This window comes from Serratia sp. UGAL515B_01 (assembly GCF_033095805.1).
Lineage (GTDB): Bacteria > Pseudomonadota > Gammaproteobacteria > Enterobacterales > Enterobacteriaceae > Chania.
The window spans coordinates 1,264,872-1,495,557 of record NZ_CP109901.1 but is presented as its reverse complement, the minus strand read 5'-3'; the positions used below and the strand labels follow the sequence as shown (position 1 = coordinate 1,495,557).

Sequence of the window (230,686 nt, the reverse complement as noted above, 5' to 3'; positions counted from 1 at the left end):
GCGTTGCAGGAATTATTAATCGATCTGTAGCTGTGGAACCACTTCTTTTACTTGTTCCAAATAATCACTTCGATCTTTACCACTCAAACCTTCAGAGCGTGGCAATTTTGCTGTTAACGGGTTCACCGCTTGCTGGTTAGTCCACAATTCATAATGTAGATGTGGCCCCGTTGAACGCCCAGTGTTACCAGAGAGTGCTATGCGATCACCACGTTTAACTTTTTGTCCGGGTTTGACCAGCAGTTTTTTCAGGTGCATATAGCGGGTAGTGTATTGGCGGCCATGACGTATCGCCACATAATTCCCCGCTGCACCGCTTCGCTTAGCAATAACAACTTCACCATCACCAACCGCCAGTACAGGCGTACCGGCAGGCATAGCAAAATCGACGCCTTTATGCGGGGCAATACGCCCGGTTACTGGGTTTACACGGCGTGGATTAAAATTGGATGAGATACGAAACTGTTTCATGGTCGGGAAGCGCATAAACCCGCGAGCTAATCCAGACCCCTGACGATCATAAAATTTGCCATCTTCGGCACGGATCGCATAATAGTCTTTGCCACTGCTGCGAAAATGTACACCTAACAGTTGGCTTTGTTCGCTCTTGCCATCGAACTCTTCGCGTGACATTAGCACAGCGAACTGATCGCCCTTACGCAATTTGCGAAAATCAAGTTGCCACTGTAATGCTTTAATTACCGCATTGATTTCAGCGCGGGTAAGACCGGCAGCATTGGCACTACTCACAAAACTGCCATTTAATTTGCCACTCAGTACAGTGTTGCGCCACTCTCCCTTTTGATTTTCCTTAGTTTCTTTAAAAGCATTACCCACGCGCTCATAAGTGCGCGTTTCACGCCTGGAAACCTCCCAGGTTAACTGTTGCAGATCGCCAGCAGCATTGAGTGTCCATGAAAGTTGCTGGCCAATCTTCAGGTTACGCAAATCGCGATACTGCGAAGCCAGTAACGAAACATCGGACATTTCTATACCATATTGGGTAAGAATGCTGCCTAGCGTATCGCCTGTGGAAACAACATATTCATGCACACCCTCATCACCTGAAACCTTCTGGTCAAGCTCATCCTGCGGGATCTCGTCATCGGGTATTGCCTGATCGGTATCGAGTGGTTCACTGGCTTCAGGCACTATTGAACGCAACTGATTGGACTCTAACTCAACAGTTTTAGTAATAGGACTATATTCTGATTCTGGGTGATAAACAGAAGGCCGCCAAACAGCAACGGCCAATGTCACGACTGTCAACGACCCCAGCATTACGCGATGGGGCCGAGGCAGATTGTTATACGCCAGAGTGATAGTTCGTACTATCTTCTGCACTCGATGTTATCCTCATAATCTTTACTTCAGACAGCTCACGTACTGGTTCGACAGCGCTGTGAGGAAGTTTCCGTAGCTGTCTTTGCCCAATGCGATACCACTGCCAAGCGGGTCCAGCGTTCCAGAACGCACTTTCGTCCCCTTAGCAACGGCATTAATTACGGCCGGTCTAAATTGTGGTTCAGCAAAAATGCATACTGCTTTCTGTTCAACCAACTGTGTTCGAATTTGGTGTAAACGCTGTGCACCAGGCTGAATTTCAGGGTTAACGGTGAAATGACCCAGAGGGCTCAAACCGTAGTGTTTCTCAAAGTAGCCGTAAGCATCGTGAAAAACAAAGTATCCCTTACCTTGCACTGGCGTAAGCATATTAACAATATTTTTATCAGTTTGCGCTAGCTGATCCTCGAACTGGCGCAGGTTTACGTCTAATTTGTCCTTATTTTGCGGCATAAGTTCCAATAATCTGTCGTGAATCGCGATCGCGGTCACTTTTGCTACATCTGGAGACAACCAGACATGCATATTATATTCACCATGATGATGTTCGCTTTCATTTTCCGAGTGACTATGCGTTGCCGATGTATGATCGTGTTCGTCATCATCTTCACCTTTCATCAACAACGGTTTTACAGCAGGCAGTTCACTGAGCGACAGTTTTTTGATGGCTGGAAGTTGCGTCAGAGATTTCGTTAAGAAAGCCTCCATGTCCGGGCCTACCCACAGTACGAGATCGGCACTTCGCAGACGTTGAATATCAGAAGGACGCAATGCATAGTCATGTGGTGATGCGCCATCGGGCAATAAAACCTCGGTTGGCATTACTCCATCGGCAATCGCCGAGGCAATGAAACCTAAAGGGCGAATAGACGTCACCACCGCCGCCGTTGTGCTGCCAACCATCATCAAAGCACTTGCGAACAATGTACATTGCAGCCATTTATTTTTCTGTGTCATCTGTAACCCCATCGTTTTAAACAAAGAATCGTGATATTATAACATTCGGTTATTCCTGCAAATGTAATCACAACATGTCTACACTGGCAACACTTAAAAATATCTCTGTGTCGTTTGATACCAAACGCGTGCTGGCAAATATCTCCCTCAACTTGCAATCAGGGCGCATTCTGACTTTACTAGGGCCTAATGGAGCAGGTAAATCAACGCTGGTTCGCGTAGTGCTTGGCCTGATTGAGCCTACAGAAGGCGAAATCTTATGCCAACCAGGGCTACGCATTGGTTATGTCCCACAAAAACTGCATCTTGATGCAACTCTTCCTTTGACGGTCAGCCGTTTCATGCGGCTCAAGCCCAGCGTAAAAAAAGCCGATATCCTTCCTGCGCTAAAACGAGTCCATGCTGCACATTTGCTCGATCAGCCCATGCAAAAACTTTCTGGTGGTGAAAACCAGCGGGTGCTTCTGGCAAGAGCGTTGTTAAATAACCCACAGCTTTTGGTGCTGGACGAACCGACACAAGGAGTAGACGTTAATGGCCAGTTAGCTTTGTACGATTTGATCGAACAATTGCGTAAGGAATTGGGTTGTGCAGTGTTGATGGTTTCCCATGACTTGCATCTGGTAATGGCGAAAACTGACGAAGTATTATGCCTTAATCAACACGTTTGTTGTTCAGGCACACCAGAAGTTGTATCGATGCATCCTGAATTCATCGCCATGTTTGGTCATCGAGGAGCAGAACAGTTGGCAATCTATCGCCATAACCATAATCACCGTCATGATTTACAAGGAAGAATTGTGCTGAAGAAAAACGGAGCCACAAAGCATGATTGAATTGTTACTTCCCGGCTGGTTGGCTGGGATTTTACTGGCTGCCGCCGCTGGGCCGCTGGGGTCGTTTGTCGTATGGCGGCGAATGTCATACTTTGGCGATACGCTGGCTCACGCTTCCCTACTTGGCGTGGCCTTCGGATTATTATTGGACGTCAATCCATTTTATGCCGTTATTGCCGTTACTCTGGTACTCGCACTGATGCTAGTCTGGCTGGAACGCCGACCACAGCTTTCAATAGACACGCTACTTGGTATCATGGCACACAGTGCACTTTCGCTGGGTTTGGTTGTTGTTGCACTTATGTCTAATGTACGTGTCGATCTGATGGCTTATTTATTCGGAGATCTGTTGTCGGTAACGTTGAACGATATCTGGATGATTGGTATTGGCGTCATGGTTGTTCTGCTCGTACTGTGGTGGCAGTGGCGTGACCTGTTGTCAATGACTATCAGCCCTGAAATGGCGCATGTTGATGGTGTTAATCTGCCGCGCGCGCGCACCATACTGATGTTAGTAACGGCATTGACCATTGGCTTGGCAATGAAGTTCGTTGGCGCGTTGATTATTACTTCATTGTTGATTATTCCCGCTGCAACTGCACGCCGTTTCGCATGCACCCCAGAACAAATGGCGAGTTACGCCGTATTAGTGGGGGTCATTTCGGTAACTGGCGGATTAACCTTCTCGGCTTTTTATGACACCCCTGCAGGCCCTTCAGTGGTGTTAAGTGCAACTGCGCTGTTTGTGCTGAGTTTATCGAAAAAACAGCTGGCGTGATTACAAAATCAGGGACACTTTGTCCCTGACAAACGAGCCATACTCTAGGTTATGTCACTTAATTGCCCACGCACTGTCGCAGACGTAAAACCCAGTCATCAAAACGAAGAGAAACGGTAGCATTCTGTTCAGGCTCGACAACACAGGGGAAGAGCTTTTTAGGCCATAACGGCCATTTGGCGCATTGTTGCGTTATTCGCCGCTTATTGGGCCCACAAACCTCTCGGTTCACACCTTACTTTGCCCCTAAATGCCCCCGGCGGCACTCGTGTGCAACGGAACACCGCTTAGTTGTCTTCACGCTCAATACCAAAGTGCTTATAAGCATGATGAGTCGCCATCCGACCACGTGGGGTACGCTGAATAAATCCCTGCTGGATAAGGAACGGCTCAATAACGTCCTCAATCGTTTCACGTTCTTCGCCAATCGCCGCTGCCAGATTATCCAGTCCCACAGGACCACCGCTAAACTTGTCAATTATCGCCAGCAGTAGTTTGCGATCCATGTAGTCAAAACCTTCGGCATCTACATTCAGCATATCCAAAGCCTGCATGGCAACCTCACCATTGATAGCACCATTGGCCCGCACCTCCGCAAAATCACGTACTCGACGCAACAAACGGTTGGCAATACGAGGAGTACCACGTGCGCGTCGCGCAATTTCATGCGCACCGTCGTTAGAAAGCGCCAGACCCAGACAGTTGGCACTACGAGAGACGATGTGTTCAAGGTCGGCAACCTGATAAAACTCCAGTCGCTGGACGATGCCAAAACGATCGCGTAACGGTGACGTTAGTGAACCGGCACGGGTCGTTGCACCCACAAGGGTAAACGGTGGTAGGTCAAGCTTAATAGAACGCGCAGCCGGACCTTCACCAATCATGATATCCAGCTGGTAGTCCTCCATAGCCGGATATAAAACCTCTTCCACCACTGGTGACAAGCGATGGATTTCATCGATAAACAGAACGTCATGGGGTTCAAGATTGGTTAGCATTGCCGCGAGATCGCCTGCTTTCTCGAGAACGGGACCAGAGGTGGTCCGCAGATTAACGCCCATTTCGTTAGCCACGATGTTAGCCAATGTGGTTTTACCCAATCCTGGCGGGCCGAAAATCAGCAAATGATCCAACGCATCTCCGCGCTGTTTGGCTGCCTGGATAAAGATTTCCATTTGTTCACGCACATGCGGCTGACCGACATACTCCGTCAGCAACTTAGGCCGGATCGCACGATCCAGAACCTCCTCCTCATTGAAAGACTCGGCAGAAATTAGGCGGTCAGCTTCAATCATTTTTTACCCTTTGCCCCTACAATGCTGCACGGAGTGCGTCGCGGATCAAGGTTTCGCAATCAGCACCTGGCTTGGCAATTTTGCTGATCATACGGCTGGCTTCCTGTGGTTTATACCCAAGAGCCACCAGCGCCGAAACGGCTTCAGCTTCTATATCCATTTCGGCAGCTTTGGCTGCAGTTGCTGGAAGATTAATTTCGCTACTGTTATTGAACAAATCACCGTTCAATCCTTTAAAGCGATCTTTCATTTCCACGACCAAGCGTTCGGCGGTTTTCTTGCCAACGCCAGGTAACTTAACCAATGCCGAGATCTCTTCACGTTCTACCGCGCTGACAAACTGCTGCGCCGACATTCCGGAAAGGATCGCCAATGCTAGCTTCGGCCCAACGCCGTTCACTTTGATCAATTCCCGGAACAACGCACGTTCTTGCTTGTCATTAAATCCATAGAGTAGTTGTGCATCTTCACGCACAACAAATTGGGTAAACACGATAGCCTCTTGCCCCAGTTCCGGCAGTTCATAAAAACAGGTCATTGGCATATGGACTTCATATCCGACGCCGTTGGCTTCTAACAGCACTAACGGTGGCTGTTTTTCCAGAATAACGCCTCTGAGACGACCTATCATTACCCCTCCTGAATGGATCGCTGCATGTGGACTCTTGCCACACAATAATGGTAAAGCTTATACCACAAAAAAGGCTGGATGAATATCCAGCCTACATCGACTCAGCCTTTTTCGAGGCAATACTGCATAGACATCAGCGCAGACGCCCGCGCGACAAATTCAACCGCCCTTCACTCATCCGCAGTATGTTCTGACTGAGATGACAGTGGGTAATGGCTATCGCCAATGCATCAGCAGCGTCTGCCTGCGGATTGGCGGAAAGCTTTAGCAGCGAACGCACCATGTGTTGAACCTGCGCCTTTTCAGCCGCTCCGGTCCCAACCACCGTCTGTTTGACCTGACGCGCCGCATATTCAAACACTTCTAGATTCTGATTGACGGCGGCAACGATCGCTACGCCGCGCGCTTGCCCCAGTTTGAGGGCAGAATCCGGGTTTTTTGCCATAAATACTTGCTCGATAGCAAAAAAATCCGGCTGAAACTGCGTGATAATCTCACTGACACCCGCATAAATCAGTTTTAAACGCGTCGGAATATCATCAACTACGGTACGAATACAGCCGCTGGCGACGTAGGTCAGTTGGCGACCCTGCTGGCGGATTAGGCCATAACCAGTGACGCGCGAGCCGGGATCGATTCCCAGTATTATCGCCATAGCTACCACACCCTGCATTAAGTTTAAGGCGGTGTCCTGACCTTACTCAGAGCACCGCCTAAATAGCCTGACGTTACCGGAAGGCAATGCCATCAGTCGATTATCTTACAGCGTAGCTGCGATCTCGTCGGAAATTTCACCGTTATGGTAAACCTCCTGCACATCATCACAGTCTTCCAGCATGTCGATCAGACGCAGTAGCTTGGGTGCCGTTTCTGCGTCCATATCCGCTTTGGTTGATGGGATCATGGAAACTTCAGCTGCTTCAGCCTCAAAACCCGCTGCTGTCAGTGCATCTTTCACTTCACCCAGGTTCTCCCAGGCAGTAAAGACATCTATCGCACCATCGTCATAGGCCACAATATCTTCCGCACCGGCTTCCAGTGCGGCTTCCATCACTTGGTCTTCATCCAGACCAGGAGCATAGGTGATCACCCCTTTTTTTGTGAACAGATACGCAACGGAACCGTCTGTACCCAAGTTACCACCACATTTGGTGAACGCATGACGCACTTCTGCAACAGTACGGTTACGGTTATCACTCAGGCACTCAATCATCACCGCAGTGCCACCAGGACCATAGCCTTCATAGATGATGGTTTCCATATTGGTATCATCATCACCACCTACACCACGGGCGATAGCGCGGTTCAGAGTATCACGCGTCATGTTGTTTGACAGCGCTTTGTCGATAGCCGCACGTAGCCGGGGGTTAGCACCTGGATCACCCCCACCCAATTTGGCTGCGGTGACCAGCTCACGGATTATTTTGGTGAAAATCTTTCCACGTTTGGAATCTTGCGCTGCCTTGCGGTGCTTAGTGTTGGCCCATTTACTATGACCTGCCATAAAAATATCTCCAAAAAAGAACTACTGGACAGAATGGATCACAAACTCTTCAATCGCCTGCTGATTACTCCATGACTTGGTCAGTTTGATGGCTTCCACCGCCTCAAGCCACTGGTATGCGTGATGTTCGGTCAACACCGGATCGCGCTCTTCAGGTAACGCCAGGCAAAACCAGTGTTCTTTGTTACGCATAGTGCCCGGCGCATAACGATGTCGCAAATGGACAAAGAGTTCAAATTCCACACAGCGTTGACAATCAAACAGAGGCAGATCCTCTGCTTCGATATCGATACCGATCTCTTCCATAACTTCGCGCTGTGCAGCACGTAACGGCGATTCAGTGTCTTCCAGACTGCCGGTAACCGACTGCCAAAACTCTGTATCGTCACGCCGCTGTAACATCAGCACCCGACCACTGGATTTTGCATAAATCACCACCAGAATAGACTCGGGTCGCTTGTAATTCATCACTCGCTCTCTTGCTCGGTAGAGCCTTTTTTTACCACGCTAATGGCCAACTCCTGCAAAGAAGCCGGGTTGGCAAAGCTTGGCGCATCAGTCATCAAACATGCTGCTGCGGTCGTTTTCGGGAAGGCGATAACGTCGCGGATGTTTTCTGTACCAGTTAACAGCATAACCAGACGATCAAGGCCGAATGCTAGGCCAGCATGTGGCGGCGTGCCATACTTTAGTGCATCCAGCAGGAAGCCAAACTTCTCACGCTGCTCGTGTTCGTTAATACCGAGAATACCAAATACCGTCTGCTGCATTTCACTGCGGTGAATACGCACGGAACCGCCGCCCACTTCGTAGCCATTCAGCACCATGTCATAGGCATTGGCGATAGCAGAGGCAGGATCTTGCTGCAATTCTTGTGGGTTCATATCACGCGGTGCAGTGAACGGGTGGTGCATGGCAGCCAATCCCCCTTCGCCGTCGTCTTCGAACATCGGGAAGTCGACAACCCACAGTGGAGCCCAACTTTCCAACTTGGTCAATCCGAGATCTCGGCCCAACTTCAGACGCAAAGCCCCCATGGCGTCGGTAACAACTTTATAGCTGTCCGCACCGAAGAACAGGATATCACCGGTCTGTGCATTCGTTCGCGCCAAAACGGCTTCCAATACGTCAGCACTGAGGAACTTGGCAATCGGGCTTTGCACGCCTTCCATACCAGCAGCTCGGTCATTGACCTTCAGCCATGCCAACCCTTTAGCACCATAAATGTTGACAAAAGCGCCGTACTCATCGATCTGCTTGCGTGTCAACTGCACACCGCCCGGTACACAAATTGCTGCTACGCGCCCTTTAGCATCATTGGCCGGGCCGGAGAATACTTTGAATTCAACGTCTTTTACCAGATCGGCAACATCAACCAGCTCCAGTGGGTTCCGCAGATCAGGCTTATCTGAGCCGAAACGGCGCATGGCTTCCGCAAACGTCATCGTGGGGAATTTACCCAAATCGACCCCTTTCACCTCTAGCCACAATTCGTGTACCAACTGTTCCATCACTTTCCGAACCTGATCGGCAGTCATGAACGAAGTTTCAACGTCAATCTGGGTAAATTCCGGCTGACGGTCAGCACGCAGATCTTCATCACGGAAACATTTGACGATCTGATAGTAGCGATCAAAGCCTGACATCATGAGCAGCTGTTTGAACAACTGCGGGGATTGTGGTAGCGCATAAAATTTGCCTTTATGCACGCGGCTTGGTACCAGATAGTCACGCGCTCCCTCTGGAGTAGCCTTGGTCAACATCGGGGTTTCAATATCAAGGAAACCCTCCCTATCCATAAAGCGACGTACAAAACTGGTGATCTTGGCACGAGTTTTCAAACGATCGGCCATTTCGGGGCGGCGCAGATCCAGATAACGATATTTCAGGCGGGCCTCTTCGGTATTGGTTTGGTTAGAATCCAACGGCAGAGGTTCAGAACGGTTAATGATCTCCAGAGCATGAGCAAACACTTCGACTTCACCGGTCGCCATATCTTTATTGATTTGACTTTCCGGGCGAGCCCGTACCGTACCCACGATTTGAATGCAGAACTCATTACGCAGTTCGAAAGCTTTATCGAACGCCGTCTTCTGATCCGGATCGAAGAACACCTGAACAATGCCTTCACGATCACGCATATCAATAAAGATCAGCCCGCCCAAATCGCGGCGGCGGTTTACCCAACCACACAAAGTGACTTCTTGGCCTACATGGGCCAGATTCAACTGCCCACAATATTCAGTACGCATACGCTATCCTTTTACTTAAGCCGATTCCGCCGGAAGCATAACTGCTGTCGTCCGCACGGCTGTGATCTATACCCGTTCCCTTTAAAGCCTTAGCAGAGTTGACTCCCTACCTGCGACTTGAGATCCCTAGGGTATAACGAATTCTTACTTGTCCGATTTAAAATCTGTCGCCTACCAGCCGATGCCTTTTAACTGGAAACCGGTGGACGAAATCAACTCGGTCAATGTGGGCTGCTCACACGCCGGACACTCAGTCAGCGGCGCGTCGGAAAATTTCTGTAATTCCTCTAATCGATGTTTGCATGCACCACATGCATATTCAAAAATCGGCATAGGTCGTTGGATTAAAGAGTGATGAAAAAAGGTGACCATTATAAAGGAATTTCATGCGCCAGATAAGTACGAACGAGGCATTGTTACTATGCTAAATGACATCTCTCTGGTGCAACAAACACATTAGTTAACAATTTTCTCCCTACCCAATAGCAGTTTTTTCACCTAGGTCCCTCTTGCCATTACGCCTTATTACAGACCACACTTGCCACCCCGACCCTGATCCACTCTCACAATGAGATGTCTTTATTATGTTGAAGCTTGATCCCGAAACAACGGCTCTGGTACTTATCGATCTGCAAGAGGGTATTTTACCTTTCGCTGCGGGCCCACACAGCGCCAACAAAGTTGTCACTCACGCCGCACACTTGGCTGGGCGTTTTCGCGCACTAAATGCGCCGGTGTTTCTGGTTCGAGTCGGCTGGTCGGACTCATTTGCCGAAGCGCTGAAGCAACCGGTAGACAAGCCTTCCCCTTCTCCGGTTGGCGGATTAACTGATTCATGGTGGACATTCCCAAAAGAACTGGCCGTACAGGATAGCGACGTCTTAATCACCAAACGCCAATGGGGAGCTTTCTACGGTACCGATCTTGACCTTCAACTACGTCGTCGTGGTATCAAAACCATCGTACTAGGAGGTATTGCTACCAATATCGGGGTCGAATCCACGGCTCGTAATGCTTGGGAATATGGTTATGAATTGGTGATCGCCGAAGACATTTGCAGCACCTACAATGCTGAAATGCACCAGTTTGCCTTTGATAATATATTCCCACGGATCGCTCGCGTGCGCAGCACCAGCGAAATTCACGCTGCACTATAGGCTATGGCTTGAAAGACTGAAAAGATAACGCTACCGTTGTTGCCAGAATGTGAACAGGAAAGATAGCAACATAATGTATATCGGACTACCACAATGGCAACATCCTGCCTGGCACCGCATTGGTTTGCGCGATCTGGCTGACTATAGTCGTTACTTTAATTGCGTAGAAGGCAACACCACCTTCTACGCACTTCCAAAAGCAGAAATTGTGCATCGTTGGCGCGATATGACCCATGATGATTTCCGTTTTTGTTTTAAATTCCCCTCAGCGATCAGCCATAAAGCGGCCTTACGTCATTGCAACGCTGACCTGAAGACATTTTATGACTGCCTGAATCCGATCCAAGCGCGCATTGGGCAACTTTGGCTGCAGTTGCCTGCCGCTTTTTCTCCCAAACACCTAAGCGTATTGTGGGATTTTCTGGACGATTTACCGCAAGCTTTTACTTACGGCGTTGAAGTGCGGCACTCTGCATTTTTCACCAAAGGCGAAGAAGAGCGATCCCTTAATCAGGGCCTGCATCAACGTGGGATCAACCGTGTGATCCTTGATAGCCGCCCGGTTCATAGCGCCGTTCCGTCCACAGCAGCACTACGCGATGCGCAACAGAAAAAACCCAAGCTTCCTGTACATGCGATTGTTACTGCCAATAATCCTCTAGTGCGTTTTATTGGCGGCGATGTACTACAGGATAATCTTCGTTGGTTTGAGGTATGGCAACAGAAACTCTCCGTCTGGTCTGAGCAACATCATCCCTATCTGTTCATACATACGCCAGATAACGGAGATTCCCCGCAACAAGCACAAAAAATCTGGCAACGGCTGCATCAGGTGATTCGCAATCTACCGCCAGCACCAGACTGGCCAGAACAGGATAATCTGTTTTGAACAATTAATCTGACTGATTACAACGGTTTTTTCTGGCGACAGCCGCAGTAATGGCAGTTATGATGCTTGCTGTAAGAGTTGATTAAGAAATGGAGTGAAAAATGGTAAGCGCGCTCTATGTAGTGCTTGGCGCATTGTTGTTGATCAAACTCTCTTTTGACGTGGTCAGGCTCAGAATGCAGTACCGTGTTGCAAGTGGTGACGGTGGTTTCTATGAACTGCAAACCGCAATTCGCGTTCATGGCAATGCGGTAGAGTACATCCCGATGGCAGCAGTGTTGCTAGTCATCATGGAGATGAACGGAGCTGAAGTCTGGATGGTTCACCTCTGTGGCATCATGCTAATGGCAGGCCGATTGGTACACTACTACGGCTTGCGCAACCACGAAATTCACTGGCGCCGTTCAGGCATGGCGGCTACTTACATTTCCTTGATATTGATGATCATCGCTAATATCTTCTATCTTCCATGGGACATTATTTTCAGTCTGCATTGAGCTTCTGTTTCAGGCGGTCAGGCCGCCTGCTTCTGCCCTAACCGGTTTTCTGTTAGCATACGCACCTTCTAATTCTGACCTGATTTGCCGCTATGCCAAACCGCGATACACTTTTTTCCGCTCCAATTGCCAAACTGGGTGACTGGACTTTCGACGAGCGCGTCGCTGAAGTCTTCCCAGACATGATCCAGCGTTCTGTTCCTGGCTACTCAAATATCATCTCAATGATTGGTATGTTAACCGAGCGTTTTGTTCAGCCAGGAAGCCAGGTTTATGACTTGGGATGTTCACTTGGTGCAGCGACGTTATCGATACGCAGAAATATCAATGTTGCCGGTTGTAAAATCATTGCGGTTGATAATTCCCCTGCCATGGTTGAGCGCTGTCGCCGTCATATCGACGCTTTCCGCGCAGAGACCCCCGTAGAGATCATTGAAGCAGATATTCTGGATATCCACATTGAAAATGCCTCGATGGTTGTACTGAACTTCACCCTACAATTTCTTGAGCCAGCAGACCGCCTACGCTTACTTAGTCAGGTTTATCAAGGGCTTCTTCCCGGTGGAGCATTAGTGTTATCAGAGAAATTCAGTTTTGAAGATGAGAATGTCGGTGAATTGTTGTTTAACATGCATCATGATTTCAAACGAGCAAATGGCTATAGCGAGTTGGAAATCAGCCAAAAACGCAGCATGCTTGAGCATGTCATGCTGACAGACTCTGTCGCAACACATAAGGCACGGTTGAATCAGGCAGGTTTTAAACATGCGGAGGTTTGGTTCCAGTGCTTTAATTTTGGTTCGCTGATCGCCCTGAAATCAGGAGAAATCGCATGATTGAGTTCGGGGATTTTTATCAGCGCATCGCCAAAAGCCCACTAAGCCATTGGCTAGATACGCTGCCAGCACAAATCAGTGCGTGGCAACGTGGATCATTGCATGGAAAATTCAAGCAATGGTTTAACTCAGTAGAACATCTCCCGTCCTTGGCACCGACGCAGCTCGATTTACTGCACGGCGTTTACGCAGAAATGGAACAACCTCTCTCGGCGGGCCAACGCGAAGGCATTGAGAAAATGCTACGAACCCTTATGCCGTGGCGCAAAGGGCCTTTCTCTCTGTATGGCATAAATATCGATACTGAATGGCACTCCGACTGGAAGTGGGATCGTGTATTGCCACATATTTCTCCGTTGGCTGGCCGCACCATTCTCGATGTCGGATGTGGCAGTGGTTACCATTTGTGGCGAATGGTCGGTGCCGGAGCACATCTGGCGGTTGGTATTGATCCAATGCAATTATTCCTGTGCCAATTCGAAGCCGTGCGTAAACTGCTGGGCGGTGATCAGCGCGCGCACGTATTACCGTTGGGGATTGAACAGTTGCCGGAATTAGCGGCCTTCGATACCGTTTTCTCAATGGGTGTGCTCTATCATCGTCGTTCACCATTAGACCATCTTTATCAGTTGAAAAGCCAGTTGCTTCCTGAAGGGGAATTAGTGTTGGAAACTTTGGTTGTCGAGGGTGATCGTCACCAAGTTTTGGTTCCAGGCGATCGCTATGCACAGATGCGTAACGTCTACTTTATCCCGTCTGCTGAAGCACTGAAATGCTGGCTGGAAAAATGCGGTTTTGTGGACGTCAAAATTGCCGATATCTGTCCCACTAGTATTGAAGAACAGCGTCGAACCGATTGGATGATCAGTGAGTCACTTGCCGAGTTCCTCGATCCAAACGATCACAGTAAAACTGTTGAAGGTTATCCAGCGCCCCTAAGGGCAGTATTAATCGCTAAAAAACCCTGAACTCATCACATCCATGCCCTTATAGAAGCTGGAACATGGAACGCCAGATTAATTGATAATTATTTTTTTACATTTTTACAACATTTAAGTCGGCATTATTCGCCATTCTTAACTAAAGTTAAAGTGTTGGTATCGCGCCAACACCAGTGAAACATTTAATCTTTTGCCCTGAACACCTCTACCCTGTTCAGGGCTTTTTTTTAATTTGCGTTAAGCCGTTAAAAGTAAAAATCCACCACCCAAGGAGGTGGTTTAGAGCTGACAAAAAAAGGGAGGCTGTCGCCTCCCTTTTTAGCTCATATACCTGATCAATGATTACGGATGTAATTATCCATATCGGTTTTCAAGTTATCAGATTTCGTACCAAAGATAGCCTGAACACCAGAACCTGCAACAACCACACCCGCAGCACCCAATGTTTTCAGACCGGCTTGGTCAACCTTGGACACGTCTGCCACGCTAACGCGCAGACGGGTGATACAAGCATCCAGGTTTGTGATATTTTCTTTACCACCAAATGCCTTAACTAAAGCCGCCGACATTTCCGAACCAGACTGAGTCACCTGATCGGAAGTGCTCTCTTCACGGCCTGGGGTTTTCAGATCCAGTTTAGCAATCAGTACACGGAAAATAGTGTAGTACACTAAGCCGTAGATGACACCAACGATTGGGAACAGCCAGATTTTACTGCTGTTACCGCTCAATACGATGAAATCGATCAAGCCGTGTGAGAAGCTGGTACCGTCACGCATACCCAGCAGAATACAGATTGGGAAGGCAAGACCTGCCAAAATCGCGTGGATAACATACAAGATCGGCGCAACAAACATGAAAGAGAACTCGATCGGCTCGGTAATACCGGTCAGGAACGAGGTCAATGCTGCGGAGATCATAATCCCGCCGACTTTAGCACGGTTTTCCGGTTTAGCTGAGTGCCATATGGCGATAGCCGCCGCAGGTAAGCCGTACATTTTAAACAGGAAACCACCGGACAACATACCCGCAGTCGGATCACCCGCCATATAGCGAGGAATGTCGCCATGGAAAACCTGCCCCGCCGCATTAGTGAATGCACCAATTTGCATTTGGAACGGTACGTTCCAAATATGATGCAAGCCGAAAGGTACTAAAGCACGCTCAACAACACCATAGATACCAAATGCGACAACGGGGTTTTGATATGCCGCCCATTGTGAGAAAGTTTGGATAGCGCTACCGATAGGCGGCCAGATAAAGGACAGGATCAGGCCCAGAATGATGGCTGCCAAGCCAGAGATGATCGGCACAAAACGCTTACCGGCAAAGAAGCCCAGGTATTCCGGCAGTTGAATGCGGAAAAAGCGGTTAAACATATAGGCAGCGATGGCACCGGAGATAATACCCCCGAGCACCCCGGTATCCGCCAGGTGTTTGGCAGCAATCTCTTCAGCCGGCAGGTGCAAGACCAACGGCGCAACCACCGCCATGGTTTTCACCATGATGCCGTAGGCTACTACCGCAGCTAATGCAGAAACCCCATCGTTGTTAGTGAAGCCCAGAGCAACACCAATGGCAAAAATCAACGGCATATTGGCGAATACAGACCCGCCGGCTTCTGCCATCACGTGAGAGACTACCGCAGGTAGCCAGCTGAAATTGGCAGAACCGACGCCCAGCAGAATACCTGCGATAGGCAATACGGATACCGGCAGCATCAGCGATTTACCTACTTTTTGCAGGTTTGCAAATGCGTTCTTGAACATAGTTGAGTGTGCTCCTGAGTAATAGTGCTTTGCAACTTCTCGCGAATTTTCGCGTTGTAGAGGGGAAACAAACCTCTTACATATCAGGGTGTCTGAGCACCCCTGGAATTTTTACGGAGAGTAAAATAAATGCCCCGTATAATGTTTGATGGTAGTCACGTTTCAATGAACAAACCTGACACTTTTCCAAAATCGTCCACTTTTTGTAAAAAAGATGAAAAAGGTCCACAGCTGACATAAAACGGGTGGGAACATTACCCGTTTTATCGATAAATTACGAGCTTAAAAAAATCCATCATCACCGATGACTATGAATTAACTTTAGGCGAAAGATGAGGGTTTGATATGAAATAAGCGTGAAAAATTGGATGTCGTCGCCTCAGCCAAGCTTTCCAAACTCACGCCCTTCAATATCGCGAGGTATTCAGCGACATCGCGTACATAAGCCGGTTGATTTTCTTTGCCTCGATGAGGAACGGGAGCTAAATACGGAGAGTCAGTTTCCACTAGCATACGATCCAGCGGTACATAACGCGCAACTTCTCGCAATGGCTCAGCATTACGAAACGTGACAATCCCTGAGAACGATATATAAAAACCCAGGTCCAGTAATGCTTTAGCAGTAGGGAGATCTTCAGTAAAACAATGTAGTACCCCCCCACAATCCTGTGCATTCTCTTCACGCAAAATACTCAGCGTATCTTCACGCGCATCGCGAGTGTGTACAATCACCGGTTTGTTGAGTTCCCGGCCAATGCGAATATGTTCGCGAAAAGAAGCTTGCTGCAAAGGCAGATTGTCTTTTTGATAGAAATAATCCAACCCAGTTTCACCCAGAGCGACAACGTGCTCTGCTGCTGCTAAACGGCGCAGTTCAGCATAATCGTATCCACCCTCCAGATTCAGTGGATGAACGCCACAGGAAAAGGCAACATCGTTTCGCTGGCCAATCAGTTGAACCATAGCCTGATAACCTGGCAAGGTGGTAGCAACGGCGAGGACATAACCCACATCCCGTGCTTTAGCCTTTACCAAGGCATCATCAACATTATGATGCAATGCTTCAAAATCCAAACTATCAAGATGACAATGAGAATCTACTAACAACATGATAATGAACTCTTTTACAACGTATAAGGAGGTGAATCACCGGGAGCGCCGACCATCTGCTCCCAGTTGAGTAACTGTTCTGTCAGTAATAATTCGCGGTTCACACCCGTGATACTGAGCAGTTGATGGCGACAGTTAAGCCACTGTTGCATGCTCTGTTGCAACGAAGAACTATTCAAACATCGCGCTAATTGCTGCACTAACGACCGCTGATCCTGATTCATCACATGATTCACCGCCCCCTGCTGGCATTTCAACCCGTCCAGCAGCAGCGCGCATAACCAATGTAGCCTCTCAGGCACGTCATCATGGTTCAATGCAGGTAACAGGAGCAGCATATCTTCCTGCTGCAAAGCAGTACTCAGCGCACTACAAAGTGAGGCTCGCTGCTGCCAACGTTCTGGCTGTAACAGCGCTTCAGCAGCAATGGGGGCACCGCCATGCAAACGCAGCGCAGTGAGTCGCGCTATCGGCTCACCAATCCCTTCGCGGTCTAGCCAGCGTAAACCCATCTGTTCATCGGGGCTAGCAAGATGCCAATAGAAGCAGCGGCTACGCAATGTCGCTAACAAACGTGACGGTTCGCTGCAACCTAGCAGAAAATAAGTATTGTCAGGCGGTTCCTCCAACGTTTTCAGCAACGCGTTAGCGGCAGCTTCTGTCAGCAATTCAGCTTGAGACAGCCACACCACTTTAGCTCCCCCTTGCTGAGCATGAGAATAAAGACTCTCTATTACTTGGCGAATCGGTTCAATACCCAAGCTGGATTTGCCTTTCTCCGGTACCAATGTATGGTAATCAGGATGATTCCCAGCCAGCATCAAGCGGCAACTGTGGCATTCCCCACAGCTCTTTTCACCATTGCGTTGCTGGCAAATCAACCAGCGGCCTAATGCGTAGAGCAACGCTGCATCTCCGTTTCCAGGCGCAGCATGTAACAATAAGGCATGGTGACCGCGACCAGCAGCATATTGCCCCACCAAATGGCGATACGGCATATTAAGCCACGGATACCAGTTCATTACTCGTCTTCCTGCTGTAGTAACCATTGCGAAACTGCTTGTCGAATATCAGCGGTGACCTGTTCCAGCGTTTGCGCTGCGTCGATAGTCACTATGCTTTTATCCTGCACGACAAGTTCCAGATAGCGTGCACGAGTTCTTTCGAAGAACGGCAACGCTTCCTGTTCAATACGATCCAATTTGCCGCGTGCACGTGCTCTCTGTAAACCAACCAAGGGCGGTAAGTCGAGGTACAATGTCAGGTCAGGACGAAAATCGCCAAGCACGGTATCGCGCAATGATGCCATCAGCTGTTGATCAACCCCTCTTCCACCTCCTTGATAGGCTTGCGATGAGAGGTCATGGCGGTCACCAACAACCCAAGCTCCTCTTGCCAAAGCAGGCTTGATCACTGTCTCAACCAGTTGGACACGGGCTGCGTACAGCATCAGGACTTCTGCTTTGATCGTAGGCAATTCCCCCTCCGTTCCGCGTTTAAACAGATCGCGAAGCTTTTCCGCAATTGGAGTGCCCCCCGGTTCGCGGGTAAACACAATATCCTTGATTCCCCGCTCCTGCATCACACTGACAATTGTGTCACGTGCAGTTGTTTTACCCGCGCCTTCCAAACCTTCAATGACGACAAATTTACTTTTCATTCTTTTCCTTTTGCACCTTGCGATAGGCGCGCACGGCTTCGTTATGGCTGGTTAAATTGGTGGTAAATGTGTGACCACCCTTACCGTCAGCCACAAAGTAGAGATAATCTGTTTTTGCCGGATTTGCGGCAGCCTCAAGTGAGGCACGGCTTGGTATGGCAATCGGCGTTGGAGGCAATCCATCAATTACGTAGGTGTTGTAGAGCGTGGGTGTTTCAAGATCCTTACGACTGATGCTGCCAGTGTAACTTTCTCCCATACCATAAATCACGGTGGGATCGGTCTGCAAACGCATACCTAGGCGCAATCGATTAATGAACACCGAGGCTACTTTAGTTCGCTCTTCAGGCACTGCCGTCTCTTTCTCGATAATCGATGCCATTATCAGCAATTCTTCTGCCGTTTTATACGGCAAGCTGGTATCTCGTTTGTTCCAAACATCCTGCAATATTTTTTCCATCCGAACATGGGAACGTTTTAGTAAGGCCAAGTCGGTTGTGCCAGCGGTGTAGAGATAAGTGTCCGGATAGAAACGCCCTTCAAGGCTTGAACCCTTCGGCAAACCAAGCGCAACAGCAATTTGCGCATTATCTTTACCTGCCAAAGTATGTTTCACATATTTGGACTCCTGCAACACTTGTAACCAGTCGCGCAGGCGTGAACCTTCAATAAAACGTGCGCTAAACTGTGCTTCTTTGCCACTGGCTAACAATTTCAACATTTGGCGCACTGTCATTCCTGGCGTTAAACGATAGGTGCCAGCCTTGAACTCTGCCAATTCTGGTTCCAAATGTAGTAACCAGGGGAACCATCTACCGTTGTGGATCAACTTATCGCGCACCAGTAAGCCTGCAAGTGCAACTCGCCCTGTGCCCGAAGGCAGTTTAAAAATGGTTTCCTGTCCAATAGCCAGCGACGTATCAGCAAAACGTTTAACTTTTTGATAACCCCAATACAATGAGGCCAAAATCAGAATGACCACCAGTAAAATAATCTTTAGTTTTTTTCTCTTCATCAATCAGCCATCTTTAACAGTACGGTCGCAAAAAATCATACAGTTGGCGCGAATGATAGCACCATGATTGCGCAGTATTCACTGATAGCAATGGCATCAGTGCGTTACATACCAAAACTTCATCCGCATCCGCCAGCGTCTCAAGTGGTTCACTGACATGATGCAATCTATAGTCTGTTGCCGTTAATGATGCCATCACTTTACGACGCATCACCCCTGCAACCCCGGCATGATTGAGGCATGGAGTAAAAACATCTCGCCCTTTACGCCAGAATAAATTGGCTGCACAGCATTCCACCAGCATACCGGCAGTGTCAAGCACCAGAGCTTCGTCTGCATCCGTCTGTTCTAAGTGTGCACGGATCAGCACCTGCTCAAGACGATTGAGGTGTTTCACCCCTGCTAGCAAAGGGCTTCGGGCTAATTGAATCGGGCTAAGTGCGAGTTTAATCCCCTCCTCACGCCACTGCTGATAATGTATTGGATAAGTACTGCGCGAGACAATCCTTGTAGGGGCCGCACATCCAACAGGACTGTAACCTCGCCCACCACTACCACGTGTAAGTATGACTTTGACGACACCCAGCGCTGTGGAACCTGCTGCATGCAGCATCTCACGCTCGACAGATGCCCAATCTACCTCTGGCAAAAGCAAGCACCTAGCTGCCTGCTGTAGCCGTTCAAGATGCCAAGGCAAAAGATCAATTTTGCCTTCCACCACCCTGGCAGTAGTAAAACAACCATCGCCGAACTGTAAACCGCGATCGCCAACTGCCAACGCATCATGCTGTTGTCCGTTGATCCAGTACATAGGGTCCCCTTCGCAATCAGTTTCCAACACCACATTTCAAGCGCAAAAAACCGATAATAAATGTATGAGTCTGGATTTAGTCTTTTGACGAGATAAAAAAACCCGGTCAAAAAGAACCGGGCTTTGATTGGGCTATATCCTTTTATAGCAAGCGAGTACCGCTGGTCATCAGGGAATAGAACCCGGCTTTAGCTTCGTTTTACTAAACTCGACGGAAAATCAACGAGCCATTAGTACCGCCAAAACCAAAGGAGTTACACAAACTGTACTCCATATCTTTTGTTTGACGTGCTTCATGTGGCACAAAATCCAAATCGCACCCTTCATCTGGGCTATCCAGATTGATCGTGGGCGGAACCGCCTGATCACGAAGTGCCAAAACAGTAAAGATGGACTCAATAGCTCCAGCAGCCCCTAACAGGTGACCGGTCATCGATTTGGTCGAACTCACCAACACTCGTTTGGCATCATTGCCAAAAACGGATTTTACTGCTTGTGCCTCAGCCTTATCGCCCGCAGGCGTCGATGTGCCATGTGCGTTGATATAACCAATTTGTGATGGTTTGGCACCCGCATCAAGCAAGGCATTTTCCATGGCCAGAGCTGCACCAGCACCATTTTCCGGTGGAGATGTCATATGATAAGCATCGCTGCTCATACCAAAGCCAACAATCTCTGCGTAAATTTTTGCTCCACGCTTCTTCGCATGTTCGTACTCTTCAAGCACCATCATTCCAGCCCCATCACCGAGCACAAAACCATCACGGTCTTTGTCCCAAGGGCGGCTTGCAGCCTGCGGATTTTCGTTACGCGTTGAAAGTGCGCGAGCAGCACCAAAACCACCGACGCCTAGAGGAGTGCTGGCCTTCTCTGCACCACCGGCAAGCATCACATCTGCATCGTTATAAGCAATGATACGAGCTGCATGACCGATATTATGAACACCAGATGTACAGGCTGTTGCTATTGAAATACTGGGACCGCGCATACCATACATGATGGTCAAATGCCCGGCGATCATATTCACAATGGTTGAAGGCACAAAAAATGGACTGATTTTCCGTGGACCACCGTTCACCAGTGAACTGTGGTTCTCTTCAATCAATCCCAGTCCGCCAATACCTGAACCGATTGCAGCGCCAATACGCGTGGCGTTAGCCTCGTTGATATCCAGCCCCGCATCTTGCATAGCTTGCATGCCAGCTGCGATCCCGTATTGGATGAAGGCATCCATTTTCCGCGCATCTTTGCGCGAAATGAAGTCTTCAGAGTTAAAGTTCTTTACCAAGCCAGCAAAACGCGTTGCATAGGCAGCAGTATCGAAATGGTCAATCAGGCTGATGCCACTCTGACCGGCAAGAAGAGCGTTCCACGTGGACTCTACAGTGTTGCCGACAGGAGACAACATGCCCAGTCCGGTCACAACTACTCGACGCTTAGACACGTTTGTCCTCCAAGGAGGGAAAATATGACACTAGGGATAGAAAAACTTAGGCGGTCGAGTGACCGCCTAGATATGTTCGCTTACTGTTGGCTAGCGTTGATAAAATCAATAGCTGCTTGAACAGTAGTGATCTTCTCTGCTTCTTCGTCTGGAATCTCGGTATCAAATTCTTCTTCCAGTGCCATTACCAGCTCAACGGTGTCAAGAGAATCAGCGCCCAGATCTTCAACAAATGAAGCGTTATTCAAAACCTCTTCCTGTTTAACACCCAATTGCTCAACAATGATTTTCTTAACGCGTTCTTCGATAGTGCTCATACTCTTAAATTTCCTATCAAAACTCGCTTTCGCGATGGTTTTCGTAGTGTATAAAATGTTGAAAAAGATGCAACTAAATCCCGGCTGGTCAAACCACGATTTTACGCTATTTTGCGGTTTCTCCCCCAAATAACGCAAATAGTTTTCACATTTTTTAAATCATGTACATGCCGCCATTGACATGTAACGTTTCACCGGTAATGTAGCCAGCCTCGTCAGAGGCTAAAAATGCAACAGCACTGGCGATTTCTTTAACATCCCCAAGCCGGTTTGCCGGAACCTGCGCCAAAATGCCAGCACGTTGTTCTTCTGTCAACGCCTGTGTCATGTCCGTCTCAATAAAGCCAGGAGCCACGACGTTGACAGTAATGCCACGCGAAGCAATCTCACGAGCCAAAGACTTGCTAAAACCAATTAGACCAGCTTTAGCCGCCGCGTAATTCGCCTGCCCTGCGTTCCCCATGGTACCCACAACAGAACCAATAGAGATGATACGGCCAGAACGCTTTTTCATCATAGCTCGCATTACCGCTTTTGATAGACGGAATACGGAAGTCAGATTAGTGTCCAGCATATCCTGCCACTCATCCTCTTTCATTCGCATCAGCAGGTTATCACGCGTAATGCCGGCATTATTCACTAAAATGTCGATTTCGCCAAATTCCTCACGAATCGATGCTAATACGTTCTCAATAGAGTGCGCATCAACAACGTTCAACATATAGCCTTTGCCGTTTTCCCCCAGATAATTACTGATAGCTTCGGCACCGCTTTCACTGGTTGCTGTCCCCAGCACTTTAGCACCGCGAGCAACAAATAATTCTGCAACAGCCCGCCCAATTCCACGGCTTGCACCAGTGACGAGAACAATCTTTCCTTCAAAACTCATCGTTTTCCTCTTTTTATTGCTCAAGCGCCGCAGCCAAGCTGGCGGTATCATTCACCGCTGTTGCAGCCAGAGTATCGACAATCCGTTTGGTAAGACCGGTCAGCACTTTGCCTGGGCCGATCTCAAACAGCAGAGAAACGCCTTCAGCAGCCATGAATTCAACGCTTTCAGTCCAACGTACCGGGTTATAAAGCTGGCGCACTAACGCGTCGCGGATTGCTTCAGGCATACTTTCTGCACGAACGTCAACATTATTAACAACAGGCACCGTCGGTGGGTTGAAGGTGACGTTTTGTAGAGCTAACATCAATTTTTCTGCGGCGGGTTTCATCAACGCACAGTGCGATGGAACGCTCACTGGCAACGGCAATGCACGTTTTGCACCCGCAACCTTGCAAGCCGCACCCGCACGCTCAACCGCTTCTTTAGTACCAGCAATGACGACTTGCCCTGGGGAGTTGAAGTTCACCGGTGATACAACCTGCCCTTGAGCCGATTCCACACAGGCCTTGGCGATAGATTCATTATCCAGTCCAATGATGGCATACATGGCACCGGTGCCTTCAGGCACGGCTTCCTGCATCAGTTTGCCACGCAGCTCCACTAAACGAATAGCCTCGGCAAAATTCAGCACACCAGCACATACCAGCGCAGAATACTCCCCCAAACTATGACCAGCCATCATTGCCGGCATTTTACCACACTGCTGTTGCCAGACCCGGAAAATGGCCACGGAAGCCGCCAACAGAGCGGGCTGTGTCTGCCAGGTTTTGTTCAACTCTTCCACCGGACCAAGCTGCACCAACTGCCACAAGTCATAGCCTAAAACGGCGGAAGCTTCACTAAAAGTTTGTTCTACAATAGGAAACTGCGTGGCCAAATCGGCCAACATGCCAACAGTTTGCGAACCCTGCCCTGGAAAAACAAATGCAAATTGCGTCATTTTTTATCTTCCTGTCAAATCAAAAACGAACCAGCGCCGAGCCCCAAGTAAAGCCACCGCCAAACGCTTCAAGCAACACTAAGTCGCCGCGCTGGATACGCCCATCACGGACAGCTTCATCAAGCGCTGAAGGTACAGAGGCAGCAGAGGTATTGCCGTGACGGTCAAGGGTCACCACAACTTTATCCATACCCATGCCCAGTTTTTTTGCTGTTGCGCTGATGATACGCAAATTTGCCTGATGTGGAACCAACCAATCCAGCTCACTGCGATCCAAGCCATTGGCCTTCATTGTTTCATCGACGATATGTGCCAGTTCAGTCACTGCTACTTTAAAAACCTCGTTACCCGCCATGGTGACATAAGCAGGTTGTTCTGGATCTTGCCGATCGGCATTTGGCAGCGCCAGTAGATTTCCATAACGACCATCCGCATGCAAATGCGTTGAGACAATGCCCGGTTCTTCAGACGCGCCTAACACCACAGCCCCTGCACCATCACCAAACAGAATAATCGTACTGCGATCATTTGGATCGAGTGTGCGGGAAAGTACATCTGAACCAATCACCAGCGCATGTTTTACCGCGCCATTTTTTACATATTGATCCGCGACACTCAAAGCATAGGTAAAGCCAGCACAAGCCGCAGCAATATCAAAAGCAGCGCAATCCTGAATACCTAGCATCTGCTGTACCTGGCAGGCAGAGCTTGGGAATGCATGGCTTGAGGTCGTGGTCGCAACAACGATTAAATCGATGTCTTCTTTAGCAATGCCTGCCATCTCCATTGCAAGGGAGGCTGCTCGAAAACTCATGGTAGCCACAGTTTCATCCGCAGCGGCGATACGGCGCTCGCGAATACCCGTGCGGGTGACAATCCACTCGTCAGAGGTATCAACCATTTTTTCCAAGTCAGCGTTGGTACGCACTTGTACGGGTAAATAACTCCCCGTACCGAGAATCTTTGTATACATGTACGATCAGTCACTCTTGGGTAATACAGCTTCAAGGCGCGCGGCAATCCGGTCAGGAACTTGCCGCTGCACCGCCTGCACAGCCTGCTCGATAGCGACTGCAAACGCATTTTGGTTCGCAGCGCCGTGGCTTTTGATTACGGTGCCACGCAATCCTAACAGACATGCGCCATTATACTGGTCGGGGTTCAGGTGACTAAAACGCTTCGCAACCCGCCTCTGCAGCCATCGGCCCAATAATTTCAACCACCATGTCTGCTTTCCTCCTTCAGCGGTAGACTTTAAGAGTGACAAGAACATTCTTATCACGCCTTCCATCGTCTTCAGGGTCACATTGCCCACAAAACCGTCGCAGACCATAACATCCGTTTTACCAGTGAGCAGATCGTTTCCTTCCAGATATCCAATATAGTTTATTGCTGGTGTATCTTTTAGCACGAGCGCTGCTTCGCGGATATTATCTAAACCTTTGGTTTCTTCTTCTCCAATATTGAGTAGCGCGACACGGGGTTGCGCAATACCCAATACCTCCTCAGCCATCACCGCCCCCATTACGGCAAATTGCACCAACATAGCGCTATCGCATTCCACATTTGCCCCCAGATCCAGCACCACGGTTTTACTGCGACATTGGTTAGGGATTACCGTCATCAGTGCTGGCCGCTGTATGCCATCAAGTGGCTTGATCAGCAGTTTGGCCAATCCCATCAACGCACCTGTATTGCCCGCACTGACACAGGCTTGAGCTTCACCAGTTTTAATCAATTCCAGCGCAATGCGCATAGAACTACCGCGGCTGGCACGGATCGCTTGTGAAGGTTTAGCATCGCCTGCAATAACCATTTCGGCAGGTACAACTTGCAAACGTGTCAACAGCTGTGAGTCGGCTTTTACTAATAAAGGAGAGATAGCGTCGGGATCACCGACCAATAGGAGGTGGAGCTGTAAATTAGAAGCCAGTGCCTGCAATGAAGCAGGCACCGTGACGCAGGGACCGAAGTCCCCGCCCATTGCATCTAACGCTAGGGTTAGACGAGTCAAAGTATCGCTAACTTAGCCGATAACTTTGCGACCGCGGTAAAAACCGTCGGCAGTGATGTGGTGACGACGATGAGTTTCACCAGAAGTCGCATCTACTGACAATGTGGTAGTGGTCAGCGCGTCGTGTGAACGGCGCATGCCACGCTTGGAACGGGTTGGTTTATTTTGTTGTACGGCCATGGACCTTACTCCTAGATTACTTACGCTTTAAACTTGCTAGTACGGCAAATGGATTAGGTTTTTCAGCCTCTGCAGGCAGTTTACCAAATACCATGTCCGCTTCGGACACTTCACAGTGTTCAGATTCATGTACCGGAACGACAGGCAATGAAAGAATAATTTCGTCTTCAATCATTGCCAACAGATCGACTTCGCCAAACTCGTCAACTTCAATCGGTTCGTACACTTCCGGCAATGCCTCAGCCTGCTCATCATTGACGACCGGGCTAAAACAATATGTTGTGTGGACCTGATGCGCAAACGGAACACCACAGCGTTGGCACATCAACGTTACCGAGACGTCCGCATGCCCTGTTATCACCGCGAGGCGTTGGTTATCAATATTGAATGACAATTCAGCCTCAACATCACTATCCACACTGACTACGGATTCGGCAACACGTGTAACCTGCTCTGGCGCATAGATACCGACATAATCTAAGCGTTTCTGAGCGGTTCGGACCGCATCAATGGTCAAGGGTAATTTTACCTTTTGCATAGGGCGCGCATATTAACTTTGTAACGACGTAGAGTCAAAGAAAAAGGCCGTAAACGGCACCTTTCACCAATATTCGCTTCCACAGCGGCGGACAGTTTAAGATGACATGAATATTTACGCTATGGTTTGTAGAAAAAATTATGCAGAGAATCTTACTTGCCTCAACATCAATCTACCGTCAGCAATTATTAGAAAAGCTAAACCTGCCTTTTATTTGCGCTGCCCCGCAGATCGATGAAACACCACTTCCTGGCGAAACTGCAGAAGAACTGGTTCTTCGCCTTGCGGTCGCCAAAGCTCGGGCGTTATCTGCCGCCTATCCAGGCTATCTGATCATTGGGTCCGATCAGGTGTGTGTTATAGATAATGAAATCACTGGCAAACCTCATACCAAAGAGAATGCCTGCAAACAATTGAGCAAAGCCAGCGGCCAAAAGGTCACCTTTTATACCGGTCTGGCTCTCTATAACAGTCACAGTTTGCATCTGCAGACAGTGTGTGAACCTTTTCATGTCCATTTTCGCCAATTGACGAATACCGAAATAGACTCTTACATTCGCCAGGAACAGCCCTTAAACTGTGCGGGCAGCTTTATGAGTGAAGGACTGGGAATTGCACTTTTTGAGAAACTTGAAGGGCGGGACCCAAACACATTAATTGGGCTACCACTGATCGCGCTACTTGAAATGTTGCGGGCGGAAGGAATCAACCCGCTGAAAGTTATTTGACGGTCTGTTTACGTAATACCTTCAGACAATGACGCAACTCTTCATCCATCGGTGCTTCAACTCGCATTGTTTCACCGGTGGACGGATGTTCAAAACGCAGTGCAGCAGCATGCAAAAACAGGCGTTTTAGTCCAGTCCCCATTAATTGGCGATCAAATTCCTGGTCGCCATAGCGATCGTCGAAAGCAATAGGGTGTCCGGCATGTAAGGCATGTACGCGGATTTGGTGAGTACGCCCAGTGATCGGGCTAGCTTTCACCAACGTAGCATGTTCAAAACGCTCCTCTACCTTGAAGCGGGTTTCCGAAGGTTTACCTTCGCTGCTGACTCGCACAATCCGCTCCCCGCTCTGCAGAATATTCTTCAATAACGGAGCTTGTACCACTTTGCAATGAGACTGCCACTGCCCACGGACTAACGCCAGATAATCCTTCTGCATACCCTTGAGTCGTAATTGCTCATGCAGCGAGCGCAATGCCGAACGCTTCTTGGCTATCATCAGGACACCAGAAGTATCTCGATCCAGACGATGCACCAATTCTAGGAAACGAGCCTCCGGACGCAACGCACGTAACCCTTCGATCACACCGAAACTCAGTCCACTTCCACCGTGAACAGCCGTGCCAGACGGTTTATTCAGCAACAATAGATGGTCATCTTCAAAAAGAATGCAATCGGCCAAAGCGGCTACTTTACCCAATTTGGCGGAAACCTGAACCTCTTCCCGTTCGGCTACCCGTACCGGGGGGATACGCACCACATCACCCACGGCCAGTTTGTATTCTGCCTTGATGCGGCCTTTATTCACCCGTACCTCCCCCTTGCGCACGATGCGGTAAATCATACTCTTGGGCACGCCTTTCAAACGGGCAAGCAAAAAATTATCGATTCTCTGACCGGCTTCATCGTCAGAAATTGTGACTGATTGTACTGCGGGATTGTTCGTTTTCATGGTGCGGGATCCTAAAGAGAGCGAGTAAATAGCGCCACTTCTTTTTATGTGCTTAACTATCTACCTGACTTTAACAGAAATCACAGCCTGCAATCAGGCAGCAAGCCGATTCTAACGTTTGTCATTTCTTCTTGCTATCCTTAGTGTATCAAGCCGTGGACCGCCAACAGGGGCAAATTTCCTGAGCCTTGCATTTTCTAAGTTACGGGAAGTGTATGCACCGATGGCAGCACTGCTGTTTGAAAAGTAACGAATAGAAAGTTAAGGAAAAGTCACCTTGCTATAACGGTATCAGCAATGGAATAATGAAGTAGCTTTCCGTGCTGTTCCCGTTAAAACAGGGATAATTACGGAATTATACAGTTTGTCTGGTGGCACAAAAACGCAGCAATGGCGTAAGACGTAATGTGAAATCAAACAATTAGCGGGCTGCGGGTTGCAGCTTGGCCGGCAAATGGAATCAGCTCTGCCAACATAAATCAGAGGCTATTCCCCAAGTCAAAAGCGCTGTTTTCATAAAGAAATACAGGCTTACCGAGATAATGCGCCCCTATGCAGGCGACAACCGTGAGGTTGACGACTTTGCGAGAAGACACGGGGTTTTCGGTTTTAACCAGGCCATGAGGTTATTTTGCCCGCAGCTTTGTCGATAATGTAAAAATAACGAGTAAGTTAAGATGAAAAGAATGTTGATTAACGCAACTCAGCAGGAAGAGTTGCGTGTTGCCCTTGTAGATGGACAGCGGCTGTACGATCTGGATATTGAAAGCCCTGGCCATGAGCAGAAAAAAGCGAATATTTACAAAGGCAAAATCACCCGTATTGAACCAAGTCTTGAAGCAGCGTTCGTAGATTATGGCGCAGAAAGGCATGGTTTCCTCCCTCTGAAAGAAATCGCTCGCGAATACTTCCCAAGCAATTACTCTTCCCATGGCCGCCCAAACATCAAAGATGTGCTGCGCGAAGGTCAGGAAGTGATTGTGCAAGTTGATAAAGAAGAACGTGGTAATAAAGGCGCAGCCTTGACCACTTTTATCAGTTTGGCTGGTAGCTATCTGGTACTGATGCCAAACAACCCACGTGCCGGTGGTATTTCACGCCGTATCGAGGGTGATGATCGCACCGAGCTGAAAGAAGCCCTTTCTTCCCTGCAGTTACCCGATGGTATGGGGCTGATTGTTCGCACTGCTGGCGTAGGCAAGTCCGCAGATGCCTTACAGTGGGATCTTTCATTTCGTCTCAAACACTGGGAAGCAATAAAAAAAGCCGCTGAAGGCCGCCAGGCGCCATTCCTGATCCATCAGGAAAGTAACGTTATAGTACGTGCTTTTCGCGACTATTTGCGCCCAGACATCGGTGAAATCCTGATCGATAATCCTAAAGTCCTCGAACTGGCCAAAGAGCATATCTCTGCACTAGGTCGCCCGGATTTCAGTAGTAAAATCAAACCTTACAGTGGTGAAATTCCTCTCTTCAGCCATTATCAAATTGAATCGCAAATAGAGTCTGCATTCCAGCGTGAAGTACGTTTACCTTCGGGTGGTTCGATTGTTATTGATTCTACGGAGGCCTTAACCGCGATTGATATCAACTCAGCGCGAGCAACACGCGGTGGTGATATCGAGGAAACAGCATTCAATACCAACCTGGAAGCCGCTGATGAGATTGCGCGCCAATTGCGTCTGCGTGACCTGGGTGGGTTGATTGTCATTGACTTTATTGATATGACCCCCGTTCGCCATCAACGCGAAGTGGAAAACCGTCTGCGTGACGCAGTGCGTCAAGATCGTGCACGTATTCAGATTGGTCGTATCTCTCGTTTTGGCCTGCTGGAAATGTCTCGTCAACGTCTCAGCCCTTCATTAGGTGAGTCGAGTCATCACGTCTGCCCACGCTGTAGCGGTACAGGTACCATCCGTGATAACGAATCTCTGGCACTATCTATCCTTCGGTTGATCGAAGAAGAAGCACTGAAAGAAAATACCAAGGAAGTTCATGCTATCGTACCCGTTCAGGTTGCCTCTTACCTGCTTAACGAGAAGCGTGAATCTGTCAGTGCAATCGAAAGACGTCAAGCCGGTGTAAAAGCGATAATCGTGCCGAACGATCAAATGCAAACACCACATTATTCGGTATTGCGCGTACGCAAGGGTGAGGAAACCCCAACCTTAAGCTACTTGCTGCCGAAGTTGCATGAGGAAGAAATGGCGCAACCTCTGGAGGATGCACAAATGGAGCGCAAGCGTCCAGAGCAGCCTGCGTTGGCCTCTTTCTCACTAGGTGCAGGTGAAGATGCCCCACCATCTACTGAAGAGCCTGTTATTAGGCAATCGACCATCGCGGCAAAATCGAACGAAACGACGGCTTCCGTTGCCTCGAAACCAGGCTTGTTTAACCGTTTATTTGGTGGCCTTAAATCCCTTTTTGCAAGCGATGAGACTCCTGTAGTCGAAGAAGCCGAACCACTCCAAACAGTGAAAGCTGAAGCGAGCGATAATCGCCGCCAGGATCGTCGTGGGCAACGTCGCCAGGGCGCGGGTCGCAAAGGCGAACGTAAAGATCGCAGCGAATCGAGTGACAACCGCGAACCACGTGAAAATAGGGAATCCCGTGAGACACGCGAAAGTCGTGATGACCAGCGCCGCAATAATAGGCGTAATAATGCTCAACAGAATGCATCTATTGCCAGCAATGATGTGCAAACTGATGAAACGGCAAAAGTACAGCACGAAGAACAGCAAGTGCGCCGTGAACAACGTGCAGACCGTCAACGCCGTCGTCAGGAAGAAAAACGCCAGACGACGCAACATGAAGTTAAAGCGTTGGACAACGTTGATAACACTATTGCCAGCAACGACGAAGATCAGGATGATCGCCATCAACAGCCAACACAACGTCGCCAGCGTCGCCCACTGACGCAGAAAGTCCGCGTGCTGTCGGAAGTCGAAGAACTACAGCGTGCTGCTGAAGAACTGTTAGCGCCTAAAGCAGCAGCGGTATCTGTCGCTAAAGTGATAACAAGCCAGATCCCTGCGCTTGAAGAGAGTGTAAAACTGCTGCCACAGACTATCGCTGTGCAGTCCACTGAAGAGATCCACTCCGATAACCGTAATAACGGTGAAAACGGTATGCCTCGTCGCTCTCGCCGTTCTCCTCGTCATCTTCGAGTCAGTGGTCAACGTCGTCGTCGCTATCGCGATGAACGTTATCCAAACCATTCGCCGATGCCGCTTGCTGGTGCTTTTGCATCCCCAGAGATGGCTTCCGGAAAAGTTTGGATACATTACCCTGTAACTCATGTGTCACACGAAGTTCAACAGCCTGAACTTCCAGCCCACATTACAGAAATCTCCGCAGGGGATTTGGTTGCGGCCAACGCAGCTATCCCCCAAGTGACTGAAACTGTAACTGCGCAACAGCGGGTTACAGAAGTGAGTAACGTTCAGGCTGCATTTGTGCAGGTTGCTCCAATTGCTGAAGCTGCACCGGTTGTTTTGGAGGAAGTCTCTGTAGAAACTGCCGAAGTAGCTCAGCCGCAGGAAGCCCCTTCGGAGCTCGTTACCTATGAACCGGCTAACGAGATTGTTGAAATTACGTCTTGCGTACCTGTTATTGAAACCTTTGCAGCTGAACCTTCGGTGCTTGAACTAGCAGTGGACGAAGTAGCTGAAGTGGCTCCAGTGCAACAAACTGTTGTTGCCCCACTGGTGGAAACACCAGTGGTATCTCCACCAGCTCAAAGCATCCCACAAGTGTTGTATAAGCATATTGCAACCGCCCCAATGACTAAGGCACCGGCTCCGACTTACGAGCCAGAGGCAACCAAAGCCAGTGACTGGCAGCGTCCTTCCTTTAACTTTGATGGGAAAGGTGCTGCAGGTGCGCATGCGGCAGCTAATCAAGCCGCAGCACCTGCGACAAAACCTCAACAGGTTAGTGAATAATCTATCCTGTTAAGATGCAAACGATGCAAACCCAAAACCCGCCGCCAGGCGGGTTTTTTTATTGCCACTAACGGGTGATGGCGGCATCCCACCAGCAATTGATTTCACCTCGCCACCAACAAACAGATGCAACGCAAACGCTTTCCGCTTATGCTTACACCCCGGCGTGAATAACCTACAATTATTCGCTTTTATTCAGATATTTCGACCGCCGGAGTTCCGCCCCATGACTGCACAAACCAACGTCCTGAAAATCCGCCGTCCTGACGATTGGCATATCCATCTACGTGATGACGATATGCTAAAAACGGTTTTACCCTATACCAGCAAGGTATTTGGCCGGGCGATTGTGATGCCGAATCTGGCCACGCCGATCGCCACTGTTGCTGCAGCGCGCAGCTATCGCGATCGCATCTTGGCTGCTATCCCTGCTGACCATAGCTTCACCCCGCTGATGACCTGCTATTTGACTGACTCACTGTCAACAAAAGAGCTTGTCGAAGGTTTTGAACAAGGGGTCTTTACCGCAGCCAAGCTATATCCCGCGAATGCGACAACTAACTCAAGCCATGGTGTCAATGACATTACGGGAATTTACCCTTTATTCGAGCAGATGCAAAAAATCGGTATGCCGCTGTTGATCCATGGTGAAGTTACCGATGCGACTGTAGATATTTTTGACCGGGAAGCGCGATTTATTGATCAGGTCATGGAACCTATACGCCGCCTATTTCCTGAATTGAAAATCGTTTTTGAACATATCACTACAAAAGAAGCGGCTCAGTATGTTCAGGAAGGCAACCGTTTCCTAGGCGCAACTATCACGCCACAGCATCTAATGTTCAACCGTAACCATATGCTGGTTGGCGGGATCCGTCCGCACCTGTTCTGCCTACCTATTTTGAAGCGAAATATCCACCAAGAAGCTCTGCGTAAAGCTGTCACCAGCGGTTCCGATAAGTTTTTCCTCGGTACTGATTCGGCACCACACTCCAAACACCGTAAAGAGACAAGCTGTGGCTGTGCTGGGGTATTTAACGCGCCAAATGCAATGTCCGCTTACGCTACAGTATTTGAGCAATTAAACGCACTGGAACAGTTGGAAGCCTTCAGTTCCCTGAATGGACCTCGTTTTTACGGTTTACCCGTCAACAAAGATTACATTACGCTGGAACGCGTCACCGTTTCTCAACCAAATGAGATCGCCTTAGGTTCTGAAGCTGTCGTTCCGTTTTTGGCAGGTGAAGATATTGGCTGGTCTGTCACCAATTGTTGATTTTTGCTCTTGCCTTTGTCGAAGGGCAACTGTATAAATAAACAGTTATGTGAATCTGGGGGCAATTATGCGTGTTGAAGTTACTATAGATAAAACCAAACCACTGCCGCCGGGGGCGATTGAGGCCCTGACTGGTGAATTCAGTAAACGGGTAAATCGCAAGTTTCCTGACACCACCGTGCAAATTCGGTATGCCGGTTCCAACAGCCTATCGGTACTTGGCGGGGCTAAAACCGATAAGGATCTGATCGAGGAAATACTCCAAGAAACATGGGAAAGCGCCGACGATTGGTTCACTACAGAGTAATATTACCCTTTTATTCTTGCCGGGGGGGCGCTCTCCGGCTTTTTTCATATCAATATGTTGTAATTAACCTTGAATCAGGTTATTTACATAAACAAAAATAATTCGAGTGTCTTGTAAGCGGCAAGCACTAGAGAGTTCAGGAGCATAGCTCCTCTTCGTAACTGGGATGACAGAACTCAGTTAACACCCACAAAACTTGCAGTGTGGCGTGTATATACCCAAAATAATTCGAGTTGCTTGTAGGCAGCAACTGAGCGAAGCCCCAGGAGCTTACTCAGGTAAGTGACTGGGGTGAACGAAGGCAGTCAACACCCAAGCAACTTGAAGTATGACGAGTATACACACTTACCACCAACGCACAGCAACGTATCGAACTTACATTCAAGTTTACGTGCCAAAAAAGAATATCTTTCTTACTTGCATTTCTAGTCTTCTTTAACTTGTCAAACCTGATTACTTGTTCAAGATAATATTTATTTTCCTTAAATTTCATTAAAAATGCCACGCTGGAAATCATGGGCGCGTATACTGTAATAGCTCATTGTGATAATGAGACACACTGCTCCTCGTTAGTAACTCATGATAGTCACTACTTGATAAGGGGTTTTTATGGACAGAAATGATGAAGTAATACAGACACATCCGTTAGTTGGCTGGGATATCAGTACTGTAGATGTTTATGATGCCATGATGATTCGCCTTCATTACCTGTCTTCACTAAGCCAAACGCCCGAAGAAGCACAAGTTGATCGGACCCTTTGGTTAACTACCGATGTTGCCCGCCAATTGATCAATATTTTAGAAGCCGGCATCGCCAAAATAGAATCAACTGATTACCAAGATCTTGACCGAAGAAAGCATTAATATTTTCAGCAACACCAACTAAGGCGCCAGCAATTTACTGGCGCTTTTCTTTGCTATGGAAGTCGCACTATGAGTAAATTACGATCCAAAATCTTATACCTCAAAAGTCTGGATTAAGACTAGGCCACGGAAGGTTAAATTTGGTTGGGTTTACGCAATTTAGGGATATCATCTAAATAGCTATATGGACACCTCACCAGTGCAAGTGTGGGCAGACCTTTTTCTGGCAATCACGGCGTGTCGGCGTTCCTCATCATTCCCACCTGCCGGCAGCGTGATGTGTAGCGGTATTAAGAACACCTATTTAGAAAACTATCGACATTATTTTATGAAGAGGATACGCGCGTGGAATATGACTTGATCATCGTTGGTTGTGGCTCAGTTGGGGCTGCAGCAGGTTATTACGCGACAACTGCAGGCTTGAAAGTGTTAATGATTGACCGTGCTATGCCTCCGCATAAGAGTGGTAGTCATCATGGCAGTACGCGCATCATTCGCCATGCTTCTGGCGAGGGTGAAAAGTATACCCCACTAATCCTCCGTGCTCAGGCTTTGTGGAATGGATTACAGCAACAAGTCGATGAAAAACTCTTTCATCCCTGTGGTGTTATCACTATGGGGCCTAAAGACACTAAGTTTGTCCGTAATGCGCAACACAGTGCAAAAAATTATAACCTGAATATACAGTTGCTCAGTGCTGAACAGATCAAAAAGCGTTGGGACGAATTTACCGTACCAGAGGACTATATCGGCGTATTTGAGCCTGATGCCGGGATACTACATCCTGAATTGGCCATTGCGAACTATATCAGATTGACAAAAGAAGCAGGTTGCTCTCAGTTGTTTAATTGCCCTGTGAAAGCAATAAAATATGCCACAGACGGCATCGAGGTGACTACTGCTGAAGGCCAGTTCAAAGGACGCAAAGCCGTTATCACTGTAGGCTCCTGGGTTAAAAACCTGCTGCCAGAGTTACCCATATCGCCAATACGTAAGGTTTTTTCCTGGTATCAGGCTGACGGACGTTACAGTGTGAGTAACAACTTCCCCGCTTTTACTATTGAAGCACAGGATGGATGCCGCTATTACGGTTTTCCAGCCGATGGTGAAGGCTTAAAAGTGGGCAAGCATGACGGCGGGCAGCCGATTGAAACACCACAACAATGCAAACCGTACGGCACAATAGCCACTGACGGTTCTGAAGTGTTCAGCTTTCTGCGTCAGTTTTTATCTGGCGTGGGTGTTTGTCTGCGCGGTGAGGTCTGTAGTTACGCTATGAGCCCAGATGAAGATTTTATCATTGATACCTTACCTGACTGCCCGCAACTGCTTGTAATCACTGGATTAAGTGGCCATGGTTTTAAATTCGCTAGCGCACTGGGAGAGATCGCCGCTCTGTTCGCTCAAAATAAAACCTCACCAACAGACATAACTCCCTTCGGTCTGCAGCGTTTCTAAACTACCACCTTCCCTTTAAGCTTAATGAAATACGCTGCCTTTGTAGCCTTGTGATGTACTTACGCTTCAAGCTGAGGGCACTAGGCTGTGCCCCTCAATTGCAGGAGAGCGCCGCCGCTGGCGGTAATGTTCGCGCAGAGCAAGACGTGAGCCACGCGGTTTGGTGGGCCAAATAAGCGGCGAACAACGCAGCAATACACGCCAATGGCCCCAGCCCGTGGGTTCTCCGCCCCAGAAGCCCATTCTCTGTGTTGTCGGGCTTGAACAGAGGGCCACCCTCCGCCTTGATAGCGGGCTTTTGGGTCTGCGACGGCACCATGCGCAATTCAGGGACACAGTCTAGATCCCTTCATTCACCCCTGGCATTTTTGAGTAAGCTCCTGGAGATTCGTTCAGGTGCCGTCTAAAAGGCTTTTTACTCCGGGTTGATCTCTTTGGTTGGTTTCCCATCACCAAGGATGACCGCCAGTTTATGTCCTCCATCCATCGTTTCTAAAGTAATGCGGCCAATAATGGTCAGCGGTACCGAAAGCAACATCCCTACAGGTCCCATTAACCACCCCCAAAATATAAGGGAGAGGAAGACCACTAAAGTTGAAAGCCCAAGTCCTCGCCCCATAATTCTAGGTTCGAGCATATTACCAATGACCAAATTAATCAGGATAAATCCCCCCGCAACCACAATGGAATCTGCAAAACCATTAAACAACAATGCCTGGATAAATGGAGGGATTGCCGCAATAGCAGAACCTATATTGGGCACATAATTAAACAGAAAGGCCAACATTCCCCAGATAAAGGCAAAACGAACACCAACCCAACTGAGGAAACCCCAGACGATAAGGCCTGTTGCAAGGCTTATTGCAGTTTTAATTACCAAATAATGCGTTACCCCTCTCAATGCCAACCGAATAGCCGCCATTCCTTCGTTCGGATTATTCAACGCTTGCTGCAACTTAAAGGGCAATACCCTCACTTCAAACAACATAAACACGACGGTCATGAGCAGCAGGAAAATACTGGTCATAGCCCCCGATAACTGTCCTAACAAACGTGTAACGAGATTCATTGTGGCACTAGGGTCAACAAACTTAATTAACGCATCTACGGAGAAAGTAATATCGATATTGAAACGATCTGCATAACCTTGCAACTCGCTAATTTTCTCCAACAGCAAACCGCGATATTGTGGCAACGAACGGGCAAATTCATTGAGAGAGGAACCTAACATACCAATAAACATCATTAATAACACAACAACGGTAATAACCAACAGCATGACACTCAAACCTCTCGGCACTCGGCAACGCTCCAGCGAGACAACCAAGGGGTTAAGCACAATAGCGAGGAAAACAGCAAGCAAGAAAGGCACAACAATGTCCGCTGCGGCTTTGATCCCCGCCAAAATGACTACCATCATCGCCAACATCATCATCAAGCGAAGCTTGCGATCATAAAATTCTAACCTGCCCATTGAATATCCTTGCTTGATGAAGGCCAGCACGAGCCTGTTAATGTATGTACACCTATCGCTATGCAAACTACAACGGAATCAAACGCAAAGACGATTGCCTGGACACGACTTAGACTATCTAGAGTATATACAAGTTACTACAAGATGCAGGTAGGCGATAAGCAAGAACCACCAAATAGCTGCGCGGAATAGTGTTTTCGGTGGTCATTATGCAGGCTAGCCTGCATTGAGAACATGCGATGTGCAATACGAGTCTGCAGAGAAATTACGGTGTGTCGGCGTTCTCATCATACCCACTAAGCCCATTCCTTCTTTTTCCCTCCACCGTGAGGACAAGTTTAGAAACCGTGACGGTACCTCACGCAATCAAAGAACACAGCTTAGGTAAAAATAAGAGCACTCCTTCGAGTCCACTAGGGAAATAGTCTGCAAAGCAGATTTGGATTATTATTTAGTCAATTGCTGATATTTACCTAAAATGACAAAAATTGACATTAATTAATAAATATATAGATTTCAATGCGTAATTTTTTTCAGTCATTATGAGATCATTAGCAACCAACTATGCATTTGATGAACCTACCGACAGCTCACACAAATAAACTGACCAATTTCATTATTTAATAACATAATGAAATTTATTGTTGATTTTATGTTTTTTTAAAGTTTAATTAATGCTGCCGGAAAAGGCGTAACGTAAGGAAGCCCAATGCTTTGGAAAAATACCTCTGACCGCTTTGGTCACATTTCTGTCCTGATCCACTGGCTAGTGGCACTGACAGTCTATGGCATGTTTGCTCTCGGCCTATGGATGGTAACACTAGGTTATTACGATGTTTGGTACCACAAGGCACCAGAGATCCATAAAAGTATCGGCATTTTGCTTCTTATTATTATGGTGTTCCGGGTACTATGGCGGTTTATTTCTCCCCCTCCAAAACCACTCACTAGTTATAGCCGTTTCACACGTATCAGTGCCGTTTTTGCACACCTTGCCTTGTATGTTTTGCTGTTTGGCATTTTGATCAGCGGCTACCTGATTTCTACTGCTGATAACCAGGCAATAAACGTTTTCGGCTGGTTTGAGGTACCTGCTTCTGTTACTGGTCTGCCACAGCAGGCGGATACAGCAGGAACAATCCATTTATATCTGGCTTGGGTGGTGGTTGTGCTCTCAGTTCTTCACGCCTTGGCTGCTCTTAAACATCACTTTATTGATGGTGATATTACTTTGAAACGGATGCTAGGTCGCAGCACCGATTAACCTGTTGGATTTATGGAGATTGTTATGTTTTTGAAAAAGACTGTATTAAGCCTCACTGCCGGAGCTTTACTACTGAGCGCGGGTTCGGCCCTGGCCGCAAACTACAAAATCGATAAGCAGGGACAGCATGCTTTTATTGAATTTCGTATCAAACACCTAGGCTACAGCTGGTTGTATGGCAGTTTCAAAGACTTTGATGGTGGATTCACTTTTGATCAGAACGACCCTTCAAAAGATAAAGTGAATGTCACAATCAATACTGCAAGCGTGGACACTAATCATGCAGAACGAGATAAGCACTTGCGTAGCGCAGATTTTCTGAACGCTGATAAGCATAAGCAAGCAACGTTCGAATCAACTGAAGTGAAGAAAAACGGCGAAGGCTATGCAGTAATTGGTAATTTGACCCTGAACGGTGTTACCAAGCCTGTTACTCTGGACGCCAAACTGATTGGTCAAGGTAATGACCCTTGGGGCAACTACCGTGCCGGGTTCGAAGCCAACGGTACAATCAAGCTGAAAGACTTCGATATTACTAAGGATCTTGGCCCTGCGTCACAGGAAGTGGAGCTGATCATTTCTGTAGAAGGCGTTCGCGAGAAATAAGCTAAAAGGTGGCGCTGAAAACTCAGCGCCATTTCTATAAGCGTTCAACTTACCCGCTCTTATTCTTTAGGAGCCGGTATATGAAGTGTTGTCTGCAACAGCCCTTTCGACTTATTAAAGATTTTAACACCATTTTCACGGCCAGCACGACGTGCTCTTTGCTCATCACGTGGCAGCTTCAACTCTTCGCGGCAATTATCACTGCAGCACCCCTCAAACTTTGCTGCACAGGACGGGCACTGGATAAACAGCAGATGGCAACCATCATTGCGGCAGTTAGTATGAGTATCGCAAGGTACCCCACATTGGTGGCAATTAGCGATAACATCCTCTGAAATACGTTCCCCCATACGCTCGTCAAACACAAAGTTTTTGCCGATAAACTTCAGCGGCAAACCTTGTGCTTTGGCTTTGCGCACATACTCGATAATCCCTCCTTCGACGTGGTATACGTTTTTAAAGCCATTATGCAGCATATAAGCACTGGCTTTTTCACAACGTATCCCGCCGGTACAGTACATGACAATGTTCTTGTCTTTTTGTTGCTCTAGCAGTTCTACCGCCATCGGTAACTGTTCACGAAAGGTGTCTGAGGGAATTTCAATCGCATTCTCGAAATGCCCGACTTCATACTCATAGTGGTTACGCATGTCGACGAAGACAGTGTTCGGATCGTCGATCATCTGGTTCACGCGTTCAGCCCGCAGATACTGTCCTACATTGGCAGGATCGAATGTCGCGTCTTCAATACCGTCGGCCACAATGCGCTCACGAACTTTCAATCGCAGCACCCAAAAGGATTTCCCGTCATCTTCAAGAGCAATATTTAGACGAACCTGATCTAACGCAGGGTGAGAGGCAAAGAGAACCGTTTTAAAGTCGTCAAAATTGCTCTGCGGCACGCTAATTTGCGCGTTGATCCCTTCCTTAGCCACATAGATACGGCCAAAAACCTTCAATTTATCGAATTGAATATATAGGCTGTCGCGAAAAGCCTTGGGATCATCAATGTTAAAATATTTGTAAAAAGAAACTGTAGTGCGCGGCTCGTTTTCAGCCAGCATACGTGCCTTCAGTTCCTCATTAGAAATTCGGTTATGTAACACTGGCATGGTGTACTTTCCTGTCTTTCGGGAGGTAAATGACTGAGTGCGCTATGGCCTTTAGGCCATAGCGCGGCGCACATGATAACCGAAAACAAGCGGTAACACAGCATTAACCCAATGGTAATAACGAGGGGGATAAAGCGGAGAAATTCATGCGTTTTAACAGCTCTTTGATTAATTATCCATCATGCAGTGACCCATCAAGTTAAGCTTTCGGCGCATTTCAGCATGTGTTAGAGGTCATTATTTCATGAATCGGATGGCGTACCTGCTGAAAAAAACGACATTCTCGCCTTTTTTATGACAAAAAAAGGCTTTTTAATACAGGGGATTTTCCAGTTACTCTAGAAAAATGTCACAATGACTCTAAAAAGCGGCAGAAAACTATCACATAGATCCATTACCTGAGTGACACACACATAGTGTTGCAGCATGGTGGGCACTCCCGTTAGCCTAGCCACGCCGAATGGCTGGGTCTTTCTATAGCAACGCCGTTGTTCGAATGACCCAGGATTTATGTAATGTCTCTGTTATTACTGTTAAATGACTGCTTCTAAGCTGAGAACCTATGACGCAAGTTCCTTCTTTTAAACGATCTTTACTACATCCTCGCTACTGGCTTACCTGGTTTGGCATTGCCCTACTCTACCTGCTGGTTTTGCTCCCTTATCCCGTCATTTATCGCCTGGGTACAGGGCTGGGAAGATTCTCCATGCACTTTCTCAAACGCCGCGTTGCTATAACACAGCGCAACCTCGAGTTGTGTTTTCCAACAATGCCAAGAGCAGAACGTGCTGCACTGGTCGCGAAAAACTTTGAGTCAGTGGGAATGGGGTTATTTGAAACCGGTATGGCGTGGTTCTGGCCAAACTGGCGCATAGAGCGCTGGTCGACAGTAATGGGCTTGGAACATATCAGAAAAGCACAAGCCAACCATCAAGGTATCCTGCTTATAGGGTTACATTTTCTGACGTTGGAATTAGGTGCACGTATTTTTGGTATTCACACCCCAGGCATTGGCGTTTACCGCCCACACGACAATAAACTGATAGACTGGCTGCAGACTTTGGGACGTATGCGCTCCAATAAATCCATGCTGGACCGTAAGGACGTCAAAGGGATGGTTCGTGCCCTAAAACAAGGGGAAGTTATCTGGTATGCACCAGACCATGACTACGGCCCGCGCAGTAGCGTATTTGCCCCTTTCTTTGCCGTGGAACAGGCTGCAACGACGACAGGTAGTTACACGCTGGTACGCATGGGTAAATCAACGATTATTCCCTTTACTCCACGCCGCTTGCCAGAAGGTAAAGGGTATGAACTTCTTATCCAACCAGCAGTAGAGAATTTCCCACTGAATAGTGAGTTTGATGCGGCTGCCTTTATGAACAAAGTGATTGAGGAAGAGATCCTGTTGGCACCAGACCAGTATATGTGGCTACACCGTCGTTTTAAAACACGTCCAGAAGGAGAAGCCTCTCTCTATTAAAGACATGCCGCCGCCAACAGGCGGCTTTTTATAACATATCGTGGACAGCGCGTTAAATCTGGAATGCACAAACTTTCTGCTGATAGAAAGAGCAACTATGTATATCGTCAATCTGACCTACCACCGCCCGATTGAGGAAGTTGAGAACCATTTGGCAGCACACGTCACTTGGCTGAAACGTTATTTTCAGGATGGGAATTTTATAGCATCAGGCCGCAAAAAACCGCGTACAGGCGGTGTGATTTTGGTAAAAGATATGGCGAGAACACAGTTAGATACTATCCTGGCGGAAGATCCTTTCGATGCTATCGCCCACTATGAAGTGACAGATGTTGCTCTGACAGCCACCTCTGCTGGATTTGAATCATTGTTCGGTATCTGATCGTGCATGCAGCTATGTAGTCTTTGGGGGGCTTATTTGAGGCACTGCCAAGATGAAATGTGTTCAGCCATACCGTAGCCCTCCAATATACAGTGTTGATTTATATTATCATCACGGCTTCAACGGACCTATCTGAGACCTATTTCTTTACTTTTCTTGGATTAATCTGAATCGGTAAAACCGGGTAAACATTGAAAGTAAAAAAGTTAACATCTTATTTTTTATGCCATCACTTGCCAATTAGAACAATAAATACGCTGTCAATACGAAAAGTATTTCAAATCACTGAAAAATCAGTAAAGTAGACATCTAACGATTTTTCGTCTAAAAGATGGATTATAGATACCAAACAGAACTATCATTAAGCAAAAAAATGCTTATAAATATAATTTCCGGTGAAAAGTGGACGGCCCGGTTTTCAAGTTTCATGTGCACCGCCATTGCAGTTTAGTCGGTTAACCTCCTCAGGTTGACACACGTTACTCAGATGCTCAAACGCACATATCACACTATCTGTTGCTTCAGTGCAACATATTGTATTGGGAAGAGTTTATGCAATCCTCTGTTAACCAAAAAAAAATTCGAACCTTCTTCGGTCATCCATATCCGCTTGGCTCACTGTTTTTCACCGAGATGTGGGAAAGATTTTCATTTTATGGCATTCGCCCGCTACTGATCCTGTTTATGGCCGCGACAGTTTATGACGGCGGCATGGGGTTAGCCCGTGAAAACGCATCAGCGATCGTGGGTATCTTTGCTGGCAGTATGTATCTGGCAGCATTGCCGGGTGGATGGCTAGCAGACAACTGGCTTGGTCAGCAAAAAGCCGTTTGGTACGGTTCGATCCTGATTGCTATAGGTCACTTATCTATTGCTTTGTCGGCAGTCATGGGGAACGACTTATTTTTTATCGGCCTGATATTTATTGTCCTGGGTTCCGGCTTATTTAAAACCTGCATTTCAGTCATGGTCGGCACATTATATAAACAGGGTGATATGCGCCGTGACGGCGGTTTCTCGCTGTTCTATATGGGGATAAACATGGGTTCCTTTATCGCCCCCTTGATTTCAGGCTTGCTGATCCGCTCTCATGGCTGGCACTGGGGTTTTGGCATTGGTGGTATCGGCATGTTGGTCGCATTGATCATTTTCCGCGCGTTTGCACTACCGGCCATGAAACGTTATGACGGCGAAGTAGGCCTTGACTCCACCTGGAACAATCCAGTAGTTAAGAAAAACGGCGTTGGCACTTGGATTTTAGCCTTGGCTGTCGGTATCGCGGCAGTAGTGGCCTTGATCTCGCAAGGCTTGATTATCATCAACCCTGTCGCCATCGCGAGTATGCTAGTTTATGTGATTGCGACTTCCGTTACCTTGTACTTTATTTATCTGTTTTTCTTTGCTGGTTTAAGCCGCAGAGAGCGCGCACGCCTACTAGTCTGTTTTGTCCTGCTAGTTTCAGCTGCATTTTTCTGGTCTGCTTTCGAACAAAAACCGACGTCGTTCAATCTGTTCGCTAATGATTACACACATCGCATGGTAGGCAACTTCGAGATCCCCGCAGTGTGGTTCCAATCAATTAACGCGTTGTTCATTATTTTGCTGGCGCCAGTATTTAGTTGGTTATGGCCAGCTCTAGCACGCAACAATGTTCGTTTGAGCAGCATCGCCAAGTTTGTTATCGGCATCCTGTTTGCTGCTGTAGGTTTTGGTGTAATGATGCTCGCAGCCGAACAAGTTTTAAGTAATGGTGGTGCCGGAGTGTCACCGCTATGGCTGGTGGGCAGTATTCTCCTACTCACTTTGGGTGAACTGTGCCTTAGCCCTATCGGCCTAGCAACCATGACGCTACTGGCTCCTGAAAGAATGCGTGGCCAAATGATGGGCTTATGGTTCTGTGCCAGTGCGCTAGGTAATTTGGCTGCAGGCCTGATCGGTGGTCACGTAAAAGCAGACCAACTAGAAATGTTACCAACCCTGTTTGCTCGCTGCTCAATTGCGTTGGTGATATGCGCCGCAATATTGATCCTACTTATCGTGCCAATTCGCCGGATGTTAGAAAATACTCAAAACAATAATGATGAGAAATCGATAAAACAAGCCTGAACGACATTAGATCTGTACGCGAATCACGCAGCAATGCGCACAAATGGCACAAGTACATGCCTAAAAGTCTGTCTTTGGTATTGCAGGCTTTTGGGCCTAGTCTGTGTCCCTCAATTGCACGTGAGCGCCGCTAGCGGTAATTTGCGAGCAGAGTAAGGCGAGAGCCGCAAGGGCAGGCCAAGTAAATAGCCTACGCTCTAGCAACAGCAAGCCCCTAACGGGCTTGTTTTTTGTCTCTATAAAATAATTTCAATAAAATTAATTTATTGATTTATCGAATAAAAAAAACAAAGCTAATGTATTCCAAACCTTTCTTCTATAAATCATGCTATAAGTGATGATAATAACTCAATTCTTTTGTAATCAGCCTTAACATTTTACAGGAATTGCAGGCTATCATATACCATATAATTATTGTGGTTTCCCCTTGTTTCAGTAAAACCAATATAACTCGTAGGAGAATATTATTTTGGATGCCAACACGATCAATAACTTGTTCATCATCGGTGCCGTGTTGGTGGGGGCAAGTATTCTCCTTAGTTCATTCTCTTCGCGCTTGGGCATACCTATTCTGGTGATCTTTCTGGCAATAGGCATGCTGGCTGGCGTCGACGGCCCTGGTGGTATTGCTTTTGACAACTATCCGGCTGCGTATCTGATCAGTAATCTGGCTCTGGCAGTCATCCTACTCGATGGTGGTATGCGCACCCGCGTCAGTTCATTTCGGGTCGCTCTGTGGCCAGCCTTATCGATGGCTACGTTTGGCGTGTTGATTACCGCAGGGTTGACTGGATTGGCTGCTGCCTGGTTGTTTGGTCTCGACCTTATTCAAGGGTTATTGATCGGTGCCATTATTGGTTCCACGGATGCTGCTGCCGTCTTTTCACTACTCGGTGGCAAGGGCCTAAACGAACGTGTCAGCGCTACGTTGGAAATTGAATCTGGCAGTAACGACCCTATGGCTGTATTTTTGACCGTCACGCTGATTTCCATGATTTCTGCAGGAGAAACGTCACTAAGCTGGATGTTCTTGGTTAATTTAGTGCAACAATTCGGCATGGGGATCATCTTAGGACTGGGCGGTGGTTGGGTACTACTTAAGTTGATCAATCACATTAAACTTGCGCAAGGATTATACCCACTGCTTGCTGTGAGCGGGGGGATCTTTATTTTTGCACTGACTACCGCACTGGACGGAAGTGGTATTTTAGCGGTGTATCTATGTGGACTGTTGTTGGGTAATCGCCCTATTCGTAACCGCCACGGTATTCTACAAACCTTTGACGGCCTGGCTTGGCTTAGCCAGATTGGGATGTTCCTGGTTCTCGGGTTACTGCTGAATCCACATGACCTGCTACCAATCGCTATTCCAGCCTTGTTGCTGTCGCTATGGATGATACTTTTTGCACGCCCAATCGCGGTATTTATTGGTCTATTGCCCTTCCGCAATTTTAACTTACGCGAACGCATGTTTATTTCCTGGGTTGGTTTACGTGGTGCAGTACCTGTTATATTGGCGGTTTTCCCTATGATGGCGGGGTTGCCTCACGCAAACTTATTCTTCAACGTTGCCTTTTTTGTCGTGTTAGTTTCACTCTTGTTGCAGGGTACAACGCTTTCCTTTGCTGCCAGAAAAGCAAAAGTCGTCGTGCCACCAGCCTTGGCACCGATTTCTCGCGTTGGTCTCGACATCCATCAGCAAGATCAGTGGGAACAGTTTGTCTACCAGCTCACGCCCGATAACTGGTGCGTAGGTGTCGCACTGAGAGAACTAAGAATGCCCCAAGGGACAAGTATTGCAGCCTTATTCCGTGGTAAAGAGTTGTTACACCCCAGTGGCAGTACGCTATTACTTGCTGATGATATTCTGTGCGTTGTGGGTCACGAACACGACTTACCCGCACTTGGCAAGCTCTTCAGCCAAGCCCCCACTGTCACTCTGGACGAACGTTTCTTTGGCGACTTTATTCTGCAACCAGATGCCCTTTTAAGTGATATCTCCCAACTTTATGGCCTCAATCTGCAAGAAGGTGTAGATAAACATCAGACGCTTGGCCAATTCGTTACCACTTTAATCGGTGGTGAAGCAGTGGTTGGCGACCAAGTCGAGTGGGATGGCTTAACATGGACGATCGCCGAAATGGAGTCCGACCGTATCAGCAAAATTGGGGTAAAAATAGTTACTGATTAGCCCCTGCAAACCTTTGTAGAATAGGTATTGTATAACAGCAACAAGCGTAACGCTTATGCGGGTTTGAAGGAGCAAATCCGCATTAAGGTCGTTTAACACAACAATCAAAGTGCAATCTGCAATACGATTAGAATGGACAGCACTATGCCATCTTTACGTGTTCTTCAATTGCGCCCACCTTATGAGAAAAATCCTAGAGACAATAATTATTAAAATCTGGCATTGTTCACAGCACAAAGGCATATCTTTATAGTTGCTGTCAGGCTCACTTTTGAATAGTAATACATCGTAAGTAAGACGATAGCAGTACAAAAAATCGGCCAAGAGCCGATTTTAATACCTTAATGCGTCGCCAGAAGCGACAAGGCGGTATATTTCCCGAATAGCGCAACAAACACCTCTAAAACTTGAAGAACGACATAAATATTAAATTTGCGCTAATAATATTGAGCGTAACAGTACGATAACTTATCTCTGCATCATTAATTCAAGAAAACCAATCGGATGACGTAACGTGCCAGAACAAGAGAAAGACTTACTTGGGTGGATTCTGCTTACCGTTTCAGCTCTGTGCTTAGTCATCATTGCTGGGCTGTTAGTATGGGGATTCTTGCTGTATTGAAGCTTTGGGCTTTCCAGCACAGGTTACTATTTTGTTATCAGTTAGCTACATATCACTCCTCCCGTTAAGCATATGTCAAATAAACACTATACTCGTCATACTTCAAGTTGCATGTGCGTTGGCTTTCCTCACTCATCCCAGTCACTTACTTGAGTAAGCTCCTGGGGATTCGTTGCGTTGCCGCCTTCCTGCAACTCGAATTATTTTGGGTATATAACAATAACAGGACTCTCTTATAATCAAGTATTCCCCGTCTAACTACGGGCTTTGCCGTTATCGCCTAGAATTAGGAAAAAACGGCTATGGCGGTTTTAGTAACCACAATCAGATCTTGCAACTCTCACAATCCTCTTCATCTTCAAGAAGTTGAGGAACTTCCTTAGCCCTGTGTGCGGCATTTGCTTCAGCTTTTGCTAATTCAGCATCGATATCAAAGTCAAAAACATCATCATTCATTACAAGTACCCAATATTAATTCCATACCCCAAAAGGGTATTAATCATCGTTGAAGGGCCCACTACTTCAATACATAACTGCAGCCGGGGCCTGTTTTTTATACAACTTTTTCGTATAGGCAAGATCGTAAACATCGTAGAAATCAATCTCGCCCTTATTGGCAAGGATTTCAAGTATACGAGCTTTTAGTACGGTACCGATAGCAGGATCATTTAGCAATGCCTGGATGGCTTGTTGTGACAACGTTCGGGTAAAATACCACTCTCCGTTGTAGCAAACACGCAAGTCCAACACGCCGATATCTTCAAAACGGTACACTGGCTTAATCTCAATCAGTAGCATAGCAAACATGAACAAGACGAAAACGGTAAAACCCAAAAATGAATAGAAGCCCATGTAGGGAACTGGGTACATAACAGCAATTACAGCAAAATATCCCGCAAACATGGCAAGACAAAGCCAACGGTGATTACGCGCAAATTCACTGTTGAAACGTGGTTTACCATCACGCCCTTCTTGATTGTTAATCTGCTCAATCTCTTTCACCAAGATATTTTTAATTGCATCCATCACGACAACCTTTGCATATTCACATTGCCACTATATCCTTCGCCACTTTAGCGCGCTGTAAGCAGCGTTCAAAATCGGTTTATGACCGATTTCCCGTTCAGTTGCCGCCTAGCCACAACCTGCAGTAACTCGGCACAAGCTATCATAAGTGCAGTTTATCGAGGTAGATCAGTTTCTGCATTATTCACCATTAATTGTTATATCCTTGAATAGCTGCACGTAATAGTGCTTCAGGTCGGAGTAATGCAGGTTAGCGGGCCATTAAACGTACAGGGATGAGCAGGAATTCACGGCGGGTCAGTGTTCCTCACCATTCCTACCTGCCAGAGGCTTAAGGTGCCGCACGTATTTAAAGTTATCTATGGTGCCGCCGCAAAACACAAGGCCAGCGTGCGTCTCTGAGTTGTTTGCACTCGGGGCAGTCAAAGGGCACCGCCGAGTAACAAAAACAACACACAGGCAACTTGAAACTTGGCAGCTATAGACTCTCTCCATTTCGTCTATGATTAAATAAGATACATTACATAAACAAGGCAATGACTATGCAAAGCCAGAAGATAGGGTTCAGAAAACACTATCCCTTACATATCCAGATTGCCGCACTTTTTACATTACTGATTGTTTCAATTGGTAGTGCAATCATTATTTTCAACCACAGCCAACTGTCAAAACTTACTGAAGCCACTACCAACATGCAGTATCAAAAAACCGGCGAAGCTATAGCGGCAGAGTTAAACTCCGTCACTCGTCACATGATGATGTCTGTAAATTTTCTTGCTAACTCTCCAATAATGCAAACCAATACGCTCGAAGAGAGAATGAGTTTTGTCAGTCAATTTATTGAGATATTGCAACAAAATGATTATGCCAATGCAATATACAGTGCTTACCCTAACGGTGATTTTTTTATACTGCGGCGTTTGTCTACCGATATCCGCACCTTATTCAAGGTACCTGGAAACGCTGAATGGTTGGTGCAAAGCAATCGTTTTTTATCTGGGACACCAGAAAGGCGGATTATTTATCTCGACGGTAATCAAAGAATTATTGGTCAAACAGTTATGGAGTATGACGGCTTCGACCCCCGTAAACGTAATTGGTATATCCTTGCCTCAAAAAGTCAAAATCTGATCACTTCACCACTCTATACCTTTAAAGCTACGGGAAAAACCGGTTTTACCTACAGTATCCAGGCTAAAAATAACACCCATGCGATTATTGGTCTGGATGTTTCACTGGGTTCACTTTCGGAATTTCTCCAACAGAATCTGCCTCCCGGCAGTCAAGCTGCAATTATCAATTTTGCCAATGAGACTATCGCCAGTCTCCCTCAAATAAAGCAGGATGATGCAGCAACTCATGATGGGCTTAATAAAATTTCTCAACTCACTGTTTTACAGAAACTATTAGAGACCAAACGCAGCAATAGTTCAGAAAGCATTCTCTTTTCTGCTCAGGGACAGAACTGGTATGGCTTCGTTATAGAACTTCATGATCATGGCAATAACTATCAATTAGTGATTGCCACCCCCTCTTTCTATTTGACTGCTGATGCCAATTTAATTCGTAACCACTCAACTCTGATTGCATTTTCTCTGTTGTTATTCAGTTTACCATTAGTCTGGTATTTTTCATTGCGGATCTCTCGTCCATTGATTGGTTTACGTCATGACGCTGATGCAATCAGCAATTTGTATTTTGAGGATCGGGAAGAAGAGCACTCGGCAATTGAAGAAATTGATGACTTGCACAAATCCATGTCAAAAATGAAACTAACGCTAAAGCAGTTTATTTCTATGGGCCGTCTGTTATCTACCAAAGATAGTTTCCCTCAAAAGATGCAAGGATTACTCAATGAAACAACCAAAATAGCCACATTAACAGGAGGCGCTATTTACCTGCCCGACAAAGAATTAGGGAATTTCTCGCCTATTGCTTTCAGTTGGACTGGTCAAAATGTTCAGACTTCAAATCTGCCTTCTTTACAGTTGGATAAAGGTTATCCTACCGAGCTTTTGCAAATATTAGCAGGCGAAACAGTTACCGGTGTTTTTGATAATGAAAATACACCCAGTCAATTGCTCACTTTCTTAGAGCCATATTTGCCTCTTCGTTATATTGCCATTCCGATGCAAAACCATGACCAACAGTTAATGGGTTTTTTACTGCTCTTTCCCCCTCAGGAATCAAATGCTGAGCGCGTCTTCGCCAAAATGCAGTTAATCAATGCGCTGGCAGGGAGTTTATCGGTGGCAATAGAAACCCAACATCTGCTGCAAGAGCAAAAAAATCTGTTGAGCGCCTTTATCGAATTGATCGCTGGGGCAATTGATGCGAAAAGCGCCTACACCGGTGGGCATTGTCAGCGTGTACCGGTTATCACAGAAATGTTGGCCAAAGCAGCCGTTGAAGTTCAAGAAGGCCCTTTCGCCTCTTTTGCCCTTTCAGAGAATGAATGGGAAGAATTACACACCGCCTGCTGGCTGCATGACTGTGGGAAAATCACGACTCCGGAAGCAGTTGTCGATAAATCGACAAAGCTGGAACTGATTTATGATCGCATCCATGAAATACGTATGCGTTTTGAAGTTCTGAAACGTGAAAAAGAAATTAGCTACCTGCGCAATAACACTAAGGTATCTATCGGTATTGAGGAAGAGCTGTCGTTAAATGATGAACTGCGTCAGTTGGACGATGATTTCTACTTTATTGCCCAGTGCAATATTGGCGGTGAATTTCTCCCAGACGCTGCTCTAGAACGTATTCAAAAAATTGCACAATATCAATGGACACGCACACTGGATGATAGTGCCGGTGTATCACGTGAAGAGCTGAGCCGCAAAAAACGTCGTCCATTAGCCCCACTCCCTGTTCAGGAGCCGATGCTGGCAGATAAAGAGGAACATGTCATCTATCGAGATAGCAAGAACAAGTTGCCCGAAGATTACCATTTCAAAATTAAAGAACCAGCATTACTGTACAACCATGGGGAGATTTACAATCTCAGCATAAGAAAGGGAACGCTGAACGAAGAAGAAAGATTTAAAATTAATGAACACATAATGCAAACAATCATTATGTTGAATAAACTCCCCTTCCCACGCAGTATGGCTAACGTCCCAGTGATTGCCGGTGGCCATCATGAACGCATGGATGGTAAGGGATATCCTTACCAGTTGAACTATAAACAGATGAGTATTCCTGTACGAATGATGGCAATTGCCGACGTATTTGAAGCTCTAACCGCAGATGACAGACCCTATAAAATGGGGAAATTGTTATCTGAGTCACTAAATATTATGGTCAACATGGTGAATGAGAATCACCTTGATCGCGAGCTGTTCATTCTCTTTCTACAGTCTGGGGTTTACCTCGATTACGCTCACGCCTACCTGCATGCTGACAAAATAGATTCTGTCGATGTCCATACAATGATGAGCAAACTCAAGCCACAAAATATCATGCTAGCTGAAGAGTTGATTAACTAAATAGGTGTTCTTAATACCGCGACACATCACGTTTCCCATAACTTGAGCGCAGCCCTAGTTTAGGCTGCATCCCTCAATTACCCATGGTGCCGCCGCAGACCCCAAAACCCGTTATCAAGCCCGACAACACAGAAAACGGGCTTCTTGGGCGCGCCCCTTCAAGCTGTGGCCATTGGCGTGATTGCTGCGTTGTTCGCCGCTTATTTGGCCCACCCAACCTCGCGGCTCACGCCTTGCTCTGCGCGCAAATTACCGCCAGCGACGCTCGCGTGCAATTATAGGCATCACCGACAAGTGATAAAGGTTCACCGTCTTAAATACTGTTGAACATGCCTAAAAAGAAACCATCAGAAAACAGACCAACAGCTCAACATAGGGTCACCGTCTCTTGCGGTTACGATGCATATCAATTGCAACGGCTGTTACAATAATAATGCCTTTGATAATATCCTGAATATAAGAGTCCACACCGATAAAGGTAAAGCCGCTTTTGATTAGCCCCAGAATAACAGCACCAATAAGAGTGCCGGTTATTCGTCCAACTCCTCCCATCAAGCTACTACCGCCAATGACCGCCGCAGCAATAGCATCCAGTTCATAAGCGACGCCCATACTCGACTGCCCACTGCTGACTCGTGCAGCAAGCACCACACCTGCCAGCCCTGCCAGCCCGCCTGCGATTGTATACACTGTCACCAGATATTTATTGACGTTAATACCCGAAACTTTGGCTGAGGTGATGTTACCCCCGATAGCGTAAATATATTTGCCGTAACGCGTATGTTTGAGCGCAACATGAAAAATAGCTGCCACAACCAGAAATATGATGACCGGCATGGCTCCCTGCCCGATCGCGCTGAAATCATCAGACAAGAAACTCACAGGGTTGCCTTTAGTGTAATATTGAGCCAGCCCTCGTGCGGAAACCATCATGCCCAATGTCGCAATAAACGGAGGGATACCGGTTCGCGTGATCAGGAATCCGTTGATAAAACCGCAGAGTATCCCCACGCCAATCCCCGCCCCAATAGGGATCGCGGCAGGCAAATCCAACAACCCAGGATAGATTGGCGATATACTCTCAGAAGTTTGTGCTAGGCTCGCTGCCACCACAGCAGTTAAGGCAATGAGTGAGCCAGATGAAAGATCGATACCTGTAGTGATGATCACTTGGGTCACACCTACCGCGATGATGCCAATGATCGCCACCTGTAACACAATCAATAATAAGCGACTCGGATTCATTAAAAATGACTGGTCACGTACAACCCAACCAAGAATTTCAAAGATTAGCGCAATACCAATCATAACAATAAAAATGCCAATATCTTTTGGCATATTACCGCCGAAACTCGCCAACCGCGCACCTTTTGTCACCTGCACCGCGGACAATGCTTCTTCCAGTTTTATGTTACTCATTACGGTCACCTTTGCGCTATTCAGAGGCCAACGCCAAAATTTTTTCCTGTTCAGCTTCATCTTTATCCAAGATCCCGGTGATACGTCCACCATGCATGACCATTACGCGATCGCTCATGCCAATAATTTCTGGAAGTTCAGATGAAACCAAAATAATGGCGACACCGCGGTGTGCCAGTTCACTGATAAGCCGATATATTTCGGCCTTTGCTCCTACATCGATACCGCGTGTTGGCTCATCAAGGATCAATATTTTCGGTTGAGCCAGTAACCAACGAGCAATTAATACCTTTTGCTGATTCCCACCGCTGAGATTATTGATAATCTGATCCATGGTTGGCGTTTTTATATTGAGCTTTCTAATTTGCTCTAAGCAATCCTTAGCCATTTGTCCATGGCTGATAAACCCATTCTTGCTGGTATATTGAGAGAGATTCACGATGCTCATATTTTCCACTACCGAAAGCACCAGAAAAAGACCCGATTTTTTTCGATCTTCGGTCAGGAATGCTAGCCCTTGTTCTATAGCTTTGGACGGCGAATCGATTTTTACCGGAACCCCTTCAATAAATATTGTCCCTCTGTCTGCCGGATACATTCCAAACAGGCTTTCCATCACTTCACTGCGTCCTGCTCCTACTAATCCGGCAACGCCAAGTATTTCGCCACGCTTAATGGAGAATGTGATGTCGCTAAACCAGCCCTCACGGCATAAACCGCTAACGCGTAATACCTCTTCGCCAATATTGTTATTGAACTTGGGGAACATTTGCGTTAGCTCACGCCCCACCATCATGGTGATCAACGATTCTTTAGTCAGGTTTTCCGTTTTATCACTGGCAATTGAGGTACCATCACGGAATATACTTACCTCATCGGTTATGGCAAAAATTTCATCCATTTTGTGGCTAATATAAATAATACCTTTACCCTGTTTTTTAAGCTCACGAATAATCGCAAACAAATGAATAACTTCCCCCTCAGTTAATGCAGATGTTGGTTCATCCATAATTAATACATCTGCATTATAAGAAACCGCTTTAGCTATCTCGACCATCTGTTGGTTTGCAATACTCAGCTCTCCCAACAGGGTTTCCGGTTTTAATTTAATATTAAGGTGCGCTAATAACTCAGTAGTTTTACGGTTCAATTCTTTATGATTGACAAAACCTAATCTGATAGGTTCGCGTCCCAACCAGATATTTTCCGCCACCGTCATGTGTGGTACCAGATTAAGTTCCTGATGAATCATTGATATCCCTGAATGCAGTGCTTCCAACGTGTCGCCGAATGTCACAAGTTGGCCTTTGATTTTAATTGCGCCTTCATCAGGGTGATAAATACCGATCAAACATTTCATCAGCGTCGATTTACCCGCCCCATTCTCCCCCATAAGCGCATGCACGCTACCGGGTTTGATTTTTATCGAGACTTTATCTAACGCTTTAACCCCTGGGAACTGCTTGCTGATACCCTCGGCCTCAAGCACATAAGGATACATACTAATAACCTCCGCAGTTACAACTCAGACTATACCCTTTAATTTATCGTGACACGACCATACCGCTGGAAACAGCAATCGCTAAGGGATATAACCTGGTTAAAATAACAGCGCACTCCCTCACACTAACAGAGAATACATAAGTCTTATCCGGACAAAATTATTATTTATCGTTGTTATCACCAAAGCTTTGATAATTGGCTTTCGTGATCAACTGATAGGGTACCATGACGCTACTTTCGACTTTTTCACCTTTTATAAGCTGGATGGCGGTTTGAACTGCCCCTTCACCCTGACCTTTTGCATCTTGAAAAATACTTAAACTCAAATCTCCCTTCTTAATAAATTCCAGGGCATCAGGCGTGCCGTCAATTCCAGCTACCAATACGCCGTTTTTTTTCGCCTGCTTCAGTGCCAGAATGGCACCAATTGCCATTTCATCATTATTGGAAACAATGGCATCAATTTGTTGGCCAGAAAGGAGCCAATCAGTTGTCACATCAACTGCCTCTTTACGAAAAAACTTGGCCGTCTGCTTATCGATGACATGAATGTCAGGGTACTTGACCACAACATCTTCTACGCCACGAGTACGATCACGCGTTGCTTCACTGGAAAGTTCGCCAAGCAAGATCATTACGTTCCCCTTGCCATTCATTAACTTAGCCAACTCTTCCATCTGCAGCTTACCGGCAAGTTTTGAGTCTGAACCCACGTAGGCCATCCCGGCAGGGAGTGTAGCTTCAGGACGGCGGTTAACAAACACCAGCGGGATTTTGGCGTCTTGCGCCAGCTTGATCATCGGTTTCACTCCCTGTGTATCAACCGGATTGAGGATTATTGCATCCACTCCTTGACTGACAAAGTTCTCCACTTGCTGGACCTGTTGGGCAATATCGCCTTTGGCATCTTCAAACTGCCCACTGACATCGTCCTCTTGTTTCATTTTATTCTGCATGGACTGCCGCAAAATGGTGAGGAAATTATCATCAAAATAGGCCATAGACACACCTATCTTGATGTCTTTGGCTAACACCGTAGTTGGTAACGTACATACCAGTAACGAGGTAACGATCAGTTTTTTCAGCTTCATATCACATACTCTTTATTAGTTAGGATGAGAGGTTTGTTGATTTCATGACAAATGAAAAATATTTTTTACAATCAAACAACATTTCACTCGTTTTTTCGCATTAAAGAAAAGATGAACAATCTTTTTCAACCCGTTAAAGGTAGATTAGCACTCTTAATCCAGCCGAATAAAAACATTTAAAACAGTATGTTAGAATTACCATTACACATAAGATAAATCAGCCAATCAATTTATTAAATTTTTATTTCATAAATTAGAGTATTGAAACTTTTAAACCTCAACAAGCGAAACATGCATTTTAGAATGGTGAATTAACAAAAATATGACATAGATCTAACAATTGACCACAACGCCATAGCATCCTTCAACGATTCTTGTATCCTCAGCCTTTATGTCGTCATTACCCTTGGTAGAGGTTTAGGGAAGTCATGCGCAGCAATACTCTCAGATAGCCGCAGCACTTTAAGGCGTTCCCCCAAAAACCATCCAAGGAAAAGTCGGGCTTAAACAGAACACCCAGTTCATCTTCGACGTTAGTGATATTTTTTGGCGACTGGACAGCACCAGAAGAAATTAAGCGATACGGCTCAACTCCGCTGTGCTTGATAGAATTTCACTTTAATTTTGGGGCGCGACCCACTGGGCTGGGGTCATTCGTGCGCACTGCTACGTTATTAGCCGCTTATTGGGTACCCAAACTCACGGCTCACACCTTGCTCTGCGCGCAAATGATCGCCAGCAACGCTCGCGTGCAATTGCCTAGTGCCAGCAGGAGAACTGGCCCTGAAAAATTAAATGGGTATTGATTGAGGCTAGTGCAGACTCTAAATAGGCATTATTAATACCGCTAATTTCACGCTTCTGGCTGGTGGGAGTGATGAGGAGCACCGACACGCCGTGCCCCCCTCCCTAGAGACTGGTACCGCGCATCCATGCGCTCACTTGCCAGTGTTTAGTCCGTGGCAAATACCTCTTAGCTATTCTAACAAGGAAAGAATAAACGCATACTCCAGTGCTATATCCTCATAAGCCTTGAAACGGCCAGATTTACCACCATGCCCAGCATCCATGTCGGTATACAGCAGCAATGTATGGTCGTCCGTTTTCAATTCGCGAAGTTTAGCTACCCATTTGGCAGGTTCCCAGTATTGAACCTGCGAGTCATGCAGCCCAGTAGTTACCAACATATGTGGATAATCCTGAGCCTTAACCTGATCATAAGGGCTGTACTGTTTGATGTAATCGTAGTAAACCTTATCGTTTGGATTACCCCATTCATCGTACTCCCCGGTAGTAAGGGGAATAGTCTCATCCAACATGGTGGTCAACACATCAACAAAAGGCACCTGAGCCACAATACCCTTAAACAATTGAGGAGCCTGGTTGACCACCGCCCCCATAAGTAAACCACCTGCGCTTCCCCCCATGGCAAATACGTACTGGGCATCAGCATAGCCTTGTTCTACCAGGGTTTGAGTGACATCGATAAAGTCATTAAAGGTATTTTTCTTTTTTAATAATTTGCCGTCTTCATACCAAAGCTGCCCCAATTCGGCGCCACCACGAATATGTGCCAATGCGAAGACGAAACCACGATCCAAAAGACTAAGGCGACTGGTACTGAACGCTGGATCCATGCTACCGCCATAGGAACCGTAAGCGTATACCATCAGCGGATTCGCACCATGAACAAAACGATCGGCTCGGTACACTAATGACACCGGTATCTCTACACCATCACGCCCTTTCACCCAAATACGCTCGCTACGGTAGTCTTCCGCCGTAAAATTTTTGACATCCTGCTGTTTGAGCTGCTCGCGCTCACCGCTATCAAGATTTAATTCGTATAAGGTGCTTGGTGTCGTCATAGAGGAATAGCCATAACGCAGCAGCACAGTTTCTGGATCTGGATTATAAGCTAACCACGTGACATAGGTCGGGTCGTCAAATGCAATACTTTTTTCTTCGCCAGTATGCCAGTGAATTTGCCGTAATCGCGTTAGACCCGCTATGCGTTCCTCCACAACCAGCCAGTCACGGAAAAGGCTAAACCCTTCAAGCATAACGTCGCTTCGTGGGGCGATCAGCTCTTGCCATTGCTCTTCATCAGCTTGATCACTCTGATACAGGCCAAAATTCTTGCCATCCTTATTCGAGCGAATAAAGAAATGTTGGTGATAATGATCGATAGCATATTCATGATCTTTACGCCGTGGTACGAATATCCGGGGCTTAGTATCAACCCCATTTGTATCCAGTAGAAGAATTTCAGATGTTGTCGTGCTGCTGAGATGGATCAGGATAAATTGTTCAGACGTGGTTTTTTCCAGGCTGACATAAAAAGTGTCATCCAGTTCTTCATAAATGAGCGTATCAAGCTGCGGATCGCTCCCTATCTGATGACGATAAACCTGATAGGGCAGCAATGTTTTGGCATGTTTACGAACGTAATAGATTGTAGATGAGTCATTCGCCCATTCAAAACTGCCAGAGGTGTTCTCCAATACCTCATCGGCCCAACTATCATTGGTCAGATCCTTGAAACGAATGTCGTACTGGCGGCGCGATAAGAAATCCTCAGCCACGGCCAGATGCTGATTATCAGGACTAACGTCTAAACCGCCAAGCATATAGTATTCATGCCCTTCGGCGCGTAAATTGCCGTCAAGCAAGGTGTCCCACTGTTCACTGGATGCTTCAGGTTGACGAACATATATTGCATATTCATTGCCTGGTTCATAACGGGTCTGATAACGAAAACCACGCTTGACGTAAGGCACCGAATGCTCTTGTTGCGGAATGCGAGCGACCATTTCCTGATACAGAGTTTCACGCAATGGTTGCTGCGGACTCAACTGTGCCTCAGTGTAGGCATTTTCAGCATCAAGATAGCTCAATATATCGGGGTCTAAACGTTCATCATCACGTAACCAGTAATAGTCGTCTACACGAGTATCGCCGTGTAGGGTGATTGGATAAGGCCGTTTTTCAGCTTTAGGAGGTGTCATCATTGCTAAATCATCCGTTTAGATTGATAAAAGCAAGAGTGACACGATCCTTATTAAATTAACAAGCTATGCAGCTAGAGTAATTCGCGTTTTTTCTCGTTAACGTCATTTTCAATCCCTTGTCTTACATCTACCGGAATTTTCAACGACTGCGCCAACGCATCAAGATAGCTGCGCTCCATGAAATGGTCGACATCAATAACCATGCAGCTCAGGTAATATACCTCTAAGGCTTCATCTTCATTCTTCACGCTTTGTGTGATCAATTCGGGGTTCAGTGGCTGATCAATAGCTTGTTGCACCCAAGCTTGGGCCTCACTCCCTAGCTGCAATTGCTCAAGACTATGGTCAATTGCGCGTTTTTCGTCTGCATCTATGTGACCATCGCTTTTAGCAGCGAACACCAATGCCTGCACCAAACGTTTGGCACGCAGATCTAAAGGCGACCTCTGCTCAACAAATTGTGGTTCTTGTTGCTGCTCCTCTCTGACACGTTGCTTATATTTGTTCCACAACACAGCACCAACCGCTGCACTGCCACCAATAATCAGTGCGTTTTTACCGTATTTACTTACCATTTCACGAGAGGATTTATTCGCTAACAAAACACCAACTAGCCCGCCTAACGCAGTTGGGGCCAATAACTTTCCAATCCCTTCAGTACCACCCGTTGACTCTTTTTTGTCACCCAGCATAGATTGGATCTGTTGCAACCAGTTATTTTTCATTCCTACCTCTAACAAATTGAATATAGTGGCTCGCAAACACCTCCGAGCCAACTTGGCCAGCGTTCCTCAGATTATGGTATTATTTGTAAATAAATGTATTGTCGCTACAAATTTTTGTCGCTAATGACCGAATAGATTGGGGTTGTAAGTAGCCAGCAACGGGACAGGCCTTACCGAAAGTCCCTCTACTGAGTTGTGTCATTTGAAACACATGATCGACTAAAAGTTGTAACTGGAGTGCATCTGGATGCAGGAACTCTTCTGAATTGAAAGTAATAGTCTGATAAGAAAGGATTAAAGTTTACTGAAAGTAATAACAAATAACTTTTCCAAGCCTGGATAGATCTCTTCAATGAGCTGTTTTTAGCTCGCTAAGGGACATATTTTCTTGTCTCGCATGTTCTTTAGTTAGAGCATCAAGATGTACCGCCATTACCGATTTGATCTCAACAAAACAAAAAACACACCAGCTTCATTGCGACTGACGCGTAATACTTCGCCCGGTTCGAAATGCGATTCACTGGCGTCACGGATAGTAATGATTTTGTGACCAGCCATAATACCTTGCTCGAAGCAACTGAAAAGGTTAAGGCACGCAGCGTTAAAATCCTATATGAACCCACCCTGCTCGTTGCAGGAGGATGAGCTACCTGCAACGTAAAACTAACTGATTATGTCGCGTATCACGCGGCCTGTTCTCTTGGCTCTGCGTCTTCTTCCGAGAGAAGTACCATTTTATCCGTTTTGCTTTTAGCCGGTTTTTTTACGGTTTCTTGTGGGGCTGCACCACCACGCAAAATCTGAGATAACATATCTTTATTTTCTGCCAAGAAAAGGCTTAGCGCTTCACGCTGTTCTTCTTCCAACGTAACAGGCGCTTGCTGCAACCATTCGCCAAGGCCGTCAGCCAGATCGAGCATCTTGTCATAGGCATCGGCTTCTTTCTTGTTTGCGAAAGTCATTTTTTCCTCACCGTTTCTGACTACTACATATTTCACTTCAACAGCCATGAACGTTTCCTCAAAGGTTATATACTCATCATACTAAAGTTGCAGAGGCGTTAGCTGCGCACGATTACTTTCCCCTTTAGGGCCATAGCTAACAGCTTTCAAAGCGGCTCTCAACAGATTTATCACCCCAGGCACACAGTCATCCTGGGGATTCATGAGCTGGCCGCCTTTCCGCAACTCGAATTAATCAGAGCAAGGCACTGTGATTTTATACAGTATAAGGTACTTTCACAGCAGGTCGCAAGCAATCCATCATTTATTATTTCAACAATCGCACTTTGCAACTCTTACCTTTTATTTTTCCCTGCTGGAGCTGTTGTAATGCTTTGCGCGCACTCGCCTTGCGGATGGCCACATAAGCGTGTACCGGGAACATGTCGATCTTCCCGACCTCTGCCGCAGTCAGTCCAGCTTCTCCGGTCAACGCGCCAAGAATATCACCTGGGCGAATTTTAGCCTTGCGGCCGCCATCGATGCACAGTGTGACCATTTCAGCTTCAAGGGGAGTGTTTGGAGCTCCGCTCAATTCAGATACCGGTGCCCACTTCACGGTCATCTGCAAATAGTCCTCAAGGGCATGAACGCGTACCATTTCCTGTGGCGTACACAAGCTGATGGCTAACCCATTCAAACCCGCTCGCCCGGTGCGGCCAATGCGGTGAACATGCACTTCCGGATCAAACGACAGCTCGTAGTTGACCACTAACGCCAACTCTTTGATATCGAGACCACGAGCAGCAACATCGGTCGCCACCAGCACACGGCAACTCCGGTTAGCAAAACGCACCAGCACCTGATCCCTGTCCCGCTGTTCCAGATCGCCGTGAAGCGCCAACACGCTAATGTCACGACTTTCGAGCGCTTCAAACACGCTCTGACAGTCACGCTTGGTGTTGCAGAATACGACGCATGAGGACGGTTGATAATGGCGAAGGGCCGCAACCAGAAGTGCAGGGCGTTGATCTTGTGTAGTTTCATAGAAGCGCTGTTCGATATTTGTTTGCTCTTCCTTATCCGCAACTTCCACATTCAGAGGCTGGCGTTGCACGCGGGCACTGATGCGTTCAATACCTGCCGGATAAGTGGCAGAAAACAGCAAAGTCTGACGTGTTTGTGGGGTGTAACTGATCACATCATCAATATCGTCCGCGAAACCCATATCCAGCATACGATCGGCTTCATCAAGCACCAGTACTTTCAGATCGTCAAGTACCAGGGTTGTTTTGCGTAAATGTTCCTGCACACGGCCTGGCGTACCCACCACGATATGGGGAGCATGCACCAAAGAGTCGAGCTGTGGTCCGACCGGTTGGCCGCCACAAAGGGTCAATATTTTGATGTTCTGCGTGAAACGGGCAAGACGACGTAACTCTTTACTGACCTGATCGGCAAGTTCACGTGTCGGGCAGAGGACCAGCGCCTGCGTTGCCACTTGGCTAACATTGATTTTATCCAGCAGGCCAATACCGAACGCCGCTGTCTTACCGCTGCCGGTTTTTGCTTTGGCACGTACATCCTGTCCTTTTAATATGGCAGGTAACGCTGCGGCCTGTACCGGCGTCATTTCGGCATACCCCAGTTCGTTGAGGTTGGCCAACTGTTCAGCTGGCAGTGGCAGGGAGGAAAAAGAAACTGTGCTCACGGCAATGACTCTTATATGGCAGGTGAAAAGGTGGCGCGGCCATTGGGCAGGCGCCGGATCTGGCGCAGATGATAACAGATTTCTATTCATCCCCTCGATTTAAGTGCAGCCTTGCTGCGTACGCAATCGTTTTCGCATATACTGCGCACTCATTGTCAGACCGTATTAATTCCTACAGAATCAGGTACGAAACTATGTTAACGATTGGAACCGCCCTGCGTCCTTCTGCTACGCGTGTCATGCTGCTCGGTTCAGGCGAACTGGGTAAGGAAGTGGCCATTGAATGCCAGCGTTTAGGGTTAGAAGTGATCGCTGTAGATCGCTATGCCGACGCCCCTGCCATGCATGTAGCACATCGTAGCCATGTCATCAATATGCTGGACGGCAATGCACTGAAAGCAGTGATCGAGCAAGAACGTCCCGACTATATCGTGCCAGAGATTGAAGCTATCGCCACCGATATGCTGGTTGAACTGGAGCAACAAGGCCATCGCGTAGTACCTTGCGCTGAAGCCACACGTCTTACCATGAATCGTGAAGGTATTCGTCGCTTAGCTTCAGAAACCTTAGGATTGCCCACTTCCAGCTACCAGTTTGCGGATAGCAAGGAGAGCTTCCGTCAAGCGGCGGCAGAAATTGGTTATCCGTGTATCGTCAAACCGGTCATGAGCTCATCGGGTAAAGGCCAAAGCCTGATCCGTGATGAACAGCAATTGAATACCGCCTGGAATTACGCGCAGCAAGGAGGTCGTGCCGGTGGTGGGCGGGTGATTGTCGAAGGATTAGTAAAATTTGATTTCGAGATCACCTTGTTAACTATCAAAGCCGTTGATGGCATCCATTTCTGCGCTCCAATCGGCCATCGTCAGGAAGATGGCGACTACCGTGAATCCTGGCAGCCACAACAGATGTCTGAATTGGCACTTAGTCGAGCACAAGCAATCGCGGAAAAAGTCGTCAACGCATTAGGCGGTTTGGGTTTATTCGGTGTCGAGCTCTTTGTCTGCGGCGATGAGGTAATTTTCAGTGAGGTTTCTCCACGCCCGCACGATACCGGTATGGTCACACTGGTTTCACAGGATTTGTCGGAGTTCGCTCTACACGTAAGAGCGTTTCTTGGGTTACCAATCAACGTTATCCGCCAATTCGGGCCTTCCGCCTCTGCGGTGATCCTGCCAGAACTCACCGGCAATGATGTCCGTTTTAGCGGGTTAGACTCTGCATTAAAGGGATACAATCAGGTGCGTTTATTTGGCAAACCGGACATCAGTGGCAAACGTCGTCTGGGCGTCGCACTCTCTACCGCAACAAATATTGAACAAGCTGTCACGTTAGCAAAGCAGGCCGCCGCTGCGGTTAAGGTGCTAGAATAATACTCTAGGGTTTCGGCATACCGGGGCCCCAAACACCATCAACAATTTTTGGTGTCTTCACTATCTTCGTCCAGGTACTCTGTCGGCTCTTCCTGTTCTTGTTCATCCTCGAACATCACAGTCACCCGATCGCCCTGATGTTTTTCGCGGATTTCTTGCGCGACAAGTGCAATGGCTTCACCACTGCTCATACCTTGTTCCATAAGATGATGGATACGTTCAGCAGCTTCCTGCTGCTCTTGGTGACTCAGTGACGGCATACCAGCAAGCATGTGTTTCTCTCCAGCAAAGATGGAGACGAATTATACGCTCTAAGACTGCGGATCCCAACGTCTATTGTCTTGTTGCCCGCCAGTCGTTTTCATTCCTATGAATTACCACGTTGTGATGACCTTACCTCTTTTCAACCAGCTGCGTCTGCTCGCGTAATATGGCACAATAACCGCCCTACATCGCCGTTTCAGTTAGTCGGGTTTTTAATACTCATGAGTGCCACCACACCAAACCTTAAATCGTTGCCTTATACTCGCGGTGCTGTATTGGAATTATTCGCCTCTTTGGCACACACCCCTTGGGCTATGCTGCTGCATTCAGGTTTTGCTGAACATTCCCATAACCGCTTTGATATTCTGGTTGCTGAACCTCGTGTCACGATAACAACATACGGTTCCGATACTGAAGTTCAGCGAGGAGACATCCGGCACTGTTCACAAGCTGACCCTTTCTTGCAGTTACAACAACAGCTTGACGCCATGAATTTGTCTCCACCATCGAATAACGATCTGCCTTTTCAGGGCGGAGCATTAGGCCTATTCGGTTATGATTTAGGCAGGCGAATAGAAAAACTGCCGCAAAGGGCGCAGGCTGATATCAAGCTGCCGGATATGGCCGTAGGGATTTATGATTGGGCATTAATCGCTGATCATCAAAAAGAGATGCTGACACTGCTCAGTTATGGCAATGTTGACAAACGTTGGCAATGGCTTAACCAGCAGCAAGCACCACGAGTTAAGCCCTTTGCCTTATCTGGAAACTGGCAGGCGAACATGACACGCCAGCAATATGGCGAGAAATTCCGCCGGATCCAGGAGTATCTGCGTAGTGGTGATTGCTATCAGATTAATCTAGCACAGCGCTTTTCCGCTCCATACCAAGGAGATGAATGGCAGGCATTCCTTCAGTTAAGTGCCAACAACCGTGCTCCGTTTTCCGCTTTCTTACGCTTGGCACAAAACAGTGTGCTGAGCGTTTCGCCAGAGCGTTTCCTATGGTTAGAAAACAGGCAAATCCAAACCCGACCAATCAAAGGTACTTTGCCACGCCTTACCGACGCCTGTCAGGATGCTGAGCAAGCACAGAAACTGGCCAGCTCAGCGAAAGATCGGGCAGAGAACCTGATGATCGTCGATTTATTGCGTAATGATATAGGCCGAGTTGCTCAGCCAGGCAGCGTGCGTGTCACAGAGCTGTTTAAAGTCGAACCCTTTCCGGCAGTACATCATCTGGTCAGTACCATTACCGCCACACTCCCCAGTGCCACCCCTGCTACTGAACTTTTGCGCGCCTGCTTCCCTGGCGGATCAATCACTGGTGCTCCTAAAGTCCGTGCTATGGAAATTATTGAAGAGCTTGAACCACAGCGACGAAATGCCTATTGCGGCAGCATTGGCTATATCAGTTTCTGCGGTACGATGGATACTAGTATTACTATACGAACCCTGACGACTGAAAACGGACACATATTCTGTTCTGCTGGCGGAGGGATTGTCGCCGATAGTTGGGAAGAAGCGGAATATCAGGAAACATTTGATAAGCTGGGCCGCATTTTGCCACAGCTGGGGGAGTTTACCCTGTCGTGAACCATCAGCCTTATCCACCATCGCTGGCTGCTTTTATCAGCCGTTTTCAGTTACAGTTACCACAGGCTACGCAGAGCTCGTACAACGTCTGTCCTGCAGCGGTGCTGATCCCCATAATCTGCAGGCCAGAACCGACCTTGCTACTCACCCGTCGAGCGGATTCATTGCGTAAACATGCAGGACAGGTCGCCTTTCCCGGTGGTAAAACCGATCGTGAGGATCTCTCACCCATCGCGACTGCCGTGCGTGAAGCTCAGGAGGAAGTTGCTATTCCTCCGCACGCTGTAAAAATACTTGGCCAGTTGGCACCGATCGACAGCAATACCGGTTTCAAAGTCACGCCGGTTGTGGGTTTAATTCCCGCAGATATCGAATTTCACGCCAATGAAGATGAAGTCGCTGAAGTATTTGAAATGCCTCTGCATGAGGCACTCTCGCTATTACGCTATTATCCATTGGATATTCACCGCAAGGGTCATACACATCGAGTTTATCTTTCCTGGTATCAGAGCCAGTTTGTTTGGGGACTCACCGCCGCCATCATCCGTCGGCTTGCACAACAGGTGAACATTTAATTGTGATTTAAATCACATTTTTTCAGTCGCTGATGGCGTATTTAGGAGTGTCGTGAGCGATATCAATTTACAGAGCTACTTTTTCCACTACCTTTCGTGCCATTACTCTTTTAAAAACTGAAATTACTCTCTTCAACATTACTAAATGCCTGTAAAGTAATTCATACTGGAATAAATTGCTAAAAAAATCGATTTTTATATAACATTGTTTTACCAAAATGGTGACAGGGTTGCTACCAGAAGACCTGGGATCGGTATAATCCCCCCGTGGTCTAACCACTCTCTAAGGCAGTCAAGACAGAAAGTGGCCCCAAGGAACATTCAATGCGAAAAAGGCCACAGGGACCTTTCATACCATCGCAGTGCTCTGCGCATTTTAGACGCGCACCCATAAAAATATGCCTCTTTTAAGGAGTTTAGCGTGATTAGCGTTTTCGACATGTTTAAGATCGGTATCGGCCCTTCCAGTTCTCATACTGTAGGACCGATGAAAGCCGGTAAACAGTTTGTCGACGATCTGGTACATGAAGGCCTGTTGTCTTCTGTCACGCGCGTTACCGTCGACGTTTATGGTTCACTCTCATTGACCGGTAAAGGCCACCATACGGACATTGCCATTATTCTTGGCCTGGCGGGTAATATGCCCGATACTGTTGATATAGATGCAATTCCCGGGTTCATCCGCGATGTCGAGCAACGTCAGCGCCTACTGCTGGCAAATGGGCAACATGAAGTCGACTTCCCTCGCGATGGTGGCATGGTTTTCCGTAGTGACAATCTGCCACTACACGAAAACGGTATGCAGATCCACGCGTTCAGCGGGGACAAACAAATTTACAGTAAGATCTATTACTCTATAGGTGGTGGATTTATCGTTGATGAAGAACACTTTGGCAAAGCCGATAACAGTGAAGTTACCGTCCCTTATCCTTTCGGCTCTGCAAACGAAATGTTGGCGAACTGCCGCAGCACAGGACTTTCCCTCTCAGGCATAGTGATGCAAAACGAACTGGCACTCCACAGTAAGCAGGAAATCGAAACTTATTTCAGTGACGTTTGGCAAACCATGCGCGCCTGTATGGAGCGCGGCCTGAATACCGAGGGCGTGCTGCCCGGCCCACTACGGGTCCCGCGTCGCGCCTCTGCCTTAAGGCGTTTATTGGTTTCTTCCGATAAGCTATCCAATGACCCGATGAATGTGATCGACTGGGTTAATATGTTCGCGTTGGCAGTAAACGAAGAGAATGCCGCTGGTGGACGCGTAGTTACCGCACCAACCAACGGTGCCTGTGGAATAGTTCCTGCCGTACTGGCGTACTACGATCATTTCATTGAATCCGTCACCCCAGATATCTATATTCGTTACTTTATGGCATCTGGCGCTATTGGGACATTGTACAAGATGAATGCCTCAATTTCTGGTGCAGAGGTGGGTTGCCAGGGTGAAGTGGGCGTTGCTTGCTCAATGGCTGCTGCAGGTTTGGCAGAGCTGTTAGGCGGCAGTCCTGAGCAGGTCTGCATAGCAGCGGAGATCGGTATGGAACATAATTTGGGGCTAACCTGTGACCCAGTAGCTGGCCAAGTACAAGTTCCCTGCATCGAACGTAATGCCATTGCATCAGTGAAAGCGATCAACTCAGCTCGGATGGCCTTACGCCGTACCAGTGAACCACGTGTATCTCTGGATAAAGTGATCGAAACCATGTACGAAACCGGTAAAGATATGAACGCGAAATACCGTGAAACGTCCCGCGGTGGGCTGGCGATTAAAGTCCAATGTGACTAAGCTGAGCAGCGTGTGGATATTGATATCCCCTTAGTACTTCAAGCGGCAGAAGCGTTAGCTGTGTTAATCTGCACATCTAGGCTGTGTCCCTCAATTGTACGCGAGCGCCGCTGGCGGTAATTTGCGCACAGAGCAAAGCATAAGTCGCGAGGTTTGGTGTGGGCCAAATAAGCGGCGAACAACGCAGCAATGCACGCCAATGGCCCCAGCCCGAAGGGTCCCTTTCTCTGTGTTGTCGGGCTTGAACAGAGAGCCACTCTGCCCTTCACCCTCCGCCTTGACAACGGGTTTTGGGGTATGCGAGGCACCACGAGCAATTGAGGGACGTAGCCTAACGACCTCCTCCTTCGGGCTGCTGTAGACAAATTTGTCGTTCAGTTTCCTGTAGCTTGAAGTTACCTTGGGATATATACTCAGAATAATTCGAGTTGCTTGTAGGCGGCAACTGAGCGAAGCCCCAAGAGCTTACTCAGGTAAGTGACTGGGGTGAACGAAGGCAGTCAACACCCAAGCAACTTGAAGTATGACGAGTATATACCCGTGCTTTTAATGGATCTTTCTATTATAAAGCAGAGACAGAATGACTTTTCCTGTGTCCATTTTCCACTTTTCTATTCCATTCATCCCTTCCTGCAACTGCTCAATTGAAATACTTTATTGAATTACAAAAATTTTACAGACGAATAGTCTAGAATTAGTCAGCAACCCTATAGCGGAATTTTAGCTATGACTCGCTTTGTCCATCTGACTGAACTAGGACTGACTTGATGGTGATGAACCAACTGGCCGCTAGGAACTATCGTTATTACCGTTGGCTTATCGCGAGTACGGTTGGGTTGGCTATTTTATTGATTTCTTTGTCTACCCACTATTATCAAGAAGTGAGTAAAACAGAACAGGACCAGCAAGTTTTAGCAAGCCGCATCATTAACAAACTTAATAAAATACTTTCACCTACGGAACAACAAACTGCCCACACTCTGCTATTAGTAGGGCAACCCTGTGAATCGGTAATGCTTGCACTACGTTATTATGCAGCACAAAATCAGGCGTTACGCGCTATTCTGCTGGTGCAGAATGGGACAATCTATTGTTCCAGCATCTTCGGCACACGTAATTTTGTCTTTTCAGCACTATTCCCAACACTGACTACTGGCAAAGTTCAGTTAGAACTTCATCCTTCATTAGTTGTGGCAAAAGGCACCCCTACGTTGGTATTGTGGACACCATTAACCAAGCAAAACGGTAGCGGCGTACTAAACGTATTTAATATCGAGCTGTTAGCGAATTTTTTGCTTGAACCTCAAGAGCCTTATGCACAAAGGATCGTTTTAAATATCGGTGAACGTAGACTGGAGTACGGGCAGAAAGCGATTAGCTATCCCTCATCTCAACAGGCAAAGGAAAATCCACAATATATCGCCCATTCGGTCAAGTACCCATTCTCTATTTCTTTGTATGGCCAAAATACCACTGATTTAGCGCTGGCAGCGTTACCACACCACATTCCTCTTGCCCTCATGCTGAGTTTACTAAGCGCGTATGTGGTCTATCTGAGCACCGCCAACCGAATGAGTATGACTTATTCTATTGTTCACGCCATGGCCCACAACGAGTTTCGTGTTTACTGTCAACCTATTATCAACAGTGAGAATGGCAAGTGTGTAGGTATCGAAACATTGCTACGCTGGAAAAACAAGCGTCAGGGCTGGATCCCTCCCGATGTGTTTATTCCGCTAGCCGAACAGCATGACCTCATCATTCCATTGACACGTCATCTGATGACGACGGTCGTCGAGAACCTCAGTTTGTTTCCTCAGCGCCCTTCGTTTTACATCAGCATTAACGTCGCAGCCGAGCATTTCAACGCGGTCAGCATTATTGATGATATCCGCCACATCTGGTTACCAGCCAACCCGATGTCATCCTTGATGCTGGAGCTGACAGAGCGTACTTCGCTGTCAGAAATTCAGCATGAGCAAATTAAAGCGCTTAAAGAGATGGGGATCATGCTGGCGATAGATGATTTTGGCACAGGGCACAGCTCGCTGAGTTACTTAAAAAAACTCAGCCCCGATGTATTGAAGATAGACCATGGTTTTACAGCAGCTATTGGTACCGATGCTATCAACGCCACCGTGACTGATACCATTATCACGCTGGCACAACGACTGAAACTCAAGCTGGTTGCGGAAGGAGTTGAAACCAAAGAACAGGTCGAATATTTACGCTCACGCAAAGTCGATGCCTTGCAGGGCTACTACTTCGCCAAGCCAATGCCTATCGGCATGTTCCCATCGTGGTTACAGCAATATGAAACCCGTCAACGGGCAATGGGGCCGCAAGCCAAAGAAAAGACATGAAGGCCGAAGGAACCTCCCTCGGCCTGATCGATTAGGCCTCTTGCTGGTACGGAGCCATCACTTTGGAGATGCTAACCAGTTCGATACGATAATCAGAGACTTCAAGGATCTCAAAGCATAGTGCGTTAAGCTCGATCTTATCCCCTACCATCGGCATGTGGCCTGAATGTGAGAGCAGAAAACCTGCTAGGGAAGCATAATCCTCTGTCGGGCTGACTAAATTGTCACAGTTCAATGCCTGTTCCAACGAGTGAAGGTCTGCCCCTCCTTTGACCAGCCAGCGCTCACCTTCTACAAGAATGTCTGGCGTTTCGTCTTCATCAGGAAATTCTCCCGCAATCGCCTCCAATACGTCTAGGGGTGTGACTAACCCTTGCACCACGCCAAATTCGTTGGTCACCACCACCAAACGGCCTTTGGCACGGCGTAATACCGCTAGCAGTTTGATAACATCCATGGTTTCTGGCACCACCAACGGGGGAGTGAGAGAAGCAAACTCAGCAATGTCAACACCCTGCTCCAACGCGACCAAGAGATCCTTGGCGCGCACTACGCCTATGATTTCATCCAACTTATCACGGCATACCGGGAATAAGCTATGTGGAGTGTCCAGCAGTTGTTCACGTACTTCGTCACGGGAGCGTTCGCAGTCAACCCAGGAAATCTCGGTTCTCGGAGTCATAACACTACGCAGCGTTCGCGAAGCCAGCGTCAGCACACCACTGATCATATATCGCTCCTCTTCTGCGAAGGTTTCCCTCACTTTACGCGGATTATTATCGTTAACCTGCGGCTGTGAATGCGGTTGCCCCATCAGGCGCATGATAGCTTCTGCCGTTCGTTCACGCATTGGCCGACGAGCCTCGTGCTTGATGAAATTGCGTCTCGCGATCTGGTTAAAAGATTCAATCAGAATTGAGAAGCCAATGGCTGCGTAGAGGTAACCTTTAGGAATATGCACCCCAAAGCCTTCAGCAATCAAACTCAGGCCAATCATCAACAGAAAACTCAGGCAAAGTACGACAATGGTCGGATGTGCGTTGACGAAGTTGGTCAGTGGCTTGGAGGCAAGCAACATCACGGCCATAGCAATGACCACGGCAGCCATCATGATAGGCAGATCATTCACCATTCCCACAGCGGTAATTACCGCATCGAGAGAGAACACTGCATCAAGAATGACAATCTGCACCACTACTGCCCAAAATTTGGCATAGCCTCTGTTTGCACCTTCCTCATGCGTTTTCCCTTCCAGCCGCTCATGCAATTCCATCGTGGCTTTGAACAGTAGGAATATCCCTCCAAGCAGCAGGATCAGATCGCGCCCAGAGAAACTAAACTCAGCGATGCTAAACAGCGGCTTGGTCAACGTAACTATCCACGAGATCACCGAAAGCAGGCCAAGGCGCATCAACAAAGCCAACGATAAACCGATGATGCGCGCTTTATCTCGCTGTTTTGGCGGCAGTTTATCGGCCAGAATAGCGATAAACACCAAATTATCGATGCCCAGTACAATTTCCAAGACCACAAGTGTCAATAAACCTGCCCAAATCGAGGGGTCCATTAAGATTTCCATATCAGACTCCAGAAAAAAGGCAGGCTTTTCGAGCCGTACTCAAACACAAAGGGAAAAAAATACGAAGGCTGCGTGGATAAAACCAGAATTGTATTAACGGGACACGGACTACGGCCTTGAAAAGGCTGACCATACTATGCAGTTGCAGGGGGAATACAGGTAAATAATAACTTCGGTGACAGTCCATAGGGGGGCTGAGGCCCTTCACTCCTTGATAATTTAAGAAGAACGCACTTTAGCAGGAAACTTTTCGGCGGAAAAGTAGCATTTTTTACTTTATGTATTCTTTCGTAACATTATTGCTGTTTAATTCCTCAAACAAACCACCCGCGGGAACCGATCCACTAATAGCTGAACAAGATCACAAAAATTATTGTTTCACTCAATAAAATAAATGCTGTCAATTCGCATGTAACCTGACCGGCTTTAAATCCACCAGATAAAGTTTTTTTGTAACTTTACTCTTTAATAATTTACATAAACCGACGAAATGACTACCAGGACGGTAACAAGAGAGATACAAAACTGTATCTTAAGTTCAACGAGGAGCTTGGCGTTACCGCAGCAATGGAAGAGCAACGTGCCAACGGTGCTGCTATTGATGACGCAGCTATTAACGGTATCAAAGTGGGTCTGATGGGGCCGCTTGCTGGCGTTAGTGACCCAATTTTCTGGGGGACTGTGCGCCCGGTATTTACTGCACTTGGGGGCAGGTATTGCCATGAGCGGCAGTCTGCTCGGCCCAATTCTATTCTTTGTACTGTTTAACCTGGTACGCCTGTTGGTACGTTACTACGGCTATCGCAAAGGAGTTGATCTCGTTGGCGATATGGGCGGTGGCTTCCTGCAGAAACTGACGGAAGGAGCGTCCATTCTCGGCCTGTTTGTCATGGGAGCCTTGGTCAACAAGTGGACGCACGTGAACATCCCGCTGGTAGTATCGAAAATTACTGACCAAACCGGTCACACCGCAGTGACAACCGTACAAACCATTCTCGACCAATTGATGCCGGGTTTAGTACCACTGTTGCTGACCTTTTGCTGTATGTGGCTATTACGCAAAAAAATCAATGCGCTTTGGCTCATTATCGGCTTCTTTATCATCGGTATCTTTGGTTACTGGATCGGCCTGCTTGGCCTGTAATCTTTTCTGATAACCGGGGGAAAGCCCCGGTTTTTTATTGATGGAGTGGTGAGATGTCGTTAACCAACAGCGTACTATTGATTTTTATTTTGCTGATGCTTTTATATGCGCTCTACGATGAATTCGGCATGAGCTTGATGAAAGGCAAAACGCTGTTGCCGATACAGTTAAAACGCAGCAATCGCCTTGACTGTCTGACCTTTGTCGGTTTGGTCGCTATTCTGATCTACAAAAATATTATCAGTCAAGGCGGGATAGTAACCACCTACCTATTAATTTCTCTCGCATTGATTGCGGTTTATATTTCTTATATTCGCTGGCCGAAAATATTGTTTAAAACTCATGGATTTTTCTATGCAAATATTTTTACAAGTTATGCCAAGATTAGAGCAATGAATTTATCTGAGGATGGTATTTTAGTGATTAATTTAGAACAACGTAGATTATTAACATAGGTTACACAGTTAGATGACTTAGAAAGAGTTTGCAATTTTTTTGTTGAAAATCATTAAATTAAATTTACACACTTAATATAATTATTGCCAAATGACATTGGGGGATTATTTCTCAAGATCGTTTTATCTTTTTGGTTATTATTCCCACACTCCTGTTGCTATTATAGGCAAAGTTATCTCTACAAACCACATTGAATAATAACAATTCTCAATTTCATATAATAAACTAAAATAAAGATTGTACGTGATGAAAACAGTATGGTACTGTTTTGCGCGTTATTGGGGAGTAGCCGGTTTCTGGTGATTAAAAAATCAGAAACGTCCGTATCAACATACTCGTTTCGTTTTTGAAACGTGGTGCGGGCAGCATTAAAGCTTGGCGAGACCATAGACACGTGACGCCGTCGTATGGTTGGGGGTGGGTTACGTGTATATGGAGCCACCCGGCCGAGACGACTCAATATGAACCTTTCTGCAACACTCATCTTGGCTTTTGGCATGTCCCTGGACGCATTTGCTGCATCTGTAGGTAAAGGTGCTGTATTGCATAAACCTCGTTTTCGTGAAGCAGTTCGTACTGGTCTTATCTTTGGCATCATCGAAGCCATAACTCCACTGATCGGCTGGGGCATAGGGGTATTTGCCAGCCAATACGTCATTGAATGGGATCATTGGATTGCTTTCAGCCTGCTGTTAATTCTGGGTGTGCGCATGATCGTTGAAGGCGTGAAAAACACCCCGGATGAAAACCAGCAGCTAAAACGCCATGGCTTCTGGGTGCTCGTGACAACCGCAATTGCAACCAGTCTTGATGCTATGGCTATTGGGGTAGGGCTGGCTTTTCTACAGGTTAATATTGTTCATACTGCAATGGCGATCGGTTGTGCGACCATGATTATGGCAACGCTGGGCATGATGATTGGCCGTTTTATCGGGCCGATACTTGGTAAGCGAGCAGAAATCCTTGGCGGTATTGTATTGATCGGGATTGGGATTAATATTCTGCTTGAACACCTCGGCTATTTTGCCTGATGCCACTCAGTTGAAAAGCCTGTCTACAGCAGGCTTTTTTTGATTACATCAGTGGCGGCGGTGCAAACGGATCGCAAAATCTGTCTCACAAGCAAAAATGGTCATCGCGGCCAAATTCATTTGCACGTCCAATGGGGTACGCCAGGCAAACGGTGTCATCTGCAATAAGTTGGCTGCCTGTTCTCCCGGCAACATCATAGGATAAGCCAATCGCTCTGACATTTCACATGCAAACCCGCCAAGCTGCTCACCATTTTCTGCGTGTAGCTTAACTTCTTGATAGACCATTTCTTTCAGTTGGTAAAGATGCCGCGGCCCCGGTGACACGGTAATCACTACGCCTCCAGGTTTTACCACCCTCGCCAACTCTTCAGCTTTACAAGGCGCATAGATACGCAATACTGCATCAAGAGAAGCATCGGCAAACGGCAAATGGTGGCTGGAAGCCACACAGAATGAGACCATTGGATAACGTTTTGCCGCCAGACGAATGGCCCCTTTAGCAACATCCAGACCGTATACGGCGATCCTCCTTAATTGAGAAAGTTGTTCCGCCACCGCAGCAGTGTAATAACCTTCTCCGCAACCAATATCCAGTAAAGCTTGCGCCTCAACAGGTACCGCTTCTGCCAACAGGTTGGCTATCCGCTGTTGTAACGGTTGATAGTACCCACTATCAAGAAAGGCACGACGTGCGCGCATCATCTCGACACTGTCTCCTGGCTGTTTGGAACGCTTGTACTGCACAGGCATTAAATTGACATAACCCTCTTTGGCTTGGTCAAATTGATGGTTATTTTCACAGCACCATTGCAGGCTGGCGAAATTAAGTGGTTGATGGCACAGCGGGCACTGATAAAGCATAACGTTGATCTCAGAGAGTTACGGCGCTGGGTAGTCTAAATAAGGCCGTTGTTCGATGCAAGGCAACGGCTTAATCTCAAATGCCTAAGATGCTCAAAGCCAGCCATTTTAGTCTGCTATAACGCGAAGGGATCTATTGAGTCACTTGGCCTGGCCAATACGTTGCGATCTTGGCTAAACTGAGTGTTCCCACCTTGGCGCTGGTAAAAGACGTTTATGACCGATTACTCTCCACTTTTGAGCACCATCCAAAAGATCACTCATGGCTTTGGCGATAAAAGCGCCCTATTACCGTTATCCTTGCAACCCTATCGCTCGACTCTTGCCGAAAAAAAGCAGGTACATGGCATACGTATTGTCGATATTAATCAGCCAGCTCAGCATTGCGGGGAAGCCGACGGATTTTTTACCCGCGAGCCAGGGATACTGATCGCTGTACTAACAGCAGATTGCCTGCCAGTGATTTTCAGCCGTAAAGACGGTAGCGCGATCGGCGCTGTGCATGCAGGGTGGCGTGGCCTGCTACACGGTATTGTTGAACAAATGGCAAAGAGGATAAACCGAGACGACAGCACCGGAAACTGGGTCGCCTCTATTGGGGCTGCGGCGGGTGCCTGTTGTTACGAGGTCAATGAGGAGCTAATCACACATTTTAAGCAGCTATTACCCTACCCTGCGGAGATAATTAGCCCAAGCTACCGGCACTTAGACTTGGCCGCTATCGCGAAAAACAAGCTCAACGACTTAGGATTTGCCGCAGTCGACCAGGCAGGAAGTTGCACTCTCTGTACCCTAGATAGTACCCGCACTCAACCGCAATACTTTAAATACACCAGCTATCGCCGTAACAGCCGCCACCGTCAGCAAGACCCCAGCTACCCAGATATTAAAGGCCGCAATCAATATTCAGGGATTGTTATAACCGGCTGAGCCCTTATTGCCCTATACTCGTCATACTTCAAGTTGCATGTGCGTTGGCTTTCCTCACTCACCCCAGTCACTTACTTGAGTAAGCTCCTGGGGATTCGTTGCGTTGCCGCCTTCCTGCAACTCGAATTATTTTGGGTATAAAAGCGAAAAACCCGCCTGAGGGCGGGTTTTTTGTACAGCTAATCCTGATTAGATCGCTGTAACGTTTACTGCAGATGGACCTTTCTGACCATCTTGGATTTCGAATTCTACGTTTTGGCCTTCAGCCAGGGTTTTGAAGCCGTTACCCTGAATTGCAGAGAAATGTACGAATACATCTTTGCTGCCGTCAGCTGGGGTGATGAAACCGAAACCTTTAGACTCGTTGAACCACTTAACTTGACCTTTGATCTTTGCCATCTTGAGTATTTCCTTTGGATTGTTTAAACCGCCCGTAGGCGTTACATAGACAAACTAGAGTCGTTACTGCTTGAGGCACCAAGATAAGGATCGGCAGAGAAGTGGTATTCAACGCTAACGTCTTTACTCAGAACTTCTTTACTGAAAATGCCACACATATACAGAACTGTACCTCGTTTTACCCAAGTGCGTTATTACATACTCTGTAAAGTATGGCAAGCCATTTTTAATCAGTGATGGATATGTCGCACATATTTGGAACGGTCAGCGGCAAGAATAGATTAAATAGAGCAAAAGAGGTTGAAGACTTCGCTATTTTCTGCTTTGCAAAGAAGCGGCTTGATACTCCAAATAGGACATGAATTTTAAGAATTTTTTCAGGCCAGCACCGAAAGGTTATGCCTAGAAATAACCGCTAATTCGGTAAAAAAATCTTAAAATTTTTTGAATTTTTATGGGATTTTATATGCAATATTTGAATATCGATAAATGACTGATTCAATCACCTACTGATAAGACCATTACCTCCTTGTCAGAATAGGAAAGCCCCCGTCTCTCTATCAGTTCGATGCCATAGTGAGTTGGCTACGCCAAGTAGCCACTCCCAGAAAGCTAAAGGTATAACGAATATATTAAGGGAGAGAACCAATCTCCATACGTTCACCGATTTTTAGCAGATGAAACCGATGTTGTTCAATTCCTGCCATTTTCACTGCGTGAATTAATTGTTCTGGAGGTTCATCCAAAGATTCATCGGCTAACTCAAAAACACCCCAGTGAATAGGGATCACTCGAGGCTGATTTAATTGTTGATATAGCAAGACCGACTGTTGTGGGTCCATATGTTGCTCCTGCATGAACCATCGCGGCGCATAAGCACCGATTGGCAACGCAGCGATATCAAATGGACCAAGGCGAGAACCAATCTCTACCAATTGCCTACTGTAACCCGTGTCTCCGGAGAAATAAAAACGCAACGCGGGGTGGTGTATCACCCAACCGCACCATAGCGACCGATTTCGGTCCCAAGGGGTGCGCATACTCCAATGGCGTGCTGGCGTGGCATAAAATGCCATACCATCCAACGTCACACTTTCCCACCAATCCAACTCCACAACCCGTTTAGCAGGATAATGACTAAACCACGATTTTAGACCTAAGGGCACGATGAAAGTAGCACTTCGAAATCGTTTGGTCAGTTCGCAAATAGTTCTCTTATCGAGGTGATCATAGTGATTATGAGAAATTAGCACCACATCCACTGCGGGTAACTGTTGTATCGTTAATGGGGGTGGCGTTTTCCGCCGAGGCCCATAAAAACTCACTGGGGATGCACGGGATGACAATACTGGATCGATAAGCACATAGCGGCCCCCTAACCTCAGCAATACAGATGCATGCCCTAGCCACCAGATACAGTCTGTGCTACCACTCAGATCGGCTTGTTGCCACCAACGCTGGGTAAATTGGGCATATCCTGCTTGCGGTGGCTTGGGTAAACGCTGTTTTTTTCGTTCCTTCTGCCAACGTTTCAAATCCCCCTTTTCATGCAACGTCGGCTCTAGGTTGCGAAATCCCTGAGGTGTATGATGCGCTTTGCTAGCGTCATAGTATTTATTGGTTATTTTCATCCTAACCTCTCCCGACAGTGCCCTAGAACCAGCTAATAGGCTATAGATTCAAAGAGACTCAAACCGCATTACCCGGCTGTATCTCCACAGGTTACCAAGGGCACAGCTAACATCTGTTCCTCTAAGATCCGCTCCAAGCGTGCCACCTTTAGGCTGTGTCCCTTAACTATCCGTGGTGCCGTCGCAGCCCCAAAAGCCCATTATCAAGGCGGAGGGTGAAGGGCAGAGTGGCTCTCTGTTCAAGCCCGACAACACAGAGAATAGGCTTTCGGGGCGCGACCCTACGGGCTGACGCCATTGGCGTGCATAGCTGCGTTGTTCGCCGCTTATTGGGGCCACCCAACCTCGCGGCTCACGCCTTGCTCTGCGCGCAAATGACCGCCAGCGGCGCTCGCGTACAGTTAAGGGACACAGCCTAATATCACTCGAGTTATTTTCAGTATAAGACCCGTCCGGTAATTAACCGACTTTATTTGCTAATGCTATTTTCTCTTCGGAATATGGTCATCAGACATCGATATTGCGCCGCTGATAAGCGGTAATATTAACTGGCTCATAGGTATGTTGGAACAACGAAGATTATGAGCGATCCTGTCGGATGCAAAAGAGGTATCTGCAAGTGCTCAAAGAGGCGCGGCTCGCGCCCCCACGGACGTTTATTTTGTTAGTTAGCTTGCTGTGTCTTTACGCCGCGTAAGCACAAAGCCGAACCACAGCAACATTATCCATACAGGCATCAGCAAAACAGATATGCGGATCCCTTCACTAAAATACATTATTGCCAAGATGAAGGCCAAAAACACCAGGCACAGATAGTTGCCAAATGGATACCCTAAAGCACGAAAATGCGTTATCACGCCTTGGCGATTTTTTGCCGCACGAAATTTTAGGTGTGCCAGACATATCATTACCCAATTTATAACTAACGTGGAAACGACCAGCGCCATCAACAATTCAAATGCCTTACCGGGCATAGCATAGTTAATCAAAACGCCAACCGATGTCGCCAGAGCGGATAACGCAATTGACAGTACAGGCACCCCTCGCTTGTTTACTTTCGTGAACACTTTGGGCGCATTACCCTGCATGGCCAAACCGAACAGCATTCGGCTGTTGGAATATACGCCGCTATTGTAGACCGACAATGCAGCCGTAAGTACTACAACGTTGAGAATAGTCGCCACAAGATTGCTGTTAAGCGAATGGAAAATCATCACAAATGGACTGCCTCCTTCAACCACTTTGTCCCATGGGTAAAGTGATAGCAGTACCGTCAATGATCCAATATAGAAAATCAGTATCCGGTAAACCACCTGATTGGTAGCTTTGGGTATACTGTTACGTGGATCAGACGCTTCAGCAGCGGTAATCCCCACCATTTCCAACCCGCCAAACGAAAACATGATCACCGCCATAGCCATAACCAGCCCACCGAAACCATGAGGCATAAAACCGCCCTGGTCCCACAGATTGCTGATACTGGCTTCCGGACCACCGTTGCCACTAGCCAATAAATAGGCACCGAACACAATCATGCCCAGAATGGCAGCTACCTTTATAATGGCAAACCAAAATTCAGTTTCACCATAAAGACGTACATTTACCAGATTGACCAAGTTGATCACCACAAAGAACAATGCGGCAGACACCCAGGTGGGAATTTCTGGCCACCAGTATTGAATGTATATTCCAACGGCAGTCAATTCAGCCATTCCAACGAGAATAAACATGGCCCAGTAATTCCAACCAGAAAGAAAACCGGCAAAATCCCCCCAGTATTTGTACGCGAAATGACTAAAAGAACCAGCAACCGGTTCCTCTACCACCATCTCTCCCAATTGGCGCATGATCAAAAAGGCAATAAAACCACCGATAGCATAGCCAAGCAAAACGGAAGGCCCAGCCATTTTGATCGTTTGCGCAATGCCAAGAAACAGCCCAGTACCGACAGCACCACCAAGGGCAATGAGTTGTATATGTCTATTTTTTAAACCGCGTTTTAGCGGGGTATCCTGAAACTGATCGGCCATTTTATCCTCGTCTGGCTGATTGCCCTTGCATGGCTGTACATAATACAGCCAATTTATAAATGTCTACTCGGGCGGCTTTTTAACACTTAACCCCTCCGGCATCAAGAAATAGCCCCTGACAGTCATAAGCCAAGCCAGAAACTCAGCAACTCATTGACAAACATGTCAGCATAAGTAAAAGCGTGAACGGCTGGATTCGGTGAGACAAATCAGTGGCGAAAAGGCAGCATTGCGTGGTTGTTTTGCTATTTAATCAGGTCGATTACCGCGCAGGTGGCCGTTAAACTGTATCACGATAAGTCGCACAGTCTAAAAGAGGGATAACAACTCATGTTGCTTGGGCTTAACCATCTGACACTGGCGGTAAAGGATGTGGAGCGTAGTTTTAATTTCTATGTGGATATTCTGGGGTTTACCCCCAAAGTTCGCTGGCAGCAAGGTGCCTATCTGATGCTGGGAGAGCTATGGCTGTGTGTGTCGTTGGATGAGTCTAGACAGGAACAACCCGTGCATGATTACACTCACTACGCCTTTAGCGTCGCCCCTGATAATTTTGCCTATACCTTAGCGCGTCTTCGCAAATTCGGTGTCACAGAGTGGAAGACTAATAGCAGCGAAGGAGAGTCTGTTTATTTTTTCGATCCCGACCAGCATGCTCTTGAAATCCACTGCGGCGATCTGGCAAGCCGCTTGGAAGAATGCAGGAAGAAACCCTATCAAGGAATGATATTTTACTGAGTAACTGGGTGAGAAGGCGACTCGGTTAACGTTGAAACGAAATAACCGGAATTCTTTAACCTTCTCACCAAATTGGATTACAGGATTAGCGTTCAGGGATAAACCCTTTGTAACTGAATGCCGAATTGAGATCGTCGTCGTCATCAGGCGCGGCTTTATCACCCTGAGCCTTTTGCACCAACGTTTTCAGCAATGCTGTTTGTTGACGCTGCTGCTCCGAGATCTCCTTCAACAACTGAATCTGTTCGTTAGCACGTACGCTAGCGCGGTTCACCAAGAACCAACCCCATAGGCAAAACACAGCAGCTAAAACTGCCGCGATGATAGCGATCAGGCCAGAAACACCATAAGCTAAATTGTACATGAACAACCCTATATACTGCATAAACCAAGACGGTACATACCCGTCGTCCTTCAAGCCAAGGCAGCATTGGCCGCTTTATTGCCGCCGACCTGCAACGTAAAGTCACTTAGGTATGGTAGCATTCTCATTAAGGCCAAAGCAGCTCTCTAAAACATTGTCTTACCTCAAACTGGATGAAGTATTTGGTGTGTATTCGACCTCGTTACCAAGGAATAAAACGTGTGATCGAACAAATGCCCAATGCAAATTCGCCGCCTTGATGACAATAACTTTCAAAAGCAAGCAGATAAAACATCAAGCAAGCAACAAATGTCGCCGCTATCGCAATGATTTTACTTTGCCCCAAGAAATAACAACCTCATCATTACTTTGTTAATTGAAATATTTGGCTCACAAAACTTCGCAGTTCACCCTTTACTCTGCACTTAAACAGCCACCAGCGGCGCTCACGTACCATTGATAGCACAGTGTAAGGCTATTGGGTTACTGGCCGTTTCCTTTGGGAAGGACGATTAGGGACAAGTTAAAGGATCGTAAAACTGAATTGATCCGGCTTGTCAATTATCGGTGGCCTCATGACAACTCTACGCTATCGAACAAGCCATCGATGTATTCAGGTAGCATCTTCCAGAAAAGCTAAACCGCCGGGTTACGGCGGTTTAGCCGTTTACTCACGGTTGAACTTCATCTCAATCAGTGCAATCGCTTTTTCAATCGCTCTCCTGGTTATCGGGTCAGCACCAGCAGGATGATTTGAAAAATCGATATCCTTAAGTTGACTGGCCATCTTATCACGTACTTCTGTCGGCGCGATAACATCGATCACATCCAGGATCTGCTTGATGACGAGTTGGCAGGCAACCAGATCGGAAACCCATTCCTGATCGTTGCTCAGCATTTCAGACATATTAACTTCCTTCTTGATTCAAACGCGACACAGAATACCATGCGCCTGCGCACTTTTCCGCAAGCAGATCCTTCCCTGAGCCCTTCTACAACCTAACTTAATTATTCCGCGATAAAGCGCTCAAGACGATGGCGTAACTGATTATTTTCCTTACGCAACTGCTCAATTTCATCAAGCAAGGTCAATGTAACGGCGACACCAGGCCAGTCTAGAGCCAGTTCGCGTTGCAAACGTTGAGCGCGATGGAATGCTAGCAGCGCTCCATCATCAAACAACCAATTATCGTCTTGGGGATCGCTAGGCTGGATAACACCAAGCCCAACAATCTCAATCAATTCGGCTTCCGTCACTCCTGTATGCAAGCAAAATTCAGTCATGGTGAAAGTTATCTGTAACTGAGCCATCATCATTTGCTCCAAGCAATACGGGGATCAAACGTCTTGTTCGCCTCCGCTAACTGTTGCCACAGCGCTATACTCTCATCATCTGATTTTTGCGGGATGACAATCTTTATAACTGCATACAAATTGCCAGTTTCTTTTTTGCCGGTTAGCCCCTTACCTTTGATGCGCAACCGCTGTCCAGCCTGGCTCCCTGCAGGAACACTCAACAAGATACTTTCCGAAAGCGTTGGCAAAGAAATTTTTCTCCCCAACGCAGCCTCCCATGGAGCGAGCTGTAAAACAATTTCAAGATCGAGCCCGACCACATCAAACAGCGAATGTGGTGCAAATTTAATATTCAGATACAGATCACCATTAGCACCACCGGCAATACCCGGGACTCCCTGGCCTTTAACGCGAATACGTTCACCATCACCGACGCCAAGGGGAATTTTGACATTGAGCGTTTTGGAGATTTCTTTTTCAACCAAGCCGAACGCATTGTAAATCGGTACCTTGTAGCTTAGCGTTCTGGTTTGTTCGCCCAGGGTTTCTTCAAGTAGCAACGTGACACCAATCTCAACATCCCGGCCATGTGCAGGGCGTTGTTGCCGCCCACGTCCTTCATGGCCAAACATAGTGGAAAATATGTCTGAAAAATCCTCAGTCTCGCCACGTCTATGGCGCTGGGCCTTTGCCTGACGACCAAAATTAGGATTATTGCGATGACGCAACAATTCATCATATTCAGCACGACGTTGACTGTCTTTCAATACTTCATAAGCTTCTGCCACGTCTTTAAAACGCTCCTCTGCGTTAGCTTCGGTACTGACATCTGGATGAAACTTCCGCGCGAGCCGACGATAGGCCGTTTTGATAGCTTTGATATCGTCGGAAGGCTTAAGCCCTAAAATCGCGTAATAATCCTTGAATTCCATAACGTTATATTCTCTTTATCCGTGATATATCCATCGCTCTTCAAGTTACTGGCGTGCTGACAGTACTCAGCACACAGCCACACATTTCAATTTCAACAACAGGAGTCGCGTAGATATGAACATTTTTGGGATAGAATTTGCCAAGATTTACGACTGGGCTGTGGTCGATATTCAATCTAACAGTTATCCTTCAACTCATTTTACTCCATCTGCCGTTTAGCATTAGTACCTTAAGCGTCATATGCGCTGATTAACGGTTTCTGAGGGACTTGTTGCGGACATCCAAGAACGGGTTTTGATGGGACTATGATGACGTAACTCTCTTGCTAAGAGCACGCCACCATGCTGTATTTTAGTTCGAGTTAAAATTAATGGCTAAACTTACCATTAGCTTTCATGGCTCCTCACCTCCCACCCCTTCAGCGTTATTAACCATCAACACTGGCATTGCCATAAAAACAGCGATACCTATGATTACAAAAAAAGTAATAATCACTGTTATTAACATGCGACCACCCCATCAACATGAAGTTGTTACGGTTGACTCTCTGCTTAGGTTGGTTAAATTTCTGACCTGAACCATTCAGGATCTGCGATAGCAGACAATTTTAGATTAGCTGGTTTTGCTAAATGCAAGCAAGAAATCAGACAAGGCTTTTTTCGTATCAGGCTTCATTCGTTACTGTCTTTTTATTCAAGGCAGCAATTTGTGTATACTCTACAACTATGTAGACCTCACACAGACGCAATGATGATACAAGAACACCACCTCTCATTAGTCTGCGCCCTCAGCCTATGGGTCGAAACTCACCTTGGACGAGTGATTCATCTTGAAGAATTAGCCGATTACTCAGGCTACTCATTGTGGCACATGCAGAAACTGTTCAAAGAAGCGACGGGAATTTCGCTGGGCAAATATATTCGTGAACGTCGCCTAGCAGGAGCCGTGTACCAACTGCGTAGTAGTAACGCTTCCATTTTTGATATCGCACTTGATTTTGGTTTCGGTTCCCAATCACACTTCACGTACATGTTCAGAAAGCGCTTCAACATAACACCTTATGATTTTCGTCAAGATCTGAACGTCGATCTCCCGATCGCTCCTCCCCTGCATATCATTCATCAAAAAACGGCTTGAACCTTCACTTTTCCACAGCCTTCGCCCGCAAACGCACGATACCCCTATACGATGGATTAACACGGTAAGCGAATCAGTAGAGTGTTGGTTTAATCCGCATCAGACTCAACTGGAACAATCCGCAGTTGGAGGTTATGCAGAGCGGGGCTCTGGGTCAGTAGGATGATACCAAGCCGCTAGCTACGCTATGGTTGATAGACAAATATCAAATAACATTATGACATAATGTTATTTGTGTTAATTAAGCACCATCGCGTATAAACATTATGATTTTATTATATTTTTATATATAAAACAGTCTATTTACCACAAGGAGGTCACTTGAGTATTATTTCAATTCCAGAATTTGATCATCTCCCGCCAGAAGCTAAATCACGTTATCAGGACCAAGTTGAAAAACATGGCCGCATAACCAATATGAAGCGTACCTTACTGCATGCCCCTACTGCTTTCGATGCTTTGATGTCTTGGTATCCATTATTTGACGAATTAAAAGCATTAGTGGGTGAACGCGCTGCTCTTTTCTATGCCTACGCAATATCCACACAGAATGAATGTCTGATATGCAGCACTTTTTTCGTGAAAATTCTCAAAGATCAAAATATTTCTTTTGATGAGTTTGCATTCAGCACACAAGAAAAACTATTGATCGACTATGGTCGTGAAATTGTAAGCAATCCCCATAAAATTGATGAGACTATTCTCAGTCAACTCCAAAAACAATTTGATGAATCAGGCATTGTTCTGCTAACAGCATTTGCCGGGTTAATGATAGCGACCAACTTAATCAATACCGCGTTAAACGTCCCTTTGGATGAGTATTTATTCGAGTACTCTCAGAAAGCATAACGCATTACTTTTACCCTAGAAATTAAAAATCTGCCGCTTTAGCTGGAGAATAATCATTATGGCTGCACAGTTTGCCAATAAAACAGTATTTATTACCGGGGCTGCAAAAGGGCAAGGAAAAGCAGTGGCAATTGCTTTCGCCAGAGAAGGTGCCAATATTATTGCTTTCGATCTCGGCAAAAAAATAGCCTATCCACAATATAACGAGGCTTCTGTTGACGATCTTGCTCGGCTACAGCAAGAAGTTGAGCAAGCAGGAGGCAATATACTTACCGTTGCTGGGGATGTTCGTAATGCCCAAGAGGTAAGCGCTGCCGTTGAACAAGGTGTGGCTCGTTTTGGCACTATCGATATCCTGTTCAATAACGCAGGCATCTGTGCTTATGGGCTATCCCATGAACTGACGGAGGAAGCTTGGGATACCATGTTGGACATCAACTTGAAAGGTGCCTGGCTGGTATCGAAGTACGTGATCCCACATTTCATTCGTCAGAAAAGCGGTGTAATCATCACCAATTCATCGATTGGCGGTCTGCGGGGCATGAATCGGTTATCGCATTATGCAGCCTCCAAGTTTGCCCTTATTGGCTTGACTAAATCTCAGGCTATCGAACTGGCTCCTTATAACGTTCGGGCTATTAGCATTCACCCAACCGGCGTCAATACCGCCATGAACGACGGGTTGGCTGCGATGGAAGGCGCAACTCCGCAGGAGATCGCTGAACGTTCAGCAGGTAACTTACTCCCTGTTCCCTGGATTGAGCCGGAAGATGTCGCAGATTCGGTTTTGTTTCTCGCCAGCGATAAAGCCCGTTTTATTACCGGCAGCCAGTTTGTGCTCGATGCCGGTCTTCTCACCAGGTAAAAATTCATGATGAAAAACATAATAAAAAAACCGCTGTTTCTGTCCGCACTGCTATTCACCTCACTGCTGAGTGGCAACGCGGCAGCCGAAGTGATCAAAGTGGGAACCATGGGAACCTATGAGCCCTTCAGTTATCAGAATGAGCAAGGTCAACTGGCAGGGTACGATCTGGATGTGTTACGTGAGGTGGCCAAGCGTGATCCCAGTTTACAGTTCGAATTTATTGCCTCACCGTGGGATACCCTATTCCCAGGGCTGGACGCCGACCGTTTTCAAGTGTTAGCTCAGCAACTCACTTCTAATCCAGATCGCCTAAGGCGCTATTCGCTGACAGATAACCGCTATTTTACCTGTGTTTCACAAATTATCGTCAAAGCAGGCCGCAATGACATTAACTCGCTACAAGATCTGAAGGGCAAGAAGATCGGACTCACGGTAGGCGATTCATTTACCCGTTTGTTGGAGGATTGGAACAAACAACACGACAATATCTTGAACATCGTTTATTACGAACAGGATATATCAACCATCCTGCAGGATATCGCCACTGGCCGCATCGACGCGACTGTCAATGATCCCATAATGGCGCAAAACAAAGCAGCTAAGCAGGGCTTGAAAATCAGCGTGGTTGGCGAACGCCTAGCCGCCGACCCAACGTTCTTCGTCGTGAAGAAAGATACCGCAGGATTGGCGTTGAAGCAGCGAATTGACACCGCTCTGCTGTCACTACGCGAGGATGGCACGTTATCGCGTCTTTCTGTCGAACATTTCGGCGTTGATTATACAAAATAGCGATCTCTACCTGCCCTGAGCGCCTGAAGTTTTTATCAGGTACTCAGGGCTGAGCGTTTTATTGGTGGATGCCCGAATCAAAATGGAAAATGATGTCATGGTTCAGCTATTTGATGTTCAGTATATGATCGACTCGATCCCTTCCATTGCCAGAGGTATTCCCGTTTCTCTGGCAATCACCCTGGTTGCTTTTATCTTTGGTGCCGTTATCGGGTTGGCCGTTGCGCTGTTGCGGATTTATCGGGTCGCAGGATTAACACAACTGGTTATCCTGTACGTTTCTTTTATGCGTGGAACTCCGCTAGTGGTGCAGATTTTCTTGGCTTACTACGGTATCCCATTACTGCTGAGGGCATTGGCGATCCAAACCAATATCAGCCAGATCCCTGCTATCTACTTTGTTTACGTGGCTTTTTCTCTCAACGTGGGGGCTTATCTTTCTGAAACCATCCGCTCAGCTATTCTATCAGTTGCACCAGGGCAATTTGAGGCAGCTTATTCTATTGGTATGAGCACTCCACAGGCCCTTGGTAAAATTGTGTTGCCGCAGGCATTGACCATTGCACTGCCTAACATCGGTAATCAATTTATTATGCTACTCAAGGACACTTCTCTGGCATTTATCGCGGCAGTACCTGAAATCATGGGTGAGGCTAAAATTATTGCCGGACGTACGTCCCAGTTCTTCGAAGTGTATGTCGTCGCTGCGTTGATCTACTGGATGATTTGCTTGATTTGCGAGTTGATCCTGATCCTGTTGGAGCGCCGTTCCAGAAAACATACCGCCAAAGGAACCTGATATGATTGAAGTGAACGGGCTTGAGAAATATTACGCAGGGAATCATGTGCTGAAAGGGATCGATTTCCACATTCAGCAATCAGAGACTGTTGCCATTATCGGGCCATCAGGCTCGGGTAAATCAACGCTGATCCGCTGCCTAAACCTATTGGAAAAACCTTCATCTGGAACTATCCGTATTGCTCATCAGCAAATCCAGGCAGACGCACTCAGCAAAGGTGCCATCCACGAATTACGCCAATATACCGGCATGGTATTCCAGTCATTTAACCTATTCCCACATTTGACTGCTCTGGAAAATGTGACCCAGGGATTGATCACCGTGCGGCGTAAATCGCGCGCCCAGGCCAGAGAAGAAGGTATGCACTACCTTACCAAGGTGGGGATGGCTACCAAAGCACATAATTATCCAGCCCAGCTATCCGGGGGGCAACAACAGCGGGTAGCGATCGCTCGCACCCTCGCCATGCAACCCAAGGTCGTGCTGATGGACGAGCCGACATCAGCGCTAGATCCAGAACTGGTACAGGAGGTATTGCAGGTTATCCGCGCTATAGCGCAAGAAGCCATTACCACGATCATTGTGACCCATGAACTGCGCTTTGCACAGGAGGTGGCCGATCGGGTGATGTTCATTGATGGCGGTAAAATTGTGGAGTTTGCTCCGCCAGCAGAGATCTTTCAGCGTCCTAAACAGCCGAGAACAGCGCAGTTTCTGAATAAGTTCTTAGAGACAGAATACGCTATTTGAACCACCATAAAACCGACTATGAGCGTTGAGAGAGCATGACAATAATTCGTTATCCACAACTGGCCCATTGGGGAGCCTACCACGCAGTGGTCGAAAATGGCCGACTGGTTCGCTGCGAACCTTTTGCCGAAGATAATGACCCATCACCGTTGCTTAACTCCATTATGCCGATGGTCTATTCTGACAAACGTATCCGTAAGCCAGCAGTACGACGCTCCTGGCTGCAAAAGCGCGAAAAAAGTGATGGGGCTCTACGAGGTAAAGAGCCGTTTGTGGAGGTTGATTGGGACGTCGCACTGGATTTGATCGCTGATGAAAACCAGCGAGTACGCGAACGTTACGGCGCGTCGGGGATCTTCACTGGTTCCTATGGCTGGTCCTCTGCCGGGCGTTTACATCATGCTCGCTCGCTGGTACGTCGTTTCTATTTTGCTGGCGGCGGCGGTGTTGATCAGCAAGGAAACTATAGCTGGGGAACTGCACAGTTCTTTCTTCCCTATATTATCGGTACCTACAGCCCGTTGACCGGGCGTGTCACTACCTGGCCCAGTGTTGTCGAACATTGCCAATTGTTCGTCGCGTTTGGTGGGCTGGCTTTGAAGAATGCACAGGTAGCTTCCGGAGGCGCGGTGGAGCACTCGCTCAAACCGTGGCTGGAAAAGTTGGCTCATAAAGGAACACCGATCATCAACATCAGTCCGATGCGTGACGACTGTCCGCCCTTTGCAAATGCTGAGTGGATACCCATCCGGCCAAATACTGATGTTGCTCTGATGCTGGCACTCGCCTATGAGATCCAGCGTTATGATGCACAAGATCAAGCGTTTCTGTCCAGTCACTGTGTGGGTTATCCGCAACTGGCCAACTATCTCAACGGAGAGAGTGACGGTATTGCTAAAACCCCGGAGTGGGCCAGCAATATCACCGGTATTCCTGCTGCACGTATAGCCAGGTTGGCTCAACAGCTCATCGGGGTGCGCAGCTTTATGACCTGCGCTTACTCGGTGCAACGGGCACACAGGGGGGAACAACCTTACTGGATGTTGATCGCCCTTGCATCCATGCTAGGTCAAGTAGGGTTACCGGGCGGTGGTTTCTCTTTCGGTCACGGTTCGATGAATGGCGTTGGAAACCCGCGTGTTGATACACCAGGCCCGATGATGCCTATTGGTGATAATCCGGCTGGCTTGTCGATCCCGGTAGCTCGCATCAGTGATATGTTGCTAAAGCCTGGTGAGCCCTATTCGTTCCAGGGGCAAACCTATCATTATCCCGATATTCATTTGGTGCATTGGGCTGGTGGGAACCCATTTCACCATCATCAGCAGCTTAATCGGTTGGTGCAAGGATGGCAGAAACCAAACACCGTAATCGTGCAGGACATTTGGTGGACTCCTGCAGCCAAAATGGCCGATATCGTGCTGCCCGTAACCAGTGCTCTAGAACGTAATGATATCGGCGGATCGTCACGTGGCCGCTATGTACTCGCGATGCATCAAGCGATTGCGCCGCAACATCAGGCTCGTAACGACTTTGATATTTTCGCAGAATTGGCCGATAGGCTCGGTTATCGGCAGGCATTCACGGAAGGACGCAATGAACGGGAGTGGATTGAATCAATCTACCAACGCTGCGGAGAAGCTCAGCAATGTGCAGGTATCCCTTGGCCAGATTTCGACACATTCTGGCAGCGTGGATATGTCGAACTGCAGGCACCGGAAAAAGATTATGTTTTCTTTGAGGAATTCCGTCTCGATCCGCAGGCCAATCCTCTAAAAACACCCAGCGGCAAGATTGAATTGTTCAGCGAAACCATTGCCAGTTATGGTTACGATGACTTTTCTGGCCATCCAGAATGGCGCCCACCCATTGAGTGGTTGGGGGCATCGCAGACAGAACGCTGGCCATTGCACTTAATCTCAATTCAACCAGACGACCGCCTGCATAGCCAACTCGATCCGGCCCCACAGGTACAGGCCAACAAAGTTGCTGGGAAAGAGAAGATTTACCTACATCCCGAGGATGCAAAGAAACGAGGGATAACTGACGGTGTACTCGTGCGGGTAAGCAATGAGCGTGGTAGCTGCCTAGCTGGCGCGGTGTTTAATCAGGGGATCACGCGTGGAGTCGTGCTGATGGCTACCGGAGCATGGTTCGATCCGGGCTTTGGACCAAACTGGCAACAAACTGAACAATCAGGTAACCCTAACGTGTTGACCCTGGATATCGGCACATCTTCTCTCACTCAAGGACCGAATGCTATGAGCTGCCTGGTTGAGGTCACTCTCGCGGACAAACAAAAATAGCGTGTGCCCTGCCCTTCAGCATCTTATTCATAAGTGATGGTGACGGGCGGGTTAGCGGGTAATCTTGGAGGCCGTTGTGGAACGCGCTGAATGTACGTACAGAAAGGCCAATGTGCGTATTTTGCGTGGCACTGTTTGAGTGGTGGGCGCTTATTGATTGAATTCAATTATAAGAATAAAAATCGATAATACGATATCCGCACAAAACACTTCGAGTTGCTGTTCATAAACGCAACTCGAAGTATGACAGGTATATCACTTATTGTCCTGTCGGAGATAAGCCGTTACTAGCAGGAGAGGTAATTTTTATCTCGTTTTCTCTAACACTATTAGCCCCTATTTCAGGGTATCAGCCAGCCATTTCTCGACATTTCGCGGCGTCATGTTCAGGAGTTGCTGTGCACTTGTGGTAGCAGAAATGGTATTGCTGCTCACTTGCCACAAGGCCTGGTACAGACCAACAACAGCGTTAGCAGCAGGGCCGAACAATGGTTCGATCAATGTACCAAAGTCCTGTGGTTGCAGACTCTCGAATGTGACATGACGACCAAGATATTTGGCCATGCCCTGCGCCAGATCAGCACCCAACATCCCAGGCAATTGGCCCACACCTACAACGCCTGTGATCCCCGGTTCATTAAAGAGGCGCTCAGCCACTTCGGCCACATCAAGATGAGAACTCCAGGACACAGGGAAGTCGGCACGGATCGGATAACGTAATGTGCCATCAGATTGTGCCGGGCCGAACACCATCGGCAGCAACAGGTTTTCCAGATATAACCGAGGTGCTAAGACAGCAGTAGATACCCCAGTTTTCTGCACACCGTCGATCAGGATAGCAATAGCTGAGTCATTGAGTGCCTGCAGCGGCGAATCGGGTTCGTCAATAATGGCACCACTGGTAGAAATTACGACACGTTTTGGTTTAGCTAATTCGATCGCCTTAACAATATTGCGAGCATAAGACACACGTTCAGCTTCAGCAGCTAGCGGCAAATGAATAAACACCCCTTCCGCTCCGCGGTAGGCCGCAACCAGCGAATCAACCGAAGCATTATCAATCTGTATGGTTGGCATACCAGAAAGCTTGTCTGTATGCCGTACTGCGGCAATCGCCTGCTTGCCTGACTGAAGAAGACGTTTGAACAAAGGAGCGCCTTGTGCACCTGTTGCACCATGAACAATGTAGGTCATAAAAATCATCCTAAGTGAAATAAAAGAGGTTAAGTAATATACTGAAATTCAATTATTGCATATACTGCACCAGTTACATCAACTGCACTAATGGAATATTATTTATGTCATTACCAGAACTCCCCTCTTGTGGCGTTGCCAGGTTTCTAATTCTTTTAGACGGCCCCTGGGCTACGCTGATCATCCGTGAGTTATTACACGGTCCTCGCCGATTTACCGAATTGCGCAAGGCTTTGCCAGGTATCAGTGCACACACGCTTACCCACCGACTTAGACAGTTCGAGAACCATGGTTTGCTAACTCGTAGCGCTTTTGCGGAAACACCACCTCGGGTTGTCTACGAGCTGACCCCTCTTGGGCAAAGCTTACGTCCAGTATTGGAGGCCATGCAACGCTGGGGGGATGCTTTACCTTTAAATGGGTCGTGTATTTAATGTGTAGATTTGGTCACTGCAGGTAATACTCACGTTCGATGAATGTACCGATAATTATGTATTTTCGTTAATTCGATGGGATTTAAAAGGATATATCTTATCAGGTCAACGCTTCCGGTTGTCTGAACGCTCAGTATGGCAGACAGCAATATTCATATGAGTTATCTGCCTTTTTTGTTAACCAAGCGCTCAGAATAGTTCCGGTTTATTACATTCCCATGTCTAGATAGGACGGTTCTGTCAGGGAGCATTCTTCCGCTGAAATAATGGAAGAGGCAATAATAGTCATGGGAGGCTTTTTATTGCCTGTAAACGGGATCTGGATTTTTATCGTTTGTGTGTATAACGGCCCCCATTCGCTTAGCGTAACCGGTTTGGACTGCTCTTTTAAGGCTGTTCTTTCCAGCAGTAAAGCGGTTGCGCGTTGCGGGTCAAGGTCTTTGTTTTTTTGAACAAGCTGCTGAATAACTTTTTGGGCAGCCCATGATTCAACGGTGGCGCAATAATCCAGTGCTTTTGAGGTGGCAGTGCTGATTCCAGGTATTACCAGCAGGATGAGGATAAGCAGTTTTTTCATTATTCGACTACCAATTCACGGTCAGTGGAATTGATGATTTCCCGACGTATATTAGGGCCAACAATGATACAGCCTTCCGATGCATTACCTGGATCACGCAGGCTGTCTCCGTGGATTCTGAATGCGCTCCTCTCAAACATGTGATTCCCTCTGGAAGGTTCTAATATAATGGTCATCGGCCCTTTTGAACTAGTGTGTGAACCTATTGTGTACTGACCGCGCGGTATAGGCCCTAATCCACGTACTGACTGAGAAGATGGATGATGTCTTCAGCGATCTGACACCTGATGAGTTAAATCCGCCAGGAGGGCTGGCATGACCGTCAGATTTACCACTGACGCCAAGACTCAGTTTCGTCAAATCCGGGCCTATTCACAGCGCCGGTGGGGAAAGGAAATAGCCGACCTGTACGCACACGCCATCCGAACAGTCCTGACATCGACTCTTGATCAACATCCCTTTCCCGGAATAGCCCGTGAAGAACTGGGCCCAGAGATCATGAGTTTTCCTTGTGAAAGCCATATGATTTACTACCGTGAAACGTCTTACGGCATTGAGGTGATCGGTTTACTCCATCAAACTCAGGACCCGAGTCGTCACTTATAATTTTAAGCGATTCATCCTTTTTTCGATTTTTACAGTGAACGGAAAGGCGTTTCCTGGTCAGGCGAAACACCTTCCGAGAAAGACGCAAAACGAAAACCACGCCCCCGCTGCGGACAAAAGCGCATCGTGCCGGATACCCTCACGCAACCCGCCAAGCTCACTTCATAGGTTCTATTCAGTTGTTCTCGATCCCTGATCACTAGCCTGTTATGCTGAACAAATTAGTAGATAATATGACGATACCAATATGGGGTAGAACAATGGCCACTATCATAATATTGACTGCGTGTAGTATTGTTGTCGCAATTTATATTTACCGAAAACTCAGCGATATTAAATCGCTTCGTAAAATTGAACGTGAGATAGACACTGAAGTCAGTGAACACGACCGCTTACAGTACCTCGAAGATAAGCGTTACGAGCGCGAATTGGCATATCGCGCAGCAAAGAATTATAGCCTCTTCAACACGATCTTTTTGATCCCTTATCTTTTGTACCTAGTTGTAGAATCAAAATTACTCGCGTTAATAAGAAAATAAGTTGTTTAACACTTACGACTTTCACAGACATCGGAAGTCAGTATTGTGACCAGGCTGAATTCTTTCCGATAAGGGGTTCCGCATCCATTTCTTACAAAAAAACCACCTTATTTGTATATCACATTGAATTTTATCAATAAACAGGTTAATTTTTAGCATCTTTTTTTTATTTTTAGCCGAAAGTACGTAGCCTGGGAAATTTATGTTTTTCTGTCACACTGCCCAGTGCTTCTCTCTGTAAGATAAGCGTCATCTCTGTTGGCGTTCGGGCATGGTTCTTCCTGTCAAATTTTACGCCTGCAGCAAGTGCCGCTATTCCCGCTGTAAAGCGTCAAATTAGGAGATGGATGTGAGTTTCGATTATGAACTGGCATATCAACAGGTAAAAAAATATCTTGGCAAGCATCAAGACTCATTTACTCAAGCAATTGACTTTGAGAACGATATTAATAAGCGACAATCATTTCCTTCAGAGGTTTTTTTGGCATCTGCTCTGCAAAAATGTATTGGTAAAGAAGGCCGGCTGATTGAGCAACCTGGAGAAAATCACCCTGATGTTTCAATGAAGGTGAATGGGGTTCGTTTTAATTTTGAAGTGACGTTAATGACCCAAGAAGATGAAAGATTCCGATATAAAAGCATCAATGCAAAAGAACATGCAGTTACAGATAAGCCTAAAACACAACTAACCTCCAAGATACTAGATAAAACAAAAAAATACGAACGTTGGTTAAAAAAACGTATTGTGAATAATAATGATGTGAATATCATAGCAGTTGATTTAGGTGACATTTTTCCTACTACACCAACAGCAACGTTACTTGACGCAGCAATATTTATGATGAGTGATGAATATAAAATACATATAGATAATTACGGGAGTAAATGTCAACTACCTCTGTCACGCGGATTCTTGGTTAAAAGAGGCGGTGATGGTAGAGAGTCAAATATACACTTAGACCATGTATACCGTGGGTTAAAAAACATAGATGCTTTGATTACTTTCACTAAAATTAATGTTCTGGAAAGTAGCAATAATTTCGACATCATAAATATTAACAATAATGAAAATGTTAATCGGCTCTTTTCCCTGATTTCACCTCATTACCAAACTACAATCAGCCGTTGGGGAATATTATGGGGAGATACCTAATCAGTGCCTCCGTTACGTCCCTCAGACTTCTGTAAAAAACCTACACGTAGCTGATATGCCTTAGTATTCGAGAAGCAACCATAGCAGAGCGTGTAACATGTGAGGGGTTTTATGCCAGAACCGCCGAAATTTCCGGCATCAGAGATTAGGCGATTTTTTGAGCATATTTTCATATGCTGACGTGTACGATTATGGTGCCATCAATGAGAATTGATGCGTACCAGCTATATGAGACGTTGCAATCAGTGATTTTTCGCGCCGGATGGTCATTGCTTTGCTGTCCGGTTAACGAAGGTCTTACGTACAGGCCTCCGAAAGCCAAAATTATGCGTCACGGAAATTTCGGCGGTTCCGGCGTACAACCCCAGAGAACGGAAACACGATTTCTGGCCAGCCAGAGCACCTTCCGAGAAGAGAACGGAAAGGCTGATTTCACGCTGGAAGAAGAGGATCGCTCAAGCCGTTCATGGGCATCTGCACACCGCAACCACCGTCATCCAACTGCTCGATGTAGCTCGGTACGTTCAGCCCCCGATCGGTATTCTGGAGACCATCCGAGGGCAGAGTCAGAAAATCCATCGCCGGTCAGCTGCATCATGGTGGCGAGCAGGTCATGGGCCTGCTGACGCAGGGAGCGAGCCTTTTTAAGATCTACAGTCGGATAGGTGCCAAAGGTGGCGGCCTTGCCAGTAGAAGCGGAAGAGCCAGCTTTTGGTGCCATTGCTGTTGATGTTGAGATACAGCCCTCCCCCGTCTTTGAGGGTGTAGGGTTTGCGGGCGGCTTTGGCACGGCGAATGGTCAGGTGAGCCATGGCGGGTTCCTCTTTGTCTGTTTGTTCCGGTTGTGGGTCGAGGTGACGGGGAACAGGTAACAGACAGACACCGAGCGAAAAGCCCGTGCAGCCTGCTGATGAGGAAAATTATCCGATGGACTTGTTGTGACCTTGCGATGGACTTGTTTGTACCGGATTTAAGTACTTTCTAGTGCTGCTGGATGGAACTCACTGATCAAGTTTACGCTTTTATTTCAGTGAGTTGTGGCGCTTAAAAGCATCCACTGGAAGGAGAAATGGAGCGGGAAACGAGACTCGAACTCGCGACCCCGACCTTGGCAAGGTCGTGCTCTACCAACTGAGCTATTCCCGCTTTAATCAAAATATACTAATATTTTTCAATTAGTTAGCATATTTTTTGGCTTCTTAACTTGGCTCATTTTACTGTTCTGGCAGTATGAGTCAATAAAATTGTTGTCTTATGCCGCCTAAACGCTGTTTTTTTCATCGCAATCAAGGTTCTAGTAGATCCTTACGCGCTGCATTCAAATACTGGAACATCGACCAGAAAGTCAGTACCGCAGCGATGTAAAGCAACACAAACGCTACGTATTCAACAGTCCGCTCTGGGCGCCATAACAAGCCAACCAATGAAACCATTTGCGCCGTCGTTTTTACTTTTCCAATCCATGATACAGCTACGCTACTGCGTTTGCCGATCTCAGCCATCCATTCACGCAACGAGGAAATAATGATCTCTCTGGCAATCATGGTTGCCGCAGGCAAAGTTATCCACCACGTGTGGTAATGTTCTGCCACCAGTACCAAAGCGACCGCAACCATCACTTTATCAGCAACAGGGTCAAGGAAAGCACCGAAGCGGGTAGTCTGCTCCCAACGACGAGCTAAAAAGCCGTCAAACCAATCGGTTACGGCAGCAAATACAAAAATGACAGCGCAGAGCATTGGTGCCCAAACGAACGGCAGATAAAAAGCCAGAACAAAGAATGGGATCAAGACTACGCGAAACAGGGTAAGCCACGTCGGTATATTCAATTGCATAATGCTAAGGTAACTATCTGGCTGGTGTGGAAATTAAGAGTATGTTGCTACATTGCCTTCAGTGTTTCAATGCATTGTAGATCTTTTCTGCTAATGCGTGTGAAATGCCCGGCACTTTTGCAATTTCTTCAACGCTAGCGTTCAATAGCGGTTGAAGCCCCCCCATATACTTCAATAACACTTGACGCCTTTTGGGCCCAACGCCTTCTATCAACTCCAACGCGCTGGTATTTCTGACTTTCGCTCGTTTCTGACGATGCCCAGTTATTGCATGATTATGTGAGTCGTCACGAATATGCTGTATCAAGTGTAACGCTGGCGAGTCTGACGGCAATGAAATCCCCTCTCCCTCTGGGACAAAGAACAAGGTCTCAAGCCCAGCTTTACGATCGCTGCCTTTGGCAATACCGATCAACAAGGGTTTGTGCTTGTCCCAGGTAACATTCAACGTGTTGAATACCTCGATTGCCATTCCCAGTTGCCCCTTCCCCCCATCAATAAAGATGACGTCCGGGATTTTTTTCTCTTCCAGTGCCTTACCATAACGGCGTTTCAACACCTGCGCCATAGCAGCATAATCGTCACCCGGCGTGATGCCCGCAATATTATAACGACGATATTCTGACCGCACTGGGCCATTACGATCGAATACTACACAGGAAGCGACAGTTTGCTCCCCCATGGTATGGCTGATATCAAAACATTCCATCCGGTTAATTTCGCCAAGTTTCAGCGTTTTTGCTAACTCTGCCAAGCGCTGATTAATCGTTGATTGCTGAGAAAGTTTGGTAACAAGCGCGGTAGTGGCGTTAGTACAAGCCAATTTTAAGTAGCGAGCACGATCACCCCGTGGTTTACTTTGGATGTGAATTTTGCGGCCAGCGACCTCACTTAATGAATTCGCCAGCAGATCTTTTTCAGGAAGGTTAAAATCCAGCAGAATCTCTGCAGGCAAGGTTCTGCCCTGGCTTCCTTGCAAATAAAACTGCCCGACAAAAGTTTGTACGACTTCACTCAACTCAGTGCCACCTGGAACTTTCGGGAAGTAGCTGCGGCTGCCAAGTACTTTACCATGACGGATGAACAGAACATGAACACAAGCCATACCAGCGTCAAAGGCAACACCAATAACATCCAGATCATCACTATCACCTGAAACAAACTGTTTTTCAGTAACCCGTCGCACAGCTTGGATCTGATCACGTATTCGTGCTGCTTCTTCAAAATTAAGCAACTGGCTGGCGTTCTCCATACGTTCAATCAACCGATGTAAAACTTGCTGATCTTTACCAGACAAAAACAGGCGCACGTAATCCACCTGTTGCCCGTATTCATCTTCACTCACCAAACCGGTAACGCAAGGCCCGAGACAACGGCCGATCTGATACTGCAGACAAGGGCGAGAACGATTACGGTATACACTGTCTTCGCACTGGCGGATAGGGAACAATTTTTGCAGCAACGCTAGCGTTTCACGGACAGCGTACGAATTCGGGAATGGGCCAAAGTATTCCCCCTTCGCGTGTTTGGCCCCACGGTGCACAGCAAGCCGTGGATGCGTATCTGCACTAAGAAATATCAAAGGATAAGATTTATCATCACGCAACAGAACATTGTAACGCGGTTGATAGAGCTTAATGTAATTATGCTCTAATATAAGCGCTTCTGTTTCGGTATGTGTGACAGTAATATCTATTTGAGCAATATTTTTAACTAAACTCTCTGTTTTTCGGCTGCTGACCTGAGTACGAAAATAGCTAGTGAGACGTTTTTTCAAGTCTTTAGCTTTACCGACATAAATCACCGTACCAGCCATATCATACATACGATAGACTCCAGACTGACTGGTTACGGTTTTCAGAAATGCCTGAGCATCGAAACAATCACTCACCGCTTGACAAAGTTTCCGCATTAAACAGCCCATGCCGTATGGCCAGATGAGTCAATTCAACATCCCCGCTGATATTCAACTTGCTGAACATACGATAGCGATAACTGTTCACTGTCTTAGGACTGAGATTCAGTTGCTCAGATATCTCATTCACTTTTTTCCCTTTGGTGATCATCAACATAATTTGCAGCTCGCGTTCAGATAAAGTACTGAACGGATTCTCAGCCTGTGGCTCCAACTGGCTTAATGCCATTTGTTGCGCAATATCTGAAGCAATATAGCGCTGCCCTGAATGTACTGAACGAATAGCATTAACCACTTCTTGTGGAGCAGCACCTTTGCTCAGATAGCCAGCAGCGCCAGCCTGCATCACTTTGGCAGGCAAAGGATTCTCAGTATGAATGGTCAGCATAATAACCTTAATATCAGGCGCATAACGAACAATCTTGCGGGTAGCTTCGAGCCCCCCCATACCCGGCATATTCATATCCATCAATACGATATCAACGGAGTTGCTGCGGCACCATTTGACAGCCTCTTCGCCGCATTGCGCTTCGCCAACAACTTTTATGCCTTTGATATCTTCAAGAATGCGTCGTATCCCTGCGCGCACCAGTTCGTGGTCATCAACAAGAAGAACGCTAATCAAGGAAAAATCTCCAAAATAAGGGAGTAACGCGATCAATCAGCCTCTGTCATCCCGACAGATGTTACTTGGTTTTCAGCAAATAATGAATACAACTCGATACATAATCACGATTAACCTTACAAGGAACAAGCAAAATTCTTTCACCATACGCAATAGTGGCACAATGGATACCGTCACTGCAGGGTGAAAATGCGCCAGCCAATTTAGGTATGACTCCATAATGTCGCTTCTATGATACATGATACGCTATTTTACACACTCTGGTGGCAAAAGAGTCTCACTTATCGGGTTCAGTAATAAGAACTGTAAGATCGACTATTACGTGTAACACTATGAATTAATGAAAGTAATAAATATCAACCATTTTTAATCACGTATAGATCACTGTAGAAAAGCAATATTCAAAATACCAATCTAGCCTACATACATAAAAAGAGTCATCCTCAATTCATCTATCCAAGAAAGATATCCCAAAAATTACAGACTAAATATTTATTCACGCAACAGAAACATATCCGTAATATTTTTTAACTGTAAATCGTTTGGAATAGCATATCTATTCATTGCTGCGTTGTTTCAGTTACACTATAGCTCAAGTATAATAATTATCCATCCCCATTGATAAGACGGAAAATCTTAGTCCCAGTAACCAACACGAACAATTCACGACATGATATACTCATCCTCAGAATAAATACGTCATGGGCTACCATAGTGAATTAGTAATCGGAAAGTATGCATTAAATTGCACTTTTAAATAAATTCACACACGCAAATCAGGAGAGAAAATGAATACAATTGACTTCACTACGTCTACTACACCAGAAGCACTGGCAACTGAAATTATTTGTCTTAAAGCCACACTGACGCTTCTCTTGAAAGCAATTGGGCAAGCAGATGCGGGAAAAGTCATCATTAAGCTTGAACACTTCGCCGCTCAGATTGAAGATCCTGCGCAGGCTGAAATCTTCAAAAACAGTATACAACAAATCAAACACGCCTACCGTCAGTAACCTTATACTCTGTCAGGTTTACTTTAAGTGAGCCTGACTATCTACGCATTGAGTATGTTATTTTTCAATCAGTTATATACCCTAAATCACTCGAGTTAGCTGAACACAGCGACGCAATGGCACACAAGATGGTTAAGTATTCAACGGGTTGATTGTGTTGTCAGATCACCCTTTTGACAGCGTGTATCGAATGGCAAAAGTTGACGTGAAGTGCCCATTTTGTGAACAGACTGAATCCGTTAAAAAACACGCTCTGGGAAAAGTTGGTCATCAGCGTTATCGGTGCCAAATGTGCTGCCGAACTTTCCAGCTCGATTACGCTTATCGCGCCTGCCACCCGGGGATGAAAAAGCAAATCGTTGACCTTGCTATGAACAACTCAGGTATCCGCGATACCTCACGGGCGTTGCATATCAGTTTCAATGCTGTTGTGCGCACCTTAAAAAACTCTCGCCGCGAAATGTAACAACATTGCCGCTGGATAACCTGCAAATTCAACTTATTTGCGAAGTGGATGAGATGGGGTCATTTGTAGGCAACAAGAAGCCGCAGCACTGGTTGTGGTATACATGGGAACCCCGTCCTAAAAGTCTTGTTGCCCATGCTTTGGGTTGCCGAAGCAAAAAGACTCGTACGTTATTGAAGCTGTCAGTAGGTTTAAACGTTGCCTTCTGGTGCACAGATAACGTCAGCGCTTATGACAGGCTGTCGAATGAAAGCACATCACAGGTAAGCTTTATACACCATGAATTGAGCGTGAAAATCTGAATCTTCGCAACCGATTAAAACGGCCAAACTGTAAGACTCTCGGAGACTCAAAATCAGTAGAAATGCATGACAAAATTATCGGTACATTCATCGAACGTGAGTATTACCTGCAATGACCAAATCTACACATTGAATACGTGACCGTTTTTACGGTGTAATCAAAATCTAAGAGGCGAGACACATGTCATTCCTTTTTCTGAGTATTTTACTGGAATGACACAGCACCGCACTCCTGCACAACATCAGGTAAAGCTGGTTTATTATATAGCGACTACCTGATCACTAACACCGAGGTTTTTGCATGACGCACAATCGCAGCAGCGTTCGAACCAAGAAGATAAGTTTTTACACTTGGGCGACGTGACCCAATCACGATGAGGTCGGCTTCTATCTCTTCAGCAAGTTGCAGTACTTCATCGCGAGGCGAACCGAAACTGATGGTATATGACAAACGTTCCAATGGCAGATCGATTTCCGCCATAATTCTCTTCAATCCATCTATCGCTTTAACTTCAGCCTGATTTTCAAACTCCTTGATACCAAATGAGTATGCGGTTACAAACGCCGAAGCGTCTGGTAAAGCGTGGAAGAAATGTACTTTAGCACCCGACATTTTCGCCAAATACTCTACATGTTTTAAGGCGTGCTCAGTTAATACGTCTTCTGCAATATCTACCGGTACTAAAATGGTCTTGTACATAATTCAATCCCTTATTTATTTACCGTAACTAGCATAGCTTACTGTCGGCAAGCAGAGGCGAGAACCTATTTCTTATGCTTTTGTGATCGGCACATCCCGTGAACGTGCAGGCCGCGTCGTGTTGAACCAATGATTTTTATTTTTGTGACTGAATTGGCAAAACTGAAGAAAAAAGCCTTGGATAGTGTGTCGTTGTTTCTCTTGGCGTACCTGTTGCAGCCATAAACTGATTAAAACTCAATTGTTATCTCATATTTCCACGCTATAAACTTTGTGAAATCCTGTGCTCGCCTTATCGATACTAGCCTCTTTTATACATTACTTTTTCTCATGCGAAGCAAACAAAACCATTTTAATCAAAAAGATAAGAACAACAAGAACTGTTCATTTGTTATTACAAAGAGTACCCTCTCGCTCGTTAGGCGTCCGATTTATCTCTCTGAGTAAAGAATAATCGTCTTTTACCCCCCACTTAAATGTTGTAAACATGTTGCATACAGGTGGCGGTATTGCGTTACCTTACTGAAGCTAGGATCTTCGGATAAACAAATAAAAAAGAGCCAACGCAGAGCTCACTATTTCTCTCATGATAGGTAGAACAGGACATTTTAAGATGGTAGAACACTCCAAAATAGCCGCAGGCGCCGCGCCAGACTCAGAAGATCATTTACGAAGAAACCTGACTAATCGACATATTCAACTCATTGCTATTGGTGGTGCAATTGGCACAGGTTTGTTTATGGGATCGGGTAAAACGATTAGCTTGGCTGGCCCTTCAATCATCTTTGTCTATATGATCATCGGCTTCATGCTGTTTTTCGTGATGCGTGCCATGGGGGAACTACTACTTTCCAACCTGCAATACAAATCCTTCAGCGATTTTGCTGCCGACCTGCTCGGCCCATGGGCGGGATTTTTCACTGGTTGGACTTATTGGTTCTGCTGGGTGGTTACTGGTATCGCAGATGTGGTTGCTATTACCGCTTATGCACAATTCTGGTTCCCCGATCTGTCTCAATGGATAGCGTCTTTACTTTGCGTCCTACTCTTACTGACACTCAATATGGCAACAGTGAAAATGTTTGGTGAGATGGAGTTTTGGTTTGCAATGATCAAAATTGTGGCAATTGTTAGCTTGATTATCGCCGGGTTGGTGATGGTTGCCATGCATTTTGAATCACCTAACGGCAGCGTAGCTTCCTTTTCACATCTTTGGAATGACGGCGGTATGTTCCCGAAAGGTATCAGCGGCTTCTTTGCTGGTTTCCAGATTGCCGTCTTCGCTTTTGTAGGGATTGAGCTAGTTGGCACAACCGCTGCTGAGACCAAAGATCCGGAAAAAGTACTGCCACGTGCCATTAACTCAATACCGATCCGAATTATTATGTTTTACGTTTTTGCACTGATCGTAATTATGTCAGTGACGCCATGGCGTTCAGTGGTGGCTGACAAGAGTCCTTTTGTAGAGTTGTTTGTACTCATCGGCCTACCCGCTGCTGCCAGTGTGATTAACTTTGTGGTACTGACTTCTGCCGCTTCTTCTGCAAACAGTGGCGTATTTTCGACTAGCCGCATGCTGTTCGGTTTAGCGCAAGAGGGTGATGCACCCAAGTCTTTTGCCAACCTTTCAAAACGCGCAGTACCAGCAAACGGCCTGACTTTTTCCTGTATCTGTCTGCTGGGCGGCGTAGTGCTGATTTACCTGATACCTAATGTTATGACCGTATTTACGCTTGTCACTACAGTATCAGCCATTCTGTTTATGTTTGTCTGGACGATCATTTTGTGCTCGTATTTGGTCTACCGCAAACAACGCCCAACTTTGCACCAAAAATCCATCTACAAAATGCCCGCTGGTAAACTGATGTGCTGGGTCTGTATGGCGTTTTTCGCTTTTGTCCTGGTGTTGCTGTCACTGCGCGATGATACCCGCCAAGCACTGATGGTTACGCCACTGTGGTTTATCATTCTGGGGATCGGCTATCAATTTGTACGCCGCAATAAAATGGCCTGATGTAATTACGACAACGCCGCGCCCAAACGCGGCGTTGTTTGCTCGAACCATTTGCCTTCTACTCTGCCACAACTTCCCGTTTAATCCTGCGACGGATACGTAATTCACTTACGACCACTCCGAGCACAATCAACGCAGCACCGATCAATGCCATCCCCGGTAGACGTTCACCCGCAATACGCCCAACAATACCCGCCCAAACGGGTTCGCCAGCATAGATGACCGTGGCACGCGTAGGTGAAACACTACGCTGAGCCCAGTTCATGGTCAGTTGAATCAATGCGCTGGCAATACCCAGTCCTATCGCACTATAAAGCAGATAATTGGAAAATGCGGGTATCACCTCCCCCGTCGGGGCCATCATCAGGAACGACAACAACGATGCCGTTGCCAACTGAATAATGGTCACTCTCCGCACGTTTACCTTACCAGCAAATGCACCAATCAAGATCACTTCTACAGCAATAGCTAATGCACTAATAAGCGTTAGGATCTCGCCGGTGCTGAATGCAGTTGTGCTACTGTTTGGCCCCGCCAGCAGCAGCAGCCCTATAAAAGCTAGCAGGATGCCTATCCAGGACATTATTCCTGGCAAACGACCAAGAACCAGCCACTGCAACAACGGGACAATAGGAACATACATAGCGGTAATAAACGCAGACTGGCTGCTGCTTATGGTTTGCAGCCCGACAGTTTGCAGGCCATAGCCAAACATTATTGAGGTACCAATAAATATCCCTGCTTTAACTTCATACCACGTCATGCCCTGCAATGAACGCCAGGAGAATAACACCAGCGCCAATGTCGCCGTCGCGAAACGCAAACCGACAAAAAAGAAGGGTCCGCTGACCAACATTGCCTGGTGTACTGCCAAAAAGGTTACCCCCCAGAGCATGGTAATCAGAATCAACACAGCTTCTTGCGGTTTAATCTTTAGGATCACCGATGAAATAACGTTTTTTTTGATCGTCGACACTCACTTGCCCTACCTACCAAGTGCAATATAATGCACAGTTGCTGGCAGTATGAGGCAAAGCCTAAAGATGAGCAATATAGTGCACAGCGCGAGAGAGGATCACCCTTGCTGCTACAGAACCTTAGCAGTAATCCACCAAGTTTCCGCCAATGGCTGGCATGAGCCAAATGGCGCTGGCGGAAAAGGCAGCTGTCAGCCGACGCAGGTTGGCGGGTATTCCAGAAGACATGGCCAGCTAATCACGCATGAGTCAGCGTGGCAAAGGCCCCATCCGGGAAGGAAGACACTGTTCGTTACCCGTGCTCCCGCATATCAGCGAGTAGAACTATGGGATTGGGAATTGGGTGTTCATGCCCGGTCATCTAAGAGCAATCACCTTGTTTGCTGAAGTGCTGCAAGGTTAAAATGCCTTTCAACCTACCACTTACAGCCGGAACGTCACCTGCAAACAGAACCAGGCGTGCTTTTTTGCGTATTGCAAAGGGAAATAAGTCAGTGTCTAAAGATTTTGATGAACTAATAAGAGACATGGATCTTATTATTGAAAATGTAGACAGTTTCAAGGCTATGGCACCACACGCATTAAAACCAGTTGTGGAGCCACAAGCAGACCATTACTACGACTCATTCTGCGAAAATATTGCATTGAAGGTCGTTTTGAAGGTCTTGCTTTCTTCGGTGGATAAAATCGTTAAAGTACAGATAGCCAACAAAGTTGAGCAGGAAATCGCCCAGATCGAACAGCAAGTTATTCGCGTTGGCGGCGGCCCGGTAGCCTCAGACGATTTGGCACAAATGACACATTACGTACGCCAAACAGTAAAAAACCTACTCGACTGATCCTCGTTATCGTAAATAGGCGCTGTCATTCAACTACTTCAGGGCAATATCATTAGACTATGCCCTGACTGTATCCAAGTGGCGTTCGTGCATCACAATCCCACCATAGGCAACGTCGAGCGTCAACCAAGTCACACACAACTTGATACATGGCGAATATAGTGGGATTTAAGAGTTGGGGGGACGTTTTGGCGATAAGTTTGTTGTTCGAACTGTGGAAATTTTCACCGCCTTGGTCGGATCACCGGCAACAAACTCCAACGTTGGTGAGTAGTAAAAAGGTAACCAAGTTTCAAAATTGCTCTCCCATTCCCATTTAACCGGGCAAGGCCAGAGGATATCTTCATGCAGGATGTAATAGATCCACCGCCCGTGTGGGCGGCGAGGCTTGCGTGTTCTCATAGAGCTATCAATAGTTTAACTTTCTCACCCGTTACATAGCTGTCAGTTCATTCTAGCAGCTATATTGCTTCAATATAGCCACTTGCGACGAAGATCTGATCCGATCGATACCCTCGTGAGCACCACAAGCATATTTTAGATTCAATCCTCAGAGTCAATAACATTGAACTATTTTATCACACAAAGCACGATAGCAATCTGAAGACAGCACTCAGCTATGAACGGTTGTACTTCCAATAAAATACAGAATCAGAACAGTAATTTGGCCAAACATCTTCACATAAGGCACACGCTTTAAGCTATGCTGAAGTATCGCTACAACTAAGGGATAACGATGAATACACGGCCAGACGAAACACTGACAGCCTTACAGGCTATCGATAAACTCGAAGCGTTATACGACACTTCAGTTTGCGCATTACGTAAAGCCATTAAGGTGTATATCATGCAAAGTATACTTCCGGATGCTCAGGAGCGAGCCAATGGCCTGTTTTCTTACCCAGAATTACGTATTCGTTGGGACGGAAAACAGCCTAACAGATCTAGAGCACGTGCCTACGGGCGTTTTACCCGTCCTGGAAACTATACGACAACCATCACGCGGCCACAGCTATTTCGCCACTATCTGGTTGAACAATTGACCTTTCTGGAAAGTGAATATGCCGCCGTGATTGAAGTAGGTCCATCGATGCAAGAAATCCCCTTTCCTTATGTGATCGACGGTTCCGATCTGTCATTAGACAGAACGATGAGCTCCGGGTTAACGAAGCACTTTCCCACTACCGAATTAGCACATATAGGAGATGAAACCGCAGACGGTTTATACCCATTTACCAACCATTTACCGCTTTCACATTTTGATGCATTACGTACAGATTTCTCACTGGCACGCTTAAGACACTACACAGGTACACCAGTAGAACATTTCCAGCACTTTATTTTGTTCACTAATTACACGCGTTACGTTGATGAGTTCGTTCGCTGGGGATGCAGCCAAATTGCCAATCCAGACAGCCCTTATACCGCACTATCGTGCGCCGGAGGAAATTACGTAACGGCGGAAAACCCTAATCCAGAGCAAACAGTATCCGACCTTGCCTGGAAAAACCACCAAATGCCGGCATATCACCTTATTGCCGATGGTGGTCAGGGGATCACGCTAGTCAACATCGGTGTCGGCCCTTCAAATGCTAAAACCATCTGCGACCATCTGGCAGTACTACGCCCACACTCGTGGTTGATGATTGGCCACTGCGGTGGCCTACGGGAAAGCCAATCTATCGGCGATTATGTTCTAGCCCACGCCTATCTGCGTGACGATCATGTGCTTGATTCAGTCTTGCCGCCAGACATTCCGATCCCAAGCATAGCTGAAGTCCAACGCGCGCTCTACGACGCTACCAAAGCGGTGAGTGGTATGCAGGGTGAGGCCGTGAAACAGCGCTTACGTACCGGGACTGTTGTTACAACTGACGATCGCAATTGGGAACTGCGTTATTCAGCATCTGCATTACGATTTAACCTTAGCCGCGCAGTCGCCGTCGATATGGAAAGTGCGACCATCGCAGCGCAGGGTTATCGCTTCCGGGTCCCCTATGGCACCCTTTTATGCGTATCTGATAAACCACTTCATGGTGAGATCAAGCTACCAGGCCAGGCAAACCGTTTCTATGAAGGAGCGATTTCTGAACATTTGCAAATCGGGATACGCGCTATAGACCTGTTGCGGGCTGAGGGAGAACATCTACACTCTCGCAAGCTTCGCACCTTCAACGAGCCCCCATTCCGTTGAATAAAACGCTAGGGCTTTTAGCTTCGCTTGTTAACAAGCTTAGGCCATAAAAGTTAACCCCGCTTATTATATAGCGGGGTTAACTTTTGGTTAACGTTCTTTAGTTGGGGCTGGTATCACATCCAGAACACGAACGTTATAGACCATAGTCGCTCCAGGTGGAATATCCGGCGGCATGCCTTTATCACCATATGCCAATTCAGGCGGTACGACTAATGTCATGCTGCCATGGTTTTTCAGTTTGCTGAGAGCCTCACGAAACAGTGGTGGATAAGCACTCAATGGCTGCGAAATTGAAGTACCGGCCAAATCCATGTCTTTAATCACTTTACCATCTGTAAGGCTTTCTTTTACTACCACAGCTACAGTATCGCCTTCATTAATTTTCGTATCGCCTGCGTAATCAATACGATAATAGAATCCCTGCTTGGATTTGACGACATGGGACTGTTTTTTGAATTTATCGATATATTGAGTACCTTTAGCTTCGTTTTGCGCTTGGAGCTTTTTATTTTGGTTACTCAACTCCACTTCGCTGTCATAGAGCGCTTTATCTATCTGTGCTTTGGCTAACTTGATCTGACCATTGATCACATCAGAAACACCTGCCAACGCCAACTTGCGATTGACGTCTACACCTTGCGACTTTTTGCTATCAAGCAAACTTAGTATGTCTTTACCTAATGCGGTACCTATCGCGTAATCACGTTTTTCCTGGTCCGTTTTCGGCTCAAACACTGTAGAAACGCTTAAAGATTGCCCTTTCTCTTTTAGCTGCGCGAGCTGTTTGGTTTGCTGTTCATTCTCTTTAGTTTGTGCCGCGAGTTGCTCTTTCAGCTTGGTATTCGCGTCCAGACCTGCCTGCTCTTTCTCTTTCAGTTGAGCAAGCTGTAGCGCTTGCTGTTCACTTTCTTTAGCCTGTGCCGCGAGCTGTTCTTTCAGTTTAGTATTCGCGTTTAGACCTGCTTGCTCTTTCTCTTTCAATTGAGCAAGTTGCAGCGCTTGCTGTTCACTTTCTTTAGCCTGTGCCGCGAGCTGTTCTTTCAGTTTAGTATTCGCGTTTAGACCTGCCTGCTCTTTCTCTTTCAATTGAGCAAGTTGCAGCGCTTGCTGTTCACTTTCTTTAGCCTGTGCCGCGAGCTGTTCTTTCAGTTTAGTATTCGCGTTTAGACCTGCCTGCTCTTTCTCTTTCAATTGAGCAAGTTGCAGCGCTTGCTGTTCACTTTCTTTAGCCTGTGCCGCGAGCTGTTCTTTCAGTTTAGTATTCGCGTTTAGACCTGCCTGCTCTTTCTCTTTCAATTGAGCAAGTTGCAGCGCTTGCTGTTCACTTTCTTTAGCCTGTGCCGCGAGCTGTTCTTTCAGTTTAGTATTCGCGTTTAGACCTGCCTGCTCTTTCTCTTTCAATTGAGCAAGTTGCAGCGCTTGCTGTTCACTTTCTTTAGCCTGTGCCGCGAGCTGTTCTTTCAGTTTAGTATTAGCGTTTAGACCTGCCTGCTCTTTCTCTTTCAATTGAGCAAGTTGCAGCGCTTGCTGTTCACTTTCTTTAGCCTGTGCCGCGAGCTGTTCTTTCAGTTTAGTATTAGCGTTTAGACCTGCCTGCTCTTTCTCTTTCAATTGAGCAAGTTGCAGCGCTTGCTGTTCACTTTCTTTAGCCTGTGCCGCGAGCTGTTCTTTCAGTTTGGCATTCGCGTCTAGACCTGCCTGCTGTTTCTCATGCAGCTGTGCCATCTGCAAGGCTTTCTGTTCACTGTCCTTAACTTGTGCGGCGAGTTGCTCTTTCAGTTTCGCACCCGCCTGCTGCAACTCAACCAGCTGCTTCGCTTGCTGCTCACTTTCTTTGGTTTTTGTCTCTAACTGCTCTTTTAACTTGGCCAACATTTGCTGACTTTTTTGCTCATTCTCTTTGGTGCCAGACACCAGTTGTTCCTGCAACTGCTTAACCTGCTGAGCGTTCTTTTCACTCTCTTTGGTTTGCGCTGTCAATTGTTCTTGTAGTTTGGCGCTGGTTTGCTGCAGTTGTTCCAGTTGTTGGATTTTCTGATCATTATCTTTAGTTTTTGTCTCTAACTGCTCTTTTAACTTGGCCAACATTTGCTGGCTTTTTTGCTCATTTTCTTTGGCGCCAGACAGCAGTTGTTCTTGCAACTGCTTGACCTGCTGAGCGTTCTTTTCACTCTCTTTGGTTTGCGCTGTCAATTGTTCTTGTAGTTTGGTACTGGTTTGCTGCAGTTGTTTCAGTTGTTGGATTTTCTGATCATTATCTTTGGTTTTTGTCTCTAACTGCTCTTTTAATTTGGCCAACATTTGCTGGCTTTTTTGCTCATTCTCTTTGGTGCCAGACACCAGTTGTTCTTGCAACTGCTTGACCTGCTGAGCGTTCTTTTCACTCTCTTTGGTTTGCGCTGTCAATTGTTCTTGTAGTTTGGCGCTGGTTTGCTGCAGTTGTTCCAGTTGTTGGATTTTCTGATCATTATCTTTAGTTTTTGTCTCTAACTGCTCTTTTAACTTGGCCAACATTTGCTGACTTTTTTGCTCATTCTCTTTGGTGCCAGACACCAGTTGTTCCTGCAACTGCTTAACCTGTTGAGCGTTCTTTTCACTCTCTTTGGTTTGCGCTGTCAATTGTTCTTGTAGTTTGGTACTGGTTTGCTGCAATTGTTTTAGTTGTTGGGTTTTCTGATCATTATCTTTACCCTGTATTGCTAACTGCTCCTGTAATTTTGCCAGAGACTGTTGGCTTTTTTGGGCATGCTCTTTGTTCAGTGCAGCAATTTGCTGCTTTAACTGCACGTTTTCCTGCTGGCTTTGTTTTATTAACTGTTGCAAACGCACCAGTTCAGCCGAAGAGGATTTTTGACTAGATTCTGCAACGCGTAATTGCTTAAGTGCAGCTTCCTGAGCACTAACCTTTGCCTTCAACTGGTTAATCGTCGCCTGCAACGTTTTCATTTCGCGAATACGTGCGTTTGAATCATCCCCAGACCTTACCAAGGCATTGGGTTTACTTGTTGGTTTACTCTTTTCTTTTACCGGCTCTACCGTATTATCTATTTGTGAAGGCGTGAGAAATAGCAGCGCCGGAGCGTCATCCACTTGACGTGATATTTCATCAAGTGAATTCAGCTTACTGCTCTCTGGCGTGTTAGCAACCTCTGCCCGTACAGCAAACAGAGGCAGTGCCAGCGTCAGCAATGCACTGCAACATATCCTGTACCTCATTTCACACTTTCCCCTCTCTGGATAAGACCTTGCAGGACTTCATGCTCGATATCAGCGCATAGCTCGTTTGTTTTGTATTTGTACAACGCATCGAGAGTATCTTTGGTGCCAGCATTGACATCACCACGAATCGAACCATAAACAGATGCGTTATTCACCAAACGATTAAACTCTGCTTGCTTGACCGCATAAGCTTTAGGGTTGATTTGCTTCAGAGAGACTAATTCGCTTTGACACAGACCAATTTTGGTTGTTTTGCTATCTGCTGGGGCTGCTGCAGGAGGCGGAGTGACATTGCTTTGTTTAGACGGTGCCTGCACGGTGCTAACCTGAGATTTATTCTGTAACGACGTCTTGGGTCTATTAGTCTGACAGCCAGCCAATACCCAAACGCTGCACAACAACACGCCTAAACAGAGGTTCTTTTGGTTGCAAATCATTGAAAATTCCTTTCAAAAAATTTCATTACCCATATGTTGCAGACAGAGCCGGATATGAGCATGGTGGATGTGTACTTGCCATTCTTCAAGTTGTATGACGACTAACAGCGCAATGCGTAACCTGTCAGGCTTTACTCTTTCGCTGCCGCTGCCGGTAGCATTCAGATCTGCTCTAAGCCGGTTTTTCGATGCGTCACCGCCTTCACGTAGCTCAAATCATTTAAGGTATTAACACTATTAATCGAGTAAATAACCAGCAATGGTTCAACCCCGCCAACGTTCACTGTAAATTATCCTAGGGCGTCAGATGTCAGACGCTACCACCACGGTCACGGTACTCGTTGCTACCTAATAGAGCTAACGGAAGCACAACTTCCTGTTGAGACGACCCAAAACTTGCAAAAGAAGTTAAAACCACGCCCAACAAACCACTCACAACGTTCAGAAGGACGAAATAATACTAATATTTTCTATATCCAGCAACCGCCGCAGAGAGCTGAATGGCTGAAATAACGCTTAGAAATAGTCCCTATCATGGGAATGCATAAAAAATAAAAAAAACCACTCAACAACTCAACGAATCACTAACTTCCTTCACTAATTTAAAAAAATCAGAAAAATCCACATAAAAACATAAAGTTAAATTAGCTATTTTAACAAAAAATTAAAAACTTGATGTTACGTTATATTGAGCAACTAGGATACTAAATAGGTGTTCTTAATACCGCTATTCATCACGCTTCTGCCAGGTGGGAATGATGAGGACCACCAACACGCTGTGCCCCCTCCCCGTGGGCTGGTATCGTGCATCCCTGCGCTCAACGGTCGGCTAACCTGCATCTCTCACACCTGTAGCGCTATTATACGCAACTATTTAGTATCAGACTTAATTGCACTTATCTAATTTAACCAATTAATTTATAATGAATTATAACATTATTTGAAACGTGCCAAAGTGTGAGATACACGTAGCTACCCAGTAGCTCAATCAACAGGACTGCATCTTGAACGACAATGCGTATATACCCTTAATTCTTCAAGTTGCATGGGTGTTGGCGTCGTCCGTTCGCACCCGTCATAGAGTGAGCTATGCTCCTGGCGACGCTCAGACTTGCCGCCTTCCTGCAACTCGAATTATTTTGGGTGATAGATACTTATTCACTCACTGAAAAAGAGGGATTTGCTCATTTGAGCAGCAAACAGCACGAAGACACATTTTCATGCTTTACAAGCATAATCAGCACCGCTATTATTCGCCCCGTTCACACGATTCCTCTGTAGTTCAGTCGGTAGAACGGCGGACTGTTAATCCGTATGTCACTGGTTCGAGTCCAGTCAGAGGAGCCAAACTAAAAAACCAAAGCCATCATTCATCGCCTCGCGCAAAGCATAGCCACTTTTTAACATCATATAACCCTCCTCGATACCGATCAGATTAACTCTAAGTAAAATCAACGAAAGGGTGCACTTTCACCTCAATGTCTGCCAGGCGTACCGATGCCTGAAAATCCTAACAGGAAGAATATAAGCTTTCTGACGAGCGTGGACACAATCTGCTTGCCAAACACAGTGATGCACGTTGTTGGCTGATGAAATGGCGTTTTGGCGGTAAAAAGTGAAAACTCACGCTTGGCATTTATCCAGCCATATTCCATACGACCTGCGTTTTCACCGTGATGAAGCCAGAAAATTATTAACAGATGGGAAAAGTTCTGTAAGAAGACGATAGGCTTTAGCGGATACATTAAACACACAAGGCCGATCGCTATTGTTCATTAAAGTGACTATCACATTGCCATAAGTGATGTCATAGCAGACTCGTATTTCAGGAGCAGTGGCACTGTTTCCCTGAATTAATTCACCAGCAAAAGCACGATGATAACCATTCGGGCCAAGCACCCACAAATCAAAGTGCCCTGCATCAGAATTATCGAGTACCCAGACATCATCGAGGTGTTTACCTGCCTCAACGACGTAACGGCGTGGTACACGCTCCAGATGCAATTTATCATATACGTGGAATACCGCCGCCTGGCTGCCCGTATTAGCAAAGATCAGGCTCACTGTTTGAGCAATTGCATCACTACTAGCACTGGTATGAAGCTCATAAGACAACGCGCGAGAAGGCTTTATTCCTGCCTGCTGGATCGGAAAACCCTGTTCTAATGGAACGGGGATCTTGAGCAGGGTTTCCTGCGTTTGACGTAGTATAGCTATGGCGCGAGCCGCACAGCGCACAAGGCTGATCCCACTGCTGTACGCTGAACGGGTGATCGTCAAAGTCCAGGCTTTCCACTTTGGTGAATGGCGGCAACGCATAGATGCGCTTTTCACGCCCGGCACCGAACAGCTGCAATGCGGGCATCATATGCATCTTCGGGTTATCAAATTTCGGAATGGGAGAAGGGTCCATCACATAGCGATCGTTGACCTTCACCGGGTAGGCATAGGTAGTCGCGATATGGCCGTAGCGGGAAATATCTTCGTACAGTTTCACCTGCATCACGCCATACTCTTCCAGCGCATGCATCTTGCGCGTTTCAGTTTCACGCGGCTCGATAAAACGCAGTGGTTCCGGGATCGGCACCTGATAAATCAGAATTTGATCGTTCTGTAAAACGGCTTCAGGGATACGATGGCGAGTCTAGATCAGTGTGGCCTCCGGCGTGCGTTCGGTAGTCGTCACACCGGCAACTCGCTGGAAAAAGTGGCGGATCGATACGGCATTAGTCGTATCGTCCGCTCCCTGGTCGATCACCTTTAACACGTCGGCGTGACCAATAATGCTGGCAGTGCCAGTGGCAATTTGGGCGAGATCTGCCGTTGCTTTTCAATACCAGCCCCCGTCAGACGCAGGTTTGGGCCCCCTTCCAGAGCGCTAAGCTGCACAACAAGGATGGCGCTGAACTCCGGTGAAATCTCACTGCCGTGCGATAATGCCTGCAAATCAGCAGCCTGGAGTTGCTCATCGAACAGCGCTAGGCTAATTTCGGCGTGATTGGCTGCGAGCGGCGCTCCGGTATGAAAGCGAATATTGGTTAGCACTTGCTCATTTTTTAACTCCGCTGAAAGCTGAAACGGCGTTTCCTGATCGGCCAGCGTCAGCAGCACAGCGGTACTGGCTGCGTTCAGTGCACCCCACGCCGGGGCTCCCTGCAATAGCACCTTATGTCCAGGTTCACTTAAGGCTTTTAAAATCAAACGGAAAGCTTGTTGAGATTGTTCAATAGGTTGATCAAAACCTGCCAGTAGCATCATGGCTTAGTCCCCTCGTACTAGCGTAAAGAAGTCTACTCGGCTGGCAGCAACAGAACTGGCACGCAACCGGCGCTGTTCCTGCTGAAGTGCTGCCAACGGTTCAATCAACCGTTGCAGCAGCAGTTCATGGCTGCTCGGTTGTTGCAAGAGAGCATCAATCAGCGCACATAGCTCAGCATGGTCTTTATCTCGACCACTGATATAGCTGTAGCCTTGCCCGCCTTTTTCCAATTGCACCACCGCGCGGGTAACGGTCATGTCCCCCAGCACAAAGCGGCGCCCAGTGGCCCCCATCCGTCCCTGTAACCGGGCCAAGCCAATCTCTGGTGCACGCAGGCAGTGGTAGCTCGGGCGGAGGTTCAGCGCCTGCCAGTGCTCACGCAACTGGGCGGGCGGGCTGTGTGCCAGCACTGACATCCAGCGTTTTCTCTGCTGTAAGGTTTGCATTCAGTGCTCCATCGTCAGCTCGATCATGTCAGCCCGCGTCAGACTGACGGAATATTCCGCCACCCGCTCACTTCCCGTACAGATGTTCAATGTACGCACGCACAGCAAAGGAGCATGGGTGACGATCTCCAGCAGGCGACTCTCTTTAGCCTGTGCACGACGTGCGCTGATACGCGTCTGATAACGGGTGAGCGGCTGGTGGATATGCTGTTGGATAAACTGATGCAGTGAGCCGCAGTGGAAATTTTGCAATATGGGCCACCAGTCAAGATCGGGCAAATAGTGGTCGATCACACTGGTTGCAACACCGTTCACACGGCGCAGGGTGCGCAGGTGGATAACGGTTTCTCCTTCTTCGCGTGAGAGCGCGCTCGCAATATGTCCGTTGCATGGACGCAATACCGCAAGCAAACGTTCACTCGTGGGATGGCTGCCTTGCTCAAGAAGATTCTGGCTGAAACGCGCCTTGACGTGTAGCGGATAGTTAAAGGGGCGCATCAGCACCAAAATGCCAATACCTTGACGACGCTGGAGCAAACCACGATCAACCAGTTCATCGACTGCGCGACGCAGCGTGTGGCGGTTGACTTGATAATGTTCGGCAAGTTGTTGTTCAGATGGTAGATAATCCCCACAACGGTATTGATTACCCAGCTCCTGCTCTAACAAAGCGGCAATCTGCTGATAGCGTGTCGGGTAAGTGGTCAGATGTCTAGATAAGCATGTCATAGGAATAACCCAGACTCGTTATCTAATTGGTGGGATATATAAACAGTGATGACGTTCATGATCGGCACTCCATAACAAAAGTTAGCGCTATGCTGCCAATCACTGATGACAATAGCGTGACTTAAGGATGGCGAATTGATGAACAAGTTGCTAGACGACGGCGATACAACAACATTAACAATACATTGAAGAACAGCTTCATCTAATCAGCAGTAAATTTATGTTCCTATAAAGCAGAGAGCGACCCCCCTCACCTGTCTCGTAACATTTTCGTCACATTCCCTGATTACTATTAACCCTAATTTTGATCGCCCTGGCGAGTTTTACTCGTGGCGCTGACTTTAGGAAACCAACGTATGACGAATAAACTAGAGCAATTAACTACCGACCATTTGAACGACCCTGCACGCCGTAAATTGTTATTGGCTGGTGCCAGCGCCGTTGGCGTAGCCACTTTCCTCGGTGGCAGCATTTTGAGCATGTCCACTTCAGCGCTGGCGGAAGATTTACCTGCAAGTAATTTGCTAGGCTTCAAGGGGATTGCCGCTTCAACTGCCGACGAAGTGGTCATTGCTCCAGGCTATAAAACCGAGATACTGATTTCATGGGGAGAACCTTTGGTGGATGGCGCAGTTGCCTTCGATCCAAACGGTGGTAATAGCGCGATCGACCAAGAAAAACAATTTGGCGATAACAATGACGGTATGAGCTTCTTCCCTATTGATGACAATCATGGTGTGATGGCGATCAATAACGAATACGCTAACGAACAATACCTGTTTGCCCATGGCGGTAACAAAGCCACCAACTTGGAAGACGTACGCAAATCCCAGGCAGCACATGGTGTGTCAATTGTTGCAGTGAAACGCATTGGTAATAGTCAACGTTGGCAAGTAGAGCGCCCATCGCACTATAACCGCCGCATCACTGCCAATACAGAAATGCAATTCAGTGGCCCAGCCGCTGGCCATGCGCTGCTGAAAACCGCTGCCGACCCTTCTGGCTATAAGGTGCTGGGTACGCTTAATAACTGCTCGAACGGTAAAACGCCATGGGGCACATATCTCACGTGTGAAGAAAACTTTGAAACCTATTTTGGCACTCAGAAAACCGATTATAAAACCACACTAGAACAAAAACGTTATGCGCTGAAAGCCAACGACCCAGAACGCAATTGGTCAGAATTTGACGATCGTTTCGACGTAGCGAAAAACCCGAATGAGCTCAACCGCTTCGGCTGGATTGTAGAAATCGACCCGATGAACCCAGGTTCTACGCCGATCAAGCGCACTGCTCTGGGCCGTTTCAAACACGAAAATGCTGCAGTAACGGTAGCTAAAGATGGCCGGCTTGTAGTGTATATGGGCGATGATGAACGTGGAGAACATATTTACAAATACATTTCCAAAAACAAAATCGACATTACCAATCAAGCAAATAACCATAGTTTGCTGGATGAAGGCACACTATACGTTGCGCAGTTTGATGGTGACGTCAACGGCACGCCACTGAAAGGCAAAGGTCGCTGGATTGCTCTGGAGTTTGGTAAAAATGGCTTGACGCCAGAGAATGGTTTCCGTGATGCAGCGGAAATATTGATTTTCGCGCGCAAGGCAGCTTCACAGGTTGGTGCAACCAAAATGGACCGTCCAGAGTGGATTGCCGTCAACCCACACAACGGACACACCTATTGTACTTTAACCAACAACAGTAAACGCGGCGAAGAAAATATGCCGGTGAACGCCGCTAATCCTCGCCCCAACAACCTTTACGGCCAGATTATTCGCTGGGATGAGGGCGGCGATGCAACGGCAGAAAGTTTCTCCTGGGATATTTATGTCTTGGGTGGTAATCCGATTGCTCATCCAGAAGGCATTAACCGTGGTACGCCCAACATAACGGCAGAAAATACCTTTAACAGCCCAGATGGCTTAGGATTTGATGAGGCCGGACGCTTGTGGATCCTGACCGATGGCAAATACAGCAACAAAGGTGATTATCAAGGACAAGGCAATAATCAGATGTTGGTCGGTGATCCCAAAAGTGGTGAAATCCGCCGCTTTATGGTTGGGCCAAAGTCATGCGAATTAACAGGTATCGCCTTCACACCCGATCATAAAACGATGTTTGTCAACGTACAGCATCCAGGGGAAGACGGGGATTCTCACTTCCCAAACAACAGCGTGCGCCCGCGTTCTTCAGTGATCATGATTACCCGTGAAGATGGTGGTGTAATCGGCGCTTGAGGATTGGCTATCATATTGATAAATGCCCTCAAAAGAGGGCATTTTATATAGGATGTATTCTGGGAAGACTTAGAGATGCGTTGTTGAATGTTACGAGCCAACGACACGTTCAACCAGTGCTCGTGTCAGATCAGTACGGATCATGCTGCAAGTTTTAGCAATGCGGAATTGATAAGCAGCATCCATTATTTGGTGGATGTCAGTACTGACGTTGTCACGAACACGCATGTAAAGTTTGGCTTCGGTCACAATGCTGTTCAGTTCAGTACTGCGATCCTGATAACGCTTAGTGTTGACCTGTTGCAACGCATTCAATTCTTTCATGCATGTATACATGACAGCATCAGTACCTGCAGAAATCATCGGTTGGGCTGGTTTAGCAACCACAGGAGCAGGCTGAGCAACAACTGGTTTTTGGGTTGCCGCCGGAGCTGGCTTGGTTCTAGCACTAAAATTCGCACCCTGGCACCCTGCCAGCAACACACACAATGTGGCTATTGCGATTGCTTTTTTCATCACTAAGAAACTCCGGGAAAAACTGAAGAGTAGTAGGATTTACCACTGTAGAAATGACTTGCCGTAGCATAGAGGAATAAACACCGGGTTGACAAGACCTAGCTCCTTAATAACCTTATAATCTTAGAATGGTTTTCAGGGTAACCCGTAAAAACACAAAAAAAACCTTATTCGATTAACGATAAGAAATATTTTTAATTGATTAATATTGCTTATATAGAAATCCTCATCTGCGGTGAGGATAAAAACCAAAACGGGTTACATTCTCAGGGAAAAACACTCAACTGTAGACAGTGAATACTACAGCCATTCAGCAACGTTGTGAGGGGTATGCCGTAAACAAACTTTAAACCGTTTGAGCTGAAGCATAATGCTAGGCTTAAGGAGACTGTTAAGATGATTCGGCTAATTTCTCTGCGAAGCATCAAAGAAAAATGTAGGAAAATAAACCAATTTGCTCAAACTGACAGCAAACGCACTTTTTCCTGACTTTAGTACTTTGACAAACCTGTATTACATCGCTACTATTCTGCTCGTTCAAACGATTCCTCTGTAGTTCAGTCGGTAGAACGGCGGACTGTTAATCCGTATGTCACTGGTTCGAGTCCAGTCAGAGGAGCCAAATCTTTGCCTATTTGTTAAATTCCCTGCAACGCTATCACAGCTTATCGCCCCTAAAATCAAATTTTAGCGAGCCCCCTCAGGGCAGCGTTAGTCAGCTGTTATTCCCATCTAACAATCATCATCAAGCTGGCTGACCCTTCACACACTTTATCACTTGCTTTAAGGCTTTTTTCGATATTTTTAAGTACACAATATTTCAGACTGAAGTCTTTTATCTTTTTGATGTCAGATCATTCTATATAATATGGTATTCAATTCTCGCCAAAGACATCCCTTAAAGTCTGTACAGTTTCCAATCACTTAAAAAATTGATGTTCTTTTTTCGGTGAATAGAGCTTCGCACAGACTGCATTAACTTAGGAATATTCTCAGCGTATCGAGAGTTATCTAGATAAGTATGTTATGAATACAGCTTGTTTTTCTTTACAAGTAGTTTTGTTATGAGCCGCCCCAAGTAATAGATTACGCTCGTTAAGCATCATGTCCATTCATGATAAAATTTTAATTTTTATTATTTATATCATATCGTTGAAATCCATCCTTATTAAGTACACTTCCACTTTGCCACACAGATGCCGTTTTTAGATGCAGACCACCATCCCATTAACTTCCTTAAAAACCCCCATTAAGTTTCTTCAATATGAACTTCATCACGTTTATAACTATAATATATTCAGATTTAATAATGTGTTTAAATGTTATAATGTGTTTAAATACTGTAATGTGTTGGCGTACTAAAACCGCGTGTCATATAGGACGATTCCCAACACTAATGTATTAGTAAGCCCGTAGTTGTAGCAGAGCAAGCGTTATAAACATCAAATTGGAATAATTTTCCTAAGGGATTACGCTATGTTTGTCAAAAATATCGCTGTATGTGGACTGGGGTATGTTGGACTGCCTGTTTCTATTGCGCTTGCCCGACATTTCGACGTGATTGGTTTTGACGTAGATAGCCAGCGAGTAAGTCGTCTGCGTGACTTAGACGACTGGACCGGGGAAATCACCCCAGAAACACTTGCTAAATCAACGCTACAGTTGACTAGTCGCGTGGAAGATCTGAAAGGTTGTAACTTTTTTATCGTAGCTGTACCGACGCCGATCGATGAACGATGCGCTCCCGACTTTACCATGTTAAAAGACGCCAGCCGCCTGATTGGTTCTGTGCTAACACGAGGTAGTACAGTCGTTTTCGAGTCGACGGTCTATCCTGGTGCTACAGAGGAAATCTGTGGGCCTGAACTGGAAAAAAGCTCCGGTCTACGCTGCGGTGTTGACTTCAAGCTTGGTTACAGTCCAGAACGAATCAACCCAGGCGACACCGATCATCCGTTTGAAAAAATTGTCAAGGTTGTGTCCGGTCAGGACAAGGAAACGCTTGAGCTGGTCGCTAGCGTTTACGAAACCGTGGTTGAAGCTGGCGTATTTCGCGCGTCGTCAATCAAGGTTGCCGAGGCCGCCAAAGTACTAGAAAACACCCAGCGTGATATCAATATTGCGTTGATGAACGAGATGTCGAAGATTTGTGCACTGGTTGATATAAACACTTCAGAAGTGTTAAAAGCAGCCGGAACGAAATGGAATTTCATGAACTTCACACCAGGTTTGGTGGGTGGCCACTGCATTGGTGTAGACCCGTACTATCTCACCTCAAAGGCTCAACAGCTTGGCTATCATCCGGAAGTTATCCTCGCGGGACGACGTATCAACGATAGCATGGCTGAGCACGTTGCTTCCAAATTGATCCAGGTATTGGCCCATCGTAAACGGCTGGCATCAACGACGCGCGTCGGTGTTGTCGGTATCACATTCAAGGAAAACGTGCCAGATATCCGCAACTCGAAAGTCGTCGATCTTTATAACGAGTTGGGACGTTATGGTATTAATCCTCATGTATGTGACCCACTCGCTGACCCAGTGCAGACCAAGCGTGAATACGGCATTACGCTGGTTGAACCATCAATGTTGCAAGACCTCGATATGTTGATACTCGCCGTTCCTCACAAACAGTCGGTGGAGCTTGTTTATGACAAGCTGAACCAAATGGTGGCGAAAGATGGTGTCGTATGTGATCTACGTTCAGTGCTCGAACCGTCACGCCTTCGCTCAGACGTTTTCTACTGGACGCTTTGATACACCGTTCGATATGGAGTAATCATCATATGACTTCGCTCAATATTTGCCCGATTGGAACCTGCCGTATCCATCAACCCACGCGAATTAGCGCACAACGGTACCCCATAGCATTCGAACATGGGCGCAACTATGGTTATGTTCACACAAGTACTGAAGCATTGCAGCAACTGCGTTTTATGTTTGGAGAAAAAAAATTTTCGGACGATATACTACCGTTGATTTTCCGTCCCGGAACGCCCAGCAGTTTCATATCAAGCACACATACTCCGGCCGATCTTTATCTTGTAGAGATATCCTCGAACAAGCTGCATACCGTTGATGGCCAGCCAATCCAGTGCAACTATACGTATCGCTATTTCAGTGATTTTTTTTCCAATAGTAAACGTACGAAGTTGTTCTGGTCGATGGCGGGAGACGACCAGCTAGCAAGTCGCCGTAAGTTACTCGAGGATATACCGGCATTCCAGCGCCTGTCACCGGACGATCGTGAACTCCTCGCGCGTATCCAGCGACGAGATCTAAGCGATGATGAAATAGCACGCGATATGGAAGAGATCGCACAACTTATTGGCACAGATAAACTTGTGTTTGTTACCCATGTTAACGCCTGCACACCAGATAATGCCGTGATTGACCGGCGTAACGCCTTGATCAGGATGGTACGTGATACAGCCAAACGTATGACAGTAGCCTGCTATGATCCGACGCCGTTGATGCGCCGGCTTGGGCAGATCAATGCCATCGCTAATGACGGACTGGATTTGGCTCACTATACCGAGCTGTTCAACGAACGGCTGAGTGAAGACTGGTACAAAACATTTATCCTGCCGCGACTCGATTCGTCCATGATTCATGATGTGGTATCACATGAAGAAGGTCGACTCACCGATATTGAAGCGTTATGGAATGCTGGGCAACATCTTGATGCCTCGCGGCAATTACATGAAGCTTTGCGCAATGAATCAGGCTTACGTCGCCACCGTATTTTACTCGGGCGCATGCAATATGAGCTTGGTGACTACGAAAATGCCATTCGCAATCTACAGTCTGTTAGAGAGCAAGGCGCAACAAATGACGAAAAAAACGATCTGATGCTGATGCGTGCCTATTTCAAACTTGGGCAATACCGCGAAGCACGCTCGTGCGCACAAGCATTGCTGTCAGATGAAATCGTAACGCTGGAAACCCTGCGTGTATGCGCAGTATCAGCGACACACCTTGGTGATCGCGCAGCAGCGCTAGGCGAGTGGAAACAGCTGTTTCACTTAAGCGAAAACAAGGCCGAGGCCGCTCAGGCAGTACTGGAGTTACTCGAGGCATCTTCAGATAAAGAAGCCGTGCTTAAGTGGGTTGAAGAGGTACTTGATGTGTTACCGACACACGGCCCCTGTTTTGCGGTGTTGTGGAACCAACGAATAGCACAGGCAGATCGCGCTGGCCTGCTTGAAATAGCCTCTTGGCCAGTTGAATTGAGCGAGCAGACAGCTTTCGAGTTAGCATGTAGCGCCGCTCTGCAGGGTTTTGCCGTGCCTGCTGCGTTACTCGCTGCTACGCATGGTTTATCTGATAGCCGCGACCCAGACATTGCAACATGGGTAAAACAACAAGCAGTACACTGGCTGCAACACGGGTTGAGTCAACTTGATGCAGGCGATTTGCTTGAAGCAGCAGATAGTATCCAGGCACGCACACATCTGCCACCGTTCAACAATGCACTCAGACGTGCACGGCGTGCTCTCGAACAGAAAATGCGCATTGATATCCGTCAAGCCTTCCAAGAGAAACGCTATGACGATGTTATGGACATCTCTAACATCGCCAATCAAACCCTGACTCGCTTTCCCGAACTCGATAGTTTCACCGGACGAGCCGCATATGCACAAGGCGATACCAAAACAGCATTTATGCACTTGAAACGAGCCGCGAGCGAAGAAGACGCTACTGTGGTTGCTAAGGTGTTGTTGGCTCGTACCGCTGCACATAGTGCGGAACATATTGAAGAGGCCATCGATACCTATCAGGAATTGCTGCAAAGTGGCCCCATCGAAGAATGGGTTAAAACTGAAGCACAGCGGCAAATCCTCAAGCTTCAGGGTCGCCTGACGCGTGTAGCACGTGAGATGTTGGCAAAAGGTGAATACGATCGGGCTTGGGCATTAATCGAACGTGCTGAAAATGCTGATATAGATAGTTCAGTGATATCGCGTGAGAAGAAACGCGTGATTTCAGCACTTTATTCTAGGCTCAAGGCACTTGATCCTGGCAACGTCTCTGAGCGTTTGGCAATAGGTGAAACCATCCTACGTTTTTCACCTGATAATGAGGTCGGGCTGAAAGCTGCAGCAACGGGAGCTATGCGCACCCACCAGTTTACCGATGCACTGCAATACTGGTCTTTATTACGGAGATACTCTGAAAAACCAGAATTGATTGATGCCAATATCAACAAGTGTCATTTATGGATCGAACGAGCACGGCGTAAGAAACAACTGGATATTGTGCCGACCGCCTCAATCACATCCTCTGTGGCTGTACGTTCCTTAGTGTTGGCTGCAGATGAATAAAAAAAACGAATCGACCGAAATGGCCTGGGGACAGCATGTGCCTCCTCTTTTTAACTATCTAAATACAGGAGTAGGAGATGATGTTGGATGCACAATCGAGCGTCAAAAAGCGCCCACATCATTACCGCATGTTACGCTTGAAAATGTGCGTTCGCGTTTAAGTGAAATCCTTAAGATCTGTCTCACAGAGGATTTGGCACGCTGTCATCTCGAAGAGGCTGAAAACCTGGTTGGTTTTCATCGCAGTGATGCCAAGGTGTCTATGCTGTGGCTGCAAATCAAGGAACAGGCAAAAGTAAATAGCGCTGACGAATTAGCTAAGCAGTGGGCTGCCCTTCTGCAGGTCAATCCACAGGATGCTGCTATCTTGCGTCTTTATGTCCGTTACCTGATGAAATTACGACGTAATGCAGAAGTCCCTGCGCTGATTGACCTGTATCTACCAGAAAATATCGAAGACGCGGATGCAGCTCTGGTGCGTGCAGGCATCATGGTGGATGCACGTCTTTATGACGAGTCAGATGTACTCTTTAGAAAACTGATTGGGCGTTATAACCGGCCGAACATGCGTGTGCTGTTCGCTAAAAATTTGCACAAACGCGGTTTACTGTATGAAGCAGTCGAGGTGCTCGCACCACTTGCCGAGGACATGGATCCAGAAAGTCGGGCCGGGAAATTTAATGTTCAGTTGATGGATGACTATGAGTTTTTCTGTCGGCTTGAGCCTCTGGGAGGCGTTGCTGGAAATGACATCTCGATGTTGTCATTAAAGCACGCATTGCTGTATTTCCGTGATCGGGAAATTATTGCACGACCGAGGCAGCCACAACGAATCGGGCTGGTCACAGGAAGTTTGGGGCCAGGCGGTGCAGAGCGTCAATTGGCTAGGTTGGCATGTAGCTTGCAAAATTTGGGTCAGTCACGCCAGCAAGCTGGTGACAAATCTTTGCGTCCACTCGTAATCAATGTGCTGGTCAAACGTTATACGGCAACAGATGCTGAAGTGGCAACTAACAAGAAGCTAGATTTTTTTCTCAATGACCTCCTTGATGCCAAGATCAAGGTCACAGAAATAAACAATCTTCCAGTAAGTAACCAGTTTGGTTTAGCGATCAGGGATCCTGACTTTCTTAGACTACTGGAATATCTTCCTGCACAAGTACGGTATGGCTTAACTCGTCTGTTCCCATACTTTCACGAACATCGTTTTGACGTCGCTAGCCTATGGCAAGACGGCACCTGCATTTTCGGTGCACTGGCTGCGTTGCTCGCTGGTGTGCCAGTGATTCACCTCGTATTTCGCGGTCTGCCGCCCAATCTGCGTAGCGCACGCGACAAACCAGAATATCACGTGCTGTACCGGGCTCTAGCTGAAGTTCCTGGCGTCTACTTTATGAGTAACAGCAAAGTGATCGCCCAGGAATATGCACAATGGTTGGGCCTGCCTATTGAGCGTTTCCATATTCTGTACAACGGTGTACCAGTACCCGCGATCACAGCACCGGTTGAAGAGGAACGCAAATGGCTGGAATTCGCGGAACGTACACAGGACGCAACCGAGACTATCGGTGGAGTATTTCGCCTGGAACCCGACAAACAGCCACATACATGGATTAGGTTAGTGCATCGTTATCTGCAACGTCGTCCGCGCGCACGTTTCGTCCTGGTAGGCGATGGTCGCTTGCTAGAGAGCATTCACACTCTGGTTAACGAACTTGGGATCCAGCATCGTCTGCTGCTGGTTGGTCTATCCCGGCACGTCGGATTCTGGTATTCGAAAATGGACGTCAAGGTACTGCTTTCATTATTTGAAGGATTACCGAACGTGTTGATCGAAGCACAGTTGTTGGGCGTATTAACGGTGTCAACACCCGCTGGGGGCTCTGGTGAGTGTTTTACCGATGGGCTTACCGGACATTTGCTCAGTCGTGCAGAAAATCCCGACCTTGATGAAGCCTGCGACAAGATTTCATTGCTAACGGACAGTGTTCGCTCCAATGCCGAAGTCCGTGAAATGGCCAAAAAACGAGCTCTGAAGTTATTTGCTGTCGACGTGACACGCGATACGTTCATCGGATTGTGTAAACCGACGATCACGAGTGCCATGCATGACGAACTGAATACAGCATAGACATTTCAGCCTTTGGCTAAAAAACTGCGGAAATAGACGATCAAGTCCTTACGGATAGTCTGTCCTCAGGTTAATCACGATTTTTATTCCAGGAGTGATGTACCTGGAGAAGTTGAATGCGTTTCGGAGAAGTTGAATGCGTTTCAAGGAGTATGGTGTGAAAAGGATAAGGCGGGCAGAGACGGGGCTGTTGGTACTGCTGGTCTGCATGGTATTACAAGGGTGTGGTTTGCCACGTAGTGGTCCCATGCTCAGTGAGGTAGAGAAATCCCACGGACGGGGAGATATTGTATTGATGCCCGTGACGAAGCAACTAGCCGCTGCCAGCCGTGAAGCAGAACATGCTAGCTTCCCTCAAAGGTTTCTCGTAGCACAGGAAACTGACGTCACCCGCCTAGCCCCAGGCGATGGTGTTAACATTAGTTTGTGGGAAAGGGATGGTCTGCAACTGTTTGCATCGGATGCAAATGGTATGACGAACTTGGGCGAAATGATACTTGATAGCGAGGGTGCAATTTATCTGCCATACGTGGGAAAAATCCATGCTAAAGGACTCACCATTGGACAATTGCACGACGTCATTATGCATCGCTTGCAAGGTATAGTGATTGCATCTGACGTGAATGTACAGGCTTCGCCACGGCGTGGCCAGATAGTGATCGCACAGGGTGACTTGTCTAAACCCGGCATATATCCACTCGCTCAGGCAACGCGGTTAAGTTTACTGCTTGCGCAGGCCGTACCCGTGCAACGCAACCCTGAACAAATGGCGATTACGGTACAACGTGGCGGTGAGTCAGGTTCTGTGCGTTTGGCTGATATCTATCGCAATCCGGCTCAGAATATTGCTTTATCCCCTGGAGATATCGTCGTCGTGCACGACGTTGCCCAATATTTCACAGTGCTGGGTGCGGCAAGCGTACAGAAACGTATCAAGTTGAGTAAGCGTAACTATAGCGTCGCCGATGCACTGGGAGACGCTAATGGTTTGAACGACAGCTTGGCCAACCCAAATGCGGTTTTCCTTATGCGTGCGCCCGATGCGACTCGTTTGGGTTCAAATGAGGAGATCAAGCCAATTGTCTATCAGTTTGATTTTACACAGCCGGAACAAATGGTTCTGGCAAATCACTTTGTGGTTCGTGAAGGCGACGAGATTTATATCTCCGATGCACCGTTTACTCAAGTGCAGAAAGTCCTTTCTGCTTTCAGCTCGGCGGTAGGCTCAACCCGCTCTGCCACGGTCGTAGCACAATGAGTATCACCATGGATCAGGACGATGAAAAGCAACCACGTGTGTTGCCTGCTGATACTGCATTTGATGAACTGCGTCAGCAGGTGGATGCCGCAGTGAGTATCGAGCCAATATCGCTTAATGCTTCGTTGACGATATTCCTGAACTCACTGGCACGTCTACCACATGCTTCCATCGGACAACGACGCGCAATCTACCAAGCGATCCAGGCAGGGCAGGAAAGTGGCCTCGCTCGCATTGGTGCGGATGAGGCAACCGTTGATTTTCGCTACCGCCAGTTACGCATGATCATACGCTATCTTGAACTGGATATCCGGGCCGGGGTTGACGTGCAGTCTGACGGCTATCGGTCAACAGAACTAGAGCGTGAGCATCAACGGCTGGAGACAAGTTATGCTACACGGGTTGCACAGCAAAAAAGTCGTGCTGCGCGTGAAGCGCGCCTCGTCGCTGGTGAAATGGCAGAATCATTCACACCCTCAGAGGCCGCACAATGCGAATCACTGGGTACACGTCTGAACTTCATTCATGCCAAACAGCAGCTACGTCCATTGGAGCGGGGTGCGTCGTGGCCGACAACGCTAGGCCCTTTGGTCAGTTACCTTTTGCACGTTATTCACAATGAAAGTCGAGTTGCGTTGTTGTGGGCATTTCTTGGTCCTGCCGTGCTACTGGGCTTGATCTCAGCGCCTTACTTCCTGACGGGGGTTCGCTATATTCTGGGGATGGATGTGGCGACATTCTCACTGTTAGGCGCAATTACGTGGATCATGTTCCGTCAAATCATCTTTCGTAGCAGCACCAACTATGTCGGGTCGCGGGTATTAATACATCTGGGTGTCATCACGCCACTACAGTATGCACTGTCTTATGCTCTAATCTATTTGGGTATCTTTCTGGCAGTATATCTGGTGTTGCTGTCGGTTGGTGCTTATCTGAACTTGGTCACACTACCCGCTCAATGGATGAAAGTTCTCTTTTATGTGCTGATGATGGCGCTGGGAGCAACTTCAATGGGCATTCTGTTTGGTAGTATTGCCTCGTTCTGGCCATATTTCCTGCGTTTTTCTGCTGTTATCGAGCGTTTCCTACAGGTGTTCTCAAGCGTGTTCCTGGTGTCGGAACAGTTGCCTGAAGAGTATCGAAAATATTTTCTATGGTCTCCGTTTGCGCATGGCATGCAATTATTACGGTCGGCTTATTTTGATAACTACGTGTCAGAAGATGCAAGTCTAAGCTATTTCTTGATCGCGCTGACATTGCTTGTCGCTATTAGTTTGCTTGCTGAACGTCTAGCACGTAGCAATGTGCAACCAATGTGAGGACCAATGATCCGTTTAACTGGTGTCACTGATCATCCACGAATGTTTGGTGAGAAACGACCATTATTGTCGAATGTTGATTTTTTCATGGCTCGCGGCAGGTATGCGTTACTTTCGAACACACCTCAATGGCATCGTCCGCTGATAGACGTGCTTGCAGGGATACGCCCTCCCCTTCGTGGGCTGGTCCAACATGGTGGGCTCGTCTCATGGCCGATGGGTCGCCAGGGCTTTATTCGTGGCAAAGGATCCGGTCTGAAAATGGTGCAACTTGTCTGCAACCTTTATGGCCAGGATGTACGCGCTTCTATCGACTGGCTGTCAGACCTGATGACAACCCCAGAGTACCTTTCAAAACCCATGGTTGACTGGCCGCTTCATGTACGCCAAGAATTTTCTTTTGCGTTAGCCCTGATACCTAATTTCGATATTTACATTATAGATGGTGCAATACCGTTTGAGCCCTGCCGTTTCACAAAGCTATGGCGGGCGTTGTTTGAGGCTCGATTGGTAAACCGCACACTAATACTTTCCACTTATCGTCATTCACAGATGACGGACTATTGTATAAAGGCTCTGATTTATGAGCGAAATAGATTTCGCATTGAGGAAAACCTCGCAGACTGCATCGGGAGATTCCCAGCAAGACAAAACCGAAACGATTCATACGCACAAGGGACCGATCCATTCAACGACAGTTCCGCCGCTGCAGAATCCCTCATTTTCTGAGACTGATTCGCAATCGGAAATGGCTTATCGGCATCGACTCCGAGTGAGTGCACTCCGCACGCGGCGTATACAGCGTTGCATTATGGCTACGCTTATTCTGGTACCCATGATACTGGCAATTCTGTATTTGATGTTTGTGGCCACGCCACGCTATACGGCAGAGTCCCGTTTTTCGGTACGTGCCAGCGATCAGCAAAGCCAGACACCACTTAACAACGTCACTAGCCTGATTTCAACGGGTAGTAACACATCGGGGAGTTTGGTGGACGGCTGGGCTGTCAACAGTTTTCTAAATTCACGTGACGCAATGCATCAGCTAGACAAGAAGATCGGACTGCGCCGTTACCTGACAAATACAACATTCGATCCTATGAACAGGTTGATGCCTGATGCCAGTGACGATGCACTGTATGAGGCTTATAAGTCTCTGGTCAATATGTCGTACAGCATGCAAGAACAGATCAATCTGATGGAGGTCAACGCTTTTTCGCCGGACGACGCCAAGATGATTTCGCTTGCATTAATCGATCTGGCTCAACAGTTTGTACATAAAATGGATGAAAAAGGCATTGCCGACGCGCTGAAGGTTAGCCAGCAAGCGGTCGCACTGGCCGAGCAGCAGGCTCTCCAAGCACTGGAAGGACTAGCGAACTGGCGCATTAAGAACGGCAATATCGATCCTGCTGCAGATACTGCGATGCAACTCTCGCAACTCAGTCAGCTCGAAGGGGAACTCAATACAGCATACATCAATCTTTATAAGCTCCGTGCACTGGGAAATCCCGACCACCCGATGATGGAGGCGATGAAAATACAGGTCGCGGCGTTACAAAAACGTCTGGCCGATACCCGCCAGCGTCTGAGTGGCCTTGGAGATACCGAGGCTGATCGGCTTAAAACCTATGAGGCGCTCAAGAATGCTCAGCTGTTTGCTGAAGCTAATCTTGCAACGGCACGACAGAATTATCAGCAATCATTCATCAGCACGCTGCGGTTGCAGCGCTATCTGAGCATCATCGTACACCCTGAACCAGGTGATCGGCCAAGTAGTCCTAATGCGCCGCTGATCCTGCTCGAAGCACTTGTGCTTGGTTTACTGTTGGCGTTTCTTTACCGAGTTATTACAGGAACATATCGTGCATTGCGGTATAGCTGAGCATTGCATTGTACAAGGGGAAATAATGAGGTGGAGGTGTCAATACCGCAACTTTTACGTTGCTCAATCCTTCATTCAGAACACCACCTAAGCATGTATAAAGAGGCAAATTATCAATCTTGTTGCACGTTGCGTCTGAGTTATCTGCCCGTTTGAAAATACCGGCGGGCACTGACAGTAGAGCGACGATATACACTCCAGATAATTCGAGTGCATGCAGGCGGAAAGATCGAGAGTCACCCGTCACATCGCTAACTATGTGACGGGTGCTAAAGAACGCTGCTCCCATGTAACTTGAAGTCTGGGGAGGATATTAATCTTTCATTCAACGGACCCTGATATAAAAATGGCTATTAACCAAAATCTCTTGTTGCCTACATGGGCACAGCACGCTACCCAGCAGGCTTTGTGTGAACAATTGCTCTCTCAGCGCTCACGCTGGTTGGTAACCGGAGCCGCCGGCTTTATTGGTTCCAATCTGGTAGAAACCCTACTGATGCTTGGACAGGATGTTCGTGGGTTAGATAATTTCGCTACGGGTCATCAGCGTAATCTTGATGAGGTCAGAGATCGCGTAGGTGCAGAGCGCTGGCGCCGTTTCTCGTTTATTGAAGCCGACGTGAGAAACCTCAGCGACTGTACCCAAGCTGTCAAGCAAATCGATTACGTATTGCATCAGGCAGCGTTGGGTTCTGTGCCTCGTTCAGTGAATGATCCATTGACAAGTCATGGCGTAAACGTCACGGGTTTCCTGAACATGCTCGATGCCGCGCGGTGCGCGCAGGTTCGGCGCTTTGTTTATGCCGCTTCCAGTTCAACCTATGGTGATGAGCCAAATTTGCCCAAGCGTGAGGATCGTATTGGTAATCCACTATCACCTTATGCTGTCACCAAACTAGTCAACGAAATTTATGCTGGGGTTTATGCTCGCACCTACGGTTTCGAATCGATCGGGTTACGCTACTTTAATGTTTTTGGTGCGCGCCAAGACCCTGCAGGTGCATATGCAGCGGTGATCCCTAAATGGATCGCTGCGATGCTCGCAGGGAAGGATGTCGAAATTTTTGGCGATGGAGAGACCAGCCGCGATTTTTGTTACATCGGCAATGTAGTACAAGCTAATCTACGCGCCGCGTTGCAAGATATGACCGGGAGGAGCGAAGTCTACAACGTCGCTGTGGGCGGACGCACTACCCTTAATCAGTTGTTCGAGATCATACGCAACAATATGGCATTGCTAGGATTTGATTATGATCGCCAACCTATCTACAAGACACCAAGAGCAGGTGACGTGCGCCATTCTCAAGCCGATGTATCCAAGGCACAGCTCGGTCTAGGCTATGTACCACTATTCGATCTGAAAGCGGGGATGAAAGAAGCACTGCCATGGTACGTGCATTTGCTCGCCGATGTGAGTATGCAACATGGGTAAACACAGGGATCGGCGTATTCATGACTCGCTCAATAATAGGAGCGATGTATGTCGACTATTTGCCAACGGGTTCGTTGTGCGTATATCAAACATGCTACTTATTACATTCTGTGTCATTGCGCCGATCTCACAAGCCTACCCTGCATCCCAAATACTCCAAGTATGCCCCAGGGCATCGGCAGATTGTGCATTTGTAAAATCTCTTCTAGCGCAACGACAAGGATACGGCCGCTTCGCGACGGGAGGACTAGAAGGACGCGTCGTGCTCGTGTCATCAAGGGAAGATGCTGGGTCAAAGACTCTGCGAGAAGCGATTGAACAAGCAAGTGATTCGCATGAACCTATCTGGATACGTTTTGCATCCGACATGACGATCAAGCTCAATTCACAGATTCGGGTACCTTCCAACGTGACGATTGATGGTCGTGATCAGCAGGTGAAGCTGCTGGATTATGGACTGGGCATCTATAATAGCGAGAATGTCATCGTCACTCATCTAACTATAGATGGACGGTTACGTACCTTTTCACAGGCTATCAATATCGCTAATTTTTCACATACGATCTGGATCAATCATCTCGATTTATCACGTTTCTCTGACCGGTTGGTTAACGTTAAAAACGGCGCGACGGACGTAACGCTGTCATGGATTCGTTTTCATGATGATAATAAGGTGATGTTGCTCAATAATATCACGTCGAACAATTTATTCGAACATTATGATCGTGACTCCCAGGCTCGGGTCACTTTGCATCACAATTATTTCTTCAACACGGTGCAACGTAACCCAAGGGCACAATTCGGCACATTCCATCTTTATAACAATGTCTTGGAGAACTGGGATTTTTACGGTATGAGTTTCAGCCTTGAAGCTCGAGCATTGGTGGAGGGAAATATCTTCGTTAACCTCTCCCAAAGGCCTTGTAATGAGCCAGATTTCTTTCCGACTGTGGAGGGAGTGAATGTCAGTTATTGCAATTATATTGCTAGTGCGCCTGCCAGAAGCACATTGAAAAATGGTGAGTCCGACCAGCAACGCTATAACGAGACAAAAGATCTGTATGGGTACACACATGACGCAAAGGCTTTTTTGAAGGTCAGGGATAATCTTTATCTGGCCGACGCACGTGAGGTGCTTGAAGATTATAACGCCCACCAAGTGCCTGTGCCGCCTTATTGTTATGATTATGAACACTCGTCTGCGGCATTGCTGGATCGAGTTCGACGCTTTGCGGGTAATGTACCTGGGGATACCAAGGAAAGTTTAAACTCAGAGACATGCTCAAGAGAGTAAGTAAGCTTCTATACATTAAATAATTAGAGTTGCATGACAAAACTGCAAATACGTCCAAATCGGTTCTCTGCAGATTTGTCATTCATTCCAGGAGCCTAAATAGCTGAGCGCAATAGTGCTACAGATGGAGGTGATGCAGGTTAGCCGACGTTGAACGCATGGATGCGCGATACGAACCTTCAGAGAGGGGTTCACAGCCCCCTCTATCTTGGACGAGCGTTGCGCCTGCTTATCTAAATTCACGAACGACGCCTTGTCGTTTCTTAAACTCACCTGGTGTATAGCCTGCCATACGTTTAAAAAATTTGATGAAATAGCTGGCATCGTCGAAACCCAGCTCTGAGGCAACTCGATTGGATTTGATAGTAGTATGAGTCAACAAGCGCTTTGCCTCTAGTGCAAGGCGTGCATCAATCATTTCTTTTGGCGTGGTCGCGGAGATCGCCTCACATGCTCGCGCCAATGTTCGTTCTGAGCAACCAAGCATGTCCAGGTACTGATGCACATGGTGCCATTGACGAAAATTATCTTCTATGGCACGTCGGAATTTTAAAAACAGTAAAAAAGCGACTGGCGGTTTACTGTTGATTTCAATATTTGCCTGATGGTTAACGAGTAAACGCAGAACAATGGCGTGCAACTGCCGTTTCAATAACATTTCAATCAAATGTACGGGCCCAGTGAGTTGTGCATCTAATGCTATCTGTTCGATGGCATTGAAACACAGTTGGGACTGCTCCTCAGTAAGGTTGAGGACAGAGGGCATCTTTTGCAACGCCATCAGTAAATGGGCTTCATCGTTGCTTGAATGACTGCCGACTGCTGATTCGAGAACCTCAGAACTGATTGGCACAAAAAAACCATCCCAATAGCAAGAACGGTCGATTTGTTGAATCTGACCTGGCTTAACGAGGAGCCATCGTCCTCTTGTCACCTTGTGCGATATGAAATCAATGGTATGAAGCAGTTCACCGGTACTCACAGCAATAAACAAGAAGAAATCGAGCCGTTGTGAAATGGTGAAGTGCGCGTCATCAACTTTCGCAAACAAATCGGAAGCGTATCATTTAGTCTTTGCTCAAACCAAGATCGTACCTTATGTAAAAGGCGGGATTGGTCTGGCTAGCAACAAAAGCACAGCACGCCTTAACATTGACCCACTCTTTGGCAAAATTGTCGCGACTCTCGACGAAATGGGTAATGGCTGCAAGGGCTCTTCCACTTGGTGTTATCCTGATGCCAGACGTAACAATTTCGCCTGGAGCCTTGGCATCGGTGCTGCCTATCCGATTACCGACAATCTATTCGCAGGTCTGGACTATCAGTACATCAATCTTGGTAAAGCCGGATCTGGTATTGATTCTAACGGCGACTCGGTGCGTGTTAAGTCCATCCAAAACAATGAATTCAGTTTCAAACTAGGTTACCAGTTCTGACCTCAGATTTGGGACTGCTGTTGCCCCATTGAAGGTGGAGGTTTATAAAAGAGAGATTGGAAATCGGAAGTTATTGTTAAGCGTTCAAACAGAATAATTGCATCTATAAGGCATTTAAAGGTTTGGTCAAGTATTCAAGGTGTTGATTGTGTTGTCAGATCACCCTTTTGACAGAGCGTATCGAATGGCAAAAGTTGACGTAAAGTGCCCATTTTGTGAACAGACTGAATCCGTTAAAAAAACGGTCTGGGAAAGGTTGGTCATCAGCGTTATCGGTGCCAAATGTGCTGCCGAACTTTCCAGCTCGATTACGCTTATCGCGCCTGCCGCCCGGGGATGAAAGAGCAAATCGTTGACTTTGCCATGAACAACTCAGGTATCCGCGATACCGCACGGGCGTTGCATATCAGTCTCAATGCTGTTGTGCGCACCTTAAAAAACTCTCGCCGCGGAATGTAACAACATTGCCGCTGGATAACCTGCAAATTCAACTCATTTGAGAAGTGGATGAGATGGGGGCATTTGTAGGCAGCAAGAAGCCGCAGCGCTGGTTGTGGTATGCATGGGAACCCCGTCTCAAACGTCTTGTTGCCCATGCTTTGGGTCGCCGAAGCAAAAAGACTTTCCGTAATTTATTGAAGCTGTTAGTGGGTTTAAACGTTGCCTTCTGGTGCACAGATAACGTCAGCGCTTACGACATGCTGCCGAATGAAAAGCACATCGCAGGTAAGCTTTATACACCACGAATTGAGCGTGAAAATCTGAATCTTCGCAACCGATTAAAACGGCTAAACTGTAAGACTCTCGGAGACTCAAAATCAGTAGAAATGCATGACAAAATTATCGGTACATTCATCGAACGTGAGTATTACCTGCAATGACCAAATTTACATATTGAATAAGTGACCGCATAGAAAACAACGTGCGCTTTTCTACTTTTAAGAGAGTCAATCTCAGTCAGAATGATGGAAGCATATTGCATCTATAAGACGTGAGATAAAGCGGTTTAAGCAGGGGGCATATCGCGAAATAAACATCATCCCGTTCCCCTACGCTGAAGTGGTAAACTGATGACGGGCAGATAAATCATCCAGCCTAGTGCCATAAGTAATAATACGCTGTAGGGAGGCATCAGCCATGTCATAGCACCCAATTGCCAACCTATAAGATAAGCGAGTGGCCCCGCCACCGCGCCAACTAACGCAAGCAGTACCGGGGTGGCCTTTATCTGGCTGAATAGCCAGTACCACCAACAACTAAAAGTTAACCACAGCGATATCATCCATAATGGCACACCGCTTTGGCCAGCAAATTCGACTGCACCGACATAGCACCACAATGCATCCATCGCCGTGCCCAGCAATGTCGCTGCCAGAACCCACTTACGTTGCCAGGCTGAAGTGAGGATTAATGCCAGCAAAGCACCAGCAAGCAAAGCCGGAACGACTCGCTCACGCCCTAGGACGGCTAACGTCCAGTAAGCATCAAAGCACAAGGTGATAAACCAGAATCTTGCATTCAACGTCATAGGCGTCCGCGCTCAGTAGTAATATGCTGATGTTACATGCCAGAAAACCAGCTTAGCCGTAGCAGAGGGAAAAAGGAAACGACAACAGTATCTACACTCTCGTAAAGGTTGACACCATCGGCGACAACTGTCCAGAAAGCCCCTCAAAAACTCCAGACAGGCCTATAAGTATAAGGCAGCTCAACACGGGTGACATAATCCACATTCAGCAAGGATGATACGAAAGCGCTCTCCCCCCTCCAGCCGCATCTAACCAAAGTCAACCATTGATGGCATACTGACATCTCAAGAATTTTACAGATAGCACTACTCACCGATACCAAAGCTCGGAATATCAAACCGGACGATAAGCCTTTACCTCACGGTGGTATCATCGGCCTGACGTTGCACTCTTCAAACAGCAAAGGCCATGGTAAATGGCTTCTACGTTACGTTAGCCCAACAACTAAACATCTTTGTATGGGTCACGGATACACAGTGTAGGCGCGGCGCGGCTCTGCGCCACACCAGACCGGCGGCAGCAGTGAACGTTATTGGAGTGAAAGAACCTATAATTCTAATTTCCTAAGCTGCCTGTGCGGCAGTGAACCAAGTGGCGGTGATCGTCCGCCGTGTATTCATTTTCTAAGCTGCCTGTGCGGCAGTGAACTATCTGGCATGATTTCAACTAGAAGCGGGTCTTTTCTAAGCTGCCTGTGCGGCAGTGAACATTTTGCTGTACCTGAAATGAAAGTCGATTCATTTCTAAGCTGCCTGTGCGGCAGTGAACATAAAGCGATGCTCTCCCGCAGTAGTTGAACCTTTCTAAGCTGCCTGTGCGGCAGTGAACTAATGATCTCGTCATGACGGGGTATATAGACATTTCTAAGCTGCCTGTGCGGCAGTGAACTTGCTACCGTATTGGCTATAAGTATCAATAAATTTCTAAGCTGCCTGTGCGGCAGTGAACGTGAAAGTATTAAGTAACAGAATGAAAATGCATTTCTAAGCTGCCTGTGCGGCAGTGAACGGAAAAACACTATCAAATTGCCTTGTTTTGATTTTCTAAGCTGCCTGTGCGGCAGTGAACCGTAGAATAAAACAATAAAAATAAGTTACAACAGGTAGTTAGGATAAAAATCGTATTTTTACCTTATTAAAAATCACTCATCGTAACCTATTGTATTTAAATTATATTTTTAAAGAGTAAAAATAAAGGGTTAAAACCAAGGGACAGTGGCAGTATGGCTCAATCCAAACGAATCAAAGGATCCGGATAGCCTAATACAAACCTGCCTGCACTATCATTTTAAACAAATAGTTTTAGTAACTCTATGATAACAATAGAGCTGATCACGAAATACATTATCACCCAGACCGCCGAAAACCACGCGAAGTTCATCCACTCCAGCGTTCTCCACGGACTGGCGAATATCCTGCTCATCACCATGCCTGGCTTGCGAATAAAGGGTACGCCTTTCGGCCATGCCACCCAAAGCATCATAAAAAGTGCCAGGATAGCAAGCAAAGCAACGAGTGCTTTTCCTCCATGACCAGAAGGTGGCATGGAGATAAGTGCCACAAAGAAAAGTCCGCCGAAAAACAACTGAATAACCATTAACGAGAAAATAAATTCTGCGAACAAAAAACGCTAATCCATCGTGGTCTTCCATGCAACCCCATCATTATCATGTCACTAAGATACAGGTAAAACACCACCGTCATGATGGCTATTACACTTACAGTTGCATCAATGCCAGACGTGGGGATCGCCACATCGAACAGCAGCGTCCAAAATACGAGAAGAAAAATACCCTGCCAGCTGAGTCCCAGTTTAGGCTGACTAAGAAATTGCAGCAGTACCGGATTGAGTCGCGAAGTAATTTCCGAATAATAATGCACCAGACCATTAGCCTGCTTGCTAAGTGCCTGGAGCATTCCCGGGAGCAAACGCACCCAAAACGGAACATTCTTCCGCTCGCTTTTAAGCAGTCGAATGGCCACCTTGCTAAGAGTCGAGCCGTGTTTTTCTTCCACGTCAATCTGCTTCCAGGCACGGTTAACCTCTGTTTCCCGCAAGCGCTCCTGCAGCGCATGCTGAGCAGGATACGGGATGATATGGCTGTAGTCATATTCATCGAGCCCCCAATCCAGCAGCTCTGAAACGCGTTCGAGAAGCCCTTCTGTCAGCCCTTGGACCTCATAAAGTGCATAAGCAAGGTGCTGATGAAACAGCTGTTGCTGGAGCAGGCTTCCCTGAGCAGCAATCTTTGCCCACTGTCGATTCAACACCACGATCCCCATCATCTCCGTGTGTACCAACTGGTGCGCTATCGTCTGCATCTCTTCAGTGCTATAGAGTGTTTCAGTCTCGGGCAAAGTCTCAGCGGTGTACTCCTGAAAAACAGCCTCTTCCAACTGCGGAGTGATAATGATTTCGTTACTCGCTCACCATCCGGCTGAGTCCTCCGGGGGTAAACGGCCAGCCGTCTTTCACCAGGAACAGCGCCACCTGCTCCGGCCAACCGCTGAACCGGGGCCGGGCCGTCTCCAGATAACGCCGAACCCATTGACAGCCCCGCACGCCCAGCGGCACCAGACGGTCTTTTTTCCCCTTGCCCTGGCGAACCATGACCGTTCCCTTTTCCATATTGATGCTGTTCACGGTCAACTGGCACAGTTCGGTTCGGCGTAGCCCACTGCCGTAGAGCACTTCCAGTATCGCCCGGTCACGCAGCCCTTGAACCGTATGGATATCGGGTTGCCTCAACACTTTCTCTACCTCTTCCGGGCTGAGCACATCCTGTGGCAACCGTTGCCCCACCTTAGGCAACTCCAGCTCGGAGGCCGGATTGGCTTTCAGGATATGCCGCTTGGCCAACCAGGCAAAGAAGCGCTTTATCTGCGCTAGGTGCGTACATTGGGTACTGACCGCCAGCGGTTCACCGTTGCTTTTACGCCAGTAATAAAGCCGCTGCTGGTAGCTCTCCAGGGCCGCCAACGTGATGGCCTCAGGCTGTTCCAACCCGCGCAGGTGACACCACTCATGCAGGCGCTCCAACGGGTGCTAGGTGGTACGTAACGCCACGCCTGTCGACAGGTTATGCTGTTGCAGCCACAGCAGATAATGGGCCATCCAGTACCCCAGACTCCCGTGAGGCCAGCGCCCAACCTGTAACAGCGGGACTGTCTTTTTATCTCTCAGCGCCATGTGGCACCTCCTGTACGTTCTTCTTCCGGCATCAGCCCCAGCACCGCGTCCATCAACGACGATTTCTGCATACAAAAAAAATCCCAGCCAACCGGCTGGGATTAGTTTTATTCATTGATTTTTATTTTTTCTTTCATTTAACTTACCTTTAATCCAGATACCGAAACCAAGAATTACTCCACCAATACTTCCTTTCCTTGCGGTCTCAGGAATAATTAGCTCCCAATCAAGATTAAATATACCTATTTTAAAATAAACAATAACAGCAGCTATCACATAGCCAAGCACCACAGCAAAACATAGAATGCAGACGCAATAAAAAATAAACAAAAACAAATCCTTAATGTTAATTTTTTCCATTTTTTTCACCTGCATTATTCAAAGAGTCTTGTACATTTTTTCCTGTAATCTCACCCACAGTACCACCTGTTACTGCTCCAATTATTTCTGCACTTCCTTCTTTAATTGCAGGTTTCAGCTGCTCTGTAGCTATTTTCCCTGCAGCCCCTCCCAATACAGAACCCACCCCAGCAGCAATAGCAGAATTAGCAGGATCTTCCCCCTTAATACTGCTACCAATTGCAGCCCCTCCCATATTAATAGGTGTTGAGGCTACAATTCCTTTCCCAGTCGTAGCTGCCGCTGTCACTCCAGCCATTATCGCATCAACATAGCTGAACGGATCTTTCCCACTGAGCTGAACACCTGCATTTACACCAACACCGATTGCCGCATTAGCTGCCATACCTTTTATCGTGGTACCCAGCACACTGCTGCCAAAAATCAGCGCAGAGTCTCCTATGCTGGCATTCGATTTATGGTAGCCCCACGTGTTCATAATCACCTGAGCCTTTGCCATTGCTTCTGAGTCAGGGTTACGTTTTATATAGTCCCGCCCTGACAGCAGGCCTTTCACCAGTTCCTGTGCCACCACCGAACCATAGGTTTTTTCCATCTCTGAAGCATAAACACGTACATAACCCGCCAGCTCGGCACGCTCTGTGTTGCTCATTTGTGAAGGGTCTTTGGTGAATTTGGAGACCAGAGCATCACTGCGTTTATCCGCATTTGCCAGCGTGAGTAGGTCATTTGCAGCAGCAAGTGATTTATCACCCTGCATAATTTTCTCTACGGCTTTATCAAGTTTGTTTGAAGATGTGGCTCCCAGGAAGTTATTCTCCACAACAACTTCTTCCGTCGTGAAGTTTACCGCCGCAACCACTTTTCCCCTGTGCAGTCAGTCAGTTGCAACGACTTTTCGCCAGTGCATTTTCACACCGCCAACTTTTTGCCCCGACGCGCTTTTTCAGCCCGTGACGCCATGTTCCCCAGCACTGTTAAAGAGCAACCGCTGCAACAGCATAGCAGCGCTTTATCACTTTGCCATTAGTCGAAGTACCACATCGCGGCGGCGCGGGACGGGACAGCCGCTTTTGGCTGTGCCGTGCCGTGCTGCCTGCCGGGCGGGGGCTGGCGAGGCCCACAAGGGCCGGGACGGCGCTCTGTGGCACACCCGCCCAAGCCGGGTGTTGATTTTGCATGACCACACCCAACCAGGGCGGGTGCGGAAGCTGGCGAGACGGGAAGGAGTGACCCGCTGCTTTACCGCGGGGCACGACCCGGCGCAGCCAGACGCAGCCGGGCGGGCATTAACGTCTAAGCGGAGGCCGCCAGGCCGACAACAGATTAGGGGGTTTGCTGAGGGAGCGCAGATGCCTGGAAGCGGCGGGAGCCTGCGAGCGGCGCGGCGCAACGGACTTTGTGAACACCGGAGCCAACAGCGGCAGGAGCCTGCGACTGGCGCGTCACGCCGGGCTGACGGAGCCGAAGCAGCAAGCCCGACTCACACACGACGCCGGACCTGCCGACTGCGGGGGCGCAAGACATAACGCAGATTATGCGCTGCGGCCAAACCCAGCGGGAAAGGTCATGACCCTGCACTTTTTGCCAGTCGACACCGGTGATAAGCCATTCAAACTGGTCTGGCGTTAACGACCAGGCTGTGTCATTCGCTCGGGGCCAGATGAAGTGGCCTTGATGGAGGCGACGGGCACAGAGCCAAACGCCGTGCCTGTCCCAACGCAGCACCTTGAGTCGGGTCCTTGATTTGTTGGCAAAGACGAAGGCGGCGCCCTCGTGCCAGGATGCGTTGAGTGTTTCCTGAACGTATTGCGTTAGGGAGTCAATGCCGCGGCGCATATCGACGGGCTTAACGGCCAGGAACAGATGCTCAGGCTTCAGCATATTTCAGGGCCCGGAAGACATCGGCGAGTTGAGCAGTTTGACAGGCGACTCGGTAGCCACCGGGCAGGTAAACCATCACCGGGTCGGTCAACGCTTCAGGCGCTGATGGTTGTGCTATCTGAACCGGCAGGACAGAGAGGAGTCGAGCAGAGGGATTGTTTTTAGTCTTTATCTGGGAAGGCCAGTGTTTGAATGACCCCTCGTTGATAGCTTGGGATTCGGCGTATTGACGCCGGGTCAGGCCGCTGGCACGCCAAGCGTCGACATGGTGTTTTTTGAACTCAGGGGTGTAATGCTTAGGCATTTTATTTCTCCGTATGATGAACATAACGGCATGTTACCTAGACGAAAATCAATTGGAATGTGAGTTCACCGCAGCATTACTGTGGATCACCCCCGTCACCGATGAAGCCCTCTGGGAAACATTGTGTGAAGCCAGCCAACACCGCCCGGATCTTGGCGCGGATTGGGTGCAGGAGAACGGCGAGGTGATTATCGGCGGCGACTGGCTCACCGAGTCCGGCATTACCGCCGCTGAACAACTGGAAGTGACCGCCGCCCCCGGTGTCCTCCGGTTGCAGCGGCGGGAACTGGATGTTTTCAGGGCTTAGAAGCAAAGATCCCGCCACTAATGGCGGGATCTTTGCTTCTAGACATACTCTTTAGGAACATTTTTTATCTGTTCATCTAACGACCAATTTTCAGGCTTAGATTTTACTACATTCCATTTTGCACCATTTGACATCCATTTCTCTCTATAGCGCCGGATCCCCTCTAGAGTTGCATCTTCGTATCCAAATTCGACACCACAACAATCACATATATCGAAAGTTGCATTTTTTCCGTCCTCTCCCCATGGGGCATCTAACTGCTCTGCCCCACAAATTCGACATATATAAAAATCATTCTTATTGTGCATTGAAATAGTCCAAATTTGTCTTAAACCCGTGATCCGCTGGATCGGGCCTGAACATCGTTCTAGGCACACCATCAGCTCTTTGTACTGCAAATGTATTCGTAGTTGGGTTGTAAAATACAGTTTCACCATTAGGACGGACTTTAGTCAATGTTCCCGATGGTGGGTTATTAACAAAATTATGCGCCGCATCCACGTATTGCTTTGAATTTTGATATTCAGGAAACTCTTTTTTATGCTTATCCCAGTGACCATAAGCATTAGAAACTGGCTCTTTTTTCTTGGTTTCCGACCATATCTGTTTATCTTTGGGTTTCCCAACACCACCACTAAGACCCCCGCCGCCGATAATGCCGCCGCCACCTTCTAACGGATCCACGATCGCCTTACACGTCAGTGGATTACAACCACGACTCAGCGAGTTATTCTCCACCGCGTTCTTGCCTGCCTGCGCACCGGCCAGAGCACTAGCGCTGCTGTCACCGGTCACGCCACCCGCTAACCCTGCCGCCAGCGTTCCCAGCATACTGATCGTCTGCCTCTCGCTTTCGCTCAGATTACTGACGTCACGCCCTGGATACAACTGTTTCAAGACAAGCTGCGCCATCAGTTCGCCACTGACGGCACCCGCAGCCCCTGCCGCTGCATTATTACCACTGGCATAGGCGGTGACTGCACCCACTACCGCGTGGGCCATCGCTCGGCTGGCTTCGTTTGGGGCCAGTTTATGGATCTGCTCTGCCAGGTATGGCGCTGCCGCTCCACTCAGCGCCTGCGCCATATTCCCACCCGCCAGGCCCTGGATCGCTGCCGTGGCCGCCTGGATACCCTGCTGGATCGCGCTGCCCGTACCCCATTGCGCCATCGCCGTGTTATACGCTTGCTGCTGCACATCCGCCTCGGTGAACGGCTTGCCTTTCGCGACCAGTTGTTCTCTGGCCGCCTGCAACGCTGCCGGGTCTTTCTGGGCATTCAGACCGGCTATCTGGCCTTGCGTCCGCGCAATATCCATCGCCTGACCCCCAATCGCCCCAATCAGCTGCGCTTCCCTTAACCGGTTCTGCTCCTTCTCTTTATCAAAAATCGGCGCAATGCTGCCGTTGGCATTCTCGGTGTCGCGGCTCAGGTCGGCGATGTCCTGCTGCTGGTTGTCTTTATCGCGGATGGTTATCGTGCCCTCGGCGATGGCCGCTTGGGTGGTGCCCTCGGCACTCCCGCTGTGGTTGGCCCCCGACAGCGCCAGGTTGTTGCTGTTCGACAGCACGTTGCCCAGCCGGCTGCCCCCGGTGCTGAAGCTGCCCCCCTGATGTTCGGTCTTGAAGTCCGCCTTGTTGTCGATATCGCTGAAGCCCAGCGTGCCGGTGTCCAGGCGGTTCTTGCTGGTGTCCGCTTGGCTGGCTATCACCGCCCCGTCCAGCTGGGTGTGATTGCCCACGGTGATGTCAAAGCCGCCTTTGCCAGCAAAGAGGCCCGTCTGCTCCTGCACGCTATCATAGTTGCTGTTGACCTTGTCTCGGCTGGTCGAGAACTGTACCCCGCCACCGGCACCCGGCCCCACCGGCACCGACAGCCCACCGGACATACTGCTCTGGTGCGCGTCATAACGGTCGCTGTCCTGCTGGCTGCGCAGCGTCAGGTCACGCCCCACGTCCAGGTTTATCGTGTCGCCACTCACCTGCGCGCCGGTCAGGGTGGTGTCGCGTCCGCTGGTGATGCGTACGGTGTTGCCGCTGTCGATCGTGGTTTCTGTCCACTGGGTGCCGTTGCCGTTCTCCGCACCCTGGCTCTTGTTGGCATTCGCCGAGGCCATCACCCCGGCGGTCGACACGTCAAGCCCCACCCCAAAACCGCTGCCGCTGTTACTGCCGGTGGTCTGCTGGGTGTTGGCCACGCCGCCGAGCAACACATCCCGTTCGGCGCTCAGGGTGGTATCGCCCCCGGCCTTCAGCTGGCTGCCCAGGACGGTGATATCCCCCTTCTGACTGCCCGTGCCCTTGCCGGTGGCGGTGATGGAGAGGTTATTGCCCGCCGTCAACGTTGAGCCGGCCGCCGTGGTCGATTGTGACTGGCTGTCGGAGGCGGACGTCTGGCTGCCCAGCGAGGCGCTGAGCCCCACGGTGGCGCGGGCATCGCCGCCTTTGGCCAGCTCGACCCCCACCGCCTGACCCGCCTGCACCCCGGACAGTACCGCCTGGGTGTGCTGCAACGCCGCCAGGCGGCTGTCGGTCTCTTTATTCGCCTGCCGGGCGGTGGTCACCGCGGTGTTCACCGCACCGCCGGCCGCTCCCGACAGCGCCACCGTCAGCCCGCTCTGCTGCTGTTCAACCGTGTGGCGCTGGGCGCTCTGGTGCTCGGCCGCCAGTACCGACACGCTGCTGCCGCTCAGGCTGAGGTCTTTGCCGGCCATCACGTCAGACCCTTTCACCGTCAGGTCCTCCCCGGCGCTCAGGGTGACATTGCCCATCAGGCTGCCGACGGTGCTGCCCACGCTGCTCAGCGTGCTGCCGGTGTCCGTCATCGTGGTCTTGCTGCTGCCCACCATCACGCCCAGACCGCCGGTGCTCATCACCCCCGACTTGCTCTGTTCATAACGGTGAGACTCGCTCTCCCGTTGCTGCGCAGTGGTGACCGTCAGGCTCTCTTTGGCCCGCAGGGCCAGGTCGTTATCCGCCACCACCTGGCTGCCGCTGACGGCAATGTTTTTGCCGCTGACGTCGATGGCCCCCGCCGACAGCAGGGACCCCACCGCCCACGTCTGGCTCAGGCTGTCCTCGGTGTGGGTGGTGGTGCTGGAGAGCACACCTTTGCTGGTGCCGGTGTGCTGACGGTAGGCGTCATGCTGCTCATTCTGTGTCGACAGGGTGACATTGCCACCGGCCGCCAGGTTCAAGGCCCCGTCGGTTCGTATCGCACTGGCGCTCAGGGCAATGTCCTGCGCGGCGTTCAGCCGCACGTCGCCCTTGGCGCTCAGCTGGCTGCCCTGCAGCGTTTCATCATACAGGTTCACCGCGCTGGTATGGCGTTGGCTGGATGACTCGCCGGTGACCTGCAGGCTGTCGGTGGCGGCCTGCAGGGTGATGCCCTGTGCCTGCACGTTCACCGTGTCGGCCTTGAGGTTGGCCCCGGTGGCCGTCAGGTGGGTGACGTCGGCGTTCAGTGCCCCCCCGACCGTCACGGTGCTGCCCAGATGGCGCCGGTGTTCACTGGTGGCGCTGCCGCCGCCGTACTGCGTGTCTATCCGGTCGCGGGTCTGGGTGGTGTTCAGCACCCAGTCACCGCCGGTGGTGACCTGCAGGTCCTGGCCGACCGTCAGGCTGGCCCCTTGCTGAATGAAGTCGCGCTGGGCGTTGATAGTCGCACCGTCGCTGACGGTGATACTGGCCAGCGGCCCGAGCTGCGAGTCGGTGCGCTGTACCGCCCCGTTGTCGCTGCCGTAGAGCGTCGTCTCGGTGCGCAGCAGCACGTCACGCCCGCTGTCGAGCCGCAGGCTGCCGGCATTGAGCCGTGCCCCGCTGAGGTCGATGTCGCTGTTCAACGTGCCAAGCTGCAGGGTGTTGCCCGCCTGCAGCAACCCGCCCCGGTTGTCCAGCGTCACGTCTTTGGCCATGTCCAGGCTCAGGTTCCGGGTGGCGGTCACCGCCCCCGCATTGGTGAACCCCTGCATGTTGGTCAACCGGATATCCTCTGCCGCGATGACCGCCCCGTTAGCCCGCAGGTCCCCCGGTTTGACGCCCGCCAGATAGACCACCGGCACCAGCACGGTTTGCCCGGCCACCTCGCGGGTCTCCATCAGCACGATGTTGTGGGTCAGGGTCGCCATCTGTTCGGCGCTGAGGCCGGTGCCCAGGGCAATATTGAAGGCCTGGCTGTATTGCAGGCCGTCGGCAAACAGCTGTTCGAACTGCGCCTGCGCGTCGCGGTAATCCGCCATCACCGCGCGCCCGGTCAGCGCCAGAACCTGGTCGCGTACCAGACGCTGTTCATAGGCGTTGTCCCCCAGGCGCTTGAGGATACGGTTCGGGTCGGTGCTCAACTGGGCCAGCACCGTGTCCGACCCGCGCCACTGGTTCAGGTTGGCAAACGCCGGGTTGGTCTCTATCAGGTAGTGGCTGTTGACGCTGGGGTCCACGCTAAACCGGTACAGACCGCCGCTCGGCGGGGTCAGGGAAAGGCCGTTGAACTCCACGCTGAAGGCCTTGCCGGTGTTGTCACGCACCGACGGTGGCGCCACCGTGCCCGGGGTTGCCCCGTTGTTGAGGGTGACCCCGCTGCCGCTTATCGTGTGGGCGGTCAGGCTGGAGGCGTACGCCGAGGTGGCCTGCTCCTTCACCTCCGGGCCCCAGGCGGTACTCCACAACTCACCCTTGTAGGTGCGGTAGTTCCATTGGCCGGTGGAGGTGGTACGCTCCATCAGCCGTTGGGCACTGCCCCAGCCATCCTGCAGCAGGGTCACCCCGGTGAGGTCAATCGCCCCCTGGGCGCTCACCTTGCTCCAGTAGTTCTCCAGGGTGCCCACCCGTGCCGTCAGGTCACCCCCGGCCAGCAGTTGGGCCTCCGGGCTGATGCGGTCGATGTGGTTATAGGCGAGCGTCGAGGTGTAATCCGTGCCGATATAGTCGCTGTTCATCGACCCGCCGTGCGGCGGCTCCGCGTAGCGCCCCCCCGGGATATCGGGGGTGTCCGGCGTCCAGAACGCCGAGCCGTGCTGGGTATCGGCCACCACAAAATCGCTGTCGGCGGTCAGGATGTGGCGGCGGTTGGTCAGAGTGGTGGCCTCAACCCGCAGGTCCTTACCGGACTCAATCAGGCCAGAAATGTTCAACACCTGGGCGGCGGCTCGATACTGTCCGTCCTCATCCTGGCCCCCGGCCAGCACCAAGTTGCCCATGCCCAAGAGCGTGGTGCTCGGGGCGGTGTCGGTGTCGGTCACCGTGTCGCTGTTTTCAATCACCGGGGCCAGCAGCGCCAGGGTGCCGTTCTCATCGGTGGCCCCTATCAGGGCCTGTGGCCCGCTGTTGGTGATGCGCTCGCGGGCCCGCAGCGTCCCGTCGCCGCTGATGAGGGTGCCGGTATTGAACAGGGTGGTGACATCGGTCTCCAGCCGGCCATTGACCTGCACCTCCCCGCGGTTGGTCAACGCGCCCGCGCTGGTCAGGCTGGCCTGGGTGGCGACAAGCGAACCGCTGTTCTCCAGGTTGCCGGTGTGCGTGTTCAGCGTACCGCCGGCGATAATCTGCCCGGCGTTGGTCACCGCACCGGGGGTGGTCAGGGTGAGGTCTCGCCCGACCTGCAGCCATGCCCCCGCCTGATGGGTGAAGTCCCCTTGCAACCCCAGGGTCAGGTCTTCACTGGCGGTGATGCGGCCCGCGTCATTATTCAACTGCCCCAGCGCAAGCGACACCGTGCGGGCACTCAGCGTGCCGCCCTGGTTATCGAGGGTTTGCCCCGCGTTGCCGTTCGCCGTCAGGCTCAGGGTGTCCAGCGCCGTCAGGGTGGCGCGTTGCGTATTGATGTCGCCCTCACGCGCGGTGAGGTGCATCTCACGCGCCTGGAGCTGGCTGTCGTTCATCTCCAGCTGGCTGCCGCTGAGCGCCAGGGTGCCGCTGGCCAGGGTCTGCCCGACCGCCTGCAGGTCCTGACGGGTCGCCACGCGCAGGTCACCGCGGTCGGCCAGGCGGCCGTTGTTTTGTACCCCGGCGGCCAGCAGGCTCTGGCTGTCGCTCAGCAGGCGTTGGGCGTTGAGGGTCAGGTTGCCCTGGGAAAGCAGGGTGCCCGCCCGGTTATCGAAGTCGCCGGTCAGGTCCAGGGTAAATTCGGGGGTGCCGGTCTGGGCTATCAGGCCACCCACGTTGGAAAGCGCCTGGGCATGGAGCCCGACCTGCTCGCCCATCACCCGGGCGTTGTCACTGCGTAACAGCGAGGCGGTCGACGCCGCCAGCGTGCTGGCAGAGAGCGTGGCCCCCGTCAGGGTAATCTCCCCCGGGGCAGTGAACGTGATGTGGCTGCCCTGGGTCTGGCTGCCGGTGAAATCCAGGGCGCCGTCGCGGGCGTTGAACACCAGGTCTCGCCCCTGGGTCTGGCTGTGGCGGGCGGTGATAGTCCCGCCATCAACGTTAAGCGTGAGGTCTCTCACTTGCGCCCGGCTGCCGGTGAGGGTGATATCGCCCCCGTGCGCGTTGAGCGTGACGTCGCCGCCCCGGGTCTGGCCGTTGTCGAGGTGGATACCCCCCGCCTGGGCGGTAAAGGCCAGGGTGGTGCCCTGCAGCTGGCTGTTGCTCAGGTCGATATCGCCGCCCAACGCGTTGAGGGTCAGGGCGTCCCCCTGGGTCTGGCTGCCGTTGAGGTCGAGGCGTTGTGCGGTGAACTGCAACGCGCTGCCGCTGAGGTTTTTACCTTGTGCACGCAGGGTGCCGCTGGCGTCGACGCGCAGGGTCGCCGGGGTCAGGTTGCCGTTGCCGGACTGCACCCCGGCCCCCAACACCGCGGTGCGGCTGCTGTCCACCTCGGCCGCGCGCAACGTCGTGTCCCCGGCGGCGGCAATGGTGCCCTGGTTGGTGAGGGTCCCGGCGGTGGTGAGCCGGTTGCTGGCCCCGGCGTACAGGGCACCGCGGTTGTCTATCCCGGCCGGGGTATTGACGGTCAGGTGCTGGGCACTGTTGACCTGGCCACTGTTGACCAGCATGCCGTCGGCGGTGATGACGATATCCCCGGCGGTGGCGCCTATCTCCCCGGCATTGTGGACGCCCACGCCGCTTTCGGTGCTTATCAGGCGGATTTTACCGGCGTACATGCCGCCCAACTGGGCGACATCCACCGCCACGGTGGGCCGTGGGCTGCCGTCGGCGGTTTTGGCACTCACCGTCTGGTGGGCCGCATCCACCTGGTTGCGCCCGGTAGTGACGTTGAGGTCGTTGGCCCACAGGCGGGCGTTCACCTTGACGGCGCGGGCAATCAGGTCGGTATGGTCCTGACGGCTGCTGTCCAGCCCGCCGCCCTGCACCACAATCTCGCCGCGCGCGACGTCATAGCCGGTCAGTTGGCCATTGAACAGCTGGGGCTGGCCGGTGGTCAGGGTGGCGCGGTGGGCGTTGATAAAGCCGCAGCCGCTGCAGGTGATGCCGGCCGGGTTGGCAATCACCACCTGGGCCTTTTGCCCGGCGACTTCGATAAAGCCGTTCAGCTGGCTGGGGTCACGGGCGTTGACTTCATTCAAAATGACCGTGGCTTCGCCGCGCGCCAGCCAGGGGTTGGCGGTGACCATGCCGGCAATCTGGGTCTGGGTGTTGAGGTGGCTGTTGTTGAGCACCACGCCTTTATTATCGACATCGAACTGGCTGTAGACGTTGCGCGACACCCCGGCGGCGCTGGGGGTCTGGATATTGACCTGCGGCGTGCCGTTGGCACTGCTGATGACGGTCGGCTGCTGGTTACCGGGGGCGCTGCCGTCAGCGACAATCTGCGCCTGCACCGGCTGAACGGCCCCGAGGGCCAGCAACAGCGCAAAGCACACGCCATGAACCTTGCCTCTCCACTGGCTAAGGGTCTGCCCGAAGCCGGAGGCGGGCGAGGCGGCACCAGCACGACCTGCCCCGGCGATATCGGGTACCACCATCATCATGCCCCGAGCGGGGTTGAAAATGAGGCGGTAGAGATTTTTGTTCATGACGATGTTCCCTGCGGAAAAGCAAAAAAGTGAAAAATTAAACGGACTGTTTTTGTGTGTTATCCCGGCTTAAAGCGGGAAAAGGTATATCAGAAGCTGCGGAGTAAAGCCCTCTGAAAAGCATGCGTTCAGTTGTTCAGCGCTGTTTACAGCAGTAGCAGAGCGTGCCAGAGGCGAAACCGTCAAAGGCAAATGGACAGCCATCATGCAGGTCGTGGTGCAACAGCGGGACAACATCAAACCATCCTTGTCAGAAAACGTTGATTACTTATTTAAGTAATTTGTGTAAATGCTAACCATCGTAATGTCTGTTTGCAATAAGTATTCTCCTGATGCAGATAAGCACGCTGTTAAAATTCGGTAAGCCCCAGAGTGACACTCTACTCCCTGAGAAACGGGTCAAGAATAGGACTGGCTGACAGTACGCCAATAAAAACCTGAATATTCTTGGAGGCATCAGTTTAGATATGAGAAAAAACAGTGCGTTTAGCCTGCTTTTCGAGGGCATTGCTATCGTAAAAGGGGATTGTTATTTTATAACTTTGCACACAGCGACAACGCAATAACAGGGAGTTTATCTGTATGGAAACGCTATCACAAAATAAATGGAGCTCAGTCGGAATGCTTTTGGGAGCTATTGCGCTCATTCTCAGCATTGTTCATTTTACGACAGGTCCCTTTTCTAGCTCACCTCCAACGCTTGAAAGCGTTGTCTCTGAAAAAGTCTCTGCCATAAAAAAAGGTATTGTTGCTGGCCTGAAAGGAGACAAACCTCCGGTTGCTACCGCAAGGAGCGCACTCAATATCGATAAAGTATTGGATAACGTCGGAATTGGGCTCGCAATTGTTGGGTTGTTATTCGCCTTCATTGCGGGAATGCGCAAAGAGAATCGCTGGAGCGTTAGCGGAGCGCTGTTTTTTGGCGGTGGGACACTCGCCTTTCATGCTCTTTTGTTCGGCATCTCGCTAGTTTTTGGTATCATACTGTTAATATTAATATTTTCATGGCTTGGCGGTCTAACATCTTAACGTTGTCTTATAACATTGGTGGCGACAATATCGCAGAGTATTAAAGTGGCGCTCAGCTCATGGACATACTCGAAGATGCGTGTAAGTCGTTTCAGTGACATATCAGACTGTACATACGTCAGCTGTATGCCAGCCGTCACAAAGGATGGAAAGTGACTGCTGTACTGCGTCAGTATCTGAAATGCCGCTAGTCGATTTTTAGTGGTTTCATGCTCCCAGTCAGGCACCGCTTGTTGATACGGTGTTAGAGCAGCGACCTTCAATTAGCCCGACGATAAACTGGTACGTTGCCGTATCTTTGAGATCGGGTGGATAGCCTCAAAAGTGGTGGACTGCTCTACCAGCAACGTTCGTTTATTCTCTTTGCGCACATCGCTAGGATTTTGTCCGGACTCGACAAGCTTTCGCATTTCGTCGCGCTTTTCTCTGGCTTCAGCCAAGGTAATCAGGGGTATGCACCTAAAGAAATCATCTTCGCCTTTCCGGCAAAGCGATAGCGGAAACGCCAAGCTTTAGAGCCATTGGGTTCAATGATGAGTGATAAGCCAAACCCGTCCGTTATGCTGTAGGTCTTGGCTTCAGGCTTGGAACGCTTGATTTGGAGGTCGGAAAGCGGCGGCATGTGTATAGTTTTCCTAACGGATGTGTAGAGAGCCTGTAGAACAGAAAACTATACACAAAACTATGCATAACTCTAGGTAGATTTAGGTAGATTTCAGTAGACGAGGGGATAATGAATTTCTTCTTTAAGCCTTGCTGGCCGTGGGTTTTGTAGAATTTAGGATACGTTACTAGAGGAAGAAATGGCGGAGGAGCAGAGATTCGAACTCTGGAACGGTTTCCCGTCGACGGTTTTCAAGACCGTTGCCTTCAGCCACTCGGCCACCCCTCCGCGATGACGCAAACTATAAACACAGCCGATCGACTTGTAAAGTCTGGAACGGTTCAACCGAGCGAAAAACAGACATACCGCAACCATTCGCTGAAGAAAACACCGATTGCTGTTTATCAAATCGGGAGTTATCTCATAAAGTAAAGATTGGTAAACAATCTTTAATCAAATCACTACACTGCCTATGATCATAATAATTTTTGTGATGACCTGATAAGAGAGATCATTATGAACCGCACTATCGTCTCATCCCCCTCCCGTGATTCGTTACTCAGCACTCACAAAGTGCTGCGCAATACCTATTTTCTACTTTCGCTAACCTTGGCTTTCTCTGCATTGATCGCCACAGTCAGTACCATGTTGAGTCTACCCTCGCCAGGGTTACTGTTAATGTTAGTCGGCTTCTATGGGTTAATGTTCCTGACTCACAAACTGGCTAACAGCCCAGCAGGTATTCTGGCTGCTTTCGCTTTCACAGGTTTTATGGGGTACGCACTTGGCCCAATACTGAGTTCTTTCATTAATACCGGTGCTGGCGATCTGATCATGCTAGCATTAGGAGGAACAGCCGTTGTTTTCTTTTGCTGTTCAGCCTATGTACTCACCACCCGTAAGGACATGTCTTTCCTTTCAGGAATGTTGATGGCCGGTTTCGTCGTGCTGCTGGTCGCCGTTATCGCCAACCTGTTTCTACAGATCCCAGCATTGCATCTGGCAATCAGTGCGCTGTTTATACTGTTCTCTGCCGGCGCAATACTGTGGGAAACCAGTAACATCATTCATGGCGGTGAAACCAACTATATCCGTGCAACCGTAAGCCTGTATGTGTCACTGTACAATATGTTCATCAGCCTGCTGAGTATTCTGGGTTTCGCCCGCAGCAACTGATTTCTGATCTAACAACTCACGAACATAAATAAACTGCACCCCAAAAGTTGGACATCAACTGATTAAGGTGCTTTATTTTTGCCTAGATAAAAGTTTGCTAAACTGTTGCCTGCAATGAATTACCCGTTATCGAGGCAATATGTTGGAGTTTGAAGGGCGGACCATCGAGACTGATGCCCAAGGCTATCTGAAAAACAGTGCCGATTGGCACGAAGAGTTAGCACCTTTGCTTGCGGCTCAGGAAGAGATCGAACTTAGCGAAGCACACTGGGAAGTTGTGCGTTTTGTTCGTGACTTCTATCAAGAGTTTAATACTTCACCAGCCATTCGAATGTTGGTAAAAGCGATGGCGCAAAAATATGGTGAGGAGAAAGGCAACAGCCGATATTTATATCGTCTATTTCCCAAAGGCCCGGCAAAGCAGGCAACGAAAATTGCCGGGCTGCCAAAACCGGTAAAATGCATCTAAACGCCAGGCTGTGTCCCTCAATTTGCCCGTGGTACCGTCGCAGACCCACAAGCCCGTTATTAAAGCGAAGGGTGAAGGGCAGAGTGGCCCTCTCCTCTGTTCAAGCCCGACAACACAGAAAACGGGCTTCTGGGCGCGCCCCTTCGGGCTGGGGCCATTGGCGTGCATTACTGGGTTGTTCGCCACTTATTTGGCCCACCAAACCTCGCGGTTTACGCCTTGCTCTGCGCGCAAATTACCGCCAGCGGTGCTCGTGTGCAATTGAGGGGCACAGCCTAGTAGCGGATACTGAATTCTTTATATTCTGCGAATCCTCGCGGTTCTACCAGCACGCGGTCAACGCGTGCATTGCGGGGGCCGCCATTTTTTAGCCATACAACTAAACGGTCAACAGCCTCTCGCTCACCGCAGGCCAACACTTCTACACTACCATCATCCAGGTTACAGGCATACCCCGTCACCCCTAATGCCGTTGCTTTGTGCTGGGTGTTATAACGAAACCCTACGCCTTGTACCACACCATAAACATACGCAACAGTACAAATTTGTGTCATATTCCACTCCTAGCTGTATTCCCAATAGCACAATCAAACTCGCTTTTTCTGGCTAGCCACAGGCGGAAAGAACAATGTCGGATTGTGTGACAAAATCGCGTAAACTGTCCGGCTTGTTGTGATCCGCTGCAACGTCATCACACAATGAAATAGGATGTCAACCGCTCGTACGGCTGGATTACGAAACAGCAAATCTGCACAATGGTTTTAGGCCCATAAATCAAAAGAGATGATAGCGCATTATCCATATTTATGGACAAAGCGGATGAATGTAACCACACCAGTGATTGAGACCTTATTTTGACTGATAGTTGACCTATCAGCTTTAACGTTTTGTATTTAAAAGGTAAAAAATATGCGCCTGTTTCTCTCCAAAGGACGTGAAAAGTCCTTACTCCGTCGCCATCCATGGGTCTTTTCTGGTGCTGTTCAACGTATTGAAGGCAAAATTCTTTCTGGTGAAACTATAGATATCTACGACAGCCAGGGGAAATGGTTAGCGCGTGGTGCCTATTCTCCAGAATCACAAATTCGCGCTCGAGTCTGGAGCTTCCAGCAGGATGAAAATATTGATATCGCGTTTTTTATACGCCGCTTGCAGCAAGCTCAAGTTTGGCGAAACTGGTTGGCAAAACGCGATAATTTGGACAGTTATCGCCTGATTGCCGGCGAATCCGATGGTATGCCCGGGATCACCATCGACCGTTTTCAAAACTTTCTGGTTTTGCAGTTACTCTCCGCCGGGGCAGAATACCAACGTGCCGCTCTAATATCGGCACTACAACACTGCTATCCCGATTGTGCAATTTACGAACGTTCTGACGTCTCCGTACGTAAGAAAGAAGGCTTGCCGCTAGCACAAGGCCCAATTTTGGGTGCCTTACCCCCCGCACTGCTCCCTATTATCGAACATGGTATGAAGCTACTGGTGGATATTGAGCACGGTCACAAGACTGGTTTCTATCTCGACCAGCGAGACAGTCGTCTCGCAGCGCGCTGTTATTCAGCAGGCCGTCGCGTTCTAAACTGTTTCTCTTATACCGGAGCTTTTACGGTTGCGGCTTTGATGGGTGGCTGCCAGCAGGTAATTAGCGTAGATACTTCACAAGCCGCGTTGGATATTGCCATACAGAACGTTGAGCTGAACCAATTGGATTTGAGCAAAGCCGAATTTGTTCGTGATGACGTCTTCCAACTGCTGAGAAATTACCGCACACAGGGAGAAAAATTCGACCTAATCATCATGGATCCACCCAAATTTGTTGAAAACAAGAATCAGTTGGCCAGCGCCTGCCGCGGTTACAAAGACATCAATATGTTGGCAATGCAACTGCTGAATCCTGGCGGGATCCTGCTCAGTTTCTCCTGCTCAGGTCTGATGCCAACCGATTTATTCCAGAAAATTTTGGCTGATGCCGCTGTAGATGCCGGATGTGATATACAATTTATAGAACAGTTCCGACAGGCTGCCGACCATCCGGTTATCGCGACTTATCCTGAAGGTTTGTATCTGAAAGGTTTTGCGTGTCGGGTGATGTAACTTGAAATACGCTGTTTTGCCCTCATATCGAGAGCAATCACTGTTTCTCAGGAGGTCATCATGATTGTCAGCAAATTCGGTATCGGGCAGCAGGTTCGTCATAAATTGCTAGGGTATTTGGGTGTGGTTATAGATATCGACCCAGAATACTCGTTGGAACAACCAAAAGCAGACGATATTGGTGCAAATGAAGAGTTAAGACTCGCGCCTTGGTATCACGTAGTAATGGAAAATGAAGAAGGCCAACCGGTCCATACTTATCTGGCGGAGGTGCAGCTGGCAGGTGAACTCCAGAATGCACACCCCGAACAACCATCACTCGATGAGTTGGCAGAGTCTATTCGTCATCAGTTACAGGCGCCACGCCTGCGTAACTAAACGGCTCAACCTGAGAAACACGAAAGGGCTTAGCATGAAGCTAAGCCCTTTCTTTATCTAATTAGTGTTGAAGCCCCAATCGCGGGATCTCGATTTTTGGACAGCGATCCATAATCACTTTCACTCCAGCATCCCTTGCCAGCACCGCAGCCTGCTCATTGAACACGCCAATCTGTAACCACAACACCTTAGCACCAATCGCTATTGCTTCTTGTGCCACGCCGAATGCAGCCTCGGAATTACGGAACACATCCACCATGTCGACAGAATGTGGAATATCTTCCAATTTAGCGTAAACCGTGTTGCCTAGCAGTTTCTGACCTGCAAGTTTTGGGCTGACCGGCGTCACTTGGTAACCCTGCGCCAATAGATAAGCCATGACGCCATAACTTGGGCGACCTGGATTATCGCTCGCCCCTACTAACGCGATTGTTTTGACCTGTTTCAGAACATTATAGATTTCATTGTCTTGCATTTTTTCTCCCGTGTTCGCAGAAACGCGTTTTTCTTAGTGTAATCGAACACTCTCTGTCAAGTATTCTTTTAAGCTATAACCCTTACCTTTATGTTTCAAATGTTTTCAAGGTATGTACAAATGAAAATTAAAAGCTGCCATAAAGCATTAATGCCCTGGTGCGATAACCGTACAGAGTGCACCGCGAGAAGGAAGTAACAATGAAATTTAATCTGGTGCTCATGGGGCTACTTGCTCTGTCGTTGAACTTATCGGCAGCGGCCACCACGCTTAAACTCTCTCCGGACATCGATTTAATGATGGTCGACGGCAAAAAGATAACGGGTTCGTTGCTTAAAGGTGCCGATAATTTGGAATTAGGCGCTGGACATGTTTAAAGTTACCAAATCCGTTCGTAAAGACCCCAACACTCAAGTTCCCTATGCTTCTTCACCGCTGATTGTCGTCTTTGATAGCCCAAATGTCAGTTCAGTGGCAATTGAATTGCCTCATATCGAGAGTGTCCGCGACGGAAAGCGTTTCGATAACGACCCGAATTATAAGGTTCTTGATATAGTTGGTAAGGTTCTACCGATAAAAAGTGATGTGTTAACTTTGAAATCATTGCTCGATGAGGGCGATCTCGAAAGGTTTATCGCAGATTATAATAGTCAGAACCACCAAGCGCCATTGCCTACGTTGGTACATCTTAGTGACAATGCCCAGCGCCGCGTCGCAGGAACATAAAGCAGCAACCTCAGAAGTCATCACATGAGTTAAAAAGCGTCAGGCACATTAGATTACATCCCTTACCTTCGTATTTCCCAGTGTTTCTTCTAGGCAGTAAATGGTTGTTTCAGTAATCTGTAGGTAAATCATCTAGTTTGCCTAGGATAAAACGATGAAACAGACCACTCGTACCATCGCTTCGCGCAAGCACATTGCGCTAGTTGCCCACGATCATCGGAAGCAAGCTTTGCTTGATTGGGTTGAAGACAACAAAGCATTACTTGCCCTGCACCAGCTGTATGCAACCGGCACTACAGGGAATCTGATCCAGCGGACCAGCGGGATACCCGTTCAGAGCATGCTGAGTGGCCCAATGGGGGGTGATCAGCAAATAGGTGCGATGATCTCCGAAGGCAAGATAGATATGTTGATCTTTTTCTGGGATCCGCTAAACGCTGTACCACACGATCCCGATGTCAAAGCATTATTACGCTTGGCAACAGTATGGAATATCCCAGTTGCAACCAACCGCTCTACCGCTGACTTCCTTGTCGACTCTTCACTGTTCAAACGCGAGGTAGAAATCGCCATCCCAGATTACGAAAAGTACCTTGAAGAACGTCTGAAATAATCGCCAAGACCTTGACTGACAGGAATGTCAGTCAAGGTCTTCTCTGAAAGGGGACGCCGATACTCTGCAATTGCTCAACGAACACTGAAGGGCTTTCTCGATCCTGAAGCAACCATACTTGGTGCCTAGCACGGGTAAGTGCAACATATAGTAACCGCCTTTCCTCTGCATCAGGGTAATCCTCTGGTTGTGGCAGTAACACACGCTCAAGCACAGACTCGCGGGTGGCTGCTGGAAACCCGTCGTTGCCATCGGATAATCCGACAATAATGGCGTATTCAGCCTGCTGCCCTTTACTGGCATGAATAGTCATAAATTCAATATTAAGCTTCGGCCAACGTGTCACTGCCTTTTGTAATAGCTCAGGCTTAAGATGGTGATAACGTGCCAACACCAAAATTCGCTCTTCCGGTTTTGCATAACCGCTTATCTTATCCAGCAAGCTTTCTAACTGTTCCTGCGGCAAAATGATGAGCGACTTTTTATTGCCTCTGGTCAGGCTGTTTAGCGGTTTCTTCAGTTGGTACGGATTCTGTTGTACAAAACGATTGGCAATATCGCCGATACGATCGTTAAAGCGATAGGTGGTATCCAGTGCACACTGAGCTCCCTCACCAAAATTCTCTTTAAACGCGGTAGTCAGCGACAACTCGGCACCGCTAAAACGATAAATGGCTTGCCAATCATCCCCAACGGCAAAGAGGTTAGTTTGCTTGTTCTGCTTTCGTAGTGCCGCTAATAATTGCGCTCGTTGCGGCGAAATATCTTGAAACTCATCGACCAAAATATGCTTCCACGGGCTGATGAAGCGTCCTTTCTCCAGAATGTTCACGGCTTGATGGATCAATCCGGCAAAGTCGACAGCACCTTCATCTTTCAATGCCGATTTCCAAGCTTTCAACAACGGCGCCATAAGGCGGACACGCTTCGCGAACAGATCGCGAGTTTCCTCGTCAGCCTGCTCTATCATTTCAGCCTGGCTGCCGCCATGTGTTCGCATCAAACTTAACCAACGTTCAAGACGCGGACTCAAACGCTCAGCCAACTGTGAGTCGCACCAGAAATCTCCTTCTGGAAGTTCCCACCCAAGTTCTTCCGTTAACCATTGTCGCCAACTTTTGGCATGTGTTTTTTTATCAGCACATTGCTGTTGCCAGTTTTTTATCAGCAAAGCACGGCGCGCTTTGCTGTCACTTTCCAGATTGCTGATGTTAGGTACTTTGCGACTGCCTTCCTGAATTATCTGCAGTGCTAACGCATGGAAAGTTTTAGCCGTGATTGCCACATGCCCTAGACGCTCCTGAATGCGTTCATTCATTTCTTGGGCTGCTTTTCGCCCAAATGCCAGAAGTAATATTTGATCTGGCTCAGCTTCTTGTCGATACAACAGCCAACCCGCACGAGCGACCAGCACAGATGTTTTACCACTGCCTGCGCCAGCAAGAACCAACACGTTATCTTCGCCATTCACGACAGCTAAGCTTTGCGATTTATTTAATGGAGAAGTTTCAATCGTTTGGAAAAAATTCTGGTGGAGATCCAACAGATGCTCACCCCACCGCATGTTTCTCAATGCTACCTTCTGATGTCCCTTCTGTAACCACTGCAAACATAAATGATAACTGTCACGGCACCGATCAAACTCATCCAATCGGACCAATGGCATAGGCAATGCGGCAAACGACTGGCAGATCTGTTGCTGTAATTTGCCCAGCTCACTGCGCTTGAACCATTTGTCCTGCAGCTCAATATGCTGAATCTGCTCTATCTGTTGTTGCAAAACAACGGCACTGATCTCACTCATCTCGGCACTCCAATTCTGCCAAGATTGCTGAAGATGATGATAAAAACGCTGAGTTTCCTGCCATTCAGTACCATGCAGCCGAACCACTTTCTCATCAGGGAGTTCAAACTCAAGCTCCCCCCATACAATGCCGCGTTTGCACCGTATCTGAATCAACTGATTGAAAGGGATAAGGTACTCATGATTCTCTCCACTGACCTCAACGCCAGCATGCAACAACCGCACGCGATTATAGGGATGCTGCGCCAGGTGTTTACCCAGCGATGTTGCTTTAAGTTCCATATGCTCACGCCATGAAATGTTGAGATGACTATCACCAGTTTACCCGCTATAAGCAGTGGCACTCTAGCGTTTAAAAAAGGATAGAATAGTTTCAAGGCTATAATAGTTAAAACACCCTCCGTGCTTCGGCTAACATTTATTTGAGTAAAATGACAACTATGCGTACCGTATTGAATGTTCTTAATTTTGTTTTAGGCGGTTTTTTCACTACCCTAGGCTGGTTGATTGCTACCTTTTTCAGCATTGTGCTGATTGTTACCTTACCATTGACACGCTCTTGCTGGGAAATTACAAAACTTTCCTTCCTGCCGTTTGGCAACGAGGCGATTCATGTGGATGAGCTCTACCCTGAGAAAAGTAACGCCCTATTAGCGACAGGTGGCTCTTTGCTAAACATCGTTTGGTTCGTACTGTTTGGCTGGTGGTTGTGTTTGTCGCATATCGTCGCTGGTATTGCCCAATGCATTACCATCATCGGTATCCCTGTCGGCATCACCAACTTTAAGATTGCGGCCATTGCACTTTGGCCTGTCGGCCGCCGTGTCGTTTCCGTTGAATTCGCGCAACAAGTACGGACAGAAAATGCGCGTCGCCAGTATCACAAACGTTAATTTTTATCCACTTCAGGAATTTTTTGTGTTCGCTTTTGTACCGGCAATTCGACGTTATACCTATAACAGCAACCTGCTTTACAATCTGCGGATCTTCATCGCTCTGGCAGGGGCTGTGCTGGTACCGTGGTGGTTGGGGATACCTAAACTGACTATCCCACTCACACTGGGTGTTGTTGCTGCGGCTCTGGCTGATTTAGACGACCGATTAGCAGGCAGATTGCGTAACCTGCTAATCACGTTAATCTGCTTTTTTATCGCCTCAGCCTCTATTGAGTTATTGTTTTCTTACCCTTGGCTATTCGCGATTGGACTGACTACCTCAACCTGCACGTTCATCTTGTTAGGTGCGTTGGGGCAACGTTACGCCACTATAGCTTTTGGTGCATTGTTGATTGCTATCTATACCATGCTAGGTACTTCGATGTATAACGCTTGGTATCAGCAACCCACCCTACTGATTATCGGCGCTGTCTGGTACAATTTGTTGACGCTGTTCGGTCATTTACTATTCCCAATCAAACCATTACAAGAAAACCTTGCGCGCTGTTATCAACAGTTAGCTAGTTATCTGGATGCCAAAGCTAATCTGTTCGACCCTGATGCCGAACACAATAACGACCTCCCTTGGATGGATCTCGCGATGGCGAACGCTATGTTAGTCACAACATTAAACCAAACCAAAGCCTCGCTGCTCACTCGTCTAAAAGGAGATAGAGGACAGCGTGGAACTCGTAGGGCACTGCAATACTATTTCATTGCGCAAGATATCCATGAACGTGCCAGTTCTTCTCATGTGCAGTATCAGGCATTAAGCCAGCAATTCCGTCACAGCGATATTTTGTTTCGCTTTCAACGGTTGTTAACCTTGCAAGCACGCGCCTGCCAACAGCTAGCCCAATCTATACTGTTGCGCCAAAAATACCTTCATAACGCACGTTTTGATACCGTGTTCAGCCGTATAGAAGAAGCATTGACCCAAGTTGCCGTAACCGCCGAAAATCATGATCTGAGCAAGGCACTTTCTCATCTGCTAAAGAACTTACGAGCCATTGACGCTCAATTAGCCAATATAGAGTCAGAACAGACATTAGCTAACGGACAACAGGAGGAAAATAGTCTCTCAGACGATAGGATCACTGGCTGGAGCGATATTCGCCTGCGCATCAGTCGCCATCTGACACCAAAATCGGCGTTGTTCCGCCATGCAATACGCATGTCAGTAGTATTATGTACAGGTTATGCTTTCATTAAACTTACAGGGATGCAGCACGGTTACTGGATCCTGCTGACCAGCCTGTTTGTCTGCCAACCTAACTACAACGCTACACGCAGGCGCTTGGCATTACGCATTATTGGGACTGTGGCGGGCATTTTGATTGGCCTACCGATACTGTACTTTGTGCCCTCGCTAGAGGGGCAGATGATTCTAATCGTTCTCTCTGGGGTATTGTTCTTCGTCTTTCGTACCGTCCAATATGCCCATGCCACAATGTTTATTACCCTACTGGTCTTATTGTGCTTTAACCTGCAGGGAGAAGGATTCGAAGTTGCTGCCCCGCGTATCTACGATACTCTGTTAGGATGCGCCATAGCCTGGGCGGCTGTGAGTTTCATTTGGCCCGACTGGAAATTTCGTCAACTCCCCGCCATTGTTCGCAGAACATTGAATGCCAATTGCCGCTACCTTGATGCGATCATGGTGCAATACCATCAGGGCAAAGATAACAGTTTGCCTTATCGTATCGCACGCCGCGATGCGCATAACAGTGATGGTGAACTAGCTTCTGTGATCTCTAACATGTCGGTAGACCCTAAAGTGGACAAAGCCTTTCAGGATGTCGCGTTTCGCCTGTTATGTCTTAATCATATTTTTCTTAGTTATATTTCAGCCCTCGGAGCGCATCGTGAACGTCTGAAAAACTCCGCCGTACTAAATTTGCTTAATGACGCGGTATGCTTTGTTGACGATGCATTACACTATGAAAAACAAGATCAGCTACGTATTACTCAAACTCTTGAGAACCTATCAGAGAGAATTAAATTACTGGTTGCTGATCCAGAAAGCAAAGAACAACTGGTGTTGCAGCAAATTGGCTTAGTGCTCGAATTGTTGCCTGAATTGACAGCACTTAATGCACAAATAGAGAACACGCGCTAATTATTGATATGCTGTCTGAATACTCTTTTTTCCGTTCTTGCTTCGAAACCGGAAGGTATTATGACTATGGTTGCATCGAACCATTCAGTAAGTTCTTTTCGTCTCCATCTTGGCAATGCAACATGGTGATACCCGGCCATCGCACCAGCTAGTGACATCAGAATTTTTATGCCCAGACTTTTTTGTTGCTCAAGCAACCTGAGATAGGCTTGCTCAGCACCCAATAGGCGCAGCTCATAGATATTCTGTACGCCAGATCGCCATAGTAAACGTTCTAATGATACATCTATGTTAGGTAAGTCTTTCAACCTGCCTTTGCGCCGTTTTCTAACTTTGATCTCTTTACGTGCTTCACGCACAGCTTGCAAAGCGAGTGCAGATAGTTCTTGGCGCTCTGACCATAATCGTTCGTCTACCCGGTAATACCTCATGGTCATTGGAACACCACGTTTTAAATAGGTCATATTCGTCATGCCCCGTCCACGGAATACCGGTTCAAGACTCTCTGTAGCACGTAAATACAGTTCACCTTCAGCAACTACGGCAAACATCGTGCCATCAGCTAACAATCCATACCCACCAAATTGCGAGCGTGTAGAAATCTTCCCTAACTCAGCAAAGAAGATTTTTGCCTGTTCGATTCTCCTTGCGGATCCTCCTTTCATTAAGACCTCCTTTATATCGATAACAATTATCGAATACATTCACTTATGAAATAAATGTAACTGGAACAACTAATTAAGGAAAATACGCATTATCGCTATTGGTGCCAATCATAAAATCCAGACGTATAAAAAATGATCTCAATTATGCGAAGCATCACGAAAATTTGGGTTGATCTTCTGTCTCGATGGATATACTGTATATAAATACAGTAATATTGCTAGGCGGGATACTACATGGGTACTCAATCACTTTATCAGCCCCATTTCAGTCTGGGTTCTCAGGCAACTGGTCAGGTTGTTGGCACCGTCAAAGAAACCAACAGGTATGGCCTCATTAGTGAATTCGTTTACAACGAACAGCAACCAGTAGTAGCTCAATTGCTGCTGCCTCTACTACAGCAGTTAAGTATGCAGTCGCGCTGGCTGTTGTGGCTGACTCCACAGCAAAAACTCAGCAAATCCTGGATTGCACAAGCTAAACTCCCTGTCCATAAGGTTGTACAACTTAACCAAATTAGCCCTATGGCTACTGTAGATGCTATGGCAAGGGCGTTACTGACAGGAAATTACAGTGTAGTGCTTGGGTGGTTACCCGATCTCACAGAACAAGAGCGCCTGAAATTAAGCCAGGCAGCAGATTTGGGGAACGCTTATGGTTTTATCATGCGCCCCCAACAAGATGTTGCGACTTCACGCAGACACTGTTCAACCATAAAGATTCACTCGCCTTTATATCATTGATTAAATTTAGGACTATTCTCAGCAGCTATTGCCCTTGCCACATTTCCCACTAAGGGATGACACACCGAGCGAGTCCTGGCGCGGCTCCGCTTCGGTTTTGGCTTGTAAGAAAAACCTTATTACTCCCACCAAAATCTTAGTTGATATGTACAGTTCGATGTTTTTTTTTAGAGCTTTATCACATCACACTTGTAACTTTCGCTCTACGTTGTAGACTTTAGCACGCCAAGGTTATCCCAAAACGTCAGAAAAGCTGGCAAAGTAACAGACGAGGGTTAAAACCTTGGCGAAGGAATTTAAACCAAAGGCTCTAGCAAGTTTTAAAGCCTATTGGGTATTTGGATGATAACGAGGCGCAAAATGAAAAAGACAGCTATCGCATTAGCAGTGGCATTGGCTGGTTTCGCTACCGTAGCGCAAGCCGCCCCAAAAGATAATACTTGGTACACTGGTGCAAAACTGGGTTGGTCACAATTCCATGACAATTCATTTGTTAATGGTACTGTAGGTAATGGTCCTACCCATAACAGCCAACTGGGTGCCGGTGCATATTTAGGTTACCAGGCAAATCAGTATCTCGGTTTTGAAATGGGCTATGACTGGCTTGGCCGCATGCCTTATAAAGGTGATGTGAACAATGGTGCGTTTAAAGCACAAGGCGTTCAGTTGGCCACCAAATTGAGCTACCCAATCATGAACGACCTGGATATCTATACACGTCTGGGTGGTATGGTTTGGCGTGCGGATGCTACCGCTAATTTCGGTGCAGACACTGCAAACAGCCTGCGCACAAGTGCTAACGATACCGGCATTTCTCCTCTGGCAGCATTGGGTGTTGAATACGCACTGACCCAAAACCTGGCTACGCGTCTGGACTATCAGTGGACCAACAACATCGGTGATAAAGCTACCGTTGGTGCTCGTCCAGATAACGGCATGCTGAGCGTTGGCGTTTCCTACCGTTTTGGTCAGGATACAACTGCTGCTCCAGTGATTGCTCCGGCTCCGGCTCCAGCTCCAACTGTTGAAACCAAGAAGTTCACTTTAACTTCTGACGTTTTGTTCAACTTCGGTAAATCCACTCTGAAGCCAGAAGGCCAAAACGCACTGGATCAACTGTATTCACAGTTGAGTTCAATGGATCCTAAAGACGGTTCAGTAGTCGTTGTTGGTTTTACTGATGCTGTAGGTTCTGTCCAGTCTAACCAGCGTTTGTCTGAGCAGCGTGCACAAAGCGTTGTAGATTACCTGGTTTCTAAAGGTATTCCTTCAGACAAAATCTCTGCACGTGGCATGGGTAAAGCTAACCCAGTTACAGGTGACTCTTGTGGTTACCGCTCAGGCCGTGCTACCGCAGCACAGATCGCTTGCTTGGCTCCAGATCGCCGCGTAGAGATCGAAGTTCGTGGCATCAAAGAAGTTGTGTCTCAGCAAGATACTGCTAAGTAAAATCTTTGAACTGTCATTAGAAACCCCGCTAAGCGCTGAGGTATCCGCATAAATCAGCGCTGACAAACCAGCACTTTATTCCGGTAGGTTTCGACAAGGTGACTAAGAACGGTGCTGAGCACCGTTCTCTTTAATATTAGCGGAGGTGTCGAAGGACATTCTCCGCTAACGTTAGCGATGAGCACGCTGGAATCCTGCATCAATAGCAATAATGACTCTAGCCTGGGTATTCACTGCGCCGGTAAGTGCATTAAGGAAGTCTTTCTGTGCCTGCGAGTTTTGCTGTTTTTCGGGTGGAATATCCCAACTTAATAGAGGCATCGAACGCACATCACGGATCAAGGCTGGCATGAAGAACGCGATGTTCCTGAGACGGGTAGCCACTCCAGTCAACGGCAATAACCCACAGAAACAGCTGACTCGTGATCATCGAGATAATATTGCTAAAAAGCAGTAGAGTATCCCGATGTAGCGATTCATAGCCCAGCGAACGAGCAACACGTTTGATTTTATTTTTGACCTGAGCCATTCCGGGTAAATAACGCCCGATGCTGGTAAGCATCAGTAACGCGCCATTGATGAGTGGAATGGTAACATCCAGCAAAGCATTTTGTCGGTATCTGTGAAACGGAGCTAAAGCATCACGGAGGAAATTCTGACATACTCTGCAGATAGACGTGATCTCATTGAAGATTACACAATCAATGACACAGAATTTCTAACCCCCCAATCAGCAGATCACAAATCACTATGCCTGTCTTTTTTACCCGCTCATTACTGGGGATCCCTCAGCGCTAAGTGGGTTCTTTTTGGTCTGTAATTTTTTAGCTTTGCTAGTCGTTTTCTTTACCAAGCATCGCCTTTAGATCTTGTTTCAATGATGATACCTGGCTGGCATACTTCTCTTTATGCTCTGCGTCTTCGATCAACTGTACAACAGTTTCCGACAACGTTACGCCTCGACGATGTGCCAACGCTGCCAACCGTTGCCAAACCAGGTACTCCAGATCGATAGATTTCTTGCGCGTGTGTTGATGTTCCGCGTTAAAGTGACGCTTACGCCGAGCACGGATTGTTTGCTTCATCCGATTTTCCAATGCCGGATTCATGTGCTCATTAATCCACACCAATACTTTTACCGGTTCATTCTCAAATTTCAGCAACTTATCAATAGCTTCTTGAGCAGCGCTAATTTCAATATGGCGGGTTATTGATTCACCTTCCCGATACTTTTTAACTAAATATGCCCATTTCCAACCGCTTTCAAGATTTTCCAGTTGCTGATATTTCATCGTTAACTCTTCTGTGACCGCGTAACTTTGGTAAGCATAACAGTTTTAAACTGACTTTCCCCAGTATTTAAAACGTGTTTTAGATTGTTTTTTAAACAATCTCATCTCGATATCAAACTCTTAGTCATCAACGTTGACTCTGCATGTATCAAGCGAGCGTTATTCTTGTATAATCGCGCTTTCCCTTTTTGACGATTGCATCTAACACTTTGACCAATAACCGACTTGAATGGCAATCTTTGTTGCCTACTGCTGCGCCTTATCAGGCGATTTTCGATTCTGCTACTCAACTGGCACCTATCGCCTTTTCGGCGATCCAACCTCGTTTGGAGAACGCACTGACGCTATTCTTACATCCACAGTCTCAGCCGCGTTTTATGCTGCTGAAGGCGCAGGAAACGTATGAGTATCTGGCATTGACCGCCCGAGTTGTAGAACAATTGCAACCGCCAAAAACGCTTCAAGGCAGCCACTATGTGATTGAAACTGAAAAAGTCAGCCTTAAGGAAGCTATTCGTGGTGATGAGCCTTTTGCTGCAGGCGGGGCTTGTGTTTATCAAGAGTGGATTGAACCGGAACAATTATTCGGTTGCGTCAGAGTCCATAATGGCGAGATTACTTTGCAATCGGGTCTTATCCACCAGGCTAACGGCGGTGTATTGATCCTATCTGCACGAGCTTTGCTAGCACAACCGCTATTGTGGCTGCGTCTCAAACAAATGATCACTCAACGCCAGTTCCAATGGTTTACGCCGGATGAAACCAGACCATTACCGGTTTATATTCCGCCAATGCCACTAGAATTACGCCTGATTGTGGTAGGGGATCGTCATGGTCTTGCAGACTTTCATGATATCGAACCAGAATTGTGCGAACAGGCTATCTACGGCGAGTATGAGGATGACCTTCAACTCACCGAGCCAGAGGATATGGCGCAATGGTGCAGCTATGTCAACGCCGTTATTGCCGAACAACAGTTACCCCCATTAGCTAACGATGCATGGCAACCTCTGATGATTCAGGCCGTACGCTATACAGGTGACCAAGGTAATCTACCGTTGTCTCCTGTTTGGGTCAGCCAACAACTCTCAGAGGCTGCTTTGTATGTTGAAGAGGAAAAAATCACAGCAAAAGCGTTGGAAGCTGCGCTGAATGCCCGTGAATGGCGTGAGAGCTACCTAGCTGAACGAATGCAGGATGAGATAGAGCTGGGCCAGATCATGATCGAAACCGAAGGTGACGTCATTGGTCAGATCAATGGTCTTTCGGTGTTGGATTATCCAGGTCATCCACGTAGCTTCGGTGAACCGTCACGCATAAGTTGTGTCGTTCACCTTGGCGACGGTGAGTTCACTGACGTTGAGCGCAAGGCCGAATTAGGGGGAAATCTGCACGCCAAAGGCATGATGATTATGCAGGCTTTTCTGATTTCTGAGTTGGAACTCGACCAACAACTCCCCTTCTCCGCGTCGATTGTTTTCGAACAATCATATGGTGAAGTTGATGGTGACAGTGCATCACTGGCAGAGCTTTGTGCGCTAGTCAGCGCGTTGTCACAACAACCAATCACTCAACAAATCGCAGTGACAGGTTCCGTTGACCAATTTGGTAATGTTCAACCTATCGGTGGGGTAAACGAGAAAATTGAAGGTTTCTTCGAAGTTTGTCTCCGCAGAGGCTTAACGGGGAAACAAGGAGTTATTCTTCCTGCAAGCAACGTACGCCATCTTTGCCTGCGTGCGGATGTTGTCGAAGCCGTACGTGAAGGTCAGTTCCACTTATGGGCGGTAGACAGCGTAGCTGAAGCCTTACCATTATTAACCGGATACCCGTATTCCGATGAACAGCAGCCAAACTTGCTGGCTGCGATCCAAGAGCGGATAGCACAAGTGAACCCACAGGAACGTCGTCAGTGGCCTTGGCCACTACGCTGGCTCAACTGGTTTAACCACAGTTGATTGGACTTGTTCAGTGTACATCTGTAGGCTAGCCTGTGTTTTTAATTAAAATAAGGCCCACTAAGAACATGGTAGAGAAACGCGAATCCTATACGAAAGAAGACCTTGAAGCATCTGGACGTGGTGAGCTGTTTGGTGCTGGTGGCCCGCCGTTGCCGGCAGGTAACATGCTAATGATGGACCGCGTAGTAAAAATGACCGTGGACGGTGGTAGCCATAATAAAGGCTACGTTGAGGCTGAACTTGATATCCATCCAGACCTGTGGTTTTTTGGTTGTCACTTCATTGGTGACCCTGTGATGCCAGGCTGCCTAGGATTGGATGCTATGTGGCAGTTGGTTGGATTCTACCTGGGCTGGTTGGGCGGTGAAGGCAAAGGCCGTGCTCTTGGCGTAGGTGAAGTGAAGTTCACTGGTCAGGTTTTGCCAACCGCTAAGAAAGTAACCTACCGCATCAATTTTAAACGTGTGATCACGCGTAAGCTAATCATGGGTGTTGCCGATGGAGAAGTTCTGGTCGATGGCAAAGTTATCTATACTGCCAGCGACCTTAAGGTGGGCCTTTTCAAGGACACCGGGGTTTTCTAAGTCTCCCTTAGTTTTAAAACAATAACCTCCGCCTTGGCGGAGGTTGTCCCTTACTCATGACAGAGAGCCGCTTAAGCGGTCACAGCCCTGTCCTCCATGGCTTTTCGCCAACCTCCCAGCCAGTTAGCCCGTGCATCTAAAGATTGATAGGGACAAATCTCCCTCGAACGTCCTGCAATACCTGCTTGATAACCACGTGATTGAGCCCGCTCCAGACGATCTCTTTTCTGTCTTTTCATGCCTCGTTTCCCTCATTTTTACTCTGGTGGAAAGAAAACAATGACCGTTTTATAAACAGCCACTTTAAAGGAATAGCGCTAAATGCAGCGAAGATCAATAAACGGGCTTAATAACGGTGTCATATTTGTGAACTATGCACAAAAAATGAACCAACTAACTGATAAACATAAATAAAATTCAATACATTGATAAATAACAAAAAAATCCCGGCAAGGTCTTTTTAAGTTCCTTACCGGGATAAAAGCTAGATTAATTTTGATATAGGTTGTAGCTAAAGACGAGCAGCTTGGTTTGCTATCTCCTGCGCTTCCTTCTGCCAAGCTTGGGCTAGGCTTCGAACTAATGCATCATAGCCATCTTCATCTTGCTTCAACTCTATATTGAATGGCCGTTTAATCAGATGCCCTTGATGGTTCAGTACCCACTCCCCTTGAACAATCGCTTTACCATCATAACGGCCATGGAAACCGCTGATAGTAACATTAAGCACATCCTGATCGCTGTTCATGGATTGTGATGATACTACCCATCCAGGTAATGCACCGCCAAGGTTAGTTACCAGCGTCTGTTGCAGTTGTTGATCCAACGGACTAGCCCATAGATTATTTTGTGCGGTTACAAACCGCACGTCACTGGTCTGATAAACCAGGCCGTTCTGTGCCAAAAAATCTGCCACACTGACGTGTTCCAGCCAGAGCTGACGTGGCACCGAGGCTCCATTCACTTGACTTGGAGTGCCTAAGGCTGGCAACTGGTAGTAAGTCTTACTTGGTGTGCTTCCGCAGGCACTCAATAACATCACCAAGACTATTGGGATCCATTTCTTCATCATTTGGCCTTCTTGGGCTGAGGGTCATCAGTGCCCGCGGCTTCGAATACCAGGGCATTGCTCTTGTCATTCAAAGTGCGAAGCACTGGCTGCAGCTCACGTAGCACCTGATCAAGACGCTGCATATCCGCCACCATTTTTTCGTAAGCAGGTGAACCCGGTTGGAACCCTTTCATGCTTCGATTGAGTTCTTGCAACGTTTTCTGCATATCCGCAGGCAATGCTTTCATCTCTTTACTGCCAATGATGTCATTCAGAGATTTCAAGGTTTGCTGCGTAGACTGCATGGTTTTTTTACTTTCAGCCAACGTTTTGGTCGCTTCATCAATCATTGGATTCAGCGGTATTGAATTTATCTTATCCAATGTCTGCATTAGTTTGAGCTGTATCTGCGCCAAACCACTACTCATACTTGGCAAGATAGGATAACCAAACAGTTCGCGCGGCCCTTTCAATAACTTCTCTTGCGGATAGAAATCCAGATCAATATACAGCGCTCCCGTCAACAAGTTGGCAGATTTCAGCGAGGCTCGCAAACCACGTGACTGTGCTTCCTTCAGATGCTGCTCAATATCAAAGTTTTTACCTAACTGTTGCCTAAAGCGATCGGGTTCAATGCGTATAAGCACGGGAATACGGTAATCACTATCCAATATCTGCGGCATACCTTCTTTGAAGAAAGGTACCTGCCCTACAGTACCAAGACGAATACCACGGAATTCCACCGGTGCTCCCGGTTGTAGTCCACGAATCGAATCAGAGAAAAACACCAGATAGTCATTATGCTCTGTATATAGAGAATCCTGGATGTTACGCTGGCTATCGAATAACTCGAACTCAGCCTTATTTTTGACTGGTTCACCACGCTCCCAGCCTTCTGGCACTTCAAAACTCACACCACCACTAAATAGCGTTGTCAGTGAGCCCATTTCCAGACGCATTCCCTGCGCAGACATGTCAAACGCCACTCCGCTGTCTTTCCAAAAACGTACATTACTGGTCACCAGTTGGTCATAAGGTGCTGAAATAAAGAGTTGATAACGCATAGCGCGCAATTTAGCGTCAAAATAACTGGTTTCTACCGAACCGACGCGATAGCCACGGAACAATACCGGATCGCCAGCGTTCAACTGACCTGATTTATCACTGTCCAGCAATATACGTAACCCTTTGGCATCAGGCGAAGCCAGCGGCGGAGAATCAAGTAACTGGAAATTATCTTTTCCCGCTTTACCTTTACTGCCCGGTTGCAGCTCAATATAAGCACCTGAAAGCAACGTTCCTAGCCCTGAGATCCCTTCACGGCCAATTTGCGGTTTCACCACCCAAAAAGCAGAATCATCGCGAAGCAGCTTGTTCATACCATCGTTCAGGCGAGCCTGTACCAGTACTTTGCTTAAATCTTCACTCAAGGTGACGCTTTCTACCGTCCCTACATCCACACTGCGACTTTTGATTTTGGTTTTACCCGCTTCCAATCCTTCTGCGGTCGTCGTTACCAGCGTCACTTCAGGCCCTTGATGGCTGAAATGATAAACCAGGATCCAAGCTCCAATCAGCACGGTTACAATGGGAATAATCCACACCGGTGACCAGCGCTTGATCTTTTCAACATCCGCTATGTTATTGTTACTTTCCTTCACTTTGCGGTTCCTTTTTCATTGTTTCATTTACGCGATCCCAAATTAATCGGGGATCAAACGTCATGGCTGCAAACATGGTAAGGATGACCACCATGGCGAACAACAGTGCACCAATGGCAGGATAAATACTCATTAATTGTCCCATACGTACCAACGCCGAAAGTACGGCAATAACAAACACATCTATCATTGACCAGCGGCCAACAAACTCTACAGCCTCATAAATCAAGTGCATACGCTCGCTGTCGGCGTTAGTCTTGCTTCTACCGTTTGCATAACGGCATAGCCAGCCGATAGCCAGCATTTTTAGAGTTGGCACCATAACGCTGGCAATAAAAATCACCATAGCGATAGGATAAGCGCCTTCCCCCCAGAGCAGTATCACGCCAGCCATAACGCTAGATGGCATTTTATTACCCAACGCTTCGGTGATCATGATCGGCATCAGCATTGTCGGGATATACAACAACATTGAAGTGACCAACAACGCCAGTGTCCACTGCAGACTATTCCGGTGACGAGCGTATCCCCTGGTGTAACAACGCGGGCACCGGGTTTGCTGAATGGGCAATACAGCGGTGCAACACGTGCAAGAGCGTACCCCCTGCCGCACTCCGGTTTTACCGGTCTGCAGGCGGCGTTCAATCATTGGGGCTGGTTCAATATCCTGCCATAGCCAACGGCGGTCAACACACTGGAAGACTCGCACTTGCAACAGACAGAACAGACAAAAAGCGATAAAGCTGGAACCAATACCGATATCACCATAGGCCATCAATTTGACAAAGCTGACCAACACGCCGGCCAGAAAAATTTCTACCATGCACCAGGTTTTAAGCTGGAACAGCACCTTGGCCATCCAGACTTTCAATTTCAGCGGTAAACGCGCCTTAGAGCACAACAGCACGACCGCCAGCATACAAAATGCCGGGATAAGCTGCACCAGCACCATAAACAGTGTTGCCATGCTGACATAGTTTTCTGCCACCATCACTTGGGGGATCTGGAGCAGTTCGATCTCGTTTGCAATACCCGCAACGCGCATATTGATAAATGGAAAAATATTTGCCAGCACCAACATAAATAAGGCACTGAGCGCATACCCAATAGGCCGTTTGCGTGGTTCATCCCAACGAGAACTGAGTGTGGTTTTGCAACGTGGACAGACAGCCTTCGTGCCAAATGCCAAAGCGGGTAGAGCGACTAACATATCGCACTGTGGACAAAGCATCAGGTTATCCTGCTGCAGTTCGTCGTCGGTTGCATGACTATGCTGTTTGTGATTTTCGTGGAAACACACCATTTTCTTCCTTAACAACCTCGCTCAGCGGCACTGCGATATTTGCCCACAGCAGCGTGCAGGCAAACATTCTACCGATCAGCCGTTTTTCATTGCTTCCAATTCTTCCCAACGGGCAAAAGCTTCTTCGAGGGCTTGCTCTGCTGCAGCAAGGTCGGTGAGTATCTTCTGTGTTTCGCTATGCGGGCGAGAGAAAAAACCGGCATCGCTTACCTGTGCCTGTAAGTTCTCAATTTCCGTTTCCAACTGTTCAAGGCGCTGTGGTAACTGCTCCAATTCGCGTAGCAGGTTATAGCTCAATTTGGCAGCCGGTTTTTTAGGTTGTTCAACCTTTTTTTCCACCGCAGTTTTTACCGGGTTGGCGGCTGTTTGGCGGATGGGTTTGGCTGTTGCACGCTGGTGATGCGCATCATAATAGCCACCCACGTAGGTGTCTATCACGCCATTTCCTTCGAATATCCAACATTCTGTCACCGAGTTATCAACAAACTGACGATCGTGGCTTACCAGCAATACAGTACCCTGATAGCCGTCGATCATTTCCTCCAATAATTCCAGCGTTTCAACATCCAAGTCGTTTGTCGGTTCATCAAGAATCAGTAAATTACTCGGCTTAAGGAATAATTTTGCTAATAACAAGCGGTTACGTTCCCCGCCTGACAGCGCTTTTACCGGAGTCATTGCCCTCTTAGGATGGAAAAGGAAATCCTGCAGGTACCCCAGTACATGGCGTGAGCGACCGTTGACCATCACTTCCTGTTTACCTTCAGCCAGATTGTCCATTACTGTCCGTTCGGGGTCCAGTTCTGCTCGATGCTGGTCAAAATAAGCCACTTCCAGCTTGGTACCACAGTGAACGCGCCCACTGTCAGCTTTCAGTTGTCCAAGCATCAGTTTCAGCAGCGTGGTTTTACCACAACCGTTTGGTCCCACCAAGGCGATTTTATCACCACGCTGAACTTGTGCACTGAAATCGCGCACCAGAATTTTATCACCAATCTGGTAATTGACGTTTTCCATTTCGAATACAATCTTGCCAGAGCGTACTGCTTCTTCTACTTGCATCTTGGCAGTACCCATTACTTCGCGCCGTTGTGAGCGCTCGTTACGCAGTGCTTTCAGTGCGCGAACTCGACCTTCGTTACGTGTGCGGCGTGCTTTTATCCCCTGTCGTATCCAAACTTCCTCCTGCGCCAGCTTACGATCAAATTCAGCATTTTGCAGTTCTTCAACACGCAACGCCTCTTCTTTGCTTTCCAGATACAGTTCATAGTTACCTGGCCATGACACCAGCTTACCGCGGTCAAGATCAACAATACGCGTTGCCATGTTTCGAATGAATGAACGGTCGTGTGAAATAAAAACGATACTACCCTGGAACTCTTTCAAGAAACCTTCCAGCCAGTCGATCGTGGATATATCCAGGTGGTTGGTCGGTTCATCAAGTAATAACACACGCGGTGAACTCACCAGTGCTCGACCAAGTGCAGCTTTACGCAACCAACCACCAGAGAGAGAGGAAAGATCGGCATCGCCGTTTAACCCCAATTGCAACAGCACTTCGCTGATACGGCTGTCAAGCTGCCAAAGCCCCTGATGATCGAGGACTTCCATCACCTGTGCCATTCGCGCCAGATTCTTTTCACTCGGGTCCAATTCAACCTGATGAGAGATCGCGTGATATGCCTTCAAGTGCTCAGCCTGCTCGGCGACACCTTCGGCAACAAAGTCAAATACTGTGCCACCGATATTCCGCGGGGGATCCTGTTGCAAGCGTGCAACAATCAGATCCTGTTCATAAATGATCCGCCCGTCATCCAGCGGGATCTCTTTGCCGAGGATCTTCAGTAATGTGGATTTACCGGCCCCATTACGCCCAACCAGACAAACGCGTTCATTGTCTTCAATATGGATTTCGGTGTTATCTAACAAAGGGGCATCGCTGAAAGAGAGCCAAGCCCCGGACATGCTGATTAACGACATAGTAATTATTTCCCTTCGCCAGCGTGAGTTAACAGCCAGCAGTTGTGGATCTGACGGTTACGGGCAAAATCTTGTGACAGCGTCTGAGCTGTAATCTCCTTTGCCTGTAGCCCAAGCATGTTCAAACCAACCCGGTCCATCTGGAAACCGCGTTTGTTATTGGAAAACATGATGGTTCCATTACGACGCAGTAACCGTTTCAAATCTTTCATCAGTGCCAGATGGTCACGTTGCACATCAAAAGTGTTCTCCATCCGTTTGGAGTTGGAGAAGGTTGGCGGATCGATAAAAATTACATCAAACTGTTCATCAGCATTGCTCAACCATGACAGGCAATCTGCCTGTATCAGTCTGTGTTGTCGGCCCGTTAACCCGTTAACTCGCAGGTTCTTCTCTGCCCATTCAAGGTAGGTACGCGACATATCCACAGTGGTAGTGCTACGCGCGCCGCCCAGCCCAGCATGAACGCTGGCAGTACCGGTATAAGCGAATAGATTAAGGAAGTCTTTGCCTTGGCTCATTTCGCCAAGCATACGGCGAGCAATACGGTGATCGAGGAACAGACCGGTATCAAGATAATCGGTCAGGTTGACCCACAGTTTGGCATTAAACTCCTCCACCAGCAGGAATTCGCCCTTCTGCGCCAGTTTCTCGTATTGGTTTTTGCCCTTCTGACGTTCACGCGTTTTCAGTACCAACTGGTTTGAAGGCAGTTCCAGCACCGCTAGGGTAGCATTGATCACATCAAAAAGGCGTTGGCGTGCTTTTTGCGCGTCGACAGTTTTAGGTGGCGCGTATTCCTGTACCACCACCTTGCTGCCATAGCGATCCACCGCCACGTTATATTCTGGCAAGTCAGCATCATACAGGCGGTAACATTCAATACCCTCCTGTTTCGCCCACTTATCAAGCTTTTTCAGATTTTTGCGAAGTCGGTTGGCGAAATCCTCTGCTACCTGCACACCTACAGAACCTTGCGGGTTTTCTGCCAACTGATAATTTTTTTGGACGCAATCCAGCGGGCCGTTCTTTGCTTTGAACTGGCGTTCTGCACGCAGTTGCAGGCAACTTAACAGTTCAGGAGAAGCGCTGAACAGCGAAAGCTGCCAGCCACCGAAGGCGCTTTTCATGATGCGCCCCAGCATGTTGTGTAACGCAATCAGCGCGGGTTCACTTTCAAGGCGTTCACCATACGGCGGGTTGCTGACCACTGTTCCCACTGGACCTTGTGGTAATGGATTGGCCAGTTTGCTGACATCGTTCACATTAAAGGTGATCAATTCCGCCACACCTGCACGACGAGCATTACCCCGGGCCATTTCGATCACCCGGCGATCGATATCTGAACCAAAGAAACGCGAAGGGGTTTCTTGCAAACCTCGACGAGCCCGTACCTGCGCTTCAGTGATCACTTCACGCCACAGTTCAGCATTATGGCCGCTCCAAGCAGTGAAGCCCCAGTGATGACGGTGCAACCCAGGTGCTCGGTCTGAAGCAATCATCGCAGCCTCAATCAATAGCGTACCGGAACCGCACATCGGATCAAGCATTGGTGTTCCGGGTTGCCAACCAGAGCGCTGCACAATGGCTGCCGCCAAGTTTTCCTTCAACGGTGCCTGACCGGTGAGATCGCGATAACCGCGCTGGTGCAAGCCTTCACCACTCAGATCGAGCGCTACGCTGGCCATATCGCGTTGCAGGAAAACGTTAACACGAATATCAGGCTGCTGTTTTGCTACTGTTGGCCGCTGTTCCAACTTGCGGGTGAAGCTGTCAACAATAGCGTCTTTTACCTTCAATGCGCCATATTGGCTATTGCGGATCTCTTCGTTGACGCCGCTGAAGTGAACGGCAAAAGTTTTATCAACGGCAAATATGGCCGGCCAGTCAATGGACTGGACGCCAAGATATAGATCCAGATCGCTGTGCACGCGAAATTCGTTCAGCGGCAGCAGAATACGTGAGGCCAGTCGGCTCCATAGCAAGCTTTGGTACAGAAGACGATCGTCACCCTGGAAATGTACGCCACCCTGCACCACTCTGCAGGCGTGAGCGCCAAGCTGCTCCAGTTCGCTTTTTAACAGTTCTTCCAGTCCACGCGCCGTGCTGGCAAACAGAGAGTTCATATCGTACTTATCACCAAAAAGAAAATCGTTGCGCATTATAGCTAATCCAGACCGCTTGTCATAAAGTTGCACCCTTCTATTTCATCATCGTTTGGAGGCAGAAGTGTTCACGCTTTCCCGACTCTATGTTCATCCAGTCAAATCTTTACGGGGTTTACAGCTTTCCCACGCTCAGGTTGCCAATCACGGTCTGGCGTTTGATCGCACTTTTATGATTACAGAGCCTGACGGCACTTTTATTACCGCCCGTCAGCACCCGCAGATGGTGCTGTTTACCCCTGCATTACTCGCAGATGGCCTATTCCTAACGGCACCAGATGGTGAAAGTGCCACTATCCGCTTCAATGATTTCGCTGCTGATGGGCATCCAACAGAAGTTTGGGGCAACCATTTCACCGCATTGATTGCACCAAATGAAATCAACGAATGGCTCAGTGGCTATTTCCAACGACAAGTACAGTTGCGCTGGGTTGGGGAAACATTGACTCGCAGAGTCACAAAGCATCCAGAAATTCCACTTTCGTTTGCCGATGGCTATCCGTATCTGTTGATTAATGAGGCGTCATTCCAGGATCTACAGCAACGCTGCCCAAGCAGCATCAAACTAGAACAGTTTCGACCTAATATTGTGGTAACGGGAGCACCCGCCTGGTCAGAGGACAGTTGGCAAGTGATCCGCATCGGTAATGTGATGTTTGACGTAGTTAAACCCTGTAGCCGCTGCGTATTGACGACTGTCAGTGCCGAACGTGGTCGCAAGCATCCAAATGGTGAACCATTAAGTACACTGCAAGGGTTCCGGACAGGCGATAACGGTGATATCGACTTCGGCCAAAACATGATTGCACGCAATAGCGGGATCATTCGCGTTGGCGATCGGGTTGAGGTTCTTTCGAGCAAACCAGCTCGACCTTACCGCGCTGGTAAAATCGTTGGAACGCTTAGTGTACCGCAGGACACGAGCAATAACGTCACTATTGAGTATCAAGGGAACTCATTTACCGGTAATAACCAGCAAATTTTGTTGGAACAACTGGAACAACAGGGCATACGTATCCCTTATTCCTGCCGCGCGGGTATTTGCGGCAGTTGCAGGATAACGTTAACGGAAGGCAAAGTGGTAGCATTAAAACAAAGCGCAATCGAGGCAAACGGCACGATCCTTTGTTGCAGTTGTATTCCTAAAAGCGATTTGAAACTGACATAAATCGGCCTAGACTGCCCTGTCGTAAACCAGGGCAGAAAGTTCATCGCTAACAAAGGGTTTTAGACGATCGTGCATCACTTTTATCGCGTCCCCAAGTTGCATAGTACGGCCAGCTAACACTAACTGATTTTGCGCCAACAAGCATAGACTGGCATTATCACCAGCATCAACGACCAGCAAACACACGTTTTCTCCATTCTCCGTTACCTTAACCGAGACCAACTCACCCTTTTTTGGCTGTAGAGAATAGTGTTGTTGGGCAAAATACCAGCTTTTAGGCATCAACGGTTTGAGGAAACGAAAGGCCACTAACGCATTTAATACCAGTTCGGAACGTTGTTCATTACTGAGCTTTATCTGCTTACACTGTTCTTCATAATCAAAATAAAGTGCTGCATCATCAACACAAAAAGCACATTCATCGAACGCATCGGGAGTTAACATTTTTGCCGAAAAGCGCGAGCGGAAGATCATACCATTCGCTAAATCAAGCATCAGCCTATCGTGCTCGGCGTCAAAATACCAACGCCAATTATCGTCAGGTTTTATCTTCATATTTCTTGTCCTTCTCGCCACATGCCAACACTATACTAACTAAAAGGTGATTTTATCACCAAAAAACCATCTAAACATTCAGTTAATTCTGTAAACGAACAAAATATAGACGAGCTGGGTGTATAAATAAACCCCCAGCTCGGAATGGAGGGAAAATATTATATATGGGTAACGATATCTTTAACCAAACGTGGGCCGTGGTAGATAAATCCTGAATAAATTTGCACCAGGGTTGCCCCCGCATCCATTTTTTCCCGAGCCGCTGTGAGAGAATCTATTCCCCCAACGCCGATAATCGGTAAACGTCCTTGTAGTTCCTGTGACAAGCGGCGGATCACTTCTGTACTCCGCGACTGAACCGGACGGCCACTTAATCCTCCTGATTGCTCGCAATAATTCAAGCCCTGGATCAATTTACGCTCAAGGGTGGTATTAGTTGCTATGACTCCATCTATATTGTGGCGGACCAGACTATCGGCTATTTGGATCAACTCTTCTTCAGAAAGATCTGGCGCAATCTTTACCGCAATCGGCACATATTTATGATGGCGAGTGTGTAATTCTGCTTGTCTATTCTTAATTGCGGCTAAAAGATCGTCCAGCGCTTCACCATACTGTAAGGATCGTAATCCTGGAGTATTAGGTGAAGAAATATTGATCGCGATATATCCAGCATATGGATAAATCTTATCCATGCAGGTCAGATAATCGTCTTTCCCCTGTTCTACCGGGGTATCTTTATTCTTGCCGATATTAATCCCAATAATGCCACCGAAATGGGATTTTTTGACATTTTCAACCAGATTATCCACACCATGGTTATTGAAACCCATGCGGTTAATCAAACCTTCGGCTTCAACAATTCTGAATAAACGTGGTTTGTCATTCCCCTGCTGTGGACGTGGCGTAACGGTGCCTACTTCTACGAAGCCAAATCCCATAGCCCCAAAGGCATCAATGCACTCTCCGTCTTTATCAAGACCAGCTGCAAGACCTAATGGGTTTTTAAACGAGAGCCCCATGCAGTTTACCGGTTTGGCCGGTACAGACTGGCGGATAAGAAACTCTAATGGCGTACCTATGATACGGCGGAGTTGGCTGAAAATTAATTCATGCGCACGTTCAGGATCGAGCTGGAACAACGCTTTCCTGATGATCGGGTAGTACATGTACTCTCCTTATTTCCCGGTTATGCCATCGCCCTTCAAGCCGCTGAGGGAGGGTTGGCAGAGTTACTCGGTGAGCCTCACCCCCTTCGGGGAAGCTGCAAGCAGCGTTCAAATCTGCTCCCGGCAGATTTGTAACTCACCCCAGTCACTTGGTTTACCTAGTTTCTGAGGCTTCACATTAGTTGCCGCTTACCCGCAACTCGAAGTGACTTGGGCAGGGTTGCAAACCGGGGGCATATTATCCGGTATCGCCTCGCTAATTGGAATTGATTAAAGATAAAAAAGCGCGTTGAAGACAATCGTTTTCTTTTGAACGCCATGCCCCACGCCTTTCCTTATTTATGCATATCAAAATCAAAAATTGAGATTTAAAAAAAGTGCCCCTTTGCTGTTAGCTTTAAAACACTTGGTGAACGTAATCTTAAAATTGATAACTTTTTGTTATAAGGAGTAGCAATGCGCATTATATCCCTCGCTGGCAGTCCACGAATCCCCTCTCGTTCCTCTGCACTGTTAACGCTAAGCCAACGCTGGTTGCAGCAACAGAATATTGAAGTGATTTCTTATACCCTGCACGATTTTCCTGCCGAAGACCTACTGCTCGGCAATTTTAACAGTCCTAGCGTAAAGACTTTCACCGCAAAACTGGCCACTGCCGATGGTTTGTTGATCGCTACGCCTGTCTATAAGGCCTCATTCTCTGGCGCATTGAAAACGTTGATCGACCTGCTACCTGAACGGGCATTAGAGCATAAGGTGGTTTTACCATTAGCCACCGGGGGATCTATCGGCCATATGTTGGCCGTGGATTATGCATTAAAGCCGGTACTAGCGGCGCTGAAGGCGCAAGAGGTATTGCAGGGTGTTTTCGCCGATGACAGCCAAATCATCCTTGAAGGTGAACAAACCACGCTTTCTGACGGGGTGGCGATACGGTTGGAAGAGGCTTTGGAGGCTTTCTATCTGGCACTTAACCGCCGTAAGCCATCTGTATTAAAAACCCCACTCAATCTATTGACCCGTCAAACAGCATGAAGACCGTAAAGGAAATACTGATGTCTCTATCCTTCACTTTTCTTCGTGGGCTGAGCACACTTGTACTAACCACGATAGTAATGTTAGTACTGAGTAATAGCGCCACAGCGCAGGATCATTATCCTGCCCAGTTCCGCATCGGGTATCAAAAAGGCTCCGTTAGTCTGGTACTCACCAAGACTCACCAGTTATTGGAGAAACGCTTTCCAGCCACCAAAATTAGTTGGATTGAATTCCCTGCTGGCCCACAAATGCTTGAGGCTCTCAATGTCGGTAGCATTGACCTGGGCAGTACAGGCGATATTCCACCCATCTTTGCTCAAGCAGCAGGGGCAGACCTGTTGTATGTTGGCGTAGAGCCGCCAAAACCCAAGGCCGAGGTGATTCTGGTCGCTGAAGACAGTGCGATTCGCAGCGTTGCCGACCTGAAAGGCCATAAAGTCGCATTCCAGAAAGGTTCAAGCTCACATAACCTGTTATTACGAGCCCTGCAAAGGGAAGGGTTGAAATTTACTGATATTCACCCCGTTTACCTGACACCCGCAGATGCAAGAGCCGCGTTCCAGCAACAAAACGTTGATGCCTGGGTTATCTGGGACCCCTACTATTCTGCCGTGTTACTGCATGGTGGAGTGAGGGTGCTGGCTGATGGTACTCAGTTGAACCAAACCGGCTCCTTCTATCTGGCTGTCCGCTCTTACACCGAATCTAATGGCCATTTTATTCAGCAGGTACTGGAGGTGTTGACACAAGCTGATGCACTGACACTCAGTGCCCGAGAGCAAAGCATTACTTTGTTGGCCACAGCCATGGGATTGCCGGAAGCCGTGATTGTCAGCTATCTGAGCCACCGCCCACCAACCACCATTACCCCCTTGAGCCAAGCAGCTATTGCTGCTCAACAGAAAACTGCCGACCTGTTCTATGAGAATCGGTTAGTTCCTGTGAAGGTGGATATTTCACAACGCGTCTGGCATGCAGCCACACAATAATCAGGAGAGCTTATTATGAGTATTAATGTGTTCTGGTTTTTACCCACCCACGGGGACGGACATTATCTGGGCAGTACTGAAGGAGCTCGCGCAGTCGATCATGGCTACCTGCAGCAAATTGCGCAGGCCGCTGATCGGCTTGGATTCGGTGGGGTACTGATCCCGACGGGACGCTCATGCGAAGACTCTTGGTTAGTCGCAGCATCGCTGATCCCCGTTACGCAGCGACTAAAATTTTTGGTCGCGCTTCGTCCAGGGATCCTTTCCCCAACTCTCGCGGCAAGGCAGGCGGCCACGCTCGATCGCCTTTCCAACGGTCGTGCATTGTTCAATCTGGTGACCGGCGGCGATCCCGAAGAGTTAGCAGCAGAAGGGCTGCATCTTAATCATGCGGAACGATACGAGGCCTCTGCCGAATTTACGCACGTTTGGCGCAAAATCATGGAAGGTGAAACCGTGGATTTTGCCGGCAAACACATTCATGTCAAAGGAGCCAAGCTGCTATTCCCACCGGTGCAACAACCCCGCCCTCAGCTGTACTTTGGGGGTTCCTCGCCGGCAGCACAAGAACTGGCCGCTGAGCAGGTTGAACTTTATCTAACTTGGGGAGAAACACCTGCACAGGTGAAAGAAAAAATCGAAGCAGTACGTGCTAAAGCGGCCGCAAAAGGAAGAAAGGTGCGTTTTGGCATTCGCTTGCACGTTATTGTGCGTGAAACCACAGAGGAAGCATGGCGAGCAGCCAATCGTTTAATCGCCAATTTGGATGAGCAAACCATAGCCGATGCACAAAAAGCGTTCGCACGTTTCGACTCTGTCGGTCAGCAACGCATGGCGGCACTCCATGGTGGTAAGAAAGATAACCTGGAAATAAGCCCTAACCTGTGGGCTGGAGTGGGGCTAGTGCGCGGTGGTGCAGGTACTGCATTGGTGGGCGATGGGCCAACAGTTGCGGAGCGTATTCAGGAATACGCCGATCTGGGCATCGATACTTTTGTACTCTCAGGTTACCCACATCTTGAAGAAGCCTATCGTGTTGCGGAACTACTATTTCCACATCTTGATCTGGCCGCCACAGAGATACCCACCCAACGGCATACAATTAAGCCACAGGGTGAAGCCATCGCCAATATTTACGTTCCACAAAAAGTATCACAAAGCTAGGGAGGATAACGATGACAATCGGTGCACAACGTATTCTGCAACAGATGGCCCCTTGGACATTGCCAGTGGTGTTGGTGATCTTCTGGCAACTTGCGGTTGAGGCAGGTTGGTTGTCTAACCGCATCTTACCGGCCCCCAGTACCGTAGCAAGTGCATTTTGGGCGCTGACCAAAACTGGCGAGCTGTGGCAACACCTGAGTATTAGCAGTTGGCGCGCACTGATTGGCTTCAGTATCGGTGGCAGCATCGGATTAGTATTGGGCCTCATCACCGGTTTGACCCATTGGGGAGAAAAATTACTCGATAGTTCGGTTCAGATGATCCGAAATATTCCGCACCTCGCACTCATCCCACTGGTGATCTTGTGGTTCGGTATTGATGAATCGGCAAAAATATTCCTGGTTGCTCTTGGTACCCTATTCCCTATCTATCTGAACACTTATCACGGCATCAAAAATATCGATCGTGGCCTGTTAGAAATGGCACGGAGTTACGGATTGAGAGGCTTTCGCTTGTTTATCCACGTTGTTTTACCTGGGGCGCTGCCTTCCATCATGGTCGGTGTGCGTTTCTCTCTCGGGTTTATGTGGCTGACTCTGATCGTTGCCGAAACCATTTCCGCCAACTCTGGGATTGGTTATCTGGCCATGAATGCACGTGAATTCCTGCAAACCGATGTGGTTGTGGTTGCCATCGTTCTGTATGCCCTGCTTGGCAAACTGGCGGACGCCAGTGCGCAATTACTTGAGCGTCTATGGCTACGCTGGCATCCGGCTTATCAATTGAAATCTGGAGAAGCACCATGACAGTTCCGACTCGCCTCGTACAGGGAACCCCCATCACCTTAGAGTCTATTGCCAAACGTTATGGCCAGCGTACCGTTTTGGACAATTTAGAACTGAGGATCACGGCAGGCCAGTTCGTTGCAGTAGTCGGCCGCAGTGGCTGCGGAAAAAGCACTCTACTGCGTCTTCTCGCTGGATTGGAAACCGTCAGTGAAGGAAAATTGCTGAGCGGTAACGCGCCACTGAGTCACGCTAAAGATGATACACGGCTAATGTTTCAGGATGCACGTTTGCTTCCCTGGAAGAGGGTGATTGATAACGTGGGACTTGGCTTACGTGGAAACTGGCATGATAACGCACGACAAGTTCTAGCCACAGTCGGATTGGCAGAACGTGCTAACGAATGGCCAGCGGCATTATCCGGTGGACAAAAACAACGTGTGGCATTAGCTCGCGCGTTGATTCACCGCCCACGGCTCTTATTACTGGATGAACCACTGGGTGCATTAGACGCATTAACACGTATTGAGATGCAAGGGCTGATTGAAGATCTCTGGCAGCAACATGGTTTCACTGTTCTACTGGTCACCCATGATGTCAGTGAAGCTCTCGCCTTGGCAGATCGAGTACTCCTGATCGAGAATAGCCAAATCGGGCTAGATTTGGCCATTGATTTGCCGCGACCTCGTCGTAAAGGATCAACAAAGCTGGCAGAACTGGAAGCGGAGGTGTTGGAAAGAGTAATGTCACCACAACGGGCCATTAATATTTCCAACCGGCGAGCCAATTAAGCAAGAGGGACGGTAAATGCCGTCCCTCTTGCTTTTACGCGCCTAACGCCTTAACGATCTTCTCGTAGAGATCACCAGACAGGTTTTCCAAGCACTTCAATTGTTCGAGTGCCTGGCGCATCAAGGTTTGCCGAGAGGCATCATAGCGCTTGAGCCGGATCAATGGTTCAATCAGACGCGCAGCAACTTGCGGGTTACGCTGGTTAAGCTCGCTAAGGATCTCCACCAGGAACTGATAACCACTGCCATCTGCCGCATGGAATGCAGACGGGTTAGCTGAAGCAAACGCGCCTATCAGTGAACGAGTACGATTGGGGTTGCTGAGACTGAAAGAGCGGTGTTGCAGCAAAGTACGTACGTTATCAAGCACTTTCGCAGCAGGGCTGGTGGCTTGCAACATAAACCATTTATCCATCACCAAGCCATCATGATGCCAACGCTCATCAAACTCTGCCATCAACACATCACGGCAAGGCAATTGCGCCGCTACTGCAGAAGTCAATGCCGCCAGCGCGTCAGTCATGTTATCAGCCTGGTGGAACTGTTTTGCCACCAATGTATCAGCCATTGTCACATCACCAAAGGCCAAATAGTGGAGGCAAGTATTACGCAGCGAGCGCTTAGCTATATCGCGATGTTCAACGCGATAACCGTCAATTTTATTGGCGTGATATACGGCCAACCATTCGTCAGCCATCTCTTCTGCTAAACAACGCGTGATTGATTCATGCACCGCTGCGATCGCGTCAGGATCGATAGTGGTGAACAATTCGGCTATTTCTGTTTCCGAAGGCAAAGTGAGGATCTGTGCCGCCAAAGCAGGATCCAGCTTTTCATCCAACAGCACAGTGCGGAAGGCATCGGTTACGTGAAGTGGCAACGTCAGCGGCTGTTTCTGCTGATAATTGGCTACGTTCTGTTTGATATAAATTGCCAGTAAGCTTTGCGCCGCATCCCAACGGGAAAACTCGTTACGCGCGTGTTGCATCAGAAAAGTCAGCTGTTGATCGCTGTAAGGGTAATCCAGCTTCACCGGCGCGGAAAACTCACGCAATAACGAAGGCACAGGTTTGTGTGCAATGCCATCGAATACAAAAGTCTGTTCAGTTGCAGTAACATTGAGGACGTTATTTATCGGCGAACCTTCTTTCTGCAAAGCAATCACATTGCCTTCGCTATCATAAAGTTCAATATCAAACGGAATATGCAATGGCAACTTTTCTTGCTGATCTGCGGTCGGTTCCGTCTTCTGACTGACATGCAAGCAATATTGTTGACGCTCAGCGCTGTAGTCATCACGAACCGTCAGCACTGGTGTACCTGACTGGCTGTACCAACGACGAAACAGCGAAAGATCGACATTAGAAGCATCTTCCATCGCCTGTACAAAGTCATCGCAGGTTGCCGCACTGCCGTCGTGACGTTCAAAATAGAGCTGCATTCCCGCCTGAAATTGTTGTTCTCCCAACAGGGTATGCATCATGCGGATCACTTCCGAACCCTTTTCATAAACAGTCAAAGTATAGAAGTTATTCATTTCTATAACTTTATCTGGACGAATAGAGTGAGCCATCGGACTGGCATCTTCGGCAAACTGCGCGCCACGCATGATCCGCACATTATTAATACGATTAACGGAACGGGAACCCAGATCTGAACTGAACTCCTGATCGCGGAATACTGTCAGGCCCTCTTTCAGGCTGAGCTGGAACCAGTCACGGCATGTGACACGGTTGCCGGTCCAGTTATGGAAATATTCGTGGCCAATCACCGATTCGATATTCAAGTAGTCTTTATCGGTTGCCGTTTCCGCTTTTGCCAAGACATATTTCGAGTTAAAAATATTTAACCCTTTGTTTTCCATTGCCCCCATGTTGAAGAAATCCACGGCGACAATCATATAAATGTCCAGATCGTATTCCAGGCCAAACCGGGTTTCATCCCATTTCATCGAGTTTTTCAGCGAAGTCATGGCCCAGTCAGCACGGTCTAAGTTGCCACGATCAACAAAAAGCTCTAACGCGACTTTTCTGCCCGAACGTGTGGTGAACGTATCGCGGAGAACATCAAAGTCACCAGCAACCAGTGCAAACAAGTAACTCGGTTTCGGGAAAGGATCCTGCCATTTGACCCAGTGGCGTCCATTTTCCAGTTCCCCTTGGGCAACACGGTTACCATTTGAGAGCAGGAAAGGGTAAGGGGCCTTATCGGCCACAATGCGGGTGGTAAAACGGGCAAGTACATCTGGACGATCCAGATAATAAGTGATGTGGCGGAACCCTTCAGCCTCACATTGCGTGCATAGCGCCTCGCCAGACAGGTATAATCCTTCAAGCGCGCTATTTTTGGCTGGGTGAATATCATTCACGATGGTGAGAGTAAATTGCGCAGGTAACTGTTCAACGACCAGCTGGTTATCTTGTTGCCGGTAGGTACTCCACGGCTGCCCATCGACTTGAATACTCACAAGCGTCAAATCATCCCCATAGAGGATTAGTGGAACGTCAGTTCCTCCTTGACGTTTGAACTGGCTGACGGCAGTGACGCGCGTAGTTTCTGCATCCAGTTCAAAATCCAAATCGATGTCTGTAATGGTGTAATCCGGTGCACGATAATCGTGGCGAAACTTCGCCTGTAGCTGTTGTGTCATAAAAAACCTTTGAAGTCTCGGTAAGTGGCAGGTCGTAAGATTTGAACGTTCTGCCCCATTGCTGGGCCCTGTTCACTGATAGCCCAATCGCCAATAAACTCTATCACAGACATTTTAAAATCCCATAGATCAACCCATTTTATCTAGGTTGTGTTTAAAATAATTAACCTCATAATATTTATCGTTAAATAGACTAAGTAACTAAGTACGTTGGATAATTTAGCTTTTCGTCACTGGCCAAAAAAACCTGAACCCATAAAGGCACGTTTTATTCTCGACCCGTTCCAGTCATTTGTGGTGTCATGAGACTTCAATAACAAGATAATCCGGGTATACTCCCCGCACTTTTTATCATTATCCGGATTTGGACAAGTGCCTGACGAGGATGCTGTAACGCGATATGACTCTATACGCTTCCCCGATTTTGACTTCATTGCTTGATACTGATGCCTATAAGCTTCATATGCAGCAAGCAGTGTTCCATCGCTACCCCGCAGTTACGGTTGCGGCAGAATTCCGTTGCCGCGGCAACGAACTGCTGGGCGAGTATGTCGACGAGATCCGTGCACAGGTGGCCTCGATGGGGCAACTGACGCTAACTGAAGCCGAATTCGACTATCTTTCCGGTCTGCCTTTCTTTCATCAGGATTACCTTAACTGGTTGCGTGATTTCCGTTACGACCCACAGCAAGTCAGAATAGAAAATCACGACGGTATACTACAAATCCACACCGCCGGTCGTTGGTGCGAAGTGATCATGTGGGAAGTGCCTTTGCTTGCCGTGATCAGTGAGGTGGTGCATCGCCACCGCTCGCCACAGGCAACACCAGAAATGGCCATAAACCAGTTGCGCAGCAAGCTCGCACAATTCAAACAGGCCAGTGCGAACCTTGATATATCGCGCTTCAAACTGATGGACTTTGGTACCCGTCGCCGCTTTTCAAAAGAAGTACAACACGCTATCGTCAGTACCCTGAAAAATGAATTCCCTTATCTGGTTGGCACCAGCAACTACGATTTAGCACATCAGTTAGCACTGGCTCCTGTTGGCACTCAAGCTCATGAATGGTTCCAAGCACATCAGCAAATTAGCCCGGTACTAGCCAATAGCCAACTTGCAGCACTTCAAGCTTGGCTTGATGAATACCCCGACCTGCTAGGTGTCGCACTCACCGATTGTATTACTATGGATGCATTTTTACGTGATTTTGGCATCCAATTTGCCCAACGTTATCAGGGGTTACGGCATGATTCTGGCGATCCATTCGAATGGGGTGAAAAAGCCATCGCTCACTACCAGAAACTGGGGATTGACCCAACGAGCAAAACGTTGGTTTTTTCGGACAATCTGGATCTGGATAAAGCATTAACACTGTATCGTCATTTTGATCGGCGCATCAATCTTGTCTTCGGTATCGGTACACGTCTCACCTGCGATATTCCCGGTATCAACCCATTGAACATCGTCATCAAACTAGTGGAATGTAACGGTAAACCGGTTGCCAAACTTTCTGATAGCCCTGGCAAAACCATCTGTCATGACCAAGCTTTTGTAAAAGCATTGCGTAAGGCTTTCGACCTGCCATTGGTGAAGAAAGCCAGTTAATGGCTCAAGCCGGTTACCCTCCCAAAAACCGGCTTCTCTATTTTCTTTCTACTATTATACGCATGCATCAAAGATACCCTGAATTTTTCAAGCTGTGGGAACACAGTAAGTACTATCCGACGTGCCTGACTTCTGCAATCAGGGTGTACACGGCTTCTTCTCTAGCGATAAATGTTGTGCAATTCTGGCGATTTCTGCTTGTGCTCTGCAACGCGGCAAGTAACATAGCATTATCCCCAAATTCTTGGGTTGTTATCCCCTATGGATTTCAAGTTGTTGCCACGCAGCCTGTTCATTCTTGCTCTAATACTTGATTCTGTTTAATGGCAGGGACGAGTGCAGATAACAATGCTACAGCTTGAAAATGACGGGTTATGGCCATTTCTGAACCAAAACTTACAAGAGAGAAATCTATGAGCGTAGTGCCTGTAGTCGACGTACTGCAAGGTCGTGCCAGGGTTGGCAGTGAAGTCACCGTGCGCGGCTGGGTACGTACCCGGAGAGATTCTAAAGCCGGTATCTCCTTCCTCGCCGTTTATGACGGTTCCTGCTTTGATCCGTTACAGGCCGTCGTTAACCATTCTCTGCCGAATTATCAGGATGAAGTTCTGCACCTGACAACGGGCTGTTCTGTTGAAATTACCGGTACAGTGGTGGCATCTCCAGGCGAAGGCCAGAGTTTCGAACTGCAGGCAACTTCAGTCAATGTTGTCGGTTGGGTTGACGATCCCGATACCTACCCGATGGCGGCTAAACGCCACAGCATTGAATATCTGAGAGAGGTAGCCCACCTGCGCCCTCGCACCAACCTGATCGGTGCAGTAGCACGTGTTCGCCACACACTGGCGCAGGCAATTCACCGGTTCTTTCATGAAAACGGGTATTTCTGGGTTTCCACTCCACTGATCACGGCTTCTGATACTGAAGGTGCTGGCGAAATGTTCCGCGTGTCCACATTAGACATGGAAAACCTGCCACGCACCGATAAAGGTAATGTCGATTTCAGCCAGGATTTCTTTGGGAAAGAAGCCTTTTTGACCGTATCTGGTCAACTAAATGGCGAAACCTATGCCTGCGCACTGTCTAAAGTCTACACCTTTGGCCCAACCTTCCGTGCCGAAAACTCTAACACAAGTCGCCATCTGGCAGAATTTTGGATGGTCGAACCAGAAGTCGCCTTCGCGACCCTGGACGATGTTGCCAATCTGGCTGAGAGTATGCTGAAGTATGTGTTCCAAGCAGTGCTTGATGAACGTGCTGATGATCTGCAATTCTTCGCTGAACGCGTAGATAAAGATGCGATTGAACGACTGAAACGTTTTGTGTCTTCCGATTTTGCTCAGGTCGACTATACAGAAGCCGTCAATATCCTGCTTGCTTCTGGTCAAACCTTCGAGAACCCGGTTTCTTGGGGTATTGATCTTTCATCTGAACATGAGCGTTACCTTGCAGAAAAACACTTCAAGGCACCAGTGGTCGTCAAAAACTATCCTAAAGATATCAAAGCCTTTTATATGCGTATGAACGAAGACGGCAAAACCGTAGCAGCAATGGACGTTCTGGCACCCGGCATTGGTGAAATTATCGGTGGTTCACAGCGTGAGGAACGTCTCGACGTACTCGACCAACGTTTGCAAGAAATGGGCCTGAACAAAGAGGATTATTGGTGGTATCGTGACCTCCGTCGTTACGGCACCGTACCACATTCAGGGTTTGGCCTAGGCTTTGAGCGTTTGATTGCTTATGTAACCGGGGTGCAAAACGTTCGTGATGTTATCCCATTCCCACGCACACCACGTAATGCAAGCTTCTAATCAATAAATTAGAACAACTTTTAAGTCACCATTCTATAAATTTAAAGGCCAGCTTAGCTGGCCTTTAGCGTTTTTTATTATTGACCAATGTCACAAAGTTCCCTACAATTTACAAATTGTAACATATAGTTTCTTCCTGAAACTCAAATACGACATTAGTATCATTTTCGCTCTAGATTAACCTGCTCGTGAGTGGAACACTGCGTGCAGACACAGGACGACACCAATCTATCAATAATAGTTCCAAAAGAATTATTGGCGGCAGTGGCAAGGTGTCCGAATAACACAATGAGGGTAATAATAATGATGAAGCGCAATATTCTTGCAGTAGTAATCCCAGCTCTATTAGCAGCTAGTGCAGCAAACGCAGCAGAAATCTACAACAAAGACGGCAATAAACTGGATGTTTACGGTAAAGCTGCTGGGTTGCATTACTTCTCTAACAACGATGGCGATAATGGCGACAAGTCCTATGTTCGTTTCGGCTTCAAAGGTGAAACTCAAATTAATAGCGAACTGACCGGTTACGGCCAGTGGGAATATAACTTTGCTGCTAATCACGCAGAATCTCAAGGCACCGAAGGCAGCAAAACTCGTCTGGGCTTCGCTGGTCTGAAGTTTGCTGATTACGGTTCAGTCGACTACGGTCGCAACTATGGCGTACTGTATGATGTTGAGAGCTGGACAGATTTACTGCCAGAGTTTGGTGCTGATACTTACACCAAAACCGACAACTTCATGACTCAGCGTGCAAACGGTGTTGCTACTTACCGTAATAAAAACTTCTTCGGCATGGTAGATGGCTTGAACTTTGCCCTGCAGTACCAAGGCAAAAATGAAAGCGAAGGCCGTAAGCTGAAAGAGCAAAACGGTGACGGTGTCGGTGTTTCATCCACCTATGCAATTATGGACACCGGCATTAGCTTAGGTGCAGCATACTCTTCTTCCAACCGTACTGTTGGTCAGAAAGATTTGTCGACTGCAGGTGGTAATGTTGCCGATGCATGGACCGTTGGCGCTAAATACGATGCTAACAACGTTTACTTGGCAACCATGTATGCAGAGACTCGCAACATGACGCCATATGGTGACAAAAACAGTCCTTTCAATGTGGCGAACAAAACCCAGAACATTGAAGTTGTAGCACAGTACCAGTTCGACTTTGGCCTGCGTCCATCAATCGCTTACCTGCAGTCTAAAGGTAAGGATCTGAACACCGTTTATGGCAACGATAAAGACCTGGTTAAATACATTGATGTTGGCGCTACTTATTCCTTCAACAAAAATATGTCTACCTATGTTGATTATAAAATCAACCTGTTGAACGAAAACGACTCTGACTTCTACAAAGCTAACGGTATCGCTACTGACAATATCGTAGCCACCGGTCTGGTTTACCAGTTCTAAGTTGTTGGGCTGAATGACGATTTGTCGTCATTCAGCTGGTGAAAAAACAGGGCCTCCGCCCTGTTTTTTCATTTTATGTACCATTTTTTTATCCTGCAAAACGCCTGTTCCCCATCATTTTTTGTGCCTAATCTGCCACTATAACTAGATCGATGTCTTTTTCTTACAAACTGTTGGCAAAAGCAACAACTGGCGCTACCCTGATGCTTCTGTCTGCTTAACTCTAGGCCATGGAAGCATTTGACATGTTTGAAAAAATCATCGCTGCACCTGCCGATCCAATTTTGGGTCTGACTGACATTTTCCGCGCGGATGACCGCCCGAATAAAATCAACTTAGGGATAGGCGTCTATAAAGACGAAACCGGTAAAACACCGGTACTGACCAGCGTAAAAAAAGCTGAGCAGTGGTTGCTGGAAAATGAAAGTACCAAGAACTATCTCGGCATCGAAGGTATCCCCGAGTTTGCCAATTGTACGCAAGAACTATTGTTCGGTAAGCAAAGCCCTATCATTACCAATAAACGTGCGCGTACTGCACAAACGCCTGGCGGTACAGGCGGCTTGCGGGTCGCGGCAGACTTTATTGCCAACCAGACCAAAGCCAAACGCATCTGGATCAGTAACCCTAGCTGGCCAAACCATAAGAACGTATTTGGTGCCGTTGGCTTGGAAGTTCTAGAATATGCCTATTACGATGCCGAAAACCACTCGTTAGACTTCAACGGTCTGTTGAATAGCCTGAAAGAAGCTCAGGCTGGTGATGTAGTGTTATTCCATGGCTGCTGTCACAACCCTACCGGTATCGATCCAACTGAAGAACAATGGACACAGTTGGCTGAACTGTCTGTCACTAATGGTTGGCTACCGTTGTTCGACTTTGCGTATCAAGGCTTTGCCAAAGGCCTGGAAGAAGATGCTCAGGGCCTACGCATCTTTGCAGCAAAACACAAAGAACTGATCGTTGCCAGTTCCTACTCCAAGAATTTTGGTCTATATAATGAACGTGTCGGTGCCTGTACCGTAGTTGCAACTGATGCAGAAAATGCCGATCGTGCTTTCAGTCAGGTCAAAGCGGCTATTCGTGCCAACTACTCTAATCCTCCTTCTCACGGAGCCGCGGTGGTTGCAACCATTCTTGGTAACGAAGCGCTACGCGCTATTTGGGAGCAGGAACTGACCGATATGCGCCAACGTATCCATCGTATGCGTCAGTTGTTTGTTAACACTCTGCAAGAGAAAGGTGCAAAACAAGACTTCAGTTTCATCATAAATCAGAACGGCATGTTCTCTTTCAGCGGGTTGACCAAAGAGCAAGTTCTACGTCTGCGCGATGAGTTTGGCGTTTATGCCGTCAATTCTGGCCGTATTAACGTAGCAGGCATGACCCTAGACAACATGGCACCACTATGTGAAGCCATCGTTGCCGTCCTGTAAATTGAACGACATTTATTGAAAAGGGGCGTTAATGCGCCCCTTTTAGTTTTCTAACGTCCGTACCCTGTTACCTGGGAACGGATCATTCACGCAGGAAAGGGTTGTTTTGACGCTCAATGCCAAAAGTAGACATAGGACCATGCCCCGGAATAAAGGCTATATCATCGCCCTGAGGCAGCAGTTTTGTCTGAATCGAATTGATCAGGGCCTGGTGATTGCCGCGAGGAAAATCGCTACGACCCACTCCACCGCTAAATAAAACATCACCAACCAAGGCTAAACGCACTTTTTCGTTGATAAATACAACATGCCCTGGCGTATGACCAGGACAATGCAGCACTCGCAGTAATACATCCCCAATCTGCAGCGAATCCCCTTCATCCAGCCATTGTGTTGGTGTAACAGGTAAACATTCTTCAAGCCCAAACATACGGCTTTGAGCTGGTAAACCTTCAAGCCAGAAAGCATCTTCTTTGTGCGGTCCGTAGATCGGTACCTGATAATATTCCGCCATTTCAGCGGCTGCGCCGACATGATCAAGATGACCATGCGTGAGCAGGATCTGGCTGATCTGCACACCTTTCTCAGCAACTTGTGTCTTCAGTTTTTCAGGGTCTCCGCCAGGATCAACCAACGCAGCCTGCTTTGTGTTATCGCACCAGATAAGCGTGCAATTTTGGCTAAACGCCGTTACAGGAATAATATGATAGTTCATAAAGCTCCAACCACAACAACACCACACTCATAAAGCGTGGTGTTGTTCACTCACGGGGGTACACAATAATTACCAGGTCCGCACAGGTCCGGTATCGATATGCACAAAATTACTACGTGGATAATATCCTACACCACCCGCACGCATTTTTAACGCTGCCTTACGGATATTATTCAATTGGATACCTTCGATATGGAAATCCATTGCCTGACCTTTGGTGTGATAACTCTTTTTGGCCACCCCACGTTTGTGCTCACGCATTTCGTTATTAGTGTCAATGGAGCGATAGCCAGAGATCAACTGCACCGGTTTAGTGGTTCCAAGCAACCCTTGCAGGCGATAGAGATGCTCAAACAAACGCGGGTCAATAGTCTTTGTCTTGTTAGCACGGTAGTCACGGAAAAGATAGTTCAAACGGGCCAACTCTTCTCTATTGTAACCTCTGCCGTCAAAAAACTCGGCTTTGATAGACTCACCAGTATTCAAATTATTTAGCACCAAAATACGAGGGCGAGCAGTAGAAAGACTGGCGAGCGACGGCCTTGGGAGCAGCGCGATACCCATGACAGCGCTACCTAGCGTAAGCCATTTACGGCGGTGAAAATCGATTTTATCCATGGTACTTTTAAATCCAGCAAGAAAATCAAAGAACGTGCAAAAATTTGCGCACTTGTTGAACAATAACCGTCTGCGTATTCTGAGTCAACCCATGATGTGCTTAGACTGACTCGCACTCGCTGAAAACGGGCTGCTAGAGCCCGACATTTAATCTTCTATGCTATATGGAATGACTACATTTTTTTCATCAATTTCTCAGCCTGAGCCAAGATTTGTAAACCTGACCTCACAGTGAGATCATAATCGTAAATATCTGTACGAAACTGTGGCTTGCCATCCTCAGCAACCCAGGCTGTCAGATAATAAAGCTGGACTGGGATATGTTGACGAACATTTACATACGTCGTGTTGCCCTCTTTCAGGGTTGAAGATAAACGAGCATTATTCCAGCCAGCATCCTGAAGCAACATATTGGCTAAATCAGAAGCTTTGTTGACACGCACGCAGCCAGAGCTCAACGCACGAATATCCTTTTGGAACAAACCATGGTTTGGGGTATCGTGCAAATAGATAGCATCAGAACTTGGCATATTGAATTTGAAACGCCCCAGCGAATTACTTGCTCCTGGTGCTTGTTGGATCCGATAAGGAAAATTACGTGGAGAAATCACATTCCAGTCAATCATTGAAGGATCGATAACTTCTGCACCATTGCTCCAATCAGAAAACACACGATAACCATGCCTTTGAAAATAACCAGCATCGTGCCTCGCCTTGGGTGCGATATCTTCGCGTATCAGTTTGGTTGGCACGTTCCACGGCGGGTTAACAACCACATTATTCAGCGCGCTACTCATTAAGGGAGTTTTGCGGCTAGGACGCCCAACGATCACCCGTGAAGATAGCACCTCATTGCCGTTTAGGTAATAAGTTAACGAGTAATTAGGGATGTTAACCATAATGCCAGTATCAACATGGCCAGGTAAAATCCGCAGCCGCTGAATATTTAACGCCAACAGCGATGCACGTATTTGTGGAGAAACGTTCATCCACTCACGCGTTCTCGGACCTATAACACCGTCTGGTGTTAATCCCTGCCAAGTCTGGAAGCGTTTGACGCCTTCCACCAAATCATCGGTATAACGATTGTCCGTCACCGAAACATGACTGGCTGGCTGAGGCGGCAAGGGTGCTTCCGGTGCAGCAGGAAGAACGTCCTTAATCGGGATTGCTGATGGACTAACAACCGCACCGGACGTAACTCGATTTTTTTCTTCATCTACCGAAAGGTCGTCTTCAACGGCAGGCCCTGCTGCCACAACGTTGGCCTCATCAGGTTCTGAAGTGCGAGGCGCTACCGCAGGTGTTGCAGCTAACATACCGGTGCGCGTAAGGATCTCACGCAGAGCAGGAATATCGTCACTGAGTTGACCTGGACGCAGGCTGGTATCACTGAGCAATTGAGGCCAAGGACGTGAATCAGCCAACATCTCACGAAGCACCTGGTGCATTTTTTCATATTGAGGATGCTGTGGAGCCAACGAATTAATATAGGCCAGTGTCTTGCCTTGATGAACCGCAAGTTGCCACTGATTAATAACCGTATAGGCCGGAATGCTTAACTTGTACGGAACATTATTATACAACCAGTTATTTCCATTGGCGCTAATAGATGAGACAAACTGCAAGTAACCCAGCATGGCATCAGACAACACGATATCTCGCGCCTTATCGGTAATTGCTGGGTCCGTCAACCATTTTACCCATTGTGTAAATTGTGGTTGTACACCTGAAATAGCCAGTTCGGCAAGTTGCTGCTGAAATTGCAGAACGGCTTCGTGGTCTTGCCACATCGGTTGCATCTGGTTCGAAGCATACAGCGATGCCAAGGTAGAAATATAATGCGGCACAACGCTTTTCGGCAGCGCCTCAAGTAAAGTATCACGACTCTGCACAACAGACATGTTGGAAGAGGATGACGCTACCGATAACGTCGGTACAGTTGCCCATACAGAAAACGGCGCGGCAAAACCACAAGCGATCGCACAACTTAATGCCAAACGTCGAACTGAGTTTCCATTTTTAAGCAACATCCCTTGCCCCCTGTAGGCTCACGAAAAATACTACAAAGCTATTAACTAGTTTTAGTATACAAACAGAATGGTGCTTTTGCGTCACCGCGACCAACTGCTCAATCCATTTCTCGACCAGTAACCCCACTGGTAAAAAACAAGCCTCCCATCCTCGTAGTACAAAAAAGTAGCCACCACAGGGCGGCTACTTTTAGGTTAATAGGGTATTTAATTCAGGCTTGTGGTGTTTCAAACGCTACTGTGCTCGACGCTGGTAGCTCACTAGCAAAACCACGCAGGCCCACAACGTGCACATGTTCATGATTCTGGAACACTTTACGCACCAGTTTATAGGTGGTGCCTTTCTCTGGGCTGATATTTTCTGGTGCGGCAATAATCAACTGCATTTCCAAACGATCACACAACTCGAATAGTGTAGCAATGGATTTTGCATCCAAACGCGCCGCTTCATCCAGGAATAACAGGCGGCAAGGGGAAATATCTTTACCGCGCAAACGACGTGACTCTTCCTCCCAGCTCTGTACTACCATTACCAGAATCGACATACCAGTACCGATCGCCTCTCCTGTGGACAAAGCGCCACTTTCCGCACGCAGCCAACCATCAGCCCCGCGGAACACCTCCACTTCCAACTCAAGATAGTTACGATAATCCAGCAGTTCTTCGCCGATGGTCTGCGGTGTCCGTTGGCCCATATCAATCTGTGGGTTCAGTCGCTGATATAACTTGGCCAAGGCTTCGGAGAAAGTCAAACGGTTACTGTTGAAGAGATCCTGATGTTGTTCCTGCTGTTCAGAAAGCACATCCAGCAATGTCGCATGCGCTTCGCGTACGTTTACATTCAAACGCACGCTTTTCACCTGACCGAATGAAACCGCTTGCAGCCCTTGGTTCAACATACGAATACGGTTTTGCTCACGTAGAATCGTCTTGCGAATAATGTTTGCCACACTCTTCGAACTTATAGCCAGTTTCTGCTCACGTGCAGTCAACTCTTCGGTCAATCGGGCTAGTTCAATCTCCATCTGTTCGATGGCTTCAACCGGGTCATCAGTGCGGATAATGTCCTGACGGATACGTTCACGCAGGTGTTGATACACCGCAATATAGAACTGGATTTTACGTTCGGGCCGCTTAGGATCTTCCGACAGGCGCAATATATCACGTAAATGCTCATTATCCGCTACCGCCAAACGCAATGCACCCAGTGCTTTATCCGACATGGACCGCAGTTCATCACCGTCCATATAGGCGAGTTCGCGACGATGCAGGCGACGTTCGACACCATTGTCTTTCACCAGTCGCATCACCATGCACCACCCCGCCTTAGCAGTGACTACCTGTTCGCGCAGTTGGTAATAATCGCGTTCCAGCTTACGCAATTTTTTCTGCAGGCCATCCATTTCAGCTTCACAGAAGGTCAACTGTTTCTCAAGTTGATTGCGGCGAGAACGGTTATTACTCAGTGAGGTATGAAGCTCATCGCGACGTGCTCGTGCACGAGCTTCAGCATTGACGTCTGCCTGAACGCCAATGTCTACCAGTTCCTGACGCAGCTCTTTCAACATATCCCGTTTGGCTTCAAAAGAGCTTTTCAGTGATGCCAACACTTGGCTGTATTGAGTAAACTGGGTCTGATATTGCCGCAGTTGTTCACGAGCTCTAGTACGTTCCGCCTCCGCATGCTCCAAGCGCTGGCGCAGTTTGTCGTTAAGATCGTTATCAGCATTCTGCATACCAGCAGAGTCTGTGTAGCTGAAGTGTGCTCGACGTTGGACGACTTCCGTCAAAGAAAAAGTCTGTTGCTTGGCTTGACGCTGGGCTGCCTGCGCTTGTACATAATCCTGTTGTAACTGCTCATGCTGCTCTGGGTCGCTTTGCAGAACCGAAAGCCACGGTTCCAGTTTGGCTAAAGAAACACCGTGCTGCTGGATATAACGCGCCGCATCCTGCGCCTCTTCCATTTCCTCTCGAATTTCTTCAACACGCTCTGACAACGTTTCGTCATTTAACAGTGAGACTAGCGGCATCAAGCGGTTAAGGGCAGAAATCCCCTCTTTCGACTGCTCATACTGCTGACGCTGCTGCTGGTTTTGTGCCTCATGCGCATTAAGCGCACGTTCGATTTCACCACGGCGGGTATTCATGGCACGGATTTCAGCTTCAGGGTCCGCGTCAAACACCACAGCAAGGTGAGTACCGATAAAACGGCTAAAAGCCTGATGAGAACGCTGGGTTTTCTGTACGTCAAATGACAGAGTCGCGTAGCGTTCAGCCAATGAGTCGCGTTCCGCATAAAGCACTTCCAGCCGATTTTCACGCGCCGCGCGGCCAAATAATGGTACTTCTGGATAACGCGAATAGCGCCACTGGCGATCGGCAATTTTCACAACTACCGCTTTTTCTTGCTCTTCAACAGCAAATACGCTGTCATCGAACGACTGTGGATCGCCTTCGATCAGATAGAGATCTTCAGGGCAATCCTCCAATCCTTCGAGCATTTCACGTATCAGCGACAAATCAGGCACGACTATCGCATGGCGCGAAGGGCCATATAACGCAGAGAAATAGGGGGCATCATCAATGGTTACGTCGTCATAGATTTCCGACAACAGCACACCACCGAAGCGTTCGGCCAAGGTCACAAGACGCTGATCCTCTGCACCACTCGGCTGGCTCAAACGCTCAATTTGCGCTTCAACTTCACGCTTACGGGCAGCAACTTCGTCACGTTCAACTGTCGTCTCACGCTCTCGCTCAAGCAGTTGCTGCATGTACTCAGTCACTTGCTGGCTATCTTCGAAAGTTTCACCGCTTTGTTCACTGAGTTGGCTCAGCGAATCCTGGGCGGATAGCCAAATAGGTGCACGCGCTGTCAGTTCTTTAATACGCTGTTGGATCTGTTCCAGTTCCTGGCGCATTTCCATTCGGCGTTCACCAGCTTCGCTGACGCTTTGCGATAGTGACTCCAAGCGTTCCTCAAGTTCCTGAAGCAAAACATCAAGCTCATCAGGTTGATAAGATTGTCCATGGCGTTTACAAAACTCCTGCAGGAGCCGCTCAGCATCCTGTTGGGCATGCAAGCGCTGCTCCAGCTCGCTCAAACGCATCCGTAAAGGCTGCACACGCTCAGCCTGGTGTTGTTGCGAAGGCCAATCACGTAACAATTCACGCGCGGTTTGCCAAGCCTCACTGCGGCTTACTGCGCCTGCAATTTTAACCACCAGCTGGTAAGCTTGTTCAAACTGATTGTGAGCCGCATCGGCAACACTCAGTTTTTGCTCCAGCATCAACAGCGATTCTGTCGCCTCTTGTTCACGCGCTCGGAAGGTATCTAGCCACTCTTCTGCATTCTCAGCGGTAAGCTCAGGCACTTGACACAATGCACGAGCACGCTCAAGCGCCTGAAGGGCCTGCTGATACTGAATAGCACGCGTCTGTTGCACGTCCAGAGCCTGTTGATAATCGGCAAGTTGGCTTTTCAACTCATCAACTTCAAGTTCTGCGGCTTCGGCACGCGCTTCGTGCTCTGCCTGCTGTTCACCTGCCTCAGCCACTATCTCATTCTGTTCTTCCAGACGATAGGTCAGCTCTTCCAGATCACCTTCATAGCGCTCAATTTTCTCCTGCTGGCGCATAGCGGTCTGTACCAGATTCAGGTGATCGCTGGCAGCCTGGTAGTCGGTTTCCAGATCGGATTCAGCTGCGCTCTGTTCTGCCAACTCCCGCGCCATTTCAACGTGGCGTAGCTGATCTGCAGCCAATAGCTTACGGCTACCCAGTAAATCACTGCGCAATACCAAAGCACTGTCGAGATGAATACGACGTTCATTCGCATGGCGCATATAATCTGCCGCCACATAGGATGTGGCTTCAGAAATCAAATGCTTGAACAGATCGCGATCGGATTGGGTCACACGTATCGCTTCCAGTGTCATGCGATTCTCGCGCAGTGCAGCCTCCATGTCCTGAAAGGCTTTACGTACACCGCTATTTTCTGGCAACAGGTAATCACGCAGTGAGCGGGTAATGGCGCTAGAAATACCACCATACAGGGAAGCTTCGATCAGACGATAGAATTTACTTCGGTCAGCAGAAGAGCGTAGGCGTTTGGGGATCACCCCCAAATCAAACATCAAAGCATGGTAATCAGTAATGGAGTTGAACTGCTTGAACTGCACCCCCTCCATCTCTTCAACACGCTCTTTCAATTCTTGTAGCGAAAGCACCCGTGCCTGACGTTCACCCACAGTTTGAGTTAACAACTCTGTTGGCTGCACTGAGGTCGGCAGACCTTGAATAGTGAAGGGCTTGATATCAACTTTACGATCACGGCCGGCAACCTGTTGCAAGCGCACGCCAACAACCACGCGTTGATGACGCGAATTGACCACATCCAACGTAGAATAACAGACTCCCGCACGCAATTTACCGTGTAAGCCTTTGTCGCGCGAACCACTGGTAGCACCTGCTTCAGTAGTATTACGGAAGTGTAACAGTGTAAGGTCTGGAATGAGCGCGGTAACAAACGCCGCCATGGTGGTGGACTTACCTGCCCCATTACCGCCTGAAAGCGTCGTAACCAATTCATCCAAATCGAAGGTTCGGGCAAAAAAGCCGTTCCAGTTAACCAGTGTCAGCGAGCGAAATTTACCGCGTTCAATCATTCCTGTTCATCCTCTGCACTGTCATTAGTGATATCTGCTTGCGCATCAATGTCATCATTCAGTGACAGACTGTTTTCAACCGGCATCGCCTCACCGTCACGGATCATGCGTAACTGTGCTTCACGCGGATCGTCGCCGCTACGCACATCAGCGCCAAAACGGAATACCGCTTCAGTGATGCGGAACTTGCTACTGTCATTACCCATGAAGTACAACATGCCCAGGCGGCGCAGGCGATTGAGTGAGGAACGTACTTTTTCATGTAGCTTCTGGCGATCCAGATCCGAACCAGTAGAGCGCTGGTTAACAAACTTCAACAACTTGTTCTCATCCGCCAGGCTCAACAGTTCTTCATACAACTCTTGCTGGCTGAAGATGCCTTCGTGGGCGAGACGCTCCGGGCTGAGATAGAGGTAACAGAGGATCTTGCCAACCATCATATCCAATTCGGAAAGTACAGAACGTGGGATCAATGTGGTGGAGCGAGGGCGCAGGTAAAAGAATCCTTCCGGCGCGCGGATCAGCTCGACGCTATAGCGAGCATAAAAATCTTCCAACTCATCTTGGAAGTCCATTAAGAAAGCATGGTTGTCCAACTCATCAATACCGATGTGACGACCTGCCCGCAATTGGCTATCTAACGCAGGAAATAGTGTGTTAGACAATGCCTTGGCCAGCTTGACTGGCATTACTTGTTCAATATTTGTCGATGACATGGGCCTGTACCTTGGCTCCGTAATCATTGATTGCCTGCCATTTTGCCGGCAACCCTGAAAAATCGGCTTCGGCCACACCAAGGCGCACTGCCTGGTCGACCACTATGCGTGCAACGTCAAAATGACGCACTCGCGGATATTGTGCCAGATAGTCGCGCATCACCGCCCCAAGATCGAGTGGCATTTTTTGTTCCTGATAAATCTTTAACGCTTGTTCGATCATGGCAGCCAACTGTTCACGGATTTCACTGAACTCTTCAAACTCAAGGTCAGGAGGTAATTCCCCGGTAACTTCCTCACTGCGTAACGCCAGTTCCTCGTCACGCATGTCGAGTAGACGGTCAGCATTAGCATGAGTTAGGCTCCAAGGGCTTTCGAAATAATTTTGCACGGACTGACGCAGACGTTGAGCAAATACCCGGTTTTTATCCATGTCGATCGCAGTGCGAATAAACTTATGCACGTGGCGATCATAACCGATCCACAGATCAATCGCCTGTTGTCCCCAACTGATGATGCGATCGAGTTTGCTTTGCAGGTCGAACACCAACTTGTCAACAAAACCCAGCTCCATCCCACCCAGTGTGGCATCCTGGATACGTAACAGGTTGGCCTGAAGTTTATCACCTGCAGCCTCAAGCGTATCCTGTAGCTCACGCAACGTGACTGACGTTTCCGACAGCAGCATCTCACAGCTGGAGATCGCCGCACGCCAATCCTTGTTGAGCAGTGCAGCGATATCCTCTTTCACACTCTGCTGCTGTTCATCCATTAACCGCTGAGTAAGATCAATACTGTCGAAGATCTCTGCCACCGAGTACTTTAGTGGTGCAAAAACATTGCGATGCCAATGGTAGTCATCGCCGCCTTCTTCAGCTGCATCTGCGGCACGTTTCAACTCTTCAGCCACAATGGACAACTGCATTGAAAGGCGCAGTGTAGAAAACTCACGCTGGCGAATGTAATAATCTGTAATACCAATACCCAGCGGCGTCAGTCGATAAATCGCATTTCCATCGGCTAATTCGCTGGTAAAACGATTCAAAAGGCGCTGGCGTACCATGTCGTTTATCGCATTATTAGCACGGTTCGCCACTGTTTCATTCGTCTGTTCAAACCCTTTGCTGACATGGCGAAATGCATCAACCAGCTCACCTTCGCTCATCTCACCATCTAGGCGCTCACCATTTAGTGTGGCTATGGCCAGCAAAAAAGCGAGACGCTCTGTGGGGAGCGAAATAGAGAAGTCATTTTTCCGTGCCCAGGCGACCAGTTCGGGGACTGTCTGGGAAATGTCACTCATAGTTCGTCCTTCAGGTTTGGTTTATGCGCCATAACGTGAATGTAACGCCCCAAACTCACGTAGGGTTCTTGCCGGCAATAGTGTTGTTCAAGCGCCAGTAACTCTTCAAATTTTTGTGTCTGTAATTGCCTGCTTTGCAGATAATCATGGAAAACCCTCACGCCGGTTTTCCCTGAAATCTGCATCCCCATCTGTTCCAACCAACTGTAAACTTGCGGTGGATTATGTGGGTACTGTGGCGACAGAGAGCGCTTTCGACGCCTTCTAACCTCGGGCGCAACCAATTGGAAATTCCCCAAAACGACATTGCGCATCAAAAGACCATTGGCATTAAAAAACATCAGTGAAAGTGCGCCGCCAGGCAACAAACAGTTGTACAGAGCCTGTAGTGCAACCTGTGGTTCCGCGATCCACTCTAACACCGCGTGGAACAATATCAGATCAACAGGCTGTTCCAAGTGTTGGCTTATCTCTTGTGCAGAACTTTGTATGAATTGCATGTTCTGGCTCACACCTTTCTGCTCTGCCAGTAACGCAGCACGCTGGATCATCTCACTGGAAAGATCGCACAACAAGACTTGATGGCCTAATTCTGCTAATTGACAGGCCATATGCCCTTCGCCACCACCGGCATCCAAAATACGCAGAGGCCTTTGTGGCAACATCGCCAAGAGGAAAGTCAGATCCTGCCAGACCACAGCCTGACGGATTTTACCTTTGGTCGTGCCGTAAATATTACGCGCAAATTTCTCAGCAATATCGTCAAAGTTACGATCCTGCATGGGCAACGGCTCCGCTTAATCTCTTTTGGCTTACGGCAAATCGCTTGCCCATTCAAACCTGCTATTTTGGCACAGACTGGCTTAGAATAAATCTTCTTGCGGCCTAATTGCGCCCATGTGTCGTTTTTTCGCCCAAAAGGACCTGATTTTTGATACTTTTCAACCTAAAAAAGTTCATCGGTAACCTGATGATGCCATTGCCCGCGCTGTTGTTACTGATGGGGCTAGCTTTACTATTGCTATGGTTTACCCGCTGGCAGAAAAGCGGCAAAGTCATATTGAGCCTGAGTTGGCTGCTTTTGCTCCTGCTGAGCTTGCAACCTGTATCAGACCGCCTGCTACGACCACTTGAATCAGACTATGTGACCTATCGTGGCAACACACAGGTAGATTATATCGTGGTATTAGGTGGAATTTATACTTTTAACCCCGATTGGGCGCCCAGTTCAAACCTGCTCGACAATAGCCTGCCTAGGGTCACAGAAGGTGTCAGGTTATATCTTTCACACCCTGGCAGCAAAATGGTCTTTACCGGAGGCCGAGGAGCAAGCACCATAAGCAACGCCGCTACTGCAGCACGGGTTGCTGAAAGCCTAGGCGTACCACGCAGAGACATCATCACTCTGGATCGCCCGTTGGATACCGAGCAAGAAGCGGCAGAGGTTGCTGAGTTAGTTGAGCAAAAGCCTTTTATTCTGGTTACATCCGCTAACCATATGCCACGCGCCATGGGCTTTTTCGAAGTGCAGGGATTACATCCAATCCCTGCTCCCGCGAACCAGTTGGCGATCAGTTCCCCATTAAACATCTGGGAGAAAGTGATGCCCTCTCCCATGTTCCTTGGACACAGCGAACGGGCGGTATATGAAACCCTTGGCGGCATTTGGCAACGATTGAAAAGCAAACAGGAAAAAACGATACCCAAGTAGCGTCAAGTTACGGACAAAACGCAATGCGTTTTTGAACAGTGTTTGCGCTGCCCCCTGAGGGATAAGTCTCTAAGACGTGTCGAGTAACTCAACCAACGCCGCTGCAGCTTGAAGAACGACGGATATAGCCGGGAATTATTGCGCGAGCCAGGGCACTAGTTGCTTTGATGCCTGATCGAATAGTTCACGATCCAGTTGGCCAGTATGGGTCATCTTGGCGACTATTTCCCACACAACATACAACCAACGACGCGAAAGGAAAGATTCCGCTACCGGCGCACGCTGTAAATAACGAAAGAGTAGTTGGTCGGACATTCCCGCTTCACAAAGTCTAAAAAGCTCGTACTCCCTAGGTGCCCACAACATCATGCCTGGGTTAAGCATCGCCAGCAATTGATCGGTTTTAGCATCTTTCAGCATACTGCGTAAGGAAAGATTACCGTGTACCAACACACAAGGATCGTCAAAATCGTCAAAAAAATCGCCCAGCATCTCCTTTGTTCGATACAGCAAACGGCGATCCGCCATGGTCAACAGCGGGGAGTTAAGATTATTCAAAGTTGACCATAGCACCTCGATCCGCTGTTGGTACCAGTTGAACCAGTCATTTTCTTGGGTGTTGTCAACTGTGCCAACACACCCATGACTATCGATGCGATGCCAAGCCAGCACCCCATCGATAACCTGATCCATCAAGATATCCCAGCGCCCTGCAGTACGCGTAGGAGCCTCAACCGAAACCCCTCGCAGACGCTCGATCAACAAAATTTCATAGTAGGGCTCTTGACGGGTAGAGACCATACCCAAAACCGTAGGCAGACGAATATCCCCCTCGCGCGCCAGCATAGAAAGCTTGTAAGCTTCCTGTTGAGCTATCCCCTCACAAACAAAGCTTTTCGCCATTAACGGAATTGCATGGTTCTGCTTATCGTAAAGCGAGTACATGTGGGCATAAGGTTGTTCACTGACGCGCTCCAGGCGACTGATTGACTCCCCCAGCACAATACTCAATTCAGCACGCAACTGTTCCATTGGACGAAACCTCCAAGTTAAGGAAAACCGCTACATCATCAAACGAAGTGCAGAAAAATTCTTCAACGCAGATCAAAAAAGGGATAAGGGCTGGGAATGAAATGACCGGAGCACCAAACTCAGCTCCGGCTTAGGTTGTGTAGTACCTCAGTGTTTGATACTTTCACGCACACGTTGCAGGTCTTCGGGAGTATCCACGCCGACACTAGGAATGGCATGCGCCACAGCGACGTGAATTTTTTCTCCGTACCACAGAACACGTAGCTGCTCTAACAATTCGATCTGTTCCAATTGACTTGGCTGCCAGCTAACGTAACGGCGGATGAATCCTGCTCGATAAGCATAGATACCGATATGTCGCAGTAAGCTGTTACCAATGTTTTCTTTAGACTGGGCAAAGCGTTCACGATCCCACGGAATAGTCGCACGCGAAAAATAGAGCGCGTAGCCTTGCGCATCCATTACCACTTTTACCGCATTGGGGTTAAAAGCCTCTTCAGCAGTGTCAATCGGTACAGCCAGTGTAGCCATGCCCACATTACTGGCGGCAAGGTTTTCTGCCACCTGACGTACAATTACATGGGGAATCAAGGGTTCATCGCCTTGCACATTGACGATGATTTCATCATCTGAAAAGCCGCATTTTTCGATCACTTCAGCCAAGCGTTCAGTGCCTGAGTGATGTTCAGAACTGGTCATACAGACCTCTCCGCCCGCCGCTTCCACCGCTTTGGCAACATCGGGATGATCGGTGGCTACGATAACGCGAGAGGCACCTGATTCACGCGCACGTTCCATCACATGCACTACCATGGGTTTACCGTGAATATCCGCTAACGGTTTGCCAGGCAACCGGGTAGAAGCGTAACGCGCAGGGATGATAGCAATAAAACTCATGCGTGCTTCTCGTCAAGTGAGAGTGAACGCGCTTCATTTTCCAGTAACACCGGAATACCATCGCGCAATGGATAGGCCAGGCCGTCCAATTTACAGACCAGTTCCTGGTTTTGTTTATTGAAATACAGTTTTCCGTTGCATACAGGGCAGGCAACGATCTCGAGTAAACGGTGATCCATGCTTCCTCCAAGGGAAGAATTATCATCAGTGAATTTCGTCAGGATAGCATAACGCCATTGAGGAGGTTAATCACCGCCTGATTTGTCTGGTCTGTGACCTCAGTAATTTACCCTACTCACGCTGACGATGTCATTCCTTACTCCACCAACCAACCTTTCCCCCACTCATTCACCAGTTGAGTCGGTAAATTTCCCTGCGAGATTTGCCGAGCGCCATGCCACTTTGCTGTACGAGTTATCGCCTGCCAAACCATCCTGACAACGCTGCTTGTTCAATTTGACCTTAGGTTCGAGGTGAAAACTGATAATCTCAAAAATGCCCTGCTTACTATGCATTTTTGCATCAATCCGTCCTATCACTTCACCCCGTTGTAATAACGGCAGAGTGAAATAGCCAAATTTGCGCTTTGCTTTCGGTGTATAGCATTCCAGACGATAGCCAATATTCAAATAACCTACGTGTAGCTAAAGATTGTTCTAACCATTCTGGCTGATAGTCACCCAAACGTCTAAATAACACTAGATAAGGGCTACGCGCTACCACACTGATGGTGTCGATTTGTAGCAATCACATCGTGACAACATCGTTAGGACAAGTTTTACGTTTGATTGGGATGAGTAGCCCTTGAGTGGCAAGATGCAGAAAACGCGCAGAAGGAAGCGAAATAACCGGTGTTTTCATCCGGATATCCAAGGGTATGGAACAATGGCAAGATGATAGAGGATATCGAAGAATTTTTCTTCGCCAGTGCAAGGAGGTGACGGCACCGGCACTGGCGAGGAAGAGTTGGGTCAGAACGCGATAACGTCTGCCGCGGACAGTCCATGAGAGCTGCGATAGATCGAGAACTCAACGTCCTGACCTTCGTTTAACGATTTAATCTTGGTATTGGCGATAGCTCGGCGGCTAACGTAAATTTCGTCACTACCATCAACCGGTGAAATAAAACCATAGCCTTCAGCTTGGTCAAACCACTTCACACGGCCCATTTTTAACACAGTATTTTTATTCTTAAACATAACTAAACTCCTATCACTTGAGCATCCCTAACAACATTTTTTTTGTTTGTTGTTGGATGCTACCAGCCCATCCTAAAGTTTCTCGTAACAAACCTCTCATGAGCAAAAAATTAAAAACCCGCACTAAGGCGGGCTTGTTGAACTTAATATCTTCCGCAATAAATCAGCGTAACCGCATCATTATGGTTGTATCAAGTTCTCTTCTACGCTATCCCCTGTTGGTTTACAGAGCAACAACGTTAGCGGCAGCCGGCCCACGCGGGCTGTCCTGAATGGTGTATTCAACACGCTGGCCTTCAGCCAGAGTTTTGAAACCTTCGGTCATGATAGCGGAGAAATGTACAAATACATCTTTGCCGCCGTCTTGTTGTTCAATGAAACCAAAACCTTTGCTTTCGTTGAACCACTTTACCTGACCCATCTTCTTAGACATTACTTTTACCTTAAAATATATTTACAAAACCTGCCATATGGCAATTTGGCCGCTTTTAGAAGCATTACTTATGGGAGGCACTTAGAAGGTTCGTCTTTGAAGCGGAATCAGAAGATAACGTTTTACGAGGAACTGCTTAAATCTAAACTCAAACATAAATAGGTCTGCATCACAGGCCGAGATGCATTAACTCACAAATCGAACATTAATACAAGACATTTATCACATTTTTTATCGAAACTCACCAATTCTTCACCGCTAGTAGCAGCATTATCGAATGAGAGTTAACACATAAGACACTAATATTATTAGCTAATCGATAACAAATCATAATTAATCTGACTAAACTAAAGTCAAAAGCACGGTATGTAACCATTGCGTTATTACGCGGGATCCACCAACAGGAAATAAACATCATTGATGAACAATGGTAAGAAGTCATCGAACTTCAACAAAAGCACAGCCTCGGCGGTTAACGTGTCAATAGTCGCATTTTTCAGATTTTATTGAGTTAAGGAACCCGTTGCATGAACGCCCAGTATTTCGTCTCACCAAATAAAATACGTGCCAAATTTTCTCAGGCGCTGTCGTCCATGTATCAAAAGGAGGTACCACTATACGGTACATTGCTCGAATTGGTTGCAGAGACTAATCGACAGGTACTGCATGAAGATGCTGCACTGGCTCACAGATTGCAAACTACTGGAGAGATTAATCGATTAACCATGGAACGACATGGCGCTATAAGAGTCGGCACTGCAAAAGAGTTAAAAAATTTACGACGGCTATTTAATGTTATGGGCATGTCGCCAGTTGGCTACTACGATCTGACCACGGCTGGAGTCCCTGTCCACTCAACAGCATTCAGGGCTGTACACGAAACCGACCTGCAAGTCAGTCCTTTCAGAGTGTTTACCTCTTTGTTACGACTTGAATTGATTGAAAATGAAACATTACGTACGCTGGCACAACAGTTACTCTCTCGCCGCAACATTTTCACTGAACGTGTTCTAGAACTGATTATATTGCACGAAACACAGGGAGGGTTAAAAACCTCTCAGGCGCAGGAATTTGTCACACAAGCACTCGAAACCTTCCGCTGGCACAGTTTAGCCACGGTGAGTGCCAGCGAATACCAGCAATTAAATGCTCAACACCGTTTGGTTGCAGACATTGTGGCGTTCAAAGGGCCACATATTAATCATTTGACACCAAGGACACTGGATATTGACCGCGTTCAATCAGCGATGCCAGGCCGAGGAATTATCCCCAAAGCGATTATTGAAGGACCTCCAGCACGTAATTGTCCTATTCTACTGCGTCAAACCAGTTTTAAGGCATTAGAAGAAGATGTGGCATTTATTGAACCAAACGGCCATCAAGTTGCAGGACATCATACTGCCCGCTTTGGAGAAATTGAACAACGAGGGGTAGCCCTGACACCAAAAGGGAGATTGCTATACGATCGTTTATTACAGGCGACCAATGATCAGTTACAAGTCCCCGCAACTGAAAGTAATGCCTCACAATACTACCAGTTGTTGAATGACAACTTCCGCGCTTTTCCTGATGACTATGATTCCTTACGTGAGCAACAACTGGCCTGGTTCCGCTATTTTCCTACAGAACGTGGGCTAGCAGCCAAAGACACGCTAGATAAGCACTGTACTCTCGAACAACTTATTGTTCTGGACTACATTCGTTTCCAACCATTGGTATATGAAGACTTCCTACCAGTTAGTGCAGCGGGGATCTTCCGATCCAATCTAGGAAACGCCCATCATACGCAGTACGAGCAAACGTCAAGCCGTGCCGCGTTTGAACACGCGTTAGAAACGGAGGTGATCGATGAAATCGAACTGTACCAACAAACGCAACAACGCTCACTGCAAACTTGTGCACAAGCTTTAGGGTTGCGTATGCTCGACACTCTGCTCATTTGATCAGCTTCACAATCTTTAGCAATAACTGCTCGGCCTGTTCGGCGGGAATAACTGCTTCAACTGGCAGATACCACCAATCAGGCTGAGCAAAATCGCGACATTTTACCGCATCTTTCTCGGTCATCAGCAAGGTTTGCCCTTGCTCTACCAATGCGGTCAATTGAGATGAGCTATATGCCTGGTGATCGGCGAAAGATACCTCACGCTCGGCCTCAACCCCTAACTTCTCCAGCGTAGAAAAAAAACGTGGGGGATGGCCAATTCCTGCCATTGCAACAACACGGGGTAATTCGATAACTGGACGACGCTCACCACTCGCTAAATTCACCGCATCCTGCGCCTGCAACTTCATGGGGATCTCACCAACTTGAGCGACACCGCCATTCGCTACGCAGGCGTCTACCGTATTCAGCCGCGCAGCACGTTCGCGCATCGGACCAGCGGGTAACCACCAACCGTTGCCAAAACGGCGCACTCCATCAATCACCACCAACTCAAAGTCACGTTGTAAAGCATAGTGCTGGAGCCCATCGTCCGTAATGACCACATCAAGCTCACCCTGTTTGAACAGAGCCTGAACGGCTTCGATCCGCCTCGGTGCAATTGCTACTTGCGCACCCGTACGCTGGTAAATCAGTACGGGTTCATCACCTGCCTGCTGCGTTGTCGTCTGCATATTCAGCACCAGAGGATATACCGCTGATTTACCACCATACCCTCTGGAAACTACGCCCACACGGTAACCACGACGCTGTAGCTGCTCAACCAACCAAATCACCATTGGTGTTTTACCATTCCCTCCCGCGGTCAAATTTCCGACAACAACCACAGGAACAGGCGCTCGCCAACTTTTACGCAAGCCACAACGGTAACTGAATCTGATAATCCCACTCACCAGGCCATACAGCCAAGAGAGTGGCAAGAGCAACAGATACAGGGGAGAGCTACCGGACCAGATGCGCTCTATCATCACTGACCAAACTGCATACGGTGAAGTTGTGCATAGGCACCTCTTTGTTCTATAAGCGCAGCATGGCGACCACGCTCAACGATGCGTCCGTCTTCAATCACAAAGATTTCATCAGCTTTTTCAATTGTCGATAGACGATGCGCAATAACCAAAGAGGTTCGATTTTTCTGTAATTCGTCTAATGCTGCCTGAATGGCTCGTTCAGATTCAGTATCCAAGGCTGAAGTTGCTTCATCCAGGATCAAAATTGGGCAGTCTCGTAACAATGCACGGGCGATAGCAATGCGTTGACGTTGTCCACCAGAAAGCATCACACCATTTTCGCCAATCATCGTATCAAGACCATTCTCCATTTTGTCAACGAAATCCATGGTATAGGCCATTTCTGCGGCTTTTTCTATCTCCTCCCGGCTGTATTGATGCTCGCGTGCATAGGCAATATTGTTGGCAATAGTGTCGTTAAACAGGTGAACGTTCTGTGAAACCAATGCAATCTGATCGCGTAGTGAGGAAAGCTTGTACTCACGCAGATCGTGGCCATCCAGCAGGATCCTACCTTCCTGCACGTCGTAGAAACGCGTTAGCAGGTTGGCGATTGTCGACTTACCAGAACCAGAACGCCCAACCAGTGCGACTGTTTTACCTTCAGAAATACCCAGATTGATGTTACGTAGCGCCGGGCTTTCACGGCCAGGATAACTAAAAGTGACGTTACAAAATTCGATGTCTCCTTTAGCTCGGTCCATCTGACGAATACCCGTGTCTTTTTCCTGTTCCATATCGAGGATAGAAAAGAGTGTCTGGCAGGCCGCCATACCGCGCTGGAACTGGGCATTCACGTTAGTCAGCGATTTAAGTGGACGCATCAGAGCAATCATTGATGAGAACACAACGGTAATCGTCCCCGCGGTCAGAGTTTCCATTACACTCGGGAAACTCGCTGCAAACAACACAAATGCCAATGCTAATGACGCAATCAACTGAATAATAGGATCGGAAATGGAAGAGGCGGAAACCAACTTCATCCCCTGTTGGCGCATGTGGTTACTGACGACGTTGAAACGCTCTGTTTCTACATCCTGACCACCAAAAATCAGCACTTCCTTATGCCCTTTCAGCATTTGTTCAGCACTGGCGGTCACCTGCCCCATAGTATTCTGCATGTTTTTACTGATATTACGGAACCGCTTGGAGACCAGACGAATAGCGAAAGAGACTATCGGTGCCAACACAATCAGAATCAACGAAAGTTGCCAACTGTAGTAGAACATCAGAATGAACAGGCCAATGATTGATGCTCCTTCACGCACTACAGTCACTAATGCACTGGAGGAAGAGGACGCAACCTGTTCAGAATCATAGGTAATACGTGAAAGCAAAGTCCCTGTCGATTGTTGGTCAAAAAAAGCGACAGGCATTCTCATCATATGACCGAACAGACGACGACGCATCTGCATTACCACCATGCCAGATACCCAAGAAATACCATAGCTGGAAACAAAGCCGGTGACACCACGCATAAGCATCAATCCAATCACGGCAAGAGGCATCCAGAGTAAAACTCGGCTATCAGTCTTACCAAAACCATCGTCTAAAAGCGGTTTTAGCAAGGACAGCATCAATGTATCCCCGGCGGCGTTTAAAATTAACGCAATAGCGGCTACAAACAGACCGGTTTTAAAAGGATTGATCATCGGCCAGAGGCGACGGAACGTCTGCCAAGTGGAGAGATCTTTATCATTTATCATGAAAATACCAGCATCGTAAGAAATAGCGACCCATTCTACTCATTATCGTTCTCTACGCCAAACCGCTGATGGTACCACCGTGGATTTAATTGTTCACGATAACCGTTGACCTGCCATTTATTGTCGAAAAAAAACACACTAAGCTGTCCAGAGCTGGCTGTATCTCGCCAGGTAATATGGTTATCTTTGTAGCGCGTAATAATTTTCTTTGAGGGTAATCGCCAGACGTTATATCGAGAGGCCGAAGCAATTGCCAACTCAGGTGCTACTGCTCGTAAGAAAGGTGGCGATGATGACGTTTTGCTACCATGATGTGGCACCTGAAGGATAGTACTTCGCAATGCGTGACGTTGGCGCAATAACGCCTGCTCAGCTCGTCGTTCAATATCCCCCGTCAGTAGTATGCTGAATTTTCCATCATCAATTCGAACAACGCATGAGTCATTATTACCTGCCAGATTTTTGAGTTCTGGTGGCCACAATACCTGAAAGTTTAGCCCACGCCACACCCAGCGCTGCCCTTGCAAGCAAGGCTGATGGTGGATATTGATGAGCGGTGTACGTACTGTTGCCCACGGGAACACTTTTTCTAATAGACTCAGTCCACCGATATGGTCAAGGTGGCTATGGCTGATGAGGATCCCCTCCAGTGAAATGTGCTGCCAATGCAAGAATGGCAAAATCATGCGTTCTGCTGCGCTGGATGTTTGCCATCGGTTTCCCGTATCGTAAATGACGGCCTTGCCCTCACGCTCAATCACAACGGCCAAACCGTGCCCCACATCAAGCATATCTACCCGCCAGAGATATTCTTGTTGCCGATCACGCCATAGCAGACAACAAAGTAACACTACCGTACAACCTGCTGGAAAAGTTCGCCACCAGCGAAAACGCCAACATACTACTGTCAACCAACCAAGAGCACTAAACTGCAGCAACATTGAGCCCACTTGTATCCACCCTTTTTCTAACCACGGTAGCGGCCACAAAGCCCAGCCAACGGTAAGATTGGCCAGTTGCCAACACCAAAGGCTCAATACAGGAATAAAAAAAAGCATTAATGCCAATAAAATCAATGGGACAGAAAGCAGAGATATGATAGGCACAGCCCATAAATTAGCAGGTAAAGAAGTCCAACTCACCCCGCGGAATAGGCCAAACTGCAGCGGCAATAGTAGTAGCGTCATCCCTAGTTGGATATGCAACCAACATAAGGGAGCCCACCCCCAAAAAGAAGTAAATCGCGAAGGCAGTGGTGCCCATTCAAACCAGAAAATCAATGCTGCGACAGCCAATGCGGAAAGCCAGAAACTGTCCGAAAGCACAGACATGGGTTCAACCAGCAAAAGCAGAGTGATACACCATAACCAAACTTGCCAAGGCGAACAGTATACCCCTCTGAGCCGTAAGCACAGCCATAGAGATAAAGCGATAAAAGCCCGCATCGCCGGGGGTTGCCCTCCCGCCAACCAAACATAGCACAAAGCCATTACCCAACTGGTTATTAGAGGAAGCCGATAGTTGATATATCGTGCAGGCAATAAATACTGCATACCACGTGCTATCCCACAAGCAAAAGCAGCAGCAAGAGAAATATGCAGACCTGAAATTGCCATCAGATGAGCAACCCCAGTTTTTATCAATTGTTCACGCTTATCACTGTCGAATAGAGTGCGCTCACCAAAAGCCAGAGCTAACAAAACGGGTCGTTGTGACATCTGTATCAGTTTCTTATCCATATAACGGATAATTCTCTGCCGCCATGAACACTCATCATTAAGTATGCTTGCAGTACGTATAAAACCGCGAAGAGGTCGCCGATTGGCGATCGCCCACCGTTGCCCGTCGAATCCACCTTCATTTAGACTGGAATGTATGGGGCGAAAACGAACTTTCATTGTCCAACGTTGCCCCGCACACAGCGCTTTACTGTTCCAGTTAGCAGTAAAAGAGAGTGAGGGAACCAACCAGTGCCCGTTAACCTGCTCAATACGTAACAGTGTCTGAGGCATTTCTGTCCCTTCAAGTCTTACGCTCTGAACGGAGGCAATGACTTCTTTATCACCCCGTTTGTCAATACGGTCACTTGTTGCAAAAGAATATTGGCACTACCGATAGAAAAGATAAAACCCAGTAGCAGCACACATAAAAATTGGCACCAGTAGTGCTGTTTTTGCTGCCATAACAGAAAAATGGCAATCACTATTTCGACTGATAACACTGTTGATGGCAATTGGGATAAAAACAGTGTTGGCAACATTCCCATTACTACAGCAATGGATGCAATATCAACTGAGATCCTTATCACCGACTCATTACCTACATATTCTTACTTAAGCATGATATTAAGTTTCGGAGAGATATCTGCCAGCAGAGGATTCATATGCAGGAAAGTGGTTCGCAAGTAATCGATTTTCAGTTTTGTGATTACAATTCTAGTTGCGTAAATACACGCAAAATTTTGGCAGGAGTGAGAAGCTGAGTCAGTTAAAAAAAACGGCACCGAAGGGCGCCGTTTTATATTCTTTACAAGTAACAACTCTATGGGTGGTCAATGACTAACCATAGATATTGGCACGATCACGTAGCTCTTTACCGGGTTTGAAGTGAGGAACATACTTGCCATCCAGCTCAACTTTATCGCCCGTTTTAGGGTTACGGCCGACGCGCGGAGCACGGTAGTGAAGAGAAAAACTGCCGAATCCGCGGATCTCGATGCGTTCACCTTCGGCTAGCGTAGCTGCCATGTGTTCGAGCATCTCTTTCACTGCATCCTCAACGGCCTTCGCCGAAATATGAGATTGCTGGCCAGCAAGTCTTTCAATGAGTTCAGACTTGGTCATATTACCTCCAAGCTTTGCAGCTAAACTACCGTATCGGGGCAGCCAGAAGACCGCCCCCCGTCATTACTCGCCTTTAGCCGCTTTGAAAGCTTCAGCCATAGCGCTAGAGAAATTGCTTTCTTCCTGTTTGCTGTTGTTAACAGTAGCGATTGCATCTTTCTCGTCGGCTTCGTCCTTCGCACGTACGGACAGGCTGACAACACGGTTCTTACGGTCAACGCCAGTGAATTTAGCTTCAACTTCATCACCAACATTCAGAACCAGAGTTGCATCTTCAACGCGGTCGCGAGAGGCTTCAGATGCACGCAGGTAACCTTCTACACCGCCTGCTAATTCAACTGTAGCACCTTTGGCGTCTACTGCAGTGACTTTACCAGTAACAATAGTACCTTTTTTGTTCATAGACAGGTAGTTATTGAACGGATCTTCAGCCAGTTGCTTCACACCCAGAGAGATACGCTCGCGCTCTGCGTCAACCTGCAGAACAACTGCTGCGATTTCGTCGCCTTTTTTGTATTCACGTACAGCTTCTTCGCCTGCAACGTTCCAGGAGATGTCTGACAGGTGAACCAGGCCGTCGATGCCGCCATCCAGGCCGATGAAGATACCGAAGTCAGTGATAGACTTGATTTTACCTTCAACACGGTCACCTTTGTTATGGGTTTCCGCAAACTGCTGCCATGGGTTGTTTTTGCACTGCTTCAGGCCTAGGGAGATACGACGACGCTCTTCATCGATGTCCAGAACCATAACTTCCACTACATCGCCCACGTTAACAACTTTGGACGGATGAATGTTTTTGTTGGTCCAATCCATTTCAGAAACGTGTACCAGACCTTCAACGCCTTCTTCGATTTCAACGAAGCAACCGTAATCGGTCAGGTTGGTAACACGGCCAGTCAGTCTGGTACTTTCTGGGTAACGCTTAGCGATAGCAACCCATGGATCTTCACCCAGTTGCTTCAGGCCCAGAGAAACACGAGTACGCTCGCGGTCAAACTTCAACACTTTAACAGTGATTTCATCACCAACGTTGACGATTTCACTTGGGTGTTTAACACGTTTCCAAGCCATGTCAGTGATGTGCAGCAGGCCGTCAACACCGCCCAGATCAACGAATGCACCGTAGTCAGTGAGGTTCTTGACGATACCTTTAACTTCCATGCCTTCCTGCAGGTTTTCCAGCAGTTGATCGCGCTCTGCGCTGTTTTCGGATTCAATTACTGCACGACGAGAAACAACAACGTTGTTGCGCTTCTGGTCCAGCTTGATGACTTTAAACTCAAGCTCTTTGCCTTCCAGGTGCAGAGTGTCGCGTACCGGGCGCACGTCAACCAGGGAGCCTGGCAGGAACGCACGAATACCGTTCAGCTCTACAGTGAAGCCACCCTTAACCTTGCCGTTGATGATACCGACGACAGTTTCAGCTTCTTCGTAAGCTTTTTCCAGCGTGATCCAAGCTTCGTGACGCTTAGCTTTTTCACGGGACAGCAGAGTTTCACCGAAGCCATCTTCAACAGCGTCGAGCGCAACGTCAACTTCGTCACCAACCTCGATTTCCAGCTCGCCCTGTGCGTTTTTAAATTGCTCAGCAGGGATGGCAGATTCAGATTTCAGACCGGCGTCAACCAGTACGACATCTTTATCAATAGCAACAACTACGCCACGAACGATGGAACCCGGACGGGTTTCGATTGTTTTCAGGGATTCTTCAAAGAGTTGAGCGAAAGATTCAGTCATGTTGTTAATCTTCAGGGTTCTTTAGTTTAACGTCCATTTAGCATCCCGCCGAATGGGGTTGTTTTACATCCCCTGTCATTGGCTCCATGCCGACAAGGGTTTATGTCCGTCGTTTTTCAAACTACAGCGTTAATACCGCCATTCGCTCACCTGAGTAAACGTCTGGGGACTCACACCTATAACTTGAAACTCATAGGGTACATAGGTTAGGAGGGCAAAATTTTACCCGATATATTACTATTGTGCTATGAAATGCAATGACAAAAAACAAATAACGTCGCCGCGCTTATCGCTGCGGCAACGCCAGAACTTCATATGCATGTGCCAAGGCCCGCTGTATTACTTCTTTGATCGACATGCTGGTAGAGTCAAGCACGAGGGCATCAGAAGCCGGAACCAGAGGCGCAATAGCCCGATTACGATCACGGTTATCCCGTTCCTTAATCTCGGCTAAAAGACGTTCAAAGTTAACATCAAAGCCCTTTTCCTGCAACTGAAGCATGCGGCGATGTGCGCGCTCTTCAGAACTGGCATCAAGGAAAATTTTAACGGGTGCATCCGGGAACACCACAGTCCCCATATCGCGCCCATCAGCAATCAGACCCGGCAGCTCACGGAATGCGCGTTGCCGACGTAGTAACGCTTCGCGAACTCGGGGAAATTCAGCGGCAAGCGATGCAGTATTGCCGACGGTTTCAGTACGGATTTCATTACTGACGTCTTCACCTTCCAAAATCACCTGCAGTTTGCCGTCTTGCGCAACAAAGCGCACATCGAGATGTGCAGCCAAGGGGACCAATGCCTCTTCAGAGGTGATATCCACCTGATGGTGTAACGCTGCCAGGGCCAGCACGCGATAAATCGCACCGGAGTCCAACAAACACCAACCAAGGGACTCAGCCAACGCTTTGCAGAGCGTGCCTTTACCGGCACCACTTGGCCCATCAACGGTTATCACCGGGACTGTAGCCGTCATTTATCTCTCCTTCAGGTAGAAAACCTAGCAGGTATGCACCTACTCTCTGCCTCAACTCAATAGGGGCGGATTCGGTGATGTATTATACGCATATGAGACGGGTACTGTTACCCCAGAACTGTCCGGTTGCTGAAAATAAGGCCATTGGTGCGAAAAATTTGGCCGGAATGGATCATCATGGCAGTCATTGTAAAAGGCCTTACACCAGGCCTTTTTAATAAAGAAATGTGTAAATCATGCCAATTGGCTGATACGCGCCAGTTGTTCGAAATAATCTGGGAACGTTTTTGCAGTGCATTTAGGATCAAGAATGGTCACTGGGGTATCGGAAAGCGCCACCAGCGAAAAACACATTGCCATACGGTGATCGTTATAGGTTACGATTTCAGCTAACTGCAGCTTGCTAGGTGGCACAACGTGAATGTAATCTTCACCTTCATCCACTTTCGCCCCGACTTTGCGCAATTCTGCCGCCATTGCAGCCAGACGATCGGTTTCTTTCACTCGCCAGTTGTAGATGTTGCGGATCGTTGTGGGGCCTGAAGCAAACAGTGCTGTGGTCGCTATAGTCATGGCAGCATCAGGAATGTGGTTCATGTCCATGTCGATACCATTAAGCCCATCGCGGCTACACTCAATAAAATCATCGCCCCAGGTTATACGTGCCCCCATTTTTTCCAACACATCGGCAAACTTAGTATCACCCTGTACGCTTTTTTTACCGATGCCGGTCACGCGAACGGTACCACCTTTAATAGCCGCCGCAGCCAGGAAATAAGAGGCTGAAGAAGCATCCCCCTCAACCAGATATTCACCCGGCGTACGATAAGTCTGCTGCCCACGAATATGGAATACGCGATAGTTATCGTGCGTTATCTCAACACCAAAAGTATTCATCAGATGCAACGTAATATCGATGTAAGGCTTGGAAACCAATTCACCTTTAATGTGAATGGCCGTGTCTTGAACCGCTAAGGGTGCAGCCATCAGCAAAGCAGTCAGGAACTGGCTGGAAACGCTACCATCAACGCTAACATCGCCGCCACGGAATCCCCCTCGCAAACGAAGCGGTGGATAATCTGTCTGCTCAAGGTAATCAATTTGTGCACCGCCTTGGCGTAAGGCATCAACCAAATGTCCGATAGGGCGTTCTTTCATACGCGGTTCACCGGTCAGAACGATGTCACCCTCCGCCAGACACAACGCTGCTGCCAACGGACGCATTGCGGTACCCGCATTGCCGAGAAACAGTTCTAGTGGCTGTTTCGCCTGCAGCGGACCAGCAATACCTTCGACAACGCAAGTTGTTCGATCGTCAGAGAGTTCATAATTCACCCCCAGCAGCTGCAACGCATTTAGCATATGACGTACATCATCACTATCCAGCAGGTTGGTAAGCCGGGTCGTCCCCTTTGCCAGCGCAGCAAGCAACAAGGCTCTATTAGATACGCTCTTGGAACCAGGTAAGTTGATAGTGCCATTGACCAAAGCGACGGGTTGTAACGTCAGGGAATCCAACATGTGAACAAAACTCTCCAAAATCTGATAAACGAAACGGCTCCGGTATATACCAGAGCCGTTTTAGTGCAAAATGACAGAAACCCTATTTTGAGCGTTGAAGCTACAGAGGGCAAAATGAAGACTGTCAGAAGGAGCACAATAGCTCAAAACGGACTAACTCAATCAGCCATGGCGGCGTTCAAAGTCAACCATAAAGTCCGTTAATGTCTTAACACCGGCCAATGGCATCGCGTTGTAGATCGAAGCACGCATACCTCCAGCAACCCGGTGGCCCTTGAGCGCTTGCAGACCAATGGCTTCCGCTTCGCTGAGGAACACTTTATCAAGCGCCGGTTCAGCAAGCTGGAACGGTATATTCATCCAAGAACGATTGGATGCAGCAACCTGGCTGCGATAGAAATCAGAATTATCGATGGTGGCATAGAGCAGTTCCGCTTTATCCTGGTTGCGTTTTTGCATTTCCACCAGCCCGCCCTGTTCTTTCAGCCATTTGAATACCAGGCCAGAGAGGTACCACGCGAAAGTCGGCGGCGTATTGAACATCGAGCCGTTTTCCGCCAACACCTTGTAATCCAGAATTGAAGGAACTTCACGGCGCGCCTTACCAAGCAGATCATCGCGCACAATAACCAGCGTCAAGCCAGCAGGGCCGATGTTTTTCTGCGCACCGGCATAGATAACGCCAAAACGACTGACATCCAACGGACGCGAAAGAATAGTGGAAGAATAGTCACCGATAACAACTTTATCACCGAAATCTGGCGTCTCGTCGATAGCCACGCCGTCAATAGTTTCATTCGGGCAGTAGTGTACATAAGCAGCGTTCTCGCTCAATTGCCACTCTTTCATCGGTTTGATGGCGCGTAGGCCGTCGACAGTGGTTTTGACGTCAATCGTATTTGGCTTACAGTACTTTTCAGCCTCAAGGATAGCACTATGCGCCCAGTAACCGCCGTCAATATAGTCTGCGCTATGTTTATCACCCAATAGATTCAGCGGCAAAGCGGCAAACTGAGCACGGGCACCACCGTGGCAGAACAACACTTTATAATTGGCGGGGATTTTCAGCAAATCGCGAAGATCCTGTTCGGACTGTTCGGCGACTGCAATAAATTCTTTACTGCGATGGCTGATTTCCATCACTGAAGTGCCAAGACCATGCCAATTGCACAGTTCCTGTTCTGCACGGCGTAACACTTCAACCGGCAGCATTGCCGGACCAGAGCTAAAATTATAAACCTGTGTCATTTCCCCTCACCACATTGACTGTTCGCCATACAAACTGGCTTGCCGAAATACGTCCGAAGTTAAAACCAACTCATCGGTTTTATCACTCACTCCACACGGCTGCAATGCTTATTGTGCCAATAAGAGGAAACTGTTTATGTTAGAAATAACACGCTCTGCCACCAGAGAGTATTTTTCTGCCATAAAACGCTACGATATGGCGTAATTCAGTGGGTTACTAAGTGGCTTTTTATCATTTTAGGCAGACATAAATAATAAGGGGCATAAGCCCCATGAGTGGAGCGATCAATATTGATTGAACATCGCTTGGATCTGTTTTGCATCTTTTGTTTGCGTTAATGCCAATTGCAGCAGAACTCTGGCTTTTTGTGGGTTTAATGTCCCCGCGGCTACAAAACCGAACTTCGAGTCATCCACTTCAGCATCTTCGGTTGTCGATCCAGTCGGCACACGTGAAGAGCGCACCACGGCAATACCATTGTGGGCTGCGGTCGCCAACGTATCAAACACGGACTTATATAGATTACCATTGCCAACACCTGCACTGACGATCCCTTCATAGCCTTCGGCGAGCAAAGCCTTGGCAGGGGCATCCGAAGCATTGGCATAATTATAGATAATGCCTACCTTAGGCAACTCATTCATTTTGCTGACATCAAACGGCGTTTCAGTCGTGTGTTTGCGCTGTGGTGAACGTTGATAATCGATTTTACCGTTGTGGATATACCCCAATGGGCCAAAATTGGGCGACTGGAAGGTTTGCACCCCTGTGGTATTGGTTTTAGTGACATCCCGCCCATCCAGCACCACATCGTTCATGGCGACCAGCACACCGCGCTTAGCCGACAGTGGATCTGCAGCTGTTATTACCGCGTTATACAGGTTGAACGGACCATCAGCACTCATTGCAGTTGCCGGGCGCATTGCCCCTACGAGTACCACGGGTTTATCACACTTAACGGTAAGATCCAGGAAATACGCGGTTTCTTCCAGTGTATCAGTACCATGGGTGATCACAAAACCGTCTGTTTTAGTACAGTCGGCGTTAATTTTTTTTGCCAGTTTGAGCCAGACTTCGTCATTCATATCCTGCGAACCAATATTGACGACCTGATCCCCTTGAATATTTGCCACTTTTTTCAGCTCTGGCACAGCATTCACCAATGCCTCAACGCCCAATTTACCCGCAGTATAATTAGACTGTGTTGCGGACTCACCACCGCCAGCGATAGTGCCGCCGGTTGCCAGCAACGTGACCGTGGGTAACGCCAAGGCTGAGCCGCTTGTACCTGCGACCAACAATGCCAATACGCTCAGTTTTATTGATTTCATTACGCTTCTCCATTATTATTGATAACTTACTGAGTTATGTCATTTATCCCCAAAAAAACACTGTGATATTAACAACGCTTTAGGAATACATGGAGAGCAAGTGTAAAACCCTAAACCATTTGTTCAGAAACTACTCAATATCTTTTAGTCGTCCAACGTACCTTTCTAATGACCACAGCCTCTGAGTAAGTTCTTCCTAGGTTTAATGATTAATGGTGGTAGCATAATTTTACATTTTAATAACTATTTATTTTCATAAAAAAACATTTTTGTCTAGAATTTAATCACTAGTACTGAGCTAGCGCATGTCATCACCAGTAATAACTCAATACATGAATGCAATTTAATAATCTTTAAGAAAATTTATAGTTCATGGAGGTAAACATGTATGAACACAGCTCACGAGATAATCGGGTGTATTGTTGAAGAACTGATACTCGAAAATTCACTGATCGACTATGACATTATCAAAGAGCGCGCAATGATTGAATTTATACTTTCAGATAGCTCTAGTCGCACGATTGAAGAAAAGCAGCAGTACAAAAAAATGCTGAAGATCTTCACCATAAGATACCGCCAACTCATCGAGTAAAACTAACTCAGCGGCGGCCCAGCCATAACATCTTGCAAACAGGGTCGCCTTTGGCTTTTGGAGACAGGAACATAGCCCATACTAACCTGTAAAAAGCGGCTTTACACACGCTAGCAACGGTCATTCAATTGCGGGATTCATGGATGGAACGGATAACCGTAGTTAACGCCGCTGCAGCTTGAATAGCGACAACAAGTATATATCTTGATAAATTATGACCATATAAATATTGAACCTACTGAAGTGACCGAACCTACCCTTTTTTAACTTACGTGTGAGAAGATATGCTTTAAGGTCGAGGGCATACCTCAGAGTAACGCCATCTTCTTGGCAGGCTGTTTTAGTGTTCAGTGCGGCCCACAACGTACCCCACATTTTTGCTGAAAAAATGAGAAAACGTCAAAAAACACTGGAAAACATATAGCTTTATTTTTGATTAATCATTTAAAAAATAAAGAGTTTATAAAAAACCTGTCAACATAAAAGCATGAAGTGAAAACGATGACGCAAACTTTTATTCCCGGCAAAGACGCTGCGCTGGAAGACTCCATCGCTGGTTTCCAGCAGAAATTAACCGATCTCGGTTTCAACATAGAAGAAGCCTCTTGGTTGAACCCTGTTCCCCATGTATGGTCAGTCCATATTCGCGATCGCGATTGCCCACTGTGCTTCACCAACGGTAAAGGTGCTAGTAAGAAAGCGGCACTGGCTTCAGCCTTGGGTGAATATTTCGAGCGCCTTTCCACCAACTATTTCTTCGCTGATTTTTATTTGGGCCAGCAGGTTGCCGAAGGCGACTTTGTGCATTATCCAAATGAGAAATGGTTCTCGATCCCAGCAGACAACAGTTTACCGCAGGGGATCCTTGATGAACGCCTGCATGCTTTCTACAACTCAGAACAGGAATTAACTGCCAGCGATCTGGTCGATCTGCAATCGGGTAATGCCAAACGCGGTATCTGTGCTCTACCATTCACACGTCAGTCTGATCTGAGGACGATCTATATTCCGATGAATATCATCGGTAATCTCTATGTTTCCAACGGTATGTCTGCAGGCAATACGGCTAACGAAGCACGAGTTCAGGGGCTTTCTGAAGTTTTTGAACGTTGCGTGAAGAACAGGATTATCGCCGAATCCATCAGCCTGCCAGAAATTCCGCGCGAAGTACTAAACCGCTATCCTGGCGTTGTTGAAGCCATTAACACATTGGAAACCGAGGGTTTCCCGATCCTGTCTTACGACGCCTCTCTGGGCGGTAAGTATCCGGTGATCTGCGTGGTGCTCTTCAATCCAACCAACGGTACCTGTTTCGCCTCTTTTGGCGCGCACCCTGATTTCGGGGTTGCACTTGAACGAACCGTAACCGAGCTATTACAAGGCCGCAGCCTGAAGGATCTGGATGTCTTTACCGCACCAACATTCGATGATGAAGAAGTGGCTGAGCATACCAATCTGGAAACTCACTTTATCGACTCAAGCGGCCTTATTTCATGGGATATGTTCAAGCACGATGCAGATTATCCGTTTGTAGACTGGGATTTCAGTGGGAGCACACAGGAAGAATTTTCAACTTTGATGGGTATATTCAGTAAAGAAGGGGCTGAAGTCTACATTGCTGATTACGAACATCTGGGCGTTTATGCCTGCCGTATTATCGTACCGGGAATGTCTGATATTTATCCCGCAGAGGATCTGCTGCTAGCGAATAACAGCATGGGTGCACATCTACGTGAAACCTTGTTGCAGTTACCCGCTAGCGAATGGGAACCAGAAGAGTACCTGGCGCTGCTCCAAAAGCTGGACGATGAAGGCCTGGATGATTTTACTCGCGTTCGTGAATTACTGGGCTTGGCTACGGGTAAAGATAATGCCTGGTACACACTGCGTATTGGCGAACTGAAGTCTATGCTGGCTCTGGCAGGTGGCGATCTCGAGCAAGCATTGATCTGGGCTGAATGGACTCAGGATTTCAATACCTCAGTCTTTACCTCAGAACGCAGCAACTACTACCGCTGTCTGCGGACATTGCTATTACTGGCACTGGAAACAGAACGCGAACCAGCCCAATACCATACTGCCTTTGTGAAGATGTACGGGCAAGATACGGTTGATGCTGCCTCTGCCGCAATAAGCGGTGAAGAACGCTTTAACGGTCTGTTCACCATAGACAGTGAATTGGCAGCCTTACCGGCCCATCAAGCCCTGCTGACTGCATACGAGAAACTGCAAAAAGCAAAACGTCGCCATTGGGAATAAGCATAAGTTTCGCCGCAACGCAGGTAAAATACCTGCGTTGCGATGACAAATCCGAGTGCTGCAAATTCTGTTACTAAATAGGTGAGCATGATAGTGCTACAGGTGTGAGTGATGCAGGTTAGCCGACCGTTGAGCGCAGGGATGCGCGATGCGAACCCCTGGGGTTCACGGCGTGTCAGCGTTCCTCATCATTACCACTGCAGGAAGCGTGATGTGTCGCGGTATTAAGAACACCTATTTAGACCAAATAATTAACCATTAATTGTCGCATCCAAGCGAAATGTTTGTTAATGTTTATTAATATTTAATTAACTATAAATTCACAATAAATACAAAGCCTTCCCTTCTATCCTGAGACCTCTCTCGACAATTAAAATTTATCTGTAAACATTAAAATATTTTTTATTGTATTTTTTCAAATAGATACGTTAATTATCTCTTGAATTTTACGGGTTTTGGTGGTTCTAGTTCTGCGCGTTATGATCCAAGTCAATTTTTACCCTATACTGCTTTGCTAGTATCTCACTGCGTTAATTTAACCCTTAAAAGTGAGAGTTAGTGTGCGAGCTGACAACCCATTCGATATGCTGTTACCTGCCGCAATGGCTAAAGTTGCCGAAGATGCGGGAGTGTATAAAGCAACCAAGCATCCGCTAAAGACTTTTTATTTGGCAATTACTGCTGGTGTCTTCATTTCTATCGCCTTTGTTTTCTATATCACTGCCACTACAGGTACCTCTGCTGTCCCTTTCGGCCTTGCCAAACTGGTGGGGGGGATATGCTTCTCTATGGGTTTAATGTTGGTTGTCGTCTGTGGCGCAGACTTGTTTACCTCAACCGTACTGATTGTCATTGCCAAAGCCAGCGGGCGTATAACCTGGGGCCAATTGGCCATCAACTGGCTTAACGTCTATATTGGTAACCTGATTGGTGCACTGTTATTTGTCGCTCTTATCTGGTTCTCTGGTCAACATATGACAGCCAATGGTCTGTGGGGACTGAACGTTTTACAAACCGCAGATCACAAATTGCATCACACTTTTATTGAAGCCGTTTGCCTCGGCATTTTGGCTAATCTATTGGTTTGCCTAGCGGTATGGATGAGTTATTCCGGCCGCAGCCTGATGGATAAAATGTTTGCCATGATCCTGCCGGTAGCCATGTTCGTTGCCAGCGGCTTTGAACATAGCATCGCCAATATGTTTTTGATCCCTATGGGTGTTGTTATCAAGCAGTTCGCCACGCCGGAGTTTTGGCAAACCGTGGGGGCAGCACCTGAGCAATTTTCTCATCTGACAGTAAGCCACTTCATTATTGACAACCTGCTCCCCGTTACTATCGGTAATATCATTGGTGGTGGCGTGTTGGTCGGCTTGACTTACTGGGCAATTTATCTGCGTGATGGCGAACGGAAACATTAATCTGTTAGCAAGCACAGCACCGGGTTACAAAGAAATCCACATTAGAAGGTAGGTGTATAATGACCGAACTCAACGAGAAGTTAGCAACAGCTTGGCAAGGTTTCAATGAAGGTGACTGGCAGAAAGAGGTCAATGTTCGTGACTTCATCCAGAAAAACTACACGCCTTACGAGGGTGACGAATCCTTCCTGGCTGGCGCTACTCAAGCCACAACTACCTTGTGGGACAAGGTTATGGAAGGGATCAAACTGGAAAACCGTACCCATGCGCCGGTTGATTTCGATACTAACGTTGTTTCTACCGTTATCTCCCACGATGCAGGCTATATCAACAAAGATCTGGAAACTATCGTTGGTTTACAGACTGAAGCACCACTGAAACGTGCCCTGATCCCATTCGGCGGCATTAAAATGGTAGAAGGTTCATGTAAGGTCTATGGCCGTGAACTGGATCCACAGGTAAAAAAAGTCTTCACCGAATACCGTAAGACCCACAATCAGGGCGTATTCGATGTTTATACCAAAGATATTCTAAACTGCCGTAAATCCGGCGTTTTAACCGGTTTGCCAGATGCTTATGGCCGTGGCCGTATCATTGGCGACTATCGCCGTGTTGCTCTGTACGGCATTGATTTCCTGATGGCCGACAAACTGAACCAGTTCAAGTCACTGCAGACCAAACTGGAAAACGGTGAAGACTTGGAGATGACTATCCAATTGCGCGAAGAAATTGCTGAGCAGCATCGTGCATTGGGTCAAATTAAAGAAATGGCGGCCAAATATGGTTACGACATTTCTAGCCCGGCTAAAACGGCTCAGGAAGCCGTACAGTGGACCTACTTTGGTTATCTGGCTGCGGTTAAGTCTCAGAATGGCGCTGCAATGTCCTTTGGTCGCGTATCAACCTTCCTTGACGTATTCATCGAACGCGATATCAAAGCAGGTAAACTGACCGAAGAACAGGCTCAGGAACTGATTGACCATCTGGTGATGAAACTGCGTATGGTCCGTTTCCTGCGTACCCCAGAATATGATGAGTTATTCTCTGGTGACCCTATCTGGGCAACGGAATCACTGGCTGGTATGGGTGTTGATGGGCGTACGCTGGTCACTAAAAACAGCTTCCGTTTTTTGAATACCCTGTACACCATGGGGCCATCACCAGAACCGAACATGACCATTCTGTGGTCTGAAAAACTGCCGTTGAACTTCAAAAAATACGCAGCGAAAGTGTCCATAGACACCTCATCCGTGCAGTATGAAAACGACGATCTGATGCGCCCAGACTTCAACAACGATGACTATGCCATCGCCTGTTGCGTCAGCCCGATGATTGTTGGCAAACAAATGCAGTTCTTCGGTGCGCGTGCCAACTTGGCGAAAACCATGTTGTATGCCATCAACGGCGGTGTTGACGAAAAACTGAAACTGCAGGTTGGCCCAAAAGAAGCGCCAATGATGGATGAAGTGCTGGACTATGACAAAGTCATGGAACGCATGGATCACTTTATGGATTGGCTGGCCAAGCAGTATGTAACTGCGCTGAATATCATTCACTACATGCACGACAAGTACAGCTATGAAGCTGCACTGATGGCGCTGCATGACCGTGATGTTTACCGTACCATGGCCTGTGGTATCGCTGGTCTATCGGTTGCAGCTGACTCATTGTCTGCAATCAAATACGCCAAAGTATCTACTATTCGTGACGAAGACGGTTTGGCAATCGACTTCAAAATCGAAGGTGAATATCCGCAGTTTGGTAACAATGATGCTCGCGTTGATGACATCGCATGTGACCTGGTAGAACGTTTCATGAAGAAAATTCAGAAACTGCACACTTATCGTAACGCGGTGCCTACCCAATCGGTTCTGACGATCACTTCTAACGTGGTTTACGGTAAGAAAACCGGTAACACCCCTGA

The 230,686-nt window shown here is 47.9% G+C and carries 194 protein-coding genes, 4 tRNA genes, 12 pseudogenes, 1 CRISPR repeat array and 1 riboswitch (1 of these 212 running past the window's edge); of the genes and pseudogenes, 91 read left to right on the top strand and 119 right to left on the bottom strand.

Annotation, left to right across the window (positions count from 1 at the left end):
- Nucleotides 1-15: 15 nt before the first annotated feature.
- Together mepM and znuA are read right to left on the bottom strand one after the other, a co-directional pair.
- Complete coding sequence (mepM, locus tag OK023_RS06910; RefSeq protein WP_317696235.1) at nucleotides 16-1,344, bottom strand: murein DD-endopeptidase MepM; 1,329 nt, start codon at nucleotides 1,342-1,344, stop codon at nucleotides 16-18.
- Nucleotides 1,345-1,365: 21 nt separating this feature from the next.
- On the bottom strand, nucleotides 1,366-2,301 hold the full coding sequence (gene znuA / locus OK023_RS06905; RefSeq protein ID WP_317696233.1) for a zinc ABC transporter substrate-binding protein ZnuA: 936 nt from the start codon (nucleotides 2,299-2,301) through the stop codon (nucleotides 1,366-1,368).
- Between the two features lie 74 nt (nucleotides 2,302-2,375).
- Here znuA and znuC point away from each other — a divergent pair, with 74 nt between their 5' ends.
- On the top strand, nucleotides 2,376-3,137 hold the full coding sequence (znuC, locus tag OK023_RS06900; RefSeq protein WP_317696230.1) for a zinc ABC transporter ATP-binding protein ZnuC: 762 nt from the start codon (nucleotides 2,376-2,378) through the stop codon (nucleotides 3,135-3,137).
- Complete coding sequence (gene znuB, locus OK023_RS06895; RefSeq protein ID WP_317696228.1) at nucleotides 3,130-3,915, top strand: zinc ABC transporter permease subunit ZnuB; 786 nt, start codon at nucleotides 3,130-3,132, stop codon at nucleotides 3,913-3,915. Before znuC ends, znuB begins: the two co-directional genes overlap by 8 nt.
- A 287-nt stretch (nucleotides 3,916-4,202) precedes the next feature.
- Here the strand turns inward: znuB and ruvB are convergent, their stop codons facing one another.
- From ruvB to OK023_RS06860, 7 genes are all read right to left on the bottom strand, one after another.
- Nucleotides 4,203-5,210, bottom strand: a complete 1,008-nt coding sequence (gene ruvB, locus OK023_RS06890; protein WP_317696225.1) for a Holliday junction branch migration DNA helicase RuvB — start codon at nucleotides 5,208-5,210, stop codon at nucleotides 4,203-4,205.
- A gap of 16 nt (nucleotides 5,211-5,226) precedes the next feature.
- On the bottom strand, nucleotides 5,227-5,841 hold the full coding sequence (gene ruvA / locus OK023_RS06885; RefSeq protein WP_317696223.1) for a Holliday junction branch migration protein RuvA: 615 nt from the start codon (nucleotides 5,839-5,841) through the stop codon (nucleotides 5,227-5,229).
- Between the two features lie 133 nt (nucleotides 5,842-5,974).
- Nucleotides 5,975-6,496: a crossover junction endodeoxyribonuclease RuvC gene (ruvC, locus tag OK023_RS06880; RefSeq protein WP_317696221.1), complete on the bottom strand. Its 522-nt coding sequence runs from the start codon at nucleotides 6,494-6,496 to the stop codon at nucleotides 5,975-5,977.
- Between the two features lie 105 nt (nucleotides 6,497-6,601).
- Nucleotides 6,602-7,345: a YebC/PmpR family DNA-binding transcriptional regulator gene (locus OK023_RS06875; RefSeq protein WP_317696219.1), complete on the bottom strand. Its 744-nt coding sequence runs from the start codon at nucleotides 7,343-7,345 to the stop codon at nucleotides 6,602-6,604.
- Nucleotides 7,346-7,366: 21 nt separating this feature from the next.
- Nucleotides 7,367-7,813 (bottom strand): dihydroneopterin triphosphate diphosphatase, encoded by a 447-nt coding sequence (nudB, locus tag OK023_RS06870; protein ID WP_317696217.1) that lies wholly within the window; start codon nucleotides 7,811-7,813, stop codon nucleotides 7,367-7,369.
- Entirely contained in the window at nucleotides 7,813-9,597 is a 1,785-nt protein-coding gene (aspS, locus tag OK023_RS06865) for an aspartate--tRNA ligase (RefSeq protein WP_317696215.1), read from the bottom strand. The genes nudB and aspS overlap by 1 nt, the downstream gene beginning before the upstream one ends.
- Before the next feature lie 171 nt (nucleotides 9,598-9,768).
- Nucleotides 9,769-9,930, bottom strand: a complete 162-nt coding sequence (locus tag OK023_RS06860; RefSeq protein ID WP_317697543.1) for a zinc ribbon domain-containing protein — start codon at nucleotides 9,928-9,930, stop codon at nucleotides 9,769-9,771.
- A 251-nt stretch (nucleotides 9,931-10,181) separates the two neighbouring features.
- Here OK023_RS06860 and OK023_RS06855 point away from each other — a divergent pair, with 251 nt between their 5' ends.
- From OK023_RS06855 to cmoB, 5 genes are all read left to right on the top strand, one after another.
- Complete coding sequence (locus OK023_RS06855; RefSeq protein WP_317696213.1) at nucleotides 10,182-10,754, top strand: hydrolase; 573 nt, start codon at nucleotides 10,182-10,184, stop codon at nucleotides 10,752-10,754.
- Between the two features lie 73 nt (nucleotides 10,755-10,827).
- The gene (locus tag OK023_RS06850; protein ID WP_317696211.1) at nucleotides 10,828-11,643 is read left to right on the top strand and encodes a DUF72 domain-containing protein; all 816 of its coding nucleotides are present in this window, start codon (nucleotides 10,828-10,830) and stop codon (nucleotides 11,641-11,643) included.
- 101 nt (nucleotides 11,644-11,744) lie between these two features.
- Complete coding sequence (locus tag OK023_RS06845) at nucleotides 11,745-12,140, top strand: MAPEG family protein (protein ID WP_317696208.1); 396 nt, start codon at nucleotides 11,745-11,747, stop codon at nucleotides 12,138-12,140.
- A gap of 92 nt (nucleotides 12,141-12,232) precedes the next feature.
- Nucleotides 12,233-12,976: a carboxy-S-adenosyl-L-methionine synthase CmoA gene (gene cmoA / locus OK023_RS06840; RefSeq protein ID WP_317696206.1), complete on the top strand. Its 744-nt coding sequence runs from the start codon at nucleotides 12,233-12,235 to the stop codon at nucleotides 12,974-12,976.
- Entirely contained in the window at nucleotides 12,973-13,944 is a 972-nt protein-coding gene (gene cmoB / locus OK023_RS06835) for a tRNA 5-methoxyuridine(34)/uridine 5-oxyacetic acid(34) synthase CmoB (RefSeq protein WP_317696204.1), read from the top strand. The genes cmoA and cmoB overlap by 4 nt, the downstream gene beginning before the upstream one ends.
- A gap of 308 nt (nucleotides 13,945-14,252) precedes the next feature.
- Here cmoB and ptsG read toward each other — a convergent pair whose 3' ends face one another.
- The 14 genes from ptsG to yceD all read right to left on the bottom strand — a co-directional run bounded on the left by ptsG (nucleotide 14,253) and on the right by yceD (nucleotide 26,607).
- Nucleotides 14,253-15,686, bottom strand: coding sequence for a PTS glucose transporter subunit IIBC (ptsG, locus tag OK023_RS06830; protein ID WP_317696202.1), 1,434 nt, complete (start codon nucleotides 15,684-15,686; stop codon nucleotides 14,253-14,255).
- Between the two features lie 321 nt (nucleotides 15,687-16,007).
- On the bottom strand, nucleotides 16,008-16,796 hold the full coding sequence (locus tag OK023_RS06825; protein WP_317696200.1) for a metal-dependent hydrolase: 789 nt from the start codon (nucleotides 16,794-16,796) through the stop codon (nucleotides 16,008-16,010).
- 14 nt (nucleotides 16,797-16,810) lie between these two features.
- Nucleotides 16,811-17,818 carry a DNA polymerase III subunit delta' gene (holB, locus tag OK023_RS06820; RefSeq protein WP_317696198.1) on the bottom strand — a complete coding sequence of 336 codons (1,008 nt, stop codon included), beginning with the start codon at nucleotides 17,816-17,818 and terminating at the stop codon, nucleotides 16,811-16,813.
- Nucleotides 17,818-18,456, bottom strand: a complete 639-nt coding sequence (tmk, locus tag OK023_RS06815) for a dTMP kinase (RefSeq protein ID WP_317696196.1) — start codon at nucleotides 18,454-18,456, stop codon at nucleotides 17,818-17,820. The genes holB and tmk overlap by 1 nt, the downstream gene beginning before the upstream one ends.
- Nucleotides 18,446-19,471, bottom strand: a complete 1,026-nt coding sequence (gene mltG, locus OK023_RS06810) for an endolytic transglycosylase MltG (protein WP_317696193.1) — start codon at nucleotides 19,469-19,471, stop codon at nucleotides 18,446-18,448. The genes tmk and mltG overlap by 11 nt, the downstream gene beginning before the upstream one ends.
- 13 nt (nucleotides 19,472-19,484) lie before the next feature.
- Complete coding sequence (gene pabC / locus OK023_RS06805) at nucleotides 19,485-20,282, bottom strand: aminodeoxychorismate lyase (RefSeq protein WP_317696190.1); 798 nt, start codon at nucleotides 20,280-20,282, stop codon at nucleotides 19,485-19,487.
- A gap of 202 nt (nucleotides 20,283-20,484) precedes the next feature.
- On the bottom strand, nucleotides 20,485-21,726 hold the full coding sequence (gene fabF / locus OK023_RS06800) for a beta-ketoacyl-ACP synthase II (protein WP_317696187.1): 1,242 nt from the start codon (nucleotides 21,724-21,726) through the stop codon (nucleotides 20,485-20,487).
- Nucleotides 21,727-21,806: 80 nt separating this feature from the next.
- Nucleotides 21,807-22,043 carry an acyl carrier protein gene (gene acpP / locus OK023_RS06795; protein WP_004719003.1) on the bottom strand — a complete coding sequence of 79 codons (237 nt, stop codon included), beginning with the start codon at nucleotides 22,041-22,043 and terminating at the stop codon, nucleotides 21,807-21,809.
- 154 nt (nucleotides 22,044-22,197) lie between these two features.
- Nucleotides 22,198-22,932 carry a 3-oxoacyl-ACP reductase FabG gene (fabG, locus tag OK023_RS06790; RefSeq protein WP_317696185.1) on the bottom strand — a complete coding sequence of 245 codons (735 nt, stop codon included), beginning with the start codon at nucleotides 22,930-22,932 and terminating at the stop codon, nucleotides 22,198-22,200.
- 13 nt (nucleotides 22,933-22,945) lie between these two features.
- A complete protein-coding gene (gene fabD / locus OK023_RS06785; RefSeq protein WP_317696183.1) occupies nucleotides 22,946-23,875 on the bottom strand; it encodes an ACP S-malonyltransferase in 930 nt (309 codons plus the stop codon).
- Between the two features lie 19 nt (nucleotides 23,876-23,894).
- Entirely contained in the window at nucleotides 23,895-24,848 is a 954-nt protein-coding gene (locus OK023_RS06780; RefSeq protein WP_317696180.1) for a beta-ketoacyl-ACP synthase III, read from the bottom strand.
- Between the two features lie 6 nt (nucleotides 24,849-24,854).
- Nucleotides 24,855-25,889: a phosphate acyltransferase PlsX gene (plsX, locus tag OK023_RS06775; protein WP_317696178.1), complete on the bottom strand. Its 1,035-nt coding sequence runs from the start codon at nucleotides 25,887-25,889 to the stop codon at nucleotides 24,855-24,857.
- A gap of 12 nt (nucleotides 25,890-25,901) precedes the next feature.
- Nucleotides 25,902-26,069 carry a 50S ribosomal protein L32 gene (rpmF, locus tag OK023_RS06770; protein ID WP_004943042.1) on the bottom strand — a complete coding sequence of 56 codons (168 nt, stop codon included), beginning with the start codon at nucleotides 26,067-26,069 and terminating at the stop codon, nucleotides 25,902-25,904.
- A 16-nt stretch (nucleotides 26,070-26,085) separates the two neighbouring features.
- Complete coding sequence (gene yceD / locus OK023_RS06765; protein ID WP_317696173.1) at nucleotides 26,086-26,607, bottom strand: 23S rRNA accumulation protein YceD; 522 nt, start codon at nucleotides 26,605-26,607, stop codon at nucleotides 26,086-26,088.
- A gap of 140 nt (nucleotides 26,608-26,747) precedes the next feature.
- On the opposite strand from yceD, the gene OK023_RS06760 reads away from it, so the two are divergent.
- Nucleotides 26,748-27,335 carry a nucleoside triphosphate pyrophosphatase gene (locus OK023_RS06760; protein WP_317696171.1) on the top strand — a complete coding sequence of 196 codons (588 nt, stop codon included), beginning with the start codon at nucleotides 26,748-26,750 and terminating at the stop codon, nucleotides 27,333-27,335.
- Here the strand turns inward: OK023_RS06760 and rluC are convergent.
- Complete coding sequence (rluC, locus tag OK023_RS06755; RefSeq protein WP_317696169.1) at nucleotides 27,328-28,287, bottom strand: 23S rRNA pseudouridine(955/2504/2580) synthase RluC; 960 nt, start codon at nucleotides 28,285-28,287, stop codon at nucleotides 27,328-27,330. The two genes, OK023_RS06760 and rluC, sit on opposite strands and share 8 nt — an antisense overlap.
- Before the next feature lie 677 nt (nucleotides 28,288-28,964).
- Between rluC and rne the strand changes: the two genes are divergently transcribed.
- The 5 genes from rne (at nucleotide 28,965) to solA (ending at nucleotide 36,136) form a co-directional block, all read left to right on the top strand.
- Nucleotides 28,965-32,231 carry a ribonuclease E gene (gene rne / locus OK023_RS06750; RefSeq protein ID WP_317696167.1) on the top strand — a complete coding sequence of 1,089 codons (3,267 nt, stop codon included), beginning with the start codon at nucleotides 28,965-28,967 and terminating at the stop codon, nucleotides 32,229-32,231.
- 226 nt (nucleotides 32,232-32,457) lie between these two features.
- Nucleotides 32,458-33,507: a dihydroorotase gene (pyrC, locus tag OK023_RS06745; protein WP_317696165.1), complete on the top strand. Its 1,050-nt coding sequence runs from the start codon at nucleotides 32,458-32,460 to the stop codon at nucleotides 33,505-33,507.
- A 67-nt stretch (nucleotides 33,508-33,574) separates the two neighbouring features.
- Nucleotides 33,575-33,814 carry a DNA damage-inducible protein I gene (gene dinI / locus OK023_RS06740; protein ID WP_317696163.1) on the top strand — a complete coding sequence of 80 codons (240 nt, stop codon included), beginning with the start codon at nucleotides 33,575-33,577 and terminating at the stop codon, nucleotides 33,812-33,814.
- 609 nt (nucleotides 33,815-34,423) lie between these two features.
- On the top strand, nucleotides 34,424-34,678 hold the full coding sequence (gene bssS / locus OK023_RS06735; RefSeq protein WP_317696161.1) for a biofilm formation regulator BssS: 255 nt from the start codon (nucleotides 34,424-34,426) through the stop codon (nucleotides 34,676-34,678).
- A 345-nt stretch (nucleotides 34,679-35,023) separates the two neighbouring features.
- On the top strand, nucleotides 35,024-36,136 hold the full coding sequence (gene solA, locus OK023_RS06730; RefSeq protein ID WP_317696158.1) for an N-methyl-L-tryptophan oxidase: 1,113 nt from the start codon (nucleotides 35,024-35,026) through the stop codon (nucleotides 36,134-36,136).
- A 415-nt stretch (nucleotides 36,137-36,551) separates the two neighbouring features.
- Here the strand turns inward: solA and OK023_RS06725 are convergent, their stop codons facing one another.
- The gene (locus OK023_RS06725; RefSeq protein ID WP_317696156.1) at nucleotides 36,552-37,610 is read right to left on the bottom strand and encodes an AI-2E family transporter; all 1,059 of its coding nucleotides are present in this window, start codon (nucleotides 37,608-37,610) and stop codon (nucleotides 36,552-36,554) included.
- Nucleotides 37,611-38,319: 709 nt separating this feature from the next.
- On the opposite strand from OK023_RS06725, the gene OK023_RS06720 reads away from it, so the two are divergent.
- Nucleotides 38,320-38,874, top strand: coding sequence for a cytochrome b (locus tag OK023_RS06720; protein ID WP_317696153.1), 555 nt, complete (start codon nucleotides 38,320-38,322; stop codon nucleotides 38,872-38,874).
- Between the two features lie 24 nt (nucleotides 38,875-38,898).
- Nucleotides 38,899-39,480: a YceI family protein gene (locus OK023_RS06715; protein ID WP_317696150.1), complete on the top strand. Its 582-nt coding sequence runs from the start codon at nucleotides 38,899-38,901 to the stop codon at nucleotides 39,478-39,480.
- Between the two features lie 59 nt (nucleotides 39,481-39,539).
- Here OK023_RS06715 and OK023_RS06710 read toward each other — a convergent pair whose 3' ends face one another.
- Nucleotides 39,540-40,592 carry a rhodanese-related sulfurtransferase gene (locus OK023_RS06710; protein WP_317696148.1) on the bottom strand — a complete coding sequence of 351 codons (1,053 nt, stop codon included), beginning with the start codon at nucleotides 40,590-40,592 and terminating at the stop codon, nucleotides 39,540-39,542.
- Nucleotides 40,593-41,154: 562 nt separating this feature from the next.
- Between OK023_RS06710 and OK023_RS06705 the strand changes: the two genes are divergently transcribed.
- The 4 genes from OK023_RS06705 to OK023_RS06690 all read left to right on the top strand — a co-directional run bounded on the left by OK023_RS06705 (nucleotide 41,155) and on the right by OK023_RS06690 (nucleotide 46,754).
- Nucleotides 41,155-42,075 carry a Kdo(2)-lipid IV(A) acyltransferase gene (locus OK023_RS06705; protein WP_317696146.1) on the top strand — a complete coding sequence of 307 codons (921 nt, stop codon included), beginning with the start codon at nucleotides 41,155-41,157 and terminating at the stop codon, nucleotides 42,073-42,075.
- Nucleotides 42,076-42,172: 97 nt separating this feature from the next.
- Nucleotides 42,173-42,457, top strand: a complete 285-nt coding sequence (locus OK023_RS06700) for a YciI family protein (protein WP_317696144.1) — start codon at nucleotides 42,173-42,175, stop codon at nucleotides 42,455-42,457.
- A 552-nt stretch (nucleotides 42,458-43,009) separates the two neighbouring features.
- Nucleotides 43,010-44,563, top strand: a complete 1,554-nt coding sequence (locus OK023_RS06695) for a peptide MFS transporter (protein WP_317696142.1) — start codon at nucleotides 43,010-43,012, stop codon at nucleotides 44,561-44,563.
- A gap of 469 nt (nucleotides 44,564-45,032) precedes the next feature.
- Entirely contained in the window at nucleotides 45,033-46,754 is a 1,722-nt protein-coding gene (locus tag OK023_RS06690; RefSeq protein WP_317696140.1) for a potassium/proton antiporter, read from the top strand.
- Between the two features lie 946 nt (nucleotides 46,755-47,700).
- On the opposite strand, the gene OK023_RS06685 is transcribed toward OK023_RS06690, so the two are convergent.
- The gene (locus OK023_RS06685; RefSeq protein ID WP_317696138.1) at nucleotides 47,701-47,832 is read right to left on the bottom strand and encodes a hypothetical protein; all 132 of its coding nucleotides are present in this window, start codon (nucleotides 47,830-47,832) and stop codon (nucleotides 47,701-47,703) included.
- Between the two features lie 66 nt (nucleotides 47,833-47,898).
- Complete coding sequence (locus OK023_RS06680; protein WP_317696136.1) at nucleotides 47,899-48,402, bottom strand: YlaC family protein; 504 nt, start codon at nucleotides 48,400-48,402, stop codon at nucleotides 47,899-47,901.
- A gap of 542 nt (nucleotides 48,403-48,944) precedes the next feature.
- Here OK023_RS06680 and OK023_RS06675 point away from each other — a divergent pair.
- The gene (locus OK023_RS06675; RefSeq protein WP_317696134.1) at nucleotides 48,945-51,890 is read left to right on the top strand and encodes an HD domain-containing phosphohydrolase; all 2,946 of its coding nucleotides are present in this window, start codon (nucleotides 48,945-48,947) and stop codon (nucleotides 51,888-51,890) included.
- Between the two features lie 378 nt (nucleotides 51,891-52,268).
- Here the strand turns inward: OK023_RS06675 and OK023_RS06670 are convergent, their stop codons facing one another.
- From OK023_RS06670 to dbpA, 8 genes and pseudogenes are all read right to left on the bottom strand, one after another.
- Nucleotides 52,269-53,309 carry an ABC transporter permease gene (locus tag OK023_RS06670; protein ID WP_317696132.1) on the bottom strand — a complete coding sequence of 347 codons (1,041 nt, stop codon included), beginning with the start codon at nucleotides 53,307-53,309 and terminating at the stop codon, nucleotides 52,269-52,271.
- Between the two features lie 16 nt (nucleotides 53,310-53,325).
- Nucleotides 53,326-54,810: a sugar ABC transporter ATP-binding protein gene (locus OK023_RS06665; RefSeq protein WP_317696128.1), complete on the bottom strand. Its 1,485-nt coding sequence runs from the start codon at nucleotides 54,808-54,810 to the stop codon at nucleotides 53,326-53,328.
- Between the two features lie 163 nt (nucleotides 54,811-54,973).
- Nucleotides 54,974-55,903, bottom strand: a complete 930-nt coding sequence (locus tag OK023_RS06660) for a sugar ABC transporter substrate-binding protein (RefSeq protein WP_317696126.1) — start codon at nucleotides 55,901-55,903, stop codon at nucleotides 54,974-54,976.
- A 977-nt stretch (nucleotides 55,904-56,880) separates the two neighbouring features.
- Nucleotides 56,881-58,914, bottom strand: a complete 2,034-nt coding sequence (locus OK023_RS06655; protein WP_317696124.1) for a S9 family peptidase — start codon at nucleotides 58,912-58,914, stop codon at nucleotides 56,881-56,883.
- Nucleotides 58,915-58,985: 71 nt separating this feature from the next.
- On the bottom strand, nucleotides 58,986-59,639 hold the full coding sequence (locus tag OK023_RS06650; protein WP_317696122.1) for a tellurite resistance TerB family protein: 654 nt from the start codon (nucleotides 59,637-59,639) through the stop codon (nucleotides 58,986-58,988).
- A 294-nt stretch (nucleotides 59,640-59,933) separates the two neighbouring features.
- Nucleotides 59,934-60,197 (bottom strand): annotated as a pseudogene (yqfB, locus tag OK023_RS06645) (N(4)-acetylcytidine aminohydrolase).
- Between the two features lie 125 nt (nucleotides 60,198-60,322).
- The gene (locus OK023_RS06640) at nucleotides 60,323-60,649 is read right to left on the bottom strand and encodes a YebG family protein (RefSeq protein WP_317696120.1); all 327 of its coding nucleotides are present in this window, start codon (nucleotides 60,647-60,649) and stop codon (nucleotides 60,323-60,325) included.
- A 259-nt stretch (nucleotides 60,650-60,908) separates the two neighbouring features.
- Nucleotides 60,909-62,291, bottom strand: a complete 1,383-nt coding sequence (dbpA, locus tag OK023_RS06635) for an ATP-dependent RNA helicase DbpA (protein WP_317696118.1) — start codon at nucleotides 62,289-62,291, stop codon at nucleotides 60,909-60,911.
- Between the two features lie 194 nt (nucleotides 62,292-62,485).
- Here dbpA and purT point away from each other — a divergent pair, with 194 nt between their 5' ends.
- Nucleotides 62,486-63,664: a formate-dependent phosphoribosylglycinamide formyltransferase gene (purT, locus tag OK023_RS06630; RefSeq protein ID WP_317696116.1), complete on the top strand. Its 1,179-nt coding sequence runs from the start codon at nucleotides 62,486-62,488 to the stop codon at nucleotides 63,662-63,664.
- Nucleotides 63,665-63,702: 38 nt separating this feature from the next.
- On the opposite strand, the gene OK023_RS06625 is transcribed toward purT, so the two are convergent.
- Entirely contained in the window at nucleotides 63,703-63,936 is a 234-nt protein-coding gene (locus OK023_RS06625; protein ID WP_317696114.1) for a YoaH family protein, read from the bottom strand.
- 213 nt (nucleotides 63,937-64,149) lie between these two features.
- Here OK023_RS06625 and pabB point away from each other — a divergent pair, with 213 nt between their 5' ends.
- The 4 genes from pabB (at nucleotide 64,150) to OK023_RS06605 (ending at nucleotide 70,247) form a co-directional block, all read left to right on the top strand.
- Nucleotides 64,150-65,523, top strand: coding sequence for an aminodeoxychorismate synthase component 1 (pabB, locus tag OK023_RS06620; protein WP_317696112.1), 1,374 nt, complete (start codon nucleotides 64,150-64,152; stop codon nucleotides 65,521-65,523).
- Nucleotides 65,520-66,098 (top strand): CoA pyrophosphatase, encoded by a 579-nt coding sequence (locus tag OK023_RS06615; protein WP_317696109.1) that lies wholly within the window; start codon nucleotides 65,520-65,522, stop codon nucleotides 66,096-66,098. The genes pabB and OK023_RS06615 overlap by 4 nt, the downstream gene beginning before the upstream one ends.
- A gap of 421 nt (nucleotides 66,099-66,519) precedes the next feature.
- Nucleotides 66,520-67,884, top strand: a complete 1,365-nt coding sequence (sdaA, locus tag OK023_RS06610) for an L-serine ammonia-lyase (protein ID WP_317696107.1) — start codon at nucleotides 66,520-66,522, stop codon at nucleotides 67,882-67,884.
- Between the two features lie 767 nt (nucleotides 67,885-68,651).
- On the top strand, nucleotides 68,652-70,247 hold the full coding sequence (locus OK023_RS06605) for an EAL domain-containing protein (protein WP_317696105.1): 1,596 nt from the start codon (nucleotides 68,652-68,654) through the stop codon (nucleotides 70,245-70,247).
- A 31-nt stretch (nucleotides 70,248-70,278) separates the two neighbouring features.
- Here OK023_RS06605 and OK023_RS06600 read toward each other — a convergent pair whose 3' ends face one another.
- Complete coding sequence (locus tag OK023_RS06600; protein ID WP_317696102.1) at nucleotides 70,279-71,826, bottom strand: TerC family protein; 1,548 nt, start codon at nucleotides 71,824-71,826, stop codon at nucleotides 70,279-70,281.
- Nucleotides 71,827-72,375: 549 nt separating this feature from the next.
- On the opposite strand from OK023_RS06600, the pseudogene manZ reads away from it, so the two are divergent.
- The 3 genes and pseudogenes from manZ to mntP all read left to right on the top strand — a co-directional run.
- Nucleotides 72,376-72,970 (top strand): annotated as a pseudogene (manZ, locus tag OK023_RS06595) (PTS mannose transporter subunit IID); the annotation flags it as partial.
- A gap of 53 nt (nucleotides 72,971-73,023) precedes the next feature.
- Nucleotides 73,024-73,425: a DUF986 family protein gene (locus OK023_RS06590; protein WP_317696100.1), complete on the top strand. Its 402-nt coding sequence runs from the start codon at nucleotides 73,024-73,026 to the stop codon at nucleotides 73,423-73,425.
- A gap of 269 nt (nucleotides 73,426-73,694) precedes the next feature.
- A riboswitch (yybP-ykoY riboswitch) is annotated at nucleotides 73,695-73,882 on the top strand.
- A 5-nt stretch (nucleotides 73,883-73,887) separates the two neighbouring features.
- Entirely contained in the window at nucleotides 73,888-74,457 is a 570-nt protein-coding gene (mntP, locus tag OK023_RS06585) for a manganese efflux pump MntP (RefSeq protein ID WP_317696098.1), read from the top strand.
- Between the two features lie 48 nt (nucleotides 74,458-74,505).
- On the opposite strand, the gene rlmA is transcribed toward mntP, so the two are convergent.
- Nucleotides 74,506-75,321, bottom strand: a complete 816-nt coding sequence (gene rlmA, locus OK023_RS06580) for a 23S rRNA (guanine(745)-N(1))-methyltransferase (RefSeq protein WP_317696096.1) — start codon at nucleotides 75,319-75,321, stop codon at nucleotides 74,506-74,508.
- Between the two features lie 216 nt (nucleotides 75,322-75,537).
- Between rlmA and OK023_RS06575 the strand changes: the two genes are divergently transcribed.
- Nucleotides 75,538-76,251 carry a polyphenol oxidase family protein gene (locus tag OK023_RS06575; protein WP_317696094.1) on the top strand — a complete coding sequence of 238 codons (714 nt, stop codon included), beginning with the start codon at nucleotides 75,538-75,540 and terminating at the stop codon, nucleotides 76,249-76,251.
- Between the two features lie 189 nt (nucleotides 76,252-76,440).
- Here OK023_RS06575 and cspE read toward each other — a convergent pair whose 3' ends face one another.
- From cspE to OK023_RS06555, 4 genes are all read right to left on the bottom strand, one after another.
- Entirely contained in the window at nucleotides 76,441-76,650 is a 210-nt protein-coding gene (gene cspE / locus OK023_RS06570; protein WP_002221949.1) for a transcription antiterminator/RNA stability regulator CspE, read from the bottom strand.
- Nucleotides 76,651-76,691: 41 nt separating this feature from the next.
- Complete coding sequence (locus OK023_RS06565; protein WP_317696091.1) at nucleotides 76,692-76,808, bottom strand: DUF2627 domain-containing protein; 117 nt, start codon at nucleotides 76,806-76,808, stop codon at nucleotides 76,692-76,694.
- Nucleotides 76,809-77,282: 474 nt separating this feature from the next.
- Complete coding sequence (locus tag OK023_RS06560; RefSeq protein WP_317696089.1) at nucleotides 77,283-78,281, bottom strand: MBL fold metallo-hydrolase; 999 nt, start codon at nucleotides 78,279-78,281, stop codon at nucleotides 77,283-77,285.
- A 668-nt stretch (nucleotides 78,282-78,949) separates the two neighbouring features.
- Nucleotides 78,950-80,311 carry an amino acid permease gene (locus OK023_RS06555; RefSeq protein WP_317696087.1) on the bottom strand — a complete coding sequence of 454 codons (1,362 nt, stop codon included), beginning with the start codon at nucleotides 80,309-80,311 and terminating at the stop codon, nucleotides 78,950-78,952.
- Between the two features lie 330 nt (nucleotides 80,312-80,641).
- On the opposite strand from OK023_RS06555, the gene fos reads away from it, so the two are divergent.
- A complete protein-coding gene (fos, locus tag OK023_RS06550; protein ID WP_317696085.1) occupies nucleotides 80,642-81,049 on the top strand; it encodes a fosfomycin resistance glutathione transferase in 408 nt (135 codons plus the stop codon).
- Nucleotides 81,050-81,134: 85 nt separating this feature from the next.
- On the opposite strand, the gene OK023_RS06545 is transcribed toward fos, so the two are convergent.
- From OK023_RS06545 to cbpA, 5 genes are all read right to left on the bottom strand, one after another.
- Nucleotides 81,135-81,413 (bottom strand): YebO family protein, encoded by a 279-nt coding sequence (locus tag OK023_RS06545; protein WP_317696083.1) that lies wholly within the window; start codon nucleotides 81,411-81,413, stop codon nucleotides 81,135-81,137.
- Nucleotides 81,414-81,615: 202 nt separating this feature from the next.
- Complete coding sequence (gene mgrB / locus OK023_RS06540; protein ID WP_411569409.1) at nucleotides 81,616-81,708, bottom strand: PhoP/PhoQ regulator MgrB; 93 nt, start codon at nucleotides 81,706-81,708, stop codon at nucleotides 81,616-81,618.
- 372 nt (nucleotides 81,709-82,080) lie between these two features.
- Nucleotides 82,081-82,320 carry a DUF2766 family protein gene (locus OK023_RS06535; protein WP_317696080.1) on the bottom strand — a complete coding sequence of 80 codons (240 nt, stop codon included), beginning with the start codon at nucleotides 82,318-82,320 and terminating at the stop codon, nucleotides 82,081-82,083.
- A 101-nt stretch (nucleotides 82,321-82,421) separates the two neighbouring features.
- Nucleotides 82,422-82,724, bottom strand: coding sequence for a chaperone modulator CbpM (cbpM, locus tag OK023_RS06530; RefSeq protein ID WP_317697539.1), 303 nt, complete (start codon nucleotides 82,722-82,724; stop codon nucleotides 82,422-82,424).
- A 2-nt stretch (nucleotides 82,725-82,726) separates the two neighbouring features.
- On the bottom strand, nucleotides 82,727-83,641 hold the full coding sequence (gene cbpA, locus OK023_RS06525) for a curved DNA-binding protein (protein ID WP_317696077.1): 915 nt from the start codon (nucleotides 83,639-83,641) through the stop codon (nucleotides 82,727-82,729).
- Nucleotides 83,642-84,392: 751 nt separating this feature from the next.
- Between cbpA and OK023_RS06520 the strand changes: the two genes are divergently transcribed.
- From OK023_RS06520 to OK023_RS06490, 7 genes are all read left to right on the top strand, one after another.
- Nucleotides 84,393-84,779, top strand: coding sequence for a helix-turn-helix domain-containing protein (locus OK023_RS06520; RefSeq protein ID WP_317697537.1), 387 nt, complete (start codon nucleotides 84,393-84,395; stop codon nucleotides 84,777-84,779).
- A gap of 321 nt (nucleotides 84,780-85,100) precedes the next feature.
- Complete coding sequence (locus OK023_RS06515; protein WP_317696075.1) at nucleotides 85,101-85,628, top strand: hypothetical protein; 528 nt, start codon at nucleotides 85,101-85,103, stop codon at nucleotides 85,626-85,628.
- A gap of 58 nt (nucleotides 85,629-85,686) precedes the next feature.
- Entirely contained in the window at nucleotides 85,687-86,493 is an 807-nt protein-coding gene (locus OK023_RS06510) for a mycofactocin-coupled SDR family oxidoreductase (RefSeq protein ID WP_317696073.1), read from the top strand.
- Nucleotides 86,494-86,499: 6 nt separating this feature from the next.
- Nucleotides 86,500-87,285 carry a transporter substrate-binding domain-containing protein gene (locus OK023_RS06505; RefSeq protein ID WP_317696071.1) on the top strand — a complete coding sequence of 262 codons (786 nt, stop codon included), beginning with the start codon at nucleotides 86,500-86,502 and terminating at the stop codon, nucleotides 87,283-87,285.
- Nucleotides 87,286-87,367: 82 nt separating this feature from the next.
- On the top strand, nucleotides 87,368-88,084 hold the full coding sequence (locus tag OK023_RS06500; protein ID WP_317696068.1) for an amino acid ABC transporter permease: 717 nt from the start codon (nucleotides 87,368-87,370) through the stop codon (nucleotides 88,082-88,084).
- A gap of 1 nt (nucleotide 88,085) precedes the next feature.
- Entirely contained in the window at nucleotides 88,086-88,835 is a 750-nt protein-coding gene (locus OK023_RS06495; protein WP_317696066.1) for an amino acid ABC transporter ATP-binding protein, read from the top strand.
- 35 nt (nucleotides 88,836-88,870) lie between these two features.
- Nucleotides 88,871-91,141, top strand: a complete 2,271-nt coding sequence (locus tag OK023_RS06490; protein ID WP_317696064.1) for a molybdopterin guanine dinucleotide-containing S/N-oxide reductase — start codon at nucleotides 88,871-88,873, stop codon at nucleotides 91,139-91,141.
- Between the two features lie 336 nt (nucleotides 91,142-91,477).
- Here the strand turns inward: OK023_RS06490 and OK023_RS06485 are convergent, their stop codons facing one another.
- Nucleotides 91,478-92,335 carry an SDR family oxidoreductase gene (locus tag OK023_RS06485; RefSeq protein WP_317696062.1) on the bottom strand — a complete coding sequence of 286 codons (858 nt, stop codon included), beginning with the start codon at nucleotides 92,333-92,335 and terminating at the stop codon, nucleotides 91,478-91,480.
- A gap of 104 nt (nucleotides 92,336-92,439) precedes the next feature.
- On the opposite strand from OK023_RS06485, the gene OK023_RS06480 reads away from it, so the two are divergent.
- The gene (locus tag OK023_RS06480; protein WP_317696059.1) at nucleotides 92,440-92,769 is read left to right on the top strand and encodes a helix-turn-helix domain-containing protein; all 330 of its coding nucleotides are present in this window, start codon (nucleotides 92,440-92,442) and stop codon (nucleotides 92,767-92,769) included.
- Nucleotides 92,770-92,977: 208 nt separating this feature from the next.
- Here the strand turns inward: OK023_RS06480 and OK023_RS06475 are convergent, their stop codons facing one another.
- Nucleotides 92,978-93,346 carry a hypothetical protein gene (locus OK023_RS06475; RefSeq protein ID WP_317696057.1) on the bottom strand — a complete coding sequence of 123 codons (369 nt, stop codon included), beginning with the start codon at nucleotides 93,344-93,346 and terminating at the stop codon, nucleotides 92,978-92,980.
- Nucleotides 93,346-93,597: pseudogene (locus OK023_RS06470) on the bottom strand (tlde1 domain-containing protein); the annotation flags it as partial. The pseudogene OK023_RS06470 and the gene OK023_RS06475, both read right to left, overlap by 1 nt.
- Before the next feature lie 64 nt (nucleotides 93,598-93,661).
- Between OK023_RS06470 and OK023_RS06465 the strand changes: the two are divergent.
- Both OK023_RS06465 and OK023_RS06460 read left to right on the top strand, forming a co-directional pair.
- Entirely contained in the window at nucleotides 93,662-93,952 is a 291-nt protein-coding gene (locus tag OK023_RS06465; RefSeq protein WP_317696055.1) for a type II toxin-antitoxin system RelE/ParE family toxin, read from the top strand.
- A gap of 882 nt (nucleotides 93,953-94,834) precedes the next feature.
- On the top strand, nucleotides 94,835-95,644 hold the full coding sequence (locus OK023_RS06460; protein WP_317696053.1) for a hypothetical protein: 810 nt from the start codon (nucleotides 94,835-94,837) through the stop codon (nucleotides 95,642-95,644).
- A 644-nt stretch (nucleotides 95,645-96,288) separates the two neighbouring features.
- Here the strand turns inward: OK023_RS06460 and OK023_RS06455 are convergent.
- The 5 genes from OK023_RS06455 to uvrY form a co-directional block, all read right to left on the bottom strand.
- Nucleotides 96,289-96,456 carry an Arm DNA-binding domain-containing protein gene (locus tag OK023_RS06455; RefSeq protein ID WP_317696051.1) on the bottom strand — a complete coding sequence of 56 codons (168 nt, stop codon included), beginning with the start codon at nucleotides 96,454-96,456 and terminating at the stop codon, nucleotides 96,289-96,291.
- Between the two features lie 258 nt (nucleotides 96,457-96,714).
- A tRNA-Gly gene (locus tag OK023_RS06450) sits at nucleotides 96,715-96,790 on the bottom strand.
- Nucleotides 96,791-96,930: 140 nt separating this feature from the next.
- The gene (gene pgsA, locus OK023_RS06445) at nucleotides 96,931-97,479 is read right to left on the bottom strand and encodes a CDP-diacylglycerol--glycerol-3-phosphate 3-phosphatidyltransferase (RefSeq protein WP_317696048.1); all 549 of its coding nucleotides are present in this window, start codon (nucleotides 97,477-97,479) and stop codon (nucleotides 96,931-96,933) included.
- A gap of 58 nt (nucleotides 97,480-97,537) precedes the next feature.
- Nucleotides 97,538-99,370, bottom strand: coding sequence for an excinuclease ABC subunit UvrC (uvrC, locus tag OK023_RS06440; RefSeq protein WP_317697534.1), 1,833 nt, complete (start codon nucleotides 99,368-99,370; stop codon nucleotides 97,538-97,540).
- Entirely contained in the window at nucleotides 99,363-100,019 is a 657-nt protein-coding gene (gene uvrY, locus OK023_RS06435; protein ID WP_317696045.1) for a UvrY/SirA/GacA family response regulator transcription factor, read from the bottom strand. The genes uvrC and uvrY overlap by 8 nt, the downstream gene beginning before the upstream one ends.
- A 788-nt stretch (nucleotides 100,020-100,807) precedes the next feature.
- Here uvrY and OK023_RS06430 point away from each other — a divergent pair.
- Both OK023_RS06430 and OK023_RS06425 read left to right on the top strand, forming a co-directional pair.
- Nucleotides 100,808-101,032 carry a DUF2594 family protein gene (locus OK023_RS06430; protein ID WP_317696042.1) on the top strand — a complete coding sequence of 75 codons (225 nt, stop codon included), beginning with the start codon at nucleotides 100,808-100,810 and terminating at the stop codon, nucleotides 101,030-101,032.
- A gap of 190 nt (nucleotides 101,033-101,222) precedes the next feature.
- Nucleotides 101,223-101,916: pseudogene (locus OK023_RS06425) on the top strand (IS1 family transposase).
- 155 nt (nucleotides 101,917-102,071) lie between these two features.
- Here the strand turns inward: OK023_RS06425 and OK023_RS06420 are convergent.
- Nucleotides 102,072-102,500 (bottom strand): universal stress protein, encoded by a 429-nt coding sequence (locus OK023_RS06420; protein ID WP_317696040.1) that lies wholly within the window; start codon nucleotides 102,498-102,500, stop codon nucleotides 102,072-102,074.
- A gap of 613 nt (nucleotides 102,501-103,113) precedes the next feature.
- Between OK023_RS06420 and cycA the strand changes: the two genes are divergently transcribed.
- Nucleotides 103,114-104,514 carry a D-serine/D-alanine/glycine transporter gene (gene cycA / locus OK023_RS06415; protein WP_317696037.1) on the top strand — a complete coding sequence of 467 codons (1,401 nt, stop codon included), beginning with the start codon at nucleotides 103,114-103,116 and terminating at the stop codon, nucleotides 104,512-104,514.
- 58 nt (nucleotides 104,515-104,572) lie between these two features.
- Here the strand turns inward: cycA and OK023_RS06410 are convergent, their stop codons facing one another.
- Nucleotides 104,573-105,490: a DMT family transporter gene (locus OK023_RS06410; RefSeq protein WP_317696035.1), complete on the bottom strand. Its 918-nt coding sequence runs from the start codon at nucleotides 105,488-105,490 to the stop codon at nucleotides 104,573-104,575.
- A gap of 528 nt (nucleotides 105,491-106,018) precedes the next feature.
- On the opposite strand from OK023_RS06410, the gene OK023_RS06405 reads away from it, so the two are divergent.
- Complete coding sequence (locus OK023_RS06405) at nucleotides 106,019-106,330, top strand: hypothetical protein (RefSeq protein WP_317697531.1); 312 nt, start codon at nucleotides 106,019-106,021, stop codon at nucleotides 106,328-106,330.
- Nucleotides 106,331-106,498: 168 nt separating this feature from the next.
- Here OK023_RS06405 and OK023_RS06400 read toward each other — a convergent pair whose 3' ends face one another.
- Entirely contained in the window at nucleotides 106,499-106,732 is a 234-nt protein-coding gene (locus tag OK023_RS06400) for a hypothetical protein (protein WP_317696032.1), read from the bottom strand.
- 334 nt (nucleotides 106,733-107,066) lie between these two features.
- Between OK023_RS06400 and OK023_RS06395 the strand changes: the two genes are divergently transcribed.
- On the top strand, nucleotides 107,067-108,524 hold the full coding sequence (locus OK023_RS06395; protein WP_317696029.1) for an AMP nucleosidase: 1,458 nt from the start codon (nucleotides 107,067-107,069) through the stop codon (nucleotides 108,522-108,524).
- Nucleotides 108,525-108,614: 90 nt separating this feature from the next.
- Here the strand turns inward: OK023_RS06395 and OK023_RS06390 are convergent, their stop codons facing one another.
- Entirely contained in the window at nucleotides 108,615-111,743 is a 3,129-nt protein-coding gene (locus OK023_RS06390; protein WP_317696027.1) for an FKBP-type peptidyl-prolyl cis-trans isomerase N-terminal domain-containing protein, read from the bottom strand.
- Nucleotides 111,740-112,183 carry a hypothetical protein gene (locus tag OK023_RS06385; protein ID WP_317696024.1) on the bottom strand — a complete coding sequence of 148 codons (444 nt, stop codon included), beginning with the start codon at nucleotides 112,181-112,183 and terminating at the stop codon, nucleotides 111,740-111,742. Before OK023_RS06385 ends, OK023_RS06390 begins: the two co-directional genes overlap by 4 nt.
- Before the next feature lie 1,271 nt (nucleotides 112,184-113,454).
- Here OK023_RS06385 and OK023_RS06380 point away from each other — a divergent pair.
- A tRNA-Asn gene (locus OK023_RS06380) sits at nucleotides 113,455-113,530 on the top strand.
- 321 nt (nucleotides 113,531-113,851) lie between these two features.
- Here the strand turns inward: OK023_RS06380 and OK023_RS06375 are convergent.
- The 5 genes and pseudogenes from OK023_RS06375 to phnF form a co-directional block, all read right to left on the bottom strand.
- Nucleotides 113,852-114,502 (bottom strand): phospholipase domain-containing protein, encoded by a 651-nt coding sequence (locus OK023_RS06375; protein ID WP_317697529.1) that lies wholly within the window; start codon nucleotides 114,500-114,502, stop codon nucleotides 113,852-113,854.
- Nucleotides 114,393-114,977, bottom strand: a pseudogene (locus OK023_RS06370) (alpha-D-ribose 1-methylphosphonate 5-phosphate C-P-lyase PhnJ); the annotation flags it as partial. The pseudogene OK023_RS06370 and the gene OK023_RS06375, both read right to left, overlap by 110 nt.
- A complete protein-coding gene (gene phnH / locus OK023_RS06365; protein WP_317696021.1) occupies nucleotides 114,944-115,441 on the bottom strand; it encodes a phosphonate C-P lyase system protein PhnH in 498 nt (165 codons plus the stop codon). The pseudogene OK023_RS06370 and the gene phnH, both read right to left, overlap by 34 nt.
- A gap of 3 nt (nucleotides 115,442-115,444) precedes the next feature.
- Entirely contained in the window at nucleotides 115,445-115,888 is a 444-nt protein-coding gene (gene phnG / locus OK023_RS06360) for a phosphonate C-P lyase system protein PhnG (protein WP_317696018.1), read from the bottom strand.
- Nucleotides 115,889-116,617, bottom strand: a complete 729-nt coding sequence (gene phnF, locus OK023_RS06355) for a phosphonate metabolism transcriptional regulator PhnF (protein WP_317696016.1) — start codon at nucleotides 116,615-116,617, stop codon at nucleotides 115,889-115,891.
- 356 nt (nucleotides 116,618-116,973) lie between these two features.
- Between phnF and OK023_RS06350 the strand changes: the two genes are divergently transcribed.
- Entirely contained in the window at nucleotides 116,974-118,863 is a 1,890-nt protein-coding gene (locus OK023_RS06350) for a PhoX family phosphatase (protein WP_317696014.1), read from the top strand.
- A gap of 90 nt (nucleotides 118,864-118,953) precedes the next feature.
- Here OK023_RS06350 and OK023_RS06345 read toward each other — a convergent pair whose 3' ends face one another.
- On the bottom strand, nucleotides 118,954-119,379 hold the full coding sequence (locus tag OK023_RS06345; RefSeq protein ID WP_317696013.1) for a hypothetical protein: 426 nt from the start codon (nucleotides 119,377-119,379) through the stop codon (nucleotides 118,954-118,956).
- Nucleotides 119,380-119,925: 546 nt separating this feature from the next.
- On the opposite strand from OK023_RS06345, the gene OK023_RS06340 reads away from it, so the two are divergent.
- The 10 genes from OK023_RS06340 (at nucleotide 119,926) to OK023_RS06295 (ending at nucleotide 134,022) form a co-directional block, all read left to right on the top strand.
- Nucleotides 119,926-120,001, top strand: a tRNA-Asn gene (locus OK023_RS06340).
- Between the two features lie 854 nt (nucleotides 120,002-120,855).
- On the top strand, nucleotides 120,856-122,136 hold the full coding sequence (locus tag OK023_RS06335) for a nucleotide sugar dehydrogenase (protein WP_317696011.1): 1,281 nt from the start codon (nucleotides 120,856-120,858) through the stop codon (nucleotides 122,134-122,136).
- 29 nt (nucleotides 122,137-122,165) lie between these two features.
- Nucleotides 122,166-124,703, top strand: a complete 2,538-nt coding sequence (locus OK023_RS06330; protein ID WP_317696009.1) for a hypothetical protein — start codon at nucleotides 122,166-122,168, stop codon at nucleotides 124,701-124,703.
- Nucleotides 124,696-126,834, top strand: coding sequence for a glycosyltransferase (locus OK023_RS06325; RefSeq protein WP_317696007.1), 2,139 nt, complete (start codon nucleotides 124,696-124,698; stop codon nucleotides 126,832-126,834). The genes OK023_RS06330 and OK023_RS06325 overlap by 8 nt, the downstream gene beginning before the upstream one ends.
- 157 nt (nucleotides 126,835-126,991) lie before the next feature.
- A complete protein-coding gene (locus OK023_RS06320) occupies nucleotides 126,992-128,092 on the top strand; it encodes a polysaccharide biosynthesis/export family protein (protein WP_317696005.1) in 1,101 nt (366 codons plus the stop codon).
- Nucleotides 128,089-129,411: an ABC transporter permease gene (locus OK023_RS06315; RefSeq protein ID WP_317696003.1), complete on the top strand. Its 1,323-nt coding sequence runs from the start codon at nucleotides 128,089-128,091 to the stop codon at nucleotides 129,409-129,411. Before OK023_RS06320 ends, OK023_RS06315 begins: the two co-directional genes overlap by 4 nt.
- Nucleotides 129,412-129,417: 6 nt before the next feature.
- Nucleotides 129,418-130,140, top strand: a complete 723-nt coding sequence (locus OK023_RS06310; RefSeq protein ID WP_317696000.1) for a hypothetical protein — start codon at nucleotides 129,418-129,420, stop codon at nucleotides 130,138-130,140.
- An 82-nt stretch (nucleotides 130,141-130,222) separates the two neighbouring features.
- Nucleotides 130,223-131,296, top strand: a complete 1,074-nt coding sequence (locus OK023_RS06305; protein WP_317695998.1) for a hypothetical protein — start codon at nucleotides 130,223-130,225, stop codon at nucleotides 131,294-131,296.
- A gap of 346 nt (nucleotides 131,297-131,642) precedes the next feature.
- Entirely contained in the window at nucleotides 131,643-132,728 is a 1,086-nt protein-coding gene (locus tag OK023_RS06300) for an SDR family oxidoreductase (protein WP_317695995.1), read from the top strand.
- A 262-nt stretch (nucleotides 132,729-132,990) separates the two neighbouring features.
- A complete protein-coding gene (locus OK023_RS06295; protein WP_317695993.1) occupies nucleotides 132,991-134,022 on the top strand; it encodes a polysaccharide lyase family 1 protein in 1,032 nt (343 codons plus the stop codon).
- Between the two features lie 229 nt (nucleotides 134,023-134,251).
- On the opposite strand, the gene OK023_RS06290 is transcribed toward OK023_RS06295, so the two are convergent.
- Nucleotides 134,252-135,073, bottom strand: a complete 822-nt coding sequence (locus tag OK023_RS06290; protein ID WP_317695991.1) for a helix-turn-helix domain-containing protein — start codon at nucleotides 135,071-135,073, stop codon at nucleotides 134,252-134,254.
- Here OK023_RS06290 and OK023_RS06285 point away from each other — a divergent pair.
- Nucleotides 135,039-135,458 (top strand): outer membrane protein, encoded by a 420-nt coding sequence (locus OK023_RS06285; RefSeq protein ID WP_317695989.1) that lies wholly within the window; start codon nucleotides 135,039-135,041, stop codon nucleotides 135,456-135,458. The two genes, OK023_RS06290 and OK023_RS06285, sit on opposite strands and share 35 nt — an antisense overlap.
- Before the next feature lie 184 nt (nucleotides 135,459-135,642).
- Nucleotides 135,643-136,339: pseudogene (locus tag OK023_RS06280) on the top strand (IS1 family transposase).
- A gap of 155 nt (nucleotides 136,340-136,494) precedes the next feature.
- On the opposite strand, the gene OK023_RS06275 reads toward OK023_RS06280, so the two are convergent.
- The gene (locus OK023_RS06275) at nucleotides 136,495-136,986 is read right to left on the bottom strand and encodes a DUF2878 domain-containing protein (protein WP_317695987.1); all 492 of its coding nucleotides are present in this window, start codon (nucleotides 136,984-136,986) and stop codon (nucleotides 136,495-136,497) included.
- 300 nt (nucleotides 136,987-137,286) lie between these two features.
- On the opposite strand from OK023_RS06275, the pseudogene OK023_RS06270 reads away from it, so the two are divergent.
- A pseudogene (locus tag OK023_RS06270) lies at nucleotides 137,287-137,436 on the top strand (DUF4102 domain-containing protein); the annotation flags it as partial.
- Nucleotides 137,437-137,547: 111 nt separating this feature from the next.
- Nucleotides 137,548-138,055: direct repeats of the CRISPR family, unit length 28 nt; unit sequence TTTCTAAGCTGCCTGTGCGGCAGTGAAC.
- 219 nt (nucleotides 138,056-138,274) lie between these two features.
- Here the strand turns inward: OK023_RS06270 and OK023_RS06265 are convergent.
- The 8 genes and pseudogenes from OK023_RS06265 to tnpA all read right to left on the bottom strand — a co-directional run bounded on the left by OK023_RS06265 (nucleotide 138,275) and on the right by tnpA (nucleotide 142,724).
- On the bottom strand, nucleotides 138,275-138,610 hold the full coding sequence (locus OK023_RS06265; protein ID WP_317695985.1) for a hypothetical protein: 336 nt from the start codon (nucleotides 138,608-138,610) through the stop codon (nucleotides 138,275-138,277).
- On the bottom strand, nucleotides 138,583-139,272 hold the full coding sequence (locus OK023_RS06260) for a hypothetical protein (protein WP_317695983.1): 690 nt from the start codon (nucleotides 139,270-139,272) through the stop codon (nucleotides 138,583-138,585). The genes OK023_RS06265 and OK023_RS06260 overlap by 28 nt, the downstream gene beginning before the upstream one ends.
- A gap of 133 nt (nucleotides 139,273-139,405) precedes the next feature.
- Nucleotides 139,406-139,990, bottom strand: coding sequence for a tyrosine-type recombinase/integrase (locus OK023_RS06255; protein WP_317695980.1), 585 nt, complete (start codon nucleotides 139,988-139,990; stop codon nucleotides 139,406-139,408).
- A gap of 42 nt (nucleotides 139,991-140,032) precedes the next feature.
- Nucleotides 140,033-140,176: a hypothetical protein gene (locus tag OK023_RS06250; RefSeq protein ID WP_317695977.1), complete on the bottom strand. Its 144-nt coding sequence runs from the start codon at nucleotides 140,174-140,176 to the stop codon at nucleotides 140,033-140,035.
- Nucleotides 140,177-140,287: 111 nt separating this feature from the next.
- Nucleotides 140,288-140,536: a hypothetical protein gene (locus OK023_RS06245; RefSeq protein ID WP_317695975.1), complete on the bottom strand. Its 249-nt coding sequence runs from the start codon at nucleotides 140,534-140,536 to the stop codon at nucleotides 140,288-140,290.
- A pseudogene (locus tag OK023_RS06240) lies at nucleotides 140,523-141,368 on the bottom strand (hemagglutinin); the annotation flags it as partial. The pseudogene OK023_RS06240 and the gene OK023_RS06245, both read right to left, overlap by 14 nt.
- Before the next feature lie 716 nt (nucleotides 141,369-142,084).
- Nucleotides 142,085-142,420 (bottom strand): annotated as a pseudogene (tnpB, locus tag OK023_RS06235) (IS66 family insertion sequence element accessory protein TnpB); the annotation flags it as partial.
- Entirely contained in the window at nucleotides 142,407-142,724 is a 318-nt protein-coding gene (gene tnpA, locus OK023_RS06230) for an IS66 family insertion sequence element accessory protein TnpA (protein WP_317695971.1), read from the bottom strand. The gene tnpA and the pseudogene tnpB, both read right to left, overlap by 14 nt.
- A 16-nt stretch (nucleotides 142,725-142,740) precedes the next feature.
- Here tnpA and OK023_RS06225 point away from each other — a divergent pair, with 16 nt between their 5' ends.
- Nucleotides 142,741-143,031 (top strand): hypothetical protein, encoded by a 291-nt coding sequence (locus OK023_RS06225; RefSeq protein WP_317695969.1) that lies wholly within the window; start codon nucleotides 142,741-142,743, stop codon nucleotides 143,029-143,031.
- 38 nt (nucleotides 143,032-143,069) lie between these two features.
- On the opposite strand, the gene OK023_RS06220 is transcribed toward OK023_RS06225, so the two are convergent.
- Both OK023_RS06220 and OK023_RS06215 read right to left on the bottom strand, forming a co-directional pair.
- On the bottom strand, nucleotides 143,070-143,339 hold the full coding sequence (locus tag OK023_RS06220) for a hypothetical protein (protein ID WP_317695967.1): 270 nt from the start codon (nucleotides 143,337-143,339) through the stop codon (nucleotides 143,070-143,072).
- Nucleotides 143,329-150,999 (bottom strand): hemagglutinin repeat-containing protein, encoded by a 7,671-nt coding sequence (locus OK023_RS06215; protein WP_317695965.1) that lies wholly within the window; start codon nucleotides 150,997-150,999, stop codon nucleotides 143,329-143,331. The genes OK023_RS06220 and OK023_RS06215 overlap by 11 nt, the downstream gene beginning before the upstream one ends.
- Before the next feature lie 582 nt (nucleotides 151,000-151,581).
- Between OK023_RS06215 and OK023_RS06210 the strand changes: the two genes are divergently transcribed.
- Nucleotides 151,582-152,028: a hypothetical protein gene (locus OK023_RS06210; protein ID WP_317695963.1), complete on the top strand. Its 447-nt coding sequence runs from the start codon at nucleotides 151,582-151,584 to the stop codon at nucleotides 152,026-152,028.
- A gap of 311 nt (nucleotides 152,029-152,339) precedes the next feature.
- Here OK023_RS06210 and OK023_RS06205 read toward each other — a convergent pair.
- Nucleotides 152,340-152,650 (bottom strand): annotated as a pseudogene (locus OK023_RS06205) (Arm DNA-binding domain-containing protein); the annotation flags it as partial.
- 182 nt (nucleotides 152,651-152,832) lie between these two features.
- Nucleotides 152,833-152,920, bottom strand: a tRNA-Ser gene (locus OK023_RS06200).
- 228 nt (nucleotides 152,921-153,148) lie between these two features.
- On the opposite strand from OK023_RS06200, the gene yccA reads away from it, so the two are divergent.
- Nucleotides 153,149-153,808, top strand: coding sequence for an FtsH protease modulator YccA (gene yccA / locus OK023_RS06195; protein WP_317695961.1), 660 nt, complete (start codon nucleotides 153,149-153,151; stop codon nucleotides 153,806-153,808).
- Nucleotides 153,809-153,947: 139 nt separating this feature from the next.
- Nucleotides 153,948-154,277, top strand: coding sequence for a sulfurtransferase TusE (gene tusE / locus OK023_RS06190; protein ID WP_317695959.1), 330 nt, complete (start codon nucleotides 153,948-153,950; stop codon nucleotides 154,275-154,277).
- A 275-nt stretch (nucleotides 154,278-154,552) separates the two neighbouring features.
- Here tusE and yccX read toward each other — a convergent pair whose 3' ends face one another.
- The gene (yccX, locus tag OK023_RS06185; RefSeq protein ID WP_317695957.1) at nucleotides 154,553-154,831 is read right to left on the bottom strand and encodes an acylphosphatase; all 279 of its coding nucleotides are present in this window, start codon (nucleotides 154,829-154,831) and stop codon (nucleotides 154,553-154,555) included.
- Nucleotides 154,832-155,186: 355 nt separating this feature from the next.
- Between yccX and rlmI the strand changes: the two genes are divergently transcribed.
- Both rlmI and hspQ read left to right on the top strand, forming a co-directional pair.
- The gene (gene rlmI, locus OK023_RS06180; protein ID WP_317695955.1) at nucleotides 155,187-156,371 is read left to right on the top strand and encodes a 23S rRNA (cytosine(1962)-C(5))-methyltransferase RlmI; all 1,185 of its coding nucleotides are present in this window, start codon (nucleotides 155,187-155,189) and stop codon (nucleotides 156,369-156,371) included.
- Nucleotides 156,372-156,431: 60 nt separating this feature from the next.
- Entirely contained in the window at nucleotides 156,432-156,749 is a 318-nt protein-coding gene (hspQ, locus tag OK023_RS06175) for a heat shock protein HspQ (protein ID WP_317695952.1), read from the top strand.
- A 61-nt stretch (nucleotides 156,750-156,810) separates the two neighbouring features.
- On the opposite strand, the gene OK023_RS06170 is transcribed toward hspQ, so the two are convergent.
- A complete protein-coding gene (locus OK023_RS06170) occupies nucleotides 156,811-157,224 on the bottom strand; it encodes a CoA-binding protein (protein ID WP_317695949.1) in 414 nt (137 codons plus the stop codon).
- Between the two features lie 200 nt (nucleotides 157,225-157,424).
- Here OK023_RS06170 and OK023_RS06165 point away from each other — a divergent pair, with 200 nt between their 5' ends.
- The 3 genes from OK023_RS06165 to OK023_RS06155 all read left to right on the top strand — a co-directional run bounded on the left by OK023_RS06165 (nucleotide 157,425) and on the right by OK023_RS06155 (nucleotide 158,563).
- Nucleotides 157,425-157,601, top strand: a complete 177-nt coding sequence (locus OK023_RS06165) for a DUF2057 family protein (protein ID WP_317695947.1) — start codon at nucleotides 157,425-157,427, stop codon at nucleotides 157,599-157,601.
- Nucleotides 157,594-157,950, top strand: coding sequence for a DUF2057 family protein (locus OK023_RS06160; RefSeq protein ID WP_317695945.1), 357 nt, complete (start codon nucleotides 157,594-157,596; stop codon nucleotides 157,948-157,950). The genes OK023_RS06165 and OK023_RS06160 overlap by 8 nt, the downstream gene beginning before the upstream one ends.
- A gap of 154 nt (nucleotides 157,951-158,104) precedes the next feature.
- Nucleotides 158,105-158,563 carry a methylglyoxal synthase gene (locus OK023_RS06155; RefSeq protein ID WP_317695943.1) on the top strand — a complete coding sequence of 153 codons (459 nt, stop codon included), beginning with the start codon at nucleotides 158,105-158,107 and terminating at the stop codon, nucleotides 158,561-158,563.
- 31 nt (nucleotides 158,564-158,594) lie between these two features.
- Here OK023_RS06155 and helD read toward each other — a convergent pair whose 3' ends face one another.
- Nucleotides 158,595-160,649 carry a DNA helicase IV gene (helD, locus tag OK023_RS06150; protein ID WP_317695941.1) on the bottom strand — a complete coding sequence of 685 codons (2,055 nt, stop codon included), beginning with the start codon at nucleotides 160,647-160,649 and terminating at the stop codon, nucleotides 158,595-158,597.
- A gap of 158 nt (nucleotides 160,650-160,807) precedes the next feature.
- On the opposite strand from helD, the gene OK023_RS06145 reads away from it, so the two are divergent.
- A complete protein-coding gene (locus tag OK023_RS06145) occupies nucleotides 160,808-161,260 on the top strand; it encodes a YccF domain-containing protein (RefSeq protein ID WP_317697526.1) in 453 nt (150 codons plus the stop codon).
- A gap of 25 nt (nucleotides 161,261-161,285) precedes the next feature.
- Nucleotides 161,286-163,421: a YccS family putative transporter gene (gene yccS / locus OK023_RS06140; RefSeq protein WP_317695939.1), complete on the top strand. Its 2,136-nt coding sequence runs from the start codon at nucleotides 161,286-161,288 to the stop codon at nucleotides 163,419-163,421.
- On the opposite strand, the gene OK023_RS06135 is transcribed toward yccS, so the two are convergent.
- Entirely contained in the window at nucleotides 163,418-164,086 is a 669-nt protein-coding gene (locus OK023_RS06135; protein ID WP_317695937.1) for a TfoX/Sxy family DNA transformation protein, read from the bottom strand. The two genes, yccS and OK023_RS06135, sit on opposite strands and share 4 nt — an antisense overlap.
- Before the next feature lie 234 nt (nucleotides 164,087-164,320).
- Here OK023_RS06135 and sulA point away from each other — a divergent pair, with 234 nt between their 5' ends.
- A complete protein-coding gene (gene sulA, locus OK023_RS06130; RefSeq protein WP_317695934.1) occupies nucleotides 164,321-164,827 on the top strand; it encodes an SOS-induced cell division inhibitor SulA in 507 nt (168 codons plus the stop codon).
- A gap of 360 nt (nucleotides 164,828-165,187) precedes the next feature.
- The gene (gene ompA, locus OK023_RS06125) at nucleotides 165,188-166,276 is read left to right on the top strand and encodes a porin OmpA (RefSeq protein WP_317695931.1); all 1,089 of its coding nucleotides are present in this window, start codon (nucleotides 165,188-165,190) and stop codon (nucleotides 166,274-166,276) included.
- Between the two features lie 180 nt (nucleotides 166,277-166,456).
- Here the strand turns inward: ompA and OK023_RS06120 are convergent.
- Together OK023_RS06120 and matP are read right to left on the bottom strand one after the other, a co-directional pair.
- Nucleotides 166,457-166,949, bottom strand: a pseudogene (locus tag OK023_RS06120) (IS4/IS5 family transposase); the annotation flags it as partial.
- 160 nt (nucleotides 166,950-167,109) lie between these two features.
- Nucleotides 167,110-167,568 carry a macrodomain Ter protein MatP gene (gene matP / locus OK023_RS06115; RefSeq protein WP_317695929.1) on the bottom strand — a complete coding sequence of 153 codons (459 nt, stop codon included), beginning with the start codon at nucleotides 167,566-167,568 and terminating at the stop codon, nucleotides 167,110-167,112.
- Nucleotides 167,569-167,777: 209 nt separating this feature from the next.
- On the opposite strand from matP, the gene OK023_RS06110 reads away from it, so the two are divergent.
- Both OK023_RS06110 and fabA read left to right on the top strand, forming a co-directional pair.
- On the top strand, nucleotides 167,778-169,526 hold the full coding sequence (locus OK023_RS06110) for a Lon protease family protein (protein ID WP_317695926.1): 1,749 nt from the start codon (nucleotides 167,778-167,780) through the stop codon (nucleotides 169,524-169,526).
- Between the two features lie 68 nt (nucleotides 169,527-169,594).
- Nucleotides 169,595-170,113, top strand: a complete 519-nt coding sequence (gene fabA, locus OK023_RS06105) for a bifunctional 3-hydroxydecanoyl-ACP dehydratase/trans-2-decenoyl-ACP isomerase (protein WP_317695923.1) — start codon at nucleotides 169,595-169,597, stop codon at nucleotides 170,111-170,113.
- A 71-nt stretch (nucleotides 170,114-170,184) separates the two neighbouring features.
- Here fabA and rmf read toward each other — a convergent pair whose 3' ends face one another.
- From rmf to rlmKL, 6 genes are all read right to left on the bottom strand, one after another.
- Nucleotides 170,185-170,352 (bottom strand): ribosome modulation factor, encoded by a 168-nt coding sequence (gene rmf, locus OK023_RS06100; RefSeq protein WP_317695921.1) that lies wholly within the window; start codon nucleotides 170,350-170,352, stop codon nucleotides 170,185-170,187.
- Nucleotides 170,353-170,624: 272 nt separating this feature from the next.
- Complete coding sequence (gene pqiC / locus OK023_RS06095) at nucleotides 170,625-171,182, bottom strand: membrane integrity-associated transporter subunit PqiC (RefSeq protein ID WP_317697523.1); 558 nt, start codon at nucleotides 171,180-171,182, stop codon at nucleotides 170,625-170,627.
- Nucleotides 171,182-172,825: an intermembrane transport protein PqiB gene (pqiB, locus tag OK023_RS06090; RefSeq protein ID WP_317695919.1), complete on the bottom strand. Its 1,644-nt coding sequence runs from the start codon at nucleotides 172,823-172,825 to the stop codon at nucleotides 171,182-171,184. The genes pqiC and pqiB overlap by 1 nt, the downstream gene beginning before the upstream one ends.
- On the bottom strand, nucleotides 172,812-174,128 hold the full coding sequence (gene pqiA, locus OK023_RS06085; protein ID WP_317695917.1) for a membrane integrity-associated transporter subunit PqiA: 1,317 nt from the start codon (nucleotides 174,126-174,128) through the stop codon (nucleotides 172,812-172,814). The genes pqiB and pqiA overlap by 14 nt, the downstream gene beginning before the upstream one ends.
- A gap of 75 nt (nucleotides 174,129-174,203) precedes the next feature.
- Nucleotides 174,204-176,108: an ABC transporter ATP-binding protein gene (locus OK023_RS06080; RefSeq protein WP_317695915.1), complete on the bottom strand. Its 1,905-nt coding sequence runs from the start codon at nucleotides 176,106-176,108 to the stop codon at nucleotides 174,204-174,206.
- 5 nt (nucleotides 176,109-176,113) lie between these two features.
- Complete coding sequence (gene rlmKL, locus OK023_RS06075; protein WP_317697521.1) at nucleotides 176,114-178,234, bottom strand: bifunctional 23S rRNA (guanine(2069)-N(7))-methyltransferase RlmK/23S rRNA (guanine(2445)-N(2))-methyltransferase RlmL; 2,121 nt, start codon at nucleotides 178,232-178,234, stop codon at nucleotides 176,114-176,116.
- 103 nt (nucleotides 178,235-178,337) lie between these two features.
- Here rlmKL and OK023_RS06070 point away from each other — a divergent pair, with 103 nt between their 5' ends.
- Nucleotides 178,338-179,441, top strand: coding sequence for a YcbX family protein (locus OK023_RS06070; RefSeq protein WP_317695913.1), 1,104 nt, complete (start codon nucleotides 178,338-178,340; stop codon nucleotides 179,439-179,441).
- Between the two features lie 6 nt (nucleotides 179,442-179,447).
- Here the strand turns inward: OK023_RS06070 and OK023_RS06065 are convergent, their stop codons facing one another.
- Nucleotides 179,448-179,996 (bottom strand): cell division protein ZapC, encoded by a 549-nt coding sequence (locus OK023_RS06065; RefSeq protein WP_317695911.1) that lies wholly within the window; start codon nucleotides 179,994-179,996, stop codon nucleotides 179,448-179,450.
- Nucleotides 179,997-180,154: 158 nt separating this feature from the next.
- Nucleotides 180,155-181,165, bottom strand: a complete 1,011-nt coding sequence (gene pyrD / locus OK023_RS06060) for a quinone-dependent dihydroorotate dehydrogenase (protein ID WP_317695908.1) — start codon at nucleotides 181,163-181,165, stop codon at nucleotides 180,155-180,157.
- A gap of 456 nt (nucleotides 181,166-181,621) precedes the next feature.
- Between pyrD and ssuE the strand changes: the two genes are divergently transcribed.
- The 5 genes from ssuE to ssuB are packed head-to-tail and all read left to right on the top strand — an operon-like array spanning nucleotide 181,622 to nucleotide 185,932.
- Nucleotides 181,622-182,200 (top strand): NADPH-dependent FMN reductase, encoded by a 579-nt coding sequence (gene ssuE / locus OK023_RS06055; protein ID WP_317695906.1) that lies wholly within the window; start codon nucleotides 181,622-181,624, stop codon nucleotides 182,198-182,200.
- A complete protein-coding gene (locus OK023_RS06050) occupies nucleotides 182,197-183,192 on the top strand; it encodes a sulfonate ABC transporter substrate-binding protein (protein ID WP_411569393.1) in 996 nt (331 codons plus the stop codon). Before ssuE ends, OK023_RS06050 begins: the two co-directional genes overlap by 4 nt.
- 15 nt (nucleotides 183,193-183,207) lie before the next feature.
- On the top strand, nucleotides 183,208-184,356 hold the full coding sequence (ssuD, locus tag OK023_RS06045; RefSeq protein WP_317695901.1) for an FMNH2-dependent alkanesulfonate monooxygenase: 1,149 nt from the start codon (nucleotides 183,208-183,210) through the stop codon (nucleotides 184,354-184,356).
- Nucleotides 184,357-184,367: 11 nt separating this feature from the next.
- Nucleotides 184,368-185,162: an aliphatic sulfonate ABC transporter permease SsuC gene (gene ssuC, locus OK023_RS06040; RefSeq protein WP_317695899.1), complete on the top strand. Its 795-nt coding sequence runs from the start codon at nucleotides 184,368-184,370 to the stop codon at nucleotides 185,160-185,162.
- A complete protein-coding gene (gene ssuB, locus OK023_RS06035) occupies nucleotides 185,159-185,932 on the top strand; it encodes an aliphatic sulfonates ABC transporter ATP-binding protein (protein ID WP_317695897.1) in 774 nt (257 codons plus the stop codon). Before ssuC ends, ssuB begins: the two co-directional genes overlap by 4 nt.
- 34 nt (nucleotides 185,933-185,966) lie before the next feature.
- Here the strand turns inward: ssuB and pepN are convergent, their stop codons facing one another.
- Nucleotides 185,967-188,582: an aminopeptidase N gene (pepN, locus tag OK023_RS06030; RefSeq protein ID WP_317695894.1), complete on the bottom strand. Its 2,616-nt coding sequence runs from the start codon at nucleotides 188,580-188,582 to the stop codon at nucleotides 185,967-185,969.
- A 400-nt stretch (nucleotides 188,583-188,982) separates the two neighbouring features.
- On the opposite strand from pepN, the gene pncB reads away from it, so the two are divergent.
- The 4 genes from pncB (at nucleotide 188,983) to OK023_RS06010 (ending at nucleotide 194,845) form a co-directional block, all read left to right on the top strand.
- Complete coding sequence (gene pncB, locus OK023_RS06025) at nucleotides 188,983-190,188, top strand: nicotinate phosphoribosyltransferase (RefSeq protein ID WP_317695892.1); 1,206 nt, start codon at nucleotides 188,983-188,985, stop codon at nucleotides 190,186-190,188.
- 413 nt (nucleotides 190,189-190,601) lie between these two features.
- Nucleotides 190,602-192,002 (top strand): asparagine--tRNA ligase, encoded by a 1,401-nt coding sequence (asnS, locus tag OK023_RS06020; protein WP_317695889.1) that lies wholly within the window; start codon nucleotides 190,602-190,604, stop codon nucleotides 192,000-192,002.
- 303 nt (nucleotides 192,003-192,305) lie between these two features.
- On the top strand, nucleotides 192,306-193,409 hold the full coding sequence (ompC, locus tag OK023_RS06015) for a porin OmpC (RefSeq protein ID WP_317695887.1): 1,104 nt from the start codon (nucleotides 192,306-192,308) through the stop codon (nucleotides 193,407-193,409).
- A 245-nt stretch (nucleotides 193,410-193,654) separates the two neighbouring features.
- Nucleotides 193,655-194,845 (top strand): amino acid aminotransferase, encoded by a 1,191-nt coding sequence (locus OK023_RS06010; RefSeq protein ID WP_317695882.1) that lies wholly within the window; start codon nucleotides 193,655-193,657, stop codon nucleotides 194,843-194,845.
- Nucleotides 194,846-194,927: 82 nt separating this feature from the next.
- Here the strand turns inward: OK023_RS06010 and OK023_RS06005 are convergent, their stop codons facing one another.
- The 7 genes from OK023_RS06005 to cmoM form a co-directional block, all read right to left on the bottom strand.
- Nucleotides 194,928-195,560 carry an MBL fold metallo-hydrolase gene (locus OK023_RS06005; protein WP_317695879.1) on the bottom strand — a complete coding sequence of 211 codons (633 nt, stop codon included), beginning with the start codon at nucleotides 195,558-195,560 and terminating at the stop codon, nucleotides 194,928-194,930.
- Between the two features lie 69 nt (nucleotides 195,561-195,629).
- Nucleotides 195,630-196,178, bottom strand: a complete 549-nt coding sequence (locus OK023_RS06000; protein WP_317695876.1) for a YcbK family protein — start codon at nucleotides 196,176-196,178, stop codon at nucleotides 195,630-195,632.
- 173 nt (nucleotides 196,179-196,351) lie between these two features.
- Nucleotides 196,352-198,211, bottom strand: a complete 1,860-nt coding sequence (ldtD, locus tag OK023_RS05995) for a L,D-transpeptidase (RefSeq protein WP_317695874.1) — start codon at nucleotides 198,209-198,211, stop codon at nucleotides 196,352-196,354.
- A gap of 212 nt (nucleotides 198,212-198,423) precedes the next feature.
- Nucleotides 198,424-202,878 carry a chromosome partition protein MukB gene (mukB, locus tag OK023_RS05990; protein WP_317695872.1) on the bottom strand — a complete coding sequence of 1,485 codons (4,455 nt, stop codon included), beginning with the start codon at nucleotides 202,876-202,878 and terminating at the stop codon, nucleotides 198,424-198,426.
- The gene (mukE, locus tag OK023_RS05985; protein ID WP_317695870.1) at nucleotides 202,875-203,594 is read right to left on the bottom strand and encodes a chromosome partition protein MukE; all 720 of its coding nucleotides are present in this window, start codon (nucleotides 203,592-203,594) and stop codon (nucleotides 202,875-202,877) included. The genes mukB and mukE overlap by 4 nt, the downstream gene beginning before the upstream one ends.
- Complete coding sequence (gene mukF / locus OK023_RS05980; RefSeq protein ID WP_317695868.1) at nucleotides 203,575-204,897, bottom strand: chromosome partition protein MukF; 1,323 nt, start codon at nucleotides 204,895-204,897, stop codon at nucleotides 203,575-203,577. The genes mukE and mukF overlap by 20 nt, the downstream gene beginning before the upstream one ends.
- Entirely contained in the window at nucleotides 204,894-205,679 is a 786-nt protein-coding gene (gene cmoM, locus OK023_RS05975; RefSeq protein ID WP_317695866.1) for a tRNA uridine 5-oxyacetic acid(34) methyltransferase CmoM, read from the bottom strand. The genes mukF and cmoM overlap by 4 nt, the downstream gene beginning before the upstream one ends.
- 152 nt (nucleotides 205,680-205,831) lie before the next feature.
- Between cmoM and elyC the strand changes: the two genes are divergently transcribed.
- A complete protein-coding gene (elyC, locus tag OK023_RS05970; protein WP_317697518.1) occupies nucleotides 205,832-206,608 on the top strand; it encodes an envelope biogenesis factor ElyC in 777 nt (258 codons plus the stop codon).
- A gap of 135 nt (nucleotides 206,609-206,743) precedes the next feature.
- Here the strand turns inward: elyC and OK023_RS05965 are convergent, their stop codons facing one another.
- The 6 genes and pseudogenes from OK023_RS05965 to OK023_RS05940 all read right to left on the bottom strand — a co-directional run bounded on the left by OK023_RS05965 (nucleotide 206,744) and on the right by OK023_RS05940 (nucleotide 210,169).
- Nucleotides 206,744-207,640 (bottom strand): YcbJ family phosphotransferase, encoded by an 897-nt coding sequence (locus OK023_RS05965; RefSeq protein ID WP_317695864.1) that lies wholly within the window; start codon nucleotides 207,638-207,640, stop codon nucleotides 206,744-206,746.
- A 147-nt stretch (nucleotides 207,641-207,787) separates the two neighbouring features.
- Nucleotides 207,788-208,537 (bottom strand): 3-deoxy-manno-octulosonate cytidylyltransferase, encoded by a 750-nt coding sequence (kdsB, locus tag OK023_RS05960; protein WP_317695862.1) that lies wholly within the window; start codon nucleotides 208,535-208,537, stop codon nucleotides 207,788-207,790.
- Nucleotides 208,534-208,716: a Trm112 family protein gene (locus OK023_RS05955; protein WP_317695860.1), complete on the bottom strand. Its 183-nt coding sequence runs from the start codon at nucleotides 208,714-208,716 to the stop codon at nucleotides 208,534-208,536. The genes kdsB and OK023_RS05955 overlap by 4 nt, the downstream gene beginning before the upstream one ends.
- Nucleotides 208,717-208,853: 137 nt before the next feature.
- Nucleotides 208,854-209,398 (bottom strand): annotated as a pseudogene (locus OK023_RS05950) (DNA glycosylase AlkZ-like family protein).
- Nucleotides 209,399-209,508: 110 nt separating this feature from the next.
- Entirely contained in the window at nucleotides 209,509-209,736 is a 228-nt protein-coding gene (locus OK023_RS05945; RefSeq protein WP_317695858.1) for a cold-shock protein, read from the bottom strand.
- A 223-nt stretch (nucleotides 209,737-209,959) separates the two neighbouring features.
- Nucleotides 209,960-210,169, bottom strand: coding sequence for a cold shock domain-containing protein (locus OK023_RS05940; RefSeq protein ID WP_317695855.1), 210 nt, complete (start codon nucleotides 210,167-210,169; stop codon nucleotides 209,960-209,962).
- 527 nt (nucleotides 210,170-210,696) lie between these two features.
- Between OK023_RS05940 and OK023_RS05935 the strand changes: the two genes are divergently transcribed.
- Nucleotides 210,697-212,112, top strand: a complete 1,416-nt coding sequence (locus OK023_RS05935; protein ID WP_317695853.1) for a VOC family protein — start codon at nucleotides 210,697-210,699, stop codon at nucleotides 212,110-212,112.
- Here the strand turns inward: OK023_RS05935 and lpxK are convergent.
- From lpxK to ansB, 10 genes are all read right to left on the bottom strand, one after another.
- Nucleotides 212,105-213,082: a tetraacyldisaccharide 4'-kinase gene (gene lpxK / locus OK023_RS05930; protein WP_317697515.1), complete on the bottom strand. Its 978-nt coding sequence runs from the start codon at nucleotides 213,080-213,082 to the stop codon at nucleotides 212,105-212,107. The two genes, OK023_RS05935 and lpxK, sit on opposite strands and share 8 nt — an antisense overlap.
- Nucleotides 213,082-214,830, bottom strand: coding sequence for a lipid A ABC transporter ATP-binding protein/permease MsbA (gene msbA / locus OK023_RS05925; protein ID WP_317695851.1), 1,749 nt, complete (start codon nucleotides 214,828-214,830; stop codon nucleotides 213,082-213,084). Before msbA ends, lpxK begins: the two co-directional genes overlap by 1 nt.
- A gap of 35 nt (nucleotides 214,831-214,865) precedes the next feature.
- Nucleotides 214,866-216,842 carry a ComEC family protein gene (locus OK023_RS05920; protein ID WP_317695848.1) on the bottom strand — a complete coding sequence of 659 codons (1,977 nt, stop codon included), beginning with the start codon at nucleotides 216,840-216,842 and terminating at the stop codon, nucleotides 214,866-214,868.
- A gap of 17 nt (nucleotides 216,843-216,859) precedes the next feature.
- Nucleotides 216,860-217,138: a hypothetical protein gene (locus tag OK023_RS05915; protein ID WP_317695846.1), complete on the bottom strand. Its 279-nt coding sequence runs from the start codon at nucleotides 217,136-217,138 to the stop codon at nucleotides 216,860-216,862.
- A 250-nt stretch (nucleotides 217,139-217,388) separates the two neighbouring features.
- Complete coding sequence (gene ihfB, locus OK023_RS05910; RefSeq protein WP_317695844.1) at nucleotides 217,389-217,673, bottom strand: integration host factor subunit beta; 285 nt, start codon at nucleotides 217,671-217,673, stop codon at nucleotides 217,389-217,391.
- 63 nt (nucleotides 217,674-217,736) lie between these two features.
- Nucleotides 217,737-219,413, bottom strand: coding sequence for a 30S ribosomal protein S1 (gene rpsA, locus OK023_RS05905; RefSeq protein WP_317695842.1), 1,677 nt, complete (start codon nucleotides 219,411-219,413; stop codon nucleotides 217,737-217,739).
- A gap of 286 nt (nucleotides 219,414-219,699) precedes the next feature.
- Complete coding sequence (gene cmk, locus OK023_RS05900) at nucleotides 219,700-220,389, bottom strand: (d)CMP kinase (RefSeq protein WP_317695839.1); 690 nt, start codon at nucleotides 220,387-220,389, stop codon at nucleotides 219,700-219,702.
- A gap of 234 nt (nucleotides 220,390-220,623) precedes the next feature.
- Nucleotides 220,624-221,910, bottom strand: coding sequence for a 3-phosphoshikimate 1-carboxyvinyltransferase (aroA, locus tag OK023_RS05895; protein ID WP_317695837.1), 1,287 nt, complete (start codon nucleotides 221,908-221,910; stop codon nucleotides 220,624-220,626).
- Nucleotides 221,911-222,072: 162 nt separating this feature from the next.
- Entirely contained in the window at nucleotides 222,073-223,158 is a 1,086-nt protein-coding gene (gene serC, locus OK023_RS05890; protein ID WP_317695835.1) for a 3-phosphoserine/phosphohydroxythreonine transaminase, read from the bottom strand.
- Nucleotides 223,159-223,443: 285 nt separating this feature from the next.
- Nucleotides 223,444-224,490: an L-asparaginase 2 gene (gene ansB, locus OK023_RS05885; protein WP_317695833.1), complete on the bottom strand. Its 1,047-nt coding sequence runs from the start codon at nucleotides 224,488-224,490 to the stop codon at nucleotides 223,444-223,446.
- 388 nt (nucleotides 224,491-224,878) lie between these two features.
- Between ansB and OK023_RS05880 the strand changes: the two genes are divergently transcribed.
- The 4 genes from OK023_RS05880 to pflB all read left to right on the top strand — a co-directional run.
- Complete coding sequence (locus OK023_RS05880) at nucleotides 224,879-225,082, top strand: hypothetical protein (protein ID WP_317695831.1); 204 nt, start codon at nucleotides 224,879-224,881, stop codon at nucleotides 225,080-225,082.
- Nucleotides 225,083-225,583: 501 nt separating this feature from the next.
- On the top strand, nucleotides 225,584-227,341 hold the full coding sequence (ycaO, locus tag OK023_RS05875; protein WP_317695829.1) for a 30S ribosomal protein S12 methylthiotransferase accessory factor YcaO: 1,758 nt from the start codon (nucleotides 225,584-225,586) through the stop codon (nucleotides 227,339-227,341).
- 560 nt (nucleotides 227,342-227,901) lie between these two features.
- A complete protein-coding gene (gene focA / locus OK023_RS05870) occupies nucleotides 227,902-228,762 on the top strand; it encodes a formate transporter FocA (RefSeq protein WP_317695827.1) in 861 nt (286 codons plus the stop codon).
- Between the two features lie 59 nt (nucleotides 228,763-228,821).
- Nucleotides 228,822-230,686: the 5' portion of a formate C-acetyltransferase gene (gene pflB, locus OK023_RS05865; protein WP_317695825.1), read on the top strand. 418 nt of this gene lie beyond the right edge of the window; the window shows 1,865 of its 2,283 coding nt (coding positions 1-1,865); its start codon is at nucleotides 228,822-228,824; the stop codon falls past the right edge of the window.

Bases quoted from the DNA above. Each gene is read 5' to 3' on its own strand.
- OK023_RS06285 (WP_317695989.1), top strand. From the start codon at position 135,039: ATGGTGAAGTGCGCGTCATCAACTTTCGCAAACAAATCGGAAGCGTAT.
- ompA (WP_317695931.1), top strand. From the start codon at position 165,188: ATGAAAAAGACAGCTATCGCATTAGCAGTGGCATTGGCTGGTTTCGCT.
- znuB (WP_317696228.1), top strand. From the start codon at position 3,130: ATGATTGAATTGTTACTTCCCGGCTGGTTGGCTGGGATTTTACTGGCT.
- mltG (WP_317696193.1), bottom strand. From the start codon at position 19,471: ATGAAGAGAAAAAAACTAAAGATTATTTTACTGGTGGTCATTCTGATT.
- OK023_RS06135 (WP_317695937.1), bottom strand. From the start codon at position 164,086: ATGAAAGGAGGATCCGCAAGGAGAATCGAACAGGCAAAAATCTTCTTT.
- mgrB (WP_411569409.1), bottom strand. From the start codon at position 81,708: ATGTTTTATCTGCTTGCTTTTGAAAGTTATTGTCATCAAGGCGGCGAA.
- nudB (WP_317696217.1), bottom strand. From the start codon at position 7,813: ATGAATTACAAGCGACCCGAGTCTATTCTGGTGGTGATTTATGCAAAA.
- rlmA (WP_317696096.1), bottom strand. From the start codon at position 75,321: ATGCTTTATCAGTGCCCGCTGTGCCATCAACCACTTAATTTCGCCAGC.
- OK023_RS06010 (WP_317695882.1), top strand. From the start codon at position 193,655: ATGTTTGAAAAAATCATCGCTGCACCTGCCGATCCAATTTTGGGTCTG.
- holB (WP_317696198.1), bottom strand. From the start codon at position 17,818: ATGAACTGGTATCCGTGGCTTAATATGCCGTATCGCCATTTGGTGGGG.
- msbA (WP_317695851.1), bottom strand. From the start codon at position 214,830: ATGATAAATGATAAAGATCTCTCCACTTGGCAGACGTTCCGTCGCCTC.
- OK023_RS06215 (WP_317695965.1), bottom strand. From the start codon at position 150,999: ATGAACAAAAATCTCTACCGCCTCATTTTCAACCCCGCTCGGGGCATG.
- OK023_RS06245 (WP_317695975.1), bottom strand. From the start codon at position 140,536: ATGGAAAAAATTAACATTAAGGATTTGTTTTTGTTTATTTTTTATTGC.
- asnS (WP_317695889.1), top strand. From the start codon at position 190,602: ATGAGCGTAGTGCCTGTAGTCGACGTACTGCAAGGTCGTGCCAGGGTT.
- OK023_RS06335 (WP_317696011.1), top strand. From the start codon at position 120,856: ATGTTTGTCAAAAATATCGCTGTATGTGGACTGGGGTATGTTGGACTG.
- OK023_RS06325 (WP_317696007.1), top strand. From the start codon at position 124,696: ATGAATAAAAAAAACGAATCGACCGAAATGGCCTGGGGACAGCATGTG.
- OK023_RS06160 (WP_317695945.1), top strand. From the start codon at position 157,594: ATGTTTAAAGTTACCAAATCCGTTCGTAAAGACCCCAACACTCAAGTT.
- OK023_RS06720 (WP_317696153.1), top strand. From the start codon at position 38,320: ATGCTTTGGAAAAATACCTCTGACCGCTTTGGTCACATTTCTGTCCTG.
- tnpA (WP_317695971.1), bottom strand. From the start codon at position 142,724: ATGCCTAAGCATTACACCCCTGAGTTCAAAAAACACCATGTCGACGCT.
- OK023_RS06300 (WP_317695995.1), top strand. From the start codon at position 131,643: ATGGCTATTAACCAAAATCTCTTGTTGCCTACATGGGCACAGCACGCT.
- OK023_RS06760 (WP_317696171.1), top strand. From the start codon at position 26,748: ATGCAGAGAATCTTACTTGCCTCAACATCAATCTACCGTCAGCAATTA.
- rpmF (WP_004943042.1), bottom strand. From the start codon at position 26,069: ATGGCCGTACAACAAAATAAACCAACCCGTTCCAAGCGTGGCATGCGC.
- ptsG (WP_317696202.1), bottom strand. From the start codon at position 15,686: ATGTTCAAGAACGCATTTGCAAACCTGCAAAAAGTAGGTAAATCGCTG.
- OK023_RS06565 (WP_317696091.1), bottom strand. From the start codon at position 76,808: ATGTGTGGCATTTTCAGTAAAGAAGTTCTGAGTAAAGACGTTAGCGTT.
- OK023_RS06705 (WP_317696146.1), top strand. From the start codon at position 41,155: ATGACGCAAGTTCCTTCTTTTAAACGATCTTTACTACATCCTCGCTAC.
- OK023_RS06725 (WP_317696156.1), bottom strand. From the start codon at position 37,610: ATGGGCAGGTTAGAATTTTATGATCGCAAGCTTCGCTTGATGATGATG.
- OK023_RS06780 (WP_317696180.1), bottom strand. From the start codon at position 24,848: ATGTATACAAAGATTCTCGGTACGGGGAGTTATTTACCCGTACAAGTG.
- hspQ (WP_317695952.1), top strand. From the start codon at position 156,432: ATGATTGTCAGCAAATTCGGTATCGGGCAGCAGGTTCGTCATAAATTG.
- OK023_RS06465 (WP_317696055.1), top strand. From the start codon at position 93,662: ATGACCGTCAGATTTACCACTGACGCCAAGACTCAGTTTCGTCAAATC.
- mukE (WP_317695870.1), bottom strand. From the start codon at position 203,594: ATGTCATCGACAAATATTGAACAAGTAATGCCAGTCAAGCTGGCCAAG.
- OK023_RS06395 (WP_317696029.1), top strand. From the start codon at position 107,067: ATGAATACACGGCCAGACGAAACACTGACAGCCTTACAGGCTATCGAT.
- ruvB (WP_317696225.1), bottom strand. From the start codon at position 5,210: ATGATTGAAGCTGACCGCCTAATTTCTGCCGAGTCTTTCAATGAGGAG.
- yccA (WP_317695961.1), top strand. From the start codon at position 153,149: ATGAACCGCACTATCGTCTCATCCCCCTCCCGTGATTCGTTACTCAGC.
- aroA (WP_317695837.1), bottom strand. From the start codon at position 221,910: ATGTTGGATTCCCTGACGTTACAACCCGTCGCTTTGGTCAATGGCACT.
- ssuE (WP_317695906.1), top strand. From the start codon at position 181,622: ATGCGCATTATATCCCTCGCTGGCAGTCCACGAATCCCCTCTCGTTCC.
- phnF (WP_317696016.1), bottom strand. From the start codon at position 116,617: ATGACATGCTTATCTAGACATCTGACCACTTACCCGACACGCTATCAG.
- pabB (WP_317696112.1), top strand. From the start codon at position 64,150: ATGAGTGCCACCACACCAAACCTTAAATCGTTGCCTTATACTCGCGGT.
- serC (WP_317695835.1), bottom strand. From the start codon at position 223,158: ATGACACAGGTTTATAATTTTAGCTCTGGTCCGGCAATGCTGCCGGTT.
- mntP (WP_317696098.1), top strand. From the start codon at position 73,888: ATGAACCTTTCTGCAACACTCATCTTGGCTTTTGGCATGTCCCTGGAC.
- lpxK (WP_317697515.1), bottom strand. From the start codon at position 213,082: ATGATAGAGCGCATCTGGTCCGGTAGCTCTCCCCTGTATCTGTTGCTC.
- cbpM (WP_317697539.1), bottom strand. From the start codon at position 82,724: ATGGCTCAGTTACAGATAACTTTCACCATGACTGAATTTTGCTTGCAT.
- cmoB (WP_317696204.1), top strand. From the start codon at position 12,973: ATGATTGAGTTCGGGGATTTTTATCAGCGCATCGCCAAAAGCCCACTA.
- ssuC (WP_317695899.1), top strand. From the start codon at position 184,368: ATGACAATCGGTGCACAACGTATTCTGCAACAGATGGCCCCTTGGACA.
- pepN (WP_317695894.1), bottom strand. From the start codon at position 188,582: ATGACACAACAGCTACAGGCGAAGTTTCGCCACGATTATCGTGCACCG.
- phnG (WP_317696018.1), bottom strand. From the start codon at position 115,888: ATGCAAACCTTACAGCAGAGAAAACGCTGGATGTCAGTGCTGGCACAC.
- OK023_RS06535 (WP_317696080.1), bottom strand. From the start codon at position 82,320: ATGTCTGAAATGCTGAGCAACGATCAGGAATGGGTTTCCGATCTGGTT.
- OK023_RS06860 (WP_317697543.1), bottom strand. From the start codon at position 9,930: ATGCCGATTTTTGAATATGCATGTGGTGCATGCAAACATCGATTAGAG.
- OK023_RS06145 (WP_317697526.1), top strand. From the start codon at position 160,808: ATGCGTACCGTATTGAATGTTCTTAATTTTGTTTTAGGCGGTTTTTTC.
- OK023_RS06500 (WP_317696068.1), top strand. From the start codon at position 87,368: ATGGAAAATGATGTCATGGTTCAGCTATTTGATGTTCAGTATATGATC.
- OK023_RS06475 (WP_317696057.1), bottom strand. From the start codon at position 93,346: ATGAAAAAACTGCTTATCCTCATCCTGCTGGTAATACCTGGAATCAGC.
- acpP (WP_004719003.1), bottom strand. From the start codon at position 22,043: ATGAGCACTATCGAAGAACGCGTTAAGAAAATCATTGTTGAGCAATTG.
- OK023_RS06490 (WP_317696064.1), top strand. From the start codon at position 88,871: ATGACAATAATTCGTTATCCACAACTGGCCCATTGGGGAGCCTACCAC.
- cmoA (WP_317696206.1), top strand. From the start codon at position 12,233: ATGCCAAACCGCGATACACTTTTTTCCGCTCCAATTGCCAAACTGGGT.
- OK023_RS06455 (WP_317696051.1), bottom strand. From the start codon at position 96,456: ATGGCTCACCTGACCATTCGCCGTGCCAAAGCCGCCCGCAAACCCTAC.
- OK023_RS06855 (WP_317696213.1), top strand. From the start codon at position 10,182: ATGTTGAAGCTTGATCCCGAAACAACGGCTCTGGTACTTATCGATCTG.
- OK023_RS06315 (WP_317696003.1), top strand. From the start codon at position 128,089: ATGAGTATCACCATGGATCAGGACGATGAAAAGCAACCACGTGTGTTG.
- OK023_RS06700 (WP_317696144.1), top strand. From the start codon at position 42,173: ATGTATATCGTCAATCTGACCTACCACCGCCCGATTGAGGAAGTTGAG.
- tusE (WP_317695959.1), top strand. From the start codon at position 153,948: ATGTTGGAGTTTGAAGGGCGGACCATCGAGACTGATGCCCAAGGCTAT.
- pyrD (WP_317695908.1), bottom strand. From the start codon at position 181,165: ATGTACTACCCGATCATCAGGAAAGCGTTGTTCCAGCTCGATCCTGAA.
- phnH (WP_317696021.1), bottom strand. From the start codon at position 115,441: ATGATGCTACTGGCAGGTTTTGATCAACCTATTGAACAATCTCAACAA.
- sulA (WP_317695934.1), top strand. From the start codon at position 164,321: ATGGGTACTCAATCACTTTATCAGCCCCATTTCAGTCTGGGTTCTCAG.
- rne (WP_317696167.1), top strand. From the start codon at position 28,965: ATGAAAAGAATGTTGATTAACGCAACTCAGCAGGAAGAGTTGCGTGTT.
- OK023_RS05945 (WP_317695858.1), bottom strand. From the start codon at position 209,736: ATGTTTAAGAATAAAAATACTGTGTTAAAAATGGGCCGTGTGAAGTGG.
- OK023_RS06080 (WP_317695915.1), bottom strand. From the start codon at position 176,108: ATGTCGTTAATCAGCATGTCCGGGGCTTGGCTCTCTTTCAGCGATGCC.
- rmf (WP_317695921.1), bottom strand. From the start codon at position 170,352: ATGAAAAGACAGAAAAGAGATCGTCTGGAGCGGGCTCAATCACGTGGT.
- OK023_RS06555 (WP_317696087.1), bottom strand. From the start codon at position 80,311: ATGGCCGATCAGTTTCAGGATACCCCGCTAAAACGCGGTTTAAAAAAT.
- fabD (WP_317696183.1), bottom strand. From the start codon at position 23,875: ATGACGCAATTTGCATTTGTTTTTCCAGGGCAGGGTTCGCAAACTGTT.
- aspS (WP_317696215.1), bottom strand. From the start codon at position 9,597: ATGCGTACTGAATATTGTGGGCAGTTGAATCTGGCCCATGTAGGCCAA.
- OK023_RS06250 (WP_317695977.1), bottom strand. From the start codon at position 140,176: ATGGCGCTGAGAGATAAAAAGACAGTCCCGCTGTTACAGGTTGGGCGC.
- OK023_RS06310 (WP_317696000.1), top strand. From the start codon at position 129,418: ATGATCCGTTTAACTGGTGTCACTGATCATCCACGAATGTTTGGTGAG.
- OK023_RS06480 (WP_317696059.1), top strand. From the start codon at position 92,440: ATGTCATTACCAGAACTCCCCTCTTGTGGCGTTGCCAGGTTTCTAATT.
- OK023_RS06170 (WP_317695949.1), bottom strand. From the start codon at position 157,224: ATGCAAGACAATGAAATCTATAATGTTCTGAAACAGGTCAAAACAATC.
- OK023_RS06605 (WP_317696105.1), top strand. From the start codon at position 68,652: ATGGTGATGAACCAACTGGCCGCTAGGAACTATCGTTATTACCGTTGG.
- OK023_RS06655 (WP_317696124.1), bottom strand. From the start codon at position 58,914: ATGATGACACCTCCTAAAGCTGAAAAACGGCCTTATCCAATCACCCTA.
- OK023_RS06330 (WP_317696009.1), top strand. From the start codon at position 122,166: ATGACTTCGCTCAATATTTGCCCGATTGGAACCTGCCGTATCCATCAA.
- dinI (WP_317696163.1), top strand. From the start codon at position 33,575: ATGCGTGTTGAAGTTACTATAGATAAAACCAAACCACTGCCGCCGGGG.
- OK023_RS06600 (WP_317696102.1), bottom strand. From the start codon at position 71,826: ATGGAAATCTTAATGGACCCCTCGATTTGGGCAGGTTTATTGACACTT.
- znuC (WP_317696230.1), top strand. From the start codon at position 2,376: ATGTCTACACTGGCAACACTTAAAAATATCTCTGTGTCGTTTGATACC.
- OK023_RS05880 (WP_317695831.1), top strand. From the start codon at position 224,879: ATGAACACAGCTCACGAGATAATCGGGTGTATTGTTGAAGAACTGATA.
- OK023_RS06650 (WP_317696122.1), bottom strand. From the start codon at position 59,639: ATGAAAAATAACTGGTTGCAACAGATCCAATCTATGCTGGGTGACAAA.
- rluC (WP_317696169.1), bottom strand. From the start codon at position 28,287: ATGAAAACGAACAATCCCGCAGTACAATCAGTCACAATTTCTGACGAT.
- OK023_RS06680 (WP_317696136.1), bottom strand. From the start codon at position 48,402: ATGGATGCAATTAAAAATATCTTGGTGAAAGAGATTGAGCAGATTAAC.
- OK023_RS06050 (WP_411569393.1), top strand. From the start codon at position 182,197: ATGAAGACCGTAAAGGAAATACTGATGTCTCTATCCTTCACTTTTCTT.
- OK023_RS06685 (WP_317696138.1), bottom strand. From the start codon at position 47,832: ATGAATGATGATGTTTTTGACTTTGATATCGATGCTGAATTAGCAAAA.
- OK023_RS06345 (WP_317696013.1), bottom strand. From the start codon at position 119,379: ATGAAAAAAGCAATCGCAATAGCCACATTGTGTGTGTTGCTGGCAGGG.
- cmoM (WP_317695866.1), bottom strand. From the start codon at position 205,679: ATGCAGGATCGTAACTTTGACGATATTGCTGAGAAATTTGCGCGTAAT.
- OK023_RS06420 (WP_317696040.1), bottom strand. From the start codon at position 102,500: ATGTACAAGACCATTTTAGTACCGGTAGATATTGCAGAAGACGTATTA.
- OK023_RS06660 (WP_317696126.1), bottom strand. From the start codon at position 55,903: ATGAAGCTGAAAAAACTGATCGTTACCTCGTTACTGGTATGTACGTTA.
- fabG (WP_317696185.1), bottom strand. From the start codon at position 22,932: ATGAGTTTTGAAGGAAAGATTGTTCTCGTCACTGGTGCAAGCCGTGGA.
- rlmI (WP_317695955.1), top strand. From the start codon at position 155,187: ATGCGCCTGTTTCTCTCCAAAGGACGTGAAAAGTCCTTACTCCGTCGC.
- OK023_RS06400 (WP_317696032.1), bottom strand. From the start codon at position 106,732: ATGAGAACACGCAAGCCTCGCCGCCCACACGGGCGGTGGATCTATTAC.
- OK023_RS06220 (WP_317695967.1), bottom strand. From the start codon at position 143,339: ATGCACAATAAGAATGATTTTTATATATGTCGAATTTGTGGGGCAGAG.
- OK023_RS06590 (WP_317696100.1), top strand. From the start codon at position 73,024: ATGTCGTTAACCAACAGCGTACTATTGATTTTTATTTTGCTGATGCTT.
- OK023_RS06405 (WP_317697531.1), top strand. From the start codon at position 106,019: ATGGATCTTATTATTGAAAATGTAGACAGTTTCAAGGCTATGGCACCA.
- cspE (WP_002221949.1), bottom strand. From the start codon at position 76,650: ATGGCAAAGATCAAAGGTCAAGTTAAGTGGTTCAACGAGTCTAAAGGT.
- pqiA (WP_317695917.1), bottom strand. From the start codon at position 174,128: ATGGTGTGTTTCCACGAAAATCACAAACAGCATAGTCATGCAACCGAC.
- OK023_RS06225 (WP_317695969.1), top strand. From the start codon at position 142,741: ATGAACATAACGGCATGTTACCTAGACGAAAATCAATTGGAATGTGAG.
- ycaO (WP_317695829.1), top strand. From the start codon at position 225,584: ATGACGCAAACTTTTATTCCCGGCAAAGACGCTGCGCTGGAAGACTCC.
- OK023_RS06155 (WP_317695943.1), top strand. From the start codon at position 158,105: ATGAAACAGACCACTCGTACCATCGCTTCGCGCAAGCACATTGCGCTA.
- OK023_RS06625 (WP_317696114.1), bottom strand. From the start codon at position 63,936: ATGCTTGCTGGTATGCCGTCACTGAGTCACCAAGAGCAGCAGGAAGCT.
- OK023_RS06675 (WP_317696134.1), top strand. From the start codon at position 48,945: ATGCAAAGCCAGAAGATAGGGTTCAGAAAACACTATCCCTTACATATC.
- ansB (WP_317695833.1), bottom strand. From the start codon at position 224,490: ATGAAATCAATAAAACTGAGCGTATTGGCATTGTTGGTCGCAGGTACA.
- OK023_RS06575 (WP_317696094.1), top strand. From the start codon at position 75,538: ATGACCGATTACTCTCCACTTTTGAGCACCATCCAAAAGATCACTCAT.
- OK023_RS05965 (WP_317695864.1), bottom strand. From the start codon at position 207,640: ATGGAACAGTTGCGTGCTGAATTGAGTATTGTGCTGGGGGAGTCAATC.
- ruvC (WP_317696221.1), bottom strand. From the start codon at position 6,496: ATGGCGATAATACTGGGAATCGATCCCGGCTCGCGCGTCACTGGTTAT.
- OK023_RS06875 (WP_317696219.1), bottom strand. From the start codon at position 7,345: ATGGCAGGTCATAGTAAATGGGCCAACACTAAGCACCGCAAGGCAGCG.
- pgsA (WP_317696048.1), bottom strand. From the start codon at position 97,479: ATGCAATTGAATATACCGACGTGGCTTACCCTGTTTCGCGTAGTCTTG.
- OK023_RS06640 (WP_317696120.1), bottom strand. From the start codon at position 60,649: ATGGCTGTTGAAGTGAAATATGTAGTAGTCAGAAACGGTGAGGAAAAA.
- OK023_RS05955 (WP_317695860.1), bottom strand. From the start codon at position 208,716: ATGGATCACCGTTTACTCGAGATCGTTGCCTGCCCTGTATGCAACGGA.
- OK023_RS06715 (WP_317696150.1), top strand. From the start codon at position 38,899: ATGTTTTTGAAAAAGACTGTATTAAGCCTCACTGCCGGAGCTTTACTA.
- OK023_RS06000 (WP_317695876.1), bottom strand. From the start codon at position 196,178: ATGGATAAAATCGATTTTCACCGCCGTAAATGGCTTACGCTAGGTAGC.
- OK023_RS06275 (WP_317695987.1), bottom strand. From the start codon at position 136,986: ATGACGTTGAATGCAAGATTCTGGTTTATCACCTTGTGCTTTGATGCT.
- OK023_RS06430 (WP_317696042.1), top strand. From the start codon at position 100,808: ATGAATACAATTGACTTCACTACGTCTACTACACCAGAAGCACTGGCA.
- OK023_RS05940 (WP_317695855.1), bottom strand. From the start codon at position 210,169: ATGTCTAAGAAGATGGGTCAGGTAAAGTGGTTCAACGAAAGCAAAGGT.
- OK023_RS06350 (WP_317696014.1), top strand. From the start codon at position 116,974: ATGACGAATAAACTAGAGCAATTAACTACCGACCATTTGAACGACCCT.
- OK023_RS06485 (WP_317696062.1), bottom strand. From the start codon at position 92,335: ATGACCTACATTGTTCATGGTGCAACAGGTGCACAAGGCGCTCCTTTG.
- cycA (WP_317696037.1), top strand. From the start codon at position 103,114: ATGGTAGAACACTCCAAAATAGCCGCAGGCGCCGCGCCAGACTCAGAA.
- OK023_RS06460 (WP_317696053.1), top strand. From the start codon at position 94,835: ATGGATGTGAGTTTCGATTATGAACTGGCATATCAACAGGTAAAAAAA.
- OK023_RS06210 (WP_317695963.1), top strand. From the start codon at position 151,582: ATGGAAACGCTATCACAAAATAAATGGAGCTCAGTCGGAATGCTTTTG.
- matP (WP_317695929.1), bottom strand. From the start codon at position 167,568: ATGAAATATCAGCAACTGGAAAATCTTGAAAGCGGTTGGAAATGGGCA.
- kdsB (WP_317695862.1), bottom strand. From the start codon at position 208,537: ATGAGTTTTATTGCTATCATCCCTGCGCGTTACGCTTCTACCCGGTTG.
- OK023_RS06260 (WP_317695983.1), bottom strand. From the start codon at position 139,272: ATGATGGGGATCGTGGTGTTGAATCGACAGTGGGCAAAGATTGCTGCT.
- OK023_RS06710 (WP_317696148.1), bottom strand. From the start codon at position 40,592: ATGCCAGTGTTACATAACCGAATTTCTAATGAGGAACTGAAGGCACGT.
- OK023_RS06825 (WP_317696200.1), bottom strand. From the start codon at position 16,796: ATGTTGTTAGTAGATTCTCATTGTCATCTTGATAGTTTGGATTTTGAA.
- OK023_RS06385 (WP_317696024.1), bottom strand. From the start codon at position 112,183: ATGATTTGCAACCAAAAGAACCTCTGTTTAGGCGTGTTGTTGTGCAGC.
- tmk (WP_317696196.1), bottom strand. From the start codon at position 18,456: ATGAAAAGTAAATTTGTCGTCATTGAAGGTTTGGAAGGCGCGGGTAAA.
- OK023_RS06390 (WP_317696027.1), bottom strand. From the start codon at position 111,743: ATGAGGTACAGGATATGTTGCAGTGCATTGCTGACGCTGGCACTGCCT.
- OK023_RS06850 (WP_317696211.1), top strand. From the start codon at position 10,828: ATGTATATCGGACTACCACAATGGCAACATCCTGCCTGGCACCGCATT.
- cmk (WP_317695839.1), bottom strand. From the start codon at position 220,389: ATGACGGCTACAGTCCCGGTGATAACCGTTGATGGGCCAAGTGGTGCC.
- OK023_RS06065 (WP_317695911.1), bottom strand. From the start codon at position 179,996: ATGAAGATAAAACCTGACGATAATTGGCGTTGGTATTTTGACGCCGAG.
- OK023_RS06505 (WP_317696071.1), top strand. From the start codon at position 86,500: ATGATGAAAAACATAATAAAAAAACCGCTGTTTCTGTCCGCACTGCTA.
- znuA (WP_317696233.1), bottom strand. From the start codon at position 2,301: ATGACACAGAAAAATAAATGGCTGCAATGTACATTGTTCGCAAGTGCT.
- fos (WP_317696085.1), top strand. From the start codon at position 80,642: ATGTTGCTTGGGCTTAACCATCTGACACTGGCGGTAAAGGATGTGGAG.
- mukF (WP_317695868.1), bottom strand. From the start codon at position 204,897: ATGAGTGACATTTCCCAGACAGTCCCCGAACTGGTCGCCTGGGCACGG.
- OK023_RS06520 (WP_317697537.1), top strand. From the start codon at position 84,393: ATGATACAAGAACACCACCTCTCATTAGTCTGCGCCCTCAGCCTATGG.
- OK023_RS06695 (WP_317696142.1), top strand. From the start codon at position 43,010: ATGCAATCCTCTGTTAACCAAAAAAAAATTCGAACCTTCTTCGGTCAT.
- helD (WP_317695941.1), bottom strand. From the start codon at position 160,649: ATGGAACTTAAAGCAACATCGCTGGGTAAACACCTGGCGCAGCATCCC.
- bssS (WP_317696161.1), top strand. From the start codon at position 34,424: ATGGACAGAAATGATGAAGTAATACAGACACATCCGTTAGTTGGCTGG.
- OK023_RS06165 (WP_317695947.1), top strand. From the start codon at position 157,425: ATGAAATTTAATCTGGTGCTCATGGGGCTACTTGCTCTGTCGTTGAAC.
- pqiC (WP_317697523.1), bottom strand. From the start codon at position 171,182: ATGAAGAAATGGATCCCAATAGTCTTGGTGATGTTATTGAGTGCCTGC.
- ruvA (WP_317696223.1), bottom strand. From the start codon at position 5,841: ATGATAGGTCGTCTCAGAGGCGTTATTCTGGAAAAACAGCCACCGTTA.
- OK023_RS05920 (WP_317695848.1), bottom strand. From the start codon at position 216,842: ATGCCTCAGACACTGTTACGTATTGAGCAGGTTAACGGGCACTGGTTG.
- OK023_RS06495 (WP_317696066.1), top strand. From the start codon at position 88,086: ATGATTGAAGTGAACGGGCTTGAGAAATATTACGCAGGGAATCATGTG.
- pyrC (WP_317696165.1), top strand. From the start codon at position 32,458: ATGACTGCACAAACCAACGTCCTGAAAATCCGCCGTCCTGACGATTGG.
- OK023_RS05935 (WP_317695853.1), top strand. From the start codon at position 210,697: ATGAACGCCCAGTATTTCGTCTCACCAAATAAAATACGTGCCAAATTT.
- OK023_RS06845 (WP_317696208.1), top strand. From the start codon at position 11,745: ATGGTAAGCGCGCTCTATGTAGTGCTTGGCGCATTGTTGTTGATCAAA.
- ldtD (WP_317695874.1), bottom strand. From the start codon at position 198,211: ATGTTGCTTAAAAATGGAAACTCAGTTCGACGTTTGGCATTAAGTTGT.
- OK023_RS06665 (WP_317696128.1), bottom strand. From the start codon at position 54,810: ATGTATCCTTATGTGCTTGAGGCCGAGGGTATCAGCAAGCAGTTCCCA.
- OK023_RS06375 (WP_317697529.1), bottom strand. From the start codon at position 114,502: ATGCGTTGCCGCCATTCACCAAAGTGGAAAGCCTGGACTTTGACGATC.
- pncB (WP_317695892.1), top strand. From the start codon at position 188,983: ATGACTCTATACGCTTCCCCGATTTTGACTTCATTGCTTGATACTGAT.
- OK023_RS06545 (WP_317696083.1), bottom strand. From the start codon at position 81,413: ATGTACAATTTAGCTTATGGTGTTTCTGGCCTGATCGCTATCATCGCG.
- cbpA (WP_317696077.1), bottom strand. From the start codon at position 83,641: ATGGAATTCAAGGATTATTACGCGATTTTAGGGCTTAAGCCTTCCGAC.
- OK023_RS06560 (WP_317696089.1), bottom strand. From the start codon at position 78,281: ATGAAAATAACCAATAAATACTATGACGCTAGCAAAGCGCATCATACA.
- rlmKL (WP_317697521.1), bottom strand. From the start codon at position 178,234: ATGAACTCTCTGTTTGCCAGCACGGCGCGTGGACTGGAAGAACTGTTA.
- pabC (WP_317696190.1), bottom strand. From the start codon at position 20,282: ATGTACTGGATCAACGGACAACAGCATGATGCGTTGGCAGTTGGCGAT.
- OK023_RS06005 (WP_317695879.1), bottom strand. From the start codon at position 195,560: ATGAACTATCATATTATTCCTGTAACGGCGTTTAGCCAAAATTGCACG.
- yccX (WP_317695957.1), bottom strand. From the start codon at position 154,831: ATGACACAAATTTGTACTGTTGCGTATGTTTATGGTGTGGTACAAGGC.
- OK023_RS06510 (WP_317696073.1), top strand. From the start codon at position 85,687: ATGGCTGCACAGTTTGCCAATAAAACAGTATTTATTACCGGGGCTGCA.
- yceD (WP_317696173.1), bottom strand. From the start codon at position 26,607: ATGCAAAAGGTAAAATTACCCTTGACCATTGATGCGGTCCGAACCGCT.
- mukB (WP_317695872.1), bottom strand. From the start codon at position 202,878: ATGATTGAACGCGGTAAATTTCGCTCGCTGACACTGGTTAACTGGAAC.
- ihfB (WP_317695844.1), bottom strand. From the start codon at position 217,673: ATGACCAAGTCTGAACTCATTGAAAGACTTGCTGGCCAGCAATCTCAT.
- purT (WP_317696116.1), top strand. From the start codon at position 62,486: ATGTTAACGATTGGAACCGCCCTGCGTCCTTCTGCTACGCGTGTCATG.
- ssuD (WP_317695901.1), top strand. From the start codon at position 183,208: ATGAGTATTAATGTGTTCTGGTTTTTACCCACCCACGGGGACGGACAT.
- OK023_RS06305 (WP_317695998.1), top strand. From the start codon at position 130,223: ATGGCTACGCTTATTCTGGTACCCATGATACTGGCAATTCTGTATTTG.
- ompC (WP_317695887.1), top strand. From the start codon at position 192,306: ATGATGAAGCGCAATATTCTTGCAGTAGTAATCCCAGCTCTATTAGCA.
- ssuB (WP_317695897.1), top strand. From the start codon at position 185,159: ATGACAGTTCCGACTCGCCTCGTACAGGGAACCCCCATCACCTTAGAG.
- fabA (WP_317695923.1), top strand. From the start codon at position 169,595: ATGGTAGAGAAACGCGAATCCTATACGAAAGAAGACCTTGAAGCATCT.
- rpsA (WP_317695842.1), bottom strand. From the start codon at position 219,413: ATGACTGAATCTTTCGCTCAACTCTTTGAAGAATCCCTGAAAACAATC.
- OK023_RS06670 (WP_317696132.1), bottom strand. From the start codon at position 53,309: ATGAGTAACATAAAACTGGAAGAAGCATTGTCCGCGGTGCAGGTGACA.